The 224,833-nt window shown below is 73.1% G+C and carries 199 protein-coding genes and 3 pseudogenes (2 of these 202 cut by a window edge); 74 read left to right on the top strand and 128 right to left on the bottom strand.

All coding sequences use genetic code 11. The features are described 5' to 3' along the window. The 4 genes from ABZ840_RS21590 to ABZ840_RS21575 form a co-directional block, all read left to right on the top strand. Positions 1-257: the final stretch of an NADH:flavin oxidoreductase/NADH oxidase gene (locus ABZ840_RS21590; RefSeq protein WP_361561686.1), read on the top strand. The gene continues 844 nt to the left of window position 1, outside the view; the window shows 257 of its 1,101 coding nt (coding positions 845-1,101); its start codon lies beyond the left edge, outside the window; the stop codon is at positions 255-257. Between the two features lie 143 nt (positions 258-400). Further along, complete coding sequence (locus tag ABZ840_RS21585; RefSeq protein WP_361561685.1) at positions 401-784, top strand: VOC family protein; 384 nt, start codon at positions 401-403, stop codon at positions 782-784. A 69-nt stretch (positions 785-853) separates the two neighbouring features. Then, positions 854-1,285: a hypothetical protein gene (locus ABZ840_RS21580; RefSeq protein ID WP_361561684.1), complete on the top strand. Its 432-nt coding sequence runs from the start codon at positions 854-856 to the stop codon at positions 1,283-1,285. Positions 1,286-1,466: 181 nt separating this feature from the next. Next, on the top strand, positions 1,467-1,898 hold the full coding sequence (locus tag ABZ840_RS21575; protein ID WP_361561683.1) for a hypothetical protein: 432 nt from the start codon (positions 1,467-1,469) through the stop codon (positions 1,896-1,898). Between the two features lie 100 nt (positions 1,899-1,998). Here ABZ840_RS21575 and ABZ840_RS21570 read toward each other — a convergent pair whose 3' ends face one another. From ABZ840_RS21570 to ABZ840_RS21560, 3 genes are all read right to left on the bottom strand, one after another. Beyond that, entirely contained in the window at positions 1,999-3,819 is a 1,821-nt protein-coding gene (locus ABZ840_RS21570; protein WP_361561682.1) for an MFS transporter, read from the bottom strand. A gap of 228 nt (positions 3,820-4,047) precedes the next feature. After that, complete coding sequence (locus ABZ840_RS21565; RefSeq protein WP_361561681.1) at positions 4,048-5,478, bottom strand: carboxypeptidase regulatory-like domain-containing protein; 1,431 nt, start codon at positions 5,476-5,478, stop codon at positions 4,048-4,050. 231 nt (positions 5,479-5,709) lie between these two features. Next, a complete protein-coding gene (locus ABZ840_RS21560) occupies positions 5,710-7,023 on the bottom strand; it encodes an aminotransferase class I/II-fold pyridoxal phosphate-dependent enzyme (RefSeq protein ID WP_361561680.1) in 1,314 nt (437 codons plus the stop codon). Between the two features lie 164 nt (positions 7,024-7,187). Here ABZ840_RS21560 and ABZ840_RS21555 point away from each other — a divergent pair, with 164 nt between their 5' ends. Then, complete coding sequence (locus ABZ840_RS21555; RefSeq protein ID WP_361561679.1) at positions 7,188-8,489, top strand: histidine kinase; 1,302 nt, start codon at positions 7,188-7,190, stop codon at positions 8,487-8,489. Between the two features lie 51 nt (positions 8,490-8,540). Here ABZ840_RS21555 and yicI read toward each other — a convergent pair whose 3' ends face one another. The 17 genes from yicI to ABZ840_RS21470 all read right to left on the bottom strand — a co-directional run bounded on the left by yicI (position 8,541) and on the right by ABZ840_RS21470 (position 29,217). Next, complete coding sequence (gene yicI, locus ABZ840_RS21550) at positions 8,541-10,868, bottom strand: alpha-xylosidase (RefSeq protein ID WP_361561678.1); 2,328 nt, start codon at positions 10,866-10,868, stop codon at positions 8,541-8,543. Between the two features lie 31 nt (positions 10,869-10,899). Then, positions 10,900-11,721, bottom strand: a complete 822-nt coding sequence (locus tag ABZ840_RS21545) for a carbohydrate ABC transporter permease (protein WP_361561677.1) — start codon at positions 11,719-11,721, stop codon at positions 10,900-10,902. A gap of 6 nt (positions 11,722-11,727) precedes the next feature. Next, entirely contained in the window at positions 11,728-12,627 is a 900-nt protein-coding gene (locus ABZ840_RS21540; RefSeq protein ID WP_361561676.1) for a sugar ABC transporter permease, read from the bottom strand. Positions 12,628-12,635: 8 nt separating this feature from the next. After that, complete coding sequence (locus ABZ840_RS21535; protein WP_361561675.1) at positions 12,636-13,862, bottom strand: extracellular solute-binding protein; 1,227 nt, start codon at positions 13,860-13,862, stop codon at positions 12,636-12,638. Positions 13,863-13,964: 102 nt separating this feature from the next. Beyond that, positions 13,965-14,978, bottom strand: coding sequence for a LacI family DNA-binding transcriptional regulator (locus ABZ840_RS21530; protein ID WP_361561674.1), 1,014 nt, complete (start codon positions 14,976-14,978; stop codon positions 13,965-13,967). Positions 14,979-15,127: 149 nt separating this feature from the next. Then, complete coding sequence (locus ABZ840_RS21525; RefSeq protein WP_361561673.1) at positions 15,128-15,649, bottom strand: pyridoxamine 5'-phosphate oxidase family protein; 522 nt, start codon at positions 15,647-15,649, stop codon at positions 15,128-15,130. Further along, positions 15,646-17,085, bottom strand: a complete 1,440-nt coding sequence (locus tag ABZ840_RS21520) for a cytosine permease (protein ID WP_361561672.1) — start codon at positions 17,083-17,085, stop codon at positions 15,646-15,648. Before ABZ840_RS21520 ends, ABZ840_RS21525 begins: the two co-directional genes overlap by 4 nt. A gap of 58 nt (positions 17,086-17,143) precedes the next feature. Next, positions 17,144-18,160, bottom strand: a complete 1,017-nt coding sequence (locus ABZ840_RS21515; protein ID WP_361561671.1) for an ROK family protein — start codon at positions 18,158-18,160, stop codon at positions 17,144-17,146. A gap of 61 nt (positions 18,161-18,221) precedes the next feature. Next, positions 18,222-19,253 carry an iron-containing redox enzyme family protein gene (locus ABZ840_RS21510; protein ID WP_361561670.1) on the bottom strand — a complete coding sequence of 344 codons (1,032 nt, stop codon included), beginning with the start codon at positions 19,251-19,253 and terminating at the stop codon, positions 18,222-18,224. Beyond that, entirely contained in the window at positions 19,250-20,863 is a 1,614-nt protein-coding gene (locus ABZ840_RS21505; RefSeq protein ID WP_361561669.1) for a GMC family oxidoreductase, read from the bottom strand. Before ABZ840_RS21505 ends, ABZ840_RS21510 begins: the two co-directional genes overlap by 4 nt. Next, positions 20,860-22,338 carry a GMC family oxidoreductase gene (locus ABZ840_RS21500; RefSeq protein ID WP_361561668.1) on the bottom strand — a complete coding sequence of 493 codons (1,479 nt, stop codon included), beginning with the start codon at positions 22,336-22,338 and terminating at the stop codon, positions 20,860-20,862. The genes ABZ840_RS21505 and ABZ840_RS21500 overlap by 4 nt, the downstream gene beginning before the upstream one ends. After that, a complete protein-coding gene (locus tag ABZ840_RS21495; RefSeq protein ID WP_361561667.1) occupies positions 22,335-22,748 on the bottom strand; it encodes a hypothetical protein in 414 nt (137 codons plus the stop codon). Before ABZ840_RS21495 ends, ABZ840_RS21500 begins: the two co-directional genes overlap by 4 nt. Continuing rightward, positions 22,745-24,166, bottom strand: coding sequence for an aminotransferase class III-fold pyridoxal phosphate-dependent enzyme (locus tag ABZ840_RS21490; protein ID WP_361561666.1), 1,422 nt, complete (start codon positions 24,164-24,166; stop codon positions 22,745-22,747). Before ABZ840_RS21490 ends, ABZ840_RS21495 begins: the two co-directional genes overlap by 4 nt. Next, positions 24,159-25,556, bottom strand: a complete 1,398-nt coding sequence (locus ABZ840_RS21485) for an NAD(P)/FAD-dependent oxidoreductase (RefSeq protein WP_361561665.1) — start codon at positions 25,554-25,556, stop codon at positions 24,159-24,161. The genes ABZ840_RS21490 and ABZ840_RS21485 overlap by 8 nt, the downstream gene beginning before the upstream one ends. Continuing rightward, positions 25,553-26,608 (bottom strand): glycosyltransferase family 2 protein, encoded by a 1,056-nt coding sequence (locus ABZ840_RS21480; RefSeq protein ID WP_361561664.1) that lies wholly within the window; start codon positions 26,606-26,608, stop codon positions 25,553-25,555. Before ABZ840_RS21480 ends, ABZ840_RS21485 begins: the two co-directional genes overlap by 4 nt. A 64-nt stretch (positions 26,609-26,672) precedes the next feature. After that, a complete protein-coding gene (locus ABZ840_RS21475) occupies positions 26,673-27,908 on the bottom strand; it encodes an aminotransferase class I/II-fold pyridoxal phosphate-dependent enzyme (RefSeq protein ID WP_361561663.1) in 1,236 nt (411 codons plus the stop codon). A 52-nt stretch (positions 27,909-27,960) separates the two neighbouring features. Then, entirely contained in the window at positions 27,961-29,217 is a 1,257-nt protein-coding gene (locus ABZ840_RS21470; RefSeq protein WP_361561662.1) for a GNAT family N-acetyltransferase, read from the bottom strand. Positions 29,218-29,644: 427 nt separating this feature from the next. Here ABZ840_RS21470 and ABZ840_RS21465 point away from each other — a divergent pair, with 427 nt between their 5' ends. The 5 genes and pseudogenes from ABZ840_RS21465 (at position 29,645) to ABZ840_RS21445 (ending at position 33,475) form a co-directional block, all read left to right on the top strand. Then, a complete protein-coding gene (locus ABZ840_RS21465; protein WP_361561661.1) occupies positions 29,645-29,956 on the top strand; it encodes a hypothetical protein in 312 nt (103 codons plus the stop codon). Between the two features lie 106 nt (positions 29,957-30,062). Continuing rightward, positions 30,063-30,888, top strand: a pseudogene (locus tag ABZ840_RS21460) (SRPBCC domain-containing protein). A 134-nt stretch (positions 30,889-31,022) separates the two neighbouring features. Beyond that, positions 31,023-31,493, top strand: coding sequence for a TrkA C-terminal domain-containing protein (locus ABZ840_RS21455; protein ID WP_361561725.1), 471 nt, complete (start codon positions 31,023-31,025; stop codon positions 31,491-31,493). Between the two features lies 1 nt (position 31,494). Beyond that, entirely contained in the window at positions 31,495-32,808 is a 1,314-nt protein-coding gene (locus tag ABZ840_RS21450) for a cation:proton antiporter (protein ID WP_361561660.1), read from the top strand. An 85-nt stretch (positions 32,809-32,893) separates the two neighbouring features. After that, a complete protein-coding gene (locus tag ABZ840_RS21445; RefSeq protein ID WP_361561659.1) occupies positions 32,894-33,475 on the top strand; it encodes a VanZ family protein in 582 nt (193 codons plus the stop codon). A 3-nt stretch (positions 33,476-33,478) separates the two neighbouring features. On the opposite strand, the gene ABZ840_RS21440 is transcribed toward ABZ840_RS21445, so the two are convergent. From ABZ840_RS21440 to ABZ840_RS21390, 11 genes are all read right to left on the bottom strand, one after another. After that, positions 33,479-34,228 carry an aspartate/glutamate racemase family protein gene (locus tag ABZ840_RS21440; protein ID WP_361561658.1) on the bottom strand — a complete coding sequence of 250 codons (750 nt, stop codon included), beginning with the start codon at positions 34,226-34,228 and terminating at the stop codon, positions 33,479-33,481. A gap of 55 nt (positions 34,229-34,283) precedes the next feature. Next, positions 34,284-34,775: a MarR family transcriptional regulator gene (locus ABZ840_RS21435; protein ID WP_361561657.1), complete on the bottom strand. Its 492-nt coding sequence runs from the start codon at positions 34,773-34,775 to the stop codon at positions 34,284-34,286. A 57-nt stretch (positions 34,776-34,832) separates the two neighbouring features. Further along, positions 34,833-35,681 (bottom strand): alpha/beta hydrolase, encoded by an 849-nt coding sequence (locus ABZ840_RS21430; protein WP_361561656.1) that lies wholly within the window; start codon positions 35,679-35,681, stop codon positions 34,833-34,835. Positions 35,682-35,692: 11 nt separating this feature from the next. Next, positions 35,693-36,349, bottom strand: a complete 657-nt coding sequence (locus ABZ840_RS21425) for an isochorismatase family protein (protein ID WP_361561655.1) — start codon at positions 36,347-36,349, stop codon at positions 35,693-35,695. Beyond that, complete coding sequence (locus ABZ840_RS21420; RefSeq protein ID WP_361561654.1) at positions 36,346-37,020, bottom strand: SRPBCC family protein; 675 nt, start codon at positions 37,018-37,020, stop codon at positions 36,346-36,348. Before ABZ840_RS21420 ends, ABZ840_RS21425 begins: the two co-directional genes overlap by 4 nt. Further along, complete coding sequence (locus tag ABZ840_RS21415; RefSeq protein WP_361561653.1) at positions 37,020-37,556, bottom strand: (2Fe-2S)-binding protein; 537 nt, start codon at positions 37,554-37,556, stop codon at positions 37,020-37,022. Before ABZ840_RS21415 ends, ABZ840_RS21420 begins: the two co-directional genes overlap by 1 nt. Beyond that, positions 37,553-39,901: a xanthine dehydrogenase family protein molybdopterin-binding subunit gene (locus tag ABZ840_RS21410; protein ID WP_361561652.1), complete on the bottom strand. Its 2,349-nt coding sequence runs from the start codon at positions 39,899-39,901 to the stop codon at positions 37,553-37,555. Before ABZ840_RS21410 ends, ABZ840_RS21415 begins: the two co-directional genes overlap by 4 nt. 53 nt (positions 39,902-39,954) lie before the next feature. Further along, entirely contained in the window at positions 39,955-40,803 is an 849-nt protein-coding gene (locus tag ABZ840_RS21405; RefSeq protein ID WP_361561651.1) for a xanthine dehydrogenase family protein subunit M, read from the bottom strand. A gap of 55 nt (positions 40,804-40,858) precedes the next feature. Further along, on the bottom strand, positions 40,859-42,250 hold the full coding sequence (locus ABZ840_RS21400) for an MFS transporter (RefSeq protein ID WP_361561650.1): 1,392 nt from the start codon (positions 42,248-42,250) through the stop codon (positions 40,859-40,861). 54 nt (positions 42,251-42,304) lie between these two features. Further along, on the bottom strand, positions 42,305-43,573 hold the full coding sequence (locus ABZ840_RS21395; protein WP_361561649.1) for an FAD-dependent monooxygenase: 1,269 nt from the start codon (positions 43,571-43,573) through the stop codon (positions 42,305-42,307). A gap of 70 nt (positions 43,574-43,643) precedes the next feature. Beyond that, positions 43,644-44,678: a hypothetical protein gene (locus ABZ840_RS21390; RefSeq protein WP_361561648.1), complete on the bottom strand. Its 1,035-nt coding sequence runs from the start codon at positions 44,676-44,678 to the stop codon at positions 43,644-43,646. Positions 44,679-45,042: 364 nt separating this feature from the next. On the opposite strand from ABZ840_RS21390, the gene ABZ840_RS21385 reads away from it, so the two are divergent. Continuing rightward, positions 45,043-45,447 (top strand): helix-turn-helix transcriptional regulator, encoded by a 405-nt coding sequence (locus ABZ840_RS21385; RefSeq protein WP_361561647.1) that lies wholly within the window; start codon positions 45,043-45,045, stop codon positions 45,445-45,447. On the opposite strand, the gene ABZ840_RS21380 is transcribed toward ABZ840_RS21385, so the two are convergent. Beyond that, positions 45,404-46,249: a DUF4344 domain-containing metallopeptidase gene (locus ABZ840_RS21380; protein WP_361561646.1), complete on the bottom strand. Its 846-nt coding sequence runs from the start codon at positions 46,247-46,249 to the stop codon at positions 45,404-45,406. The two genes, ABZ840_RS21385 and ABZ840_RS21380, sit on opposite strands and share 44 nt — an antisense overlap. Before the next feature lie 194 nt (positions 46,250-46,443). On the opposite strand from ABZ840_RS21380, the gene ABZ840_RS21375 reads away from it, so the two are divergent. Then, positions 46,444-47,124 (top strand): response regulator transcription factor, encoded by a 681-nt coding sequence (locus ABZ840_RS21375; RefSeq protein ID WP_361561645.1) that lies wholly within the window; start codon positions 46,444-46,446, stop codon positions 47,122-47,124. After that, complete coding sequence (locus tag ABZ840_RS21370) at positions 47,121-48,320, top strand: histidine kinase (RefSeq protein ID WP_361561644.1); 1,200 nt, start codon at positions 47,121-47,123, stop codon at positions 48,318-48,320. Before ABZ840_RS21375 ends, ABZ840_RS21370 begins: the two co-directional genes overlap by 4 nt. 101 nt (positions 48,321-48,421) lie before the next feature. On the opposite strand, the gene ABZ840_RS21365 is transcribed toward ABZ840_RS21370, so the two are convergent. Beyond that, complete coding sequence (locus ABZ840_RS21365) at positions 48,422-49,786, bottom strand: FAD-dependent oxidoreductase (protein WP_361561643.1); 1,365 nt, start codon at positions 49,784-49,786, stop codon at positions 48,422-48,424. A gap of 119 nt (positions 49,787-49,905) precedes the next feature. On the opposite strand from ABZ840_RS21365, the gene ABZ840_RS21360 reads away from it, so the two are divergent. Then, entirely contained in the window at positions 49,906-50,070 is a 165-nt protein-coding gene (locus tag ABZ840_RS21360; protein WP_361561642.1) for a hypothetical protein, read from the top strand. Here ABZ840_RS21360 and ABZ840_RS21355 read toward each other — a convergent pair. Further along, positions 50,067-50,798, bottom strand: coding sequence for a DUF305 domain-containing protein (locus ABZ840_RS21355; RefSeq protein ID WP_361561641.1), 732 nt, complete (start codon positions 50,796-50,798; stop codon positions 50,067-50,069). The genes ABZ840_RS21360 and ABZ840_RS21355 overlap by 4 nt on opposite strands. A 209-nt stretch (positions 50,799-51,007) precedes the next feature. Between ABZ840_RS21355 and ABZ840_RS21350 the strand changes: the two genes are divergently transcribed. Continuing rightward, the gene (locus ABZ840_RS21350) at positions 51,008-52,483 is read left to right on the top strand and encodes a hypothetical protein (RefSeq protein ID WP_361561724.1); all 1,476 of its coding nucleotides are present in this window, start codon (positions 51,008-51,010) and stop codon (positions 52,481-52,483) included. On the opposite strand, the gene ABZ840_RS21345 is transcribed toward ABZ840_RS21350, so the two are convergent. Then, the gene (locus tag ABZ840_RS21345) at positions 52,474-53,250 is read right to left on the bottom strand and encodes a helix-turn-helix domain-containing protein (RefSeq protein WP_361561640.1); all 777 of its coding nucleotides are present in this window, start codon (positions 53,248-53,250) and stop codon (positions 52,474-52,476) included. The two genes, ABZ840_RS21350 and ABZ840_RS21345, sit on opposite strands and share 10 nt — an antisense overlap. 360 nt (positions 53,251-53,610) lie before the next feature. On the opposite strand from ABZ840_RS21345, the gene ABZ840_RS21340 reads away from it, so the two are divergent. Beyond that, positions 53,611-54,672, top strand: coding sequence for a hypothetical protein (locus tag ABZ840_RS21340; protein WP_361561639.1), 1,062 nt, complete (start codon positions 53,611-53,613; stop codon positions 54,670-54,672). Between the two features lie 78 nt (positions 54,673-54,750). Here the strand turns inward: ABZ840_RS21340 and ABZ840_RS21335 are convergent, their stop codons facing one another. Next, positions 54,751-54,963: a hypothetical protein gene (locus tag ABZ840_RS21335; RefSeq protein ID WP_361561638.1), complete on the bottom strand. Its 213-nt coding sequence runs from the start codon at positions 54,961-54,963 to the stop codon at positions 54,751-54,753. 294 nt (positions 54,964-55,257) lie between these two features. Between ABZ840_RS21335 and ABZ840_RS21330 the strand changes: the two genes are divergently transcribed. Then, entirely contained in the window at positions 55,258-56,202 is a 945-nt protein-coding gene (locus ABZ840_RS21330; RefSeq protein WP_361561637.1) for an SMI1/KNR4 family protein, read from the top strand. Here the strand turns inward: ABZ840_RS21330 and ABZ840_RS21325 are convergent, their stop codons facing one another. The 5 genes from ABZ840_RS21325 to ABZ840_RS21305 form a co-directional block, all read right to left on the bottom strand. After that, positions 56,203-56,397, bottom strand: a complete 195-nt coding sequence (locus tag ABZ840_RS21325) for a formate dehydrogenase subunit delta (RefSeq protein ID WP_361561636.1) — start codon at positions 56,395-56,397, stop codon at positions 56,203-56,205. A 36-nt stretch (positions 56,398-56,433) separates the two neighbouring features. Next, positions 56,434-59,256: a formate dehydrogenase subunit alpha gene (fdhF, locus tag ABZ840_RS21320; RefSeq protein WP_361561635.1), complete on the bottom strand. Its 2,823-nt coding sequence runs from the start codon at positions 59,254-59,256 to the stop codon at positions 56,434-56,436. Beyond that, a complete protein-coding gene (locus ABZ840_RS21315) occupies positions 59,253-60,866 on the bottom strand; it encodes an NADH-quinone oxidoreductase subunit NuoF (RefSeq protein WP_361561634.1) in 1,614 nt (537 codons plus the stop codon). Before ABZ840_RS21315 ends, fdhF begins: the two co-directional genes overlap by 4 nt. Continuing rightward, positions 60,863-61,345 (bottom strand): formate dehydrogenase subunit gamma, encoded by a 483-nt coding sequence (locus ABZ840_RS21310; protein ID WP_361561633.1) that lies wholly within the window; start codon positions 61,343-61,345, stop codon positions 60,863-60,865. Before ABZ840_RS21310 ends, ABZ840_RS21315 begins: the two co-directional genes overlap by 4 nt. A 162-nt stretch (positions 61,346-61,507) precedes the next feature. Next, complete coding sequence (locus tag ABZ840_RS21305) at positions 61,508-62,248, bottom strand: acyl-CoA dehydrogenase family protein (protein WP_361561632.1); 741 nt, start codon at positions 62,246-62,248, stop codon at positions 61,508-61,510. A 416-nt stretch (positions 62,249-62,664) separates the two neighbouring features. Here ABZ840_RS21305 and frc point away from each other — a divergent pair, with 416 nt between their 5' ends. From frc to ABZ840_RS21270, 7 genes are all read left to right on the top strand, one after another. Further along, the gene (frc, locus tag ABZ840_RS21300; RefSeq protein ID WP_361561631.1) at positions 62,665-63,897 is read left to right on the top strand and encodes a formyl-CoA transferase; all 1,233 of its coding nucleotides are present in this window, start codon (positions 62,665-62,667) and stop codon (positions 63,895-63,897) included. A 3-nt stretch (positions 63,898-63,900) separates the two neighbouring features. Beyond that, the gene (locus ABZ840_RS21295) at positions 63,901-66,030 is read left to right on the top strand and encodes an acetate--CoA ligase family protein (protein WP_361561630.1); all 2,130 of its coding nucleotides are present in this window, start codon (positions 63,901-63,903) and stop codon (positions 66,028-66,030) included. A 110-nt stretch (positions 66,031-66,140) separates the two neighbouring features. Beyond that, positions 66,141-67,541, top strand: coding sequence for an OFA family MFS transporter (locus tag ABZ840_RS21290; RefSeq protein ID WP_361561629.1), 1,401 nt, complete (start codon positions 66,141-66,143; stop codon positions 67,539-67,541). Between the two features lie 194 nt (positions 67,542-67,735). Next, positions 67,736-69,466, top strand: coding sequence for an oxalyl-CoA decarboxylase (gene oxc, locus ABZ840_RS21285; protein WP_361561628.1), 1,731 nt, complete (start codon positions 67,736-67,738; stop codon positions 69,464-69,466). Positions 69,467-69,715: 249 nt separating this feature from the next. Then, positions 69,716-72,667, top strand: a complete 2,952-nt coding sequence (locus tag ABZ840_RS21280; protein ID WP_361561627.1) for a TIR domain-containing protein — start codon at positions 69,716-69,718, stop codon at positions 72,665-72,667. Further along, positions 72,664-73,293: a hypothetical protein gene (locus tag ABZ840_RS21275; RefSeq protein ID WP_361561626.1), complete on the top strand. Its 630-nt coding sequence runs from the start codon at positions 72,664-72,666 to the stop codon at positions 73,291-73,293. The genes ABZ840_RS21280 and ABZ840_RS21275 overlap by 4 nt, the downstream gene beginning before the upstream one ends. 23 nt (positions 73,294-73,316) lie before the next feature. Further along, on the top strand, positions 73,317-74,192 hold the full coding sequence (locus tag ABZ840_RS21270) for a DUF4231 domain-containing protein (RefSeq protein WP_361561625.1): 876 nt from the start codon (positions 73,317-73,319) through the stop codon (positions 74,190-74,192). 20 nt (positions 74,193-74,212) lie between these two features. Here the strand turns inward: ABZ840_RS21270 and ABZ840_RS21265 are convergent, their stop codons facing one another. Continuing rightward, on the bottom strand, positions 74,213-75,250 hold the full coding sequence (locus tag ABZ840_RS21265) for a WYL domain-containing protein (RefSeq protein ID WP_361561624.1): 1,038 nt from the start codon (positions 75,248-75,250) through the stop codon (positions 74,213-74,215). Positions 75,251-75,342: 92 nt separating this feature from the next. Here ABZ840_RS21265 and ABZ840_RS21260 point away from each other — a divergent pair, with 92 nt between their 5' ends. From ABZ840_RS21260 to ABZ840_RS21245, 4 genes are all read left to right on the top strand, one after another. Further along, positions 75,343-75,741, top strand: a complete 399-nt coding sequence (locus tag ABZ840_RS21260) for a VOC family protein (protein ID WP_361561623.1) — start codon at positions 75,343-75,345, stop codon at positions 75,739-75,741. 125 nt (positions 75,742-75,866) lie between these two features. After that, positions 75,867-76,109, top strand: a complete 243-nt coding sequence (locus ABZ840_RS21255; RefSeq protein ID WP_361561622.1) for a DUF6411 family protein — start codon at positions 75,867-75,869, stop codon at positions 76,107-76,109. Between the two features lie 133 nt (positions 76,110-76,242). Further along, on the top strand, positions 76,243-78,348 hold the full coding sequence (locus ABZ840_RS21250; protein WP_361561621.1) for a pectinesterase family protein: 2,106 nt from the start codon (positions 76,243-76,245) through the stop codon (positions 78,346-78,348). Positions 78,349-78,470: 122 nt separating this feature from the next. Further along, positions 78,471-79,421: a hypothetical protein gene (locus tag ABZ840_RS21245; protein WP_361561620.1), complete on the top strand. Its 951-nt coding sequence runs from the start codon at positions 78,471-78,473 to the stop codon at positions 79,419-79,421. Here the strand turns inward: ABZ840_RS21245 and ABZ840_RS21240 are convergent. The 4 genes from ABZ840_RS21240 to manD form a co-directional block, all read right to left on the bottom strand. Continuing rightward, on the bottom strand, positions 79,384-80,427 hold the full coding sequence (locus ABZ840_RS21240; protein WP_361561619.1) for an L-idonate 5-dehydrogenase: 1,044 nt from the start codon (positions 80,425-80,427) through the stop codon (positions 79,384-79,386). The genes ABZ840_RS21245 and ABZ840_RS21240 overlap by 38 nt on opposite strands. Then, a complete protein-coding gene (locus ABZ840_RS21235; RefSeq protein ID WP_361561618.1) occupies positions 80,424-81,821 on the bottom strand; it encodes an MFS transporter in 1,398 nt (465 codons plus the stop codon). The genes ABZ840_RS21240 and ABZ840_RS21235 overlap by 4 nt, the downstream gene beginning before the upstream one ends. Before the next feature lie 74 nt (positions 81,822-81,895). Then, positions 81,896-83,356 (bottom strand): mannitol dehydrogenase family protein, encoded by a 1,461-nt coding sequence (locus ABZ840_RS21230; protein WP_361561617.1) that lies wholly within the window; start codon positions 83,354-83,356, stop codon positions 81,896-81,898. Between the two features lie 5 nt (positions 83,357-83,361). After that, positions 83,362-84,570 (bottom strand): D-mannonate dehydratase ManD, encoded by a 1,209-nt coding sequence (gene manD, locus ABZ840_RS21225; RefSeq protein ID WP_361561616.1) that lies wholly within the window; start codon positions 84,568-84,570, stop codon positions 83,362-83,364. Positions 84,571-84,765: 195 nt separating this feature from the next. Here manD and ABZ840_RS21220 point away from each other — a divergent pair, with 195 nt between their 5' ends. After that, positions 84,766-85,479: a GntR family transcriptional regulator gene (locus ABZ840_RS21220; RefSeq protein WP_361561615.1), complete on the top strand. Its 714-nt coding sequence runs from the start codon at positions 84,766-84,768 to the stop codon at positions 85,477-85,479. 10 nt (positions 85,480-85,489) lie between these two features. On the opposite strand, the gene ABZ840_RS21215 is transcribed toward ABZ840_RS21220, so the two are convergent. The 8 genes from ABZ840_RS21215 to ABZ840_RS21180 are packed head-to-tail and all read right to left on the bottom strand — an operon-like array spanning position 85,490 to position 95,880. Beyond that, positions 85,490-87,154, bottom strand: a complete 1,665-nt coding sequence (locus ABZ840_RS21215) for a class I adenylate-forming enzyme family protein (RefSeq protein WP_361561614.1) — start codon at positions 87,152-87,154, stop codon at positions 85,490-85,492. Then, entirely contained in the window at positions 87,151-88,845 is a 1,695-nt protein-coding gene (locus ABZ840_RS21210; protein ID WP_361561613.1) for a CoA transferase, read from the bottom strand. Before ABZ840_RS21210 ends, ABZ840_RS21215 begins: the two co-directional genes overlap by 4 nt. Then, positions 88,842-89,687, bottom strand: a complete 846-nt coding sequence (locus tag ABZ840_RS21205; RefSeq protein WP_361561612.1) for a methyltransferase domain-containing protein — start codon at positions 89,685-89,687, stop codon at positions 88,842-88,844. Before ABZ840_RS21205 ends, ABZ840_RS21210 begins: the two co-directional genes overlap by 4 nt. A 30-nt stretch (positions 89,688-89,717) precedes the next feature. After that, positions 89,718-91,313 carry a class I adenylate-forming enzyme family protein gene (locus ABZ840_RS21200; protein ID WP_361561611.1) on the bottom strand — a complete coding sequence of 532 codons (1,596 nt, stop codon included), beginning with the start codon at positions 91,311-91,313 and terminating at the stop codon, positions 89,718-89,720. After that, complete coding sequence (locus ABZ840_RS21195) at positions 91,300-92,670, bottom strand: NAD(P)/FAD-dependent oxidoreductase (RefSeq protein WP_361561610.1); 1,371 nt, start codon at positions 92,668-92,670, stop codon at positions 91,300-91,302. The genes ABZ840_RS21200 and ABZ840_RS21195 overlap by 14 nt, the downstream gene beginning before the upstream one ends. Further along, positions 92,667-93,647 carry a UbiA family prenyltransferase gene (locus ABZ840_RS21190; RefSeq protein ID WP_361561609.1) on the bottom strand — a complete coding sequence of 327 codons (981 nt, stop codon included), beginning with the start codon at positions 93,645-93,647 and terminating at the stop codon, positions 92,667-92,669. Before ABZ840_RS21190 ends, ABZ840_RS21195 begins: the two co-directional genes overlap by 4 nt. 17 nt (positions 93,648-93,664) lie before the next feature. Then, the gene (locus tag ABZ840_RS21185; protein ID WP_361561608.1) at positions 93,665-94,795 is read right to left on the bottom strand and encodes a DegT/DnrJ/EryC1/StrS family aminotransferase; all 1,131 of its coding nucleotides are present in this window, start codon (positions 94,793-94,795) and stop codon (positions 93,665-93,667) included. Continuing rightward, positions 94,792-95,880, bottom strand: a complete 1,089-nt coding sequence (locus ABZ840_RS21180) for a DegT/DnrJ/EryC1/StrS family aminotransferase (RefSeq protein ID WP_361561607.1) — start codon at positions 95,878-95,880, stop codon at positions 94,792-94,794. The genes ABZ840_RS21185 and ABZ840_RS21180 overlap by 4 nt, the downstream gene beginning before the upstream one ends. 331 nt (positions 95,881-96,211) lie before the next feature. On the opposite strand from ABZ840_RS21180, the gene ABZ840_RS21175 reads away from it, so the two are divergent. The 6 genes from ABZ840_RS21175 to ABZ840_RS21150 are packed head-to-tail and all read left to right on the top strand — an operon-like array spanning position 96,212 to position 101,935. Further along, complete coding sequence (locus ABZ840_RS21175) at positions 96,212-97,246, top strand: hypothetical protein (RefSeq protein ID WP_361561606.1); 1,035 nt, start codon at positions 96,212-96,214, stop codon at positions 97,244-97,246. Further along, positions 97,236-98,135 (top strand): sugar phosphate isomerase/epimerase family protein, encoded by a 900-nt coding sequence (locus ABZ840_RS21170; RefSeq protein WP_361561605.1) that lies wholly within the window; start codon positions 97,236-97,238, stop codon positions 98,133-98,135. Before ABZ840_RS21175 ends, ABZ840_RS21170 begins: the two co-directional genes overlap by 11 nt. After that, positions 98,132-99,457 (top strand): M20/M25/M40 family metallo-hydrolase, encoded by a 1,326-nt coding sequence (locus ABZ840_RS21165; RefSeq protein ID WP_361561604.1) that lies wholly within the window; start codon positions 98,132-98,134, stop codon positions 99,455-99,457. The genes ABZ840_RS21170 and ABZ840_RS21165 overlap by 4 nt, the downstream gene beginning before the upstream one ends. Next, positions 99,454-100,578, top strand: a complete 1,125-nt coding sequence (locus ABZ840_RS21160; RefSeq protein WP_361561603.1) for an Ldh family oxidoreductase — start codon at positions 99,454-99,456, stop codon at positions 100,576-100,578. The genes ABZ840_RS21165 and ABZ840_RS21160 overlap by 4 nt, the downstream gene beginning before the upstream one ends. Further along, positions 100,575-101,510 carry a Gfo/Idh/MocA family oxidoreductase gene (locus tag ABZ840_RS21155; protein WP_361561602.1) on the top strand — a complete coding sequence of 312 codons (936 nt, stop codon included), beginning with the start codon at positions 100,575-100,577 and terminating at the stop codon, positions 101,508-101,510. Before ABZ840_RS21160 ends, ABZ840_RS21155 begins: the two co-directional genes overlap by 4 nt. After that, positions 101,507-101,935 (top strand): hypothetical protein, encoded by a 429-nt coding sequence (locus ABZ840_RS21150; protein ID WP_361561601.1) that lies wholly within the window; start codon positions 101,507-101,509, stop codon positions 101,933-101,935. The genes ABZ840_RS21155 and ABZ840_RS21150 overlap by 4 nt, the downstream gene beginning before the upstream one ends. A gap of 76 nt (positions 101,936-102,011) precedes the next feature. Here the strand turns inward: ABZ840_RS21150 and ABZ840_RS21145 are convergent, their stop codons facing one another. From ABZ840_RS21145 to ABZ840_RS21135, 3 genes are all read right to left on the bottom strand, one after another. Next, entirely contained in the window at positions 102,012-102,545 is a 534-nt protein-coding gene (locus tag ABZ840_RS21145) for an EF-hand domain-containing protein (RefSeq protein WP_361561600.1), read from the bottom strand. Positions 102,546-102,702: 157 nt separating this feature from the next. Beyond that, the gene (locus tag ABZ840_RS21140) at positions 102,703-103,962 is read right to left on the bottom strand and encodes a nucleotide sugar dehydrogenase (RefSeq protein ID WP_361561599.1); all 1,260 of its coding nucleotides are present in this window, start codon (positions 103,960-103,962) and stop codon (positions 102,703-102,705) included. A gap of 36 nt (positions 103,963-103,998) precedes the next feature. Then, on the bottom strand, positions 103,999-104,304 hold the full coding sequence (locus tag ABZ840_RS21135; RefSeq protein WP_361561598.1) for a hypothetical protein: 306 nt from the start codon (positions 104,302-104,304) through the stop codon (positions 103,999-104,001). A 166-nt stretch (positions 104,305-104,470) separates the two neighbouring features. Here ABZ840_RS21135 and aac(3) point away from each other — a divergent pair, with 166 nt between their 5' ends. Continuing rightward, positions 104,471-105,328, top strand: coding sequence for an aminoglycoside 3-N-acetyltransferase (gene aac(3), locus ABZ840_RS21130; protein WP_361561597.1), 858 nt, complete (start codon positions 104,471-104,473; stop codon positions 105,326-105,328). 19 nt (positions 105,329-105,347) lie between these two features. Here aac(3) and ctaD read toward each other — a convergent pair whose 3' ends face one another. From ctaD to ABZ840_RS21105, 5 genes are all read right to left on the bottom strand, one after another. Further along, positions 105,348-107,078, bottom strand: a complete 1,731-nt coding sequence (ctaD, locus tag ABZ840_RS21125) for a cytochrome c oxidase subunit I (protein ID WP_361561596.1) — start codon at positions 107,076-107,078, stop codon at positions 105,348-105,350. Positions 107,079-107,193: 115 nt separating this feature from the next. Continuing rightward, a complete protein-coding gene (locus ABZ840_RS21120; RefSeq protein WP_361561595.1) occupies positions 107,194-107,904 on the bottom strand; it encodes an ANTAR domain-containing protein in 711 nt (236 codons plus the stop codon). 387 nt (positions 107,905-108,291) lie between these two features. Then, positions 108,292-109,530, bottom strand: a complete 1,239-nt coding sequence (locus ABZ840_RS21115) for a cytochrome P450 (protein WP_361561594.1) — start codon at positions 109,528-109,530, stop codon at positions 108,292-108,294. A gap of 122 nt (positions 109,531-109,652) precedes the next feature. Continuing rightward, entirely contained in the window at positions 109,653-111,266 is a 1,614-nt protein-coding gene (locus ABZ840_RS21110) for a histidine kinase (protein ID WP_361561593.1), read from the bottom strand. A gap of 6 nt (positions 111,267-111,272) precedes the next feature. Then, positions 111,273-111,929 (bottom strand): response regulator transcription factor, encoded by a 657-nt coding sequence (locus ABZ840_RS21105; protein WP_361561592.1) that lies wholly within the window; start codon positions 111,927-111,929, stop codon positions 111,273-111,275. 196 nt (positions 111,930-112,125) lie between these two features. Here ABZ840_RS21105 and ddaH point away from each other — a divergent pair. After that, a pseudogene (gene ddaH / locus ABZ840_RS21100) lies at positions 112,126-112,904 on the top strand (dimethylargininase). A gap of 61 nt (positions 112,905-112,965) precedes the next feature. Beyond that, the gene (locus ABZ840_RS21095) at positions 112,966-114,144 is read left to right on the top strand and encodes an aminotransferase class I/II-fold pyridoxal phosphate-dependent enzyme (RefSeq protein ID WP_361561591.1); all 1,179 of its coding nucleotides are present in this window, start codon (positions 112,966-112,968) and stop codon (positions 114,142-114,144) included. A gap of 22 nt (positions 114,145-114,166) precedes the next feature. Here the strand turns inward: ABZ840_RS21095 and ABZ840_RS21090 are convergent, their stop codons facing one another. The 4 genes from ABZ840_RS21090 to ABZ840_RS21075 all read right to left on the bottom strand — a co-directional run bounded on the left by ABZ840_RS21090 (position 114,167) and on the right by ABZ840_RS21075 (position 117,804). Next, on the bottom strand, positions 114,167-115,078 hold the full coding sequence (locus tag ABZ840_RS21090; RefSeq protein ID WP_361561590.1) for a DMT family transporter: 912 nt from the start codon (positions 115,076-115,078) through the stop codon (positions 114,167-114,169). Positions 115,079-115,105: 27 nt separating this feature from the next. After that, a complete protein-coding gene (locus ABZ840_RS21085; RefSeq protein WP_361561589.1) occupies positions 115,106-116,029 on the bottom strand; it encodes a DMT family transporter in 924 nt (307 codons plus the stop codon). 48 nt (positions 116,030-116,077) lie between these two features. Then, positions 116,078-116,914, bottom strand: coding sequence for an SDR family NAD(P)-dependent oxidoreductase (locus tag ABZ840_RS21080; protein ID WP_361561588.1), 837 nt, complete (start codon positions 116,912-116,914; stop codon positions 116,078-116,080). A 134-nt stretch (positions 116,915-117,048) separates the two neighbouring features. Beyond that, entirely contained in the window at positions 117,049-117,804 is a 756-nt protein-coding gene (locus ABZ840_RS21075; protein ID WP_361561587.1) for a polysaccharide deacetylase family protein, read from the bottom strand. A gap of 68 nt (positions 117,805-117,872) precedes the next feature. Here ABZ840_RS21075 and ABZ840_RS21070 point away from each other — a divergent pair, with 68 nt between their 5' ends. Continuing rightward, positions 117,873-119,003 carry a galactosyldiacylglycerol synthase gene (locus tag ABZ840_RS21070; protein ID WP_361561586.1) on the top strand — a complete coding sequence of 377 codons (1,131 nt, stop codon included), beginning with the start codon at positions 117,873-117,875 and terminating at the stop codon, positions 119,001-119,003. A 30-nt stretch (positions 119,004-119,033) separates the two neighbouring features. Here the strand turns inward: ABZ840_RS21070 and ABZ840_RS21065 are convergent, their stop codons facing one another. Continuing rightward, positions 119,034-119,960: a fumarylacetoacetate hydrolase family protein gene (locus ABZ840_RS21065; protein ID WP_361561585.1), complete on the bottom strand. Its 927-nt coding sequence runs from the start codon at positions 119,958-119,960 to the stop codon at positions 119,034-119,036. Beyond that, on the bottom strand, positions 119,935-121,266 hold the full coding sequence (locus ABZ840_RS21060; RefSeq protein WP_361561584.1) for an MFS transporter: 1,332 nt from the start codon (positions 121,264-121,266) through the stop codon (positions 119,935-119,937). The genes ABZ840_RS21065 and ABZ840_RS21060 overlap by 26 nt, the downstream gene beginning before the upstream one ends. Positions 121,267-121,451: 185 nt before the next feature. Between ABZ840_RS21060 and ABZ840_RS21055 the strand changes: the two genes are divergently transcribed. Together ABZ840_RS21055 and ABZ840_RS21050 are read left to right on the top strand one after the other, a co-directional pair. After that, positions 121,452-122,771, top strand: a complete 1,320-nt coding sequence (locus ABZ840_RS21055) for an enolase C-terminal domain-like protein (RefSeq protein ID WP_361561583.1) — start codon at positions 121,452-121,454, stop codon at positions 122,769-122,771. A gap of 5 nt (positions 122,772-122,776) precedes the next feature. After that, entirely contained in the window at positions 122,777-123,538 is a 762-nt protein-coding gene (locus tag ABZ840_RS21050; protein ID WP_361561582.1) for a FadR/GntR family transcriptional regulator, read from the top strand. A 51-nt stretch (positions 123,539-123,589) separates the two neighbouring features. On the opposite strand, the gene ABZ840_RS21045 is transcribed toward ABZ840_RS21050, so the two are convergent. Then, positions 123,590-123,808 carry a hypothetical protein gene (locus ABZ840_RS21045; protein WP_361561581.1) on the bottom strand — a complete coding sequence of 73 codons (219 nt, stop codon included), beginning with the start codon at positions 123,806-123,808 and terminating at the stop codon, positions 123,590-123,592. 179 nt (positions 123,809-123,987) lie between these two features. Between ABZ840_RS21045 and ABZ840_RS21040 the strand changes: the two genes are divergently transcribed. After that, the gene (locus ABZ840_RS21040; protein WP_361561580.1) at positions 123,988-124,935 is read left to right on the top strand and encodes a hypothetical protein; all 948 of its coding nucleotides are present in this window, start codon (positions 123,988-123,990) and stop codon (positions 124,933-124,935) included. A gap of 235 nt (positions 124,936-125,170) precedes the next feature. Beyond that, the gene (locus tag ABZ840_RS21035) at positions 125,171-125,776 is read left to right on the top strand and encodes a response regulator transcription factor (protein ID WP_361561579.1); all 606 of its coding nucleotides are present in this window, start codon (positions 125,171-125,173) and stop codon (positions 125,774-125,776) included. On the opposite strand, the gene ABZ840_RS21030 is transcribed toward ABZ840_RS21035, so the two are convergent. The 7 genes from ABZ840_RS21030 to ABZ840_RS21000 all read right to left on the bottom strand — a co-directional run bounded on the left by ABZ840_RS21030 (position 125,706) and on the right by ABZ840_RS21000 (position 135,470). Next, positions 125,706-127,496 carry an ABC transporter ATP-binding protein gene (locus tag ABZ840_RS21030; RefSeq protein WP_361561578.1) on the bottom strand — a complete coding sequence of 597 codons (1,791 nt, stop codon included), beginning with the start codon at positions 127,494-127,496 and terminating at the stop codon, positions 125,706-125,708. The two genes, ABZ840_RS21035 and ABZ840_RS21030, sit on opposite strands and share 71 nt — an antisense overlap. Continuing rightward, positions 127,493-129,268 (bottom strand): ABC transporter ATP-binding protein, encoded by a 1,776-nt coding sequence (locus tag ABZ840_RS21025; RefSeq protein ID WP_361561577.1) that lies wholly within the window; start codon positions 129,266-129,268, stop codon positions 127,493-127,495. The genes ABZ840_RS21030 and ABZ840_RS21025 overlap by 4 nt, the downstream gene beginning before the upstream one ends. Positions 129,269-129,334: 66 nt before the next feature. Beyond that, on the bottom strand, positions 129,335-129,454 hold the full coding sequence (locus ABZ840_RS21020) for a SapB/AmfS family lanthipeptide (RefSeq protein ID WP_361561576.1): 120 nt from the start codon (positions 129,452-129,454) through the stop codon (positions 129,335-129,337). Next, the gene (lanKC, locus tag ABZ840_RS21015; protein WP_361561575.1) at positions 129,451-132,096 is read right to left on the bottom strand and encodes a class III lanthionine synthetase LanKC; all 2,646 of its coding nucleotides are present in this window, start codon (positions 132,094-132,096) and stop codon (positions 129,451-129,453) included. Before lanKC ends, ABZ840_RS21020 begins: the two co-directional genes overlap by 4 nt. A gap of 229 nt (positions 132,097-132,325) precedes the next feature. Further along, positions 132,326-133,381, bottom strand: a complete 1,056-nt coding sequence (locus ABZ840_RS21010) for a DUF6114 domain-containing protein (protein WP_361561574.1) — start codon at positions 133,379-133,381, stop codon at positions 132,326-132,328. After that, positions 133,372-133,986: a DUF6230 family protein gene (locus ABZ840_RS21005; RefSeq protein ID WP_361561573.1), complete on the bottom strand. Its 615-nt coding sequence runs from the start codon at positions 133,984-133,986 to the stop codon at positions 133,372-133,374. The genes ABZ840_RS21010 and ABZ840_RS21005 overlap by 10 nt, the downstream gene beginning before the upstream one ends. Positions 133,987-134,177: 191 nt before the next feature. After that, complete coding sequence (locus ABZ840_RS21000) at positions 134,178-135,470, bottom strand: glycoside hydrolase family 18 protein (protein ID WP_361561572.1); 1,293 nt, start codon at positions 135,468-135,470, stop codon at positions 134,178-134,180. A gap of 346 nt (positions 135,471-135,816) precedes the next feature. Between ABZ840_RS21000 and ABZ840_RS20995 the strand changes: the two genes are divergently transcribed. Next, positions 135,817-136,989 (top strand): acyl-CoA dehydrogenase family protein, encoded by a 1,173-nt coding sequence (locus ABZ840_RS20995; protein WP_361561571.1) that lies wholly within the window; start codon positions 135,817-135,819, stop codon positions 136,987-136,989. Positions 136,990-137,115: 126 nt separating this feature from the next. On the opposite strand, the gene ABZ840_RS20990 is transcribed toward ABZ840_RS20995, so the two are convergent. After that, on the bottom strand, positions 137,116-137,532 hold the full coding sequence (locus tag ABZ840_RS20990; protein ID WP_361561570.1) for a hypothetical protein: 417 nt from the start codon (positions 137,530-137,532) through the stop codon (positions 137,116-137,118). Positions 137,533-137,740: 208 nt separating this feature from the next. Between ABZ840_RS20990 and ABZ840_RS20985 the strand changes: the two genes are divergently transcribed. The 5 genes from ABZ840_RS20985 to fxsA all read left to right on the top strand — a co-directional run bounded on the left by ABZ840_RS20985 (position 137,741) and on the right by fxsA (position 143,846). Further along, on the top strand, positions 137,741-138,181 hold the full coding sequence (locus ABZ840_RS20985) for an Lrp/AsnC family transcriptional regulator (protein ID WP_030261445.1): 441 nt from the start codon (positions 137,741-137,743) through the stop codon (positions 138,179-138,181). Positions 138,182-138,292: 111 nt separating this feature from the next. Continuing rightward, on the top strand, positions 138,293-139,933 hold the full coding sequence (locus tag ABZ840_RS20980; protein WP_361561569.1) for an amidohydrolase: 1,641 nt from the start codon (positions 138,293-138,295) through the stop codon (positions 139,931-139,933). A 576-nt stretch (positions 139,934-140,509) separates the two neighbouring features. Further along, positions 140,510-142,222 (top strand): apolipoprotein N-acyltransferase, encoded by a 1,713-nt coding sequence (lnt, locus tag ABZ840_RS20975; protein ID WP_361561568.1) that lies wholly within the window; start codon positions 140,510-140,512, stop codon positions 142,220-142,222. Continuing rightward, entirely contained in the window at positions 142,219-142,998 is a 780-nt protein-coding gene (locus ABZ840_RS20970) for a polyprenol monophosphomannose synthase (protein WP_361561567.1), read from the top strand. The genes lnt and ABZ840_RS20970 overlap by 4 nt, the downstream gene beginning before the upstream one ends. A gap of 281 nt (positions 142,999-143,279) precedes the next feature. Next, a complete protein-coding gene (gene fxsA / locus ABZ840_RS20965; RefSeq protein WP_361561566.1) occupies positions 143,280-143,846 on the top strand; it encodes an FxsA family membrane protein in 567 nt (188 codons plus the stop codon). A 134-nt stretch (positions 143,847-143,980) separates the two neighbouring features. On the opposite strand, the gene ABZ840_RS20960 is transcribed toward fxsA, so the two are convergent. From ABZ840_RS20960 to ABZ840_RS20945, 4 genes are all read right to left on the bottom strand, one after another. Next, positions 143,981-144,358: an RNA polymerase-binding protein RbpA gene (locus tag ABZ840_RS20960; RefSeq protein WP_103835566.1), complete on the bottom strand. Its 378-nt coding sequence runs from the start codon at positions 144,356-144,358 to the stop codon at positions 143,981-143,983. A 256-nt stretch (positions 144,359-144,614) separates the two neighbouring features. After that, the gene (locus tag ABZ840_RS20955; RefSeq protein WP_361561723.1) at positions 144,615-145,967 is read right to left on the bottom strand and encodes an MFS transporter; all 1,353 of its coding nucleotides are present in this window, start codon (positions 145,965-145,967) and stop codon (positions 144,615-144,617) included. Between the two features lie 68 nt (positions 145,968-146,035). Further along, positions 146,036-146,836, bottom strand: coding sequence for a glycerophosphodiester phosphodiesterase family protein (locus ABZ840_RS20950; RefSeq protein ID WP_361561565.1), 801 nt, complete (start codon positions 146,834-146,836; stop codon positions 146,036-146,038). A 158-nt stretch (positions 146,837-146,994) separates the two neighbouring features. After that, the gene (locus ABZ840_RS20945; RefSeq protein WP_361561722.1) at positions 146,995-147,663 is read right to left on the bottom strand and encodes a hypothetical protein; all 669 of its coding nucleotides are present in this window, start codon (positions 147,661-147,663) and stop codon (positions 146,995-146,997) included. A 208-nt stretch (positions 147,664-147,871) separates the two neighbouring features. On the opposite strand from ABZ840_RS20945, the gene ABZ840_RS20940 reads away from it, so the two are divergent. Then, positions 147,872-149,377, top strand: a complete 1,506-nt coding sequence (locus ABZ840_RS20940; protein ID WP_361561564.1) for a PLP-dependent aminotransferase family protein — start codon at positions 147,872-147,874, stop codon at positions 149,375-149,377. Positions 149,378-149,546: 169 nt separating this feature from the next. On the opposite strand, the gene ABZ840_RS20935 is transcribed toward ABZ840_RS20940, so the two are convergent. Both ABZ840_RS20935 and ABZ840_RS20930 read right to left on the bottom strand, forming a co-directional pair. Further along, positions 149,547-151,151 (bottom strand): hypothetical protein, encoded by a 1,605-nt coding sequence (locus ABZ840_RS20935; protein ID WP_361561563.1) that lies wholly within the window; start codon positions 151,149-151,151, stop codon positions 149,547-149,549. 49 nt (positions 151,152-151,200) lie between these two features. After that, complete coding sequence (locus ABZ840_RS20930) at positions 151,201-151,395, bottom strand: hypothetical protein (RefSeq protein WP_103835563.1); 195 nt, start codon at positions 151,393-151,395, stop codon at positions 151,201-151,203. Between the two features lie 218 nt (positions 151,396-151,613). On the opposite strand from ABZ840_RS20930, the gene ABZ840_RS20925 reads away from it, so the two are divergent. Beyond that, positions 151,614-151,787, top strand: a complete 174-nt coding sequence (locus ABZ840_RS20925; RefSeq protein WP_361561562.1) for a hypothetical protein — start codon at positions 151,614-151,616, stop codon at positions 151,785-151,787. 18 nt (positions 151,788-151,805) lie between these two features. Here the strand turns inward: ABZ840_RS20925 and ABZ840_RS20920 are convergent, their stop codons facing one another. Next, the gene (locus ABZ840_RS20920) at positions 151,806-152,435 is read right to left on the bottom strand and encodes a histidine phosphatase family protein (RefSeq protein ID WP_361561561.1); all 630 of its coding nucleotides are present in this window, start codon (positions 152,433-152,435) and stop codon (positions 151,806-151,808) included. 145 nt (positions 152,436-152,580) lie between these two features. Further along, positions 152,581-153,102 carry a DinB family protein gene (locus ABZ840_RS20915; RefSeq protein ID WP_361561560.1) on the bottom strand — a complete coding sequence of 174 codons (522 nt, stop codon included), beginning with the start codon at positions 153,100-153,102 and terminating at the stop codon, positions 152,581-152,583. Positions 153,103-153,315: 213 nt separating this feature from the next. Between ABZ840_RS20915 and ABZ840_RS20910 the strand changes: the two genes are divergently transcribed. The 3 genes from ABZ840_RS20910 (at position 153,316) to ABZ840_RS20900 (ending at position 156,956) form a co-directional block, all read left to right on the top strand. Then, the gene (locus ABZ840_RS20910) at positions 153,316-154,626 is read left to right on the top strand and encodes an MFS transporter (RefSeq protein WP_361561559.1); all 1,311 of its coding nucleotides are present in this window, start codon (positions 153,316-153,318) and stop codon (positions 154,624-154,626) included. Positions 154,627-154,750: 124 nt separating this feature from the next. Beyond that, the gene (locus tag ABZ840_RS20905) at positions 154,751-155,446 is read left to right on the top strand and encodes a type 1 glutamine amidotransferase domain-containing protein (protein WP_361561558.1); all 696 of its coding nucleotides are present in this window, start codon (positions 154,751-154,753) and stop codon (positions 155,444-155,446) included. Between the two features lie 142 nt (positions 155,447-155,588). Beyond that, positions 155,589-156,956 (top strand): aldehyde dehydrogenase family protein, encoded by a 1,368-nt coding sequence (locus tag ABZ840_RS20900; protein ID WP_361561557.1) that lies wholly within the window; start codon positions 155,589-155,591, stop codon positions 156,954-156,956. A 9-nt stretch (positions 156,957-156,965) separates the two neighbouring features. Here the strand turns inward: ABZ840_RS20900 and ABZ840_RS20895 are convergent, their stop codons facing one another. Continuing rightward, positions 156,966-157,814, bottom strand: coding sequence for an NmrA family NAD(P)-binding protein (locus ABZ840_RS20895; RefSeq protein WP_361561556.1), 849 nt, complete (start codon positions 157,812-157,814; stop codon positions 156,966-156,968). Continuing rightward, positions 157,811-158,239, bottom strand: coding sequence for a nuclear transport factor 2 family protein (locus ABZ840_RS20890; protein WP_361561555.1), 429 nt, complete (start codon positions 158,237-158,239; stop codon positions 157,811-157,813). The genes ABZ840_RS20895 and ABZ840_RS20890 overlap by 4 nt, the downstream gene beginning before the upstream one ends. Before the next feature lie 89 nt (positions 158,240-158,328). Between ABZ840_RS20890 and ABZ840_RS20885 the strand changes: the two genes are divergently transcribed. Further along, entirely contained in the window at positions 158,329-158,919 is a 591-nt protein-coding gene (locus ABZ840_RS20885; protein WP_361561554.1) for a TetR family transcriptional regulator, read from the top strand. A 35-nt stretch (positions 158,920-158,954) separates the two neighbouring features. Then, positions 158,955-159,518, top strand: a complete 564-nt coding sequence (locus ABZ840_RS20880; protein ID WP_361561553.1) for a GNAT family protein — start codon at positions 158,955-158,957, stop codon at positions 159,516-159,518. Positions 159,519-159,533: 15 nt separating this feature from the next. On the opposite strand, the gene ABZ840_RS20875 is transcribed toward ABZ840_RS20880, so the two are convergent. From ABZ840_RS20875 to ABZ840_RS20860, 4 genes are all read right to left on the bottom strand, one after another. Continuing rightward, positions 159,534-160,274 carry a GntR family transcriptional regulator gene (locus ABZ840_RS20875; RefSeq protein WP_361561552.1) on the bottom strand — a complete coding sequence of 247 codons (741 nt, stop codon included), beginning with the start codon at positions 160,272-160,274 and terminating at the stop codon, positions 159,534-159,536. A 149-nt stretch (positions 160,275-160,423) separates the two neighbouring features. Further along, entirely contained in the window at positions 160,424-161,251 is an 828-nt protein-coding gene (locus ABZ840_RS20870) for a CoA ester lyase (protein WP_361561551.1), read from the bottom strand. Continuing rightward, positions 161,248-162,156 (bottom strand): hypothetical protein, encoded by a 909-nt coding sequence (locus ABZ840_RS20865; RefSeq protein WP_361561550.1) that lies wholly within the window; start codon positions 162,154-162,156, stop codon positions 161,248-161,250. The genes ABZ840_RS20870 and ABZ840_RS20865 overlap by 4 nt, the downstream gene beginning before the upstream one ends. A 31-nt stretch (positions 162,157-162,187) precedes the next feature. Next, entirely contained in the window at positions 162,188-163,582 is a 1,395-nt protein-coding gene (locus ABZ840_RS20860) for an MFS transporter (RefSeq protein ID WP_361561549.1), read from the bottom strand. A gap of 257 nt (positions 163,583-163,839) precedes the next feature. Between ABZ840_RS20860 and ABZ840_RS20855 the strand changes: the two genes are divergently transcribed. Genes ABZ840_RS20855 through ABZ840_RS20845 form a run of 3 tightly spaced genes read left to right on the top strand, consistent with a single transcriptional unit; the run spans position 163,840 to position 167,446 of the window. After that, positions 163,840-165,057, top strand: a complete 1,218-nt coding sequence (locus ABZ840_RS20855) for an MmgE/PrpD family protein (RefSeq protein WP_361561548.1) — start codon at positions 163,840-163,842, stop codon at positions 165,055-165,057. Then, positions 165,057-166,247, top strand: a complete 1,191-nt coding sequence (locus ABZ840_RS20850; RefSeq protein ID WP_361561547.1) for a CaiB/BaiF CoA-transferase family protein — start codon at positions 165,057-165,059, stop codon at positions 166,245-166,247. Before ABZ840_RS20855 ends, ABZ840_RS20850 begins: the two co-directional genes overlap by 1 nt. A 32-nt stretch (positions 166,248-166,279) precedes the next feature. Next, a complete protein-coding gene (locus ABZ840_RS20845; RefSeq protein ID WP_361561546.1) occupies positions 166,280-167,446 on the top strand; it encodes an acyl-CoA dehydrogenase family protein in 1,167 nt (388 codons plus the stop codon). Positions 167,447-167,473: 27 nt separating this feature from the next. Here the strand turns inward: ABZ840_RS20845 and ABZ840_RS20840 are convergent, their stop codons facing one another. After that, positions 167,474-168,043 (bottom strand): PadR family transcriptional regulator, encoded by a 570-nt coding sequence (locus ABZ840_RS20840; protein ID WP_361561721.1) that lies wholly within the window; start codon positions 168,041-168,043, stop codon positions 167,474-167,476. 88 nt (positions 168,044-168,131) lie between these two features. Continuing rightward, a complete protein-coding gene (locus ABZ840_RS20835) occupies positions 168,132-170,153 on the bottom strand; it encodes an NADPH-dependent 2,4-dienoyl-CoA reductase (RefSeq protein WP_361561545.1) in 2,022 nt (673 codons plus the stop codon). Between the two features lie 291 nt (positions 170,154-170,444). Between ABZ840_RS20835 and ABZ840_RS20830 the strand changes: the two genes are divergently transcribed. Beyond that, positions 170,445-172,424 (top strand): GTP-binding protein, encoded by a 1,980-nt coding sequence (locus ABZ840_RS20830; RefSeq protein WP_361561544.1) that lies wholly within the window; start codon positions 170,445-170,447, stop codon positions 172,422-172,424. Between the two features lie 37 nt (positions 172,425-172,461). On the opposite strand, the gene ABZ840_RS20825 is transcribed toward ABZ840_RS20830, so the two are convergent. After that, positions 172,462-173,460 carry a zinc-dependent alcohol dehydrogenase family protein gene (locus ABZ840_RS20825; protein WP_361561543.1) on the bottom strand — a complete coding sequence of 333 codons (999 nt, stop codon included), beginning with the start codon at positions 173,458-173,460 and terminating at the stop codon, positions 172,462-172,464. Between the two features lie 40 nt (positions 173,461-173,500). Then, complete coding sequence (locus ABZ840_RS20820) at positions 173,501-174,328, bottom strand: DeoR/GlpR family DNA-binding transcription regulator (RefSeq protein WP_361561542.1); 828 nt, start codon at positions 174,326-174,328, stop codon at positions 173,501-173,503. 151 nt (positions 174,329-174,479) lie between these two features. On the opposite strand from ABZ840_RS20820, the gene ABZ840_RS20815 reads away from it, so the two are divergent. Further along, positions 174,480-174,923, top strand: a complete 444-nt coding sequence (locus ABZ840_RS20815) for a hypothetical protein (protein ID WP_361561541.1) — start codon at positions 174,480-174,482, stop codon at positions 174,921-174,923. A 200-nt stretch (positions 174,924-175,123) separates the two neighbouring features. Next, complete coding sequence (locus ABZ840_RS20810) at positions 175,124-175,486, top strand: STAS domain-containing protein (protein ID WP_361561540.1); 363 nt, start codon at positions 175,124-175,126, stop codon at positions 175,484-175,486. A gap of 56 nt (positions 175,487-175,542) precedes the next feature. Here ABZ840_RS20810 and ABZ840_RS20805 read toward each other — a convergent pair whose 3' ends face one another. Next, positions 175,543-176,040 (bottom strand): Lrp/AsnC family transcriptional regulator, encoded by a 498-nt coding sequence (locus ABZ840_RS20805; RefSeq protein WP_361561539.1) that lies wholly within the window; start codon positions 176,038-176,040, stop codon positions 175,543-175,545. 59 nt (positions 176,041-176,099) lie between these two features. Here ABZ840_RS20805 and ABZ840_RS20800 point away from each other — a divergent pair, with 59 nt between their 5' ends. Beyond that, positions 176,100-177,356, top strand: coding sequence for a PLP-dependent transferase (locus ABZ840_RS20800; protein ID WP_361561538.1), 1,257 nt, complete (start codon positions 176,100-176,102; stop codon positions 177,354-177,356). Here the strand turns inward: ABZ840_RS20800 and ABZ840_RS20795 are convergent. From ABZ840_RS20795 to ABZ840_RS20785, 3 genes are all read right to left on the bottom strand, one after another. Further along, the gene (locus ABZ840_RS20795; protein ID WP_361561537.1) at positions 177,283-178,563 is read right to left on the bottom strand and encodes a GNAT family N-acetyltransferase; all 1,281 of its coding nucleotides are present in this window, start codon (positions 178,561-178,563) and stop codon (positions 177,283-177,285) included. The two genes, ABZ840_RS20800 and ABZ840_RS20795, sit on opposite strands and share 74 nt — an antisense overlap. 102 nt (positions 178,564-178,665) lie before the next feature. After that, positions 178,666-180,246 carry an alkaline phosphatase D family protein gene (locus tag ABZ840_RS20790; RefSeq protein WP_361561536.1) on the bottom strand — a complete coding sequence of 527 codons (1,581 nt, stop codon included), beginning with the start codon at positions 180,244-180,246 and terminating at the stop codon, positions 178,666-178,668. 313 nt (positions 180,247-180,559) lie between these two features. Next, entirely contained in the window at positions 180,560-181,411 is an 852-nt protein-coding gene (locus tag ABZ840_RS20785) for an alpha/beta fold hydrolase (RefSeq protein ID WP_361561535.1), read from the bottom strand. Between the two features lie 211 nt (positions 181,412-181,622). Between ABZ840_RS20785 and sigJ the strand changes: the two genes are divergently transcribed. Continuing rightward, positions 181,623-182,522, top strand: a complete 900-nt coding sequence (gene sigJ / locus ABZ840_RS20780; RefSeq protein ID WP_361561534.1) for an RNA polymerase sigma factor SigJ — start codon at positions 181,623-181,625, stop codon at positions 182,520-182,522. Between the two features lie 21 nt (positions 182,523-182,543). Here the strand turns inward: sigJ and ABZ840_RS20775 are convergent, their stop codons facing one another. Continuing rightward, entirely contained in the window at positions 182,544-183,254 is a 711-nt protein-coding gene (locus ABZ840_RS20775; RefSeq protein ID WP_361561533.1) for an arylsulfatase, read from the bottom strand. Between the two features lie 249 nt (positions 183,255-183,503). Here ABZ840_RS20775 and ABZ840_RS20770 point away from each other — a divergent pair, with 249 nt between their 5' ends. After that, on the top strand, positions 183,504-184,256 hold the full coding sequence (locus tag ABZ840_RS20770; RefSeq protein WP_361561532.1) for a GntR family transcriptional regulator: 753 nt from the start codon (positions 183,504-183,506) through the stop codon (positions 184,254-184,256). A gap of 69 nt (positions 184,257-184,325) precedes the next feature. On the opposite strand, the gene ABZ840_RS20765 is transcribed toward ABZ840_RS20770, so the two are convergent. Beyond that, positions 184,326-185,483, bottom strand: coding sequence for an ROK family transcriptional regulator (locus ABZ840_RS20765; protein ID WP_361561531.1), 1,158 nt, complete (start codon positions 185,481-185,483; stop codon positions 184,326-184,328). Between the two features lie 126 nt (positions 185,484-185,609). Between ABZ840_RS20765 and ABZ840_RS20760 the strand changes: the two genes are divergently transcribed. Next, complete coding sequence (locus ABZ840_RS20760) at positions 185,610-186,110, top strand: hypothetical protein (RefSeq protein ID WP_361561530.1); 501 nt, start codon at positions 185,610-185,612, stop codon at positions 186,108-186,110. Here ABZ840_RS20760 and mug read toward each other — a convergent pair. The 10 genes from mug to ABZ840_RS20710 all read right to left on the bottom strand — a co-directional run bounded on the left by mug (position 186,041) and on the right by ABZ840_RS20710 (position 195,544). Next, positions 186,041-186,592 (bottom strand): G/U mismatch-specific DNA glycosylase, encoded by a 552-nt coding sequence (gene mug, locus ABZ840_RS20755; protein ID WP_361561529.1) that lies wholly within the window; start codon positions 186,590-186,592, stop codon positions 186,041-186,043. The two genes, ABZ840_RS20760 and mug, sit on opposite strands and share 70 nt — an antisense overlap. A gap of 22 nt (positions 186,593-186,614) precedes the next feature. After that, entirely contained in the window at positions 186,615-188,048 is a 1,434-nt protein-coding gene (gene purB / locus ABZ840_RS20750) for an adenylosuccinate lyase (protein ID WP_361561528.1), read from the bottom strand. Positions 188,049-188,107: 59 nt separating this feature from the next. Next, the gene (locus tag ABZ840_RS20745; RefSeq protein WP_361561527.1) at positions 188,108-188,905 is read right to left on the bottom strand and encodes a DeoR/GlpR family DNA-binding transcription regulator; all 798 of its coding nucleotides are present in this window, start codon (positions 188,903-188,905) and stop codon (positions 188,108-188,110) included. A 45-nt stretch (positions 188,906-188,950) separates the two neighbouring features. After that, positions 188,951-190,003 carry an NAD(P)-dependent alcohol dehydrogenase gene (locus ABZ840_RS20740; protein ID WP_361561526.1) on the bottom strand — a complete coding sequence of 351 codons (1,053 nt, stop codon included), beginning with the start codon at positions 190,001-190,003 and terminating at the stop codon, positions 188,951-188,953. Between the two features lie 88 nt (positions 190,004-190,091). Then, complete coding sequence (locus ABZ840_RS20735) at positions 190,092-190,868, bottom strand: SGNH/GDSL hydrolase family protein (protein ID WP_361561525.1); 777 nt, start codon at positions 190,866-190,868, stop codon at positions 190,092-190,094. Between the two features lie 72 nt (positions 190,869-190,940). Beyond that, the gene (locus ABZ840_RS20730) at positions 190,941-191,963 is read right to left on the bottom strand and encodes a hemolysin family protein (protein ID WP_361561524.1); all 1,023 of its coding nucleotides are present in this window, start codon (positions 191,961-191,963) and stop codon (positions 190,941-190,943) included. Further along, on the bottom strand, positions 191,960-193,309 hold the full coding sequence (locus ABZ840_RS20725) for a hemolysin family protein (RefSeq protein WP_361561523.1): 1,350 nt from the start codon (positions 193,307-193,309) through the stop codon (positions 191,960-191,962). The genes ABZ840_RS20730 and ABZ840_RS20725 overlap by 4 nt, the downstream gene beginning before the upstream one ends. Positions 193,310-193,489: 180 nt before the next feature. Next, positions 193,490-194,431, bottom strand: coding sequence for a phenylalanine 4-monooxygenase (locus tag ABZ840_RS20720; protein WP_361561522.1), 942 nt, complete (start codon positions 194,429-194,431; stop codon positions 193,490-193,492). 68 nt (positions 194,432-194,499) lie between these two features. Beyond that, positions 194,500-194,979 carry a GNAT family N-acetyltransferase gene (locus tag ABZ840_RS20715; RefSeq protein WP_361561521.1) on the bottom strand — a complete coding sequence of 160 codons (480 nt, stop codon included), beginning with the start codon at positions 194,977-194,979 and terminating at the stop codon, positions 194,500-194,502. A gap of 85 nt (positions 194,980-195,064) precedes the next feature. Beyond that, positions 195,065-195,544 (bottom strand): MarR family transcriptional regulator, encoded by a 480-nt coding sequence (locus ABZ840_RS20710; RefSeq protein WP_361561520.1) that lies wholly within the window; start codon positions 195,542-195,544, stop codon positions 195,065-195,067. An 88-nt stretch (positions 195,545-195,632) separates the two neighbouring features. On the opposite strand from ABZ840_RS20710, the gene ABZ840_RS20705 reads away from it, so the two are divergent. Then, positions 195,633-197,720: an MMPL family transporter gene (locus ABZ840_RS20705; protein ID WP_361561519.1), complete on the top strand. Its 2,088-nt coding sequence runs from the start codon at positions 195,633-195,635 to the stop codon at positions 197,718-197,720. 8 nt (positions 197,721-197,728) lie between these two features. On the opposite strand, the gene ABZ840_RS20700 is transcribed toward ABZ840_RS20705, so the two are convergent. Then, complete coding sequence (locus tag ABZ840_RS20700; protein WP_361561518.1) at positions 197,729-198,619, bottom strand: LLM class F420-dependent oxidoreductase; 891 nt, start codon at positions 198,617-198,619, stop codon at positions 197,729-197,731. A 246-nt stretch (positions 198,620-198,865) separates the two neighbouring features. Here ABZ840_RS20700 and ABZ840_RS20695 point away from each other — a divergent pair, with 246 nt between their 5' ends. Further along, positions 198,866-200,344, top strand: coding sequence for an aldehyde dehydrogenase family protein (locus tag ABZ840_RS20695; protein WP_361561517.1), 1,479 nt, complete (start codon positions 198,866-198,868; stop codon positions 200,342-200,344). Positions 200,345-200,393: 49 nt separating this feature from the next. Here ABZ840_RS20695 and ABZ840_RS20690 read toward each other — a convergent pair whose 3' ends face one another. From ABZ840_RS20690 to phnA, 5 genes and pseudogenes are all read right to left on the bottom strand, one after another. After that, entirely contained in the window at positions 200,394-201,158 is a 765-nt protein-coding gene (locus ABZ840_RS20690) for a GNAT family N-acetyltransferase (protein WP_361561720.1), read from the bottom strand. A gap of 409 nt (positions 201,159-201,567) precedes the next feature. Then, a complete protein-coding gene (locus ABZ840_RS20685; protein WP_361561516.1) occupies positions 201,568-202,263 on the bottom strand; it encodes an FAD-dependent oxidoreductase in 696 nt (231 codons plus the stop codon). A gap of 58 nt (positions 202,264-202,321) precedes the next feature. Further along, positions 202,322-202,723, bottom strand: a pseudogene (locus ABZ840_RS20680) (FAD-dependent oxidoreductase); the annotation flags it as partial. Between the two features lie 67 nt (positions 202,724-202,790). After that, the gene (locus ABZ840_RS20675) at positions 202,791-204,128 is read right to left on the bottom strand and encodes an MFS transporter (protein ID WP_361561515.1); all 1,338 of its coding nucleotides are present in this window, start codon (positions 204,126-204,128) and stop codon (positions 202,791-202,793) included. A gap of 115 nt (positions 204,129-204,243) precedes the next feature. Then, a complete protein-coding gene (gene phnA / locus ABZ840_RS20670) occupies positions 204,244-205,500 on the bottom strand; it encodes a phosphonoacetate hydrolase (protein ID WP_361561514.1) in 1,257 nt (418 codons plus the stop codon). Between the two features lie 202 nt (positions 205,501-205,702). Between phnA and ABZ840_RS20665 the strand changes: the two genes are divergently transcribed. Further along, the gene (locus tag ABZ840_RS20665) at positions 205,703-206,926 is read left to right on the top strand and encodes a patatin-like phospholipase family protein (protein ID WP_361561513.1); all 1,224 of its coding nucleotides are present in this window, start codon (positions 205,703-205,705) and stop codon (positions 206,924-206,926) included. On the opposite strand, the gene ABZ840_RS20660 is transcribed toward ABZ840_RS20665, so the two are convergent. The 5 genes from ABZ840_RS20660 to ABZ840_RS20640 all read right to left on the bottom strand — a co-directional run bounded on the left by ABZ840_RS20660 (position 206,923) and on the right by ABZ840_RS20640 (position 214,135). Then, positions 206,923-208,407, bottom strand: a complete 1,485-nt coding sequence (locus ABZ840_RS20660; RefSeq protein WP_361561512.1) for an APC family permease — start codon at positions 208,405-208,407, stop codon at positions 206,923-206,925. The genes ABZ840_RS20665 and ABZ840_RS20660 overlap by 4 nt on opposite strands. A gap of 43 nt (positions 208,408-208,450) precedes the next feature. Then, complete coding sequence (locus ABZ840_RS20655) at positions 208,451-209,794, bottom strand: aspartate aminotransferase family protein (protein WP_361561511.1); 1,344 nt, start codon at positions 209,792-209,794, stop codon at positions 208,451-208,453. Positions 209,795-209,805: 11 nt separating this feature from the next. Further along, complete coding sequence (locus ABZ840_RS20650) at positions 209,806-211,131, bottom strand: ArgE/DapE family deacylase (protein WP_361561510.1); 1,326 nt, start codon at positions 211,129-211,131, stop codon at positions 209,806-209,808. Then, on the bottom strand, positions 211,128-212,615 hold the full coding sequence (locus tag ABZ840_RS20645) for an aldehyde dehydrogenase (protein WP_361561509.1): 1,488 nt from the start codon (positions 212,613-212,615) through the stop codon (positions 211,128-211,130). The genes ABZ840_RS20650 and ABZ840_RS20645 overlap by 4 nt, the downstream gene beginning before the upstream one ends. Before the next feature lie 89 nt (positions 212,616-212,704). Further along, on the bottom strand, positions 212,705-214,135 hold the full coding sequence (locus ABZ840_RS20640) for a cytosine permease (protein WP_361561508.1): 1,431 nt from the start codon (positions 214,133-214,135) through the stop codon (positions 212,705-212,707). A 127-nt stretch (positions 214,136-214,262) separates the two neighbouring features. Between ABZ840_RS20640 and ABZ840_RS20635 the strand changes: the two genes are divergently transcribed. Further along, positions 214,263-214,865 carry a TetR family transcriptional regulator gene (locus ABZ840_RS20635; protein WP_361561507.1) on the top strand — a complete coding sequence of 201 codons (603 nt, stop codon included), beginning with the start codon at positions 214,263-214,265 and terminating at the stop codon, positions 214,863-214,865. A gap of 25 nt (positions 214,866-214,890) precedes the next feature. Here ABZ840_RS20635 and ABZ840_RS20630 read toward each other — a convergent pair whose 3' ends face one another. Continuing rightward, the gene (locus ABZ840_RS20630) at positions 214,891-215,799 is read right to left on the bottom strand and encodes a LysR family transcriptional regulator (RefSeq protein ID WP_361561506.1); all 909 of its coding nucleotides are present in this window, start codon (positions 215,797-215,799) and stop codon (positions 214,891-214,893) included. Between the two features lie 159 nt (positions 215,800-215,958). Here ABZ840_RS20630 and ABZ840_RS20625 point away from each other — a divergent pair, with 159 nt between their 5' ends. Then, complete coding sequence (locus ABZ840_RS20625) at positions 215,959-216,894, top strand: LysR family transcriptional regulator (protein ID WP_361561505.1); 936 nt, start codon at positions 215,959-215,961, stop codon at positions 216,892-216,894. 694 nt (positions 216,895-217,588) lie between these two features. Continuing rightward, positions 217,589-217,747 carry a hypothetical protein gene (locus tag ABZ840_RS20620; protein WP_361561504.1) on the top strand — a complete coding sequence of 53 codons (159 nt, stop codon included), beginning with the start codon at positions 217,589-217,591 and terminating at the stop codon, positions 217,745-217,747. 35 nt (positions 217,748-217,782) lie between these two features. Here the strand turns inward: ABZ840_RS20620 and ABZ840_RS20615 are convergent, their stop codons facing one another. Further along, a complete protein-coding gene (locus tag ABZ840_RS20615) occupies positions 217,783-218,457 on the bottom strand; it encodes a class I SAM-dependent methyltransferase (RefSeq protein WP_361561503.1) in 675 nt (224 codons plus the stop codon). A gap of 339 nt (positions 218,458-218,796) precedes the next feature. Here ABZ840_RS20615 and ABZ840_RS20610 point away from each other — a divergent pair, with 339 nt between their 5' ends. Then, entirely contained in the window at positions 218,797-220,047 is a 1,251-nt protein-coding gene (locus tag ABZ840_RS20610; protein ID WP_361561502.1) for an MFS transporter, read from the top strand. A gap of 56 nt (positions 220,048-220,103) precedes the next feature. On the opposite strand, the gene bioD is transcribed toward ABZ840_RS20610, so the two are convergent. From bioD to bioB, 3 genes are read right to left on the bottom strand one after another with little or no spacing between them, the layout of a single operon-like run. After that, complete coding sequence (bioD, locus tag ABZ840_RS20605) at positions 220,104-220,796, bottom strand: dethiobiotin synthase (protein ID WP_361561501.1); 693 nt, start codon at positions 220,794-220,796, stop codon at positions 220,104-220,106. Positions 220,797-220,812: 16 nt separating this feature from the next. After that, positions 220,813-222,117: an adenosylmethionine--8-amino-7-oxononanoate transaminase gene (locus ABZ840_RS20600; protein WP_361561500.1), complete on the bottom strand. Its 1,305-nt coding sequence runs from the start codon at positions 222,115-222,117 to the stop codon at positions 220,813-220,815. Further along, positions 222,110-223,366, bottom strand: coding sequence for a biotin synthase BioB (bioB, locus tag ABZ840_RS20595; RefSeq protein WP_361561499.1), 1,257 nt, complete (start codon positions 223,364-223,366; stop codon positions 222,110-222,112). Before bioB ends, ABZ840_RS20600 begins: the two co-directional genes overlap by 8 nt. Before the next feature lie 144 nt (positions 223,367-223,510). On the opposite strand from bioB, the gene ABZ840_RS20590 reads away from it, so the two are divergent. Then, on the top strand, positions 223,511-224,698 hold the full coding sequence (locus tag ABZ840_RS20590) for an 8-amino-7-oxononanoate synthase (protein ID WP_361561498.1): 1,188 nt from the start codon (positions 223,511-223,513) through the stop codon (positions 224,696-224,698). Positions 224,699-224,761: 63 nt separating this feature from the next. Here the strand turns inward: ABZ840_RS20590 and ABZ840_RS20585 are convergent, their stop codons facing one another. Further along, on the bottom strand, positions 224,762-224,833 hold the 3' end of the coding sequence (locus ABZ840_RS20585; RefSeq protein WP_361561497.1) for a DUF397 domain-containing protein. It continues 165 nt past the right edge of the window; only the last 72 of its 237 coding nucleotides appear in the window; the start codon falls outside the window, past its right edge; it ends in the stop codon at positions 224,762-224,764.

Below are 224,833 nucleotides of genomic sequence, written 5' to 3'. Positions count from 1 at the left end.
CGCCGGACGCGAAGATCGAGGCCGTGCCGAACTACCAGGTGCCGTTCGCCACGCGCGTCAAGGAGGAGACCGGGCTGCCGGTGGGGGCCGTGGGGCTGATCACCGAGGCGCAGCAGGCGGAGAAGATCGTCGCGGACGGCGAGGCGGATGCGGTGCTGCTCGGGCGCGAGCTGCTGCGTACGCCGTACTTCGCTCAGCAGGCCGCCCGCGAGCTGGGTGCCACGCCGCACATTGCCCAGCAGTACCACCGCGCCTGATCGCACAACGCCCAGCAGTACCAACGCGCCTGATCGCGCATACTGGGCCTGATCGTTCACACCGCCCGGCCCGTGCCGCACTCCGTCGAGTGCCGCGCGGGCCGGGCTGGAATGTCCGTTCGCCGGCCCGGAGGTGCCATGTCATGCCGCCGCAGATGAGGCTTACCGCGATCACGCTCGACTGTCCCGACCCGTTGGCGCTGGCGGCGTTCTATCAGCAGGCGACCGGGCTTGCGCCGCATCCGGAGTCGACTGGGGAATTTGCGGCGCTCCGCGGTGGGGACGAGGGCGGGGGCGGGATTGTTCTCGGGTTTCAGCGGGTGGGTGAGTATCGGGCGCCGACCTGGCCGGACCAGATCGTTCCGCAGCAGCTTCATTTGTGTTTTGCGGTGGATGACTTGGATGAGTCCGAGGAGCGGCTGGTCGGGCTGGGGGCCGGGAAGCCGGAGCTTCAGCCGTGTGAGGGGCGGTGGCGGGTGCTCACGGATCCTGCCGGGCATCCCTTCTGCCTGGTCGGTGGGGGATAGAGCAGTGGTGCCGTCATCGAGCAGGCGCAGATTCTGACCACGCACAATCTGGCCACATTGGTGCACCGTGTGGGCATCGCTCCCGTAGCCGGTCCGCGGGACCTGGCGGTCCGCTGCTTCACCGCCGTGTGCCGGCTGACGGCCCGGATACCGGGGCAGCCGCGTCCGCCGGCCACCGTCAAGGATGCGGCGTACGCGTGGCGGCAGATGGTCTTTCACTTGTCGCTGTGCGCACCTGATGAGCAGCGGCGGATCGTCGGCGGGATGGACGGGGAGGTGGCCCGGCATCCTGCCCATGTCGCCGCGCGGCTCGCACCTGTGCTCGCCGGGCTGCGGCCGGTCCTCGGTGGTGGGCAGTTCGGCGCCGACGGTATGGCGGACGGGGGCCGGGCACGCCGGTTCCTCGGCTGGACGACCGATGGCCGTCACTGGTTGGCCGAGCCGGCCGCGCCGGACCTCGAAGGCCAACGCCCCAACGGCGCGCAGAGGTGGCAGGAGTAGTCGCAACCGCAACGTGCCGCCGGGTATTGGCTGGAGATGTGCCCTCTGCGCGGCGCTGATCGGATGCGCGGAAAATGCCCTCCCGGTGCGCGGTCGCCGTTCGTAGGATGCGGCCGTGCCCGGCGCGTGCCGGCTTGCCTTTCCCGATGCGGGGGACGGTTCACCGGAGGGACGTGACGACATGCAGCGGATGGCGAGCGCCGCGGCGGTGGTGCTGGCGGCAGCCCTGCTCGTGGGGTGTCAGCCGACGGAGGGCCAGGACCGGGCCGTGGGGTGTGCGAAGTTCGCACTCGCGGTGTCCGACGCCATTGGCGACCTGGAACACGCCGTACTGGAGTCCGCCCTCGACCAGGAGGCGGACGCGGCGGTCGATGCCCTGGACAAGGCGGCCGGTGAGCTGACGCAGCGGTCGGCCGGCGCTGAGGTGCAGCAGGCCGCTGCCGCGGTCCGCGAGGCGGCGGGCCAGGTACGCGTGGCGCTGGCCGAGGGCCGTACGCCGGACCTGGCGCCCTTGCAGAGCGCGGGCCTGCGCCTGATCAAGGCGTGCCCTCGCGGAGCGGCCGAGCCCGTGCCCGGCGGCGCGGGGGGAGTAACGGGTGGCGCGGGGGAGTAACGGGCGGCGCGGGGAGTAACCGCGTGGCGCGGGGAGTAACCGGGCGCCGGGCGCCCGCTGTGCAGACGCCCGGCGACCGGGGTGAGTCACATCCCGGCTGCTACCTCTGTACCGCCGTCCCGCGTTCCGCCGCGGACGAGACGACCAGGTCGATGTCGACCGGGCGGTCCTCGCCGTGGTGCACGGCCGCCGAGGCCTGCGGGGAGTGGCCGGCGACCATGGCGGCCAGTACGTACGCGCCGCTGTCCGGGACGGCGACCGAGTAGCGGCCGTCGTGGCCGGTGAGGGCGGTACCGGCCCGGCGCCCGTGCCGGTCGATCAGTGCCACTCGGGCGCGGGCGACGGGGAGGCCGGCCGGGTCCAGGACGCGGCCGCGGAATCCGGCGGCGGGCGCCCGGGGCGCCGGTACCGGCTGGGCCGCCGAAACGGGCTGAGCCGCCGGGGCCGTGCGGGGCGCCGGGATCGCCGCGCCGGGCTGCTGCGGCCGGCTGATCTCGTCCTCGCTGCTGGCCAGCATCTGCGGTGCGGAGATCTGCCGGCTGCGCGGCAGGAAGACCGCGAGCAGCAGGCCGAGGGCGACCGCCGCGGTGGCGATGAGGAACGAGACGCGGAAGCCGTGCATGGTGGGGACCGCCGCGCCTCCCACGTGGTGCGCGGTGTTGGCGAGGACCATGCCGATGACGGCGCTCGACACGGACGTACCGATCGAACGCATCAGGGTGTTGAGGCCGTTGGCCGCGCCCGTCTCGAACGGGTCGACGGCACCGTTGATCAGAGCCGGGAGGGAGGAGTACGCGAGGCCGATGCCGGCGCCGACGATGACCGAGATGACGATGGTCTGCCAGGCGGCGCTCATCAGGCCGAGCCCGGCGCCGTAACCGATCGCGATGATCAGCATGCCGAGCATGAGGGTGAGCTTCGGGCCGTACCGCGCCGACAGCCGGGCGTAGACGGGTGCGGTGAACATCATCGTGAGGCCCAGCGGTGCCACGCACAGGCCCGCGACCACCATGGACTGGCCCAGGCCGTAGCCGGTGGCGGTCGGCAGCTGGAGGAGCTGCGGCAGGACGAGGGAGATCGCGTAGAAGGCGACTCCGACCATGATCGAGGCGAGGTTGGTGAGCAGCACCTCGCGGCGCGCGGTGGTGCGCAGATCGACGAGCGGGGCCTTCATGCGCAGCTCCATCAGGCCCCACAGGAGGAGGACGACCAGCGCGGCGGCGAAGAGGCCGAGCGTCGTACCGGAACTCCAGCCCCAGTCGCTGCCCTTGGTGATCGGCAGCAGGAACAGGACGAGACCGAGGGAGAGTCCGAGGGCGCCGGCGACATCGAAGCGGCCCTCGGCCCGGACACCGCTCTCCGGCACGACCACCAGCGTCAGCAGGATCGCCAGGACGCCCAGGCCGGCGGCGGCGAAGAACAGGGCGTGCCAGTCCGCGTGCTGGGCGATCAGGGCGGCGGCCGGCAGTGCGAGCCCGCCGCCGACGCCTATGGAGGAGCTCATCAGGGCCAGGGCCGAACCGAGCCGCTCACGGGGGAGTTCGTCGCGCATGAGGCCGATGCCGAGCGGGATGGCGCCCATGGCGAAGCCCTGGAGCGCGCGGCCGACGATCATCACGAGGAGGTCGCTGGTGAAGCCGCAGACCAGCGATCCCACGACCATGACCGCGAGGCTGCTGACCAGCATGCGCCGCTTGCCGTACAGGTCACCGAGCCGGCCCATGATCGGGGTCGCGACGGCGCCGGCGAGCAGCGTGGACGTCATGACCCAGGTGGCGTTCGACGGTGCGGTGTCCAGGAGGGTGGGCAGGTCCTTGATGACCGGTACGAGCAGCGTTTGCATCACGGCGACCGCGATGCCGGCGAAGGCGAGGACGAGGACGACTCCGCCTGTGCGTCGTTGAGCCATCGTCTGGGACATTGCCTGGGACCTCCGGGGACGGGAGCGGGCGGGCGGTGGCGAACGCACACCGCCGGTGGGCCCGCTGACGGGCCCACCGGTGAGCGGGTGTCGTACGTGGAGAACGAACTCGTGTGCACGCACGGGTATTCCGAGGAGCATCGTACGAAGGGAAGTATTTACCCTTCCATTACGTCGCTCACCTCGCCCGCGCCCTTCCTGCCCTCATCCCGCCCTTTTTGCTCCCGCTCAGGGTGTGGCGGAGGCCCCCGCGGATCCCGGCGGCTGCTCCGGCGGCCGCGGCCGCAGCACGAAGTCCTGGTGGGCGACGGTGCCGTCCCTGACGTACACCCGCTTGATGGACGGGATACGGCGCGGCCCGCCGGCGACGATGTTGACGAAGCCCTCCGGCAGCCCGGTGATGCTGTACGCGCCGTGCTCGTCGGTGCGGGTGCGCGTCAGCTGCCGTCCGTCGGTGGTGGTCACGGTGATCAGTACACCGTGCAGGGGCTGCTCCCCGGTGTCCCGGATGCGTCCGGTCAGCATCGGCTCGGACGCCCCGATGTAGTGCGTGGCCGCGCGCACCGGCATCGGGTGGGGCATCTCGAATGTCGGGTCCTGCACCGCCTCTTCCAGGTCGGACGGGGTCAGTTCCGCGTCACCGCCGGAGCGTGCCACGCGCACCCGGTGCCGCTCCCAGAAGTAGCCGATGCAGATCAGCACGGTCCCCGCGAGGATCCACAGGCTCAGTGCCAGCAGGGGGCGGAACAGCTCGACGCCGTCGAAGTACATCTCGTTGCGCAGCGCGTCGACCAGATTGCCCAGCGGCATGTACGGATGCAGCCAGCGGAAGAAGGCCGGCACCATCTCGACCGGGATCGCGCCGCCGCTGGCCGGCATGGAGAGCAGCACGAAGACGACGATGGCCACCCCGGGGAAGAACTGCCGGACGAACGGCACCAGTCCGTAGCAGGTCAGCGAGACGCCGAGGCTCAGCATGAACATGTACAGCAGGCAGACCGGCCGGTTCACGATGCAGTCCATCGCGAGTGCGATGTAGAAGGCGGCCACGGCCATCACGGCGCCGGAGGCGACGAAGGTGACGACCTTCTTCCAGCGGCTGAGGACGGTGGCCCGCAGCATCATCATCACCATGATGTACGACGGGATGGTGAGGCCCAGGCAGAGGTAGAAGAGGCTGGTGCCCATGGCGTCCTTGGGCGCGGTGGGCGCGAGCTCGATCTGCTTGAGGGAGGCGCCGCCGTGCTCGGCGATCGGCGTGAACACCTGCTGGAGCACGGCCTCGATCTCGAAGCCGCCGGCCTTGGCGGTGTAGAGGGCCGGACGGTCGGGGTCCGGGAGGTACGCGCCGGCGGTGCGGCGTTCGAGTACCGCGCTCCGGAGGGCTGCGTCACCGCCGCGTACCGGGTGCACCTCGAAGCCGCCCGGTACGGCCCGGTCGAGCGTCTGCTGGAGCTGACGGGCGGCCGGCGCCGGCACGGCCACTTTGATGTCGTGCGGGGTGGGGTTGTGAAAGGCCAGCAGGTAGCAGAAGAGGAAGCCGAAGAAGAACAGTGCCGGGAACCAGAGGCTGCTGACGAGAACCTTCGCCGTGTGCGTCCACCGCGGCTGCGGTTCGTCGTCGGCCGGTGCCGCGGCCTCTTGCTGTGTTTCGGACATGCCGTCCTTCCCTGACCGCGCTCACGCCGCCGGCCTCGCCCCGTACCGGGCGCGCCCCTTTTCGTGCGCGCCCGTCCGGGAGCCGGCCGTCGCCTCTCCGCTGCTGTGGGATCTCCGCCGGCAGGGTCCGGCACACCCGTTTTGCTGCACTCGGCCCAGCAGGTTGGCCCGCGCGGGGGCAGGCCCCGCGTCCGGCCCCTGTGTACGGACCCCGCCCCTCGCCGTTCTGCGTCAGTGGCCGCGGTCCGGTGCGGTGAGAGCGGTGAGCGCTTCCCGGAGGTGCGCGAGGGATGCTTCGATCCACGGCAGGGCCGGCGGGTCCGGCGACCGCAGCGCCGACCGGCGCTCGTCGGCCGTCTCGCCGTACAGCAGGCTCGTCGCCACCCGGGCCCGCAGCCTCTCGGGCGCGTCCCCGAAGGCCTCGCCCGCCAGCACCCCGACGCCGTGCCTCTCCAGGAGCGCTGCGGCGAGGCCCGCGCCGGTGGTGATGCCCTGTGCGGCGAGCACCGGCCGCATCGGCTCGAAGTCCGGGTAGAGGTAGAACCCCGCCTCGGGCGCCCGGCAGTGTGCCCCGGCGGCGGTGAGTTCGGCGTGCACGGCACGCGCGACGGTGCCGTGCAGCCGCCGGGCCGCGTCGATGTGTGCCCGTACCTCCGGCGGGTCCGCCAGGATGTGTGCGGCCGCGGCCTGCATGGGCGCGGCCAGGCTGGACCAGATCTCGCTGGCCACGCCGGTCAGGTCGCGCATCAGCCGCTCGCCCCAGGCGCCCGCCGGCACCCGCGCGAACCCGATCCGCCAGCCTCCCAGCGCCATGGACTTGCTCAGGCCGCTGGTGACGACCGTCCGCTCGGGCAGCCGGCGGACGGCGCTGGGAGCGCGCCGAGGCCCGGCCGACCCGCCCGCGTCCTGACCCGCCGAGTCCGCGTCCGGGCCCGCCGGGTGCAGGACCTCCGCGTAGATCTCGTCCGAGACGACCACGAGCCCGTGCCGTTCGGCGATCTCGCACACCGCGCGGACGTCCGCCTCGCGGGCGACCGTACCGGTCGGGTTGTCCGGCACGGTGAGGATCAGTACGCCGGGCCGCGCGCCGTCCGCCCGCGCGGCGGCCAGCGCGTCCTCCAGCAGCGCGGGGTCCGGCACTCCGCCCGCCGCGTCCGGCACCGGTACGTCGATGACCCGCTTGCCGGCCAGTGCGGCCTGCGCCGCGTAGCTGACCCAGGCGGGGCAGGGCAGGACCACGTCACCGGGGAGCGCGGCGAGCAGCGCGAAGAGCAGGGCTTTGCTGCCGGGCGCGAACAGCACCTGCTCGGGCCCGGTGGCCGTGCCGCGGCGGGTGAACCACCCGGCCGCGGCCGCGCGCGCCGCCTCCTCGCCCACCACGGGGCCGTACCCGTTGCGGCCCGCGGCGGCCGACAGCACCGCCGCGATGTCGTCGGGCACCGGCAGCCCGGCCTCGCCGAAGCCGAGGTGCAGGACCTTCTCGCCCGCGGCGCGGCGGGCCCGAATCGTCTCGTTGATGGCCAAGGTCGCCGAATGCATGGTCACGGCGCCCCACACTCCTCACGCGGATCGGTCCGTAGGGTCGCGGGCACGCCGCTCGACGCAATCCCGCTTGCGGCTCGAACGATACATGCAAGGAAATTTGCATTCGATGGGGTGGTGCGTCACCTGCTCCCCAAGAGGTAGGCCGCGCCGCCTATCCTCGCCGGGTGAGTACCAGCAGTCGCAGTCAGCACATCCGGCTCCCCCTCCGCTCCCGCCTGGTCGTACCGGAGGAGCACCGGACGACGGCGCCGGACGGCACCGGCCGGTCCCCGCTCCGGTCGCCGGCCGTCGCGGACGTGATGGTCACGGCGGCCGTCCTGGGGCTCTCGGTCTGGAACAGCCTCAACAACCCGTACATGGGCCCGGCTTCGCCGTGGGGCAACCTGCTCCTCTCCGCCGCGAGCGCGCTGCCCCTGCTGGCGCGGCGCCGGATTCCCGAAGCGGCACTGCTGGTCGCGCTCGTCGCGAAGGTGCTCCAGTTCGCGCCGTTCGTCCTCCCCTTCGCGTTCTACGCCGAAGGCGCCTACCGCGGACCGCACAGCCGCCGCACGGTCTGGATCACGGCGGTGGCGGGCCTGCTGGTGGCGCTCCCCAGGAACGCCGAGTCGTGGACGCATCCGCGGATGCTCCTCGGCGGGATCCTGGTCAACTTCGTCCTCATGGTCCTCGTGCCCCTGCTCCTCGGCCTCTACATCGGCGAGCGGCGGGCCGTGCTGGCCGGACTGGTGGAGCGCGCCGAACGTGCCGAGCGGGAGCAGCGGCTCCTCGCGGAGGCCGCGCGGGCCGAGGAGCGCCAGCGGATCGCCGGTGAGATGCACGACGTGGTCTCGCACCAGGTGAGCCTCATCGTGGTGCACGCCAACGCGCTGACCACCGTGGCCCACGACCCCAAGGTGACGGCCGAGGCCGCGGAGATCATCCGCACGGCCGGCCGCCAGGCCCTCACCGAACTGCGCGAGATGCTGGGCCTCCTCAAGAACGGACCCGGCCCCGAACCCGCCGCGACGGACGGGGACGGCGCCGCGGCGCCCGCCGACGCGGAGGTCGCCGCCGTCGACCGGATCGCCGCGCTGGCCGACAGCTCACGCGCCGCCGGGCTGTCCGTGGCCCTGCAGACCGAGGGCGCGCCCCGGCCGCTCGCCGAGCAGGTCGAACGGGCCGCCTACCGCGTCGTGCAGGAAGCGCTGACGAACGTGCACAAGCACGCGCCCGGCGCGCCCACGGACATCCGTGTCGCCTACGAGGCGAGCACGCTGTGCGTGAGCGTCACCAACGGCCCGGCGGCCCGCCCGGCGGACGCGTCCCCGGACGGCACCGAACCGCTGCTGCCCAGTGGCGGCCACGGCCTGATCGGCCTGGCGGAGCGGGTACGCCTGGCCGGCGGCGACCTCACGACGGGCCCCCGGGACGGCGGTGGCTTCCAGGTACACGCCACGCTCCCCGCCCCGGCGCGGACCGCCGGCTGACGGCCCGTACCGGGCCCCGGCCGGCGGACCACCGGCCCCTTCGGACCGGAGTCAGCAGTCCGCCGCGCCGAGGTGTGCCGACAGCTCCCGGACGCCCGGGGCCGCGGTCAGGAGAGTGCCGGACCCGGTGAGGAGGACGTGCCAGGGCCCCGGGGCCCCGGTCGCCTCGACACGGATCTCCGAGCCCTCCCGGCGGGTGCGGAAGACGGCGTCGGCGGCACCGTCCGGAGCCGGGACGCGCGTGGTCACCGCGTCGCCGTCGCGGAGCCGGTGCACCCGCAGCGTCACGTCGTGCCGCCAGTCGTAGACCGCGCTGTCGGGCACGCCCCCGAAGGGGAGGACGGAGCCGGGGCGTGCCAGCAGGGGCAGGCTGTCGAAGCCGAACCGCTCGCGCCGCCAGCCGGGGCCCCGGACCCGTTCGCCGGAGAGCAGGTGGGTCCACTCGCCGTCCGGTACGTAGTACTCCACGGTGCCGTCGGCGCTGAGTACCGGCGCCACCAGGAGGTCGTCGCCGAGCATGTACTGCCGGTCCAGGGTGTGGCAGGCCGGGTCGTCGGGGAACTCCAGGAGCATCGCGCGCATCACAGGTGTGCCGTGGGAAGCCGCCTGCTGGGCGGCCCGGTACAGGTACGGCATCAGCCGGTGCTTGAGCCGGGTGAAGTCGCGCGTGACGGCGACGGCCTCCTCGTCGAAGTCCCACGGCACGCGGTACGACGTACTGCCGTGCAGCCGGCTGTGCGAGGAGAGCAGCCCGAACTGCACCCAGCGCTTGAAGACCTCCGGGCTCGGCGTGCCCTCGAAGCCCCCGATGTCGTGGCTCCAGAACCCGAAGCCCGAGAGGCCCAGCGAGAGCCCGCCGCGCAGCGACTCGGCCATCGCGCCGAAGGTGGACTCGCAGTCGCCGCCCCAGTGCACGGGGAACTGCTGACCGCCGGCGGTCGCGGAGCGCGCGAAGAGCACGGCCTCGCCCTCACCCCGCGCGGCGGCCAGCGTCTCGAAGACGGTGCGGTTGTAGAGGTGGGTGTAGTAGTTGTGCATCCGGGCCGGGTCGGACCCGTCGTGCCACACCACGTCGGTGGGGACGCGCTCCCCGAAGTCGGTCTTGAAGCAGTCGACGCCCTGGCCGAGCAGCCCGCGCAGCTTGTCCGCGTACCACTCGCGCGCGCCGGGGTGGGTGAAGTCCACCAGCCCCATGCCGGCCTGCCACATGTCCCACTGCCACACACTGCCGTCCGGCCTGCGCACCAAGTACCCGAGGCGAGTGGCCTCCTCGAACAACGGGGACTTCTGCGCGAGGTAGGGGTTGATCCAGACGCAGATCTTCAGCCCGTTGCCGTCCCCGCCCTCCTTGCCGTCGCCGTGCTCGCCCTTGAGGCGCCGCAGCATGCCCTCCGGGTCGGGGAACACCTCCGGGTCCCAGGTGAAGTCGCACCACTGGTACGCGCGCATCCAGAAGCAGTCGAAGTGGAAGACGCCGAGCGGGATCTCGCGCTCGGCCATGCCGCGTACGAAGCGCGTGACGGTCTCCTCGTCGTAGGAGGTGGTGAAGGACGTGGACAGCCACAGGCCGAACGACCAGGCGGGCGGCAGCGCCGGGCGGCCGGTCAGCGCGGTGTAGCGGTCCAGGATCTCCTTCGGCGACGGGCCGTGTACCAGGTAGAACTCCAGGCTCTGGTCCTCGACGCTGAACTGGAGCCGGCCGACCGCCTCGGAGCCCACCTCGTAGGAGACATGGCCCGGGTGGTTCACGAAGACGCCGTAGCCGCGGTTGGTGAGGTGGAACGGTACGTTCTTGTACGCCTGCTCGCTGGCCGTGCCGCCGTCCGCCTGCCAGATGTCGACGCGCTGCCCGTTGCGGGTGAAGGGGGTGAAGCGCTCGCCCAGCCCGTACACCAGCTCGCCGACGTCCAGGGAGAGCTGGGCGAGGGAGTGGTGCGCGCCGTCGGGCGTCGTCGCGAAGCCGGTGCCGCGCGCCGCCACCGAGGTGAGGGTACGGCCGCCGGCGGTGAAGTCCAGCCGGTACGGTGCCGCCGTGTCGACCCGCAACGACAGCCCACCGGTGGTGAGTTCGAGCAGCGAGCCGTCGCGGTGGACCTTGCCGGCGGGGGTGCCGTCCGGGGCGGTGCGCAGGGCGAAGTGCGGGCCCCGGTCGGCCGTGCCCGCGTGGTGGGTGGCGCGGACGCCGATCACCCCTTCGACGGGTGAGAAGCACTCCACGGTGAGCAGCGGTGCGTTGAGGGTGTCGCCGCGGTGCCGGACGTGGCGTACGGCGGCGTAGAGGGTGAAGCGGTCGTCCGTGACGCGGGTGTCGGTGATCTCGGTGGCGTACGAGGCGTCTACGCCGTCCCGCATCAGCCAGTAGCCGTCGGTGAACTTCATCGGATGGACTGCCTTCCTTGTCGCGCGGTGGCTACTTGAGGGAGCCGCCGGCGATGCCCGCGGCGATGTACTTCTGGGCGACGACCAGCAGGACCGCCGCGGGCACCGCGGACAGCACGGCCGTCGCCATGACCGCGCCCCAGTCGCTGACATGGGCGCCGACGAACTGGTAGATGCCGAGCGTGACCGGCTTGACGTCGTCGGTGGTGTTGAGGGTCAGCGCGAACATGAAGTCCGACCAGGCGAAGAGGAAGGTGAACAGCCCGGCCGTGATGAGCGCGTTGCGGGACATCGGGAGCACGATGCGGACGAAGGCGGTGAAGCGGTTCGCGCCGTCGACCAGGGACGCTTCGATCACCTCGGCGGGCAGGGACACCATGAAGGCGCGCAGCAGCACGATGGAGAACGGCAGCCCCAGCGAGGCGTCGGCCAGGATCAGCCCGAGGTAGGAGTTGACCAGGCCCAGCTCCGCGTACGCGCTGTACAGGGCGTTGGCGATGACGATGCCCGGCACCATCTGCGTGATGAGCGTGGTGAAGACGATGGTGCGGCCGCCGCGCAGCGCGGACTGCGCCAGCCCGTACGCGGCGGGCGCCGCCAGCGCCAGACAGACGGCGACGGCACCGAGCGCGACGACCAGGCTGGTGAGCATCGAACGGCCCTGGCTCTCCAGCGCGAGCCGGAAGCTCGCCAGGCCCGGGTCGCTCGGGAACCAGTCGACGGCGATACCCGAAGCGGGCTGCAGCGCGGTGTTCACCATCCAGTACACGGGGAAGAGCAGCACGGCGAGGATCAGCAGCGCGGCGGCGGTGTTCCAGGCGCCGCGCAGCCGGCGGCCGGATGACGGGATCATCGGAGATCACTTCCCCTTGCCGAAGTCGGCGCGGTTCGCGCGCAGGTACAGCACGGCGAAGACCGCGCTGACCAGGATGAGGACGGTGCCGACGACGGCACCCTGGCCGAAGTCGAGCCGCAGGAAGGACAGTTGGTAGGTGACGGTGCCCAGGGTCTGGGTGGCGTCGGCCGGGCCGCCCCCGGTGAGGGCCAGGATCAGGTCCAGGATCTTCACCGTGGACATGAAGCCGAGGACGAGGACGACGGTGATCACGGGCCGCAGCATCGGCAGGGTGATGCTGCGGAACGCCCGCCAGGGACGTGCCCCGTCCAGCGCGGCCGCCTCGTACAGCTCGCGCGGTATCTCCTGGAGGCCCCCGTAGAGGATGACCATGTTGAAGGGGATGCCGATCCAGACATTGACCAGGACGGCGGAGAGCAGCGCCACGCTGGGACTGCTGAGCCACGGCACCCCGCCGTCCCCCGGCCCGAGGGCCTGCAGCGCGCTGTTCAGGACGCCGTGCTCCTGGTCGAGGATGCGCCGCCATACGACGGCCGACACCACCATGGGCACCAGCCACGGCAGCAGCAGTACGGCCCGGATCGGCCCCGCGAGCCGGAAGCGCCGGGAGAAGAAGACGGCCAGCGCCAGCCCGATGGTGAACTGGCCGGCCAGCGACCCGGCCGTGAACAGCGCCGTGTGCCACAGCGCGTCGGTGAAGAGCGGATCGGAGAGCACCGCACGCCAGTTGTCGAGCCCGTTGAAGGGGGCCTCGCCGGTGAAGTAGGTGGTGGGCGTGTAGTGCTGGAAGCTCATCAGGAGGTTGCGGACCAGCGGGTAGCCGAAGAAGGCCGCCATGTAGACGAGCGCGGGGGCGATGAAGAGCCAGCGCAGGAGGGCGGGACGCCGCGTGAGGGAGGTCATGGCCGCGCTCACTTCCCCGCCGACGCCTGCTGCTGGGCCCGTTCCAGCGCCTGCTCGGGGCTGCTCCGGCCGGTCAGTACGGACTGGAAGGCGCCCGCGAGGGCGTCCCCCACGACGGGCCATCGGGTGCCGACCCGGGCGGTGCGGGAGCGGGCCGTGGCGACCAGCTCGGTGAACGGCGCCAGCTTCGGGTTCCGCTCCGCGTAGCTGCGGGCAGCGGCAGTGCGCGTGGGAACGTTGTTGGTGGCCTGCCCCCAGGCAAGCTGGTTCGCGGGGGAGTTGAGGCAGTTCAGAATCTTCGCCGCGTTCCGCTCGCGCTCCGGGGCGTCGCTCTTCGGTACGGTCATGACGGTGCCGCCGATGGGCGCCACCGCGGTGCCGCCCGCCTTCGGCACGGGAATCGTGGCGACGGCCCACTTGGTCTTCTGCTGCGCGGCGAGCACCGGCACCTGCCACGGCCCGTTGATCATCATGGCGGCGCGGCCAGCGACGAACTGGTCGTTGACGTCCTGCTGGTTCCAGTTCACCACGGCCTTGGAGACCGAACGGTCCGCCACCAACTGCTGCCACAGCCCCAGCGCCGCAGCACCGCCACCGCCGTCGAGCCGGGCCTCGTCCCCGCCCGCCGACCAGAAGAACGGCAGGAACTGGTAGACCCCGTCGGCGTCCGGACCGGCGCTGAAGGCCAGCCCGTAGGTGCCGCCCCCGGTGAGCTTCCGCGCGGTGGTACGCAGCTCCGCCCAGGTGCGGGGCGGCTCGACACCGGCCTTCGCCAGCAGGTCGGGGTTGTAGTACAGCGCAAGGGAGTTGGCGGAGCGCGCCACGCCGTACCGGGTGCCTTGGTAGGACCCGAGGGAGACGGCGCTGCGGGAGAAGCCCGCGGCGGCCACGCCGAGGCCGGACAGCGGCCGCAGGCCGCCGGTCAGCGCGAACTGCGGCAGCTCCGAGCCGTCCAGCTCCAGGATGTCGGGGAGCGAGTGGGAGGACGCCATCCGCAGCGCCTTGGAGGACACCTGGTCGGCGGGGACGCTGAGCTGTTCCACGCGCAGGCCCAGCGGCCGGGCGCAGCGGTCGAAGAACTTCTGGTTCTTGTTGTGCTCTGCGGTGTCGGTGGCCGAGTTGAGCACGGTGACCGTGCCGGGGTCCGGCGCCGCGGCGCACCCGGTGAGACCGAGCGCGCCCGTGGCGACCGCCGTGACCACGGCGAGCACGGGTCTTGCTGCGCGGGAGTGCATGGGTGGGTTCTCCGTTCGGTGCGGCTCCGGGTACGACGGACTTGGCGTACGGCGCCACGACGGGCGCGGCGTACGGCCGAAAGGGTGTGTGGAACGGTTGCGTCAGGCGGTGGCCGCGCGTGGTGCGGTGCTCGCCCGTTCGGTCAGCCGCGGTGGCAGCAAGGTCGCGTCTGGCACCTCCCGGCCGTCCAGCTTGGCCATCAGCAGCTCGACGGACCGCTCACCCACCTCGGCGGCGGGAATCGCGACGGAGGTCAGCGGCACCGCGGCCCCTTCGGCGAACTCGTCCGGACACAGCGCGATCACCGACAGGTCCTCCGGCACGCGCATCCCCGCACCCCGGAACGCCTCCAGCAGCGGGCCGAGCGCCGGCTCGTTGTGCACGACGACCCCCGTGAGATCCGGGTGTTCGCGCAGCAGCCGGTCGACCGTCTCGCGCGCGGCCTGCGCCCCGGGCGCGCACGGCAGCACGGCCGAGGACATGCCGTACCGGTGTGCCGCCGCCGTGAAGCCCGCCGCCGTCCGCCGCGCGAAGCCGGTACCGCGTACGTACACCTCCGGCGGCGAGCCCAGCAGCGCAACACTGCGGTGCCCGAGCCGGGCCAGGTGCGCGACGCACTCCTCGCCGGTCGCCGTGAAGTCCAGGTCGATACAGGTCAGCCCGTCGGCCTCGGCGGGAAACCCGATGAGGACCGAGGGCAGCCCCAGGGAGCGGAGCAGTGGCACCCGGGCGTCGTGCAGCTGGACGTCCATCACCACCAGCGCGTCCACCAGCGCGCTGTCCGCCACCCGGCGCAGCCCGTCCTCGCCCTCCTCCTGCGTCAGCAGCAGCACGTCGTGGTCGTGCGCGCGGGCCGTGGTGACCACGGACGCAGCGAACTGCATCTGCACGGGCACATGGATGCCGCTGCGCAGCGGCATCACGAGCGCCACCACATTGGAGCGGCTGCTGGCCAGCGCCCGCGCCCCGGCGTGCGGCCGGTACCCCAGCTCGCGGATGCTCTCCTCGACACGGCGCTGAGTGGCAGCCGAGATCGACCGCTTCCCGCTGAGCACGTACGACACCGTGCTCGGCGACACTCCGGCGCGCCGCGCCACATCCGTGATCTTGACCATCCCGCTCTCCTCGCTGCCGCGCCCCGAAGACCGGCGTATCGAACCGTTTCGACAACCACCGTCGAAGCGATTCGCCGGGGAACAGTAGGGAGGGGGTGGGGGAGTGTCAATGGTGTGAACGCCGGTTCTCCCGGGGCGTTTTCACCCGCTCAGGGCGCCGCCTGTGCCGTGCTGAACGGCACAGTGACGCGGTACGGGACCGACGGGCCGTGGGTCGGGTGGGCTTCGGGGTGGAGGAGGAAGTAGGTGTGGGCGGTCGCGCGGTACATGCGTTTGGGTGCCGCGCTCAGGAACTCCGCAGGGCTTCGGGTCTTTCGGGCGCGGAGGGCCGGGTCGGGGTAGCGGTGGGTGTAGAAGGTGTCCAGGGCTGAGGGGAGGTCCGCTTCCGGGACGGTTTCCGCCGTGGCCGCCGCGTACAGGGCCTGGCCGTCGGCGTCCGCGGCGCGTGAGTCGTAGACCAGGAGGGAGACGGCGGCGTTCGCCGTGATGTTGCGTGAGTGCACCGCGTCGGACGCCGAGTACCAGTAGAAGCGGTCCGCGTCGTCCCAGGCGTAGGTGACGGGCACCGCCCACGGCACGCCGTCGGGGGAGGCGGTGCCCAGGGTGAGGTAGCGGTTGGCGCGCAGGAGCCGGGCGGCGGTACGGCAGAGGTCGTCGTGCACGGAAGTCATGGTGTGCTCCTCGGATCTGCGGTGACGGCCGGTGCGATCGGCGCCCCGTCCGGCCGGCGGCGCGCGCCGAGCCGCGCCAGCGCCCCGTACCCGGCGGCCGCCGAGACCAGGCCGACGGCCCAGGCCAGGTCGGTGCCGCCCAGGGCGTGGGCGACCGGGCCGGTGTAGGCGGAGGTGTGCATGAAGGGGATCTGGAGGGCGAAGCTCGCGGCGTAGACCAGGAGCGCGGGGGTGCGGAAGCGGCCGTAGACGCCGCCCGCCGGGGCGAAGAAGGAGGCCACGTCGTACGTGCCGCGCCGGACCAGGTAGAAGTCGACGAGGTTGATGGCGGTCCACGGGATCAGGACGTACTGGAGGACCGAGAGGAAGTCGGTGTAGGAGGCCAGGAAGGAGTCCTGGAAGGCCAGCGCCATGGTCAGGCCGGCGGCCAGCGGGGCGGCGATCAGGAGGGTGCGGGTGGCGCGGCCGGGCAGCCAGCGGTGCCGGAACGTCTGGACCGCGGTCACCAGGCAGAGCGCCGTGCCGTAGAGGTTCATCGAGTTGATGTGCACGACGACGGCGGCGAAGCCGAAGAGCACGACGGCGGACAGCGTGCCGCCGAGGACCGCTGCCAGACCGCTGATCGTGTCGTCCGCGACGGCCAGGCCCATGACCACACCGAGCAGCATCGGCAGCGCACTGCCCAGTACGCATCCCCAGTAGGTGCACCACAGCGTGGCGCGGCGCCCGGCCGTGTCCGACGGCATGTAGCGGGTGTAGTCCGAGACGTACGGCGCGTAGGCGATCTGGAGGAGGACGCCGGTCGCGGCCATGCCCACGAAGCCGGTGAGGGAGAAGTCGTCGTTCCCCGCCGCCCGTTGGAGTACGGCCGGGGCGGTCAGGACGCGTACGGCGCAGAGCGCGAGGAGGAGCAGGGCGAGCGCCGTCGCCCAGCGGCCGACCCGGTGGATGAGGTCGTGGCCGACCGTGGCGACGACCAGGCCGGCGGTGGCACACACCACCAGCCAGGCCGGGACGGACAGCGCGGGCACGACCTGATGGAGGGCCTGCCCGGCGATGACGAGGTTGGAGGCGAACCAGCCCGCGTACATGAAGACGACCAGCACGGTGACCAACAGGGCCCCGTGGCTGCCGAACTGGCCCCTGCTCTGGACGAGTTGGGGTACGCCGAGTCTCGGGCCCTGGGCGGCGTGCAGTGCCATGAGGAAGCCGCCGGCGAGGTTGCCCAGCAGGACGGCGGCGATGCCGGGCCACAGGCCGAGGCCGAAGACGACCGGCGCGAGGGTGCCGGAGACGAGGGTGAGGGGGCTGATGTTCGCGGCGAACCAGAGGGCGAAGAGGTCGCGCGGCCGGCCGTGCCGTTCGTCCTCCGGGACCGCGTCGATGGTGCGGCCCTCGATGAACCGGGCCGGGGAGGCGGGGCGTTGGCGTTTCATGGGGGCCTCTCGGTGCGGACGCGTGCCGGACGCCGGCCGGAGCCGGGCCCGGCCCGGGTCAGGGGAGGGAGCCTGCGGGCGCGACGGGGTTCGCGGCGGTGGACCGGCCGGCCCGCAGCAGGTCCCAGGCGAGCAGGCCGGCGCCGATGCGGCCCGCGCGTTCGCCGAGCGCCGCACGCACGATGTCGGGCAGGACCTGGAAGGCCACCCGGCGTTCCAGATGCCGCCGCAACGGCACCAGCAGCTGATCGCCCGCCTGGCTGACGCCGCCGCCCAGGACCAGCACGCCGGGGTCGAAGAGCGTCACCGCCGCCAGCAGCCCCTCGGCCATCGCGTCCGCCGCCTCGTCCCACACTCGGGCGGCGGCCGCATCGCCGAGGGCCGCCCGGCGCGCCACCTCGGCCGCGGTCACCGCGGGTTCCGCGTCGCCGTTCGCCGCCCCGCGCGCGGCGGCGTACCGCCGGGCGATCGCGGCGCCGCCCGCGAGCGTGTCCAGGCAGCCGCGCTGCCCGCAGCCGCACGGCTCGCCGCCGGGCCGCAGGACCAGATGGCCCAGCTCCGCCGAGCGCCAGTGGCTGCCGGCGAACGGCAGGCCGTCGAGCAGCACGGCGCCGCCGACGCCGGTGCCGACCGGGACGAAGAGCACCACGGGGTGGCCCCGGCCCGCGCCGAGCCGGGCCTCGGCGATGCCGCCGGAGCGCACGTCGTGGCCGAGCGCCACGGGCAGCCCGAGGCGCTCGGCGACCAGCCGCCGCAGCGGGACGTCCCGCCACTTGACCACCGAGGAGAACACCACCGTGCCGGCGTCCTCGTCGACCAGCCCGCAGGAGGCGATGCCCGCGGCGCGTACCGTGCTGCCGCCGGCCCTGGCCTCGGCCACGGCCTGCTCGGCGTGGTCCAGCACGGCCGCCAGCACGGCGTCCGGGCCGTCGGCCGGGCGGGTGGCGGAGCGGCGCTCGCCGGTGACGCTGCCGTCCGGGGCGACCAGCGCGGACTTGATGACCGTGCCGCCGACGTCCAGTCCGAGCACCCGGTCGGCGTCCGCCACGGGCGCCTGCTCCTCGGTACGGTTCACGGCGCCTCCTGATCAAGTGACAGCACGTCACCATTTAACGGGACGTGTGCCTTCCGGTCCCTTACCCCGCCTGCGGGCCGCGCCACCGTACGAGATGCCGGAGCAGATGGTCGTACTGCCGGGTCCCCGCATCGACGGCCAGGTGGGCGCCGCGCAGCACCTGGCAGATCTCGGCGGGCGTCAGCCGGGGCCGCTGGGCGCGCAGCCCCTCGGAGAGCTCCTGGCTGTGGCGGGGGTCGATACGGGTGTGCGCGGTGAAGTAGAGGCGGGTGTCCTCGTCGTGCAGGCCCACCCGGTCCATGCCCGCCAGCAGCTTCCGGAAGTGCGGCTCGACCCAGCTCTCGAAGACGAAGAAGCTGCCGTACGCGGCCTGGGTGCGGGACGGGCGGGTGAGCAGCGCCGTGAACAGATTGGAGGTGATCTTCGCGAACCAGGGGTGCGCGCTGCGGTACCGGGCCAGCTCCTCCCAGCCGGCGGCCGAGCCGAGCTGGCGGCGCAGCCAGTAGGTGTGGAAGTTCTCCAGCCGGCCGCGGCCGCACTCGTCCCAGAGGTTGGCGGCGGCGACCGCCTTCTGGCGGCCCTGGAGGCCGACCACCAGCAGCGCGACCTCGTCGTCCACGACCTCGTTGCGGATCAGTTCGCAGCGGATGAAGTACTCGATCTGCGGGCGGGTGGCCTCGGTGGCGAGATAGTCGAAGAGCGGGTGGGAGACGCCGCTGTTGTCGGCGGCCAGCTCGTCGAGGTAGTCGGCGGCCGCCTCCTGGCCGTCCGGTTCGGGCACCGGTGCCGGCCTGGCCCAGACGTCGATCAGCTCGCGCTCCAGCCGGGTCCGCGCCGCGAACAGGGCGATCTCCAGGTCGTCGTCGCGCGTCAGGGTGGCAGGCCCGTCGCGGTAGCCGAGGGACCGGGAGCAGAGCGTGGCCAGGTGTTCGTGCAGGAACCTGCCGTGCGCCTCGGGGTCGTCGCGGAGCCGGGCCAGCACCTCGGCCTGCGCGTCGGCCGGTGCGGACAGGAAGCGGGCCAGCTCGGGTGCGAGCCCCTGGAACGGCCGTACGGGCGGCCAGTACATGTCCTGCAGCGGTGCGGTGCTCATCGGGGTCCTCCCTGCACGGTGCCGGCCGGGCCGTCCGCGTGGGCCCGGACGCTGCCCGGCATGCGGGGGAGCAGCCCGTCCGCGACGCGCAGCGCGTTGGCGGCGATGGTCAGGCCGGGATTGACGGCCGCCGACGAGGGGAACCAGGAGCTGTCGGCGACCCACAGGTTGTCCAGGTCGTGCGCCTTGCACCCCGGGTCGACGACGCTGGTGGCCGGGTCGGTGCCGGCGGTCGCGGTGCCGCACTGGTGCGAGGTGACATCGATGCCCATGCGCCGGGCCGACACCAGCGGGTACCCGGCGCGGCGCATCATCCGCGCTGTCCTGCGCACCAGCTCGCGGTGGGGAGCGAGGTTCGCCGGGCGCCGGGCGATGCGGATGGCGCCGCTCGGCCCGACCGTGACGCGGTTGCCGGGGTCCGGCAGGTCCTCGCTGGTCAGGTAGAGGTCGACGCTGTGCCGGGTGAGGAACTCCAGCGCCGGGCCCGGCAGCCGGGGATGGAGCCCGCGGGCGGTGGCGGGCTGGAGCTTGCCGAGGGTCTGGACGTTGCCCAGCGGGCCGCGTGCGCCGTTCGCCAGGTACCAGTCGTTCAGGCCCAGGGTCTTCTGGAAGACGGTCCGGCCGGTGCGGCGGGGATCGGCGGCGACGAGGAAGGTGCTGTGGTGCGCCATGTAGCGGCGGCCGACCTGTCCGGAGGAGTTCGCCAGCCCTTCGGGCCGCCCCGTCCGCGAACGGAGCAGCAGAGCGGCGGTGTTCACCGCGCCGCAGGCCAGCACGTACCGGTCCGCGCGGATGCGCAGCTCGGTGCCGTCGCGGCGGGCTGCGGCGGCGGTCACCCGCCGCCCCGGCGGGTCGGCCAGCAGCCCGGTCACGGTCGTCCGGGTCAGCAGGGACACGTTGCCCGAGGCCAGTGCGGGCCGCAGCGCGCACACGTCCGCGTCGCTCTTGGCGTCCAGCAGGCAGGGGAAGCCGTCGCAGGTGGCGCAGCGCACGCAGGCCCCGCCCGGCCGCAGGTCGATGCCGGTGGGCAGGTCGAAGGGGGCCAGGCCCTGGGCGCGCAGCGCGTCGGCCAGCGCGGCGACGGCCGGTTCGTGCGGCACCGCCGGGTAGGGGAAGCCGCCGGACCGCCAGGGCTCGGTGGGGTCTTTGCCGGACGTGCCGTGCACCCGGTAGAGCCGCTCGGCCGCCGCGTAGTACGGCTCCAGCTCGGCGTACGAGAACGGCCAGGCGGGCGAGATGCCCTCGGCGTGTTCCACCGGCCCGAAGTCGGCCTCCCGGAAACGCGGCAGGGTGGCGCCGAAGACCTTGGTGTTGCCGCCGACGCAGTAGTGGACGTTCGGCTGGAAGCGCCGCCCGGTGTCGGCGTCGTACCAGTGCTCGGCGTTGCGGTAGCGCCGCTCGGTGAAGACCGCGTGCGGCGACCAGTTCGCCGCCTCCCGGGGCAGGAAGTCGCCGCGCTCGACGACGAGGACGCGGGCGCCGGAGTCGCGCAGCGCGTACGCCAGGGTCGCCCCGCCCATGCCGGCCCCGATGACCGCGACGTCGCAGTCCACTTCGGGCCCGGTGGGGCGCAGCAGTCCCGGCAGCTCCGGCGGGTGTGTGGTGTTCAACGCTGCCTCCTTGGCGGAGCCGTGAGGTACCGGGCGGCGATCTCGTGCGCGAAGGCCATGATCGTGCCCTGCGGGCTGACCCCGGTCGGGCCCGGCAGCACCGCGGCGTCGCACACCCGCAGATTGCGGAAGCCGTACGGGCGGCCGTCCGGGCCGCACACCCCGCCGCGCTCGGCCGGCCCCATCGGGCAGGACGCCATGGCGTGCACACAGACCAGGTCCCAGGTGCGCGGGTCGGTGCCGCGCGCGAACTCCTCGGCCGACCGCACCGAGTCCAGCACTCCGGGCGCCGGCGGGTACAGCTCCACCGCACCGGCCCGGAACAGCAGCCGCGCGGCCCGCACCAGCGCGAACCGCAGCAGGTCCACGTCGTGCGGCGCGAGCCGGTGGCGCAGCACGGTCCCCGCGCCGGGCAGCCGGCCGACGTGGATCCGGCCCGTCATCCGCACCTGCACGGTGAAGACCGCCGTCCGCGCGTAATCGGCCAGCATCGTGTCGACCACCGCCGGGCCCTGGCGCGTGAGCGCCGCCGCCAGGGTGCCGGGCGTGAGGTTGGCGGCCATGACGTGGACGCCCAGCCCGCCGAACTCGCCGACCTGGGCGGTGAAGATGGTGCCCCGCTCGGCGTGCAGCGCGGAGCCGAAGCGGGCCGGCAGCCGCAGGTTCACGTGGAAGGCCATACCGCGGCCCGCCGTCCGGCGGTGGATGCCGCTGCGCTGGAGAAGCGCGGCGCTGCCGACGGCCCCGGCGGCCAGGAAGACCGTACGCGGGCGGTACCGCACCGGTGCGCCGTCCGGTCCCACGGCCCGTACGGCGTGCACCGTGCCGCCGTCGTGGTCCAGCCGTACGACGCGTACGCCCGGTGCGATGCGTGCGCCGTACCGCTCGGCCTCCGGCAGGTAGGTCGTCGCCATGGTCCGCTTGGCGCCGGACGGGCAGCCGGTGGGGCAGCGGTTGCGGTGTGCGCAGCCCGGTGCCGCGCGCCGGGCGAGTGTCCAGCGCCAGCCCAGGCCCTCGGCGGCCGCGGCCAGCAGCCGGGAGTCCTCGTTGCCCGCGCCGTGCCGCTGCGGGGCCACCTCCAGCCGCCGGGAGATCTCGCTCAGGTGGCCGGTGAGGTGGCGGAGGCGGTAGCCGTCGGTGCCGAGGGCGTCGGCCCACCGGTCCAGCAGCCCGGCCGGCGGCTCCCACAGCAGGCCGCCGTTGACGACGGTGGTGCCGCCCACGCAGCGGCCCTCGCCGTACGGGATGACGGGGCTGCCGAAGACGGGGGTGAGCCCGGCGTTGCGGTACAGGCGCCGCAGGTTCTCGGCCGGTGCCGAGGCGGCCAGTTCGGCGGTGGACACCCGCGGGCCCTCCTCCAGGACGACGGGCCGGCGGCCCGCCCTGGCCAGCTCCAGGGCGGCGACCGCCCCGCCGGCGCCGGAGCCGATGACCAGCGCGTCGCACTCGACGGTGCGGGGTGTGCGGCCGCTCATGTCGGGGCTCCCGTCGGGACGGAGGGCGGCGCGGACGGCCGCGGGGCCGTGCCGCCGGCCACCCGGTCCGGGCCGCCGTCCAGCCCGCCGTACAGCGCCAGCGTCTCGGCCGAGCGCAGCAGCAGCGCGAACCCGGGCAGCCGCGCGAGGCGTTGGCTGCCGTACGCCAGCGCCTCGGGCCGGGACCGCGCCACGCGCACCCGGGCGACCAGCAGGAACGCGAGCGGCAGGAGGCGCAGTACGAGCCGGGCCGCGATCCGGTACGGGCGTGGCTGGACCCGCAGGCTGCCCGCCACATGGGCGGTGGCACGCGCGAGGACGTCGGGATCCCGCAGTACCGGGTGGCGCGCGGCCCACAGCGTCGGCAGTCCGGCGGCCGTCAGCGCCCGCGCCGGCGCGTCGGGCCTCACCGCCGGACCGCCCGGTCCTTGGCGAACGCCGCCAGCAGGCGCGGCGCGCCCTGCTCCAGCACGGCGTCCAGCGCCGCCAGGAACACCTCGACCTCCTTGTCCCCGGCCACCAGCGGCGGCGAGACGATCAGCGGCAGACCGTGGTTGGAGCCGTAGAACGTGAGCACGTCGTGGTCCCGGTACAGCGCGGCGATCACGGCTGCGGTGACCAGCTTCAGCCGCAGCCGCGGATCCCGCGCGAACGAGCCGGGCAGCAGCCGCAGCACCCGGTCCAGCGCCGGGTGGCCGGCCCGCAGGAACACGCCGTGCAGCGCGCCCCGTCCGGCCGTGCCCGCCACCAGGTCCGGGTGGCGGGCCGCGATCCCGGCCAGGCCGGCGGCCAGCCGTTCGCCGATCCGCACCGCGCGCCCCGGATAGTCGTCCTCGACCGCGATGGCCACCGCCTCCAGGGCCGTGACGGTCTCCTCCCCGAAGCCGTAGTAGGTGGTGCTGTGCAGGGTGGCGTCGGTGAGGTTGTCGTACGCGGCCCGGAACAGCGGCTCGCGCGTGACGTAGCCGGAGACCGACGCCTTGCCGCCGCCGAAGGACTTGGACGTGGTGAGCACGTCGGGGACGAGCCCCGGGTGGCGCATGAAGTGGAACAGCGTCCCCGTCCTGCCCCAGCCGGTGTACACCTCGTCGAAAACGAGCACGATGTCCCGCTCGGTGCACAGCCGCCGCACCTCGTGCAGGAACTCCCCGGAGCATTCGCGCAGCCCCGAGGCGCTGAACGGCTCCAGCACCACCGCGTACACGTCGCTGCCGCCGCCCCCGGTGGTGTGCCGTTCCAGCGCGAGGACGAAGGAGGCCAGGTCGTCGTAGGTGAAGGCGTCGGTGCCGGGCAGGCCGGGGTAGGGGAACGTCACCTCGGGCGAGGCGGTGAGGCTGCCCGCGCCGAGCAGCTTGCCGTGGAAGGCGATGTCGCTGTGCAGCACGGTGCCGCGGCGGCCGTGGTGGTACTTGTACGCCAGCTTCAGCGCGCCCTCGACGGCCTCGGCGCCGGAGTTCGGGAAGTAGCCGATGTTCAGGTCGCCGGGCAGCAGTTGCGCGAGGTTGTGGGCGAGCGCGGCGACGTAGGGCGAGAGGAAGTTCTTGTGCACCTCCATGGCCTGGTGTTCGGCGAAGCGGCGGCGGGCCGCGAGGATCCGCGGGTGGTTGTGGCCGTGGTTGAGGACGCCGATGCCGCCGGTGAAGTCCAGGATCCGCCGCCCGTCGCGCAGGGTGATCCAGCAGCCCTCGGCGCGCTCGGCCAGATCGTGTCCGAAGCCGAAGGAGCCGAGCAGCGACACCTGGCTGCGGCTGACGTAACGGCGGTACAGGCCGTGCACCTGACGTGGCGTCATGTGCAGGCAGTCCTCGGCGGTGAAGAGGTCAGTCATCTGCCGCTCCCGTGGTGGCCAGGGCGGGGTGCGCGGGCCGGGCCGCCGCCCGGACGCGGTCGGCGATCAGCCGGCCGGCCCGCTGCCCGCCCCGGAGGGCGTAGTTGGTGCCCCGGTCCTCGGGGAACACCTGGGCCATGCCGGCCAGGTAGAGGCCCGGTACGGGGGATTCGGTGGCGGGGACGGTCCGCGAGTAGTGCCGGGTGATCACCGGCTGGGCGTGCTCGGCGCGCCACACGTGGTACCGGCGCACCCACTCCTCCCGGAACGCGGGGAACATCCGGCGCAGATGGAGCAGGCTGTAGCGGTAGACCTGGTCGTCCGGCATCCGGTACAGCCCGGCGTCCGCCGGCAGGTACTTCGACAGGTAGACCACATGCCGTCCCCCGTAGTGCCGTGCCGGGTCGAGGTTGGTGTGCTCGATGACGCCGACGTAGGGGAAGCCGGGGTCGGTGACGTTGAGCCAGTAGGTGTCCGACAGCGGCCGGTCGTTCTCCAGCACCAGGCAGATGTTGGCCAGGTACGGGACCGCCGCGAGCTGCCGCCGCAGGCCCGGCACGGCCGGATGGGCCGCTGCCTGTCCCGCGAGGAAGCCGGCGGCGGGGCCGGGCGCGGTGGTCACCAGCACCCGCCGGGCGGCGTGCAGCGTGCCGCCCGCCCGTACCCCTGTCACGCCCCGCGGCCCGACCAGTACGTCCGTGACCGGGCAGGACGTACGGATGCGCACCCCCAGCCGGGCCAGCTCCGGCAGCCACGCGGCCAGCAGCGCGCCGCAGCCGCCGCGCAGGTAGTAGAGCACTTCGCGCCCGGCGCGGCTGCGGCTGCCGCCGCGCAGATGCAGCTTGGTCCACATCCAGGTGGCGCCGACCTCCGGCGCGTACTCCCCGAACTTGCCCTCCAGCAGCGGCCGCCAGACCCGGTCGTAGACCCGGCGTCCGGCCAGCCCCACCAGCCACTCCTCGGCCGTCAGCGCCTCCAGCTCCCGCCAGTGCCGCACCCGCCCGGCCCGCAGCACCGACCGGCCGAGCCGGAACCGGTCGGCGACCGGCAGCGGCGCGAACCGCGCCACGTCCAGCGGCGTGGACAGCCGGTGGACGGAGCCCGCGTGGTAGAAGCCGGTACGGCCCGGGTGCCGCTCGACGAGGTCTGCGCAGCCCAGCTCGGCGCAGAGCCGGAAGATGTCCGTGTCGGAGGCGAACCAGTGGTGGTAGAAGCGCTCCAGCTGCCGCCCGCCGACCGGGAAGGTGCCCGCGAGGCCGCCCACCCGGTCGTCCGCCTCCAGGACCAGGCAGCGCAGCCCCGCCCGGCCCAGCTCGTGCGCCGCCGCGAGCCCGGTGAACCCGGCGCCCACCACGACGACGTCCCACTCGCGCCCGTCCGCGGCGCTCATCGTGCCGCCCGGGTGCGGGCCACCGGCAGCGGCAGTACGGCCTCGGCGCCCGGCTCTCCCGCCCCCGCCGGGCCGTCGGACTGCGGCGGGTGCCGCTCCAAGAGGACGTACGGCGGGCGGCCGCGCAGCTCGCGGTGGACCAGCCGCAGGTACTCGCCCAGCAGCCCCAGCAGCACCGCCTCGCAGCCGAACGTCCAGGCCGCCAGCGGCAGCCGGTGGCGGCGCACCGCTGCGGTCATGGCCGCGCCGCCCAGCCAGGCGAAGCCGACCACCGCCGGCATGCGGGCGGGCGCGGGGGAGCAGGACACCAGCCCGCGGCGGGAGAGGTCGGCCATCTTCCGCAGCGAGTACTTGGAGCGGCCGGCCGGGCGCGGCAGCCGTTCGTAGCCCACGCTGGTCTCCGGGAAGCCGGCCCAGCACACCGATCCGCGCAAGTACGGCTCGCCCTCGGGCAGTTCGGTGAGCAGCCGGACGACAGCCCGGTCCAGCAGCCGGAAGTCGCCGGTGTCCAGCGCCACCGGCTGGTCGGCGAGCGCGGCCAGCAGCCGGTAGTAGACGTGCGCGGTGACCCGCTTGAAGGGGGTCTCCCCGGCGCGTGAGGTCCGCCGGGCCGACACCACCGACCAGCCGGCGCGCCACCGTGCGACCAGCTCGGGGATCAGCTCGGGCGGGTCCTGGAGGTCGGCGTCCATGGTGATCACCGCGTCCCCGGCGGCCGTCCGCAGTCCGGCGAGTATCGCCTGCTGGTGACCGAAGTTCCGGGTCAGCCGGACGAGCCGGACCGCGGGGTCGCCGCCGGCGAGCGAGGTGAGCGTGCGCCAGGTGCCGTCCCGGCTGCCGTCGTCGACGTAGACCACCTCGTGCGCGCAGTCCGGGAGGCCGAGCAGCACGGTGGTGAGCCGGAGGTGGGTGCGCTCCAGCACCGCCTCCTCGTCGAAGCACGGCACCACCACGCTGATCAGCGGCGGCCGGCCGGGGGCCGTGCCGGCAGCACCGGTCGCGCCGGCGGTGCGCGGACTCCCGGGGGCCGCCGGGAACGGGATCGAGGGCATGTCGTCTCCTCCCCTTCGAGCGGGGCGCCGGCCGGCGCGGTGCCGGGCCGGAACCCGTGCCGCGTCAGCCCAGTACCTCGTCCGCCGTGGCCCGGAAGCGCTCGGCGGCCGCGGCGATCTCGTCGGGCCCGCTGAACACGGTGACGCCCGCGTCGGCGCCCAGGTACGTGTCGGACAGGCCCACGGTCAGGGCCACCGCGCGGCCCAGCACCTCGTCGGTGCGGGGCAGCGCGCCGGGCCGGAAGTCCTGCCGCGGCCACGCGGGTTCCGGGCGCCGGGACGGGCAGGACCGGGCATCCCCGGCGGCCAGGGCGCGCAGCTCCGGCAGCCCGCCGTAGTAGTGCTTGGGCGAGTGCAGCAGGGTCCTGGTGCCCAGCCGCTTCGCCACGGCCTCGGCCGCCGCCCGGTCCTCGAAGAGATGGACCAGTACGGTCGCGCAGTCGCCCGCCGGGTCGTGCGACGGACGGCGGGCCAGCCCGTCCCGCAGGGGGATGAGGGCGGCCAGCGCGTTGTGCTGCGCGCGGGTGCGGGCCAGTACGGTGTCCAGCCGGGCCAGCTGGGCGCGGGCGACGGCCGCCGTCAGCTCGGTCATCCGCAGGTTCAGGCCGAGCATCAGGTCTCCGGGCCCCTCCTCCCGGCGGTACGGGAACCAGCCGTGGTCGTGGAAGCCGTACGCCCGCTGGAAGGTGCGGTCGTCGGCGGCGAGCAGGAATCCGCCGTCGCACGCGGTGATCACCTTGAACATGTTGAGCGAGAACGCCGCCGCGCGGCCGAAGGAGCCCAGCGGCCGGCCGTGGTACGTCCCACCGCAGGCCTGCGCCGCGTCCTCCAGCACCAGCAGCCCGTGCTCGTCCGCGATCTCCTGGAGCGCGGCCATGTCGCAGGGCGCGCCGAGCATGTGGATCGGCATCAGCGCCTTGGTGCGCGGCGTGATCCGGGCCCGGACGTCGGCGGGATCCAGGGTCAGCGTCTCGTCGATCTCGGCGACGACGGGCGTGGCGCCGCTGTGGACGATGGCGGCGACCGAGGCGACGTAGAGGTAGCCGGGGACGATGACCTCGTCGCCGGGGCCGATGTCCAGCGCCGCCAGCGCGGTGAGCAGCGCGGACGTACCGCTGTTGACGGACAGGCAGTACGTGCTGGCCAGGCGGCGCGCGGCCTCCTGCTCGAACAGCCGCGTCTGGGTGAGGTCGCCGAGCGGGTAGGAGCGCGCGGCGGTGGAACGGGACCAGGCGTTCAGTACCTGCTGGACGTTGGCGCGTTCCTCTTCCCCGAAGAAGGCATAGCCGGGACCGGGCATGGCGGGCTCCGTTACGGGTCGGCGGATCGGGACGGCAGGCGCGGGCCGCGGGTCAGAAGACGAGGGGACAGAACGGCGCCGGGTCGTGGCGGAAGGCGGCCGTGGCGGCGCGGACCGCGCCGGGGCGCAGCTCCGTCACCCGGCCGGCCAGCGCCAGCTGCACGAACGAGCCGTCGCCCAGCAGCACGGCGCCCAGCTCCCGTGCCGTGAGCGCCAGATCGGCGGCCGCGCGAGTGCGGACGCAGTCGGCCCCCGCCGGGCCCGTGATGAGCCGCCACCGCCCCTCGTTCCACGGGCAGAGCGGGTCGCTCACCTCCAGTACCAGCTCGGCCTCGGCGGCGTAGCCGCGGGCGGCCAGCGCGCGGTCCACGTCGACCGCCCGGGCGTACAGCTGGTCGCGCACGGTCGGCGCGGCGCTGCGCGGGTCGGTGAGCAGGGCCAGGACCGGGTCGTCGACCGGGCGTGCCTCGGCGACGACGGTGCCGCCGAGGTCGACGTCCAGCAGCGACCGCCACAGGAAGGCGTAGGCGGCCGGGTCGGCGGCGCACAGTTCCCGGACGGTGACGGTGAACCGCGGGAAGGAGCGGGTCCAGCCGGCGGTGAGCCGGTAGAGGGCGTAGCCGCGTACGGCCGTGCCGTCGGTGGCCAGCATGCACAGCAGGCGTCCGGCGCCGCCGCGGTCGGCGGGCGGATCGGCGAGGGAGCGGCGCAGCCAGGCGCCCTCCCGGTGCAGCGTTCCGGGGCGCTCGGCGACGCAGGCGCGGCACACCGCCGCGACGGCCGCCTCGCTCTCGGCGGGGGAGACGACCTCCAGGAAGAGCGGGGGACCGTCGCCCGCCGGGACCTCGGCGAGGTCCCTGGCCTCGACCGGGATCGTGAGCGAGACCGCCCGGCTGGCCGCGCCGAAGCCGAAGCGGCCGTAGATGTCCGGCTCGCTGGAGTTGAGGACCGCGACCGGCTCGGCCCGCGTCGTGTGCAGGTCGGTGAGGGTCCGCCGGATCAGCTCGCGCATCAGGCCGCGCCGCCGGTGCGCGGGGGAGACGGCGAGGTAGCCGATGCCGAGCACCGGGCGCGGGCCGGTGCCGGGCAGGGTCATGTCCAGGGAGTAGCCGGCCAGCGTGGCGCAGGGCCGGCCGGCGGCGCGGGCGAGCAGTGAGCGCTTGGGCTCCAGCAGCTCGGCGACGGCCGTGCGGTGTTCCGGTGAATGGTCGTACCCGCCGTAGGCCAGACCCACCACTCCGGTGAAATCGGACCAGTCGTCGGGCGGGCGGAATTCGTAATCCGGAGAAGGCGGTGAGGAAGAATGCACGGACACCTCCGACCGTTTCCGGATGATGCCCGTACGGACATCAATTCGGGAAAGGGATTCAGTCGGCGCATGCGCCGGGCAGGCCGTACTGTCCGGAGTCGAGGTCTTTTCCGCCGAGGTGTGTGCCGTCTTGCGGAATGGACCGCCGCGAGGCCCGGATCGCGGTCTCCTCATGCGCCGATGAACCGATTCGGGGCCGCCAGAGGCTGATAACCACAGTCTTGAGGCGGCCGCCTGCTGTCAACCCCTGCCGCCGGGAACGTGCCGGTCAACGCCGATTCCGGCCATTCCGGGAAAGCCTGGTACCGCGGCTTTGGCATCCGGCCATTCTCCCTGGAAGGGCCTTGCGTGGACCGGCAATGCACGCAGACTCGGAACAGCGGCCGACGGCGCCGCATGAGCTGTACATGACGTGACGGGAGCCGAGATGATAAACGGCAAGCTCGTTTCCGGCAGGACCAAGCCCGGCGAGGGGTGGGTCGCCTATCCCGACCGCAACGGCGACGGCGTGTACATCGACGTCGACACCTCGGAAGGGGAATTCACCAGCACCCCCGCTTACCTCGCGGCCCTCACCGGTGACGACCGTATGTGGATGACCACCGGCGGCAATACCGTCTACGCCGCCACTCCGGCGGGCTTCCGCATCTACGTGCGCCGGGTGGACCGGCAGGCGATCGACCCGGAGTACGCCGCCAAGAACGGCTGGCACATCGCCTGGATCGCGGCCGAGGCCTGAGCCGCCGGGTCTGACGGGCCCGCTTCCGTGAGCACGCACCGGCCCCCGCGCCCTTCTCCGCGGGGGCCGGCGCTCGTGGTGGCGTGCCGCGATTGGCATGCAGGTAATTGCCTGCCTAACGTCGGAGAGTGAGTGGAGGGACGGGGAGCACGACGGCCGCGGACTCGACGGGGTCTTCAAGGCCCTCGCCGGCCGGGCCCGGCGCTGCCTGCTTGCTGGACCTGCTGCGCGAGCGGAACGGACAGACACTGGGAGAGCTCTGCGACCGGCTGGCCATGACCCGCCAGTCGGCCACCCAGCACCTCTCCGTACTGGAGGACGCCCGCCTCGTGAGCACGGTCCGGCTCGGCCGGGAGAAGCTCCACTACCTCAACCCCGTGCCGCTCCACGAGATCCAGGAGCGGTGGATCGACAGATTCGAGCACCCGCGGCTGCGGGCGCTGAGCGCGGTGAAACGACGAGCCGAGGACGCCATGAACGACCGACCGACCTTTGTCTACGTCACCTACATCGAAAGCACTGCCGAACGCGTCTGGCACGCGCTGACCGATCCCGAGCTGACCGCCGCGTACTGGGGCCACAGCAACGTCTCCGACTGGCGGACCGGCTCCTCCTGGGAGCACCGGCGCACGGACGGCTCGGGCATCGCCGACGTCGTCGGGATGGTCGTCGAGAGCACCCCGCCGCGGCGGCTGGTCACCACCTGGGCCGCGCCGGGCGAGGAGCCGGCCGGCGGCCCGTCCAAGGTCACCTTCGACATCGAGCCGTACGGCGGGATCGCCCGGCTCACCGTGACCCACGAGAACCTGGCCGACGAGGCGGAGCGCGCGGCGGCGGCCGGCGGCTGGGCCGCCGTGCTGTCCAACCTCAAGTCCCTCGTGGAGACGGGCAGTCCGCTGCCGGAGGAGCCCTGGCACATGCCCGTCGCCTGAACCGCGTCCCCGCCCGGCCGCGTGTACCCGCCAAGCATCTGTAATGATGGGGTAAAACGTAATGACCAGGTAAAGGAGATCGCGTGCGGTCCGCGCCACCGGCGCACCTCGGCGCGATGTCCGGGGAGGACACGATGGGGACGCGACGCACTTCGCTGCCGGGCGTCGGTACGCGCTACGACTTCACCACGCACGCCGGACAGCGCCTCTCCGTGGTGGTGCACCACGACGGACGCCGCTTCCTCGGCTTCTACGAAGCCGACGACCCCGATACCTGCCGCTCATCGGTACCCCTGGAACGGGACGAGGCGACGGCGCTCGCCCACCTGATAGACCCGGCCCCGCTGGACGCCGTCCGCACCGACGGCATCGACCTGGTCACCGAGCACATCCCGATCGGCAGCCGGTCCCCGTACGGCGGCCGGCTGCTCGGCGACACCCAGGCCCGCACCCGGACCGGCGCGTCCATCGTCGCGGTGCTGCGCCGCACCAGCGCCCACCCGTCCCCGGGCCCCGATTTCCGATTCGCCATCGGCGACACCCTCGTCGCGGTCGGCACCCGTGAGGGCGTCGACGCCCTCGCCGCGATCATCGCCGGAGGCTGACATGCACGAGACCACCGCACTGCTCGTGGAGTTCGGCGCGGTCATCCTCGCCCTCGGCCTCCTCGGCCGGTTCGCCGGCCGGGTCGGACTCTCGCCCATACCCCTCTACCTCCTCGCCGGGCTGGCCTTCGGGCACGGCGGCCTGCTGCCCCTCAATGCCAGCGAGGAGTTCGTGGCCGTCGGCGCCGAGATCGGCGTCATCCTGCTGCTCCTCCTGCTCGGCCTCGAATACAGCGCCTCCGAACTCGTCACGAGCCTGAAGACGCAATACCCCTCCGGCGCCGTCGACTTCCTGCTGAACGCCGTACCGGGCGCCGTCGCCGCCCTGGTGCTCGGCTGGGGCCCGGTCGCCGCCGTCGCGCTGGCCGGCGTCACCTGGATCTCCTCCTCCGGCGTCATCGCCAAGGTCCTCACCGATCTCAACCGGCTCGGCAACCGCGAGACGCCCGTCATCCTCGGCGTCCTGGTCCTCGAAGACCTCTCCATGGCGGTCTACCTGCCGCTGCTCACCGCCCTGCTGGCCGGCGTCGGCCTCGCCGGCGGCAGCGTCACGCTCCTGATCGCCCTCGGCGCGGTCGGCCTCGTCCTCTACCTCGCGCTCCGGCACGGCCGCCTGATCAGCCGCTGGGTCTCCTCCGACAACCCGGAGATGCTGCTCCTCGTCGTCCTCGGGCTGACCGTGCTCGTCGCGGGCATCGCCCAGGAACTCCAGGTCTCCGCGGCGGTCGGCGCGTTCCTCGTCGGCATCGCGCTGTCCGGTGAGGTCGCGGAGGGCGCGCGCAAGCTGCTGATGCCGCTGCGCGACCTCTTCGCCGCCATCTTCTTCGTCTTCTTCGGGCTGTCCACGGACCCCACGGCCATCCCGCCGGTCCTGCTCCCGGCACTGCTGCTCGCCGTCGTCACCACCGTGACCAAGATCCTCACCGGCTGGTACGCGGCCCGCCGGGCCGGCATCGGGCCGAACGGGCGGCTGCGGGCCGGCGGCGCGCTGGTGGCACGCGGGGAGTTCTCCATCGTCATCGCCGGACTCACCACGGCCGTCGAGCCGCGGATCGGCCCCATCGCCACCGCCTACGTCCTGATCATGGTCATCCTCGGGCCGCTCACCGCGCGCTGGGCAGCCCCCGTGGTCAACCGCGCCCGGACCGGGCTCCTGCCGCTCTTCGGCATCACCTCCCGCAAGCCCGCGGCCGGCCCCGCCGAGGTCCCCGCCGAAGCCCCGGCCGAGACCGTCACCGACGTCCCGGCGGAGACCGCCGCCGAAGCCCCGGCCGAGGCGTCCGGCGCCCCGGAGGAGGAACCCGCGTCCCGCTAGGGCGCGCATGCACTGCCGCCACAGGGGTAACCGCACCGTCGGAACAGACCAACTCCGGCAGGTCCACCTGAGGCGAGGGGTCTTCATGGCGCGGTCATCCCGGCGCAAGGGCGCCACCAGGCTGACACTCCGGCGCTCCGGCGCCGCCAGGAAGAAGAGCCGCGGGCCCACCGCGGGCGGCGGGGCATCGCTCCCGCCGCCCGCCCGGGTGCTGGTGATGGTGGTGGCGTTCGCCGTCATGGTGGCGTTCGGCGCCGTGCTCGCCCGGCTGACCCTCCAGCCGTCGGCCGCCTCCGAAGCCCTCACCCACACCAACCTGCGGCCCGGCGACTCGCTCCGCGACTACCTCACGCAGCCCGCGTTCGTCGACACCGTCAAGCAGCTCGGCGGGAACATCGTGCTCGGTGTGCCCTTCGGGCTGCTGCTGCCGGTGGTGGCACCGAAGACCCGCGGCCCGGTGCGGGTGGTCCTGGTGACCGCGGCCGTGATGCTGCTGGTCGAGCTGGTGCAGGGCGCCCTGGTCACCGGGCGCGCCTTCGACATCGACGACGTCATCCTCAACACCACGGGCGCGCTGCTCGGTTACGTCCTGCTCGGCCGCCGGCTGGGCCGCGCCGTCCACCCCCGGCGCCGCCACTGGTGGCAGCGGCGTACCAGTACGGCGTAGCGGTCAGCCGCCGGCGAGGAGCCGCCCCGCGCCCGGTACGACGGGATCCAGGCCGAGTTCGGTGAGGATGCGGTACGTGGTGGCGGTGGCCGCCGAGAGCACCGGCAGCCCCGCGGCGTCCTCCACCGGCTGGATCGCCGCCAGCGACGGCATCTGCACACAGGCCGAGAGGACCAGTGCGTCGGCGCGCCCGAGGTCCAGCTTCCGCCAGTGCTCGCGCAGGTCCTCCGGGTCCAGCCGGGCCACCGCGAGGTTGTCGGGCACCTCCAGGCTCAGCGCGTCCACCACCTCCACGCCCGCGTCCTCGATGTACTCGACGACCAGCCGGGTGAGGTCCTTCATGTACGGCGTGAGGACCGCGACCCGGCGGGCGCCCAGCGCCGCGATGCCGTCGAGCAGCGCACCGGCGCTGGAGACCACCGGAGCCTGCGCGCCCTCGCCGCGCAGCGCCTCGGTGATCTCGGCCTCGGCCGTGCAGTGATGGCCGGGCCCCTGCGCCATGATCGCCACCAGACAGGCGGTGGCCACCACGTCGGGGCGGGCGTCGGCCAGCTCCAGCGCGGCCCGCTCGGTCTGCGCGTTCATGCCGCGCAGCTCCTCGGGCGTGACGTGCCGCATGCGCATCCGGCTGCTGTGGAAGACGAAGCGGTCCTCGGGCCGCTCCTGTTCCCGGGCCCGCAGCATGCGCGGCAGCTCGGTCTCCATCGTCAGGTTGGAGCTGGGCACGATCATGCCGATGTGGTGATCCGTCACGGGTACTCCTCAAAGAGGTACGGGGCACCCGCGCCGGCGGCGGTACGGGTGCGGGTCAGGACTCCTCGGCCAGGCCCTCCCAGTGGTCGGCCATGGAGGTCAGCAGGTCCATCAGGTCCGCGCGCTGCCCGGCGTCGTACGGCGCGAGCAGCCGTTCGTCCAGCGCACGGGCGCGGTCGTGCGCGGCGCGGAGGGTGCGCTCGCCCTCCTCGGTGAGGTACAGCAGCTTGCGGCGGCCGTCGTCGGCCGCGGTGCGGCGGACGAGCAGCCCGCGGTTCTCCAGGCGCCGGGCCACGTCCGCCATCGTGGAGGTGTCCAGCGCCACCGCCGAGGCCATCGACCGCTGGTCGTGGCCGGGCGCCGCGTCCACGGCGGTCAGCACCGCGAACTGCGGCCCGGTCAGCGTGGCATCGACGGTGCGCACCCACACCGCGAGGTACGCCTGGTAGAGCCGCCGCACCTGATAGCCCGGCGCGGCCGTCAGGGCCACGGGGATCGCCGGTACGGACTCTGCGGAAGGGGTGGTGTCAGCCCTCTGGTCAGCCATGGGGCCACTCAATCACGGCGCGACACGCCCGGATCGGCCGATGCCCCGGCGGTGCGGTCACCCCGTCATCGGGCGCAGTGCGTCGCGCAGCGCGGCGAGCCCGGCGGCGGGATTGTCCCAGAAGATCATGTGGCCGGCGTCCGGGACCGCGGCGAAGACCGCCGAGGGCAGCAGCCGCCGCGCCTCGGCCGCGCCCGCCGCCGTGACCACCGGGCTGTCCGCGCCGTACAGCAGCGCCACCGGGCCGGGCACCGCGGGCCACCAGTCGAAGAAGTCCTCCGCCTCGAACCCGCGGTGCGTGGCGACGACCGCCTCCTCCGCGCAGCTCGCCAGCCAGCGGGCCCGCAGCTCCTGTTCCCGGCGCGGCCAGCGCGGCCACGAGGCGGCCACCTCGTCGGCGTCCGTACCGCGCTGCGCCTGACGGAGCTGGCCGAGGAAGGTGTCGAGCGTGGTCGGGTACGGGCCGCGCCCCGGACCGCTCATCGGCGGGTCGGCGAGCACCGTGCCGCCGAGGGGCACCTTGCCGCGTACCGCGGTGACCGCCGCGATCCGCGCGCCCATCGAGTGCCCGAACAGCAGCGGCCGCTCCAGGCCCAGCCCCTCGACCACGGCCTCGGTGTCCTCGGCGTACTCCTCCAGGGTGTACCGGCCGCCGCCGTCCGAGAGCCCGCGGCCCCGTACGTCCACCACCAACGGCCTTACCAGATCGGTCAGTTCGCGGGCGACGAAGTCCATCGTGACGGCCGGGCTGGTGATGCCGGGCAGCATCACCAACGGGACGCCCGGACCGCCGTGGTCCAGGACGTGCAGCCGGGCGGACCCGGAGCGCACCCACCGGCCGGTGGCGGGGACGTCGGCGAGGTCGGCGAGGGCCGACTGGGGGAGCGACCTGGGATCGGTCGGCATGGCAGGTCTCCTCAGGTACGGGGGAGTCGGTCGAGGTAGGCGAGGGCGTCCGCGAGGCCGATCACGTCGCCGTACTTCGCCTGGATGTCGAAGAGGTTCGCCTCGTGCGGGCCGGACGCGCGGTCGCCCACGCACTCCCGCGGCACGAGCACCGGGAAGCCGGACTGCACCGCGTCCACCGCGGTGGCCCGCACGCAGCCGCTCGTCGTCGCGCCGCACACCACGACGGTGTCGCAGCCCAGCGCGGTCAGCGTCGCCGCGAGCGAGGTGCCGAAGAACGCCGAGGCGCCCTTCTTGACGATCAGGTGGTCCTCGGGCCGGCGCGGCAGCCGGGGATCGACGGCCACCGCCTCGCTGCCCGCGCGCAGCGTCCGCATGCCCTGCGCCTTCTGGAGCCAGGTGACGGAGTCACCGGCGGCCTCGGCGGGCGTGTAGGCGATGGCCGTGAACACCACCGGCACCCCTGCCGGGCGCGCCGCCTCGATCAGCCGGCCCGTCGCCCCGACCACGTCCGTCAGATCGGCCCCGGACGGGAAGTCGTCCTCGGTGAAGCCGCGGGTGAGGTCGACGACGACGAGCGCGGGGCGGCTGCCGCGGCGTACGGGGGCGCCGAACCCGGCGCGCTCGTAGGTGCGGTCGGTGCTCTCCCCGTACCGGCTCGCGCTCATGCCCGCCTCACGGCCTTCAGCTCGCGGCGCAGCCCGGCCATGCGCCCGAGCAGCCAGCCCTCGAACAGGCCGAAGGCGAAGGCGGCCGCCACCGGGCCGTACTTCGTCAGCGCCGGACCGGCGATCATCGACAGCCCGTCGAGCTCGGGGGCGGCCGGTGCCGCGGCCGTCGCGGCGGCCGGTGCGGACGCCGCGGGGCTCGTCGCCGGTTCCGCCGCAGGGACCCGCTGCTGGTCCAGCAGGCTGCCCAGGTTCCGCGCGAACTGCTGGAGGATCCGGTCCGAGACCGCGCCGATCGCGCCCTTCCCGAACTGCGCGATCTTCCCCCGGATCACCAGGTCGGTCTCCAGCCGCAGCAGCGCGCCCTCCGGCGCCTCCGCCACCACCAGCGTCACCTCGGCCTCGGCGTCACCGCTGCCGTGCGCGTCGGCACCGCGCGCCCGCACCCGCAGCCGCCGCTCCCCGGCATCGGCCTCCAGGAACCGTACGGTCCCCGCGTACGCAGCCGTCACTGGGCCGACCCGGACCGTCACCCTGCCCTGCCAGGCGTCGCCGTCCTGCCCGTCGAGCGCCGCGCCCGGCATGCACGACGCCACCCGCTCGACATCGTTGAGCAGCGCGAACAGGCGGTCCGGCGGGGCCTTCACGGGGACCGTGTGGGTCAGCAGCATCAGTTCTCCTTCCCGGCGAGCCGGCGGGCCGCCGCGCAGCCGTCGATGGCCTCGACGATGGTCTGGTAGCCGGTGCACCGGCACAGGTTGGCCGCGACCACCTCGCGGATCTCCTCCTTCGTGGCCTCCGGCCGCTCGGCGAGGAACCCCTCGGCGAGCATCAGGAAGCCGGGCGTGCAGAACCCGCACTGCAGTCCGTGGTGCGCGCTGAACGCCTGTTGCAGGTCGCTGAGTTCACGCCCGCCCTCGCCGCCGGACAGCGACTCGACCGTACGGATCCGGGCCCCCTCCGCCTGTGCCGCGAACATCAGGCAGGCGCGTACCGGCCGGTCGTCGACCAGCACCGTGCAGGCACCGCAGATGCCGTGCTCGCACCCCACGTGGGTGCCGGTCAGCCGCAGGTCGTGCCGGAGCACGTCGACGAGGGTGCGGCGGGATTCGGCGAGCACCTCGTGCTCCTCGCCGTTGACGTGCAGCGTCATCAGCTGCAGATCGGCCGTCGGGTCGGTGACGGGTTCGGTGCCGGGGTCGGTCATCGGGCACGCTCCAGGGTCGGCTGCCGCCGCAGTGCGTCGTGCACCGCCGCCGGCGTGATCGGCGTGTGGTCCAGTTCGACGCCGGTGGGGCGCAGGGCGTCGTTGACGGCGTTCAGCACGGCGGCGGGCGCGCCGATCGTGCCGCCCTCGCCGGCGCCCTTCGCGCCGGTCTCGGTGAACGCGCACGGCGTCTCCAGGTGGTGGATCGCCACGTCCGGGATCTCGTGCGCGGTGGGCACCTTGTAGTCCATGAAGCCGGTCGCCGACGGCTCGCCCTGCGCGTCGTACGTCACCTGCTCGAAGAGTGCGCCCGCGATGCCCTGCGCGATACCGCCCCGGCACTGGCCCTCGACCACCTGCGGGTTGACCGCCACGCCGCAGTCCTCGACGCACACGTACCGCAGGATCTCCACCTGCCCGGTGCCCTCGTGCAGCTCCACCACGCAGGCGTGGGTGGCGTTGGAGAACGTGCCGTCATTGAAGACGTCGAACGCGGCGGCGGCCGACAGCCCCGGAGAGACGTCCTCCGGCAGCAGATGCGCCTTGAGGTACGCGATCTCCGCCAGCTGCTCGTACGTGAGCGACACGGCGGGCTCGTCGCGGCGCCGCACCCCTCCGGTCCCGCACTCCGTGTCCTCCGGGGCGACGCCCCAGCGGGCCGCGGCGATCCGGCGGAGCTTGGTGCCCAGCCCGGCCGCCGCCAGCCGCACGGCGCTGCCGCCGACCGCGATGGACCGGCTGGCGAAGGTGCCCCAGCCGTAGACGATCCGGTCGGTGTCGCCCTGGTGCAGCTTCACCTTCGCCAGCGGCAGCCCCAGTTCGTCGGCGACGATCTGCGCCATGGTCGTCTCATGGCTCTGGCCGTGGCTCATCGTGCCGGTGGTGACCGTGACCGCGCCGCTGGTGTCCATCCGCACCTCGGCGAGGTCGAAGCCGGGCACCACCTCCATCTTGCGCTGCGCGAAGGCGGTGGAGCCGTAGCCGGTGCGCTCGCTGAAGCAGGAGTAGCCGATGCCGAGCCGGCGTCCCTCGGCGGCGGCCGCCGCCTGCTTCTCGTACCAGCCCTCGGCGCGTACGGTCCGCTCGCACAGGTCCAGCGCCTCCCGGTAGGAGCCGGGGTCGTAGGTGATGCCGTTGACGCCCGTGTACGGGAAGTCGGTGATGACGTTGCGGCGGCGGATCTCGACCGGGTCCAGGCCGAGTTCGCGGGCCGCGCGCTCGAAGAGCCGCTCGACGACCATCACGTACTGCGGCCGGCTCACGCCCCGGTACGGCGCGGTCGGCGCCTTGTTGGTGGTCACGGCACGGCCGCGCACCCGGTACGCGGGCACTTTGTACACGCCGGGCATCTCCGCCGACGCCATCAGCGGTTCGATGCCCGCGGTGAACGGATAGCAGGAGTAGGCGCCCATGTCGCACACCACATCGGCGTCCAGCCCCAGGACGTGCCCCTCGGCGTCGAACGCGGCCCGCACGTCGTAGTGCTGCTCGCGGGCGAGGAACGACGCGGTCAGCGCGTCCTTGCGGTCCTCGATCCACTTGACCGGCCGGCGCAGCCGCAGCGCCGCGGCAGCCGCGGCGATCTCCTCCCGGCCCACGACGCACTTCAGCCCGAAGCCGCCGCCCATGTCCGGCACCCGCACCCGCACGGCCCGCTCGTCCAGGCCCAGACAGCGCGCGGCCACCGTCCGCACCTGGTGCGGCACCTGCGTACAGGTCTCCAGTACGAGCTGCTCCTCGCGGTCGTCCCAGTGCGCGACCGTGCCGCGGGTCTCCAGCGGCAGCGCGTTCTGCCGTCCGGTCCTGGAGTCCACCCGGACCACGCACGCCGCCTGCGCGAAGACCTCGTCGATGCCCTCCGTGGCGAAGAGCGAGACGTCGACGAGGGTGTTGCGCGGCGCCTCGTCGTGGAGCAGCGGCGCGCCGTCCGCGAGCGCCTGCTCCTCGCAGGTCACCGGCGGCAGCGGCGCGTAGCTCACCCGGGCCGCCTCCAGGCCGTCCTCGGCGGCGTACGCGTCCCGGGCCACCACGACCGCCAGCGGCTCGCCGACGTACCGGACGCGGTCCCTGGCCAGGACGGGCATGGCCGTGGGCACGAACTCGGTGAGCGGGCGGTCCAGCCGCGCGGTGATGTCCGCGAGGCCGAGATCCTCGGCGGTGAACGCGGCGATCACGCCGGGCACCCGGCGCACCGCGCTCAGGTCGACGCCGGTCACCTCGGCGTGCGCGACCGTGCTGCGGACGAACTGCGCGTGCAGCATGCCCGGCAGCTCGATGTCGTCCACGAACCGGCCGCGCCCGGTCAGCAGCCGCGGGTCCTCGCGGCGGGCGACCGATTGGCCCACCAGCCGGCCTTCCGATGCGGATGTCCGCGATGCGGATGTCCGCGATGCGGATGTCACGGGACCATCGCCTCCTCACAGGCGCGCCGGACCAACGTACGGATGAGATGGCGGCGGTACTCCGGGCCGCCGGCGGCGTCGCCCGGCGGATCGCTCGCCTCGGCCGCCGCTGCCGCGCACTCGGCGAACGTGCCCCCGCCGGCCAGCACGGCCTCCGCCTCGGGGACCCGTACCGGCGCCGGGGCCACGCCGCCCAGCGCCACCCGTCCGCCGTGCACGGCGCCGCCCGTCACGTCGAGGTCGACGGCGGCCGCCACGATCGCGAAGTCGCCGCGGCGCTCGGCGAATTCGGTGAGCGCGGCGTGCGGTGCCGGACGCGGGAAGACGATCTCGACGAGGAGTTCGTCGGGGTCCAGCGCGGAGGTGTAGTACCCGAAGAAGAAGTCCTCGGCGCGGATCCGGCGGCTGCCGCGCGGCCCCTCCGCCACGATCTCGGCGCCGAGCGCGACGGCCAGCAGGCACCACTCCGCGGTGGCGTCGGCGTGCGCGAGGCTGCCGCCGACCGTGCCGCGGGTCCGGATCGGCAGATGCCCGATCCAGCCCATGGCCCGGCGCAGCACCCCGAAGCCCGGCTCCAGCACGCCCGGCGGCGCGGTCTCCACGGTGTGGTGCGTGGTGAGCGCCCCGATGCGCAGCGCGCCGTCGGCGTCGGTGTGCAGGTGGTCGAGGGCCCGCAGGCCGCCGATGTCGACCAGGTGGGCCGGCCGGGCCAGCCGGTAGTTCATCATCGCGACCAGGCTCTGGCCGCCGGCGATGACCTTCGCCTCGTCGCCGAGCTCGCTCAGCAGCCGGGTGGCGTCCTCGGCGCTGCGGGCCCGGTGGTAGCGGAAGGGGGCGGGCTTCATGATCCTCCTTGTCGGGTACGGGCGGGCGGCGTGCGCGCGGTCGGCGGGCGGTCCGCTAGAGCGCGGTCCGCGGGGCGGCCTCCGGTACGTCCTGGGATTCCGGGTCGGTGCCGTCCAGCTCCGCGCCCTTGGTCTCGGGAGCCGCGACCGCCGTCCAGAGGACGGCGAGCAGCACCGCCACGGCGAGCACCGCGAAGGTCAGCGGCAGCCCGATCAGCGGCCACATCACCGAGCCGAACAGCAGCGGCGCGAACCCGGTGAGCACCCGGCTGACCGAGGAGGCCCAGCCGAACCCGCTCGCCCGCAGCCGCGTCGGGTACAGCTCCGCGACGTACGCGTACATCGCGGGGATGGCCAGCTGCATCAGGAAGCCGAAGACGCCGATGGCCACGAGCGAGCCGGCCGGCAGGTGCAGCACCAGCGCGAAGACCACCAGCGCGAGCGCGGCGACCGGCGCCGAGACGCCGATCAGCCACTTGCGGCCGACCAGGTCCACCAGCGCGGTGGAGACCAGTACGCCCACGATGCCGACGCCGCTCATCAGCGTGGTGTTCATGAACGCGGCCGTGTCGCCGAGCCCCTGCTCCTTCAGGATGGACGGCAGCCAGCTCAGCGCCGCGTAGTAGACGAGCATGACGGTGGCGAAGAGCAGCCAGGCGGCCGAGGTGATCCGCGGGCTGAACGACCAGATCCTGGCCAGTTGTTCGGCGGCGGCGCGCGGCCCCCGGGTCCGCTCCACCGCCACCGGCGCCGGGATCACGTACGGCTCGACGGGCGCCCCGGTGCGGGTCACCAGGTCGTCGATGACCGCACGGGCCTCCGCCTCGCGGCCCTGCCGGGTGAGGTACACCGGCGACTCGGGCACTCCGCGGCGCACCCAGAAGAGCAGCAGCGCCGGCACGCTCATCGTGGCGAGCATCCACCGCCAGTTGCCCTCCAGCGGGAGCAGGGCCGTGGACACCAGGCCGCACAGCGTCACGCCCACCGGCCACCACGCGTCCAGCGCGGTGAGGACCCGGCCCCGGTACTTCTTCGGCGAGAACTCGCCGACCAGCGCGTAGTCCACGGGGATGCAGCCGCCGAGCCCGATCCCGGCGAGGAAGCGCAGCGCGAGGAAGACCGGGTAGGCCGGGGCGAACGCGCCGAGCACCGAGAACACCGCGAAGATCAGCAGAGTGACGCTGAAGGCCTTCTTGCGGCCGATACGGTCCGCGACGGCGCCCCAGACCACCGCGCCCAGGGCCATGCCGACCAGATTGGCCGTCGCGACCAGGCCGCGGGCGCCGAGCGAGAGGTCGAAGTGGGCGCCCACCAGCGGCATCAGGAAGCCGTTGAGCGCGATGTCGTACGCGTCGAAGAGATAGCCGAGGCCGCCGATGAGGAAGATCCGGCCCTGGACCCCCCATTTCCACGGGAGGTCCTGGACGATCCGGTCGCCTGTCTTCATGTCGCTCCTGGGTCCGGGGCGGGGTGCCGGTGCGGTGGGTGAGCGGAAGAACTGTCAGCGGGCGAACGGGTAGGAGAAGGCGACGGAGTCGGGGTCGTGCAGCGGGGTGCCGCGCCACAGCCACTCGTAGGACAGATCGGACTCACCGTCGAATCGCTTGAGCGTCTCGTCCCGCGCGGACTGCTCGGGGCCGTCGGGGAAGTGGTAGAAGGTCTTGTTCTGGAGCGAGGCGTCCTGCACCATCCCGGCGTGCTTGGCCCGCCGGTCGACGTAGCGGCGCAGCGCCGCCTCCACCTCACCGCTGTTGACCGCGCCCAGCTCCTCCGCCAGCACCGCCGCGTCCTCCATCGCCTGCGAGGCGCCCTGCGCCTGGTAGGGGAGCATGGCGTGGCAGGCGTCGCCCAGCAGTGCGACGCGGCCGTCCATCCAGACCGGGTCCCGGCGCCGGTGGTACAGCGCGAAGCAGCTGACGTCGTCCTTGGCCTTGGAGAGCATCGCGGGCACCCGGTCGTCCCAGCCGGGGAACGCGTCCACCAGGTCCTGCGGTGTGGACGCGACGGTCCACTTCTCCGCGACCTCGTCCGTGCAGGGCACGCACGCGACGACGTTCAGGAACTCCCCGCGGCGGATCATGTAGTGGACCAGGTGCCGGCCGGGGCCGTACCAGATGGTGCTCTGGTACCGGTCGACCAGCCAGCGGGTCGCGGGGTCGGCGGCGACGAGGTCGCCGGGGATCAGCGCCCGGAACGCCATCTCGCCGGAGAACTCCAGTGTGTCCGGGGCGCCGATCAGGTCGCGCACCCGGCTGCGGATGCCGTCGGCGCCGATCAGTACGTCGCCGGGGTAGCGCCGCCCGTCGTCGGTGACGGCCACCGGCCGTGCCGGGTCGGACCGGTCCACCTCCGCGACGCGGCTGGAGGTGTGGATCCGGACCACCGGTCCTGGCCCGGCCGGGTCGAGGCAGGCGTCCATGAGTACGCGGTGCAGGTCGGCGCGGTGGTAGTGCCAGTAGGGGGCGTTGTACCGGTCCTTGCAGTGCTGGCCCAGCGAGGTGAGGCCGACGACGCGGCCGTCCTGCCAGCGCCGCCTGACCTGGTCCAGCGGCTCGGTGTGGATGGCCTCCAGCCGCCGGCGCAGCCCGAGCCCGAGCAGTACCCGGCTGGCGTTCGGCGCGGTCTGGATGCCCGCGCCGACCTCGCCGAGCTGCGGTGCCTGTTCCAGGACGGTGACCCGCAGGCCCCGTTGGCGCAGTGCCAGCGCGGCGGTCATGCCGCCGAGGCCGCCGCCGGCGAGGGTGACTTCGTAGGACTGACTGGGCGCCATTGTTCCTCCAGGGAGTGGTGAGGCAAGGCGTTGCCGGGATACGGGGTCCGCGGGGCCGCGGCCGGGCCCGTCAGCCGTCGTCGGTGAGCCTGCCGTCCACGACGACATCGGTGCCGTCGACCGAGACGGTGCAGCCGCGCATCGCGATGTCGAGGTGCGCGTAGGACTCGCGGCCGAGGACCGGGTGCGGTCCGGTGGACCACAGGAAGTTCCCCGCGAAGGCCCGTGCGTCCATGCCCATCAGCTCGTCCTTGCCGTACATCGCGGTGGCGAACCAGTCGGCGGTGCGCATCAGGCCCCACCCCATGTGGGACAGGCTGCGTCCCCACTTGTCGTCGAAGTCGTCGAAGAAGGTGTTCAGCAGGTCGGCCTCGGCCCCGCCGCTGATTTTGTCGATGTGCCCGCCGGAGATGTCGAGGGTGACCGGCTCGCGCACGTACTCCTTGAACGGCAGCAGGATGTCGCCCTTGCCGAGCACGATGTGTCCGTCCGAGATCTCCGGCCAGCACAGCACCATCGTGCTCGGCCAGTGGTCCCAGCGCCCGGGGTCGTCCGCGAAACCGCACTGGAACTCCGGCTCGGAGCCGGTGAGCCGTACGGTCAGGTCCGTACCCGCGGCCGAGGTGACCCGCATGACGGACGACCGCTTCAGCAGGTCGACACCGGCCAGAACCGCTTCCTTGTCCGCCTCCTTGGGCAGGTTGCGGATGAGGACCTCGGGGGCGTCGCAGACGAAGATGATGCGCGTCCCGGCCTTGAGGATCTCCTGCTGCACGGGCGCGTGGATGAACCCTTCACGGGTCAGGTCCACGACCAGGTCGGCGGATTTCAGCAGCTCCTGGGCGGTGGTGTCGTTCAGTACCGACGTCAGGCCGGGCCCTGCGCCGGTGTGGGTGCTGGGAAGGGGCGCGGGGGTGCCGCCGGGCACGGTGGCCGCGATGACGTGGGCGCCGCAGGCCTTTGCCGCGCCGAAGGCGGCCGCCACGTAGTCGCCGCGGCTGCCCGGCTCGGCGAGGACGACGACGTGCTCGTCGTTGCGGAGCTTGCACAGGCGCAGTTCGCGGGTGAAGGCGTCGAGGAGGTCGACGGAAGAGAGGTCGAACACGGAATCCTCCAAGGGCGTACGGGTGTGGCTCGTGGAGTTCGTCGTGAGGTGCGGCGGCAGCGCCGCCCGGGGCCGCGGCGGGCATGCTTCATGAGCCCGCCGTACATGCTCTGATCTGCGGAGACGCGTATTCCCTGCGCGCCCCGACAGAGATAATCCGAACACGTACTATCTTGGCTTGGCAAGGGGTCCGGCGCGAGTTCACCCGGTGAATGCGCGCCGGAACGGTACGACGAAGCGCCGCACCCGGAACTGGTGCGGCGCCTGAAGAGGCGTCCCTGGCGGTCCGACCGGTGGAGAACTACGATGGTTCTCGTACATCGGGAACGCACCGTCCGGGAGCGCCGACCGACAGGAGCTGTCCATGCCGCCCGCCGCCACCTCCACACCCGCAGGGGGCGGCCCGCGCGTGCTCGCCCACCCGAGCCGCGACGCCATCCGGCTGGAGGACGTGCTGCACGCGCTCGCCGACCCCGTACGGCTCGGCATCGTGCGGGTCCTGGCCGACGCCGAAGGGGAGTGCTCCTGCTCTGTCTTCGACGCGCCCGTCAGCAAGTCCACGCTCACCCACCACTTCCGGGTGTTGCGCGAGCACGGTGTGATCACCCAGACCTACCGCGGCACGGCCAAGATGAACGCACTGCGCCGGGACGACCTGGCGGAGCTCTTCCCCGGCCTCCTGGACACCGTCCTGGCGGCGGCCCGGCGGCAGGACGCGGCCGGCCTCAGCGCAGATGCGGCCGCAGCAGGTGCGACCAGCCCGTCCTGAGGTCCTGGTACTCCTCCCGGGAGTACTCCGAGCGGCTCCGCGTGAGGTGCTTGCCGTCGACCAGCGCGGCCCACCGCTTCGGAGCGGCGCCGTAGAGGTAGGAGCGGTAGTTCGCGGCGCGCGCGGCGCTGGGGGAGTGCTCGTCGGAGAAGTCGACGTGGCCCGCCTCCTGACGCGCGTACAGGTCGTAGTTCTCCGCCGCGGCGAGCAGCGACCGCTGCCCCTTGGCGCCCTGCGGGACGAGGTGGTACGCCGCGAACTGGTCGGCCGCGTCCTCCTCGTGCCCCGTGAACGGCAGCCGCAGCTTGTCGATCAGCGCGTGCGCCGACTCGTGGTACAGCGTCTCGGACACCACGCCCGCCGTCCGCTCGCCGACCCTGCCGTACCGGGCGTCCTTGAACATGTCCCGGACCTCCGCCACGAACTCGTAGCAGACGTCGATCCGGCCCTTCTCCGGGTCGTACGCGATGTCGCTGTTGCCGCACGAACGGCCCGTCATCCGGATCTTCGCGGGGATGTCCAGCTTGCCGTTGAGCTTGCCCGAGACGCGCTCCAGCAGGCGGTTCCGCTGGAGGAAGGCCCGCTCGTCCGCGCCGCCGCGGCCGGGCTTCAGATACTGCGGCACCAGACCGCGGTCGGGCGCGGCGTGCCCGACCGCGGCCCGGCCGGAGTCGGCCCAGCCGGGCGAGGCGGCGACCAGCGTGGCCGAGAGGCCCGTCAGTGCCGTGGTGGTCAGTACGGTCCGGCGGAGCGCCGCGCTCCGCCGGGACCGCGCCTTGGGGGCGGCGTGCTTTCCTGTCATGCCCGCCACCCTCGCCGTCCCCGGCCCGCCGGCGGATCCCCCGCCGGACTTCGGCACGCCCCGCCGACCGGCGGGGGCGGACACCGTCGATCTCGTCTTCAGGTGCCGCTCCGACGCCCCTTACCTGCCGTAACCTCGATCGTGGAGAGCGCCGCCGGATCCGGCGGCGGACAGCGCCGGAACGAGGAGCACGGGTGATTCGGGTCGTGGTCGTGGACGACGAGGAGCTGGTCCGCTCCGGGCTGCGGCTGATCCTCGGCTCGGCGCCGGACATCGACGTGGTCGCCGACTGCGGCGGCGGCGAGGCGCGCGCCACCCTGCTGGCCCACCGCCCGGACGTACTGCTGCTGGACATCCGCATGCCGGACGTGGACGGGCTGACCGTCCTGCGCGGGCTGCGCGACCTGCCGGACCCGCCGAAGACCGCCATGCTCACCACCTTCGACGGCGAGGAGTACCTCGGCGCCGCGCTGCACGAGGGCGCCGCCGGCTTCCTCCTGAAGGACACCGCTCCGGAACAACTGGTGCACGCGGTACGGGTCCTGGCCGACGGCGGCCGGGTGCTCGCACCCGGCGTCACCCCGGCCGTCATCGGCGGCTACCTCGGCGGCAAGCCGGACGCCGCCGCGGCACGCAGCGTCGGCGGCCTCACCGACCGCGAGCGGCAGGTGCTCGCGCTGGTCGGCGAGGGCCTGTCCAACGGCGACATCGCGCTCCGCCTCCACCTGGCACACGGCACGGTCAAGGACCACGTCAGCGCGCTGCTGGCGAAGCTCGGCGGCCTCAACCGCGTCCAGGCAGCGGTGATCGCGGACCGCGCGGGCCTGGTGGGCCCGGTGGAGCGGGACAGGGCGTACGGGGACGCGCGGCCGTGACCGACGGCGCGACCGTCGTCGCCCGGGTCCGCCACCACGCCGTACCCGCCCGCGCCCTCCTGACGCAGGTGCTCCCCGTGGCCCTCGGCCTGCTGGACGCCTTCCTCGTCAACGGTACGGAGCCGGGCCTGCCGCTGTGGCTCTCGCTCGCGTCGGCCCTCGTCCTGCTCGTCCGGCGCCGCTGCCCCGAGGCCGCCCTCGTGGTGTCGCTGCTGGGCATGTACATCGGGTACATCTGGTTCGCCCCGATGATCGCGCTCTGCACGCTCGCCGCGCGCCGCGCCAGTACCGCCGTCGTGGTGGCGGGCGCTCTGGCCCTGGCCCTCGCGCACTACCTCCCGTACCCGCTCGGCGACTGGACCCCCACCGCCGGCCGCCAGAGCACCCTGGACGTGCTCGACTCCTGCGTCCTCGGCGCCGGCGCCGCCGTGTTCGGCCGCTGGGCCCGGATGCGCAGCCAGCTGCGCGACCGCGTCCGGGACCTCACCGAGAGCCGCCACCGCGAGGCGGAGCTGCGGGCCGAACGGGCGGTGACCACCGAGCGGGCCCGGCTGGCCCGCGAGATGCACGACGTCGTCGCCCACCAGGTGAGCCTGATCAGCCTGCAGGCCGGCGCGCTCCAGGTGACCTGCCGGGACGACGCCTCGCGGGAACGCGCGGGCACGGTGCGCGACCTCGCCGTGAAGACCCTCGAAGAGCTGCGCCACATGGTCGGGGCGCTGCGCTCCGGCGGCGGCACGGGCGCCGGGCTCGCTCCGCAGCCCCGGCTCGCCGACCTGCCCCGCCTCGCCGCGCAGAGCGGCCTGCGGGTCGCCCTCGACCTCGGCGGCGTGCTCGGCGACGGCCCCGAGGCGCACGCGCGCAGCTGGCCGGAAGCGGTCGAACGCGCCGCCTACCGCACCGTCCAGGAAGCGCTCACCAACGTCCGCAAGCACGCACCCGGTGCCGAGGTCCGGGTCACGGCGGAGGTACGGGACGCCGGCACGGCCGGGGAGCAGCTGACCGTGGACGTACGCAACGGACCCGCCGCGCCGGCCGCCGCCCCCGAGGAGCCCGGCCACTCGCTCCCCGAGGGCGGCCACGGCCTGCTGGGCCTGCGGGAACGCGCACTGCTGCTCGGCGGCACGTTCGCCGCCCACCCGACGGGCGACGGCGGCTTCCTGGTCAGCGCGGGGTTCCCCACGGGGCGGGGGTAGCGGGGCCCTCCCTCGTGGGTCGGTCACCGGCACGGGGTCCCTCGTGGATCGGTCACCCGTGCGGGGTCCCTTGCGGATGGGTCATCCGTACGGGGCCGCCCTCATCGTCCCGCCCGCGCCGCCTCCAACAGCTCCTCCCAGTCCGGGATCTTCACCGTCGTGCGGCCCAGCTCCTGGCCCAGCGCCGCCTCCGCCGCCTCGATGCCCAGCCAGCCCGGCCACGGCACCGGCCGCTGCCCCGCCCGCCGCAGCGCCGCCACCGGATCGTCCGGCAGCTCACGCCCGGCCAGCCCCGGCGCATCCTCGAGCAGCGAGCCGACGGTCTGCTTCGCGCACGGCCGGTTCGTGCCGATCACGCCGGTCGGCCCGCGTTTGATCCACCCGGCGACGTACTCACCCGGGCACGGTGTGCCGTCCCGCAGCACACGCCCCTCCACGTTCGGCACCGTCCCCGTCGCCGTGTCGAACGGCAGCCCCGGCTGCGCCACGCCCCGGTACCCCACCGACCGCAGCACCAGCCCCGCATCGATGTCCTCGTACCGCCCCGTGCCGCGCACCCCGCCCTTCCCGTCCGGCGCCGTCCGCTCGAACCGCACGGCGCGCACCCCACCCGCCGCGTCACCGATCAGCTCGGCGGGGCGCAGGTAGAACCGCAGGTGGATGCGGCGCCGCGGGCCGTCCGGCGGGGGAACGGGCCGCCGCGACCACTCGCGCAGCACGTCGACGTTGCGGCGCACGACGGCCGGCAGCGCACCCGGGTCGGCGCTGCACGCCGGATCCATCGCCAGCTCGTCCGGGCGTACGACCACATCGGCGCCGGGCAGGACGCCCAGCTCCCGCAGCTCCTTCGTGGTGAACTTCGCCTGGGTGGGGCCGCGCCGCCCCACCATCCAGACGTCGCGCACACCGCTCCCGGCGAGCGTTTCGAGGGCGGGCTGCGGCACGTCCGTCGGCACCAGGTCACCGGCCGCGCGGGCCAGGATCCGCGCGACGTCGACGGCGACGTTGCCCATGCCGATCACCACGGCGGACTGCCCGCCGAGCGCGAACGCGCCGGCCGCCGCCGCGTCCGGATGCGCGCTGTACCAGGCCACGAACTCCGTGGCGGAGCGGCTGCCGGGCAGCTCCTCACCGGGGACGCCGAGCCGCCGGTCGGTGGCGGCGCCCACGCAGTAGACCACCGCGTGGAAGATGCGGCGCAGCTCGGCGTGGTCGAGCCCGCCCGTGCCGACGTCCACGTGGCCGAGGAAATGGACACGCGGGTGCTCCAGCACGGTTCTGAGCGTGCCCTGCAAGGTCTTGATCTTCTCGTGGTCGGGTGCCACGCCGTACCGGACGAGGCCGTACGGGCATGGCAACCGGTCCAGGACGTACACCTCGACGTCCGGTACGGCTTGCTGCTGGACGAGAGCCTGAGCGGTGTAGACCCCGCTCGGTCCCGATCCGATCACTGCGACACGAAGCACTGGGAGGCCCCTTCCGCGGGATACCTCCAGGATCGCACCGTCGGACGGGGTAGGGGAGGCCACCGCGCGGTCGCGCCCCCTGGAGTGGCGCAAAACCCCACGGGAACGCACCGAAACACATGCCCGGCCCCGGCCCACCCGCCGCAGAGCCGACCGGACACCGGTCCACGCCTCGAACGGCCCGCGCGCTCAGCGACGCCTCTGCCGAGCAGCTCGCGTGGCGCCGGGCCACCGCCCGCCACGGCGACCGCACCCTGGTCGACGAGGGCAGCGAGCAGATCTAGGGCGTCAGCTTCCGCATGCGGTCGATCTCTGCCGTCTGCTGGGCGATGACGTCGGTGGCCATCTCCTCCACCCGGACGTTGTTGCCGTCGGAGAGGGCTTCGGTCGCCATGGTCACCGCGCCCTGGTGGTGGGTGATCATCAGCGTGAGGAACAGCTCGTCGAAGCCCTTGCCGCTGGCCTTGCGCAGGTTGTCGAGCTGGGCCTCCGTCGCCATGCCCGGCATCGCGGAGTGCTCACCGCCGTGCTCATCGGAACCCTCACCCTGCCCACCGTGATCTCCGTGCTCACTGCCCTGATCCCCGTGTCCGTCGTGCCCCTGCAGCTCGCGCGGGCCGCCGTGGCTGGTCAGCCAGCCCTTCATCGCGTCGATCTCGGGCCGCTGCGCCGCGTCGATCCGGTCGGCGAGCCGCTGCACGGACGCCGCCCCGGCGTGCTTCTCCGCCAGCGCGGTCATCACCAGGGCCTGCCGGTGATGCTCGATCATCATCTGTACGTATGCGAAGTCGGCGGAGTTCGGGGAGTCGTCGCCCGCCTCCTTGCGTGCCTCGTCGGCGGAGAGGGTGCGCGCCGGTTCGCCGGGCTTCCCGGGGGCGATGACCCGCTGCCCGGCCTCACCGGCAGCCGCGTCCGTCGCACCGCCACCGCCCGCCGAACATCCGCCGGCCCCGAGCACCGCGGCGGTTGCGGCCGCGACGATTGCGAGGGCGACTCTCCTGGAACGCTTCACGGGGGAACTCCTGTTCTCGGCCGGACCGTTCACTGATCCCGCAGGCCATGTGTGACATCTTCTTTGCGGCCTATTGAGATGTACATGAGCAGCGCGATACTACCCAGGGTCAACTCCGGGGCCAGAACAACCGTTCCCACCCCGAACGGACTCCAAGGGAGGACGCTGTGACGTCGTCGACGCACAGACCCACCGTACGAAGACCACTTCTGCCACGCCCCCTCGGCCGCCGCGGTCACCTCCGCGCGGCCGTCGCCGCGTGCGGCCTGCTCGCCTCGCTGTTCGCGGCCGGACCGGCCGCCGCCACCCCGGACCCGGGCGACACCCCGTCCGTGCAGCGGGAAGTGAGCAGCGGCCAGCGGGCCGACACCAAGGAGGCCATCAAGGACGGTGAGATACCCGGCGTGGACGAGGTCGTCCACAGCGACAACGTCCGGCACCTCGCCAATCTCCCCAAGACCGCGCTGAAGAGCACCAACTCCGACCTCGCCTTCCAGGGGAAGTACGCGTTCGCCGGCAACTACGACGGCTTCGCGATCTACGACATCTCCCGGCCCAGCAAGCCCCGTACCGTGAGCCAGGTCCTCTGCCCCGGCTCGCAGAACGACGTCTCCGTCTCCGGTGACCTGCTCTTCCTCTCCACCGACTCCTCGCGCAGCGACGACTCCTGCAGCAGCACCACGCAGCCCGCGACCGAGAAGTCCTCCTGGGAGGGCATGAAGGTCTTCGACATCAGCGACAAGGAGAACCCGAAGTACGTCGCCGCCGTCGAGACCGCCTGCGGCTCGCACACCCACACCCTGGCCCCGGACCGCAAGGACGTGTACGTCTACGTCTCCTCGTACTCACCCAGCGAGGCGTTCCCCGACTGCCGGCCGCCGCACGACGGCATCTCCGTCATCAAGGTGCCGCGTTCCGCGCCCGAGAAGGCCGCGGTCGTCGACTTCCCCGTGCTCTTCCCGGACGGCGGCAACCCCGGCGGCTCGACCAACCCCGGGGTCTCGCAGACCACCGGCTGCCACGACCTCACCACCTTCCCGAAGCTGAAGCTGGCGGCGGGCGCGTGCATGGGTGACGGCATCCTCCTCGACATCAAGAACCCGGCCGCGCCCAAGGTCATCGACCGCGTCCAGGACAACGTGAACTTCGCCTTCTGGCACTCCGCCACGTTCAACGAGAGCGGCAAGAAGGTCGTGTTCACCGACGAGCTGGGCGGCGGCGGTGCCGCCACCTGCAACGAGAAGATCGGCCCGAACCGCGGCGCGGACGGCATCTACGACATCACCGGCAAGGGCGACCACCGCAAGCTGGTCTTCCGCAGCTACTACAAGATCCCGCGCCACCAGGCCGACACCGAGAACTGCGTCGCGCACAACGGCTCGCTCATCCCGGCCAAGGGCCGCGACATCATGGTCCAGGCGTGGTACCAGGGCGGCGTGTCCATCTGGGACTTCACCGACTCCGCCAGGCCCAAGGAGATCGGCTACTTCGAGCGCGGTCCGCTCTCCGCCGACACCCTCGTCGGCGGCGGCTCCTGGTCCGCGTACTACTACAACGGCCACATCTACTCCAACGACATGGCCAAGGGCTTCGACGTCCTGAAGATCGACGATCGCCGCACGGACAGCGCGCGCTCGGTCCACCTGTCCGAACTGAACGTCCAGACCCAGCCCGACTACCGCTGACCGGCGGGTAGTTCGGTCTCGGGCGATCGCCCGGACTCCGGCGACCGCTCCGGCCCCGGCGTCGCTTCCGACGCCTGCGCCACGATCGACGGCGGGCCCGCAGGCAACAGCGGGCCCGCCCCGGGACCCACCTCCGCCGACACGGCACCCTCCGTCGGCACGGCACCCTCGGGCGGCGCCCCGAGCCACCAGTCCAGGCCGTACCGCTGGAACAGCTCGCCGCGCAGCCGGCTGACCGGCATCGGCGCGCCCGGCAGCAGTACGGCGACCACCGCACCCATCAGCAGCGCCCGCAGCAGCGGATAGTCGGTGTCCGGATCCGCCGATCCGTAACGGACGACCGTGTCGCGCAGCAACTGTGCGAGCCGCTGCTGTTCGGGACACTTGATGAACCCCTCGGCGGTCAGGATGCCCGCCATGTGCGTCCGCATCAGCGTGGGCCGCTCCTGGGCCAGCCCCAGGATCGCGTCGATCGCCCGCGCGAGCAGCTCCCGCCCCGCGTCCGGCCCGTCCGGATACGGTTCCCGGGTCAGCCCGGCCTCCAGCGACAGATGCATCAGCCGGTGCACGGCGGACTGCAGCAACTGCCGTTTGCCCGGGAAGTAGTACGAGATCAGACCACGTGCCGACCCGGCCCGGTCCGCGATGGCCCCCAGCGTCGTCGCCTCGTACCCCCGCTCGCCCACCAGCTCGACAGTCGCCTGCAGCAGCCGCTCCCGGGAACGCCGCCGCAATTCTTCGTTGACCGATGCGCTGCGGGGGGACATTCTGTAACTCCTGCGTTGACTGGCTCTGGGCCAATATACTCAGTCCGTCTCCGGACACCGACTCCCCCTGGAGCGGTATCCGGTCAAGCTGCCTGCTTCGGGCGACGCGGGGGATCGCCCGAAGCAGGCTTTCGCGCCGTGCAGAGCTCGAGTTGCGGGTGTGGTCAACTCTGACCCGCACTTGCGGTATCGGGGAGGTCTGCGGCCGTTCATGGGGTCCGGCGGTGTCAACCCCCGGCGGTCGGCCAGAAACCGGGCGGAACAAGCCCTGCCGATATTGTCCCGTTCATGACAAGGGCATGTGCGTGATCTCCTCGCGGCATGAGAACAGCCGGAAGCATCAGGATCACCGTCGCTGCCATGGCCGCCTCAGCTTTACTGGCTGCCCTCGGCAGCACCGCACAGGCCGCCGCGCCCGGTGCCGGCGAGGGCAGCCGCCTTCCCGGAGTACAGGTCGACCGTGAGACCGCGAAGCCCAGTACGGTGCGCGCCTACTGGACACCCGAGCGCAGAGCACAGGCCATGGCCCACCCCGCAGACGGGGGGACCGCCCACCCGCCCTCCGCGCGGCAGCAGAGAACCCCGACCGGCGGCGCCGACCTGCCCGACGTGTCCATGTCCGCCGGCCCGACGCTCCCGAAGGGCGCCAGGAGCGCGGACCAGAAGGCGCGGCCGGCCGCCGACGGCCCCGAGCTGTCCCGGTCGCTGCGCACGCCGTTCCCGCACCGGTGGCCGTGGCGGCAGACCGGACTCCTCCTGTTCCAGCAGGCCAACGGCAAGCCCGCACAGTGCACGGCGTCCGTCATCACGCACGAGAACCGCTCCACGCTGTGGACTGCCGCGCACTGCCTCTACGACAAGAAGAGCGGCGGCTGGACCAAGAACAGCATCTTCCTGCCCGGCTCCCAGGGCGGTGACGACCCGTACGGCGGGTGGCTGAAGGACTACTCCGTCGTCCCTCAGCAGTGGATCGACGAACCGGACTACCGCTACGCGGACATGGGCGCCATGGTCGTCAAGAAGGACGCGCAGCGCGGATACCTCCAGGACGAGGTCGGCGCTTACGGGTACGAGTTCCGCTCCAACTCCCCGGACAACGACATGGTCTTCTCCCTCGGCTACCCCGGCCGCGGCTACAACCGGCCGGACAGCGACTTCAGCGGCGAGGACCAGATGTACTGCGCCGGCGACACCGTGGACGCCTCCGAGTGGAACCCGTTGGACGAGCGGCTCCAGATGGACTGCGACATGGGCGGTGGCGCTTCCGGCGGCCCGATGGTCAAGAACCTGGTCAGCACGCCGCAGATCGTCGGCACCAACAGCCACCGCAACGTGGACTCGTCCGGCAACTACACGGACAACCACCTGTTCTCCTCCGAACACGGCGCACAGGCGGTCTCCGTGTACCAGTCCGTCGAGTAACCGCCTTCTCCGGCTCGGGGGACCGAAGCAGCCCGGAAAGTTGACATGGTCCGGGGAGTTCAAGCGGAAAGAGCGCCGCTACTTGAACTCCCTGGGCCCGTCGTTGCGCAGGATCTCCCGCAGTTCCTTCTCCGTCATCCAGGACTCCCGTTCGGCGTGCGTCGGCCGCTTCACCACGGCCCCGCCGCCGTCCCCGGGAGGACCGCGAAAACCGGCGAGGGCCGCGATCCCGGCGGACGCGGCCAAGGCTCCCGCGAGGAGCCGCCGCGTGCCCGGTTTCCAGTGGCGCATCGCATCTCCTGTGAGTCGGGTGTGTCCAGGATGCCGTCTCCCGGCGGTGCTCGTGAAGGGCCGGCCGTCAGCCCGGCGGCGTAACGACGAGTTCGGCCGGTTTCGGACGGGCGCGGATCGTGCGGGGCCCGAGGCGGGTGAGATCGCCGTGCCAGGTGGTGAAAAGCGCCGGGTCGAAGGGGACGTGGACGATCCGGGAGGTCAGGACGCCACCGCGGGGGATCTGCCGATCTGCCTATGGCAATCTGACCCAGCCACCGATGGGGTGCGGAATGGCTGAAGGGGGCCGACGCTATGGCGGTTGAGGTATCTGAGGACGTACGGGAGCAGTGCGCGCGGTCGGGGGCGGGTGTTGCGTACGCGCTGAAGGTGTTGTGCGGCCGGCTGGCGGAGGATCCGTTGCTGGGCACTCCGGGGTGGGAGCCGTCGATGTATGTGGTCCACGTCGACGGCGAGACTTTTGACGACTGTCCGGGGCTGGACGTGCACTACGCCTACGGGCTGCCGGAGCTGGACGAGGGCACGGTGCAGGTACGCAGGGTGGACGTGCTGACCAGCTTGCCTGCACGGACGGCAGAGCCCGAGCGCGCCGGTCGGACTGAGGGGCCGCTTGAGGATGCCGTGCAGGTGCGGCAGGTGACCGAAGCCTGGCGGCGGATCGAGATCTGGCTTCGCCGGCACGCCCCCACCACGCACGCCGCGCTCAAGCCCGGCGCGTCGGAGAGCGAGGTGGCCGCGCTGGAGGAGGCGATCGGTGTGCGGGTCCCGGTGTGGCTGCGGGCGCTGTGGCGGCTGTGTGCGGGAAGCCTCGATGTTCGCGGGGCAGGGCTGTTCCCGGATCACGGCTGGGCCTTGATGGACCTCGACGCGGTGGCGAGGTCGTACCAGGGGCACATGGACAGCCGGCGCCGGCAGGTGCGGCGGTTCGGCGAGGGTGAGGAAGAGGGGATGCCTCTGTGGAGGCCGTCCTGGTTTCCCTTCTGCTCGTGGAGCGTCACGGATCTGAGCTATGGCAGGTTCGTGGACGGCGAGACGGGCGAAACCGGGGGGTGGGACGAGACCGCCGTGCGCACGGTCGAGGACAAGTCGTTGACCATGTTCCTGGAGGAGACGGCCGACAGGCTGGAGTACCCGAAGCTGTTCCCGGGCTACCGGCCGGGGCTGATCGACGGCATGCTGGTGTGGGGCCCGCCGGACAGCCCGGACGAGAAGGCCTTGTGGGAGCCTTGGAACGGCTAATCATCCTTCCGTACACGCCAACAGGCCTACAGCTGCCATGACTTCGGGGGACAGTCCCGCCGCCCCCTCGGCGGCGAATCGGGACAGGCGGGTGCGCATGCGTGGGTCCCAGAATCTGCGGAGGTGGCTTGCGACGGCTTCTGCGGCCTGGTCGTCGGGGAGGTGCCGGAAGGCTCTGGCGATGTCGTTCGCCATCCGGCATTCCGGCGGTAGGGGCGCTGAGGTACTCATTCAGTCCCTCACCGCCAGTAGGTCGTCGTTCTCGACCGCCTCGGTGCTGGTACTCCCACGGGTATTGCCGACCGGCCCCACCTGTACCGCGGTCACCTTGTACTCCGGGCAGTTGGTTGCCCAGTCCGAGATTTCGGTGGTGACGACGTTGGCGCCGGTCACGGGGTGGTGGAAGGTGGTGTGGACGACGCCGGGCGGCATGCGGTCGGAGACGGACGCGCGCAGTGTGGTCTCACCGACGCGGCTGGTCAGCCGGACCGTGTCGCCGTCGTTGATGCCGCGTACCTCGGCGTCGTGCGGGTGTACCTCAAGGAGGTCCTCGGCGTGCCATGCCACGTTGCCGGTGCGTCGCGTCTGCGCGCCGACGTTGTACTGGCTGAGGATGCGGCCCGTTGTCAGGATGAGGGGGAAGCGTGCGGTGGTGCGTTCGTCCGTCGGTATGTAGGCGGTGACTACGAATCTGCCCTTGCCGCGGGTGAAACCGTCGACGTGCATGGTCGGTGTGCCTTCCGGCGCCTCGGTGTTGCACGGCCACTGGACGCTGCCGAGCTTGTCCAGCAGCTCGTAGGAGACGCCCTGGAAGGTGGGTGTGACCTGCGCGATCTCCGCCATGATCTGGCTGGGGTGGTCGTACGTCATGGGGTAGCCCATGGCGGTGGCGATGTCGCAGATGATCTGCCACTCGTGCTTGCCGGTCTTCGGTGGCATCACCGCACGTACCCGGTTGACCCGGCGTTCGGCATTGGTGAAGGTGCCGTCCTTCTCCAGGAAGGACGCGCCGGGCAGCAGGACGTGTGCGTACTTCGCGGTCTCGTTGAGGAACAGGTCCTGCACCACCACCAGCTCCATCGACGCGAGGGCGGCGGTGACGTGGTTGAGGTTCGGGTCGGACTGGGCGATGTCCTCGCCCTGGACGAACAGGCCCCGGAAGTCGCCGTCGAGGGCGGCGTCGAACATGTTGGGGATGCGCAGCCCGGGTTCGGGGAGCAGTTCGCGGCCCCACAGGTTCTCGAAGACGGTACGGACCGCGTCGTCGGCGACATGGCGATAGCCGGTGAACTCGTGCGGGAAGGAGCCCATGTCGCACGAGCCCTGTACGTTGTTCTGGCCGCGCATCGGGTTGACGCCCACGCCTTCGCGGCCGACGTTGCCGCAGGCCATGGCCAGGTTCGCCATTCCCATGACCATGGTGGAGCCCTGGCTGTGCTCGGTGACACCGAGGCCGTAGTAGATGGCGCCGTTGGGTGCCTGCGCGTACAACCGGGCGGCTGCGCGTAGTTCTGTCGCCGGGACGCCGGTGATGCGTTCGGTGGCTTCCGGGCTGTTGTCCGGGCGGGCGACGAACTCCGCCCATTCCTCGAAGCCTTCGCACCGTGCCGCGACGAAGGACTTGTCGGCCAGGCCCTCGGTGACCACCACGTGCGCGAGGGCGTTGATGACGGCGACGTTGGTACTGGGCTTGAGCTGGAGGTGGTGTGCGGCCTCGACGTGCGGTGAGCGCACCAGGTCGATGCGGCGCGGGTCGATGACGACGAGGCCCGCGCCCTCGCGCAGCCGGCGCTTCATCCGGGAGGCGAACACGGGATGCGCGTCCGTCGGGTTGGCTCCGATGACCATGATGACGTCGGCCTGGGCGACCGAGCGGAAGTCCTGCGTGCCGGCGGATTCGCCGAAGGTCTGCTTCAGCCCGTATCCGGTGGGGGAGTGGCAGACCCGTGCGCAGGTGTCGACGTTGTTGTTGCCGAAGGCGGCGCGCACCATCTTCTGGAGGACGTAGACCTCTTCGTTGGTGCAGCGCGAGGAGCTGATGGCGCCGATCGAGCCGGGACCGTGGCGCTGCTGGATGTCCCGCAGTTTGGTGGCGACGGTGGCGATGGCCTCGTCCCACTCGACCTCCCGCCACGGGTCGGTGGTCTTCTCGCGCACCATGGGCTTCAGGAGGCGGTCGGGATGGGTCGCGTAACCGAAGGCGAACCGGCCCTTCACGCAGGAGTGGCCCTCGTTCGCGCCGCCGTCCTTGTAGGGCACCATCCGTACCAGCTCGTCGCCGCGCAGCTCCGCCTTGAAGGAGCAGCCGACACCGCAGTACGCGCAGGTGGTGACCACCGAACGAGTCGGCATGCCGAGGTCGACGACGGACCGCTCCTGGAGCGTGGAGGTCGGGCAGGCCTGGACGCATGCGCCGCACGAGACGCAGTCGGAGTCCTGGAACAGCTCGCCGGACCCGGGGGAGACCTTGGAGTCGAAGCCGCGGCCCTCGATGGTCAGCGCGAAGGTGCCCTGCACCTCGCCACACGCCCGTACGCAGCGCGAGCAGACGATGCACTTGGACGGGTCGAAGTCGAAGTAGGGGTTGCTGCGGTCCTTCTCGGCGTCGAGGTGGTTCTCGCCCTCGTACCCGTATCTGACCTGGCGCAGCCCGACGACGCCTGCCATGTCCTGCAGCTCGCAGTCGCCGTTGGCCGGGCACGTGAGGCAGTCCAGTGGATGGTCGGAGAGGTACAGCTCCATGACGCCCCGGCGGAGCTTTTCCACCTTGGGTGTCTGGGTGCGCACCCGCATGCCCTCGGCGACCGGCGTGGTGCAGGAGGCCGGGGTGCCCTTGCGTCCGTCGATCTCGACGACGCACAGCCGACAGGAGCCGAACGCTTCGAGGCTGTCCGTGGCGCAGAGCTTGGGTACGTCGACGCCGGCCAGTGCTGCCGCGCGCAGGACGGAGGTGCCGTGCGGCACCGTCACGGCCAGGCCGTCCACCTCCACCGACACCGTTGCCTCCCCGGGACGTTCCGGGGTGCCGAAGTCGGGTTCCTTGAGCAGGCTCATGCCGTGCCCTCCATCCTGGCAGCGTTCGCCCGCGCGGGCTGTGTCGCTCCCCGGGAGCCGCGGGCGAGGAAGTCGTCGGAGAAATGGGTCATCGCGCTGCGCACCGGCATCGGTGTCAGCCCGCCCATGGCGCACAGTGAACCCTCGGTCATCGTCTCGCAGAGGTCTTCGAGGAGGGCGAGGTTGTCGTCGCGCCGCTCACCGGCCACGATCCGGTCGATCACCTCGACGCCGCGTACCGAACCGATCCGGCACGGGGTGCACTTGCCGCAGGACTCCGCGGCGCAGAACTCCATCGCGAAGCGGGCCTGGGCCGCCATGTCCACGGTGTCGTCGAAGACCACGATGCCGCCGTGGCCGACCATCGCGCCGGCCGCCGCGAACGCCTCGTAGTCCATGGGCAGGTCGAACATCGAGGTGGGCAGGTAGGCGCCCAGCGGGCCGCCGACCTGGGCCGTACGGACCGGGCGCCCGGACAGCGTGCCGCCGCCGTAGTCCTCGATCAGCTCGCGCAGGGTGACGCCGAAGGCGGTCTCCACGATGCCGCCGCGGGCGATGTTGCCGCCGAGCTGGAAGACCTGGGTGCCGCGCGAGCGTTCCACGCCGAGCTGCTGGTAGGCCTCGGCGCCGCGGTCGAGGATCACCGGCACGGTGGCGAGGGTGAGTACGTTGTTGACCACGGTCGGCTTGCCGAAGAGTCCTTGCAGGGCCGGGATGGGCGGCTTGGAGCGGACCACGCCCCGTTTGCCCTCCAGGCTCTCCAGCATGGAGGTCTCCTCGCCGCAGATGTACGCGCCGGCGCCGACCCGCACGTGCAGGTCGAAGGAGAGGTCCGAGCCGAGGATGCGGCCGCCGAGCCAGTTGTGCTCGCGGGCGATGTCGATCGCGGCGCGCATGGTGGCCACCGCGTCGGGATATTCCGAGCGGATGTAGAGGTAGCCCTCGCGTGCGCCGACCGCGTGCGCGGCGATCGTCATGCCCTCGATGAGGAGGAAGGGGTCGCCTTCCATGACCATGCGGTCGGCGAAGGTCCCGCTGTCGCCCTCGTCGGCGTTGCAGCAGATGAACTTCAGGTCGTCCGCGCAGTCCAGTACGGTCTTCCACTTGATGCCGGCCGGGAAGCCCGCGCCGCCCCGGCCGCGGAGGCCGGACTCGGTGACCGCGGCGACCACGTCGGCGGGCGGGAGTTCCAGTGCGTTGCGCAGCCCTTCGAGGCCGCCGTGCTGTACGTAGTCCTCGGGTGAGAGGGGATCGGTGACCCCGACTCTGGCGAAGGTGACCCGGGTCTGGCGGGTCAGCCAGGGCAGTTCGTCCACGACGCCGAGCCGGCGGGTGTGCTCGGCACCGTCGAGCATGCCCGCGGCGACGAGGTCCGCGACGTCCGCGGGGTCGATGGGCCCGTAGCCGATCCGGCCGTGCGGCGTCACCACTTCCACCAGCGGCTCCAGCCAGAGCATGCCGCGGGATCCGTTGCGTACCACCTCGACCGGCCGCCCCTGTTCGGTGGCGGCCCGGCGTATGGCCTCCGCGACCGCGTCGGCGCCGACGGATCTCGCCGCCGAGTCGCGGGGGACGTACACCGTCACGGGAGAGTCCGGTACGACCGTCATGAGGAGACCGCCTCGTCGAGGAGGGCGTGCAGACGGTCCGGGCTCATCCGGCCGTGCACCGTGCCGTCGATCTGGACGGAGGGGCCGAGGGCGCAGTTGCCGAGGCAGAAGACCTGCTCGAGGGTGACGGCCCCGTCCGCGGTCGTGTCGCCCGGTGGGATGCCGAGCCGTTCGCGGGTGCGGGCCATGAGTGCGTCGGCGTCGAGGGCCTGGCAGGCTTCGGCACGGCAGATGCGCACCGTCGTACGGCCGGTCGGCTCGCGCCGGAAGTCGTGGTAGAACGAGACCACTCCGTGCACGTCGGCGCGGGAGAGGTTGAGTTCCCGGGCGAGCTGCGCGATCGCCTCTTCCGGTATGTGACCGAGTTCGGCCTGGACGGCATGGAGTATTGCCAGGAGAGGGCCGCGCCGGCCTTGATGGGCGGCCACGATCGCGCTGACCGTGGCTTCCGTCGACCCGTCACGCACGCTTGTCGTCATGATCGAACCACCTCACCGTCGAGCGCGGGAGTCATGCCGTCGTTGGGTCAAGGCGGGCGCCCGGTAAGCCCGTTGGCCCCGTACCACCTGCCTGGCGGCAGCGTATACACGTAGACTGTATACGGTCTACCGTCTGTGCCCTTCCGGTTGTCCCGTCGGCGGTCACGGCATCGGCAGCCTCTCTCCGGCAGTCGAGGTGACAGGCGTCGCGGCCAGCCACGGCAGGACGGAGCCCAGTACGAGGTCGAGCCCACCGCCGTTCGGCCCGAGCATCGCGCCCGCCGGGACCAGGACGGGATCGGCGCAGACCGTGGAGGTCGCGCTGCCGCGCGGGCCCTCGCCGTCCGGCCGGGCCGGCACGAACAGGCCCGCGGCGTCCGCCGGTACGAGCCAGAGCGTCATCCCGTCGCGCCCGTCGACGGGCCGGGAGGACCAGAGGTAGCTGTCCGCCTCCGCCGCCCCGACCACGTCGCGCTTGCGCGCGCCGAGCGCCACGACCTCTCCGGTGCGGGTCGCCGTCGAGCGCGTCCCGGGAGCCGGACCCCCTGTCGCGCTCTCGCCGGCCTCCGTCAGCGCCAGTGTGCTCAGGTGCTCTCCGGCGGCGATCCTCCGGCGCAGCCAGGGGCTGCCGTAGGCGTCGATGACGGCGACGGCCGCGTAGTGGGAGCGCAGTACGGCCCCGGTGGCCGGGCAGACGCGGGAGATCTCCCGCACCACCTCGGCGGCCTCGGCCGGGCCCCGGCCCCCGCCGCCGGCTTCGGCGGAGACGGTGAGTCCCAGGAGGCCGGCCCGGCCCAGCGCGCGCACCGCGGCGCGGGGGAACCTTCCGTGCCTGCCGGTCTGTTCGGCGCAGGGTTCGATGACGCTGGTCATGACGTGGGAGAGGCCGGTGCGGTACGACATGGGGCGCCCCCTGGAGTGTTGGCGGAGTGGTCCGCGACGGCTGTCGGGCACGGCTCGGAAGGTGACCGCGGGGTCGCGTCCGCCATGCTGATTGCATACAGTATTCCTTCGGTGTTCGGCTGCGAACCCTTTCGCGACAGTGCGATCTGATGTGGCATCACCGGACGCGGCGCCCCCTCGCGTCTCACCTGGAACTTCCTGCGCGGCCCTGGACACCCACGCATTGCATACAGTATTCGTTTCTCTGGGCCCCGCAGTCGTACGGCCAGTCGGCCCGCACGCCGGGCAGCCACGGCGAGGAGGTTCGTTGCGCTCTTCCCTCCGGTCGCACAGGCCGCCATCCCGAACATCCGGTGCGCTCCGCACGCCTGTGTCCCGGAACCACGGACCCACCACGGACAAGTGAGGTGACCACAGTGACGACCAAGGCACTCGACGGCGTACGTGTCCTCGACATGACGCACGTACAGTCAGGCCCCTCCGCCACGCAGTTGCTGGCCTGGTTCGGCGCCGACGTGATCAAGGTGGAGGCGACGAGCGGCGACATCACCCGCAAGCAGCTGCGGGACGTCCCGGACGTCGACTCGCTCTACTTCACGATGTTGAACTGCAACAAGCGCAGCATCACCCTCAACACCAAGACCGACCGCGGCAAGGAGCTGCTCACCGAGCTGATCCGGCGCAGCGACGTGATGGTGGAGAACTTCGGGCCGGGCGCGGTCGACCGGATGGGGTTCACCTGGGACCGCATCAAGCAGATCAACCCGCGGCTGGTCTTCGCCTCCATCAAGGGCTTCGGCGAGGGCCCGTACACCTCCTACAAGGCGTACGAGGTCGTCGCCCAGGCGATGGGCGGCTCCATGTCCACGACCGGATTCGAGGACGGCCCGCCCACGGCCACCGGCGCGCAGATCGGCGACTCGGGCACCGGCGTGCATCTGGTGACCGGCATCCTCGCGGCGCTGCTCCAGCGCGAGAGGACCGGGCGCGGGCAGCGGGTGACGGTGGCCATGCAGCACTCGGTGCTGAACCTGTGCCGCGTGAAGCTCCGCGACCACCAGCGGCTGGCCCACGGCCCGTTGAACGAGTACCCGAACGACGACTTCGGCGACGAGGTGCCGCGCTCCGGCAACGCCTCCGGTGGCGGACAGCCCGGCTGGGCCGTGAAGTGCGCGCCCGGCGGCCCCAACGACTACGTCTACGTGATCGTGCAGCCGGTCGGCTGGGAGCCGCTCGCGAAGCTCATCGGCCGGCCCGAGCTGGCCGAGGACCCGGACTGGAACACCCCGGAGGCGCGGCTGCCGAAGCTGGACAAGATGTTCCAGCTGATCGAGGAGTGGTCGGCCACGCTGCCCAAGTGGGAGGTGCTGGGGGCGCTCAACGCCCACAACATCCCGTGCGGCCCGATCCTCTCCACGAAGGAAATCATCGAGGACGAGTCACTGGCCGCCAACGGCATGATCGTCCAGGTCGAGCACCCCGAGCGCGGCACCTTCACCACCGTCGGCTCGCCCATGAAGCTCTCCGACTCCCCGGTGGAGATCACCTCTTCGCCGCTGCTCGGCGAGCACAACGAAGAGGTGTACGGGAGCGAACTCGGGCTTTCCGAAGAGGAACTGGCGCTGCTCAAGGCGAACGGAGTGATCTGACCCATGTCGTTCGACACGAAGGCCGTGCGCGAGGTACTGGACGCGGCCCGGGCGGAGGGGCGTACGGCCCTGACGGCCCCCGAAGGCAAGCGGATCACCGACGCGTACGCCATCCCGACACCTGCCGAGGAGCTGGCGACGACCGCCGACGAGGCGGTGGCCCTGGCGGACCGCATCGGCTTCCCGGTCGCCATGAAGATCGTCTCCCCGCAGATCCTGCACAAGACGGACGCGGGCGGGGTACGGATCGGCGTGGCCTCGGTGGCGGAGGTGCGCACCGCGTTCACCGAGATCGTCGCCAACGCGAAGGCGTACGACCCGGAAGCAGGCATCACCGGCGTGCAGGTGCAGCAGATGGTGCCGACCGGGCAGGAAGTGCTGGTCGGTGCCGTCACCGACCCCACCTTCGGCAAGGTGGTGGCCTTCGGGCTCGGCGGTGTGCTGGTGGAGGTGCTCAAGGACATCACCTTCCGCCTCGCCCCGGCCGGCCACGACGACGCCCTGTCGATGCTCGACTCGATCAAGGCGGCGGACGTACTGAACGGCGTGCGCGGCGGGAAGGCCGTGGACCGGGAGGCGCTCGCCGGACTCATCGTCAAGGTCTCCCGGCTCGCCGCCGACTTCCCCGAGATCGCCGAGGTGGACCTCAACCCGGTGTTCGCGACGGAGGACGGGGTGATCGCCGCCGACGTACGCATCCTGCTCAGTGACGGGCAGCCCGCCGAGCGGCGCCGCTACCCGCGCGAGGAGATCCTCGGGGCGATGCGGCGGCTGATGGAGCCGCGGTCCGTCACCGTCATCGGTGCCTCGAACGAGCAGGGAAAGATCGGCAACTCGGTGATGCGCAACCTCATCGACGGCGGTTTCCCCGGCGAGATCCACCCGGTGAACCCCAAGGCCGACGACATCCTGGGCCGCAAGGCGTACAAGTCCGTGACGGACGTGCCGGGCGACGTCGACGTGGCGGTGTTCGCCATCCCGGCGAAGTTCGTGCCGTCGGCTCTTGAGGAGGTGGGCCGCAAGGGCATTCCCAACGCCGTGCTCATCCCCTCCGGCTTCGCGGAGACCGGCGAGCACGCGCTCCAGCAGCGGATCGTGGAGATCGCCGAGGAGCACGGGGTACGCCTGCTGGGTCCGAACATCTACGGCTACTACTCGCCGTGGCAGGACCTGTGCGCGACCTTCTGCACACCGTACGACGTGAAGGGCGGGGTCGCCCTCACCTCGCAGTCCGGCGGCATCGGCATGGCGATCCTGGGCTTCGCGCGCACCACGAAGACCGGCGTCTCGGCCATCGTCGGCCTCGGCAACAAGTCCGACGTGGACGAGGACGACCTGCTGACCTACTTCGGCGAGGACCCCCATACCCAGTGCATCGCCATGCACCTGGAGGACCTCAAGGACGGCCGGGCTTTCGTCGAGGCGGCCCGCGCCACCGTGCCGAAGAAGCCCGTCGTGGTGCTCAAGGCCGGGCGGACCAGCGCGGGAGCGAAGGCGGCCGGTTCGCACACGGGCGCACTCGCCGGGGACGACGCCGTCTACGACGACGTGCTGCGCCAGGCGGGCGTGATCCGCGCGCCCGGACTGAACGAGATGCTGGACTACGCCCGGGCGCTGCCCGTCATGCCCGCGCCGAAGGGCGCCAACGTCGTCATCATCACCGGTGCCGGCGGCTCCGGCGTGCTGCTCTCGGACGCCATCGTCGACAACGGGCTGTCGCTGATGGAGATCCCGCCGGACCTCGACGAGGCGTTCCGCGGCTTCATCCCGCCCTTCGGTGCCGCCGGCAACCCGATCGACATCACCGGGGGCGAGCCGCCCGCCACCTACGAAGCGACCATCCGGCTCGGCCTGGAGGACCCCCGCATCCACGCGCTCGTGCTGGGCTACTGGCACACGATCGTGACCCCGCCGATGGTCTTCGCCGAGCTGACGGCGAAGGCCGTGGCCGAGGCGCGGGAGAAGGGGATCGAGAAGCCGGTGGTGGCGTCGCTCGCGGGCGACGTCGAGGTCGAGGAGGCCTGCCAGTACCTCTTCGAGCACGGTGTCGTCGCCTACCCCTACACCACGGAGAAGCCGGTGGCGGCGCTGGGCGCGAAGTACCGCTGGGCACGCGCGGCAGGACTGCTCTAGGACGCCGGGTCCGTACGCGGACGCAGCGGCTGCCGCAACAGCCGTGTGGAGGAAGGAAGGGGTGAGACAGGAGGCGCAGTTCGGGTTCTTCTCGATGCCAAGGGGACAACATGACCTCAGAACGGCAGCAAGTCCCCGGTGGGCCGACGACGGCGTACCGGGAAGTCACGGACAGCAGAGGACGCGTATACCGACTGGGCGAGACGGACCGGGACATCCTCGGTCACTCGCGCAAGCTGATGGTCTACCTTCCGTGGATCGCGATGATGGCCATCAGCGTGTCGGAGTACGCCTACGGATCGGCGGAGGACACACTCGGGCACGCCCACGGCTGGAGCCAGACGGACACCTTCTGGATCCTCAGCATCTGGGTCTTCTCCCAGGCGGGCATCGCCTTCCCGGCCGGCTGGCTGCGGGAGCGGGGCATCCTCACCGCCAGGGGTGCCATGTACATCGGCGCGGTGCTGAACCTCATCAGCTTCGCGAGCCTGTCGCACATGGACAACGTGTGGCTCGCCATCCTCGGCTTCGGTGTGGTGGGCGGCATCGGCTCCGGTCTGGTGTACGCCACGTGCATCAACATGGTGGGCAAGTGGTTCCCGGAACGGCGCGGAGCGAAGACGGGGTTCGTGAACGGCGGCTTCGCCTATGGCGCGCTGCCCTTCATCTTCATCTTCAACTACGCCTTCGACACCAGCAATTACAACGAGGTGCTGGACCTCATCGGCGTGTACGTGCTGGTGATCGTGGCCGTCTGCGCCTACTTCTTCAAGGACCCGCCGAAGAACTGGTGGCCGAGCCACGTCGACCCGCTGACGTACGCCAGCGCGCCGAAGAACACCCGCAGCCTCCAGAAGAACCCGCCGGCGGTGCGGCAGTACACGCCCAAGGAAGCCATGAAGACCGGCCGGCTCCCGCTGATGTGGTTCAGCCTGGTGATGTGCGGCGGTGTGTCGATCTTCGGCATCTCCTTCCAGGTCGCCTTCGCCAAGGACGTCGGCTTCGGGCCGCTGGTGGCCGCGTCCTCCATGGGCGTCATGTCCGTCGTCAACGGCGTCGGGCGGGCGATCACGGGCTGGCTGTCGGACATGCTGGGCCGCAAGCAGACCCTGGTGTACATCATCGTGATCCTGGGCCTGGCCCAGTTCGGGGTGATCTGGGCCGGCAAGACGCACAACGAGTGGCTGTTCCTGGCCTTCGCCTTCCTCTCCGGATTCGGCGGCGGCGCGTTCTTCCCGATGTTCGCGGCCCTCACGCCGGACTACTTCGGTGAGAACTACAACGCCACCAACTACGGCATCGTCTACAGCGGCAAGCTGGTCAGCGGCCTCTTCGGCGGCGGCATGGGCGCCATGGTGGTCGAGGACTGGGGCTATTACGGCGCCTACGCCCTCGCCGGTGTGATCTCCATGGCGTCGGCCCTGGTCGCCCTCACGCTGAGCCAGCCGGGCCGGCCCCGAGCACGGGGCATCACACCCAACCCGCAGCCCATCAGCCGCGAGGCGGTCTGACGGCCGCGAGGCCGCCCTACGGGCACGGCCGGCGGAACGATCGACGGATGTGCGTGCAGTGCGCCCCGTGCCGCACGCACACCCGCCGGGGTGCGGCCGGGACCGATCGCATAGCCGAGTGCCCGCGAGTTCCATGACGTACTGACGTACTGAGGTACGACCCAGAGCGCAACCGTCCAGGGAGGATCCTGACCATGACCGACGCAACCATCCCGGAAACGGCGAACGGGGGTGCCGATGACGCCCCGGCCACCCTCACCGACGGAATCCACCTGGTCGTCGACGCGCTCAAACTCAACGGGGTGCAGAACCTCTACGGTGTGGTCGGCATCCCGATCACCGACCTGGCGCGCCTCGCCCAGCGCGAAGGACTCCGCTACATCGGCTTCCGGCACGAGAGCGACGCCGGGCACGCCGCGGCCGCGGCCGGATTCCTGACGAAGAGGCCGGGCATCTGCCTGACGGTGTCCGCTCCGGGATTCCTCAACGGCCTCGTGGCGCTCGCCAACGCCACCACGAACTGCTTCCCGATGGTCCAGATCTCCGGGTCCAGCGAACGGCACCTGGTCGACCTCCAGCGGGGCGACTACGAGGAGATGGACCAGCTGGCGGCGGCCAGGCCCTTCGCCAAGGCGGCGTACCGCGTCCACCGCGCCGAGGACATCGGCCGCGGCATCGCCCGCGCCCTCCGCACCGCGGTCTCCGGCCGTCCCGGCGGCGTCTACCTCGACATCCCCGCCGCCGTCCTGGGCGAGGTCATCGACGCCGAGAAGGGCGCGGCCTCGCTGTGGGCCCCCGTCGATCCCGCACCGCGCCAGCTGCCCGAACCCGAAGCCGTCGACCGCGCGATCGACCTGCTCGCCAACGCCGAACGGCCGCTGGTCGTGCTGGGCAAGGGGGCCGCGTACGCGCAGGCGGACGCGCAGATCCGCGAGTTCGTCGAGGCCACCGGAGTGCCCTACCTGCCGATGTCGATGGCCAAGGGCCTGCTGCCCGACGACCACCCGCAGTCGGCGGCCACCGCCCGGTCCCTCGCCCTGCGCCGCGCCGACGTGGTGATGCTCGTCGGCGCGCGGCTCAACTGGCTCCTCGGACACGGCGAGGCGCCCCAGTGGAGTCCGGACGCCAAGTTCGTCCAGGTCGACATCGCCGCCGCCGAGATGGACAGCAACCAGCCCATCGCGGCGCCCCTCGTCGGTGACGTGGGCTCGGTCATGGAGGCGCTCACCGAGCGGAGCAAGCCCGGCCGGATCGCGGTACCGGGCCAGTGGCGGGAGGAACTCGCCGCCCGCACGGAACAGAACGTCGCCAAGATGGCGAAGCGCCTCGAAGCCGCCAGGACCGCGAGCCCCATGAAGTTCATGGGCGCGCTGCAGGCGATCCGCGACGTACTGGCGGAGAACCCGCGTACCTACCTCGTCAACGAAGGGGCCAACACACTCGACCTCGCCCGCAGCGCCATCGGCATGTCGTCCCCGCGCCGCCGGCTGGACAGCGGTACCTGGGGCGTCATGGGCATCGGCATGGGCTACGCGATCGCGGCCGCCGTCGAGACCGGCGAACCGGTCGTCGCCCTCGAAGGCGACAGCGCCTTCGGATTCAGCGGCATGGAAGTGGAGACCATCTGCCGCTACCACCTGCCCATCGTCACGCTCGTCTTCAACAACAGCGGCGTCTACCGGGGCGACGGCGCCTCACCGACCGACGACCCGGCGCCGACCGCCCTCAAGGCCCGCCACGACGTGATGATCGAGGCCTTCGGCGGCAAGGGGTACCGGGCGACGACGCCCGCCGAGGTCGCCGCCGCGCTGCGCGAGGCCCTGGCAGCGCGTACCCCGGCACTCATCGACTGCATGATCGACCCTTCGGACGGCACGGAAAGCGGCCGGATCGCCCACCTCAACCCGAAGGGCATCGGCGGCTGAACCACCTCGGGCCGTCCGGCTCCGCTCCTGCACCGATAGGGGCGGAGCCGGACGGCGCGCTGCCGGAGCCCAGCCCACGGAAATCCCGCACCGCACGGCCCTCTTCCCCCTCCCGCCCCGCTCTGCCAATCTGTGTCGTCAGCATCGAAGTGATTGGACGCGTACAGCGGCTTCCGGGAGTCTGGCACCGTGGTGAGGGTCCCTCGTTTCCTGGCCGCACGCCGATTATCCGGCGGCGGGCTCCCCACCGTGCCCCAGGGGCCGGAGGAGCAGTTCGCGTACGACGCCTTCCTCTCGTACAGCAGGGCCGCCGACGGTGAAGTGGCCCGCGGCCTCCAGCACGGTCTGCACGCCTTCGCCAAACCGTGGTACCGGCTGCGCGCCCTGCGGGTCTTCCGCGACGAGGGCAGCCTGGCCGCGAGCTCCCAGCTGTGGAGTTCCCTCCGGGAAGCGATCGACGCGTCCCGCTTCTTCGTCCTCCTGGCCTGCGAGCAGTCGGCCCGGGCGCCCTGGGTCGAGCAGGAGGTCGAGTACTGGTGCACCCACCGGGGCGTCGACAACCTCGTGATCGTCCTCACCGACCCGCCCCCCGATGGCAGCCGTCAGCCACCCGGTATGGCCTGGGACACGGCCCTGGGCGATTTTGACTGGCGGCGCACGACCGCACTGCCGAGATGCCTGTCGGGCCGCTTCCGGGAGGAGCCCAACGCGGTGCTCCTGGGGTGGGCCCGCACCAGGCCCGAACTGTCGCTGCGCGACCCGGAGTTTCGCACAGCGGTGGCCACCCTGGCGGCCCCCCTGCGCGGCATCGCCAAGGACAGACTGATCGGTGAGGACATCCGCCAGCACCGCAGGTCGCGGCGCCACGTCCTGCTGACGACCGCCGTCCTGGCCGCCCTCGCGGTCATCGCCGCACTCGCCGCCGTGACCGCGGTGCAGCAGCGGAACACGGCCCGGGAGCAGACGGCGCTCGCCGAAGTCCGCCAGTACGCGGCGCAGTCCCGCAACGCCACCGACCCGTACGCGGCTCTTGGCTACGCCATCGCGGCAGAACAGCGCGTCACCCCGCCTCTCCCCGAGGCCCGTGCGGCGTTCGCGGCTGCGGTACGCGGGCTCGACTCCTGGAAGGCGCGGCTGGTCGGTGAGGTTCCGGCGCAGGATTTCTTCGACGCCTCGGTGCGATGGTCCCCGGACGGCTCGCGGATCTGGGTGGCCGACACGACCCAAGGAGTGGCCGGCTGGAACGTGCGGGAGGGCAGGAAGGCCGTTCTGTACCGGAAGCCCGCCGAGCTCAAATTCGACCGGCTGCGGCTCAACTCGGTCCAGTGGAGCGGGAACGGCCGGTCGTTGCTGCTGTCCCGCAGGGAATCCACGTACGGCCCGCCCGCCTACGCCGTGCGCGACAGCGCCTCCGGCAAGGTCACCGCGGGGCCGTACGCGCTGCCGGACGACAACGCCATCGTCACCGCCATGGAGTTCTCCCGGGAGGGGGACACGCTCGCCGTGGCCAGGGGGCGGGACGGCGTCAGCCTGTGGAGTGTCGGGACCGGCCGACCGCTCGTGAAGGATCCGCTGCCCCGGTCGCGGTCGTCGGAGAGGATCTACGGTCTGTCCTGGTCGCCCGACGGCAGGTTCCTGTGCTCCCTCGCCTTCGAGTCGATCAAGGTCTGGGACGTACGACGGGGCAGGCTGCTGTGGACCGCGCGGGCGGGGCGCGAGTTCATGAAGCCGTCCTGGTCCCCGGACGGCCGCCGTATCGCCGTCGGGAGCAGGGACGGGCGCATCACCTGGCGGGACGGGCGTACGGGGAAGGTCACGGCTTCTTCGTCCGACCGGCTCGGCGGCGGGGTCAGTGAGATCAGCTGGTCGCCCGATGGCACTCGGGTGGCCGCGGCCGACTTCGCCGGCACCCTCCGGCTGTGGGATCCGGACACCGGTGAACCGGTCGGCCCGGCACTCGGCCGGGACAGCAGCCGCTCGCTCACCGGCGGACTCGCCTGGTCTCCCGACGGCCGTTTCCTGGCGGGCACGTTCGTCAGCGACGCGTCGGACGGCCAGAACGGACCGGCGAAGCCCGTCATGCGCGTGTGGGAGGTCGCACCTCCGCCGCCGCCCGAGGCCCGTTTGTCCGGACCCACCGAGACCATCAGCTCCGTGGCCTGGTCGTCGGACGGCCGTCACATCGCCGGCGGCAGTGGCGACGGCACCGTGTGGGCCTGGGATCCCCGTACGGGTAAACCCGTCCTCGACAGTCCGCAGCGGCGGCGCCGGGCGGGCGACGACGTCACGGCCGTCGCATGGGATCCGAAGGGGCGTCACCTGCTGAGGGCGGGGCAGGACGGCCTGCTGCCACGTACGCTGCCCGGCGGTGCGGCCACCGGCGCGCACTGGTGGGGCAGTGGGGGTGCCACCGCCGCTGCCTGGTCCCCGGACGGGACGCGCGTCGCCTCCGGGACGCGCGACGGTACGGTCCGGATCTGGCACGCCACCACCGGAAAGCCCGTGCGCCGTCAGCCGCGGGACGCCACCGGCGGGGCGGAACAACACGGTCGGGGGGCGCGCTCCGTGGCCTGGTCCCCGGACAGCCGACACGTGGCCGCCGTGCTGCCCGACGGCTCCCTGCACCTCTGGGACGCCGCGAGCGGGCAGCCCTGGGGTGCTGCCCCGAAGGAGTCCTCGCACCTGGGGCGCAGCATGGCCTGGTCGCCGGACGGCAAGCTGATCGCCGTCGGTGGCGTGGACGGCACGATCCGGCTGTGGGACGGCGAGACCGGCACACCGCTGCCGGACGTGCTCAGGTCCGGAGACAGCTCCGTCGAGGCGCTGGCCTGGTCCCCGGACTCCACGCGGCTGGCCGCAGGCGACGGCGCGGGGACCATCCGCTGGTGGGAACCGCGCCGGGACGCGCCGCCACAGCTCAGGGAGAAGGCGCACGACGGACGCGTCACGGCCCTGAGCTGGTCCCCGGACGGAAACCGGCTGGTCAGCGGCGGTGCGGACGGGGCGGTGCGACTGTGGCAGGGCAGCACCGAACGGCACCTGTGCCGCCTGGTCGGCAAGGCACTGCACCGCACACGGAACACCCCCGAACTGACCGGTGCCACCGGCGTCGCCGCACAGATCTGCGCCGACCCCTCGCGCATCCGCGACCAACCGGTCCTCCCGCTCCAGCCGCACTCGACCGAGGAGAGCAGACGATGACGCGCTCCGTCCCCAGTGCCCGGCGGCCCCTGGGCCGTTCACTCCTGCTGTGCCTGTCCGTTCTGCTGGCGCTCCTCGCGACCCTGCTCGTCGCCGGCTGCGGGGGTCCGGAGGCGGGCGACAACGCGAAGGGCAAGGACCACTCCCGCACCACAGAGGCCACCGGCGAGAAGGCGCCACCGGGCGAGCCCGGCTCGCCCGAAGCGACGCCACTGGCGGACACGGACTGGGCCACCGTGATCGACGACATCGACTGCACCGGCGCGGGCAACGAAGGGGTCGAGATTCTGGACACCCGGTTTGCCGACGTACGTGGTACGGGAGTGCCCGACGCCTTCGTCTGGTTCACCTGCCGCCACCAGGCCTCCACCTATCCCCAGCAGCTGGAGGTGTACGACGGCTCGTCGTCTCCGGACGCCCCGCGGCGTATCGGGGTGCTTCTCAGCGCCGCGGAGAAGGCGAACGGCCCTGGACCGAGGGTTGGCGGCGTCTCCTTCTCCGGGAAGTCCGTGACGCTCAACCTCGCCGCCTACACTCCTGACGACCCTTTCTGCTGCCCTTCGTTGCGGGTCGAGCGCACCTTCACCTGGAACGGCAAGAGCTTCGAGCGGAAGCCGGGTAAGTAGGACGGGACATCGAACGGGGGACCATGCCTGTATACGAGGACTTTCCGGCGCTCTTCAGGGCCGCCGACGTCAACTCCCTTCGGGGGCAACGGCGTTACCTGCTGGCGACCAAGTGCCAGCTGGGAGCGCTGATCGCCGCGGCCGCACTGGGCGTGTTCAGCTGGCAGGTCAACGGCGCGGACGTCGCAGCGGCCGGATCGGTGGTGGCGTTCTGCGCGGCCGTGGTCACCGAGGTGTATCTGCTCAAGGAACGCCCGGACCGCATCTGGTACGAGGGGCGCGCGGTCGCCGAGTCGGCCAAGACGCTCACCTGGCGCTATATGGTCGGCGGCAGCCCGATGGGCACCGAGGAGACCGAGGACGAAACCGCCGCCGAGTTGCTGCTGACCCGGTTCGCCGAGATCGAGGCCGATGTCGAGGCCGCCTGGCTCGTCCCCGACGGGGGCACACCGGAGCAGGTCACCACCGGGATGACGCGGGTGCGCCGGCTGCCCCTGGAGGAACGCCGGGCGATCTACCTGCACGAACGCATCGAGGGCCAGCGTGAGTGGTACGGCTCCAAATCGCGGTGGAACGAGCGCAGAAGCACGGTGTGGGCGCTCACGCTCACGGTCCTCGAACTGCTCGGGGTCTGCGCGGGCGTCGCGAAGGTGACGGGCGTCATCGACGTGGACCTGCTCGGCGTGTGCGCGGCGCTCGCCGCGGGCGGCACCGCGTGGGTGCAGACCAAGCAGCACAAGACCCTCGCCGTCGCGTACGCCGTCGCTCGGCACGAGTTGGCGACGATCGCCTTCCGCGCCCAACGCCCGGAGACCGAGGCGGAATGGGCGACCTTCGTGGCCAACGCGGAGGACGCCATCTCGCGCGAGCACACTCTGTGGCGCGCTTCCCACATGTGAGCCGCCAACGTGTCCCCCGCTCAGCCTTGGCGGGCGCGGTGTGCGAGGCGGTCGGCGAAAGCGAGGACGAGGTCGCGGAGTTCGCTGGGGCGCTCGATGACGAAGGGCAGGTCGAGAGCGGCGAGTACCGGCGGCAACCAGTCGAGCCGCTCCGCCCGAATCTCGACGCGCAGCCAGGGCTCGGGCGTCCCGCCCTCGCCCGCCGCGGCCTCCAGTTCCTCGCCCGCCGCGGGAGCCAGCTCCTCGCCGGACGCGGCCTCCAGCTCCTCCAGGGTCGCGACACCGGCGGGCAGGCGGGTGCGGATCTGCTCGGTCGTGCCCTGGATCCGCAGGGTCACCTCGTGCCGGTAGTCGGCCGTGGCGAAGCCTGACAGTACGCGCTGGGCCGGGCCCGGCCCGTCCGGCACTTCGAACGATCCGGGCAGGGTCCGCGCGTCCGCGATGCGATCGAGGCGGAAGGTCCGGTTCTCGCCGATCCCGGCGTCCCTGCCCGTGACGTACCACCGGCCCGCGTGGGCGACGATCCCGTACGCGTGCAGCGTGCGCTCGCTGGGGCGGTCCGTACGGTCGGTGTACCGGATCGCGACCGGCCGGCAGTGGCGCACCGCGTCGGCGACGGTCAGCAGGATCTCGGCGTTCGGATTGTCGAACTCACCGGGCCGGTCCGTGAAGGCGACGGACTCCAGCAGCGCGTCGAGCCGGTGGGCGACGTGCCGGGGCAGTACGCGCCGGATCTTGGCCGCGGCCGTCTCGCTCGCCGTGTGCTCCGTGGTCGTCAGCCCCGTCCGCCGGCCGGCTTCCAGGCCGAGGAGCACGGCCAGCGCCTCGTCGTCGCCGAGCATGAGCGGCGGCAGGCGGTAACCGGGGGCGAGCCGGTACCCGCCGTAGCGGCCGCGCACCGACTCCACGGGTACGTCGAGGTCGAGCAGGTGGTCCACGTACCGCCGCACGGTGCGTCCGTCGACGCCGAGCCGGTCGGCGAGTTCGGCCATGGTGCGGGTGCCGCCCGACTGCAGGAGCTCCAGGAGTGTCAGTACGCGGCCGGTGGGTCGGGGCATGTGCCCAGCGTACGGCGAATACTGGACCGATTCTGTCCACTATTTCTCCTAGCCTGCGGAGCGCACGACTTCAGCACTGCCGAGGAGAACCCATGAACTTCGTCTCGATCCGCATCATCACCGGCGACGTCGCGCGCCTCGTCGAGTTCTACGAGCGCGCCACGGGGGTGGCGGCGACCTGGGCCACCGAGGAGTTCGCCGAAATCGGGACCCCGCACGCCACCCTCGCGATCGCCGGCGCGCGCACCGTCGACCTGTTCGCGCCGGGTTCCGCCCGCCCGGCGGCCAACCACAGCGTGATCATCGAGTTCCTCGTCGACGACGTGGACCGTGTGCACCGGAACCTGACCGGCTTCGTCACCGACTTCGTCAACGAGCCCACCACGATGCCCTGGGGCAACCGGGCGCTGCTGTTCCGCGACCCGGACGGCAATCTCGTCAACTTCTTCACCCCGGTCACGCCTGCGGCCATCGCGAAGTTCGCGCGCTGACACGCCGCGTCGCGGTCCCCTGGGCCGGCTGCGGATGGCTTGCCGGTGCCGTACGGCAGTGACCGCGCCGCATGGGCCGGGTCTTGCGGGGCACACGGGACATACGCCTCGACCAAGGAGCCTCCATGATGATTCTCGGCATAGTCGCCGTATGCGTCGTTCTGGCAGTCCTGGCCTTCCTGGTGCCCCGGCTGTCCCGCCACCCGCAGCGTGGCACCCAGCGCACGCTGCACGCCGGGTCGCGGGCCGGCGGCAGGGCCCCCGGCCTCCTGGGCCGAGTCCTCAGCAAGCCCTTCAGCAGCAGTTCCAAGGCAGTGGGCCGCAGCGGCTCGGCCGGCCGGCGCGCCCGCGGCCGGATGCCGTTCTAGTACCTGAACCGGCGACGACCACCGGCCGCTCACCCGGCACTGACCCTCGGCCCGCCCACCCGGCAACCTTTTCCGTCCCACCGGCGACCACTGCCCGAAGAGCCGGACAAGCGACTTCGGGAGAGGCCGGGAGATGGCAACACGACGCGACAGAACACCTCGCGCGCGCAAGGGACGGCACGGGCGGCGCGGAGCAGGTGCCGGGTGGGGCCTGCGAGCGGGCGTGCCGCTGGGCGCGCTCGTCGCCACGGGCCTCGCCTGCGGCGGTGCCTTCGGCGCTTTCGGTGCGACGGGCGCGGAAGCGGTGGAAGGCACCGGCGGCGCCGGGCGGCCCGCCGCGGCGGCCCCCGCCCGGGCCGGGGAGGCGGCGGACGGCTTCGCCTCCGTGAACGCGCTCGGCCAGAACGGCACCTACGGCGGGCGGGACGGGAAGACCGTCACCGTACGGTCGCTCGCCGACCTGGAGAAGTACGCCACCGCCGCGGCGCCGTACGTCATCGTCGTCGACGGCGCGATCACGATGGACCCCAAGGGCAAGGAGATCAAGGTCGCGTCCGACAAGACGATCGTGGGGGCCGGGACCTCCGGCGAGATCGTCGGCGGCGGTTTCTTCCTCGGCCAGGGCGTCCACAACGTGATCATCCGCAACCTCACGATCCGCGACTCCTACGCCGGGACCTGGAACGACAAGGAGCACGACTGGGACGCGGTGCAGATGGACGGCGCGCACCACGTGTGGATCGACCACAACGACCTGCGCCACATGGCCGACGGGCTGATCGACAGCCGCACGGACACCACGTACCTGACGGTCTCCTGGAACCGGCTGGAGAACCACAACAAGGCGTTCGGCATCGGCTGGACCGACAACGTCACGGCCGACATCACCGTCCACCACAACTGGTTCCGCGAGACCGAGCAGCGCAACCCGTCCACGGACAACGTCGCGCACGCGCACCTCTACAACAACTACCTCCAGGACGAGCCGGGCACCGGCATCACGTCCTCGTACGGGAACTACTCCCGCGGCCGGACCAGCATGCTCCTGGAGAACAGCTACTTCGACGGCGTCGACAACCCCGTCATCAAGGACGACACCGCCTCGCTGGTGCAGCGCGGCAACGTCTTCAAGGGCACCGAGGGGCGCAACGAGAGCGGGGGCACGGCCTTCGACCCGAAGACGTACTATCCGTACTCGCTCGACGCTGCGGCCGATGTGCCCGGCCTCGTCAAAGCCGGCTCCGGGCCGCGTGCCACGCTGGGCACCGAGGCGACCCCCGCGGCCGCCACCCTCACCGTTGCCGCGGACGGCAGTGGGCAGTACCGCACCGTGCAGGCCGCCGTGGACGCCGTGCCGTCCGGCAACACCGCGCGGATCGTCATCGCCGTCAAGCCGGGCACGTACCGGGAGGCGGTGAAGGTGCCGGCGAACAAGCCGCACGTCACGATCCAGGGCACCGGACCGGCCGCGGCGGACGCGCAGATCGTCGAGGGCCGGTCGGCGGGGACGGCCAAGCCGGGCGGCGGTACGTACGGCACCTCCGGCAGCGCCACCCTCGCCGTCGAGGCCGACGACTTCCAGCTGCGCAACCTCACCGTCAGCAACGACTTCGACGAGGCCGCCCACCAGGGCCAGGAGGGCCACCAGGCGGTCGCGTTGCGTACCGCGGCGGACAAGGTGGTGCTCCGGCAGATCGTCGTCAAGGGCGACCAGGACACCCTGCTCCTCGACACCGCCGCGAAGGACAAGCGCGGGCGGGTGTACGTCGACCGGTCCACGGTCGTCGGCAACGTCGACTTCGTCTTCGGCCGGGCCACCGCCGTGATCGACCGGTCCGTCCTCACCCTGAAGAAGCGCTGGGACGGGACGTCGGCGGGGTATGTCACCGCGCCGTCCACGGCCGCCGGGAACAAGGGCTTCCTGATCATTGGCTCGGCCGTCGAGGGCGGCGTCGGCGACCGCAGCCACTACCTCGGACGGCCCTGGCACGCGGGCGGCGACGCCACCCTCGACCCCCAGACCGTCGTCCGCGACACCCGCCTGAGCGCCGCGGTGAAGACCGCTCCCTGGACGGACATGGGCGGCTTCTCCTGGAAGGACGACCGCTTCGCCGAATACGCCAACACCGGCCCGGGCGCGGGCCCGGCCGGTGCGGACCGCCCCCAGCTGACGGATCAGCAGGCGACCGCGTACGAGAGCGCCGACTGGCTGGGAGACTGGAGGCCGTCCGCGTCCTAGCCGGCCCAAGGCGCAGCTCCCCGGCTCGTCACGCTTCGCGGCTCGCTCCTTGTGGAGCGGGCCGTAACCTCCTCCATCAGCCTTTCGTTTCAGATGATGTGACAAGTACGACCGTCGGAGCGGTGGCTCCGCCGGAGGCGGGCGCGCCGGACGGCGCCTGTCTGGGAACGGGCTGGAGCGCCGTCGCGTCGGCGCCCGCCAACTCGCAGCTCGCGGGCGTCCTGGCAGGCTTCGTGTTCGCGGGATTCGTCATGATCCTCACCGAACGCAGAATGAGCCCGCTCCGGACCGCCACCCTCCGATTGTTCATCGCCGGATTCATCGTCCTGGCCCTCGACAGCTATGCCTTCTCGCTGCTCACCGGTGACGTCGCGGAGCAGGCGTGCGGCCGCGTGTGGACCGAGTCCCTCATCGCCAGCGGCATGCTGGTCGTCGGTGCCGTCGCCGTCATCAGCGGCATGTCGTGGCTGCTCGCCTCGTACGTCGAGGTGCAGAGCGACGAGGAGCCGGACGGGGGCACGGCCACCGCCGACGGACACCAGGAGGCCATGCGCACCCTGGAGCGGCTGCTCCGCAGATCCGTCTACGGCATCACGACACTGACCGTGCTGCTGCTCTCCACGGCCGCGCACGACTACGTCAACGTGGTGTTCGGCGGCCGGCAGCCGCCGGGCTGGGCATCATGGGTGTCGCCCCTGTACGTGCTGCTGGTCGGTACCGCGATGATCGTGACGGTGTGGCGGCGGCAGCGGAGACGGACGCGGCGGGCCGGGGAGCCGGCGGCGCCGCCGCGCAATGAACTGCCCATCGCCTTCACCTGCGCGGTCTCCTACGCGGTCCTGGGCACGGCGGCGATCGGCGTCACCACCAGTACGCCGGTCAGCGCCTGGAACCCGGTCCCCGAGGCGGTGGCCGCCTGCACGGTCGGGGTCGTGCTGATCATGCCCGTCCCGACCGTGCTCGCCCTCATCTACGCCATGCCCCGCTCGGCACCCCGGCTGCCCGGCCCGCGGACCTCACCGGACTCCGGGACGTTCACCGACCCGGAGTCCGCAGGTCCAGACGGAGCATGACCTTGCTGCTGCCGCTCCTCCGGTCGGCGGCGACGGCCAGCGCCCGGTCCGCCTCCGCCAGGCCGAAGCGGTGGCTGATGACGGGGGACACGTCGAGGCCCTGTCGCAGGGCTTCGAGCGCGTCGTCGATCTCCTCGGCGAAGCGGTACGAGCCGACCCAGGTGATCTCGCGGGTGACGAGGTCGCCGAGGGCCGCGGGCGCCGCCGCGCCGGGGAGGTTGCCGACCTGGACGAGCGTGCCGCCGCGAGCGGTCGCCCGGAGAACGGGGCCCAGCGCGGCAGGGGCGCCGGACGCCTCGAAGACCAGCTCCACGTCGTCGGGGAGCGCGGCGCCCTGCCCGAGGTCGACGGTCTCGTCCGCGCCCATGGCCCGCGCCACCGCGAGGGAGGCGGCGGAGAGGTCCGCGGCGATCACCGTGCCGGCACCGCGGTGCTTGGCCGCGGCCACCACCAGGGAGCCGATCGGCCCGGCCCCATTGACCAGTACGGTCTTGCCGCGGACGTCCCCGGCCCGGTGCACGGCGTGCAGGGCGACGGCCAACGGCTCGGCGAGCGCGCCGTGTTCGGTGGACACGTTCTCCGGCAGCGGCCGGACCTGCGCCGCGCGGACCACCCGGTACTCGCTGAACCCGCCGTCGGTGTGCGGATGGAAGGCGGCCGACCCGAAGTAGCGGATGCGGGGGTGCAGGTTGGTCCGGCCGGCGAGCCGCTCGGGCAGCGGCTCGTCGCCGACCGGCGTGGCCGGGTGGACGGTGACCGCCAGGCCCTCCGTCAGGCCGGTGACGCCGTCGCCGAGGGCGGCGATCCGGCCGGCGACCTCGTGGCCGAGCACCAGCGGGTCCTTGAGGACGGCCGTACCGGTTCCGCCGTGCTTCCAGTAGCCGATGTCGGAGCCGCAGATCCCGCCCCACTCCATGGCGAGCAGCACCTCGCCGGGGCCCGGCACGGGGTCCGGGCGGTCGTCGATCCGGAGGTCGCCGGGGCCGTGGACGACAACAGACTTCATACGGCGTCCTCCAGACGCACCAGGTCACGCCCGCGCGTTTCGGGGGCGAGGACGATCGAGACGAGGGTGATGAGCGAGTAGACGATCAGCATCGCCGCGACGGGCCACCAGCTGCCGGTGACGGCGGTGAGGGTGGCCGCGACGACGGGGCCGATGGCGGTGGCGAGGATGCCGCCGATCTCCTTGGCCAGCGCGAGCTGGGTGAAGCGGGTCCGGGCGCCGAACAGTTCGGCCATGGTCACGCTCTCGAGCGAGAACAGTCCCAGGACGCCGACGTTGAGGCCGATGATCATGCCGGCCATGACGCCGGCCGTGCTGCCGGAGGCGATCAGCAGCATCACCGGGAACGCCAGCACCATGGTGAGCACCGTGAGCGCGATGTAGAGCGGGCGGCGGCCGAACCGGTCGCCGAGCAGGCCGATCAGTGGCACGGTGGCGAAGCCCAGCAGCGAGCCCCAGACGATGGCGTCGGTCGGCACGGATCGGTCGGCGCCCAGCGTGGTGGCGATGTAGCCGACGAGGAAGGTCTGGACGAGGCCGGAGTTGCCGGCCTGACCGAAGCGCAGCCCCAGGGAGAGGAAGAACGCCTTGCCCTTGCGCTGGCGGATGCCGGCTTCGAGGACGCTCTGCTGCTGCTCCTCGACGGTGTCGTGGGCGACGGCGGTGGCTACCTCGGCGCGGGACATCGCCACGCCGTCCACGACGTCGGCCCGCTCCTCGAAGACCGGGCTCTCCTTGAGGTTCCGGCGCAGCCAGACGGCGAAGAGCATGAGGGCGAAGCTCAGCAGGAACGGCAGCCGCCAGCCCCAGGAGACCAGCTGCTCCTCGCTCAGCACGGCGAGCAGGACGGCCCACAGGCCGGAGGCGGCCAGGGTGCCGGAGTTGGTGCCGAGGGAGACCAGGGAGGAGATCAGTCCGCGGCGCTTGGCGGGCGCGTACTCGGCGAGCATGACCGTCGCGCCGGCGATCTCGGCGCCGGCTCCGAAGCCCTGGACGAGGCGCAGCGCCACCAGGAGGATCGGCGCGAAGATGCCGATCATGCCGTACGTGGGGAGCACGCCGATCAGCGTGGTCGAGGCGCCCATCAGCAGGATGGTGAGGAAGAGGACCTTCTTGCGGCCGATGCGGTCGCCCATCCGGCCGAAGTACAGGGCGCCGGCGAGCCGGGCCACGTAGCCGACGCCGTAGGTGGCCATGGCGGCGATCAGGCCGATGGCGGGGCTGACGTCGGGGAAGAAGATCTTGTTGAAGACGATGGCGGCCGCCAGCGAGTACAGCTGGAAGTCCATGAACTCCATGGCGGTACCGAGCCAGCCGGATACGGCTGCCCTGGTGAGGTCGCGGGTCGTTCTCCGCGCGGGGCTGTTCGGCTCCGTCTGTGTCGTGTCCGTCATGAGGAACTCCGTTGTTCTCTGGCCGTGCGGGAGCGGGCGGTACGGGGCTTTCGGGGGCCTGTTCTGGTGGCGGGTCAGATCTCCACGCGGCCGGCGCGCAGGGCCGGGAGCCGGGCGGCGACGGCGGTGACCAGACCGGGGTCGGCGGCCAGGTCCGTGGCGCCGAGCGTGTGGAGCAGCCGGCGGACCGTGTCCTCGGGGCCCGTGCCCTCCTGCCAGCAGCGGCGGAGGGCCGCGGCGGCGGGGTCGGTCGTGCCGAACAGCTGGCCGCCGTCGGCGGCGGGTCGGGTGGCGTTGGCCCAGGCGGCGAGGGCGAGTTCGAGCACCGGTGTGGCGGCGGAGGCGGCCCGCAGCGTCCGCAGGGCGTCGAGCCACCGTTCCGGGATCTTCAGGGACCCGTCGGAGCCGATCTGGCGCAGCAGGTGCCGGATGCCGGGGTTGCCGAACCGCTGGACCAGGTCCTCGGCGTACGCGGCCGGGTCGGGGCCGCCGGCGGGCAGCGTCGGGGCGATCTCGGCGCACAGGGACCGGACGAGCCGCTCGCCCCAGCCGGCCGCCATGGCGTCGGCGACGGTCGTACGGCCTGCCGCCGCGCCCAGGTAGGCCAGCGCCGAGTGGCAGCCGTTGAGCAGCCGCAACTTGGTGAGCTGGTACGGCACGACATCGGGTACGAACAGGGCTCCGTCCAGCTCCCACGGGGGCCGCGGGCCGGCGAAGGAGTCCTCCAGGACCCACTGCCGGTACGGCTCGCCGACGACCGGCAGCGCGTCGTGCACCCCGAGCGCGGCGCGCGCCGCCTGCCGGTCCGCTTCGGTGGTCGCGGGCACGATGCGGTCCACGATCGTCGAGGGGAACGCGACCGAGGCGGCCATCCAGTCCAGTACGGCCTGCCGGTCCGGCCACGGCGCCGCCGCGACGAAGTCGCGTACCACCCGGCCGAGCGCGGCGCCGTTGGCCGCCATGTTGTCGCAGGACACGACGGTGACGGGGGCCCCGCCGGCGCGCATCCGCGCGGCGAGGCCGGCGGCGATCCGGCCGACGACGGTGGTGAGCGCCGCGGTGTCCGCCGCGGCGAGGTCGGCGGCGACCGCGGGCGCCGCGGTGTCCAGCGCACCGGTGTCCGCGCGGCGGTGGTAGCCCTTCTCGGTGATGGTCAGGGTCAGCACGGAGACGTCGGGCGCGGCGAGCAGCGCGTCGAGCCGTGCGGCGCCGGGCCGCATGCCCAGCGCCTCGACGATCGCCCCGGACACCCGGGTGACGGTGTCCGCGGGGTGCAGCTCGGTCAGCGAGTAGAGGCAGTCCTGGGCCCGCAGTTCCGCCGCGGTCCCGGCCGAACGCGGGGCGACGGCGACAATGCCCCAGGGCTCCCCGGAGCGGTACGCGGCGTTCTCCGTGTAGCGGGCCTGGTGCGCCCGGTGGAAGGCGCCGAGCCCGAAGTGGACGATGCGGGGCCGGAGTTCGCGCGGGTCGACGGGCGGCCGCAGGTGCTCCGGGACGCGGGGCAGGGCGGCCAGGTTCAGTACGGGGGAGGTCATGGCGGTCACCAGTCGTGCACGGAGCCGTCGAGGCGGCGCGCGACGGGCAGGTAGCGGGCCTGGTACGGGAAGCGCTCGGCGGCCTTCTCGTCGTACTCGACGCCGAGGCCGGGCTCCTCGGACACGTGCAGCATGCCGTCGGCGAACGTCACCCCGCTGCGGAAGACCTCGCCGGTCTCGTCGGCGTGCTCCATGTACTCCTGGATGCCGAAGTTGGGGACCGCGGTGTCGAGGTGGACGGCCGCCGCGAGGGTGACGGGCGAGAGGTCGGTCGCGCCGTGCGAGCCGGTCCTGACCTGGTACAGCGCGGCCAGGTCGAAGATGCGGCGCAGGTGCGTGATGCCGCCCGCGTGCACGACGCTGGTGCGGACGTAGTCGATCAGCTGCTCGGTGATCAGGTGCTGGACGTCCCAGATCGAGTTCAGTACCTCGCCCACGGCGAGGGGCGTCGTGGTGTGCTGCCGGATCAGCCGGAACGACTCCTGGTTCTCGACCGGCGTCGGGTCCTCCATCCAGAACAGCCGGCAGTCCTCGACCTGCTTGCCGAAGCGGGCCGCCTCGATCGGGGTGAGCCGGTGGTGGACGTCGTGCAGCAGGTGGAAGCCGAAGCCGAAGCGCTCGCGGACCGCCTCCAGGTAGGTGGGCGCGAAACGCAGGTACGCCTCGGTGTCCCAGGGCTGCTCCTCGGGCAGCGCGCTCGCGGCCGGCTCGTAGACCTTGCCCTTGCGCACTCCGTAGGTGCCGCCGACGTCCGGGACGGCGGCCTGGGCGCGTACGGCCTTGTAGCCGAGGTCGAGGAAGCGGTCGACGTCGTCGAGGAGGGCGGGGGTGTCCGCGCCGCTGGCGTGCCCGTAGACCATGACGCCGTCGCGCGAGCGGCCGCCGAGCAGCTGGTAGACGGGCAGGCCCGCGACCTTGCCCTTGATGTCCCACAGGGCGGTGTCGACGGCGGCGATGGCGGTCATGGTGACCGGGCCGCGGCGCCAGTACGCGCCCCGGTACAGGTACTGCCAGATGTCCTCGATGCGGGCCGGGTCCCTGCCGATCAGCAGGGGGACGAGGTGGTCCTGCAGGTAGCCGGCCACGGCCAGCTCGCGGCCGTTCAGCGTGGCGTCGCCCAGGCCGGTCACGCCGTCCGACGTGGTGATGCGCAGGGTGACGAAAGTCCGCCCCGGTGAGGCGACGAAGACCTCGGCACGCTCGATCTTGCTCACAGAAATCTTGCTCCTTCGGAATCCGCATCGCGGCCGGTGGCCTGCGCCGATCCGGGCGTACGGCACACGTCGCCCCGGGGCGACTGGTCGACCAGTACTGGTATACAAGCATTGGTCGTACAGGTGCGCAATACTTTGGAAACATCGATCGACCTGCGGGACGGCGAGAGCGGCGCGCCCCGATACGATGAGCGCATGGCCCGATCGAACCGGCAGCGAACCAGTCGCCGCGCCGTCTACGAGACGCTGCGCCGCAAGGTGCTGACCCTTGAGCTCCCGCCGGGCGCCGCGCTGTCCGAGAACGAGCTCGGGGCGTCCCTCGGGGTGAGCCGGACCCCGGTCAGGGAGAGCCTGATCCTGCTGGCCCAGGAGGGCCTGGTGCAGATCTTTCCGCAGGTCGGGTCCTTCGTCTCCCGCGTCGACCCGGCCAGGGTGGCCGACGCGCAGTTCCTGCGGGAGGCCGTGGAGCTGGCGGCCCTGGACGACCTCCCGGCCGAGCTCGACCCCGAGCTGGTCGAGGAGCTGCGCCGCAATCTCGCGGAGCAGCGGCGGCCGGGCCTGGGCCTGGAGGAGTTCTTCGAGCTGGACGAGACCTTCCACCACGCCCTGCTGCGGCTGAGCGGCCACGGCAGCGCCTGGGCCACCGTCGTCTCGGCCAAGGGCCACCTGGACCGGGCGCGCCGGCTCGGCCTCTACGAGACCGCCTCGCCGGACGGGTTCGCCGCCCAGCACGTCGAGATCTTCGACGCGGTGCTCGCGGGCGACGCGGCCCTGGTCCGCTCGGCCATGCGCACCCACCTCCGGGCCGTCTTCGACGACGTCGAACGCGTCCGGGCCCGCTCCCCGGAACTCTTCGCGACGGACACCGGCTCCGTCCCGGTACGCCGCAACGTCGTCGTCTGGGAGTGACGGGCCGCCCTCAGCGACGCCGTACGGGGAGCGGCAGCCCGGCGGCGCGGGAGGCCAGCGTGCGGCGGCAGACCTTTCCGGTCGCGCCGAGCGGCATCTCGCCGACGCTGAGCAGGAGTTCGGGGAACTTGCGGCGTTCCAGGCCGCGGTCCGCCAGGAAAGCGGTGAGCGCCGCCAGCGTCAGCGCGGGCGCGCCGGGCGTTCCGCGTACGCAGGCGCACAGCCGCTCGCCCAGCTCGGGATCGGGTACGGCGACACACGCGACCTCGGCGACGGCGGGATGGGCCGCCACCTCCCGCTCCACCTCGGCGGGGCTGATGTTCCAGCCGCCGCGTACGACCAGCTGCCGGAGCCTGCCGAGTACGTGCAGCCGTCCGGCGGTGTCCAGCAGCCCGCGGTCGCCGGTGCGCACCCAGCCCGTCGCGCTGCGGTAGCGCGCGTCGAGGTCCGGGCTCGCGACGTAGCACAGCGGGGTCATCGGGCCCCTGGCGAGGATCTCGCCGGGCCGCCCCGGGCCGAGGACGGTGCCGTCCTCGGCGGTGATGCGGATCTCCGCGACCGCCGGGTCGGGGCGGCCGGTACCGGTCTCCGGAGTGAGGCCGGTCGCCGCGGTGTGGCAGTTGACGCCGTCGGAGGAGCCGTACACGGCGATGACCGGGCGGCCGAAGCGCCGTCGGCAAGCATCCGCCGTGGCCGGCGGGAGGGCGGCGCCGCTGGCGACGAGTGCCCGCAGGCCGGTGAGGTCCTCGCCGGGGAGCGGCGGGTGGTCGGCGAGGCGGCGGAGCATGGTCGGCACGCCGAGGACGTGGGTCGGACGGTGCTCGGTGATCATGCGGAGGGCGCCGGCCGGGTCGAAGGAGTCCTGCACGAGGAGGGTGCCGCCGAGCGCGGCGACCGTGACGGGCGTCCCGCAGGAGCCGAACGACGAGGCGAGCGGGACGAGGACGAGATGCCGGGGCGGCGTGCCGTCGGTGTGCAGCGCGCGTACGTACGCGGCCCGGCCGCCCGCCATCGCGTTGTGCGAGTAGGCGACCATCTTCGGCTCGGCCTCGGAGCCGGAGGAGACCAGGATGCGGGCGGGGGACTCGGGACCGGGGGCGGCCGGGCGCCAGTCAGGGGGCGGTGTGCTGTGGTGCTCGTCGCCGGGGGAGGGGAGCGGCCGGACACCGGGAGCGGCGTCACCGGTGGTGAACACCGTACGCAGGTAAGGTAGTTGACCCCGCAGGGCGAGGTCGTCCGGGGAGGAGAAGACAGCGCCGCGAGCGCGGGCGCGGCCGAGCAGGTTCACCGTGTCGCGTGTGCCGCGGCCCGGCGGGTACGGCAGGGACACGGCGCCGATCGCGGCCACCGCCAGCTCGGCCACCACCGCGTCCCGCCCGTTGGGCAGCCGGATCGCGACGATGTCCCGTGCGCCCAGCCCGGCTGCGGTGAACGCGGCTGCCGTGCACCGCACGCGGGCGGCGAGCGCGGCGTAGTCCAGCACGCCCGCCGCGTCGATGACCGCTTCCCGGCCGGGGTGCCGGCGCGCGTGCCCGGCGAAAAGGGCGTACAGATCCCGGTCCGGGCAGTGGCCGTCGGCGGCCCACGCGCGGCGGTACCGCGCCGACACCAGGTCGGGGACGGCGATCCCGTCCCGCGAGGTCCATACCGTCGCCGGGGCTTCCGCGGTGGTCATGTGAACTCCCATGGGGTGCGCGGGAACACGTGCTCGGCGCTCGCGAGGACCCGGTGGAAGGCCGGGGCGCGGGGCAGGTCCCGCAGGTCGGTGCAGACCGGCGTCGCCGTCAGGCCCGCCTCGTGCAGCAGCGGCGACCAGTAGCCCGTCGGCCGCAGCCGGAAGCGGAGCAGCGTCGTGGCGAGGTCAGCCGACGTGCCCGGTCCGGTGAGCCGGGCGACCAGCTCCGGCCGGGCGCGGGCGCCGGGGCCCAGCGCGAGATAGCCGTCCGCGGTACGCAACGGGTGGTCCAGCGGCGTCCATTCGACCCGGCGCCGGCGGCGGGGGATCACCGCGGCGGCGGACAGCAGCGAGGAGTCCACGCGCCCGCCGTGACCGGTCCGGACGCGGGTCAGCAGCGCCGCGAGCACGCCCTGCGCCGACACCAGTCCGCCCAGCACGTCGGTGAGCGTCATCAGGGAGGGGACGGGCATCTCCTCGGCGGGGCGGAGCGCCGCCGCCAGGCCGCTGCGGGCCTGCACCAGATAGTCGGTGCCGACCGGCGGCCTCGGCCCGAGCGCGTCGCCCCAGCCCGAGGCCCAGGCGTACACCAGGCCGGGGCGGGTGCGGCGCAGGTCGTCGGCGTCCAGCCGGAGTTGGGCCGCCTTGCCCGGTGCCCAGTTGTGCAGGAAGACATCGGCCCGGGCGACCAGGTCGTGGACCTCGCGCCGCCCGGCGTCGGTCGTGATGTCGATCTCCGCGACGGTCTTGTCCGCGTTGAGCGCGCTGAACCGCGCCGAGCAGGTGCCCGCCATCGGCGGGATGCCGCGCATCGGGTCGCCGCCCGGCGGTTCGACGCGCATCACCTGCGCGCCCAGCAGCCGCAGGACGTGCCCGGCGAGCGGGCCCTGCACCCGCCGCGTCGACTCCACGACGCGCAGGCCGTCGAGCGGCCGCTCCCGCGCCGGGAGTGGGCGGCCGGCCGCCCGCTCCGGGAACGGCGTCCGGGTCCACGGCCGGATGCCCATCGGGGGGAACGGGTCCTCCCGGACGGTCAGCACGCTGACGCCCACCTGCCCCGCGGCGTGCCGTACGGTCCGGAACGGTACGCGCGCCACCGCCTCGTGCAGGCCGAGGGGCAGAGGGCAGGTGGCGGTGGCGAAGCGCTGCTGGAAGGGGAGCCAGCCGCGGCTGACGTCGGCCGGGGGCGCGCCGAGCAGCCGCCAGAAAGCCTGCCAGCGGTGCGGGTCCAGGGTCTCGAACTCGAAGAGCACCCCGTCGGACGTGGTCCACGAGCAGTCGCCCGGTGGGAAGGGCTCGGGCGGGCCGTCGTCGGCGGTCGCGGCGGCGAGGTACTGCGTGACGGAGAGCAGCGCGGCCTGGGCGACCGAGGTACGGACCGCGTCCAGCGCGAGCCCCCGGGAGCGCGCGATCAGGACGGCCAGGGCGCCCTGCGCGGCCAGCACACCGGCCACGGCCGAGGCGTAGTCGACGGCGAGCGGCGCGGGGCGGCCGCCCGCGCGGCCGTGGACGTGCATGATGCCGCAGGCCGCCTGCACGGCGCGCTCCTCCGACAGCGGCAGGCCGACCGGGCCCGCCCAGTCGATCTCGTACGGGGGCCGGCCAGCCCGGGGCGCGTCCGCGAGGTCCAGGGCGCGGGCCGCGACGCGCTCCGCGACCGCGGCCTCGGCGTGCGGCGCCGGTCCGGTCATGAACCGGCTCCCGGCAGGGGACGGCGCCCTTGCGTCGAGTACAGGATGCTGGACGCCGCGCGGAAGGACGGGTCCCGCATCAGGGCCCTGACTTCTTCCAGCTGGCCCTCGGTCATGCCCTCGGCGAGCAGTTTGCCGCGCAGGTGGTAGGTGTGGTGCAGCTGGAGCCGGAGGCCCGCCGAATCGGCGTGCCGCAGCTCGATGAAGGGCCGCGGATCGATGTCGACGAGCCCGGCGGCCCGCATGGCGGCCGGTACCCGGCGCCCCCAGTGCGGGTCGCCGCCGCCGGCCCGCATCGCCGCTGCCTTGGCCCGCAGGAAGGTGGAGTACAGCTCCGCGGCGCGGGTGTCCGGGGCGAGCAGGGGCGGCTCGTAGGAGGTGTCGAACTCGTCGATCTGGAGCACGCCGCCCGGCTTGAGCGCGCGTACCAGCTTGTCGAGCACGGCCAGGCGCTCGGGGAGGTGCTGGAGGACGAGGCGGGCCACGACGAGGTCGAAGGCCGCTTCGGGCAGCGGGTCGGTGACCACGTCGTGCTGTGCCACGACCAGACGCGGTGTCTCGACGATGTGGTGCGGCTTGACGTCGGTGGCCAGGACCTCGCCGGTCGGGTCGACCCGGCCGGCCAGCCAGCGGGCCACGCTGCCGCCGCCCGAACCGACCTCCAGGCACCGCCAGCCGTCCCCGACACCCGTCGCGGCCAGCCGCTCCAGGGTCACCGGGTCGTACGCGGCGGCCAGGCAGCGGTGCTGCTCCCGGCTGTGGGCGCTGTCGTTGTCGAAGACGTAACCGGGCACGGTCTCCAGGGACTGGCGCAGGGTGCTCTCCGCCTCTCTGCGGTACATGGGTTCGGTCCTCCTTCCTGCCGGGGCCGGTCAGGTCCACCGGCCGGAACCGCAGGTGTCCGTACGGCCGGTGAGCCGGGACCGCAGGGCGCCGCGGCGCACCTTGCCCGTGCCCGTGCGCGGTACCTCGTCCCAGGTCAGGACGGTGGGCGGGCGCAGGGCAGGGAGGTCGGCCACCGCCTCCTTCCAGCGGGCGGGGTTCAGCGTGCCGTCCGCGGTGACCACGACGGGCAGGGGCGGCTCGCCCGGGGTGGCGAGCAGTACGCACTCCAGGACCTCCGGCAGCCGGTCCTCCACGACGTCCTCCGTGGCCAGGCAGCTGAGCCGGTGCGCGCGGTCGACCTCGCGGTCGAGCAGCCGGACACTGCCGTTCCGGTGCCGGACGCCGAGGTCGCCGGTGTTCCACCAGCCGCCGTGCTGCTTCGCCTCCCACCGGCCGTCCTCACCGACGTACGCGAGGCCGCGCGCCGAGGTCCTGACCAGCACCAGGCCCTCCCGGCCGCGGGGCAGCGGGGCGAGCGTGTCGGCGTCGACCACGCGCAGCCGGGTCTTGAACGGGACGGGACGGCCGAGGTTGCGGGCGCCGGCACGGCCGGCGGCGCCGTCCGCCACGGAGCGGCGGGTGTGGAAGCGGAAGGTCAGCGGGCCGGTCTCGGTCTGGCCCCAGCCCTGCATCCACAGCGGCGCGCGGTGGCTGCTCGCGCGCAGGTAGGCGCGGAGGGTGGGCGGATGCACCGCGTCGTACGTGCTGATGCAGAGCCGGACGTTGCGGAAGGGGTTGTCCAGGCGTGCGGTGAGCGGCCGGAAGCGGACGAACGTGGCGGGGAGCGCCTCGACGATCGTCGGCGGCGCCTCCCGCAGCAACGGGTCCACGGCGTCCGGGTCCTGGCCCGTGACGATCGTGATCCGGCGCGGCGCCAGGCAGAGCACGCTCGCGGTCCAGCAGAACGTCCGGCCGTGGGCGAACGCGCTCGCGTTGAGGAGGGAGTCGGTGCGCCGGACGCCGATCTTCGGGTAGCGCACGGTCTCGAAGCGGGCCAGCTTGCCGATGATCGTGCGGGTCGAGTGGACCACCAGCTTGGGCACGCCGGTCGTGCCGGAGGTGTGATTGATGACCAGGGGCTCGTCGTCGTGGCGGCGGCGCGGGGCCGGTACGGGGTGCCCCTGCAGCGCTTCCAGGGCGAGGGTGCCCGGTAACTCGCCGTCCAGCACGACGCAGACGTCCGCGGCCGGCAGCAGGTCGGTGCCCTCGGCGCGGCAGCGTTCGAGCAGGCCGGAGGAGATCACGAGCAGGGCGGGGCGCAGCCGTTCGAGGAGGAGCCGCAGGGCGTCCGGCGGGAGCTGCCCGGAGAGCTGGGCGGGGAGGGCGCCGATGCGTACCGCGGCGCAGGCCAGCAGGTCGTAGTCCCAGTGGTTGTCCTTGACGAGCGCGATCCGGTCCCCGGGCCGGGCCCCGGCGGCGGCCAGCCGGCCCGCCATGTCCTGGACCAGGGCGGCCAGCCCGGCGACGGAGTGCGTCGTACCGGTCTCGGGTGCGATGTCGAAGGGCCGGTCCAGCCGGAACACCGTGTCGTGGCCCCGCTCGGCGCACTCGTCGAACAGGACCCCCATGTCATGCGGCTTCATGCGTCGTCCTCCGGTCGGTCGCGTCGTTCGGGCGAGGGCCGCGCAGCCGGCCGATGACCCGCGAGGCGGCGAGCGCTGCCGCCCGCACGGCGCCCTCGGAGGACGGCCGCAGCATCACCCAGTCGCCCGCGTACTCCACGGGTCCGGTGGCGCGGGCCATGAAGCGCGCACGGCGATTCAGCGCCGCGGGCGTGGCCTCCGGCAGGCCGTGCCGGAACGCGTGGACGAAGGTGCGCATCCCGGCGCTCTCCAGGCCCGGTACGTAGCGCCGGGCCGCCGTGGTGAGGCGTGCGACGGCCTCCCGGTGCGGCGCGGTGAGCAGCTCGGGGACGGTGCGGGCGTCCGCCAGGAGCGTCAGCAGCCCCTTGCCCGCCGGGGCCCGTGCCGGGTGCTTGACATGGTCGGCGATGATGCCGGAGAGCGCGCTGTCCTCCGCGTCCGGGGTGAGGAGGAGGTAGGACGGCCGGCCCGCCACCGGGCCGAGCGGCCGGTCCAGCAGACAGCTCACCTTCAGTGTGGGGGTGAACGTGCACGCGGTGAGGTAAGCGGCCACCTCCGGGGCCGGGTTGGCGTGCAGCCGGGCCGCGACGGGCGCCGGTACGCAGAGCACCGCGGCGCGTGCCGTGACGACCTCGCTGCCGATGCGCACGCCGGCCGAGTCCCGGTCGGCGACGACCTCGTGCACCTCGCAGCCGGTCACCACGTCGAGGTCGGCGGCGAGCCCGCGGGCGAGGCGGTCCATGCCGCCGGCGTACGTACGCCAGGCCGCGGGCGGGCCCACCTCCCGCAGCAGGCTCAGCATCGGGGCCGCGGCGGAGCGCGCGGTGTCCCAGCCGAAGAAGCAGCCGGCGACCGGCTGGAGGAGGTAGTCGTGCAGGTCGGGGTGGTAGCGCCGGGCCAGCTCCTGGAGGGTGATGCTGCCCAGCGGGGTCCGCTCGGGGTGGTCGGTGTCGAACTCCTCGCCGTGGCGCGCGAGCCGGCCGAGAAGGCGGGCCAGGTCGATGCGGGCCCGCGGGCCGAGCCCGGCGCCGGTGACCACCGCCGACCGCTCCGCCAGACCCGGCCGGGCCTTCCCGCCGCGCCACACCGCGAGCCGGCCGCCGAGCGGCGCCACCTCCTCGCGGGGCAGGCCCAGCCGCTCGATCAGCTCCCAGGTGGCGCGGTAGCCCTGCCGGGAGATCTGCTCGGCGCCCTCGTCGACGGTGTAGCCGTCGTGCCGGAAGCTGTGCATCCGGCCGCCGACGTGCTGCCGTTCCTCGTACACCCGCACCGTCAGCCCGGCCCGCCGCAGTTCGTGCGCGGTGGTGAGGCCCGCGATCCCGGCGCCGATCACGGCCACGTCCAGGTCCGGCCTCATGCGGCGGCCCCCGCGGCGACGAGGAGGTTCGCGGTCACCAGGAGCGCCACGCCGACCCGGTGCACCGCGAACCCGGTCTTCCGGGCCCGCATGATGTCGCCGAGGACGAACCCGGTGACGAACTGCTTGGTCCGCAGCGCCGTCGCCGGGAGCATCAGGAGCACGAACCACCACGGGGCGAGTCCCACCGCCGAGGCGACCGCGCCGAGCAGGAACTCGGCGGCCGACAGGCAGCCGATGAAGACCGCGTTGCCGCGCTCCGACACCAGCGCCGCCACGGTCGGCCGGCCGACGGCGCGGTCGCCCTCGACGTCGTTGGTGTTGGAGTACACCCCGAACATCAGCGGACCGAACCCGAACAACAGGCCCTGGACGAGGAGGAACCACGAGAAGCGGCCCACGGCGAAGCCGTACGGCGCCACCACCAGCACCAGCCCCAGCCAGACGAGGAACGCCTCCTGGAAGCCGTGGTAGCTGAGCTTGAGGCCGTAGGAGTACTGGAGGGAGACCACGAACAGGGCCGCGGTCAGCACCACCGCCCACAGCGGCCGGTGCGGGGCGACGGCCACGGCGCCCGCCCACAGGGCCGCGCCGGCCAGGGCCGTCCATCGGGCGAATCTCATCGCCTGATGCTCCGTCAGGGTGCCGGCCACCAAGGGCTTGCGGAGCTTGTTGCGCAGGGGGTTGTCCGGGCCGTAGTTGGCGGTGTCGCTGCCGTCCCGGAAGCCGGTCACATCGTCCAGGGCGACCATCGCCATGATCACGCAGACCTGGCCGAGCAGGAACAGTAAGAGCATCGTGGCGGTGGCCGGGCCGGACCGCGCGAGTGGCAACAGTACGGCCGCGAGCACCACCAGGATGCTCAAGTAGTAGTCGAAGACGTCGAGTTTGCCCAGCCGGGCGTAGCTGCGCAGCCGGTGCTCCGGCCGGCTCGTACCGGCCGTCCGCAGGCCGGATCGGAGGTCGTGAGAGGCCATCGGCTTGCTCCTTCCGCTCAGGTGCCCGCGAACTCGCACACGGCGTCGGCGACGTACTCGACGTCGGCGTCCGTCAGGCGGTGGTGCACGGGCAGTGACAGTGCGCGCCGGCCGGCCCGCTCGGCGTGCGGCCAGCGGTCCCCGGGCGCGGCGAACACCGCGAACGCCGGCTGCAGCGGCAGCGGCAGGGGGTAGTACGCGTGGCAGTCGACGCCACGCTCGCGCAGGTGGTCCGCCAGCGCCTGCCGGCGGTCCGCGAGCACCGTGTAGACGTAGTAGCAGCGGCCGTCCCGGCCGGCGGGCGGCGGGACGATGCCGCGCTCGGCGAGCGGCGCGAACCGCTCGGTGTAGTACGCGGCGATGGCGGCGCGCCGCTCCAGCCGCCCCGGCAGCCCGCCGAAGCGGTGCACCTGGAAGGCCGCCTGGATCTCGTCGAACCTGCTGTTCCGCCCGATGATGTGGTGCAGGAACCGGCGGCTGCCGTCCTGCCCGTGGTTGCGCAGCATCCGTACCCGCTCCCCGATGGCGGCGTCCCGGGTCACCACCACGCCGCCCTCGCCGGGCATCCCGAAGGACTTCACCTGCACGAACGAGAACACTCCGGCCTCGCCCCACAGTCCGGCGGGGGTGCCGTCGAGCACCGCGCCCTGCGCGACGGCGGAGTCCTCGATCAGCCGGACCCCGTGCCGCTGTGCCAGCTCGGTGAAGGCCGGCATGTCGGCCATGACGGAGAAGACGTGCGCCGGCATGACCACCTTGGTGCGGGCGGTGATCCGGCGCTCCACCTCCACGGGGTCGGCGACCATCGTGTGGGGATCGATGTCGGCGAAGACCGGGGTGGCGCCGAGCTGGACGACGGACGCGGCGAGCGGGGCGCAGCCGAAGGCCGGCACCACCACCTCGTCGCCGGGGGCCACGCCCACCGCGGTGAGCGCCAGGTCCAGCGCCGAGGTCCCGCTGCCGCACGCGACCACGTCCGCCGCGCCGAGGGAGTCCTGGAGCAGCCGCTCCAGCCTGCGGGTGTGCTCGCCCAGGATGAAGCGCTGCTGCGGTGACATGCCGAGCTCCAGCAGGAGGTCGAGCAGGACCGTACGGTCGTCCTCGAAGAGGTCCGGCGGGAAGAAGGGAATGCGCGCTCGGGTGGTCATTCCGTTCTCCCTCGGCAGAAGGCGCGGATCGCCTCGCAGACCCGGTCGAGCTGCCGCTCGGAAAGGTCCGGGTGGAAAGGCAGCGCCACCGCGTGCCGGCTCGCGGCCTCCGCATTCGGGAAGTCGCCCGGGGAATGGCCGGTTTCGGCGAAGCAGGGCTGCAGGTGCAGTGGTGTCGGGTAATAGACCTCGGTGCCGATGCCGTGCCGGGTGAGGTGCGATACCAGTTCGTCCCGGCGCTCGACTTCGATCAGATAAACATAGAAGACGTGCGAGGAGTCGGGTCCGCGGTCGACGACTTCGGGCAGCCGGCGGATGCCGGGAATTCCCGTGAGCCGCTCCCGGTAAAGCGCGGCCAGTTCGTCGCGGCGGCGGATGTCGGAGTCCAGCCGGGTCAGCTTGGCCAGCAGCACGGCCGCCTGGATGTCGTCCATCTTGCTGTTCACCCCGGGCAGCGCGCTCCGGGTGGAGATCGCGGGGAAGTCGTCCAGGGTGCGGCCGAGCCGGCCGTGGTGGCGCAGCCCGGAGACCAGTTCCGCCGTACCTGGGTCGTCGGTGAGCACGGCCCCGGCGTCGCCGAGCGCCCCGAGCGTCTTGCTCGGGAAGAACGACAGCACCCCGCCCGCGCCGTGCAGGCCGGCGTGCACCCCGCGCTGCCGCATGCCGATCGCCTCGGCGCTGTCCTCCACGAGCACCAGGCCGTGACGTGCGGCGACGGCGGCCAGCGCGGGCATGTCGGCCATCTGATGGAAGAGGTGCGCGGGCATCACGAAGCGGCTGGCCGGGGTGATGGCGGCGGCCAGCGCCGCGGGATCCATGGCGTACGTCACCGGGTCGATGTCGACGAACTGCGGCCGCCCGCCCGCCAGTACCACGGAGGTGGCGGTGGCCGCGAAGGAGTACGCCGGGACCAGTACGCCGTCGCCCGGGCGGATTCCGCAGGCACGTAACAGCAGTACCAGCGCATCCGTCCCGCTGTTCACTCCGATCACATAACGAGCTCCCGTGAACTCGCACAACGCCTTTTCCAGTTCCGCCACCTGACGGCCGTGCGAGAATTTTCCGTTGGCGAAGACCTCGTTCACCCGGCGCTCGATCAATGGCCACAGCCGGGCGAATGTCGCCGCCTGCGAGAAGAATGGGACTGTATGACAATGCACGTGAGAGGACGCCGCGCTCTCATCGGTCGTACCGCGGCGATCCATGCCGAGAGATACCTCGACCACCCCCTGGGACGCATTCGGCGGTTTCCCGCAGGGTGAGACTCCCCGGTTTGCTGCATCCGACACTCTTCCCCTGTCATATTCACACTTTGCGGTAAGCCCTCTTCATATTTCTTGACTCACCAAACGGCGGCACGGAGCATTCGCTTGTCCGATGAACGGCGCGCACGCCGCGCACCGCCTTTGGAGGAAGATGCTGCAGCCCCTCGTGATCGGGCTGGGCCGTTCCGGAGCCGGACTCCACGTGAAGGCTCTCGCCCGCCTGGCCTCCTTACCCGAAGCCCCGTTGACCGTCGACCCGTTGGTGGCCTGCGACCCCCGCCCGGAGGCCGGCCGCGGCCTGCCCGGCGTGACGGTCACCCACTCGCTCGCCGAAGCCGCCCGGCTCGTCGCCCCGCAGCGCACCGTCGTCCACGTCTGCACCCCACCGGCGTCGCGCACGCCCGTCCTCACCGAACTCGCCGCGCTCGGCTTCCGCAGGTTCCTGGTCGAGAAGCCCCTGGCGGCCGACCGCGCGGCCCTCGACGACATCGTCCGGCTGCGCCGCCACTACGACCTCGACCTGGTCGTCGTGAGCCACTGGCTGGCAGCCGGCCTGACCGGCCGGCTGCGCCGGCTCGTCCACGAGCGCCCCTTCGGCGCCCTGCGTCACATCGCCTTCACCCAGCACAAACCTCGCTTCGTACGGACCTTCACCCGCGAAGGCCACCCGACCGCCTTCGACGTCGAGATCCCGCACTCCCTCGGCGTCGCCCTCGACCTGGCCGGACCCGCCGAACTCGTCGACGCGCACTGGAGCGACCTGCGCTGCGACGACGGCGTACGCGCTCACATGGGCAGCGCCCGGATGGCCCTCCGGCACCGCTCCGGCATACGGACCGAGATCACCTCCGACCTCGCCTCGCCCGTCCAACAGCGCAGCGTCACGCTGCGGTTCGAGCGGGGCCCGGTGACCGGCCACTACCCCCTCAGTGAGCACGACGACCACGCCCAGCTCGTCCTCCCGGACGACCCGCACGGCCCCCACGTCTTCCGCGACGACGCGCTCACGGCCTTCATGCGCCGCACCTACCAGGACTTCGCGGCGGGCCGGCGGAACCACTCCGCCGTGCCCTACGACGTGGTCCGCCTGCTGTGCGACGCGAAGGACCACTGCCGGGCCGCCGAACGCACGACCGCGGGGGAGACCCCGGACGCCCCGACAACGGAGGAGCAGCATGTGCGGTGAACCCCCCTTCCCCCGGGACCGGCTGGCCGGCATTGGTGACGAGGCGGCCCCCGGCCTCGACGGGCAGCTCGCCGCGCTCGGCCGGCTGGGCTGGGGCGCGCTGGAGCTGCGCTCCGTCGACGGCACGGCCGTGGCCGACCTCGATGACGGAACGTTCCGCGACGTCGCGGAACGCGTCCGGGACGCCGGGCTCGACGTGGTCTGCCTCGCCTCCCGGATCGGCAACTGGGCCCGCCCGGTCACCGGCCCCTTCGCCGACGACCTCGCCGAACTGGACATCCTGGCCGAGCGCTGCGACGCGCTGGACTGCCGGTACGTACGGATCATGTCGTACCCCAACGACGGACTCGCCGAGCCCGAATGGGCCGCCCGCGCCATCGACCGCGTCGGCTGCCTCGCCGACCGGGCCGAACAGGCCGGCCTCACCCTCCTGCACGAGAACTGCGCGGGCTGGGCCGGCGACCGCGCCGACCGCATGCTGCGCCTGGTGCGCGAGGTCGGCAGCCCGGCCCTGCGCCTCCTCTTCGACACCGGCAACGGCGTCCCGCACGGCTACGACGCCTTCGGCACGCTGGAGAAGGTGCTGCCGCACGTCGCCCACGTCCACGTCAAGGACGCCGTACGGGCGCCGGACGGCACGGTGGCCTACACCCTGCCCGGCGACGGCCGCGCCCGCGTCGCCGACTCCCTGCGGCTGCTCCTGGAGACCGGCTACACCGGCACCTTCTCCCTCGAACCGCACCTCGCCTTCCGCCCGCACGAGGAACCCGACGCGCGGGACGGCACCCAGGCCCCCTTCGTCGAGGCCGGGCGGCGCCTGGAACGGGTGCTCGCCCGGCTGGCCCCGTACGCGCGGCCGGCCGCCGTCCCCGAAGGAGCCCGCCGATGACCGGCCGCACCCTGCTCGGCCCCGCCGACCACGACCTGCTCCTGCGCTTGCTGCGGACCCCGACCGCCGGCCCCCTGGAAGCCGGTCCCGAGGACGGACCCGCCCGGCTGTGGGACGCACAGCGCGCCTACGCGCGGGCCGCCGGGGAGTTCGGCATGCGGGTCGTACACCACGCCCCGCCGCCCGCCGGCTGCCTGGACCGCCCCGACGTGCCCGCCGTCGTACGCCGGACCGCCGCTGCCGACCCCGGCTTCCTCGACGCACAGCCCAGCCTCGTCCTGCGCCTGGGGCCCGCACTGCCCCCGGCGGCGACCGTGATGTGCAACGTCCACCTCGACACGGTCGCCGGGCAGGAACCGGTGACCTTCGACGGGCGCCGCTTCACCGGGCGGGGCGCCGTGGACGCCAAGGGCCCCGCGGTGGCCCTGCTCGCCGGAGTGCGGGCGGCGGCAGCGGCAGAGCCCTCGCTCGGGCGGGACACCGCCGTCCTCGTGCAGGCGGTCGCCGGGGAGGAGGGCGGCGCGCTGGGCACGTACGGCACCCGGCCGCTGATCGAGGCCGGACACCACGGACGCCTCAACCTCTTCTGCGAACCGACCGGGCTGCGGTACCTCCCGAGGGCCACGGCCGCCATGACGGCGCGGATCACCGTCGACGGGCAGGACGCGATCGACGACCGCCCGGACGCCGGACACAACGCCACGGTCCTCCTCGGCTTCCTGGCCCAGCACCTGGCAGCGGCGCTGGACGGCGCGCTGCCCGACGGCCGGGTCTGCGTCGCCGGGCTGCACACCGGCGACCGGCACAACCGCGTTCACGGCAGCGGGTTCCTGCTCCTCAACCTCTCGTACGCGCGCACCGCGGACGGCGCCGCCCTGGAGCGCGCGGTGGCCGAGGCGCTCGGGACCGGCCTCCGGGCCTTCGCCGAACGCTTCGGCCGTACCCGGGAGTTCGCCCGCACGGCCGCCGACGCGGCCCGGATCACCCGGCTCGACTGGGACAAACGCGGGCTGCCGTGCCTGGCCGGCGCCGACCCGTGGGCCGAGGCCCTCCTCGCGGACGCGGGCGTGCCCCGATGGCCCGCCGGCGAACCGGCCTTCACCTGCGACGCCCTCTGGATGGCGGACCGCCCCGGCACCTTCACCGCGGTCCTCGGCCCCGGCTCCCTCGACGCCAACCACGCACACGCACAGGGGGAGTTCGCCGACCTGGCCGAGCTGGAGGACTTCGCCGCCGCGGTGTGCGCGGTGCTCACGGCGTTCACCCGGCGCACGGCCCGGCCGACGGACCGTCCCGCGGACCGGCAAGGGAGCCCCGTATGACCCTGCCCCGACAGCATCGGGCACCGCAGCAGCCGGTACCGGTCGACCACAATGCCCTGCGCGCCGCCGTCACCGGCCGCTTCGCCTCCTACGGCATCCCGCACCGGCGCGCCCGTACGGCCGCCACCGCGCTCTGCCACGGAGACCTCACCGGGCTCGACTCCCACGGCGTCTTCAATCTCGGCCGCCTCTACCTCCCGCTCCTGGACAGCGGTCGGGCCGACCCGCTGGCCGAGCCGGCGACACTCACCGATCTCGGCGCCTGCGTCGTCCTCGACTCCCGCCGCGCGCTCGGGCTGTGGGCCGCCGCCGAGGCGATGGACCTCGCGGTGGAACGGGCCGGGCTGTACGGCATCGGCCTGGTATCGGTACGCAACGCCACCCATTTCGGCTGCGCCGGCTTCCACACCGCGCGCGCCGCCGACCAGGGCATGATCGGTGTGCTCGCGGGCAACTGCGGCGGGCAGCGCATCGCCCGCCCGCCGGACGGCAGGCTCGCCATGCTCGGCACCAACCCGCTCAGCGTCGCCGCGCCGGCCCTCACCGACCACCCCTTCGTCCTCGACATGAGCACCACGGTCGTGCCCACCGGCCGGATCCGCACCGCGGCCCGCCGCGGCGAGTCCGTTCCCGAGGGCTGGCTGGCGGACGAGGCGGGCGAGCCGCGTACGGACCCGGCCGCGTTCGACCGCGGTGAGGCGTACCTGCGCTGGCTCGGCGGCACCCCCGAGACCGGCGCCTACAAGGGATTCGGACTCGGCCTGGCGGTCGAACTGCTGGCCGCGCTGCTGCCGGGCGCCGCCGTCGGGCCGGCCCCCGAGGCGCTCCAGGGGGACGGCCGGCCGCACGGCAGCGACGACGACATCGGCTTCCTCGCCCTCGCCGTCGCACCCGAGAAGCTGCGGCCGGACGGCGACTTCGCCGGTGCGGCCCGCGGGCTGTTCGGCACGCTGCTGGCCTGCCCGCCCGTCCACGAAGACCGTCCCGTGCGCTATCCGGGCTGGTGGGAGGCGGAGCGCGCACGCAAACGCCGCCGCGAGGGCATTCCCCTCCCGGCCCACCTGTACGAGGAACTCACCGCCCTCGGCGTCCTCGACCCCGCGGACGGAGGGGTGCGATGAGGACCCGCCGCATCGGCGTGATCGGGCTGGGGGCGATCTCCCGGTACTACCTCGCCGCGATCGACCGGCTGCCCGGCTGGACCCTGGCGGCCGTGTGCGACCCACGGCAGGAGGCCCTGGCCCCGCACCGCGGCCGCGTGGCCTGCCACACGGGACACCGCGCGCTGCTGGCGGAGCCGGGACTGGACGCCGTGGTCGTCGCCGTACCGAACCACGCGCACGCCGGGATCTGCGCGGACGCGCTCCGCGCCGGCCTCCCGGTCTGCGTCGAGAAACCGCTCGCCCTGCACGCGGCGGAGGGGCGGGAGCTGGCCGCGCTCGCCAGGGCCCGGGCGGCCCCGCTCTTCACCGCGTTCCACCGCCGCTACAACGACGGGGTACGGCTGCTGCGGCGCGACCTGGCAGCGGCGCGCGCACCCATCGCGTCGGTCCGGGTCCGCTACCTCGAACGCATCGAGGAGCACATCGCGGGCGACACCTGGTACCTCGACCCCCGGCGCTGCGGCGGCGGCTGTGTCGCGGACAACGGTCCCAACGCCTTCGACCTCGTACGGCTCTTCCTCGGCGACGTCGAGGTCGACGGGGCGGAGGTCACCCGCGACGCCCGGGGCACCGACCGGCAGGCGGTCGTCGCACTGCGGGCGGCCGGCGGGGCGACGGCCACGGTGGAGCTGGACTGGTCGTACCCCGGCGAGACCAAGGACATCGAGGTACGGCTGGCGGACGGCACCGTGCACCGCACCGACATGCTGGCCGGGCACACGGGCTTCAAGGCATCGCTGTGGCATGAGTACGAGGGCATTCTCGACGGCTTCGCCGCGGCAGGACCACCGGCGCACGGCGGGGCCGACGACGGCCTCGCCGCGCTGGAGCTGGTGGCGGCCGTCTACCGCACCGAACAGGCCGTGAGGGCAGAGGGGGGACGACAGTGACCGGTCGGACGCCGGAGGAGAACGGCGCGAAGCGCTCCGTGCGGGGCGACCTCGTGAAGGTCCTGCTGCACCGCCGTACGGACCGCGGCATGACGCTCGAACCGCACGCCAGCCGCTGTGTGCGCCGCGGCGAGGTGCACGAACTGGTCACCACCGACCAGCGGGACACCGGGCCGGGCGACCGCATCGACCGGGTCGGCTTCCTCGGCTTCGTGGAGCTGGCCTGCGCCGGGGTGATCGACCGCGGCGACGACGTGTGGATCGACGGCCTGCGCGTCGGCACCGTGGTCGGCTTCGACGCCTGCCACTTCCCGAACCACTACAACATCCTCATCGGCAGCGGCCGGCTCGTCACCGGCGGCGACCTGGAGCTGTGCCCGGAACTGCCGGTCGCCTTCACCCAGGTACGGCCCGCTGCCCCCTGACCGGGACCGCACACACCACGGCCGGTGGCCCCTTCCGGGACCACCGGCCGCACCCGTTCCGGGGTGGTGTGGTGCGTCAGCCGAGCAGCTCCACGTCGAGCCGGCCGAAGTGGTACTCGCGTACCGCTGCGAGCAGTTCGTCGACGGACAGCTCGCCGTTGTCGTCGGAGTCCACCTTGCGGAAGGCCTCCTGGGCGGCGGAGCGGTCCACGCCGACGCCTACCAGCCAGGCCTCGAACTCACCGGCGTTGATCTGCCCGTCGGCGTTCTTGTCGCAGAGACCGACGATCCCCTTGACCACCGGGCCGAGCGCGCGGTTGAAGTCGGCCTCGCCGCCCTCGAAGATCAGGTTCTGCGTGACGCTCATGAACTGGTCCTTGGTGAGCGGACCGTTCGCGGGCGCCCCGGCCGCCTGCGTGAGGTGGTCGAAGAGGTTGCGGAAGCCTTCCCGCAGCGTCTTCGCCTCCTTGGAGCGGGCGTCGGCCCCGAAGTTCTGGGCGACCTTGGCCGCCTCCTGCTCGAAGTCACCCCATTCGAGGATTCCATTGCCGTCCGAGTCCCACTTGTCGAAGCGCTTCTCGAGGCGCTGATTCGCCACGGGAGTAGCCATTGCGGTGTCCTTTCCTCGGTCGTACTGGGCATGCGCGATGCCGGAGCGGTTTTCCGGCACCGCCTCGCGCGGCCTTCCTTCCCCGAAAGCCGGCAAGTCTGATGAAGCTCCGTGGAATGCTGGAACGCTCCGCCGGCCGGCGGAATTCAGAATTCCGTCAGAGCAGGGTGACCCGGGGCCCGGAGGCCTTTCCACGGGTGTCGAGCAGGGCGCATTCCGCGCCGGCCAGTGACGCCATGTCGTAACAGGCGTGGTCCTGCAGGAGAATGGCCAGATCCGCGCCCGCCAGGGCGTCGCGCAGGGATTCCACGCGACGCAGCGGCACGCCGTCGGCGGCGAATTCCGGTACGTACGGATCGTGGTAGCGGACCATCGCTCCCTGCGCGCGCAGTCCGCGTGCCACCGGTGCCGCCGGCGACTCCCTGGCGTCGGCCACATCGGGCTTGTACGCCACCCCGAGGAGCACCACGGACGCCGCTTCCGGCGGCTTGCCCAGCCCGTCGAGGAGTCCGACCGCCCGGCCGACGACGTGCGCCGGCATCCGCGACACCACCTCGTGGGCCGCGGCCAGCATGCGGAAGGAGAAGCCCTCGGCGTCGGCCTTGGCGGCGAGATAGCGCGGGTCGACCGGTATGCAGTGGCCGCCCACCCCGGCGCCGGGCCGGAAGGGCGCGAACCCGAAGGGCTTCGTCCCGGCGCAGTGCAGGACGTCCCAGACGTCGATGCCCGTCCGGTCGCAGTACAGCGCCACCTCGTCGACCAGTGCGATGTTGATGTACCGGTAGGTGTTCTCCAGCAGCTTGGACATCTCGGCCTCCCGCGTGCCCCGTGAGACCACCAGCGTCCGCACGAAGCGGCCGTAGAAGGCGACCGCGTGCTTGGCGCACAGGGGAGTGCAGCCGCTGACCACCTTCGGGGTGTTGTGGAGGCCGTACTGCCGGTTGCCCGGGTCGATGCGCTCGGGCGAGTAGGCGAGATGGAAGTCGGCGCCGGCCCGTAGCCCGCTGCCTTCCTCCAGGAGCGGCCGGACGACTTCCTCCGTGGTGCCCGGGTAGCTCGTGGACTCCAGCACCACGAGCATGCCGGGCCGCAGGCAGCGGGCCACGGTCCGGGTCGCCGCGCGTACCGCGGAGAGATCCGGGGCGCCGCCCGCGCCCAGACCGGTGGGCACGCAGATCACCACGGTCTCCGCCAGCCCCGGCGCCCTCGGATCGGAGGTGGCGCGGAAGCCCGCCGCGCGCATGTCGGCGACGGCCGCGTTCGCGACCCCGCCGACGTGCGAACGCCCCCCGTTGAGACCCGTCACCACGGCGTCCGCGACGTCGTACCCCACGGTGGTCAGCCCCGCGGCGCACGCGGCCCGCGCCAGCGGCAGCCCCACGTGTCCCAGCCCGATCACGGTGAGATCGGCAGTCATGACATGTCCCCCTGTCTGTGACGGCTCGTTACCGGATCAGGCGGAGAAGCTCCCCGTGCCCGCGGCGAGATGCGAGCCGTGTCCCGGCTGCACGGTGAAGCTCGGGGTCATGCAGAACGGGTCCGCGTACACCTGGACGGGGCCGTCGGTGCGATTCGCCAGCACGTGGGAGCCGAGCGGCAGTTTGGTGCAGCCGCTCGGATTCTCGTACGTCGTGAGAGGCTGGAGTTCGGTCTCGAACACAATGACCTCGCCCTCGGCGGCGGCCGCCGGAACGGTCGTCGCGGCCGTGGTGAGAACCGCGGCTGCGAGGAGGAGGAGAGCGGAGCCGATTCGGCGCATATGCCTTTCCTTTCGTGGAGAACAATCACCGCCTGAATGCTGCCCCTGGGCCGCCTCGCGTAATATTCACCCGTCAAGGTGCACCCGAATCAGCGACAATGCGGGGATCCGGTCGCATGAGGCGATCGTATGATCGGCACCGCCGGGAATGGATATATTCGCGACCATGGACGAAATGGCCCTGATGGCACACTCCGACGGCCCGGTCACCCGCGCCCGTCTCCGCCGCGACCTCACGGCGCTCGGCCTCGCCGAGGGCGACACCGTCATGTTCCACACCCGCCTGTCGGCCCTCGGCTACGTGGCGGGCGGGCCCGAGACCGTCATCGGCGCGCTCGGCGAAGTCGTCGGCAGGGGCGGCACATTGATGGTCACCTGCGGCTGGAACGACGCCCCGCCCTACGACTTCACCAGCTGGCCCCAGGCGTGGCAGGACGCGCTGCGCGCCGAGCACCCCGCCTACGACCCGCTCATCAGCGAGGCGGACCATGCCAACGGCCGGCTCCCGGAGGCCCTGCGCCGGCTGCCCGGAGCCGTCCGCAGCCGGCACCCCGACGCGAGCTTCGCCGCGCTGGGCGCCGCGGCGGAGGAGTTGATGGCCGACCACCCGTGGGACGGCCCGCACGGCCCCGGCAGCCCGCTCGCGCGGCTGGTCGCCACCGGCGGCCGGGTCCTCCTCCTGGGCGCGCCGCTGGACTCCCTCACACTGCTGCACCACGCCGAGGCGCTCGCCGACGCGCCGGGCAAGCGGTTCGTGACGTACGAACAGCCGGTCGTGGTGGGCGGCGAGCGGGTGTGGCGGCGCTTCCACGACATCGACTCGGAGGACGGCGCCTTCGACTACTCGGCCGTCGTCCCCGAGGGAACCTGGCCGTTCGAGGTGATCGTCCGCGACCTGCTCGCCGCCGGCTTCGGCAGCAGCGGGCGGGTCGGCGCGGCGGAGAGCCACCTCTTCGAGGCCCGGGACGTGGTGGAGTTCGGCGTCGCCTGGATCGAGGAGAAGCTGCGCGGGTCAGCGTCCTGAGGGTCGCGGGACGTGACCGTTACGTTTTCCGCCCGCCGCGGAGTGCGGAGCCGGGGGCCTCGTCGACCATGTCCCGGCGTCCGGTGGACTCCGCCTGGTCCGCTCGGAGGATCTCGGGGTGGTGCAGGTCGAAGGCGGGGGATTCGGAGCGGACCCGGGGCAGCGCGTGGAAGTTGTGCCGGGGCGGCGGGCAGGACGTCGCCCACTCCAGCGAACGCCCGTACCCCCAGGGGTCGTCGACCGCGACCCGCGGCGCGTACCGGGAGGTCTGCCAGACGTTGTAGAGGAACGGCAGCGTCGAGATGCCGAGCAGCAGGGCTCCGATGGAGGAGAGCGTGTTCAGCACGGTGAAGCCGTCGGCCGCGAGGTAGTCGGCGTAGCGCCGCGGCATGCCCCCGGCGCCGAGCCAGTGCTGGACGAGGAAGGTGGTGTGGAAGCCCACGAAGAGCGTCCAGAAGTGGATCTTCCCGAGCCGCTCGTCCAGCAGGGTGCCGGTGAACTTCGGCCACCAGAAGTGGAATCCGCCGAACATGGCGAAGACGACCGTGCCGAACACCACGTAGTGGAAGTGGGCGACCACGAAGTAGCTGTCGCTCACGTGGAAGTCCATCGGGGGCGAGGCGAGGATGACGCCGGTCAGCCCGCCGAACAGGAAGGTGATGAGGAAACCCAGCGACCAGAGCATGGGTGTCTCGAACGACAGGGAGCCGCGCCACATCGTGCCGATCCAGTTGAAGAACTTCACCCCGGTCGGCACCGCGATCAGGAACGACATCAACGAGAAGAACGGCAGCAGGACGGCGCCGGTGACGAACATGTGGTGTGCCCACACCATGATCGACAGGCCGGTGATCGAGATGGTCGCCGCGACCAGCCCGATGTAACCGAAGACGGGCTTACGGGCGAAGACCGGGATGATCTCGCTGATCACGCCGAAGAACGGCAGCGCGATGATGTAGACCTCGGGATGCCCGAAGAACCAGAACAGGTGCTGGTACAGCAGGGCGCCGCCGTTGGCCGGGTCGTAGACGTGCGCCCCGAACTTCCGGTCGGCGGCGAGGGCCAGCAGCGTGGCGGCGAGCACGGGGAAGGCCATCAGCACCAGCACGCTGGTCAGCAGGACGTTCCAGGTGAAGATCGGCATCCGGAACATCGTCATGCCCGGCATGCGCATGCAGATGATGGTGGTGATGAAGTTGACGGAGCCGAGGATGGTGCCGAATCCGGAGAGCGTCAGCCCCAGCACCCACATGTCCCCGCCGATCCCGGGTGTCCGGGTGGCGTCGGAGAGGGGCGTGTACGCGAACCACCCGAAGTCGGCCGCCCCGTCCGGCGTCAGGAACGATCCCACCGCGATCAGGGAACCGAAGAGGAAGAACCAGTAGGACAGCATGTTCAGGCGCGGGAACGCGACGTCCGGCGAGCCGATCTGCAGCGGCATGATGGCATTGGCGAAGCCGGAGAACAGCGGGGTGGCGAACATCAGCATCATGATCGTGCCGTGCATGGTGAATGCCTGGTTGAACTGCTCGTTGGACAGGAGCTGCAGGCCGGGCCGGGCCAGTTCGGCCCGCATCGACAGCGCCAGCAACCCGCCGAGCAGGAAGAAGGCGAAGGCCGTCACCATGTAAAGGGAGCCGATCTTCTTGTGGTCCGTGGTGGTCAGCCACATCACCACCGCCGCGCCCCGCGTACGGCGCGGCCTCTCCCGGACCGTCAGCCGATCCGGATCTTCCGTCTGCGTCCCCATGGCGCCCGCTCTCTTCCCGCGTCCCGTCCGGTACCGGCCGGTATACGGCACCGGGCGGGAGCGGCCGGGCCATTGCGCCGTACGTGGGAGGGGACGGTGGGTCCGGTACCCGGCGTCAAGGTTCCGGGATGAGGGCCTGCTCCAGGACGTCCCGGGCCACCTCCCGCAGCAGCCGGCTGTGGCTGCGGGCGTGACCGCGCATCGCGTCGAAGGCCTCCTGGACGCTCACCCCCATGCGGTGGGACAGGAAGCCCTTGGCCTGCTCGATGGTGACGCGGCTCTGCAGGGCCGTGCGCAACTGGTCGTTGACCTTGCGGTAGGCGCTCAGGGACTCCTGGTGGCACAGGGCGGCGGCCGCGACATGGGCCAGCGCCTGGCTCAGCCGTACGTCCCGCTCGGGCACGGGATCGGTGGTACGGAGCAGCAGCAGCGCTCCGTCGGGCCGCTCCCGCCAGGCCAGCGGTACCGCACCGGCGAAGCGGTAACCGGCCGCGAGGGCCGTCTTGGCGAAGCGGGGCCAGCGGTCGGCGGTGCGCATGAGGTCCACCGGGCCGATCGGGGCGGCCGTGCGGTAACTCTCCCGGGCGGGCCCCTCCAGCGGAGAGGTGGCCAGCAGCCCGGTGAAGGCCGGATCGGTCTCGCTCGCCGCGGCCGGCCGGAGTCCTTCACCCGGCGGCGCGCAGAGCACGCCCGCGGCCGACACGTCCAGCAACTGCACGCACCGGAGGGCGAACCGCTCCAGATATCCGCTGGTGTCGACGAGATCCCCGCAGCAGGCGCCGGCGAGGTCCACGAAGACGTCGGCCAGGAGCTGTTCACGACCCATGTTCATCCTTAGAGCACCGAGAAGGGAGCGGAAAACGATCGTCCGGCCGGCAAGAGGGCGGTCCGCACCGTCGGCCGCTGCGCCCTCCTCCGGCGGTGCCGCGCACCGCGCAGTCACCGCGCGGTGCCGGCACCCTCTCAGGATCTCGTACAGGTCCGGGTCCATGACTATGACTCGGACATGTACACCTGGCCGCCTACCCCTGGAGTCCGGATTCACCCCTCTCACGACCGATCGGTTGCGGCAGCCCGGCTCTCTTCGGGACCAGCGACCTTGCCGCTGGAGCATGCCCCGGGGACAGCCGGGTCTGTCGTACCCGGCCAATCGGCGGGCCCGCGACATTGGCTCGTACGGGACCCGGTGTTCCGTCCCGGTGTTCCCGTACGTTCAGGACCTCGCGTCCCGCCCCAGCAGAGCCGGCACCTCCTTGTGGCCATTGGCGAGGAACGAGCCCTGGGGCCGCAGCTCGTGCGGCGGGACGGCGAGCGCCAGGTCGGGGAAGCGCGTGAAGAGCCCGCGGAGCGCGATCTCGGCCTCCATACGGGCCAGCGGCGCGCCCAGGCAGAAGTGCACCCCGTGGCCGAACGCCAGGTGCTCGCTGCTGGGCCGGGACAGGTCGAACTCCTCGGCGGTGGGCCCGTGCAGCGCGGGATGGCGGCCGGCCGCCGAGTACGAGGCGAGGATCGCGTCGCCCGCCTTGATGGTCTCGCCCGTCGGGAGGGCGATGTCCTCGGTGGCGAAGCGCATGGGCAGATGGGGGACCGGAGCCTCCCAGCGGAGGGCCTCCTCGACCACGGTGCTCCACTCGGCCCGGCCGTCGCGCACGGCGGCGAGCTGGTCGGGGTGGCTGAGCAGGGCGGTGACGGCCTGGTCCAGGAGGTTGACGGTGGTCTCGTAACCCGCGCTGATCACGAGCAGCAGGGTGTCGAGCAACTCCTGTTCGCTGAGGCGTGAACCGTCGCCCTCGACGTCGCGGGAGGCGATCAGCGTCGAGGTCAGGTCAGCGGCCGGTGCCGCCCGCTTCGCGGCGACGAGCCCGGCGAGGAGCCCGTACAGCTTCTCTGTGTTGGCCGTGGCCTCCTCGGGCGTGAGGGTGGTGGCGAAGACCGCGTCGACGGCCCCGCGGAAGTCGCCGATCGCGTCCTCGGGCAGGCCCATGAGATGGCCGATGACCTGGATCGGCAGCGGGTACGCGAAGCGTGCGCGGAGGTCCGCCGGCTCGCCGGGCGGCGTGGCCGCGAGGTCGTCGAGCAGCCCGTGCGTCACCTCCTCGATCCGCGCCGACAGCGCCTGCACACGCCGCGCGGTGAAGGCCGGGCTGACCAGACGGCGCAGCCGGCGGTGGTCGGCGCCGTACGCGGTGAACATGTTCCGCACGGCCACCCAGAGAGCCAGCGGCCACTTGCCGACGATCTGATCGGGGAAGAGCGGCCAGTGCTGGTGGGGGTCCTTGGAGATCCGGGAATCGGTCAGCAGCTGCTTGAGCAGGGCGGGATCAGTGACGGCCCAGGCCGGTACGCCGAGAACGTCGACGCGCGCGGCCGGGCCGCGGGCGCGCAACGCCGCGTCCTCGCCGTGCCGGTCGCTCCCGGTGGGATCCAGAACGATGATCTGCTGGTCGTCCATGCGGTTCTCCTCGGTGTGTGCGCTGTGAGTGGAGGGGGAGCTGCACGTGGACAGGCGGTGCTGCACGTGAGCTCGTGGAGCGGCGGGTCCGTACGGGCCCGGGGGTACGGGCGCTGCCGTGATCAGTCCTCCGTATCGCCGCCCACCACCGACTTCCCGGTCAGCCGGCCGTGCGCGAAGCAGAGCCGGTAGGCGTCGGCGGCGAGGACGCCGGTGCTGTAGTACACGCACCGCTGCCCGCGGGGCAGGGGCGGTGCGCCGTCCGGTGGCCCGTCCCGCGTGAAGACCGGCAGCCGGGCCTCGGCCGCGGGCTGCCGTTCGCCCACCCGCAGCCGGTCGTACGCGGCGCGGTCCAGCACCGAGAACGACGAGCTGAGCAGGGCGACCGGGATCATGAGCAGGAGGATGCCGGTCAGTACGGCCAGGGGAGCCACGACGGTCTGCGTGAGCCGTCGTCGCACCCGCGACCGGGCCCGTTCCAGCTCCCGTGCCGACGTGCCGGTCAGGGCGGGAGAGCCGGGGGCGCGCGGAGTCGGTCCCGGGGCGGTCGGCAGGTCGGCCACGACCTCGAAGCCGCCCCCGGGCGCCGGCCCCGCCCTGAGCGTGCCGCCCGCCAGCCGGACCCGCTCGTCCAGGCCCACCAGCCCGGCGCCGCCCGAGGCCACCCCGGGCGGTGGCGCGCCGCCGCGCGGCGGGTCGTTGACCACCGCGACGGACACGGTGCCGGCCGCGTGGCCGATGCGTACGCGTACGGTGGCGCCCGGCGCGTGCTTGGCCGCGTTCGTCAGCGACTCCTGGACCACGCGGTGCACGGCGCGGCCGGCCATCGGGGGCAGCCCGGCAGTGTTTCCGGCGGGCTCCGGATCGGCCTCGTTCCCGGCGTACTCCAGACGGACGTCGACACCGGCGGCGCGGGCCCGTTCGGCCAGTTCCTCGACCGTCTCCTCGGACGGGGCGACCGGCGCCCCTTCGTCGTCGGCCCGCAGCACGCCGATGATCTCCCGCAGTTTCCCGGTGGCGGCGGCCGCGGCCTCCCGCAGCTCGCCGACGGCCGCCTGCTGCCGGGCGTCGAGGGTGGGGTCGACCTCCAGCGCGCCCGCCCGTACCGCCAGCAGCGTCAGCTCGTGGCCGAGCGAGTCGTGCATGTCCCCGGCGATGCGGGCCCGTTCGCGGATCCTGGCGCGGTCGGCGACGGCCTGCTGCTCGCGCTCCATCCGGTCGGCCAGCCGCCAGCCGCTGCCGGCCAGTTCGGCGTACTGCCGCCCGAGCCGGCCCAGCAGCCAGGGCAGCATCACGGCGAGCAGCAGGGTGAGGAGCAGGGTGGGCCAGCCCCACGGGTCGCGGCCGACGATCGTGCACAGCGGCAGCCCGGCCACCGCGACCGCCGCGAAGAACCACAGTGCGGGCCGGATCTCCGTCGTACGCCGTCCGGCCAGGAAGGCGAGGACGGCGAGCGCCGGCCAGTACAGCGGGCTGACCAGCTCCACGCTGTGCGCCAGGGCCGGCAGCACGGGTAATCCGAGGGCGGCCAACGGCCTGCGGCGGCAGAGCGGTACGGCCACGGCGAGCAGCGGGACGGCGGCGGCCGCCACGTACCGGGGCAGGCCGGCGGGCAGGGTGCCGACGGCCACGGCCGGCGGGGCCGCCAGCGCCGCCCACAGCGCGAGATCGATGACCCGGGCGAGCCGACTGCTGCTGCCGGGCAGGCGGTTCAGCCTTCCTGCGTGGCCGGGCACCGCGGCTCAGTGCTCGCCCACGAGGCCGGCCTCGTGGGCGAGGATCGCGGCCTGCACACGGTTCCTGACATCGAGCCGGTCGAGGATCCGGCTCACGTACGCCTTGACCGTCCCCTCCACCACATGCAGCCGGCGGGCGATCTCGGCGTTGGACAGCCCGGCCCCCACCAGGGCCAGCACGTCCTGCTCGCGGCCGGTCAGCACCTCGATGCGGGACCGGGCGCCGGCCTGCCTGCCGAACTGCCCGGCACCGAGCCGGCTGATCACCCGGCGGGCGACGGCGGGGGAGAGGCACGCGCCGCCCTCCGCGACCGCATGGACACCGGCGATCAGCTCACGCGGGTCGCCGGACTTCAGCAGGAACCCGGAGGCCCCGGAGTCCAGCGCGCTCGCGATGTACTCGTCCTCGGAGAACGTGGTGAGCATGACCACCGCGGTACCGGGCACCACCCGGCGCAGCTCCGCGGCGGTCCCGAGCCCGTCCAGCCGCGGCATCCGGATGTCGAGCAGGCACACGTCCGGACGGTGCCGTACGGCGAGCGCCACGGCCTCGTGCCCGTCGGACGCCTCCGCGACCACCTCGATGTCCGGTGCCGCGCCGAGAATCGCCCGGATGCCGGCCCGGATCATCGCCTCGTCGTCCGCCAGCAGCACTCGCGTCATGATCTCCCCCTTGACCGGGGCCCAGGTTACCGCCGGGTCGGCCCACGGCACCCCGCCGACATCCCCCTTCCTCCACCCTTCACCCCCTGCACATCCCGCACCCGGAGACTCCGAACCCCCACCGGAGGAGGAACACCACGCCATGCACCGCACCGGATCGGCCCCGCTCCGTACCGCCGTCCCGCGCCGGCTCCTGATGTGCGCGCCGCGCCACTTCGACGTCAGGTACTCGATCAACCCCTGGGTGGTGCCGGAGAAGCCGGTCGACGCCGGGCTCGCCCTCGCGCAGTGGGAGCGGCTGCGCGCGCTCTACCGCGAGCTGGGGCACACCGTGGAGACGATCGAACCGGCCGGCGGGCTGCCGGACATGGTCTTCGCCGCGAACGGCGCCACCGTCGTGGACGGCAAGGCGCTGGGCGCCCGCTTCCGGCACGAGGAGCGCACCGCCGAGGGCCCGCTGTACTCTCCTGGCTGCGCGCCAACGGCTTCACCGAGACGTACTGGCCCGAGCACATCAACGAGGGGAAGGGCGACCACCTGCTCGCCGGGCGCCGCCTCCTGGCCGGTACCGGCTTCCGCACCGACCCCCGCGCGCACGCCGAGGCACAGGAGTTCTTCGGCGTGCCGGTCACCGGCCTGACGCTGGTCGACCCCCGCTTCTACCACCTGGACACCGCGCCGGCCGTGCTCTCCGACGACGAGGTCATGTACTACCCCGAGGCGTTCACCCCGGGCGGCCGGGCCGTGCTGCGCGAGCTGTTCCCCGGCGCGCTGACCGCGACGGCCGAGGACGCGGCGGTGTTCGGCCTCAACGCGTTCTCCGACGGACGCCACGTACTGCTCCCGGAGGCCGCGACGGGGCTGATCACGGGCCTGCGGGAGCGCGGCTTCGAGCCCATCGGCGTGGACCTCACCGAACTCCTCAAGGCCGGCGGCAGCGTCAAGTGCTGCACGCTGGAGCTGCGCGAGGGCTGAGGGGTACTCACCTCCGCCCGGGCCATGGGGAATTCGTGACGGGAGGCCTATCGTGAGGCGCATGGACAGCATGCCGCGCGACGCCTCCGCCGAAGCGAACCCGCTGCGCCGTCTCACCCTGGCCGAGCTGCGCCGGCGGACGAGCATGAAGTGGCGTACGTACCCCGACGACGTGCTGCCGCTGTGGGTGGCGGAGATGGACGTGCCGCTGGCCGAACCGGTCGTCCGGGCGGTCACCGAAGCGCTCGCGCTCGGCGACACCGGCTATCCGGCGGGGACGGCGTACGCAGAGGCGTTCGCGGAGTTCGCGCGGGAGCGGTGGGGGTGGGACGGGCTCGCCGTGGAGCGCACGGCGATCGTGCCGGACGTGATGCTGGGCGTCGTGGAGATGCTGAAGCTGACCACCGGGCCGGGTGACGCGGTGGTCGTCAACTGCCCCGTCTACCCGCCCTTCTACCAGTTCGCCGGCAACGCGGACCGGAAGATCGTGGAGGCGCCGCTCGGCCCCGGCCACCGGATCGACCTCACCGCCCTGGAAGCCGCCTTCCGCACCGCCGTCGCGGACGGGCGCCGGGCCGCGTACCTGCTGTGCAGCCCGCACAACCCGACCGGCACGGTGCACACGGCGGCGGAACTGGCGGCGGTCGCCGCGCTGGCCGCCCGGTACGGCGTCCGGGTCGTGGCGGACGAGATCCACGCGCCGGTGGTGGGCCCCGGCGTCTCCTTCGTGCCGTACCTGAGCGTGCCGGGCGCGGCGGACGGACTGTCCCTGCTGTCCGCCACCAAGGGCTGGAACCTCGCCGGGCTCAAGGCGGCCCTCGCCGTCACGGGCCCGGCGGCCGCCGACGACCTCGCGCGCCTGCCCGAGGAGGTCGGCCACGGCCCCAGCCACGTGGGCATCCTCGCGCACACCGCGGCGCTCCGGGACGGCCGCGGCTGGCTGGACGCACTGCTCGCCGGACTGGACGAGAACCGCCGCCTGCTCACGGACCTGCTGGCCGCCGAACTGCCGGCGGTGCGGTACACGCCGGCCGAGGCGACCTACCTGGCCTGGCTGGACTGCCGCGGCCTCGGCCTGGGCGACGACCCGGCGGCGGTCTTCCTGGAACGCGGCCGGGTCGCCCTCAGCCCCGGCACGGACTTCGGCACCGGCGGCGCGGGCCACGCCCGCCTCAACCTCGCCACCTCCCCCGAGGTACTGACCGAGGCGGTACGGAGAATGGCGGCGGCGGTGCGCTAGCCGCACGCGCCGTGTGCCGCGCTCAGCCGTCGTCGGCCGCGGACTCCTCCGCTTCCCGGTGGGAGCCGGTCGGCTTTCCTTCCTGGTGGGAGCCGGTGGGCATGGCGGGGTGGCGGCCGAGGAGGAAGACGCCGGCCACGACTGCCGCGAGGCCGGCGAATTCGCCGGCCAGGGCGCCGGGGGTGACGCGGATGCGGTCGCCGAGGAAGCCGATTCCGCAGGCGATGCCGGCCAGTGGTTCGGCGGCGGTGAGCGCGGGCAGCGACATGCGCAGCGGCCCGGCCTCGAAGGCGCTCTGCACGAGCATCAGGCCGGTCACGGCCAGCACCACGATCACGTACGGCTCCCAGCTCACCAGCAGCCGGGCGAGGCCGTGCTCCTCCGCGATCGAACTGGACACGCGGGTCAGCGCGTCCTGGAGGCCGTACAGCACGCCGGCGGCGGCGGCCAGCAGCGGCGGTTCCTTCACCAGCTTCAGGTGACGGGCCGTCAGTACGAGGAGCAGGGCGATGCCGAGGACGCCGCCGAGGACCAGCCAGTGCCGCAGCGAGCCGGTGTCGTCGGGCCCGCTGTGCGGCGCGCCGGCGATGATGAAAGCCGTCACGCCGCCGCTGAGCAGGAGCACCCCCGCCCAGCCCGAGACGCCCAGCCGTTCGCCGCTGAGCCACCGGGCCAGCACCATGGCGAAGAGCAGGTTGGTGGCCAGCAGCGGTTCGACCCGGGACAGATCGCCGCGGCTCAGCGCGAGCACGCTGAAGATCTGGCCGGCGACCATGCAGCCGATGCCCGCGAGCCACAGCGGCACCTTCACCAGGTCCAGCAGCAGCCGGAAGCTGAGCATGTCGGACAGCGGCGCGTTGCGCGCCGCGTGCTGCTGGAGGACGAAGCCCAGTCCCAGCATGCACGCGGCGAGCACACCGAAGAGATAGAGCATGCGGCGACTCCCTGTGTCCGGGCGGGCTCAGCGGGGCGGTGGCGGGGATCCGGCGGCGGGTGCCATCCGGTCCGCCTCGATCAGCGCCTCCTCCCCCTTCAGCAGCGGGGAACGGGTCAGCACGACCACGGAGCACGCCATCAGCACCCCGCCGGCCACCGCCGGTACGACGTACCAGCCGCCCCGGACGTGTTCGGCGAAGGCGAAGCTGCCCCACAGGATGGCCACGATCGGGTCGGAGAGCGTCAGTCCGGGCTGCGCGGCGAGCAGGTTGCCGGCGTGCAGCGCCGACTGGAGGAGGAACATCGCGAGGATGCCGGCCGCGACCATGGCGTACAGCTGCCAGGTCGCGAGCACCGCGCCGATGCCCTCCTCGCCGTGGCTCATCGCGCCCTTCATGAAGGCGGCCGTCAGGCCGAACTGGCAGCCGGCCGCCACGCCGAAGGCGCCGGCCCTGCGGCTGCCGCCGCCGGGGCGGGCGGGCGCGGCGCGGCGGCCCCACTCCACGGCGACGACCACGATCAGGAGGTTGGCGGCGACGCCGACCGTCCAGGCCTGCCAGCCGGCCACCTCACCCGCGCCGGCGGCGGGGGAGAGGAAGTACAGCAGCGCGGCCAGCCCGACGGTCATCCCCACGGTGGACAGCCACTCGCGGTGGTGCAGCCGGGTGTGGAACACGAACGACGCCAGCAGCAGCGTCGCCGGCAGTTCGACGACGAGGATCGGCTGGACGACGGACAGGCTGCCGGTGGCCAGCGCAGCGGCCTGCAGGAGGAAGCCGAGGATCACGCAGAGGAAGCCGGCGAACCACACGGGGCGGCTCAGCAGGTGCAGGATCAGCCGTGGCCGCAGGCTGTCCTCGCTCGGCAGGTCGCGGCTCGCGCGCCGCTGCAGCACCGAGGCGGCCGCGTTGGCGCAGGCGGCGAGCACGGCCAGGAAGTAGCTCAGCACGACGTCCTTCCTCGGCCGTCCTCCCGGGAGGACGGAGCGGTCGGTCCCTCAGGCGAAACGCGTGGCCAGCCGCCGGAACAGGGCCGGGGCGAGCCCCTTGAAACGGGCCGGGAGCTGCAGCCAGCCGGGCACGAAGACCTCGCTGCGTTCGTGCGCCACCGCCTCCCACACGGCGTCGGCCACCCGCGACGCGTCGATCGGCCGGGGCCGGGAGCGCTGGTACGGCGCTCCCCTGCGGGCGAAGAAGGGGGTGTTCACCGCGCCGGGCACCACGAGGGACACGCGCACGCCGGTACCGGCCAGCTCGTACCGCAGGCTCTCGGCGAAGGCCGCGACCGCCGCCTTGGCCGCCGAGTAGACGGCCTCCTCGCGCACGCCCACGGCGCCCGCGATCGAGCCCACGAAGAGCAGATGACCGCGGCCCCTGCGCACTATGTGGGGGAGGACGCGACGGGTGAGGTGCAGGACGGCGGCCAGGTCCACCGCCAGTACCTCGTCGATCGCGTCGGGCGGCATCGTGGCGAACGGCCCGGCCCAGCCGATGCCCGCCCCGGCGACCAGGACGTCGACCCCGCCCGACACGTCGAGCGCGGCGCCGACGAGCTGCTCGCAGCCGGCCGGGTCGCTCAGGTCGCAGGGCAGTGGCGTGGCATCGCAGCGGGCCGCGACCCGGCCGAGCCGTTCCTCGTCCCGGCCGTTGAGCAGGAGCTGCCAGCCGCCCTCGGCGGCGAACCGGGTGGCCACGGCGGCGCCGATGCCCGACGAGGCGCCGGTGATCAGAGCCACCGGTGCCCCGGTCCGGTGCGGCCGCCGCGCGGCGCCGTGGGGTCCGGGCCGGCCCTCGGGGAGCACAGGGCTGTGCGGCAGTGGTCCCGTGGCTTCCACAGGAGACCTCCTCCGGAGACGGTACGCACCCTCAGCGGCTGTGCCCGGGCCCGGTCGGGGCGGGGCACAGGCTCCGACATCTCATCAGCATGCCACGGCTTTCGTGATGATCCGGGCAATTGCCACCACAGGGGTTACGGCCCCGTGTCGTCGGCCCCGTGGTCGCGCAGCGGGCCCACCGTGAGCCCCTGCCGCCGGCAGTTCCGTACCAGCACGGGCAGGGCCTGGAGCGTGGCGCGCCAGGAGCCGGGTGCCGAGGTCCGGTCGCTGTCGTGCAGCAGCACGGTCCCGCCGCCCTCCAGCCGGTGCTCCACGGTGCGCACGATCGTTTCCGCGGAGGCGCCCGCCACCCAGTCCCGGCCCCACGCCGACCACAGCACGGTCCGCAGCCCGAGGCGGTGCGCCGCGGCCCACCGGCCGCCGGTGAGGATGCCGTACGGCGGCCGGTACCACCGCGGCCGGTGCCCGCAGATGTCCGTGACCGCGCGCACGGCCCGGCGCAGGTCGCGCAGTTCGCGCACCGGTCCCGGCCACCACGGTCTGCGGTGGTCCCAGCCGTGCAGCCCCACCTCGTGCCCGCGTGCCACCAGCTCCCGCCCCGTCTCGGGGGCCTCGGCAAGCGCCGAGCCCAGCAGGAAGAAGGTCGCCCGGACGTCCAGGTCGTCCAGCGCGTCCAGGAAGCGCGGCGTGCTCGCCCGGTCGGGTCCGTCGTCGAAGGTCAGCGCCACGTGCCCGGGCTGCCCCTGCCCGTCCAGGCCGGGGAAGAGCATGCGCCGTACCGGAGGCAGCCAGGTCCCGGCCGGTCCGATGTGCAGCGCGGCCGTCGCCGTGGCGGCCGCGGCCGCCACCTGCCACGCGGCGGCTCCGAGCGGAGGACGGTCGATGCGCATGCGGTCCAGTATGGTCGCGTACGTTGCGAAATGCTCGGGAATGGCATCCGGACCGGGGGCGTGGGCACATGGGCGGACGTTTCGTCATCCTCAGCGCCGGCATGGGGGCCGGCCACCACGCGGTGGCCGGCGAACTGGCCCACCGGCTGACCGGCCGCGGCCACCGCGTCGCGACGCTCGACGTCCTGGACCTGCTGCCGGCCGGTACCGGTGCCGCGCTGCGCGGCTTCTACGCCGCCACGATCCGGTACACGCCCGCGCTCTACGAGGCGATCTACCGCGCCTACTTCGCCCCCCGCCCGCCGGCCGGCCCCGGCCGCCCGCACCCGGGCCCCGACACCTCACCCGTGGTCGCCCCCGCCGCCCGGGAACTGCGGCGACGCCTGGCCGGCGAGCCCCCCGACGCCGTACTCGCCACCTTCCACCTCGCCGCACAGGTCACCGGCCGCCTCCGGGACGCCGGGGCGCTGCGCTGCCCGAGCATCGTGGTGGTCACCGACTTCGCCGTGCACCGCCAGTGGCTCCACCCCGCCAACGACCTGCACCTCTGCCCGACCCGGCAGACGGCGGAGGACGTCGGGCGGCTCGGCGGCCGGGCGGCCGAGGCGGTCGGCCCCGTCGTGCCCGCCGCGTTCCACGCCCCGCCGGACCCCGCCCGTACCGCCCGCTTCGCCCGCCGCTTCGCCGCACTGGCCCCGGGCCGCACCCCGGTCCTCCTCTCCAGCGGCGCCTGGGGCGTCGCCTCGCACCTCGCGCGCACGGCCGCGCTGCTGCGCGACGGCGGCTACCTCCCGGTCGTGATGTGCGGCCGCAGCCGGTCGCTGCGGCGGCGGCTCGGCCGGGTGCGGGGAACCGTCGCCCTCGGCTGGGTGGCGGACGTGCCGGCGCTGATGGCGGCGGCCGGGGCGCTGGTGGAGAACGCCGCGGGGCAGACCGCGGCGCAGGCACTGGCGGCCGGGCTGCCGGTGGTGACCCACCGCCCGATCCCCGGGCACGGCGCGGCGGGCGCCCGGCGGATGGCCGAGGCCGGGCTGTCCGCCCTCGCCGACGGCCCGGCCGACCTGCTCCAAGCCCTCGCCGACCTGACCTGCGACGGCCCGGTCCGGCGGGCCCGGATCGCCGCCGGCCGCGACCTCTTCCGGGCCGATGCCGCCGACGCGGTGCTGGCGGCGGCGGGCCGCTCGGCGCCGATGGCCTGACCCGACGTCCCACCCCGTACGGGCCTCCGGTCAGACGCGGCGGTGCGTCAGCCGGACCCACGGGTCGTCGAGGGCCTCGGTCAGCCAGGCCAGCGGGTCCCGGCCGGTGCGGACCGGGTTGACCAGCCGGCCCACGCCGTCGACGGCGATGTCCACCAGGTCGCCTGCGCACAGGGTGAAGTCCAGCTCCGGCACGATGCCCGTACCGGTGGAGAGCACCGCGCCGTCGGGGAACGGCTGACTGTGGAAGAGATGGCGTACGAGGTCCCGCGGGTCGCGGTGGAAGGCGGCGGTGGAGGTGGTGGCCTCGTAGGCGGCGCCGCCGTCCCGGGACACCGTCATCGTGATCTTCAGGGCCGACGGATCGTCGATCTCCCAGGCCGGCACGATGCCCGCCGAGAGCGCCGTACTTCCGGCGTAGACCTTGGCCTGGGGGAGGTACAGCGGGTTCTCGCCCTCGATGGAGCGGGAGCTGACGTCGTCGGCGACCAGGTAACCCACCGTCTCGGCATGCCGGTTGAGGACGAGCGCCAGCTCCGGCTCGGGAACGTTCAGCGCCGAGTCGTCCCGTACCGCGATCGGCTCGCCGTCGGTCACCACGCGCCACGGCACGGACTTGAAGAACAGCTCGGGACGCTCGGCGTCGTAGATCCGCTCGTACACCGACTGCTCGGTGCTCTCCGCGATCCGCGCCTCCCGCGACCGCTCGTACGTCACACCGGCCGCCCACACCTCCGTCAGCCCGTCGACCGGCGGCAGCAGCAGGACCTCCGCCTCGGTGGCGTCCGGCTCGCGCGCCGCCGTCTCCTCGGTCAGCGCGCGCAGTTCGGCGGCGGTGCGGCGCAGCAGCCGGGCGATCTGCGGCGTACCGGGGAAGACGCGGATCGCGCCGCTGTCGTCCGCGAGTCCGGTGCGGACCACGCCGGTGGTGTCAGCGAAGCGCACGATGCGGGTCATCGGTGATCTCCTCCTTCTCGGTCTTCGGGTGCGTGGTGGGGGAGGCGCGGAGGCCCGCCCAGCGGAAGCCGGTGACGACCGCGGCGCCGGCGGCGACGATCAGGGTGATGGCGTAGAGGCCGTTGGTGCCGGAGCCGGTGGCCGACTCGGTGACGCCCATGACGTACGGGCCGAGGAAGCCGCCGAGGTTGCCGAAGCCGGAGATCAGCGCGATCGTGCCGGCCATCTGCACGCCGGTGAGGATCGTCGGCGGCACGGTCCAGAACACCGGCTGGGCGCCGAGGAAGCCGAACGCGGCCACGCACAGGGCCAGCACCGCGGGGACCGGCGGCAGCAGCGCCCCGCCGACGAGGCCGGCCGCGGTGAGCAGCAGGGCGAGGCGGAGCGGGCCGCGCCGGTTGCCGCTGCGGTCCGAGAGCCAGGGCAGGACCAGCACGCCCAGCAGCGCGAACACCCAGGGCAGGGCCGAGACGAAGCCGATGCCGACGTCGTCCAGGCCGTCGATCCGGCCGACCAGCGCGGGCAGCCAGAAGGTGACGCCGTAGACGCCGATCTGGATCGCGAAGTACACGAACATCAGGCGCAGTACGCGGCTGTCGCCGACGATCTCGCGGATCCGGCGGGGCGGACGCGCGTCCTCGGCCGGGCGGTCCGCCTCGATCCGCGCGGTCAGCAGCGCCTTCTCCTCGTCGGTCAGCCAGCGGGCGTCCTCGGGGCGGTCGGTGAGCAGCCACGGCACGGCGAGCGCCAGCAGTACCGTCGGCGCGCCCTCCAGCAGGAACATCAACTGCCAGCCGTCCAGCCCCGCCAGGCCGTGCAGCCCGATGAGGTAACCGCCCACCGGATTGCCGATGATGCTGGAGACGGCCACGGCGGACTGGAACATGCCGGTCGCCTTCCCCCGGTCGGCGGCCGGGAACCAGTACGTGAGATAGAGGATCACGCCGGGGAAGAAGCCGGCCTCGGCGGCGCCGAGCAGGAAGCGCAGCACGTAGAAGCCGGTCGGGCTGCTGGTCAGTGCCATCGCGCAGGAGAGCAGCCCCCAGACGAACATCAGCACGGCGAGCCAGCGGCGGGCGCCCCAGCGGTGCAGCACCAGGTTCGAGGGCACCCCGAGCAGGGCGTAGCCGACGAAGAAGACGCCGGCGCCGAAGCCGTACGCGGCCGCGTCGATCCCGGCGTCGGTGGCCAGGTGTGTCTTGACGAGCGCGACGTTCGTGCGGTCGAGGAAGCTGAGCACGAACATCAGGAAGAGGGGAGGGAGCAGGCGCCTGGCCACTTTCCGGCGCACGGTGTCCGCGTTCATCTGACCTCCTGCGGGAGACATCTGACCGCTGGACCGTACGAGTCGTGTGCTTGTCCGGCAATACTCCGTGCACCGGCAATTTTTCTCGACGGGATCTCTGGCCGAGGGGTGCAGACATCTGACATCTTGGTCGCGCTGCGCCGCAGCGCCCCTCACCCGACGCACCCGTACAGGAGTGAGCGCCGATGACCGCCCGTATCGTCGACGTCGAGACGATCGATGTCCGTTTCCCCACCTCGCGGCAGCTCGACGGCTCGGACGCCATGAACGAGGCCCCCGACTACTCGGCCGCGTACGTCGTCCTGAAGACCGAGGGGGCCGACGCCCCCGAGGGCCACGGCTTCACCTTCACCATCGGCCGCGGCAACGACCTCGCCGTCCACGCCGCCCGCGCGATCGGCGAACGGGCCGTCGGCCTGACGGTCGAGGAGATCACCGGCGACCTCGGCGGCTTCTCCCGCCACCTGCTCGGCGACAGCCAACTGCGCTGGCTCGGCCCCGACAAGGGCGCCATCCACCTCGGCACCGCCGCCGTCGTCAACGCCGGCTGGGACCTGGCCGCGAAGCAGGCCGGCAAGCCCGTCTGGAAGCTGCTCGCCGACATGACGCCCCGGCAGATCGTCGACCTGGTGGACTGGCGCTACCTCAAGGACGCGCTCACCCCCGAGGACGCGCTGGCCATGCTGGAGGAGAAGGCCGCCGGGCGGGCCGAACGCGAGGCATACGTACGGGAACACGGCTACCCCGCCTACACCACGAGCGCCGGCTGGCTCGGCTACGACGACGCCAAGCTCGCCCGGCTCTGCCAGGAGGCAGTCGACGCGGGCTGGGACTCCGTCAAGCTCAAGGTCGGCGCCGACCTCCAGGACGACATCCGGCGCTGCCGCATCGCCCGCGACATCATCGGGCCCGGCCGCCGTCTGATGATCGACGCCAACCAGACCCTCGGCGTCGACGAGGCGATCGCCTGGGCCAAGGCCCTCGCCGAGTTCGACATCTGGTGGTTCGAGGAGCCGACCAGCCCCGACGACGTCCTCGGCCACGCCGCCATCGCCCGGCAGATCGGCCCCACCCACGTCGCCACCGGCGAACACGCCCACAACGCCGTGATGTTCAAGCAGTTCCTCCAGGCCGACGCCATCGGCGTCTGCCAGATCGACGCCTGCCGGCTCGGCGGCGTCAACGAGGCCGTCGCAGCCCTGCTGCTCGCCGCGGCGCACGGCGTACCGGTCTGCCCGCACGCCGGCGGCGTCGGCCTGTGCGAACTGGTCCAGCACCTCTCGGTGTTCGACTACATCGCGGTCAGCGGCTCCATGGAGAACCGCGTCATCGAGTACGTCGACCACCTCCACGAGCACTTCCACGACCCGGTACGCGTCCGCGGCTCGCGCTACCTCGTCCCCGAAGCACCGGGCTACAGCGCACGGATCCGGCGCGAGACGCTGGACGCCCACCGCTACCCGGACGGCCCGGTCTGGAACGGCGGCGGCCGGGTGGCATCCTGACGTCCATGCCCACCAAGAAAGAGCGGCCGGGCCGCGCCGACGGGGCCGGCGGCGGCAGCGTCGTCGACGAGGCGATCGGCCGGCTGCGCAAGCGCATCGAGAGCGGCGAGTTCGCGCCCGGCCACCGCCTCCCCCCGGAGGCGGTGCTCGCCGCCGAGCTGGAGCTGTCCCGCCCCTCGCTCCGCGAGGCGGTCCGGGCGCTGGCCATGGCGGGGGTGCTGGACGTACGGCGCGGGGACGGCACCTTCGTCACCGACCTGCACCCGGAGCGGCTGCTCAGCGCGCTCGGCAGCTTCCTGGACCTGGCCCAGGACACCGGACTGGAAGAGATGCTGGAGTGCCGCAAGGTCCTGGAGCCCGGCGCCACCGCGCTGGCCGCCACCCGCATCGACGACGCCGCGCTGGACGGACTGCTGGAACGCATCGAACGGATGCGGACCCTGCAGGACCCGGAGGAACTGGTCCGCGAGGACCTCGCCTTCCACGCGGACATCGTCGCCGCGACCGGCAACCGCACGCTGACGTCGCTGGTCTCCTCCGTCACCCAGCGCACCGCCAGGGCCCGCATCTGGCGTGCCCTGGTCAAGTCGGACGTCCTCTCCTGGACCCATCAGCAGCACATGGACATCTACGCCGCGCTGCGCTCCCGCGACAGCCTGGCCGCCTTCACCGCGGCCGGCCGCCACGTGGGCGACGTGGAACGGTGGGTCCGCGCACGCCTGGACCCGCTCCGCGGAAGCACGGAGCGGGCCGAGGAGGAACTCTGACGGACGTACCGGCCGCCGGCAGGCACGCGGAGGCCGGTACGCGCGCCGCCCTCACTCGCCCCGCGGCCAGTAGTCCAGGTCGCCGCCCCGCCACTCGATGAGCGCGGGATCGGCCAGCGGGATCTCCTCGGCATCGGACACCCCGGCCCGGCGCAGGAACTCCGCGACGTCCCCGCGGCCGTGGGCGAGCCCCACGATCTGGCCGTGAATGGTCACCCGCCGCCCACCGGCGGCGGGCGGATACACGATCACCGGTGGATGTGTGGTCATACCCCCAGGCTGTCCCCCCGCTGCCCGCCGCGCATCCCGAAGCCCCGAATCCGCTCGTGAGGATGGCGGGAGGCGGGTTCCGGTACGTGCTCCGGACGGCGTCACGCGCGGTCGAGACCGGACCGGCGGGCGGCTACCATCGGCGCATTCGTGGCTGTCGCCGGGAGGAAGAGGAAGAGATGGGCCTGTTCCGCCGCGGACCGAAGAGGGATCCGCGCGACACCCCGCGCGACGCGGAGTTCGGATTCTTCTCCGACCGGGAGGGCGGAATCTTCCGCGGCCAGGTGCGGACGGCCTTCGCAGAGCAGGGCCTGGAAGTGACCGTGTACGCCGGCATGGTCGCCGATTCCTCCGGCCGGCAGTTCGGCCTGGGCAACCTCGCCGCCGTCTGCCACCGCGACCGGCGCGGCGAGCGCGCCTGGCCCGCACTCGTCCGGGACCACGTCGGCAAGGTCCTCCGTACGATGGACGGCCCCCAGCCGCTGGAGACGCTGTCCGAGGACGAGATCCGGGCCCGGCTCTACCCGCGCGTCGTCGCCGAGGACTCCCTGCCCGCCTCCGACTCCTTCCGGTACGCCCGGCCGCTCGCCCCCGGCCTGCGCGAGGTGCTCGCGCTCGACCTCCCCGAAGCCGTGCAGATGCTCGGCGAGGACTCGCTGCTGGACATCGGGGACCTCGCCGAGCTGCGCATCCGCGCGCTGAACAACCTGCGGGCGCTGCCCGTCGAGGGGCACGAGACGGTCCGCCGCGGCGACGGCTCGAACTTCGAAGTGGTGCTCGGCGACTCCTTCTTCACCGCCAGCCGGGTGCTGGTCCTCGACGAGCTGGCGGAGCGGCTGACCGGCGCGCCGCTGACGCAGGACGGCGCGCTGGTGGCGCTGCCCTTCCGGCACCAGCTGGCCTTCCACCGGATCCACGATGCCCAGGTCATTCCGGCGCTCCAGGCGATGGCGCAGTTCGCGGCGGCCGGGCACGAGGACTCGGCGGGCGCGATCACCCCGAATGTGTTCTGGTGGCGGCGGGGCACGATGACCCGGCTGAGTGAACCGGACGGGGACGGGCTGCGGGTGATCGTCGACGAGGATTTCCAGACCATGCTGGACCGCCTGGTCCAGGACGAGGCGTAGCAGGCCGCGACCGGCTTCGGCCCGGGGCCGCGGGCATTGGTGAGGCCCCGCACACGGGGGATGATGCGGGGCCTCACTCTGTACAACGGGCGGACCCGCCAAGAGGTTCCGCCGTTCCCGAATTTTTCGCGAATAAATCCATGGGGCGCCCGGCAGGGCGGGCAGATGCGGGCAGACCCGGAGATAATTCCCCGGGGGGGGATGCGGGGAACAGGTCCGATCCCAGGGAGCGACAGTGATCCGGGTTCTTCTCGTCGAGGAAAACGGGCTCATGCGCGGAGCGCTCGCCGCACTCCTGACCCGCGAAGCGGACATCGAGGTCGTCGCGCAGGCCGAGGGAGACGGCCAGGTCCTCGCGCGGGCCCTGACCTACCGCCCCGACGTGGTCGTCATCGACGCCGACGGCCGGCAGGACGAGGTGCTCGCCGCCGCCGGCACGCTGCGCGAGCGGCTCCCCGAATGCCGGACGCTGCTGGTCGCCGGAGCGCCGACGCTGGAGCGGCTGCGCAGCGTACTGGCCCTGCGGCCGCCGGGCCTCGTCTGCAAGGACGCGCCCTCGGACCGGCTCGTCGAGGGCATCCGCAAGGTGGTGGGCGGCCACCGCTACATCGACCCGGCGCTGGCGCTGCTGGTGCTCGACGCGGCGCAGGACCCGCTGACGCCGCGCGAGCGGGAGGTCCTGCGGCTCGCCGCGGCGGGAACCCCCGGGCGGGAGATCGCGGACCTGCTGTCGCTGTCCGCCGGCACGATCCGCAACCACCTCTCGGCGATCACTCGCAAGGTCGGGGCACGGAACCGGATCGACGCGATCCGGATCGCCCGGGAGTCGGGCTGGCTCTGAGCCCCGGGCTCCCGCCGCCCCCGTCCTCCCAGTGCCCCACCAGGTCCCGGTAGAGGGCGGAGCCCGCCATCAGCTCCTCGTGCGTGCCGAGCGCGGCCCGCGTCCCGTCCAGCACCATCACCCGGTCGGCCCGCAGCGCCGAACTGATCCGGTGCGCGCACACGATCAGCGTCCCCGGGCGGCGGGCGAACGCCTCCTCCGCACGCGCCTCGGCGGCCGGATCGAGATGGCAGGTCGCCTCGTCCAGCAGGACCAGCTCCGCCGGCGGCAGATAGGAGCGCACCAGGGCCACCAGCTGGCGTTCCCCGGCCGACAGCCGCTGCCCGTCCACGGCCGCTTCGTAACCGCCCAGCCGGTCCACCAGCGGCCGCGCCCCGACCTCGTCCACCGCCTCGTCCACCGCTGCCGCCGCGACGTCCGGCGCCAGGTAGGTGAGGTTCTCCCACAGTGTCCCCGCGAACACGTACGCCTCCTGCGGGATCAGCACCCGATGCCGGGCCGTGGCCCCGTCCAGGGAGGCGACCGGTACGCCGCCCAGCCGGACACCGCCGGACCGGGGCGTGAGCACCCCCGCCACCAGTGCGGTGAACGTCGACTTCCCCGCCCCGCTCGGCCCCACGACGGCCAGATGCTCGCCCGGCCGCAGCGCGAGATCGAGCCCGTCGATCACCGGTTCGGCGGACCGCGCGTAGCCGAACGTGACGCCGCGCAGCTCCACCCCCGCGTCCCGGGGGTGCCCGGGCTCCCGGGACGCGGGAGCGGTGCGCTGCCCCTCGGCCACCTCCGCGATCCGGCCGAGCGTCACCAGCAGCCACAGCCCGCTGTCGCCGACCCCCGAGACGAGCTCCTGCAACGACGGCTGGAGCCCCTGCGACACGTACGTCACCGCACCCAGCACCGCACCCGCCGTCACCCCGCGCTGCACCAGCCACGGCGCGCCGGCCAGGACGAGGACGAGCGGCAGCCAGCCGCCGACCGCCAGCGAAGCGGTCCGCACCGCCGTCATCCGGGCCAGCGCCCGGGTGGCCCGCGCCGAGGCGTCGATGTGCCGCCCCGCGCGCTCCCGTACGACGTCCTCGGCGCCGCACGCCACCACGTCCCGCAGCCCGCCGGTCACCTCGCTCGCGGTCCCGGCCACGCGCTCGTCGGCCAGCGCCACCTCCCGCTGGCGCGCGGCCATCGCCCGCAGCGCCCCCGCGAACAGCCCGAGCCCCACGAGGAGCGGCGGCAGCACGAACAGCAGAAGGGCGGGGTCCAGGGTGGCCAGGCCCAGCAGCGCCCCCACCGAGGAGGCGGCGAACCCCTGCACGAACATCACCACCGCCGCGTACGCCTCACGGGCGATCTCCACCTGCTCGGTCAGGCGTGCCACGCCGCCGGTGTCGGCCGGCCGGTCGGTCCGCCGAGCCGACCGGTGCAGCGTGCCGGACGCGACCATGGAGACCAGCTCGTCCCGGAGCGGCTCGACGACGGCCGCGAGCCCGAGCGTCGCGTGCCGCGTCGCCCACGCGCCGACCACGGCCGCCACCGCCAGCACCCCCAGCCAGGCGAAGCCCGTTCCGGCCCGGCCGGCGAGGAAACCTTCGTCCACCGCGCGGGCGACCACCCACCCCGAGAGGAACGCCGGCACGGCCTGGATCAGCGACCACCCGGCGAGCCGCAGGAACTCCCGGCGCCGGCGGCGCAGCGACGACCGCAGCAGCCCGGCCGCGCCCGTCACGCCGCGCCCCCGGCCCGCGTGGCGCCGTCCCGCGCGGCCGGACCCGGTGCGGGGCCCGCGCCGGGCGGGTCCGGCCGGAACGCCGCCCGGTACCCGGGCCGCGACCACAGCTCGCGGTGCGTGCCCTGGCCGCGTACGCCGCCGCCGTCCAGCCACACCACCCGGTCGGCGCGGGCGGCGGTGGACGCGCGGTGGGTCACGACGAGCCGGGTGCGTCCCGCCAGGGCCCCGGTGAGGACCTGGCTGACGTGGTGCTCGGTCACGGTGTCCAGGCTGGCGGCCACATCGTCCAGTACCAGCACCCGCCCGGCCTGCACGAATGCCCGGGCCAGCCCGACGCGCTGCACCTCGCCGCCGGAGAGCGGGGCGTCCGCCGGACAGGTCCGGTACCCCTGGGGCAGCCGGCGGATGAAGGCGTCGGCCCGCGCCGCCGCGGCCTGCCGCGCCACCTCCTCAGCGCTTGTCGGCCGCGGCCCCATGCCGATGGCGTCGGCGAACGTCTCGCCGAGCAGCACCGGACGCTCGAAGCCGTACGCCACGGCGCCGCGCAGCGCGGGTCTGCCGAGGCGCCGCAGCGGCACGCCGTCCAGCAGCACCTCGCCCTCGTCCGGGTCGGCGAGCCGCCCGGCCAGCGCCGCCAGCAGGGACTTCCCGGACCCGGACCGGCCCACGACCGCGACCAGGGCGCCGCCGGGGACGGTCAGCCACACGTCCTCCAGGACGGTGCCGCCGGGGCCGCGCCCGTCGCCGTCCGGCTCCCGCACGGTGACGCCACGGAACTCCAGCGTCCCTGGCCCGTCGGGGAGGCTGGTGCCGCCGTACGTCACCGGGGGCTCGGCGAGCACCTCGGCGACCCGGCCCGCGGTGGCGCGGGCCATGGCCAGCCGGCTCGCCGACGACACCAGCGCGCTGATCCCGGTGGCCAGCACCACGTACTCGCCCGCCGCGAGCACCTGGCCCGGCGTGATGCGGCCGCGGGCCAGCTCCAGGCCGGCGACCGCGAGCACGGCGACCTCCAGCAGCGGGATGACCAGGGCCTCCCGCGCCGAGACCCGCGCGAGGGCCCGCCACATCCCGGAGCCGTGCCGGCGCAGCTCCGGCAGGGGCCCGAGGACGCGGCCCACCTCGCGGTCCACGGTCCCGGCCGCGGTGATCGTGCGGATCCCGGTCAGGGCGTCGACGAGCCGGGCGGCCACCCGGCCCTGGGCGGCGTAGTAGCGCTCGTTGATGTCGGAAGCGTCGCGCACGAACGTCCGCACCAGGGACAGCACGATCGGCAGCCCCACGAGGAAGGTGAGACACAGCCAGGGGTCGATGAGGGCCAGCGCGACGACCGCGCCGACCGGCGGCACCAGGTCCATCACGGCCCACACCAGCGTCGACGCGACCTGCCCGGTCCGCGCGGAGTTGCCCACCAGCCGGCTGACCAGGTCCCCGGCCGTGAAGCGGCGGGTGGCGCGGGTGCCCAGGTCCAGGACGTGCCGGAGGAGGGTGTGCCGGAGCCAGGCCGTGGCACGCGCCTCGGCCAGCTTGCCCACGAGGTCGTCCAGCAGGTCGCACACCATGAGGACGGCGATCGCCGCGATGCTGAGGGTGAGCCAGCCGGCGGCGTGGCCGCCGGCGAGCACGGCGTCGACGGTGCGGCCCATGAGGGCGGGCAGCACGGTGTACACACCGGCGAGCAGCAGGGAGGTGGCCAGCATGGCGGGCACCCAGGGCCCGCCCCGCCGCGCTGCCGCCAGCAGCAGGCGGTCCGCGGCGTGTCGGTCCATGGCCCACTCCCGGTACGGATACACGAAGGGGCGGGGACGTGTCGCACGTCCTCGCCCCTACGGCCTTCAGCAGAGCAGCAGGCTCAGCCGGCTGGTGCCGCCGCAGTACTTGCTGGCACCGCTCCTTCTCGGCTTGCCGCCGTGGTGAGCGGTGGTTTCCATGCGTTGCAGGTCAAGAACGGTCATGACGTTTCACCTCCGTACTTCTCCATGGGGACGGGGACTGAATGGCTCGGGGGCCCGGCGTGCCGGGCGGGCGGCGGCGCGAGGAACGGCAGCCGCACGGGGGAGTCGTGGAGGGCGGCACCGAGCGCCAGCAGCACCCCGGCGCTGCCGGTGGCCAGGTCCAGGGAGAGGCGCAGCAACTCCTCGCCGGGGAAGGCGAGCCGGCCCTCGTGGACCACGGCGTACCGGGCCAGCCGGCGGATCTGGTCCGCAACGGCCGGGTCGCGCTCGGCCGCGGTGCCGGCCGGGTGCGCGCGGCTGAGGTGCAGGATCATCCCGGCCAGGCCGTCGAAGAGGCCCGGTTCGACGTAGAAGCGCCCCTCGGCGGCGCGGCGGATCGCCTCGGCGGCCGCCGTGAAGCCCTCGTTCTCCCGGTGTACCAGGTAGTCGTCCAGGGCGAGGCCGATGCCGACGCTGCCGTCCGCGAGGTACGGCATCGTCCGCCAGCCCTCGTCGACCTCCATGACGCCGTCGTCGTCCCGGAGGAGACAGCGGCGCAGGTCCTGCCGGAGCGCCGTCGCGGCGAGGTCGAGGAATTCCGGGTCGCCGGTGTGCTCGTACCACCGGAGGAACAGCAGTGCGGGGCCGGACGAGCCGCGCAGCAGGCCCGCGTACGGGTGTCCGCCGCCGCTCACCTCCGGCACGGCGTCGGCCGGGCCCAGCCGGGCGGCCACGGCGTCCACCGCCTCGCGGGCCGCGTCCTGCAGGGCCGGCTCGCCGGTGGCCGTGGCGAAGTGGAGGAGGTTCAGGCCGATGCCGGACAGCCCGCCGTGGAGGTCGAGGCCGAGCCGCTGCCAGTGCTCGCCCGCCAGCTGGTCGAGGATCTTCAGCGCCTCGTGCCGGTGCCCGAGATGGTCGAGGACGTACGCGACGCCGTGCAGCCCGTCGTAGAAGCCGAGCAGCGTGCCCGGCTGCGGGCGCAGGGCGCGCCGGATCAGCCACTCCTCGTGCCCCGGGTGGCGCCCGGCGCCCGTCACGTCCAGCGCGTACAGCACCCCGGCCGCGCCGTACGCCACGCCCAGGCCGCCGCCCGGCGAGGCGAACTGCTCGATGTCGCCGGGGAAGAGCCGGTCGTCGCGCCCGGGCGTGGCCGCCGCGAGGACGGCACCGGCCAGCGAGTCGCGGGCCTCGGCCCAGCCGGCACGGTCCGGCCGCAGCCGCGGTTCGGCCGTCGCACTTCCGGCCGTCCCGCCGCCGCCGGTGAGGAGGCGTACCGCGGCGTCGAAGTACCCGTCGGGCAGCGGGAAGGTGCGGACCGCCTCCCGGGCGAACTGCCCCGCCTTCCCGGGCGCGAGGGTGAGCAGGCCGGTCAGCGGCAGGAAGAGGAAGAGCTGCAGGCAGGCCAGGGCGTAGTCGTCGACGGCGGTGCCGCGCATGCTCCGCGGCGCCGTGAAGCCCTGGGCGCCCAGGGCCTGCCGCCGCCCCTCGGCCTCGTCCGCCGCTCCTTCGAGGTCGATGAGGACCACGCTGCCGTCGGGGCGGACGATGATGTTCGACGGCTGCAGGTCGCCGAGGACCACCCCGCGCGCGTGGACCTCGCCGACGGCCCGCGCCACGCGGTCGTACACGTCGAGGGCCCAGGAGGTGTAGTCGGCCGTCGCGGCCTCGTCCGGGCGCGCGAGGGTGAGCGGGTACCGGTCGACGAACAGGTCGTTGAGCTCGGTCCCCTCGATGAACTCCTCGACCAGGAAGTGGTGGCCGCCCATCTCGAAGTGGTCGTGCAGCGCGGGAACGCAGTCCAGTCCCCGCAGTCGCGCCAGCATCTCCCGCTCGCGCCGCTGCCGGGCGACCGCGTCCCGGCCGTCCGGCGTCAACCCCGCGTACGGCCGGGCCTCCTTGAGCACCACACGCTCACCGGTACGCGCGTCCGTGCCCGCGTAGATGCCGCCGCCGTTGGAGAAGTGCAGCGCGCTCTCGAACCGGTAGGGCAGGTCGGCGAGGGCGGCGCCGTCGCCGCGCCGCGCGAGGTGCGGGGCGAGGAAGTCCGGCAGCTCCACCCAGTCGGGCACCTGGAAGGACGGCCCGCGGACGTCGGGCACCAGCTGCCCGTCGCCGTCCGTCACGGCCGGTTCGACCTCGCCGTCAGCGGAGACGCAGTACCGTTCGGCGAAGGCTCCGTACCGGACGTAGAGGGGGCCGTCGCCCCAGCGCAGGTCGCTGAGGATGTACGGGCCGGTCCGGCCGTCGAGCAGCCGGCCCAGCTCGGTGAGCACGACCTCCAGCTCCGCCTCGTCCGCCGGGTAGACCGTCACGAACTTGCCGCTCGAACCACGGTGCGCGTACTTGGCGTTGGCGAGCAGCAGGGTGTCCCGGTCGGGCAGGAACTTGAAGGCGATCCGGCGCGGTACGCAGTACTCCCGAACCGTGGTGAGAATGTCCGCCGCGTTGTCGAGACACGCCGAGACGTGGATCTTCCAGCCCTGTGCGGGGAGCGTGCCGCCGCCGGGCCGGAAGGCGATCCAGTCGTCCACTTCTGCGCGGCGCCAGCCGTCCGGCGCGGGCCCCAGGGCTTGCGGGAAGGCGGTTTCCCCGCCCTCGGCACGGGCCGGTGCGTCGTAGAAATGCGGGTCCATGAGGCAGTAGACCTCGTACCTTTTGTCCACTGAACCCTCCGGTCCCGGAGCGTCGGCCCCTGAATTCGCCGCGCGTGTGACGCCGGAGCGGATCCGTTCCGCGGATATCGCTGCGGCACCACCTATTTGCGACCATCGCAGAGTTGCCCGGCGCGCAACAGCGCCGTCCGTCACGTGCTGACCGGGAAAGACGCACGGCCCACCCGTGACAAACGCACGGTGGGCCGGGTGCGGGTGCGGGTGCGGGTGCGGTGCCGGGTCAGTCGGCCGGCGGCACCGGGGCGTCGGCGCGCAGCCGCAGGCCGTCGGCGGTGATCACGTCCGAGGTGACCAGGGCCTGCTCCGCCGAGACGTCCGTCAGGTACACGAAGGGCGGCACGAGCGGGGGCACGGGCAGCCGGTCGGGCGTGAAGGTCAGGCAGAGCACGCCTTCCACGCAGCCGCTGAACTTCGTGAGGTAGAGCGTCACGTCCCCGCTGAGCTGCAGCTTCTTCGCGCCCAGCCCCAGCTCCTCGCTGCCGTCCCGGGTGAACAGCCGGTAGTCGGAGAGCGAGGCGGCCTTCATCCTCAGCACCATCGCCCGCACCGGGCCGCGTGCCGTGGGCACCTCCTCGACCCCGGCCAGTGTGAAGCCCTTGGGCGCGAAACGGCTGGTGGTGACGGTGGGGACGGCGGCGGGCGCGGGGATGCCCGGTCCGGCGGCGCGCGCCTCGGTGGCGGGCGCGCCGAGCGTGACCAGCAGGGTCACCGGGAGCGCCACGGCGAGGGCGGTGCGCGGGCCCGTACGGCCCCGCGGGCGAGCGGCGTCCTCCTCCGCGACGCCTTCCTCCGCAACGCCTTCCTCCGCAACGCCTTCCTTCGCAACGTCTTCCTCCGCCGCGGGGTCCGGTTCCGCGGGCAGTGGTGTCCAGCCGAAGCCCATCGCCGCGCCGGCGATGCCCAGCCCCATGCCGACCAGAAAGCCGCCGAGGTTGGTGGCCGCGAAGGAAATCACGGACAGGATCAGCGCGTTGACGCTCACGTAGTGCCGCGCGCCGGGGGTGCACCACAGGAACAGCCCGGCCACGATCAGCGCCAGCCCGATGCCGAGCGCGGCGAGCCCGCCGATCCCCAGGCTGACCAGGACGCCGAGCGGGGAGAGCGGTACGAGCAGCAGTTCGGCGCCGCCGAGGATCAGCAGCAGCCCGGCCCAGAACGGCCGGGCCCGCCGCCACCTGCCGAACCGTGCCCGCGCCTCGGGCCAGGGAAGGCGCGCGTCCAGCCGGGCCCGGAGCGCCGTCAGCCGGGCCGGCGGGCGCGGGCGCCTCAGAAGCACTTCTTGCCGCCCAGGCTGACGCCCAACTTCAGCCCCTTGAGGCGGAAGTTCCCGCCGGTGGCCGACCAGGCGTGCGACTTCACGCCCGCGACCTCGATGTCCCCGGCCTGCAGCCCGAACTTGCCCTTCGGGCCGCGGATGCCCGGTACCTCGTCGAGCGTCGAGGCGTCCCGGCCGATCTGCGCGGTGCCGAAGCGCGCGTCGCCGACCAGGTCCTCGCCGTCGATGACGAGGCTGTCCGCGGTGACGGGGCCCGCGGCACCGCCCGCGGTGAGCTTGAAGACCACCGGTCCCACCGGCGTTTCGACCTGCGCCGACTGGCAGATGTCGGAGAGCGAGGCCTTGCCGATGCCGAGCAGCGCGACGGGGTGGCCGGTGCCGTCGGCGGCGCGGTCGGTGTGTACGTACGAGGACAACCCCTCGCTGGTCAACTTGCCGGAAGCCACCTGGAAGTTGGTGCCGGAGACGGCGAAGGACGCGGCGAGGACGCCCTGCGCCATCACGGTCGCCAGCGCTCCGACGGCCAGTACGGCGGGGACGGCCACGGCCGCGCTCTTCTTCCAGGACGTGCGGCCTTCCGGTACGGCCCGCTGATCACTGCCCACTGCTTCCTCCCGGGGGAGCGCTCGGTCATGGCGTATGGCGTGCGGTCACAGCGCTGACGTGCGGTTACTTGCGGTAACGAAGGTAGCTGTCGAGAGATTAGGGCCGTTGTTGACGGCGCGTCAACAGTGCTGCACGACGAAGGGCGGGAGGCCCACGGCCTCCCGCCCGACGTGCGGTTGATGCGATGCGGCTACCGGATCGCCTTGATCAGCTCGCCGTTCGCGGTGTCACCGCTGAGCTCCCAGAAGAACGTGCCGCCCATTCCCTGCGCGTTCTTGTAGTCCATCTTCGTGCCGATGGTCTCCGGGGTGTCATAGCTCCACCACTGGTCACCGCACTTGGCGTACGCGGTGCCGCCGACCTTGCCGGTCGCCGGGCAGCGGCCCTTGAGGTCCTTGTAGTCCTCGATGCCCGCCTCGTACTTGCCCGGTGCCGCGCCGGTCGCGGTGCCGCCCGGCGCCGACTGCGTGACGCCGGACCAGCCGCGCCCGTAGAAGCCGATGCCCAGCAGCAGCTTGTTCGCCGGGATGCCGAGACCCTTGAGCTTCTTGGTGGTGTCGTCGCTGTTGAAGCCGGCCTTCGGAATGCCGCTGTACGAGGTCAGCGGGGAGTGCGGGGCCGTCGGACCCTTCGCGTCCCAGGCGCCGAAGTAGTCGTACGTCATGGGGTTGTACCAGTCGACGTACTGCGCCGCGCCCGCGTAGTCGGCCGCGTCGATCTTGCCGCCGGAGGAGGCGTCGGCGGTGATCGCCGCGGTCACCAGGTTGGAGCTGCCGAACTTCGCCCGCAGCGCCTTCATGACGTTGGTGAAGGCGGTACGGCCGCTGGTGTCGCAGGTCAGGCCGCAGGCGTTGGGGTACTCCCAGTCGATGTCGATGCCGTCGAAGACGTCCGCCCAGCGCTTGTCCTCGACCAGGTCGTAGCAGGACTGCGCGAACGCGGCCGGGTTCTTGGCGGCCTCGGCGAACCCGCCGGACCAGGTCCAGCCGCCGAAGGACCAGATCACCTTGAGGTTCGGGTGCAGCGCCTTCAGCTTGCGGAGCTGGTTGAAGTTGCCGCGGAGCGCGCCGTTCTCCCAGGTGTCGGCCTTGCCGTCGACGCTCTGGTCGGCGGTGTAGGCCTTGTCGTAGTCGGCGTAGGAGTCGCCGATCGCGCACTTGCCGCCGGTGACGTTGCCGAAGGCGTAGTTGATGTGCGTCAGCTTGTTGGCCGAGCCGGAGGTCTCAATGTTCTTGACGTGGTAATTGCGCTGGTAGACACCCCAGTTGGTGAAGTATCCGACCACCTTGTTCCCGGCCGCCGTGGTCCCTGCGCCCGAGGCGGGCTGCGCGGCCTTCGTGGTGGTGACGGGCTTCGCGGCGGTGTCGGCAGGCGCGGCCGCGGCGGTTCCGGCGAGCCCGCCGGCGGTCAGCGCCACCGTACACAGGCCGGCGGCGACCGCGGCGAGTCTGTGGGGGAGGCGCTTCTTGTGCGGTCTGAGCATGGTTGCTCCTCGGAGTGGGAGTCCATCGAGGGGAGAGTGCTGTGACCTGCGTCCGCAGTGGCGCCGAACGCGTGGAGCGTCGGAGGAGAAGGTAGAAGGACTAGACCAACTCGGTCAATGGTTTGGACCAATTTGCTGAACTCCCGAAGGCTCCCGGGCGTCCTCCGGAAGAAGTCGATCAACCGGTGACGGACACCGCCGTACCGGGCATACTCCCTGCGCCACCGCCGCAGGTCGTCGCCTTCCGCGATCCGGAGAGGGATCATCACCGCGGCAGTGGCAACCGGCCGCGCCGCACCACCCGGGCGGCGCGGCCGTATCGCCCGACAGGGAGGAGAGCGCCGCCATGACCGAGTACGGCCCCGGACCCGTGGACCGCAGGCTGCCCACCGACGAAGCCCGCCAGCTGATGACGCTCGTACGCGATCTGGCCGCGCGGGAGATCGCGCCCCGGTCGGCAGCGGAGGAGGAGGCGGGGCACTTCCCCCGCGAACTGTTCACCCTGCTCTCCGAGTCCGGCCTCCTCGGCCTGGCGTACGCGGAGGAGTTCGGCGGGGGCGGCCAGCCCTACGAGGTCTACCTCCAGGTCCTGGAGGAACTGGCCGCCGCCCGGCTCACCGTCGGCCTCGGCGTCAGCGTGCACACCCTGGCCTGCCACGCCCTCGCCGCCTTCGGCACCAAGGAGCAGCGCGCCGAGCACCTGCCCGCGATGCTCGGCGGCGGGCTGCTCGGCGCCTACTGCCTCTCCGAGCCCGCCGCCGGATCGGACGCGGCCTCCCTCACCACCCTAGCCACGCGCGACGGCGACACCTGGGTCCTCGACGGCACCAAGGCCTGGACCACCCACGGCGGCCTCGCCGACTTCTACACCGTCCTCGCCCGCACCGGCGGAGCGGGCGCGCACGGCATCACGGCGTTCCTGGTGCCGGGCGACGCCGAAGGGCTGAGCGCCGCGCCGCCCGAGCGCAAGATGGGCATGAAGGGGTCCCCCACCGCGCAGATGCACTTCGACGGCGTACGGATCGGGGACGCGCGCCGGATCGGCGAGGAGGGCCAGGGTTTCGCCATCGCGCTCGCCGCGCTGGACTCCGGCCGGCTCGGGATCGCCGCGTGCGCCGTCGGCGTGGCCCAGGCGGCGCTGAACGAGGCGCTGGGGTACCTGGCGACACGCCGTCAGTTCGGCCGGCCGCTCGCCGACTTCCAGGGCCTGCGCTTCATGCTCGCCGACATGGCCACCCAGCTGGAGGCCGGCCGCGCGCTGTACCTCACCGCGGCCCGGCTGCGGGACGAGGGCCGCCCCTTCACCAAGGAAGCGGCCATGGCCAAGCTCTTCTGCACGGACATGGCGATGCGCGTCACCACCGACGCGGTCCAGCTCCTCGGCGGGTACGGCTACACCGCCGACTTCCCGGCCGAGCGCTACATGCGCGAGGCGAAGGTCCTGCAGATCGTGGAGGGCACCAACCAGATCCAGCGCATGGTGATCGCGCGGCAGCTGACGGGGCCGGAGAGCCGCTGACGGGGCCCGAGAGCCGCTGACGGTACGTCACGCGTGGGCCGGCCCGGGCGGCCGGGACGTACCGGTGGCAAAGGCGTGCGAGTGAGTCCTACGGCTCACTCGCACGGTTCTGCTCGCGCCGGGGCTTCAGAGGCGCCGGCGCATCATGGGCACCCGCACCGGCCGGGAGCCGGGACCGCCCACGTGGGAGAAGGGCTGCGTACGCCAGTTCAGGCCCTCCGGGAGGGTCAGGAGCATGCCGCTGTCCTGCTCCTGGGGCTCCAGTGCGTCGTCCGGCGAGTCCGTCTCGGACACCGCCCGCCCGGACCCCTGGCAGACCGTCAGGCCGAAGGGGTTCCACGGCGAGGAGCAGACCGCGTGCTCGGGCAGCGCGTCCTCCTCGGCGAGCAGCGCGATGGGCTGCGCGCAGTCCGGGCAGCTGACCCGGTAGAGCTCGACGGTGTCAAAGGCGTCGTGGAAGTCGTCGTCGCGGAAACTGTCGCCCTCCTGGGCGGCGGTGTTCTCCAGCGTGGATTCCTGCTTCGGGCGTCGCATGATGTCCATCCCCCTCGGGTGGGCTGCGAGATACCGCCATCTTCCGGTGTCGGGCGGCCTCGACCACCACGAGCATTTCCCTGCCTCTCCTCTGCATAATCTCGGCTGCGCTCCGGACACGGAGTGATGGGTGTGGTGTTCGTCACACAGGGGGCGTGCGATGTCCACGATCCGGCGCAAGCTGCGCCGCAGCGCCCCGGCACAGTAAGTTGATCGTGTGGAGGAGCTGGACCGACAAATCGTGGATCTGCTCGTCAAGGACGGGCGGATGAGCTACACCGACCTGGGCAAGGCCACTGGCCTGTCCACCTCGGCGGTGCATCAGCGCGTGCGCAGACTGGAGCAGCGCGGCGTGATTCGCGGCTATGCCGCCATCGTCGACCCCGAGGCGGTGGGGCTGCCGCTGACCGCCTTCATCTCGGTCAAACCCTTCGACCCCAGTGCCCCGGACGACATCGCCGAGCGGCTGGCCGAGGTACCCGAACTGGAGGCCTGTCACAGCGTCGCGGGCGACGAGAACTACATCCTCAAGGTCCGGGTCGCGGCACCCCTGGAGCTGGAGCACCTGCTCACCCGCATCCGCACCCTGGCCGGCGTCTCGACCCGTACGACCGTGGTCCTGTCCACGCCGTACGAAGCCCGGCCGCCCCGCATCTGACCCGCCGGGACACGCGGGGGAGGGACGCGGACGGCCGGCCCGTACGGATCCGGCCGCGTCGTGGCGACCCCGCGCGACTGCCGCGCACGTGCAGGGGCGAAACTGTCCGGTATGAGTGAACGCACCCCCGTACCGGCCCCCGACCGCACCGTCCTGCTGCGCGGCGGCGAGGTCCACAGCCCGGCCGACCCCTTCGCCACCGCCATGGTCGTCGAAGGCGGCTCGGTCGCCTGGGTCGGCTCGGAGGGCGCCGCCGACTCCTTCGCCGACGGGGTCGACGAGGTCATCGACCTCGACGGCGCGCTCGTGACCCCTGCGTTCACTGACGCACATGTGCACACCACCGCCACCGGGCTCGCGCTGACCGGCCTGGACCTCGGCGACACCCGCTCCCTCTCCCACGCCCTGGAGCGCATCCGCTCCTTCGCCGCCGCCCGTCCCGCCGACCGCGTACTCCTCGGCCACGGCTGGGACGCCGCCGCCTGGCCCGAGGGCCGCCCGCCGTCCCGGGCCGAGCTGGACGAGGCCACCGGCGGCCGCCCGCTCTACCTCAGCCGCATCGACGTGCACTCCGCCGTGGCCACCACCGCACTCCAGGACCTCGTCCCCGGCCTGCGCGAACGCCCCGGCTTCCACCCCGAGGCGCCCCTCACCGGCGACGCCCACCACGCCGTGCGCGAAGCCGCGTACGCCACCGTCACCCCCGCCCAGCGGACCGCCGCACAGACCGCGGCGCTCGCGCACGCCGCGTCCCTCGGCATCGGCACCGTTCACGAATGCGCCGGCCCCGAGATCTCCGGCGAGGACGACCTCGTCGCGCTGCTCGCCCGCGCCGCCGAGGGCGACGGGCCGCGCGTCGTCGGCTACTGGGGCGAACTCATCACAAACGCAAAGGAAGCGGAGCGGATCAGGGAACTGGGCGCCGTCGGCGCGGCAGGCGACCTCTTCGCCGACGGATCCCTCGGCTCGCACACCGCGCACCTCTGCACCCCCTACACCGACGCCGCACACAGCGGCAACGCCCTGCTCGACGCCGACACCGTCGCCGCCCACGTCGCCGCCTGCACCGAAGCCGGCCTCCAGGCCGGCTTCCACGCCATCGGCGACGCCGGCATCAACGCCGTGATCGAAGGCGTACGGGCGGCCGCCGCACGCGTCGGCCTCGACCGCGTGCGCGCCGCCCGGCACCGCGTCGAACACTGCGAAATGCTCACCGCCGACACCATCGCCGGCTTCGCCGAGCTCGCCCTCACCGCCTCCGTACAGCCCGCCTTCGACGCCCTCTGGGGCGGCACCGACGGCATGTACGCCACCCGGCTCGGCGCCGAACGGGCCCGCACCCTCAACCCGTACGCCGCCCTCCTCAAGGCCGGCGTACCGCTCGCGCTCGGCTCCGACAGCCCCGTCACCCCCCTCGACCCCTGGGGCACCATCCGCGCCGCCGTCTTCCACCGCATCCCCGAGCACGGCATCTCCGCGCGGGCCGCGTTCACCGCACACACCCGGGGCGGCTGGCGGGCCGTCGGCCGCGACGACGCGGGCGTGCTGGTACCGGGCGCACCCGCCGACTACGCGATCTGGCGTACCGGCGAGCTCATCGTCCAGGCCCCCGACGAGCGTGTGGAACGCTGGTCGACCGACCCCCGCTCCGGCACTCCGGGCCTCCCCGACCTCACCCCCGGCCGGGCGCTGCCGCAGTGCCTGCGGACGGTCGTGGGCGGCCGGACGGTCTTCCAGCGGCCGAACGAGTGAACCTCCTGTGGCGGGTGCCGCCGGGCCGCGTGCCCGGCGAGTACTCGCCCTACCTGCGGCAGTTCGGCACTGACCTGGTTGAACGCAAAAACGACGCAGGTAGAACAGCTGTTGACAGCAGGCCGCCGTCGGCCGGTAGGTTCGGCCGAGTCCACCACAAGGACGTCCGACCGGCAGACCTCCGCGCAGCCGTCGAACGCAGCTGGGCCATGGGGTGGTGCACCGCACAGGCGCACCACAACTGGGAGCCAGGTCCACCCCTGCGGCACGGAAGCGACGGACAGGCTTCAGTCGGCCGGCGGGTGCGACCCGGGTGGGGCCCGGACGCTCAGTAGACAACGGCTCTCGGTCGACCCGCAGCCAGCGGGTCCCAGGTCGGCCCGAAGGGCTCCGGGCCCCTATCCGCACCGCGGATCCGCCCCACCCCGCACCTGCACGCCCCGCCCCGTACGGCCCGCGCCGCGCCCCTCACCGAGAGCGACCGCGCGCCCCCGTACCCGCCACCGGCGTCCCGCAGGCCCGCGCCCCGTTGTACCGTCGGCTCACCACCGCACGACCTGCAGGAAGGCCGCGACCGTGCCATCGGGCTCCGAAACCACCGCCGAAGCCGTGCCAGGCCCTGCCCAGGGACCCGGCGGCGACGGTCCCGCAGCCGGCGGCAGCACCGTGGCCCCCGAGGCGACCGCCGCCGGTGCGCGCCGCCCCGGGCGACTGCGCCGCCTCGCGGCCCTCGTACGCCGCGAGACACCCCGTACGGTGCTCGCGGTCCTCGCCGGAGTCGCCCTCGGACTGGCCTTCCCGCCGTACGACCTGTGGCCCCTCTCGCTCGTCGCCGTGGCCGCCTTCAGCCTCCTCACCCGCGGCCGCACGGCCCGTCAGGCGGCCTGGACCGGCCTCGTGTTCGGCTGGCCGTTCTTCTTCCTGCTCCTGAAGTGGCTGCACGTCATCGGCTGGGACGCCGTGATCGGCCTGTCCTTCGCCGAGGCCGTCTTCGTGGCGCTGCTCGGCGCCGGCCTCGCCGTCACCTCCCGCCTCAAGGCCTGGCCCCTGTGGGCCGCCTGCCTGTGGGTCGCGCAGGAATGGGCCCGCGACCGCGTGCCCTTCGGCGGCTTCCCCTGGGGACGCCTCGCCTTCGCCCACACCGGCACGCCCTTCACCCCGCTCGCCGCGCTCGGCGGCGCACCCCTGGTCACCTTCGCCGTCGCCCTCACCGGCACGCTGGCCGCCGCGATCGTCGTCACCCTGTGGGGACTGCGGGGACAGGCCGACGGCGGCGGCACGCGACTGCGCCGGGCACTGCCCGCCCTGGAGGCGTTCGGGCTGGCCGCGGCCCTCACCGTCGCCGGATACGCCGTCCCCGTACCGACCAAGGCCACCGACCACCTGAACATCGCCGTCGTCCAGGGCAACGTCCAGCAGCCCGGCATGGACTTCCTCGGCCGCCCCATGCAGATCCTGGACAACCACGCCACGGCCACCGAGAAGCTGGCCGCCGACGTGAAGGCGGGCCGGGCCGAGAAGCCCGACCTGGTCATCTGGCCGGAGAACTCCTCCGACCTGGACCCGTTCCAGTACCCGGAGGCGAAGGCCCGCATCGACGAGGCGGTACGGGCGATCGGCGTGCCGGTCCTCGTCGGCGCCCTCGTGGACCACCCCAGCAAGCCCGGCTACGTCTTCAACGAGGGCATCGTCTGGGACCCCAAGACCGGGCCCGGCGCCTCGTACACCAAGCAGCACCCGGTCCCCTTCGGCGAGTACGTGCCCTTCCGGGACCAGCTGAGCAAGGTCATCACCCGCCTCCAGCGCGTGCCACGCGACTTCTACCCGGGCGACCACACCGGCGTGCTGGACATGGCGGGCGCCAAGCTCGGCGACGTCATCTGCTTCGAGGTGGCGTACGACGAGATCGTCCACGACACCGTGAACGCCGGCGCCCGCGCCCTCATCGTGCAGACCAACAACGCCACCTACGGGCGCACCGGACAGCCCGAGCAGCAGCTCGCCATGTCCCGGCTGCGTGCCGTCGAGCACGGCCGCGCCGTGGTGACCGCGGCCACCAGCGGCATCAGCGCCGTCGTCGCCCCGGACGGCGAAGTCACCCACCGCATCCCGGAATTCACCCGGGGCGTGGTCAGCGCGAGCCTTCCGCTACGGGAGGAAAAGACGGTCGCCGACCGCGTCGGCGCGTCTCCGGAATGGGTGATCGCTATGGTGGGCCTTCTGTCCTGCGCTGCCGCGTTCGTGCTCGGCCGGCGCGGGCGTACGAAGGACGAGAAGGGGCAGCAGTGACAGACGGCCGACAGGACGGCGGGCAGCGGCAGTACGGACCGCTGGGCGACACCTTGGTGATCATTCCGACGTACAACGAGGCGGAGAACATCAAGCCGGTCGTCGAGCGGGTGCGCGCGGGGGCGCCCGACGCGCACGTACTGGTCGCGGACGACAACAGCCCGGACGGTACGGGCAAGCTCGCCGACGAACTGGCCGCCGACGACGACCACGTGCACGTCCTGCACCGCAAGGGCAAGGAGGGGCTGGGCGCCGCCTACCTGGCCGGGTTCCAGTGGGGCATCGAGCACGGCTACGACGTCCTGGTGGAGATGGACGCCGACGGCTCCCACCAGCCCGAGGAGCTGCCCCGCCTGCTGACCGCCCTCAAGGGCGCCGACCTCGTACTGGGATCCCGCTGGCTGCCCGGCGGCCGGGTCGTCAACTGGCCCAAGTACCGGGAGGTCCTCTCCCGCGGCGGCAGCACATACTCGCGGCTGCTGCTCGACGTGCCGATCCGGGACGTCACCGGCGGCTTCCGGGCCTTCCGCAGGCAGACCCTGGAGGGCCTGGGCCTGGACGAGGTCGCCTCGCAGGGCTACTGCTTCCAGGTCGACCTGGCCCGCCGCGCCGTCGAGGCCGGTTACCACGTGGTCGAGGTGCCCATCACGTTCGTCGAACGGGAACGGGGCGACAGCAAGATGAGCCGCGACATCGTCGTGGAGGCCCTCTGGCGGGTCACGGCCTGGGGCGTCGGCTCCCGCCTGGACAAGCTGCGGGGGAAGAAGAGCGGCTGACGGGGGTCTGCAGGCTGCGGCACGCAGCGCGGCCGGCGAGTGTCTGCGGCGGGCGGCTGACGGGGGTCTGTGGATATCTCGGAGAAGAGGGGCTGTGGACAAGTCGGGGACGGGCTGCGGGCGGGGCTAGTTTGGGAGTGTGCGGTGGTGGCGGGGGAGGGGGTCCCACCGACGGTCCGGGGAGAGGGAGGGGCCCTGCCCAGGACTCTCGGGGAGCTGGAAGGCCCCGCCCACCGTCAGCCCCCCGTCGCGTACGCCGCCCGGCCAGGCACACTTGAGTCATGACGTCCGCCACCACGCCACCGCATTCCCGTCCGCCGCAGCGCTCCCGCGCCCGCCGTCTGGTGCCGATCGGCATCGCCGTATGGGCCGTCCTGGAGATCTGGCTGCTCTCGCTGGTCGGTCAGGCCGCGGGCGGACTGACGGTCTTTCTCCTGCTGGTGGCAGGGGTGGTGATCGGCGGGTACGTCATCAAGCGGGCCGGTCGGCGCGCCTGGAAGAACCTGACCGAGGCGTTCCAGCAGCCCGGCGCCGACCCGCAGAAGGCCGCGCCCGAGCGGAGCGGCGGCAACGTCCTGCCGATGCTCGGCGGCCTGCTGCTGATGTGCCCTGGGCTGATCTCGGACGTCGCGGGGCTGCTGTGCCTCTTCCCGCCCACCCGCAAGCTGCTTCAGCGGCGCGTGGAGCGGCTGCTGGAGCGGCAGACCCGCCATACCCCGGGCTCGTTCGGCGACGCCTTCCAGCAGGCACGCATGCACGCTCCGGACGGCAAGGTCGTCCAGGGCGAGGTGATCCGCGACGACGAGCCGCCGGCCGCGCCGCGCCAGGACCCGCCGCTGCCCCGCTGAGGGGCGCGGCGCCCCCAGGACCCGGGGGTCGGCCCGCGGCTCACAGCCGGCGGGAACGGCCCCGGGGCAGAAATGACATGAGGGCCGGGACCCCTGCCGAAGCAGGGGTCCCGGCCCTCATGCGTAGTCCGCCGTCAGGCGGACTTCTTGTTGGTGTCGCGCGGATGCACGGCGATGTTCATGGTGCCGGAGCGCAGGACGGCCAGCCGTTCGGCCAGCACCTCCTCCAGCTCCTCGCGGGTACGCCGCTCCATGAGCATGTCCCAGTGCGTACGCGCGGGCTTGCCCTTCTTCTCCTCAGGGCCATCGCCATCCACCAGGAGTGCTTGAGCGCCGCAAACCTTGCACTCCCACTCCGACGGAATCTCGGCCTCTACCGAGAAGGGCATCTCAAAACGATGGCCCTTCTCGCATGCGTACTCCACCGCCTGGCGCGGTGCCAGGTCGATGCCGCGGTCGGTCTCGTAGCTGGTCACCACGAGTCGCGTGCCGCGAAGAGCTCGCTCACTCATGAATCGTGCCTCCCGGGCTTGTCGCCCACAGGACAGGTGTCGCTGTCGTCGTCATCCGGTCAACGTCCGGTCGGCGGTGAAGATTCCCGTAACCCGCACATGCGTCGCCCGTCGTGCCGCCCCTTGTTGTACCCACCAACGCCCGGTTTGTCACATCTGGCAGCAGATGTCACCCGCCGCTGTCCGAGGTTCAGCGCGCAGTAACGGTCCGCCTGGTGAGCCAAAGGCGTACACTACCGCCCCGCGCCCCGCTTGCCTAAATCAGGTCCGGTGCGCGATTCCCCGCGGCGATCACGGCACGCCGCACCGGCACGCGGCTGAGCAGGACGAATCCGATCACAAAGAACGCCGCCAGCGAGACGATCGCGTCCCGGTAGCTGCCCGTCACTTGGTACGCGACCCCGAAGACCAGCGGCCCCAGCCAGCTCACGCCCCGGTCGCTGATCTCGTAAGCGGCGAAGTATTCGGCCTCTTTTCCGCGCGGTATCAGGTGCGAGTACAGCGACCGCGAGAGCGCCTGGCTGCCGCCCAGCACCAGCCCGATGGCCACGGCCAGGCAGAAGAACCACACGGGCGCGTGCGCGGGGAGGAAGTACCCCGCCACGATCACGGCCGTCCATGCCACCAGCGATCCGAGAATCGTCCGTTTGGCGCCGTACCGCCGGGCCAGTCGGCCCATCAGTACCGCGCCGGCCGCCGCCAGCGCCTGCACCAGCAGGACCGCGACGATCAGCGTCGTCTGGTCCAGGCCCAGTTCCTCCGAGCCGAACACCGACGCCTGGGTGATCACCGTCTGCACGCCGTCGTTGTACACCAGGTACGCCAGCAGGAAGCTCAGGGTCAGCGGATGCCGCCGCAGGTCGCGCAGTGTCTCCCGCAGCTGCCGCAGACCGCCGCCCGGGGCCGGGGCCGTCGCGGCGCGGGCCGGGAACCGGTCCCGGAGCCTCCGCAGCGGCACCACCGTGAAGACCGCCCACCACAGCCCCGCGGAGGCCAGGCAGATCCGTACGGCGCTCCCCTCGGAGAGCCCGAAGGAGGCGTGGCCCGCGTACAGCACGAGGTTGGCCACGAGGACCAGCGCGCCCGCCGCGTACCCGAAGGCCCAGCCCCGGGACGAGACCGCGTCCCGCTCCTCCGGCGCCGCGATCTGGGGCAGGTAGGAGTTGTAGAGCATCATCGACACCACGAACGAGACGTTCGCGATGATCAGCAGGGCCCCGCCGAGCAGGTAGCGGTCGCTGTCCAGGAAGAACATCCCCGTCGTCGCCGCGGCGCCCACGTACGCGCAGCAGCCCAGCAGTGGCTTCTTGCGCCCGCTGCGGTCCGCCGCGGCCGCGGCCAGCGGCATCGCCAGCACGGAGAGCAGCAGGGACGCCGACACCGAGTACGCGTAGAACGATCCGGCCCGTACCGGGATGCCCAGCGGGTGCACAAAGCCGTGCGCGTCCGCCGCCGCCTTGGCCACGGACGTCAGGTACGGCCCGAGGAACACCGTCAGGACGGTCGTCGAGTAGACGCTGTTCGCCCAGTCGTACCAGTACCAGCCGCGCTGCTCGCGCCGTCGGGCCGCGTCGTCCGTCGGCCCGTCCGGTTCCACGGCGATGTCCACACCCACCCGTTCCCCCTTGCGTTCCCGCCACGGCGGGTGGAAACGGTCGCGGTGCGGCATCCCGTAGGTCAGGTCCAGGCGCCCCGCGCGGCCAGTACATCCCGCAGCGTGTCTATGTGATCGGTCATGATGCCATCCACGCCGAGGTCCAGAAGATCCGCCATCCGCCGCGCATCGTTGACCGTCCACACGTGCACCTGGAGGCCGAGCCGGCGCGCGGCCTGGAGGAACAGCCGGTCCACCACCCGGAGGCCCGCGTGCCGCTCCGGTACCTGGACGCACACCGCGCTGCGCCGTACCGCCGCTCCCAGCAGCCGGTCCAGCGGCAGGCTCCGCCCGTAGGAGCGCAGTCGCAGCCCCGCCACCCCGCGGGTGCCCAGCGAGGTGGCCAGCCGGCCGCCGGCCAGCCGTTGCGCCCGCTCCACCCGTCCCTCCGAGAACGAGCCGATGCACACCCGGTCCCACGCCCCCGTACGGCGCAGCAGTGTCAGCAGCGGGCGCAGCGCGGGCTCCGCCTTCACGTCCACGTTCCAGCGCGCCTCGGGGAACTCCTCCAGCAGCTCCTCGAAGAGCGGCAGCGGCTCCCGGCCCGCCACCCTGGCCCGCCGTACCGCGTGCCAGGGCAGTGCGCCGATCCGCCCGCGGGCGTCGGTCACCCGGTCCAGGGTGGCGTCGTGGAACGCCACGAGGCGGCCGTCCGACGTGGCGTGCACGTCGGTCTCCAGATAGCGGTAGCCGCCCGCCACGGCGCGGCGGAAGGCGAGTGCGGTGTTCTCCAGGCCGTCCGCCGCGCCGCCCCGGTGGGCGAAGGCGAGTGGTGCCGGGTGATCGAGGTACGGGTGGCGGGGGCGCGGGAGCAGTGCGGTCACGCGGGCAGTATGGCGGGCGGCCTGTACGGCGGGGGAGCGGGGTCCGGCCACGAAGGCCGCCACGGGAGCCACTCCTGGAGACGCGGCCCCTCCGGAAGACGCCACCCGTCCCGACTGCAAGGCCCTCCCGAAGGCGCGGCCCTCCCGAAGCGCCGCGCTCAGCAACCAGGCCGCGTGGCCGCTTCCGGGGCGGCCGGTCCCGTGGCCGCTTCCGGTGCCGCCGGCTGCTCCTCGGATGTCACTGCCTGCTCCTGGGGCGCTGGTGCCGCGCTTCCCGCAGCGACCACCCGGGACCGTTCCTCCTCCAGCCCCTTGATCGCGAAGACCCGCAGGAAGAGCTGCGCCATCGGGCCGATCGCCAGCGCGTACACGACGGTGCCCACGCCGACCGAACCGCCCAGCACGAAGCCCACCACGAGGACGGTGACCTCGATGCACGTACGGACGAGGCGGATCGGGCGCCCGGTACGCAGATGCAGCCCGGTCATCAGGCCGTCCCGGGGTCCGGGCCCGAAGCGTGCGGAGATGTACAGGCCGGTGGCCGCGCCGTTCAGCGCGACCGCGAGCGCCAGCATCGGGACGCGGACGGCCCACGAGGAGTACGCGGGCACCAGGGCGATCGTGGCGTCCATGACCAGGCCGAGCACGACCACGTTCGAGACCGTGCCCAGCCCGACGCGCTGCCGCAGCGGGATCCAGAGCAGCAGGATCAGCGCCCCGCCGATGATCGTGACGGTGCCGATGCTCACGCCTGTGTGCTCGGAAATGCCCTGGTTCAGCACGCTCCACGGCTCCAGGCCGAGCCCCGCGCGCACCATCAGGCCCATGCTGACGCCATAGGCCGTGAGGCCGACGTACAGCTGGAGCAGCCGCCGCGGCAGATGGCGCCTGCCCGGCCCGGTTTCCGACCCCTTCGCGGACCCCTTCGCAGACAACGGGTTCCCCCTCCTGGCAGAATTGGACTGGAGAAGGTCAGCCTGTGGCGGGCCGATGAGTCGGCACCAGGGCCAATTCGGGAAAGGTGGACTGGTCGAGATGGCGCAGTGGACTTCAGCGGTGGGCGCGACCCAACTCGCCCGCCTGGTGCGGTCGCAGGACGACCGCGCCGCCGCGGCGGCGGTCGGCGGCCGCCGCATCCCCGCCTACCGGACCCTCGCCGACGGTGTGCGTCTCCTGGTGCTGGAGGGCCGCGTCCCCGTGGCCGCCCGGCTGCCCGCCGAGCGTGAGCTGGCCGCCGCGCTGTCGGTCAGCCGGACCACCGTCGCCGCCGCCTACGAAGCGCTGCGCGCGGAGGGCTTCCTGGAGTCCCGGCGCGGCTCGGGCAGCTGGACCGCCGTTCCGGCCGGCAATCCGCTGCCCACTCGGGGCCTCGAACCGCTGCCCCCGGAGGCCGCGGGCTCGATGATCGATCTGGGCTGTGCCGCGCTGCCCGCGCCCGAGCCCTGGCTCACCCGTGCCGTGCAGGGCGCCATGGCGGAGCTGCCGCTCTACGCCCACACGCACGGCGACTACCCGGCCGGGCTGCCCGCGCTGCGCCAGGCCCTCGCCGACCGGTACACCGCGCGCGGCATCCCGACCATGCCCGAGCAGATCATGGTCACCACCGGCGCGATGGGCGCCGTGGCCGCGATCTGCCGCCTGATCACCCGCCCCGGGGAGCGGGTGGCCGTCGACTCGCCCTCGTACGCCAACATCCTCCAGCTGATGCGGGACGCCGGGGCCCGGCTGGTCCCGGTCGCGCTGGCCGAGGGGCTGGGCGGCTGGGACATTCCGGCCTGGCGCCAGGTGCTGCGGGACGCCGCGCCCCGTATGGCGTACGTCGTCGCCGACTTCCACAACCCCACGGGGTCGCTCGCCACGGAGGAGCAGCGGCGCGGGCTGGTCGCCGCGGCCCGTTCGGCGGGCACGGTCCTGGTCGTCGACGAGACGATGACCGAGCTGTGCCTCGACCCCGATGTCGAAGTGCCGTCGGCGCTCTGTTCGTTCGATCCGTCCGGCAGCTCGGTGATCACGGTCGGCTCGGCGAGCAAGGCGTTCTGGGCCGGCATGCGCATCGGATGGGTGCGTGCCGCGCCCGACATCATCCGCAGCCTGGTCGCGGCCCGTGCCTACGCGGACCTCGGCTCGCCGGTCCTCGAACAGCTCGCGATCGTCTCGCTGCTGGAGGGCGGCGGCTGGGAGGAGGCGGTCGAGATCCGCCGGGAGCAGGCGCGCGAGAACCGTGGCGCGATCGTCGAAGCGGTCCGGCGCCACCTGCCCGACTGGGAGTTCAGCGTCCCCCACGGCGGCCTGACCCTGTGGGCGCGTACGGGTGGACTGTCCGGCTCGCGCATCGCGGAGGCGGGGGAGCGGCTGGGCGTACGTGTCCCGTCGGGGCCGCGCTTCGGTGTGGACGGCGCCTTCGAGGGCTTCGTGCGGCTGCCGTTCACCGTCAGCGGCGCGGTGGCCGACCAGGCCGCCGCCCGGCTGGCCGGCGCCGCCCACCTCGTGGCCACGGGCCAGTCCCTCGATGCCGAGCCGGTGCACTCCTTCGTGGCCTGAGGCTGTCGGCCCTCGATCGGTGCGCTCCTTCGTGGCCTGAGTCTGTCGGCCCCGACCGGTGCGCTCCTCCGTGGCCTGAGGTTCCCGGTCCCCGAAAGGGTCCGGGCGGCCACCGGTGGAGCGCGTCACCGGTGGCCGCCCGGAGGCGGGGTGCCCCTGGGGGCAGCGGCTATACCGCCTCCGAGGCGGTGCCGCTCCGGTACCCGAATCCGAAGTCCGGGTCGGCGGGCGGGTCGGCGGCCGCGGGGACGGAGCCGAGCTGCGCCGAGCGCTCCGGCAGCAGTGCCAGCACCGCCTGCCGGTGGTATTCACTCGTCGCGTCGTCGAACGGGTCCGGCGTGGCGGGCACTTGGAGGCGGAGCACCGGGCCGGACCCGAGGCGGGCGTAGCCGCGCCCCGGCGGTACCTGGTCGGCGGGCGTGGTCTCCGGGGCGGCGCCGAGGACGGCGCGTACGTCCTCCGGCGAGGTGGGGCCGAGCACGACCCGGGCGCGGGTGTGGGCCCGTACCGGTTCGCTCAGCAGCTCAGCGCCCTCGAACTGTTCGGCGAGGACGATCGTGACGCTCGCCGCGCGTCCGTGGCGCAGCGGGACCTGGAGGAGGCGCTGCGGATCCTCGCGGCCCTCGGCGGCGGCGAGGTGGGTCAGGGTGGCCGGTCGGTCGACGATGATCCACAGCGGCTGGCGGATGTCGTCGGGGACGGGGAGCCCGGCCTGCCGAGCGCGGTTGGCGGCGATCAGCCGCCGCTCCGTCTCGCGGGCCGCCCATTCCAGCGTGGCGAGCGTGCCGCTGAGCCCGCACTCCACGCCGAGTACGCCGGGCCGTCCGAGCAGGAAGGCGTATTCGCCGGTGCCGCTGCCGTCGACGACCAGTACGTCGCCGTGGGCGAGCGCCTGCAGTGCGACGGAGCGCAGCAGGGTCGTGGTGCCGCTGCCGGGGCGGCCGAGGGCCAGCAGGTGGGATTCGGTGGAGCGGGGTCCGGTCCGCCAGACCACCGGCGGCACGTCCCTGGGCTCCGCCTCCTCGGCGGCGCCCGCCACGGGGACGGTGCGCTGGACGGCGCCCGCGTCGGTGAAGCCGAGGACGGTCTCGCCGGGCGCGGTCACGAACCGCTGCGCGGCGATGTCGGTCGGCAGCGCGGGCAGCACGCTCAGGACGAGCCGGTTGGCCTCCTGGTCCCACGCGAAGTGGTACTCCCGGCCCCGCCCGGACTTGGCGAGCAGTACCTGTTCGATGCGTGCCCGGGACGGGGCCTCGGCATCGGTGAAGTACACCGGGTACTTCAGGAGGAGCCGGGACAGCCGCCCATCCTCGTCGAACTCGTACTCGGTGAAGGCGGCGGTCCAGTCGCCGTCGTGCACGTAGAGCGGGTTCGGGTCGCCCTCGAAGCTGAGGTACGGCACCAGCGCCTCGTACAGGGAGCGCAGCCGGCCGGTCTCCGCCTCACTGGGGCCGGTGTCCGCCGGTGTCCGCTCGCGGCCCGCCCAGGCCGCCGCGGCCATCAGGGAGATGAGGGCGAGCAGCGGCCCGTACGGCGCGAGGGCGAGCGCGGCCAGGCCCATGGCGGCCATGCACAGCGTCGGGCCACGGCGTTCCCGGGGCGTCGCCGACCACCGCTGCCGGCCGGACCCGACCAGGCGGCGCAGGCCGCGGCCGATGACGAACAGCGGGTGGAACACGTCGGAGGCGCCGTCGGCCGCGGTCCGCGCGAAGTCGCGGCCGCGGGCGAGGGGAACACGGTTGCTCAGGATGCTGGGCAGTGGACGCCGGGGCACGGAAGGTCTCCTGGAGGGTGGTGGCGTGGCGGCTCGCGCGTCACGGCTCTCAGAGGTTCAGCCCGCTGATCAGCCCCGCGAGGCTGGCGCCGCCGGCCTTGATGCCCGGGGCGATGGCGGTCCCCGCGAGGTAGAAGCCGAAGAGCGCGCAGACGAGGGCGTGGGTGACCTTCAGCCCGTCCTTGCGGAAGAAGAGGAAGACAATGACGCCGAGCAGGACAACGCCGGAGACGGACAGGACCATGGGGATGCTCTCCTGGGGTCGTGGGGACGGTCACCGTGAGTTCTTCCAGCCTCACAGTACGTATCAAGCCCAAGAAAGCCGCAAATGGGTGATTTATCGTTGAAACCCCCCATTCGGGGTCCGTCGTAGCGCAGCATGGCCCGGAGTGTGCCTACGGGCGCCGAAGATGCCGTTCGCGCCCCTTGTGCGGTACCTCGGTACGCAGGATCCTGTGCGCCATGGCCGTATCGGTGCCACCGCACTGCTCGAAGTGCTGCCCGGTCGTTCCTGCCCGGCCGGTGCCCAAGCCGCGCCTTCCGGTCGCCGCGTGGGTCGAGTTCGTCCTCCTCATGGTGGCCCTGGCGGCCGCCTGCGCACTGGTCCTCTGGATCGGTGACAGCCTCTTCCCGTGACCGCTCCGGGCGCGGGGCTCAGCGGCCGGACTGCGGTTCCGCGCCGGTCATCTCCAGGTCCGACCAGGTCACGGCCGTCCAGCCGGTGGCGGGCGTGCCCTCCAGGACGACGACCGCGGTGTTCGGGAGCGGGTGCGCGATGGCCCAGTCCGCGTCCAGGTTGCCGGCGCGCGCCGCTGACCAGGTGCGGATCGCCGCGCCGTGGCTGACCACAGCGGCCGCCTCCACGCCGGACGCGGCGATCTCCTCGATCACCGCGTCGTAGCGCGCCAGCATCTCCGTGCCGTTCTCCCCGCCGGGCATCCGCAGCTCCGGCTTGCCCGCAGGCCACGAGAACGCCACGCGCTGGTACTGGTCGTTGGAGGCCGCGTCGCCGCGCATCTCCAGGTCGCCCGCGGTGATCTCGCGGATGCCGTCGCGGACCACCACCTCCAGGCCGCGGGCCTGCGCGAGCGGCGCCGCGGTCAGCTGCGTCCGCACGAGCGTGGAGGCGTAGAGCGCATCGATCTTCTCGTCGGCCAGCCGCTGCGGGAGCGCCGCCGCCTGCTGCTCGCCCAGTTCGGTCAGGCCGGGCCCGGGGGCGGTCGTGTCCAGGAGGTGACCGACGTTGGACGGGGTCTGACCGTGACGGATCAGCAGCAGGCGCATGGGGGAGCTCCGAGGGGGGTGCGGGCGGGTTCCGCACGGCGCCGGCCGTACGGCGCGCCGCCCGTACGGCACGTACGTATATGGGTTATGCAAGCAATTTCAGGCTACCGGACACCGGTACGGGCCCGGCAGCCCCGGCGGGTGCTCACGCGGTGATGCCCGCCGCGCCGTCCGTCTGCTCACGGAGGATGCCCGCGTGCCCGGCGTGCCGGGACGTCTCCTCGATCATGCGGACGTAGATCCAGCGCAGCGAGACCTCACCGAGCTGCGGATGCGGCACGACGTGGTCCAGCGGGAGGCCGGCGGCCACCGCCCGGGACCGCGCGCAGGCCGCGTCGTACGCCGTCACCAACGCGTCGAGGGTCTCCTCGGGCGCCACCTCCCAGCCGCCCGTGTGCCCGCTCTCGGCGGGCGGTTCGCCATCGGTGAGCAGCGCGGGGAACCACTCCCGCTCGACCATGGTCAGGTGCTTGACCAGGCCGGCGAGGGTGGTCTCCGAGGGCACGAGCCGGCGGCGCGCCGCGGCGTCCGCCAGGCCGTCGACCTTCCCCCTGACCGTCGCGCGGTGGAAGTCCAGAAATGCTTCGAGGACCTCGCGCTCGCCGCCGGTACGGACGAGCAGCGGGGCCGGCAGGCCGGCGGTGTCGGTGTGGTGGGACTCTGTCATGCCGTGATCTTCACGCACTTCCGTCAGCGCGGTAAGGGACGAACGGGCACTGCCATGCGCGCCCGGCGGGCGGTATAGGAAACCGGAGGGCAAGAGGAGCGCCGGGGGGCGCGTGAGTGCGCGGGGCGGGAACGGGGGCGTGGCGACGTGAGACCAGCCATGGGCGAGCGGCCGAGACGGACACCGGGCAGGTGGGCGGGGAGCCGCGCCCGGATGCGGCCGCTGGCGGGGCTGCTGGCCGCGGCCGCCGTCTCGCAGGCAGGTACGCGGGTGTCGGCCATCGCGCTGCCCTGGTTCGTCCTGGTCAGCACCGGCAGCGCGGCCCGCACCGGCCTGGTCGCCTTCTGCGAGATGGCGCCGTACGTGCTGATCAAGGCGCTGACCGGGCCGCTGGTCGACCGCGCGGGACCGCGGGTGATCTCCTGGACGACGGACGTGGCCAGCGCCGCGGGGGTCGCCGCGGTACCGGTGCTGCACGCGCTCGGGCTGCTGGACTTCTGGCTGCTGCTCGTCATGGTCGCGGTGATCGGCGGCGCGCGGGGCCCCGGTGACCTGGCCAAGGAGGTCATGATCCCGGAGGCGGCGGCGCGTTCGGAGGTCCCGATCGAGCGGGCCACCGGCCTCCTCGGCGTCGTCGAACGGCTCGCCTCGACGGTCGGCCCCGGTGCGGGCGGCGTCCTGGTCGCCGTGCTCGGACCGCTGACCGGACTCCTCGTCAACGCCGCGACGTTCGCGCTCGGGTCGGTGCTCGTCGGCCTGGCGCTGCCGCGCGGCATGGGCGGTGCCGCGGCGCCGGACCCCGCCGCTAGGGACGACGGCCCCGGGCCGGGCTACTGGCAGCGGTTCGCCGAGGGCTTCGCCTACCTGCGCGGCCAGCCGCTGCTGCTCGTCATCATCGGCACCGTCGGCTTCACCAACTTCCTCGACGCGGCCCGCAATGCCGTGCTGCTGCCGATCTGGGCCAGGGAGACCGGCCACGGACCGTCCGCGATCGGCCTGATGACGGCCGCGACGGGCCTCACGGCGGTGGCCGGCAGCCTGATCGCCGCGGTCGTGGCCCACCGGATGCGCCGCCGACTGGTCTTCTTCACCGGCTTCCTGCTCTCCGGCGCGCCGCGCTTCGTGATCCTGGCGCTGGACGTACCGGTGTGGGCGGTGGTGGCCGTGTACGCGCTCTCCGGCTTCGGCTCCGGCTTCCTCAACCCGATCCTGGGCGCGGTCGTCTGGGAACGGGTCCCGCGCCGGCTGCTCGGCCGGGTCGGCGCCCTCGGCGACTCGCTGTCCTGGGCGGGCATCCCGCTCGGCGGCCTGGTGGCCGGGGCGGCGGTGGGCTGGCTCGGGCTGGTACCGGTCCTGGCGGTGAGCGGCGCCGCATACCTTCTCGCCACCCACCTGGCGGGACTCCGGCGGGAGTGGCGGGAGATGGACCGGGAGTGGAACGGCGCGACCGGCGGGGACAGCGGGGGCGGCGCGGGCCCGGAGGGAACGGCGGGGCCGGGCCCGGATCGGGGGAACCAGGAATAGCCCGCGGACGGCCGGGCACGCGGGCGCCCGAGGCCCGGCGCGCTGGACGGCGCGGACCGGGCACAGCCGTTACGTTCGGGGCAGCGAACACGCCCCGCGGAACCGAAGGAACCGGAGGACCGACATGGCGAAGATCCTTTTCGTGCTGACCGGCGCCGACCACTGGACGCTGAAGGACGGCACCCGGCACCCCACCGGCTTCTGGGGCGAAGAGGTGGTGGCCCCGTACCGGGTCTTCACCGAGCTCGGGCACGAGGTCGTGGTCGCCACGCCCGGCGGCGTGCTGCCGACGCTGGACCCGGCGAGCCTGGCGCCGGACTTCAACGGCGGCCAGGACGGCTCGGACGCGGTCGCCGCCGCGCTGCAGTCGATGGACCCGCTGCGCAGCCCGGTCAAGCTGGAGCAGGTCGACGTGGCGGGCTACGCGGCCGTCTTCTACCCCGGCGGCCACGGCCCGATGGAGGACCTGGCGGTGAACGAGGCCTCGGGCCGGGTGCTCACCGAGACGCTGGCCTCGGGCAAGCCGCTGGGCATCGTCTGCCACGGCCCGGCCGCGCTGCTCGCCACGCGCGGCGCCGACGGCACCTCGCCGTTCGCCGGGTACCGCCTCACCGCCTTCACCAACGCCGAGGAGGCGCAGGCCGGCTTCGCGGACAAGGCGCCGTGGCTGCTCCAGGACCGCCTGGTGGAGCTCGGTGCGGACTTCCGTGAGAGCGAGCCGTGGGCGCCGCACGTCATCGCCGACCGGAACCTCTACACCGGCCAGAACCCGTCCTCGTCGGCACCGCTGGCCACCGAGGTGGCCAAGGCGCTGGGCTGACCGCCGGCCGGCTCCGGCTCCGGGTTCGCTCCGGCCTCGGTGCTGCCTCCGGGCCGGTCCCGACCTCGGCGGAATGAATGCTTCCACTCCGACGCTGTGCCTAACCGATCGCACGCAACACCTCGAACGAATCGAGCACCGCATGACCGGCTCACCCGCCACCACCGCCGAAGCGCCCGCAGCCACCGCTGACGCCGCCGCCGAGGCCCCCGCCGACCTCGTCGCCCGGCTGCGTGCCACCTTCCGCGACGGCCGCACCCGCTCCCTGGAGTGGCGTGCGCAGCAGCTCTGGAAGCTCCGGACGCTGCTCACCGAGCGCCGCGCCGACCTCGCCGCCGCGCTCCACGCGGACCTGGGCAAGAGCGAGGCCGAGGCCTTCGCCGCCGAGGTGGACTTCCCGATCCGGGAGATCGACCACACCCTGGAGCACCTGGAGGAGTGGCTGCGGCCCAGCGCCAAGCCGCTCTCGGCGGAGGGCTTCCCGGCGGGCAGCACGGCGGGCACCCGGTTCGACCCGCTCGGCGTCGTCCTGGTCATCGCCCCCTGGAACTACCCGGCGCAGCTGCTGCTCGTGCCGCTCGCGGGCGCGCTGGCGGCGGGCAACACCGTCGTCGCCAAGCCCAGCGAGCTGGCCCCGGCCACCTCGGCGCTGCTGGCCCGGCTGCTGCCGGAGTACCTCGACAACGACGCGGTCGCCGTCGTCGAGGGCGGGGTGCCGGAGACCACCGCACTGCTCGCGCAGCGGTTCGACCACATCTTCTACACCGGCAACGGCACGGTCGGCCGGATCGTGATGCGGGCCGCCGCCGAGCACCTCACGCCCGTCACCCTCGAACTGGGCGGCAAGTCCCCGGCGTTCGTCGACCGGGACGCGGACGTGACGCGCACGGCGCAGCGGCTGGCCCGCACCAAGTTCCAGAACGCCGGTCAGACCTGTGTCGCGCCCGACTACGTGCTGACCGACCCGGAGACCTCCAAGGCCCTCCAGGCGGCGCTCGCCGAGGCCGTCGAGGGGCTGTACGGCACCGACCCGTCGGCGTCCCCCGCGTACGGCCGGATCATCAACCACCGCCACTTCGACCGGCTCACCGGCCTGCTCGGCTCCGGCCGGACCGTCACCGGCGGCGGCCACGACCGGGAGCAGAAGTACATCGCGCCGACCGTGCTGGCCGACGTCGCCCCCGACTCCCCGGTCATGCAGGAGGAGATCTTCGGCCCGCTGCTGCCTATCGTCGAGGTCGAGGGCCTGGACGAGGCGATCGCGTTCATCAACGACCGCGACAAGCCGCTGGCCCTCTACGGCTTCACCGAGAACGAGACCACCCGTCGCCGGCTGGCCACGGAGACCTCCTCGGGCGGTCTGGGCTTCGGCATGCCGATGGCCCATCTCCGCATCCCCGACCTGCCGTTCGGCGGCGTCGGCGAGAGCGGCATGGGTGCTTACCACGGCCCGCACTCCATCGCCACGTTCAGCCACCGCAAGGCCGTGCTGGACGTCCCGCTGGCCTGAGGCCCCGCGTCACCGGCCGGCTGCCCGCTCCCGCTCGGCGACCTCGCGGAAGCCGTGGGGCGGGCGGCCGGTGACGCGCAGCACGGTGTCGGTGGTGCGGTCCTCGGCGCCCTCGGCGATGGCCCGGTCCAGGCCGGCCAGCAGTGCGGCGAACTCCGGCGGTGCGTACGCCGCGAGCCGCTCGCGCAGGGCCTCGTAGGAGAGCTGACGGTGGGTCACCGGACGGCCGGTGACCTCGGTCATGATCGCGGCGATGTCGTCGTGGCTGAGCGCCTCCGGGCCGGTGAGGACCAGGTCGGTGTCGGGGGAGCGGTCATCGGTCAGCGCGCGCACCGCGACGGCGGCGATGTCGTCGGCGTCCACGAAGCCGACCCGGCCGTTGCCGGTGGCGGTCAGCAGGGTGCCGCTCTCGCGGATGCTGTCGGCGTGGGCGTGCGTACCGGTGAAGTTCTGCATGAACCAGGAGGGCCGCAGCACCGCCCACTGGTCGAACAGGCCGGGCAGTGCCCGGTGCACGGCTCCCGCCGCGGGGCCGCCCTCGGCAATCGCCGAGGAGCTGAGCAGTACGGCGCGGCGGACGCCCGCGGCGCCCGCCTGCCGCAGGAAGGGCAGCATGACCGCGGCCGGATCGGCGTCACCCACGGGCGGCACGAGGTAGAGGCGGTCGACACCGTCGAGGGCGGTGCCGTGCGTGGCCGGGTCGTACCAGTCGAAGCGGACCGGCTCCGCGCCCGGCACCGCGGCCCCGCGGCGCCCGGCCGCCCTGACACGGTGGCCCGCGGCGACCAGCCGCGCGGCGGTGCGGCTTCCGGTGGTGCCGGTGGCGCCGGTCACCAGTGTGGTGCCGGTGGTGGTCATCGGGTGCTCCGGGTGAAGTCGGCGCCGGGTTCGAGGACGGCGAGCGGGTTCCAGTAGTCGCGGTAGGCGGCGAAGCGCCCGCCGCGCACGGTCACGACGGCGATGTACGGCATGTCGAAGGGCCTGCCGGTCTCCACCAGACGGCCCACGCCGCGCATCTCCACCACGACGGTCTCCGGCTCGGTGGTCCGGTGGATCCGCACTTCGGGGAAGTCGTGCAGGTCGATGTGGTCGGGGTAGTGCCGCATGTACGCGGCGATCGCCGCCCTGCCCTCCAGGCGCGCGGGCCACCCGTCCGGCGCGAAGGGGAACTCCAGGACGCCGTCCTCGGCCCACAGGCCGACCCAGGCGGGAATGTCCTTGTCGAGCAGCGGGCGGAGGCTGTGGCGGAACAGCTCCGCCGGTGAGGTGTGCGGTGCGGGCATGGGGGATCCTCTCGTCACCTAGAATACGGACCCGGGGTCCGCTTTTGAAAGATACGGACCCGTGGTCCGCTTTGTAAAGGAGGAGCCGCGTGCCCGACCGCAAGCCCCGCAAGGACGCAGCCCGCAACCGGGCGGCCGTCCTCGCCGCCGCCGACAGCCTCTTCGCCCGCTGCGAGAGCCCCGACGACGTCACCATGGCCCACGTCGCGGCGGCGGCCGGCGTCGGCAAGGGCACGCTCTTCCGCGCCTTCGGCGACCGCGTCGGCCTGATCCGCGCGCTCTACGCGGCCCGGCTCGAACCGGTCGAGGAAGCGGTGGAGGCGGGACCGCCGCCCCTGGGCCCGGCCGCCCCGCCCCGGGAGCGCGTCCCCGCCCTGCTCGACGCCCTGCTGTGCTTCAAGCTCGACAACCGCCACCTCGCGCTCGCCCTGGAGGGCACCGGCAGCGACAGCCCGTACGCGGCGGCCCACTACGCGCGCTGGCACGGCCTGCTCCGGGCCGTACTGGAACAGCTCCCCGGCCTCCCCGACGCCGACTTCACCGCCCACGCGCTGCTCGCCGCCGTCCGCGCCGACCTCGTCGAGCACCTGGCCGGAGCCGAGGGCGTACCGCGCGACACCCTGCGGGCGCGGCTGGCGGACTTCACCGCCCGGGTCCTCGGGGATTCCGTGCCGGGGTAACAGGCCCGGCGGGCGCCGGAGTTACTGTGACGGGCATGGGGAACGAGACATGCGTGCTGCCGGGTGGCATCGAGATGCGCCCGGCCGACGCCGGCGACGTCGACGCGCTGCTCGCGGCGTATCTGCACAACCGCGAGCATCTGCGGCCGTGGGATCCGTGGCGGGACGAGGGCTTCTACACCGTCGAGGGGCAACGGGACCGCCTGGCGGTGCAGTTGGCGGAGCGCGAGGTCGGTCGGACGATGCCCTGGGTGCTCACCGACGGCTCCCGGCTCGCCGGCACGGTCACCCTGTCCGGGATCGTGCGCGGTCCGCTGAGCAGCGGCAACGTCGGCTACTGGATCGATGTCGACCACACCGGGAAGGGGCTGGCGAGCGCCGCCGTCGAGGCGGTCGCCCGGTACGCCGACGAGGACGCCGGGCTGCACCGGCTCGAAGCGGGGACGCTGTTGCACAACGTCGGTTCCCAGCGCGTCCTGGAGAAGTGCGGCTTCCGGGCCTACGGCGTCGCGCCGCAATTCCTCCACGTCCACGGGGAGTGGCAGGACCACCGGCTCTTCCAGCGGATCCTGAACGACCGGCCGCCCTCCGGGGTCTGACGCCGGGGCCGGGGATCAGCGGCGCAGCCGGACCCGGTAGGAGTACTGCTCGGGCAGGAAGTGACTGGTGGCCAGCTCCACGCGGCGGCCTTCGGAGGTCGTGTAGAGCCGGTCGATGCGCAGCAGCGGGTGGTGCGGCTCGCACGCCAGCTCCTCCGCGACGGCCGCCGGGGCAGGCGCGACCGTGATGGACTGCTCGGCCTCCGTGATGGGCGAGTCCAGCCGGTCGTCCAGCAGGCCGATGATGGTGAAGGTGGAGCGCGCGCCGGTCTCGGTGAGCTGCGCCACGTCCGCCAGCGTCTCGCCGACGTCCGGCGGCAGCCACACCGTCGTATGGCAGAACGGCACGTCGTCGTGGAGCCGGCGGAAGGCGAGGGTGTGCACCACATCGCTGTCCAGCCGCAGCCGCCCGGCCGCGTCGATGTCCACCCGCCGCCGCAGCGGGCCGGTCAGCTGCATGATCGTGTCCAGCGACAGGCCCATCAGATCGTCGACCGAGCCGAACCTGCGGAGGTAACGGCCGTCGCGCGGCGCGGCGAACGTGCCGCGTCCGGGCACCCGGTACACCAGGCCCTCGGCGACCAGGTCGTGGAAGGCGCGGCGCACCGTCTGCCGGCTGACCCGGTACTTCTCGGCCAGCTCCGCCTCGGTCGGCAGCCGCACCCCCTTGGGGTACCGGTCGCCCGCGAGGTCCGTGCGCAGGTCGTCCGCCAGCTGCTGGTACGCGGTCCGTCCACGGGCCGGCTTGTTGGCCATCACATCCTCGTCGCCGTTCGGGTGGGAAGGGACGGCCAGCTTATCGGCCGCGGAACACCCTGGTCACCTGCGGGGACGCCACCCCGGCGGTGCGGCGCGCGGCCCGGCGGGCCCCGGCGCGGTCGCCGGGCCACGCGCCGCACCGGCCCTCAACCGCGCCCCGCCGCCAGAATGCGCCGGGCCCGCTCCAGCACCGGCCGGTCCACCATCTGCCCGTCGACCACCGCGACCGCGCCCCGAGCCGCCAGCACCCGCCGCGCCCACTCCGTCTCGGCCGCCGACGGAGTGAACCCTTCGTGCACGGCGTCGAGTTGACGCGGATGGATGCAGAGCTTGCCGCCGAAGCCCAGCCGCCGGGCGTGCGCCACGTCCGCCGGCAGCGGCCCGTCGGCCGCCAGCCCGGCCGTCACCCCGTCGAGCGGCGGCGCCAGTCCGGCCGCCGCGGAAGCGCAGACCAGCCGCGAGCGTGCGTACGCCAGTGCCTGATGGTCGGCGGGATCCACGCCGAGCTGCGCCGCGAGGTCGATGTTGCCGAAGGCGGCGCGTACGACGTTCGGGGCGCGGCACAGCGCGGCGGCGTGCTCCACCCCGGCGGCCGTCTCCACCAGCGCCAGCACCGGAAGCCTGCCGCCGGTCCGGTCGGCGACCGCCGCGAGGACGGCCGGGTCCTCGGCCTTGGGCAGCATGACGGGCGCGCCGTGCGCGGCGGCCATCGCCAGGTCGGCCTCGTGCCACTCGGTGCCCGGCGGGTTGATCCGCACCACCGCCCGCGCGCCGCCCGCCAGCCACTCGGCGACGGCGTCCCGCGCGGCGTCCTTGCCGTCGGGTGCGACCGCGTCCTCCAGGTCCACGATCACCCCGTCGGCGCCGGCCCCGGCCGCCTTGGCGTAGCGGTCGGCGCGGTTGCCGGGGACGAAGAGCAGGCTGCGGGCGGCGGCCAGGGCCCGGACGTACGGGGCTGCCTCGGCGGCGGTCATGCGAAGGTCACCTCCGCCGTGGCGTGCTCGGCGGCGCGCGGCCCGGCGACGGACAGCCGGACGCCCGGCCGGCCGTCCTCCTCGTACGGCGTGCCGCAGGACAGCAGCCGCTCGCCGCAGAAGGAGGGCTGCCGCAGCCGGTAGGAGAGCGTGCGGACGGTGCGGCCGGGCGCGTGGCGGCGGACCAGTTCCAGCATCTGCAGGACGAGCAGCGGGCCGTGCACGACCAGCCCGGGGTAGCCCTCGACCCCGGTGACGTAGGGCTGGTCGTAGTGGATGCGGTGGGCGTTGGCGGTGAGCGCGCTGACGCGGAAGAGGACGGCCGGGTCGGTGGTCCACGGCAGCTGCCACGGCGCGTCGCTGTGCGGTGCGGCGTCCGGGTCGAGGGTGATCCGGTCCGGTACGGGCGCGCCGCCGCCGCTGCGGTAGACGATGTCCTGCTCCTCGGTCACCCGCACCTCGCCGTCCTGGCGGAACTCGGTGCGCGCGGTGACGAACAGCAGCCCGCCCGTACGGCCCTGCTTGGCCTGCGCCTTGACCACGCCGCTGGTCTGCTCGGCCGGCTGACCTACCGTGAGCGGCTTGCGGACCTCCAGCCGGCCGCCCGCGAACATCCGCCGCCGCTCGGGCAGCGGTGGCAGGAAGTGGCCGTCGCGCAGGTGCCCGTCCGGGCCCAGCTCGCTCTGCCGGGGCCAGGTCAGGAAGTGCAGCCAGTGCCACAGCGGGGGCAGCGGCTGCCCGGCTGCCGCCACCGGCTCCGGCAGGTCCAGCACGGCGGAGAGCGCGGCGACCGGCGCCGGGTCGAGGGGGTCGGTGGCGCCGGTGTCGGCGGGGTGCCAGGTGCGGGCGGTCTCTTCGAGGAGGCGGAAGTCGGCGGCCGGGACGTCGGCGGGGGCGCCGGTCATGAAGGCTCCTGTCGTGCGGGGCGGGTGCGGGTCAGTGGGTGGGTGCGGGGCGCGGGATGCCGTCGGGTGTCCCATCGTCCTGCGCGGTGCGGCCGTGCAGGTCCTCCAGCGGCCGGTCGCGGGTGTCGATGCCGAAGAACGCGACGGTGAGGGTGGCGACCAGCCAGGTGCCGGCGACGAAGGCGAACACGCCCACGTAGCCGAGGTGCGGGGCGGTGTAGACGGCCGCGATGATCAGGGGAGCGACGATGTTGGCGGCCCGCCCCGCGCCGTTGCCGAGACCGGACCCCGCCGTGCGCAGGGCGGTGGGGAAGTGCTCGGGTGTGTAGGAGTACAGGACCGCGATGTAGGCCTGGCTGAGCGCGGCGAACGCGACGCCGAAGACCATGATGGCCACCGACCCGGCGCTCAGGCCGTAGCCGATGCCGACCGCGGCGACGATCAGGCCGAGAACCACCGCGAGGTGCTTGCGCGAGAAGCGGTCGATGAACGGAGCGGCGAGGAAGGCGCCGGGCACCGCGCCGATGGTGTTGACCGCCGACATGGTCATGGAGGTGGCGAAGTCCTGGCCGCGATCGGCCAGCAGGGTCGGCACCCAGGACTGGAAGCCGTAGAAGCCGGTCAGCGCGAAGGCCCAGACGACCATCATGACGATCGAGTTGCGGCGCTGCCCCGGTGCGAAGAGGTCGCGGAAGCGGGCCTTGGGCGCGGCAGCGGGGAGCGTGCCGGGCGGCTCCTGCTGCCCGCCGCCGCGGAAGTCCGGTACGAAGCGGCGCACCGTCTCCTCGGCCTCCGCCGTCCGGCCCCGGGAGAGCAGCCAGCGCGGCGACTCGGGCAGCCGGAGGACCAGCGGGAGCAGCAGGAAGCCGAGCGCGCCGGCGACGAACAGCCAGCGCCAGGAGGCCGGGTGGGACACGGTGATGCCGCGGGCGGTGAAGGCGACCAGCGGGATGCCGACGAGGCCGACGCCGAGCGCGACTGCCTGGAAGCGGCCGCGGTGGGTGGTGGGGGTGACCTCGGAGAGGTAGGAGATCGCGATGGCGGTCATCGCGCCGAGGCCGAAGCCGGTGAGGGCGCGGGCGGTGGCCATCGTGCCCGGCGTCGAGACGGCGGCGTTGAGCAGTGAGGCGGCGGAGAAGAGGGCGACGGCGGCGGACATGCCGAGCCGGCGGCCGACGATGTCGGCGGCCCGGCCGCCGAGTACCGCGCCCACCGCCATCCCGGCGAAGCTCAGCGCGGTCACCAGGGCCACGTCCTGGACGGTGAAGTGGTGCGTGGCGCGGATCGCCGGGGCCGCGAAGGCGAAGGTGTTCAGGTCCGCGAGGTCGAACAGGAACATCGCGCTGACGACCAGCAGCACCTTGCGGTGGGTGCGGCCGATCGGTGCTCTGCCGAGCGCGGCGAGGGCGGGGGACGGGGGCGTCACTGACGTACCTCCAAGGGGTCCCGGAAAGGGGCGGCCATTCGGCGCGGCCATGTACGGCATTGCTGCGTACAAAGTGGCTCCACGCATGGCGTCGGCATTCTGTGGTCCGGCTCACTGTGACGTCAAGGCCCGGTGATCGCTGGATTGGTCGGCCGGGTGAGGCGCCATTGACACCGCGATCATTTGGCCGTACAAATCCTCGGCAGAGGAGCCGCCGACCGTGAGGCCGGTGGCCGCCGCACCACGGAGGGGACCGCATGACCGCCGCCCGAGCCCTTGCCCAGTGGGCACACGACCACCGGGCAGACCCCGACGACCACGCGCTCGCCGACCGGGCGCTGGCCGACACCGTCGCCGTCGCGCTGGCCGCCCGGGACCACCCGCTGCGCCCGGTCGCCGCGCCGCTCCCGGACGCGGCCCGCTGGGCGGCCATGGCGCACGTGCTGGACTTTGACGACCTGCACACGGACACCACCACGCACATCTCCGTCGTCACCGTCCCCGCCGTCCTCGCCGCCGGCGGCGACGCGCGTGCCTACCTCGCGGGCGCCGGCGTCATGGCCCGGCTCGGCGCGATGCTCGGCTGGGGCCACTACGCGGCGGGCTGGCACGCGACCTGCACCGCGGGCGCCCCGGCCGCCGCCGTCGCGGCCGGCCTCGCCCTCGGTCTGGACGCGGACCGGCTCGCCGCCGCCATGGCGCTCGCCGTCCCCGCGGCCGGCGGCGTCCAGGAGGCGTTCGGCACCCACAGCAAGTCCCTCCAGGTGGGCTTCGCCGCCGACGCCGGAGTACGCGCCGCCCGGCTCGCCCGCGCCGGCGCCACCGCCGACCCGCGCGCCCTGGACGCCTGGCTGACCCGCGTCGGCGGCACTCCCGCCACCGACTTCCCCGCGGCCCCGGCCGTCCCCGGCGGCCTGGCGATCAAGATGTACCCCTGCTGCTACGCCATGCAGCGGCCGATCGCCGCACTGCGCGAGGTCCGCGACCGGGTGCACGGCGGCCTCACCGGCGTCACCGTCACCACCCCCGCCGGCACCGTCCACCCCCTCCTCCACGACCGGCCCCGCACCGGCCTGGAGGGCAAGTTCTCCATGCCGTACGCGGTCGCCACCGCGCTCCTCGACGACTATCCCGGCTTCGGCAGCTTCACCGACGAGGCCGTCTCCCGCCCCGCCGCGCAGAAGCTCATGGGGCAGGTCACCGTCGACCGGCGGCCCGGCGAGACCACCACCCTGCTCGACGGCGAGGTCGCCCTCCGGCTGGACTTCACCGACGGCACGGCCGTCCACTCCGAGCTGGCCCTGCCGCCCGGCTCCCCGCAGCGCCCGCCCTCCGCCGCCGAACTGCGCGACAAGTTCGCCGCCTGCGGCCCCGGCGTCCCCGACCTGCTCGCCGGCCTCACCTGGGAGCGCGCGGCGGAACTGATGCGTACGGCGTTCCCGGCCGCCACCGACCCCACCGCGCAGGAGTCCTGATGGAGCACCAGCAGCGCCCCCTCGAAGGCATCACCGTCGTCAGCATCGAGCAGGCCGTGGCGGCCCCCTTCGCCACGCGCCAGCTCGCCGACCTCGGCGCCCGCGTCATCAAGATCGAACGCCCCGGCGACGGCGACTTCGCCCGCCGCTACGACACCACCGTCCACGGCCACTCCAGCTATTTCGTCTGGCTCAACCGCTCCAAGGAATCCCTCACCCTCGACCTCAAGGACCAGCGCGGCCGGGAGATCCTGCACGAACTCCTCGCCGAGGCCGATGTGTTCGTGCAGAACCTCGCGCCGGGCGCCGCCACCCGCCTGGGCCTCGGCCCCGACGCGCTCACGGCCCGCTACCCCAAGCTGATCCCCTGCACCGTCTCCGGGTACGGCACCAGCGGTCCGTGGGCCGACCGCAAGGCGTACGACCTGCTCGTCCAGTGCCAGACCGGCCTGGTCTCCCTCACCGGGAGCGCCGACGAGGCCGCCCGGGTCGGGGTCTCCGTCGCCGACATCTCCGCCGGCATGTACGCCTACAGCGGCATCCTCGCCGCCCTGTTCACCCGCGCCACCACCGGCGTCGCCCGCGCCGTGGAGGTCTCCCTCTTCGAAGCACTCTCGGAGTGGATGAGCCAGCCCGCGTACTACACCCGGCACAGCGGCAGCCAGCCGCCGCGCGTCGGCACCCGGCACGCCACCATCGCCCCGTACGGCGCCTACACCGCCGCCGACGGCAAGGACGTGCTCTTCTCCATCCAGAACGAACGCGAATGGGCCGCGCTGTGCGCGGGCTTCCTCGGGCGCCCCGAGCTGACCGAGGACCCGCGGTTCGCCACCGGCTCGGACCGCGTCACCCACCGGGACGAGCTGGACACCGTCATCGCCGAGCGGTTCTCCCGCTCCGCCGCGGCGGACGTCATGAAGGTGCTGGACGAGCTGGGCATCGCCAACGCCGGGGTGAACTCCGTCGCCGAATTCCTGGACCACCCCGTCCTCGAAGGCCGGGACCGCTGGCGCGAGGTCGCCGTGCCCGGCGCCACCGTGCAGGCCCTCCTGCCGCCCGCCGACCTCGCCGGACTCACCGCCCGCATGGACCCCGTACCGGCCGTCGGCGAACACACCGAAGCGATCCTCACCGCACTCGGCCGCACGCCCGCCGAGCTCGCAGCCCTCCGCGCCGACGCGGTCGTCTGACGCCCCGCCCCGTACTCACCGAAGGACCCCGCATGAGCACCCTGGACAGCCTCACCGACGACGAGCGTTTCGTGGTCGAGACCGTGCACGACTTCGTGAACAAGGACGTCAAACCGGTCGTGCAGGAGCTGGAGCACGCCGACACCTACCCCGAGGCCCAGATCGAGAAGATGAAGGAGCTGGGCATCTACGGGCTGGCGGTGCCCGAGGAGTACGGCGGCACGCCGGTCTCCACACCCTGCTACGTGCTGGTCACCGAGGAACTGGCGCGGGGCTGGATGAGCCTGGCCGGCGCGATGGGCGGCCACACCGTGGTGGCCAAGCTGCTGCTGCTGTTCGGCACCGAGGAGCAGAAGCGCCGCTACCTGCCGAGGATGGCCACCGGCGAGATCCGCGCCACCATGGCGCTCACCGAGCCGGGCGGCGGCTCCGACCTCCAGGCCATGCGCACCGTCGCCCGCAAGGACGGTGGGGGAGGCTATCTGGTCAACGGGTCCAAGACCTGGATCACCAACTCCCGCCGCTCCCGGCTGATCGCCCTGCTCTGCAAGACCGACCCCGACGCCACCCCCGCCCACAAGGGCATCTCCATCCTCCTGGTCGAGCACGGCCCCGGCCTCACCGTCTCCCGGGACCTGCCCAAGCTGGGCTACAAGGGCGTGGAGAGCTGCGAGCTGTCCTTCGAGGACTACCGGGCGGCCCCGGACGCCGTGCTCGGCGGCGCGGAGGGCAAGGGATTCGGACAGATGATGAAGGGGCTGGAGACCGGCCGCCTCCAGGTAGCGGCCCGCGCGCTGGGCGTCGGCCGGGCCGCGCTGGAGGACTCCCTCGCGTACGCCCAGGAACGCGAGTCCTTCGGCAAGCCGATCTGGCAGCACCAGTCGGTCGGCAACCACCTGGCCGACATGGCCACCAAGCTCACCGCTGCGCGCCAGCTGACCCTGCACGCCGCCCGGGAGGCGGACGCCGGGCGCCGGGTGGACATGGAAGCCGGCATGGCCAAGCTCTTCGCCTCCGAGACCGCCATGGAGATCGCCCTCAACGCGGTCCGCATCCACGGCGGTTACGGCTACTCCACGGAGTACGACGTCGAGCGCTACTTCCGCGACGCGCCGCTGATGATCGTCGGGGAGGGCACCAACGAGATCCAGCGCAACGTCATCGCCGCCCAGCTCGTCAAGCGGGGCGGACTGGACTGACCTGGAGGCGCCGGCCGGCCCCCGTGGTCAGGCGGAACCGCCGCCCCCGGGGCCCCGCCCGGCCTCGATGGCGCGCAGTTCCGTCAGCGACTCGGTCAGCCACTGCACCCAGAAGGTCTCCTGGGCGATGCCGGCCCGCAGGACGAGATGCTGGAGCCGGTCCGGCTCCGCCGTCTTCGCCGGCGGGAAGTCACGCGTCTCGATCTCGTGGTACTCCGCCAACTGCCGCTCGTGCAGGGCCAGATGGCGCTCGAACTCCTCGGTGAGGCCGGTCGCGCCGACGACCGCGGCGGCCCGCAGCCGCAGGAGCAGCGGGTCGCGCATGGCCCGCGGTTCCTGCCGCTCGGTCACCCACGCGGTGAGCGCCTCGCGCCCCGCCGGCAGCACCTCGTACTCCCGCTTCTGGCCGCGTGAGGGCTGCGCCTGCGGCAGGGCGTGGATCAGCCCGGCCTCCTCCAGCTTCCGCAGGTCGCGGTAGATCTGCTGGTGGGTGGCGGACCAGAAGTAGCGGATGGACCGGTCGAACCGCCGCGTCAGCTCCAGCCCCGACGACGGCTTTTCGAGCAGGGCCGTGAGGATCGCGTGCGGGAGGGACATGGCGGCCTTCCAGGGTGCGGTGGTGCCGGTGCGGTGCGGGGTACCGGCGGCGTGCGCCACCACCGGTACCCCGCATCCTAGGGCGCGGTCAGATGTCGGCGGCCAGCCGCGTGCCCTGCAGAATGGCGCGCTTGGCGTCCAGCTCCGCGGCCACGTCGGCGCCGCCGATGACGTGCGCGGTGTGCCCTGCCGCCACCAGCGCGTCGTACAGCTCGCGGCGCGGCTCCTGGCCGGCGCAGAGCACGATCGTGTCGGCCGCGAGGACGGTCTTCTCGCCGTCGACGGTCAGGTGCAGCCCTTCGTCGTCGATGCGGTCGTACGTGGCGCCCGCCGTCATCGTGACGCCGCGGTGGCGCAGCTCCGTGCGGTGGATCCAGCCGGTGGTCTTGCCCAGGCCGGCGCCGACCTTGCTGGTCTTGCGCTGGAGCAGGTGGACGGTGCGGGCGGCGGCCGTCCGTACCGGAGCCGTGAGCCCGCCGCGCTCGCCGTACGCGGTGTCCACGCCCCACTGGCCGAAGAAGACGGCCGGGTCCAGGCTCGCCTGCTCGCCGCCGTCGGTCAGGAACTCCGCCACGTCGAAGCCGATGCCGCCGGCGCCGACCACCGCCACGGTCTTCCCGGCCTCGACCCGGCCGCCGAGCACGTCGAGGTAGCTGACCACGCTGGGGTGCTCGATGCCGGGGATGTCCGGGGTGCGCGGCGTGACGCCGGCCGCGACCACGATCTCGTCGTACCCGCCCGCGCCCAGGCCCTCGGCGGTCACGGCCGTGCCCAGCCGCACGTCGACCTTCAGCTCTTCGAGCCGCGTACGGAAGTACCGCAGCGTCTCGTTGAACTCCTCCTTGCCCGGGATGCGGCGGGCGACGTTCAGCTGCCCGCCGATCTCGTCGGCGGCGTCGAACAGCGTCACGCCGTGCCCGCGCTCGGCCGCCGACACCGCGAAGGCCAGGCCCGCCGGGCCCGCGCCGACCACGGCCAGCTCCTTGCGCCGGCGGGTGGGGGAGAGGCTCAGCTCGGTCTCGTGGCAGGCGCGCGGGTTGACCAGGCAGGAGGTGATCTGGCCGGAGAAGATGTGATCCAGGCAGGCCTGGTTGCAGCCGATGCAGGTGTTGATGGCGTCGGCGCGGCCGTCCTCGGCCTTGGCGACGAAGTCCGGGTCGGCGAGGAACGGGCGGGCCATCGAGACCATGTCGGCCCGGCCCTCGGCGAGCAACTGCTCCGCGACCTCGGGGGTGTTGATGCGGTTGGTGGTGACCAGCGGGACGGACACCGCGCCCATGACCTTCTGCGTCACCCAGGAGAAGGCGCCGCGCGGGACGGACGTGGCGATGGTGGGGATGCGGGCCTCGTGCCAGCCGATGCCGGTGTTGATGATGGTGGCACCGGCCGCCTCGACCTCCTTGGCCAGCTGGACGACCTCGTCGTACGTGGAGCCGCCGGGCACCAGGTCGAGCATGGACAGCCGGTAGATCAGGATGAAGTCCGGGCCGACCCGCTCGCGGGTGCGCCGCACGATCTCGACGGGGAAGCGGATCCGGTTCTCGTAGGAGCCGCCCCACCGGTCGGTGCGGTGGTTGGTGGGCGCGGCGATGAACTCGTTGATGAGGTAGCCCTCCGAGCCCATGATCTCCACGCCGTCGTACCCGGCCTGCCGCGCGAGCTCGGCGGCCCGTACGTAGTCCTCGATGGTCTGCTCGACCTCGTCGTCGGTGAGGGCGCGCGGGGTGAAGGGGTTGATGGGCGCCTGGATCGCGCTGGGCGCCACCAGGTTCTCGCTGAACGCGTACCGCCCGGTGTGCAGGATCTGCATCGCGATCCTGCCGCCCTCGCGGTGCACCGCCTCGGTCACCTGCGCGTGCTGCGCGGCCTCCGCCTCGGTGGTGAGCTTGGCCCCGCCGTCCATGGTGCGGCCGGCCTCGTTGGGCGAGACGCCGCCGGTGACGATGAGGCCGACGCCGCCGCGGGCCCGCTCGGCGTAGAAGGCCGCCATGCGCGCGAACCCGCCCGGCGCCTCCTCCAGGCCGACGTGCATCGAGCCCATCAGGACTCGGTTGGGCAGGGTGGTGAAGCCCAGGTCCAGCGGGCTCAGCAGGTGGGGGTACGGGCTCATCCGAAGTCTCCTCGCGCGCAAGTGCCGACGAGCTTCGTTTGTAGACGAGCGGAGCCGCTTATGCAACATGTTGCATAATGAGGCGTCGGTCACCCCGCCGGGCGACGACGGCTCGTACCCGGGCCGGCGGCCGGAAAAAACCGGTTGCCGCGCCGCGCACCGGCACCGGCATGATGAGCCCGCCACTCGACCGAGCGGCCCCGGCCACCCACGGACAGGAAGACGCGATGCGCCGATACCTCGACACGACCCAGCGCCCCCATCGGACGGTCATCGAGGACTTCGGCACCCATGCGTACTCCGCACACCCCCAGCGCCATCCGGCGCACCCTGAACATCGGCATCCTGGCGCACGTCGACGCAGGTAAGACCAGCCTCACCGAGCGGCTGCTGCACGACACCGGCGCCATCGACCGGCTCGGCAGCGTCGACGCCGGCACCACCCACACCGACACCGGCACCGTCGAACGGCAGCGCGGCATCACCGTCCGCTCCGCCGTCGTCTCCTTCACCCTCGACGCCACCCGGGTCAACATCATCGACACCCCCGGCCACGCCGACTTCGTGGCCGAGGTGGAACGCGCCCTCGCGGTGCTCGACGGCGCCGTCCTGGTGCTCTCCGCCGTCGAGGGCGTCCAGGCGCACACCCGCCTCCTGATGCGCACCCTGCGCGAGATGCGGCTGCCCACCCTCCTCTTCGTCAACAAGACCGACCGGGCCGGCGCCCGCCACGACAGCCTGCTCGCCGACGCCCGCCGGAAGCTCGCGCCGCGCCTCGTCCCCATGACGGCGGTGCACGGCCTCGGCACGCGTGCCGCCCGCACGGTGCCGTACTCCCTCGACGACCCGGACTACCGCACCCGGGTGGCCGAAACGCTCGCCGAGACCGACGACGCGCTGCTGGCCCGGGTCGTGGACGGCCCGTACCCCACCCCCGCCGAGCTGCGCACCGCCCTCGCCGACCGCACGGCCCGCGGGCTCGCGCACCCCGTGTACTTCGGCTCGGCGCTGAGCGGTCAGGGCGTCGGCGCGCTCCTCGACGGCATCACCGGACTGCTGCCGCCCGCCGCCGTCCCGGACCCGGTGGCGACACCGGACCCGCGCGGGACGGTCTTCGCCGCCGACCACACCGCGGCCGGGGCGAGGAGCGCCTACGTACGGCTGTACTCCGGCGAACTGGCGGCGCGGCAGCGGATCACCCTGCACCGCCGCGAGCCGGACGGCACCCCGCACACGTACACCGGCCGGATCACCGCCCTGGAGGTCGTGGGCGCGGCGGACGGAGCCGGCCACCGGCTGACGCCCGGCAACATCGCGAGGATCAGCGGAGTGGCCGGCATCCGGGTCGGCGACCGGCTCGGCGCCGCGGACGACGACACACACCGGCCGCACTTCCCGGCCCCCACCCTCCGCACCGTCGTCCGGCCCCGCGAGCCCGGCCCCGGCGCCGCGGCCCGGCTGCACGCGGCGCTGCGGCGCCTGGCCGAGGAGGACCCGCTCATCCACGCCTGCGCCGAACCGGACGGCACCACCTCCGTCCTGCTCCACGGCGAGATGCAGAAAGAGATCATCGCGGCGGCGCTCGCGGACGAGTACGGCATCGACGCCACCTTCACCCCGAGCCGGGTGGTGTGCCGCGAACGCCCGGCCGGCACCGGCGAGGCCGTAGAGGAACTGGGCCACCGGGCCCCGGCCCCCAGCGGTCACTGGGCCACCGTCGGACTGCGCGTCGATCCGGCCGCCGACGGCACCGGCGCCGTCTTCCGCTACGAGACCGAACTCGGCGCGCTGCCGCGGGCGTTCCACACCGCCGTCGAGGAGAGCGTGCACGCGGGGCTGCGCCGCGGCCCGCACGGCTGGGCCGTCACCGACTGCACCGTCACCCTCGTCCGCTCCGGCTTCGTCGGCCCGGTCAGCACGGCCGCCGACTTCCGCGGTCTGACCCCGCTGGTGCTGGCTCGCGCCCTGGAACGGGCCGGCACCCGGGTGTACGAGCCGTACCACGCCTTCGAGGCCGACGTACCGGCCGACGCGCTGCCCGCCGTCACCGCCTGCCTCGCCGGCCTCGGCGCGGACATCGCGGAGACGGCCGCGGAGCCCGTGGCGGGAGCCCACCCCGGGCCCGGCGCGGACGCCGGCTGGCTGATCAAGGGCACCCTCCCGGCCCGGCACCTGCACACCGTCGAACGGCGCCTGCCGGGCCTCTCGCACGGCGAGGGCACCTGGTGGTCACGCGCCTGCGGGGACCGCCCGCGGAAGGGAGGCGCGTAGCGGCCGTCCGCGCCACGCGACCGGGCGTCGGCGCCGCTCAGGGCGCCGGGCGGAGCTGGATCTTGCGGCCGGTGCCCTGCTGGAAGGTCTCCAGGGCCCGGCCGAAGTCGCCCAGGCCGTAGGAGTGGGTGATCATCGTGTCGGCGTCCAGCGCGCCCTTGCCCATCAGCTCCACGGCCCGCCCGAAGCTGTGCACCACGGCCATCGAACCGACCACGGTGATCTCGTCGTGGTAGATGCGGAACGGCGAGATCCTCGCCATGGCGTCCGAGGGCGCCACACCGAACTGCTGGAACGTACCGCCCCGCCGGACCCGGGTGACCGCGTCCTCGATCACCGGCACCACCCCCGTGCAGTCGATGACGATCTCCCAGCCCTGCGGCCGGTCCAGCGCGTCCGCGCCGGTCGCCACCGCGTCCGCGCCCAGCTGCTCGGCGATCTTCAGGCGCTCGGTGTTGATGTCGATGACCGACACCGAAGCGGCCCCGGCCCGCCGCGCGAGCTGCAGCATCATCAGGCCCATCGTGCCCGCGCCGTAGATGAGATAGTGCGCGCCCAGGTCGCGCGGCAGCACGTCGAAGCCGTGCACCGCGCAGGACAGCGGCTCGATCAAGGTGCCCTGCGCGAGGTCCACGCTCTCCGGCAGGCGGTAGCAGTTGGCCGCGGGCACCTTGACGTACTGCGCCATCGCGCCGTCCACCGTGTCGCCGATCGCGCCCCAGCGCTCACAGAGGTTGCCCCGGCCGATGCTGCAGAAGTGACAGGACCCGCAGAACAGCGAAGGATCGACCGCGACCCGGTCGCCCTCGCGCACCCCGCTCACCTCGGTTCCCAGCGCCACGACCGCCCCGGTGAACTCGTGCCCGGGAATGATCGGGTACGGCGTCGGCGCGAACTCCCCCTGCACGATGTGCAGATCGGTACCGCAGATGCCGACGGCGGCCACCTCCACGACGACCTCGCCCGGCCCCGGCGTGGGATCGGCGACGGTCTCGACGGAGTAGGAACCGGGGGTCTGGATGACGACGGCACGCATGGTGAACTGCCTTTCGGAAAGGGGGCGTTGCGGCTAGCGGTCAGTCGGTGTCGGTGTCAGCTCCGGTGGGGCCGGCCGGCGGGACGGCCCGGACCCGTACGCCCAGCCGCTCGATGGCGGCGGTCTGGTCCTCCGGCGTCGCGGTGTCGGTGACCACCAGGTCGTACCCGGAGGCGTCGCCGTACCCGTGGGTGGCGGTGCGGCCGAACTTGGTGTGGTCCACCGCCAGCACGCTGCGCCCGGCGGCCTCCCGCAGCGCCGCCTTCAGCTCGGCCCACTCCTGCACCGGATGGAAGAGTCGGGCGTGGTCGACCGCGGTGGGGGAGGAGAAGGCGACGGTGGCGCGGACCCGGGCGAGATGGCGCAGGGTCTCCGGGCCCGCGCAGGCCTCGAAGTCGGGGCGGTAGCGGCCGCCGAGTACGACGACCTCCGTACCGGGTGCCCCCGCGGCGCCGATCAGCGAGGCGATGCGCAGGGAGTTGGTGAGTACCGTCAGCCCCTCGATGCGGCCGAGCCGGCGGGCCAGCGGGAAGAGGGTGGAGCCGCAGTCCATCAGCACCGTGTCACCGGCGCTGACCTCCCGCACCAGCAGTTCGGCGAACGCCTCCTTCGCCCCGGCCTGCTGGTCCTCCCGGAAGCGGGTCGCGGTCTCCACCGTGACGGTGGGCAGCGCGACGGCCCTGCCGCGGCGCTTCTCCAGCAGCCGCCGGGACTCCAGGTTGGCCAGATCGCGGTGCACGGTCATGGTGCTGACCTGCAAGGCTTCGGCGAGTGCGGTGATCCGTACGGAGCCCTCGTCGATGACCTGCTGGAGCACCCGGCGGCGGCGCCGCTCGACGTCGGCCTCGGACCCGCGACTCTGCCGCACCCTGTGCCCTCCTCCTACGACGCGTACAGGACCGGTGCGCAACATCACACACTTCCTGTGATGTTTTGGCAAGAGGCCGCGGTCTTGCCCCGGCGCCCGCGCGTGCCCGAGGCTGAAAAGGACGTCACCGGAGCAACGGCAGGAGGGCGACGTGCCGCAGCCGGCCCCGCAAGGACCCCGACCCGGCCCCGCCAAGGGACGCCCCGACCCGGAAGTGGCCCAAGTGGTCTACCTGGTGGGGCTGGAGCTGGACGCCTCGGACAAGGTCGTGCTCGCCGCCTTCGAGGCCGGGCTCGTCGAATCGGGGATGGAGAACCTCGACCACGGCCACCTCGACTCGGTCGGCGTGTTCCAGCAGCGCCCCAGCATGGACTGGGGCACGGCCGAGGAGTGCATGAACGTCAATCACGCGGCGCACCGGTTCTTCGAGCGGGCCATCGAGGAGGACGAGGAGGACCCGGACCTGACCCCCGGTCAGCTCGCCCAGAACGTCCAGGTGTCCGCCCACCCCGACCGTTACGACGCGCGTGAGGACGAGGCCAGGCTGCTCATCGAGGCCACTCGCGACACGCTCGGCGAGGAGCCGCGACGGTAGTGGGCCCGGGTTCCGGCCCGCCGCGCGTCACGCCTACGCCGTGTGCCCGTGGCCGCGGCACATGCCCGTGCCACGGTCACGGTCTGTGACGGAATTCTTCGATCGGTTTCGATCGCCGGGCCGCGTGGTGCCCGTTTCCGCGTCACTATGGCCTCGAGCCGGCGAGACCGGTGAGGATCGGCTGAAGGGAGGCGGCCGGGATGCATGTGAAGACCCGGACCGACAGGCGTGTACGCATCGAACGGTGGCCGGTCCCCGCCGGCTCGCCCACGCTGGCCAAACTGGCCGTGGTGGGCGTGCTGGACGGCGACAGCGTCAGCGATCTGTGCGACGCCACCGCGGCGGTCATGGCGAGCGGCTCCCGGCATCTCCGGCTGGACCTCGCCGGCGTCACGTCCTGCGACAACGCCGGCCTCTACACCCTCCTCGGAGTGCAGAGCGCGCTGCGCTCCATGAGGGGAAGCCTGACCCTGGTCCGCCCGAGCCTCTCCGTCCACACCGGCCTCAGGGCCGCCGGCCTGCACCTCAGGCTGGTCATCGCGCCACCCGGATCGGTGATGTAGCGGGCTTCCTGGCCCAGGGGCTTCGCGAGGTCTCAGTGGAGCCCGTTCGGAGGCCCCTAGCGCGTCTTCTCACCGACCGCGTCCGCCGGCGGCAGCAGTGGGCCGCACGTCCAGCGCTGGAAGACCAGCCGCGTCTCGACCCGGGCCACCTCGCGCCGGGCGGTGAACTCGTCCAGGACCAGCCGTTGGAGGTCGGCCGCGTCCCGCACGGCGACATGGACGAGGTAGTCCTCGGGGCCGGTGAGATGGAAGAGGGAGAGCGCCTCGGGCAGCGAGCGGATCCGCTCCACGAACGGGCCGACCAGCTCCCGGCGGTGCGGACGCACCTGCACCGACAGCAGCGCCTGCAGCCCGCGGCCCAGTTTCGCGGGGTCCAGGCGCAGTTCGTGCCCGAGGATCACGCCGCTGCGCCGCAGCCGGGTCACCCGGTCCAGGCAGGTCGACGGCGCGACGCCGACCGCCGCGGCCAGCTCGCGGTACGTGGTCCGGGCGTCGTTCTGCAGCAGGCGTAAAATCTCCAGGTCCACCGGATCGAGACGCACAGAGTCGGCCATGTCCCGAACGTAACACGGAAGTTGACCATCCGGTCAGCCCGCCTGACCAGCATCGTGGCATGACCCGCTCACCCGCGCGCCCGGATCGCGCCACCACCGCCGTCACCGTCCCCCGCACCGCCCTCGACACCGCGCCGCCGCGTGCCCTGGCCACCGAGGCCGTGCACGCCGGCCGCGAGGACCTCGCGGCCCAGGGACTGCACGCGGTCCCACTGGACCTGTCCACCACCTACCCCTCGGCGGACAGCCGGGCCGAGGCCGCCCGCCTCGACGCGTTCGCCGCCACCGGCGCCGAGTTGGCGGGCCCGCCCGTCTACGGCCGGCTCGGCAACCCCACCGTCGCCCGCTTCGAAGCCGCGCTCGCCCGCCTCGAAGGCACCGAGTCCGCCGTCGCCTTCGCCAGCGGGATGGCGGCCCTGACCGCCTGCCTCCTCGCCCGGCACGCCGAGGGCCTCCGGCACGTCGTCGCCGTACGGCCCCTGTACGGCTGCAGCGATCACCTGCTGACCGGCGGGCTGCTCGGTACGGACGTCACCTGGACCGACCCGGCCGGGATCGGCGACGCGATCCGGGCCGACACCGGACTGGTCATGGTCGAGAGCCCGGCCAACCCCACGCTCGCCGAGACCGACCTCGCGGCCGCAGCCCACGCCTGCGGCTCCGTACCGCTGCTCGTCGACAACACCTTCGCCACCCCCGTGCTGCAGCGCCCCGCCGCCGCGGGTGCCCGGCTGGTCCTGCACAGCGCGACCAAGTACCTGGGCGGCCACGGCGACGTGCTGGGCGGCGTGGTGGCCTGCGACGAGGAATTCGCGCGGCGGCTGCGCCAGGTGCGCTTCGCGACCGGCGGCGTACTGCACCCGCTCGCCGGTTATCTGCTGCTGCGCGGGCTGGCCACGCTCCCCGTACGGGTGCGGGCCGCGTCGGCCACCGCGGCCGAGCTGGCCCGGCGGCTCGCCGCGCACCCCGGGGTCTCCCGGGTGCACTACCCGCGGCTCGGCGGCGCGATGGTCGCGTTCGAGGTGTGCGGGGATCCGCACGAGGTGACCGCCGGGGTGCGTCTGATCACCCCGGCGGTCAGTCTCGGCAGCGTCGACACGCTCCTCCAGCACCCGGCCTCGATCAGCCACCGCATCGTCGACGCCGCCGACCGCGCGACCGGCGGCATCTCCGAGCGGCTGCTGCGGATGTCGGTGGGCCTGGAGGACGTCGAGGACCTGTGGCGGGACCTCGACGCGGCGCTCAGCGGCCGGCCGTCTCCCGTCCGGCGGGAACCGGCAGCGGCCGGTGCCGCAGCCCCGCAGGCCGGGCCGTGATCACCAGCGTGCCTTCCTCGATCTGGTAGTCCAGCGGCAGCCCGAGGCCGCGCATGGCCGCCACCATCCCGGTGTTGGACGCCTGCGTGATGGCGTACACGCTCTCGGAGCCCGTCTCGGCCGCCATCCCGACCAGCCGCTCCAGGAGTTCGGCGCCGATGCCGCGGCGCTGCCAGGCGTCCTCCACCAGCAGCGCCACCTCGGTCTCGTCGCCGTCCCACAGCAGGTGGCCCAGCGCCACCAGCCGCCCGGACGCGGTCTCCACGGCGAGCGTGCGGCCGTGCCGCGGGCTCAGCAGGTGGTCGAGGTAGCGGTCGGCGTCGTGCACCGGGCCGTGGTACCGCAGCGACAGCGTGCGCGAGGAGCAGCGGTCGTGCATCTCACGGGCCGCCGCCACGTCGGAGGGGTCGGCGCGGCGCACCGTGATGGGGTTGCCCTCGGGGAGGGTGAGGGTGTCCCGGCGCTCCGGCACGCGCTGGCCGAGCCGGGCGTCCAGCTCCACCAGGGCCCGGACGCGGGCGAACTCGGTCGGGGTGAACGGCAGCTGCGGCCGCTCGATGGTGATCGACCCCCCGGACGGGTCGCGGAACTTCATGATGTGGTCCTCAAGAACGCCTTCGTCCGGCACCCGTTCGGCCAACGGCTCGCCCTTCAGCGTGCGCGCGGGTACCGAGTGGATGGTGCAGCGGCCGAGCAACTGCCGCAGCGCCAAAGGGAGTTCCGCGGAGTCCAGGGCCGTACGGGTGGCCAGGGACAGCATACGGGCCGGCGCGTCGACGAGATCATGCGCATCGGCGCGTTCCAGCCAGGTGTCCCGGCCGCCCGCCGCGGCCACCGCGCCGGTGAGCGTCGTCCGGTCCGGGGTGCCGGGCACGCGCAGCAGGAACTCGTCCACCGTGCCCTCGGACAGCGGGTGGGTCTGCAGGCTCAGGATGTCGACCCGGTGCACGGCCAGTGCCTGGCACAGCGCGGCCAGGCTGCCCGGCTCGTCCCGTACGGTCGTGCGCATGCGCCACAGCGTCGTGTCGGGGAGCGCCGCGCCCTCGGTGAGGGCGGGCGCCGACGACGCCGCGGCGCCGGTATCACCCGGCGGCGGTGCCGGTTCCCGGCGCCCTGGCCACCCGAGGGGCAGGCCGTTGGTGAGACGCTCGGCGGCCCGCCGCCACATCGAACGGCGGGCAGTGCAGTGCTCGGTTTTCTCAGTCATGCACTCCAGCATCACCGACCGGTGTTGCATGATCACAAACGCCTTGTGTCCGCCAGGTAAAGGACGCAATTGCCTCTGTGTTCACCTTCGGGTCGGACGCCCCTACTGTCCGACTCGCCCCGGTTGCAAGGTCTGGCTGAACAGCACCTCTCCGCTGTCCTGCCGCAGCCGCACCGTGAGTTCGCCGCTCCCGCCGTCGATATCGATCTCACCGAAGTACTGCGGCGTCTCGGCCGGCGAGGTGTTCGCCCGGTTCGGCGCCTTGAGGAACCGCTGCTCGGGCCCGAACGTACCGTCCAGCTTCAGCGCCTGGAACCCGCCCGCGTTCAGCGGCCCGGAGACGAACTCCCAGAAGGGCTCGAAGTCCTTGAACGCGGCCCGCGACGGGTCGTAGTGCTGCGCGGAGGTGTAGTGCACGTCTGTCGTCAGCCACAGCGTGCCCGTGATCCGCCGGTGCTTGATGTGCCGCAGCAACTCCGCGAGCTGCAGCTCCCGCCCCAGCGGCTGCCCCGGATCGCCCTGCGCCACGGCCTCGAAGCGGGTCTTGCCGTCCGGCACGACCAGGCCCAGCGGCATGTCGGAGGCGATCACCTTCCACACGGCCCGGGACCGCGACAGTTCCCGCTTCAGCCATCGCAGCTGCTCGGCGCCCAGGATGCCCTGCGCGTCCTCCGTCTGCCGCCCGTCGGAGTTGGCGTTCCGGTACGTCCGCATGTCCAGCACGAACACGTCCAGCAGCGGCCCGTGGTTGACCACCCGGTACACCCGCCCGCGCCGGTCCGGGCGCAGCGTACGGATGGGGAAGTACTCGCTGAACGCCCGCAGCGAGCGCGCCGCCAGCACGTCGGCGTCCTTCACCGTGTACCGGTCGTCGTCCAGGATCTGCCCCGGGTACCAGTTGTTGTGCACCTCGTGGTCGTCCCACTGCGTGATCGTGGGCACCTGCGCGTTGAACCGCCGCAGGTTCTCGTCGAGGAGGTTGTACCGGAAGGCGCCGCGGAACTCCGCCAGCGTCTCGGCGACCTTGGACTTCTCCTCGGTCGTGATGTTCCGCCAGACCCGCCCGTCCGGCAGCGTCACGGTGTCCTTGATCGGGCCGTCGGCGTAGATGTTGTCGCCGCTGCACAGGAAGAAGTCCGGGTTGCGGCGCCGCATCTCCTCGTAGATCCGGTAACCGCCGCGGTCCGGGTTGATGCCCCAGCCCTGCCCGGCGAGGTCCCCTGACCAGTGGAACCGCACCCGCTCGCCGCGCGTCTCCGGCGCGGTACGGAACGTGCCCGTCACCGGCTCGCCCGCGCGCCGCGGGTCGTCGGGGTCGGCCAGCGTGACCCGGTAGTGGATCTGCTCACCGGGCGGCAGGCCGCGCAGCGACGTCACGCCGGTGAAGTCCGTGCCCGCGCCGACCACCGGGCCGCGCCAGGTGCGCGCGTGCCGGAAGGACTCGGTCGCCGCGGTCTCCACGGTCATCCGCGCGGGCCGGTCCGAGCGCACCCACACCAGCCCGGAGCCGGTCGTCACGTCGCCGACCTGTACGCCCCACTCGGCGCTCGGCCGGCCGTCGCGCGCCTGGGCGGGGGCCGCGCAGCCGATCGCCGGCAGGGCGAACGCCGCGGACGCGACCGCCGCACCGTGCAGCACCGCCCGTCGCCCGATGGCTCTGCCGTCCGCTGCTCCCTGCGCCATGTGCGTCCTCCCGTGGTCCGCTCGTCCTCGCCGACGTCCGGTTCCTATCGCTGTCCGGTGCCCCGCAACCCAACACCCGGTGAACAACCAGATGTCGCGGGCGCGGAATACGGAACCGGGCCATGGTCGCAAGCGGGGGCGAGGATGGCCAGGAAGGGGGCCGCGGCGGTTCGGGCTTGCGTGCTTCGCCGTACGGGTAATGCCCCGGTGCTTGCCTGCCCCGCCGTACGGGTAATCCCCCGGTGGGGGTGCGGGCGCGTTCGATTCGCCCCGTAGGAGGGCGTCCGCCGTACCCCCGCCCGTACCCGCCTGCTCACGTCGTTGCCGGCGCCACCGTGTCCAGGATGACGCGGGCGACCAGCGCCGGGTCGTCGTTCATGGGGACGTGGCCGCAGCCGGGGAGGCGTACGAGGCGGGCGCCGGGGATCACGCGCTTGGCCCGCACGCCCTGGCGGGGCAGCAGCAGCCGGTCGCGACTGCCCCAGCCGATGGTCACGCGGATGTCCGGGAGGTCGTGCCGGAAGAGCACCCCGGGGCCGCGCCCGGCCGCGAGCGTGGCGGAGAAGCCGGGCGCCTCGCGCAGGGCCCGCGTCTCGGCCGCCACGGCGGCCGCCGAACGGCGACCGGGGCGGGCGTAGATGGAGCTGGTCAGCGCGGCACGGCCGACCGCCGAGCGGGCCAGCGCCTCGACCGCGGGCTGCGGCAGCGCCTTCGCGCCGGCCCGCATGCCCATCAGCACCCCGAAGGCGTACCGGCGTTCGGCCTCCGTCCAGAAGCCCGCGGGGGACAGTGCCGTGACCGAGCGCGCGGCTCCGGTGAGGCCCAGCTCCAGCGCGAGCAGCCCGCCGAGGGAGTTGCCCACCACGTGCGGCCGTTCGATGCCCAGCGCGGCGAACGCGTCCGTGAGCAGCGGGACCACCGACGTCATGCCGTACGGCACGCCGTCGGGGAGCGCGGGCGACGCGCCGAAGCCCGGCAGGTCGAGCGCGATCACGTCGTGCGAGGCGGCCAGGACGCTGAACACCGGCTCCCAGGCCTGGTAGTGGTGGCCGATGCCGTGCAGCAGCACGACCGGCTCGCCGGCGCCCTTGCGCTCGTACGCGACCGTGAACGGCGGGCGGCCTTCGGGGGAGACGTGCAGGGCGGAGGCCGTGGCGGTCGTCATGGGGGCTCCTTCGGGGGGAGGGGAAGCCGCTGGGGGAGGGGCCGCATGTGGGGACGGCCCATGAGACACCATGTCAGCAATCATTACCGAGCGGTAGCAGGCGGATCCGAATTCCGCGGCGCACACCGTGAGCAGGAGGACAGCCCCCTGCGGGCGCGCGACTGTACGCCGCAGGCTGGACAACGCGCGGCCGTCCCGGTGGGATGAGGGCGTGCTCATGGATGCCGCGACCGATGTCTTCGAAGAACACCGCCCCTTCCTGCAGGGCGTCGCCTACCGCATGCTCGGCCGCGTGGCCGACGCCGAGGACGTCGTGCAGGAGGCGTGGCTGCGCTGGTCGGCCGCCGACCACGACACAGTGCGCGAACCACGCGCCTATCTCGTACGCGTCACCACCCGGCTCGCCATCGACCGGCTCCGCCAGGCGCAGGCCCGGCACGAGACGTACGTGGGGCCGTGGCTGCCCGAGCCCGTCGCGACCGACTTCGGCGGCGTCGCACCGGACGGCGCCGACCGGGCCGTCTTCACCGAGTCCGTCACGCTCGCCGTGCTCGTCGTCATGGAGTCCCTCTCGCCGCTGGAGCGTGCCGTCTTCGTGCTGCGCGAGGCGTTCGGCTACCCGTACCCGGAGATCGCCGCGGTACTGGAGCGCGGCGAGGCCGCCGTGCGCCAACTGGCGGGGCGCGCCCGGCGCCACGTGGAGGAGCGCAAGCCGCGCTTCGAGGTGAACCCCGAGCGGCAGCGCGACCTGACCGAACGGTTCCTCGCCGCCGCTGCCGGTGATGACCTGCAGGGCCTGATCGGGCTGCTCGCCGAGGACGTACGGCTGGTCGGCGACAGCGGCGGCAAGGCCAAGGCGCCGCTGCGGGTCATCGAGACCGCCGACAAGGTCGGCCGCTTCATGGTGTCCATCGCCAAGAACCAGTCGGCGGCGGACGTGCGGTTCTCCTCCGCCGCGCTCAACGGCGGGTTCGCCCTCGTCGGGCGGGTCGGGGAACGCGTCGACACGGTCTTCCAGCTCGACGTGGTCGACGGCCGCATCCAGACGATCTACGTCGTCCGCAACCCGGACAAGCTGACCGGGGTAGGGGAGGGCCCCGCCGCGGCCTGACGCCCGCCGTCGCCCACCGCGCTACCGCGGTACGACGCCCGCCGCCCGTGCCGCGGCGCGCAGGCCGCTGCGCGGGCTGGTCAGCACCTCGGTGCGCACGTCGGCACGCTCCGCCGCCGGTGCCATCGACGCCTGCGCGAGCACGATGACGTGCGCGCTCCTGGGCGTCCCGGCGTCCTCCGCACCGTCCACGGCCTCCTCCACGGTCACCGCGCTGCCGTCGGTGTCCGCCTCCCGCACGGCCTCGGCCACCGCGGTGAGATAGCCCTCGTGGTCGTCCGCCTCGAAGAGCGCGAAGGCGTCCGGCACCAGATGCGTACGGACCACCACCCGCCGCCCGGCGCGCTCCGCCTCCTCCTCGATGAGCGCGACCGTCGGTTCCAGGGTGCTCGCCACCGTCGCCAGTACGGTGATCCGCTCGCCGCCCGCCACCGCGGCCGCCGCCATCGGCCGGTCGGCGCGCAGCACCGGTACGTCGAACTCCGCGGCCGCGGCCTCGGCGACGCCGCCGATCGTGGAGCACGTGCACAACGCGGCCGTCGCGCCCTCGGCCACGGCCGCCGCGAGGGCTCCGCGCACGTCGTCGGCGACCGCTCCGGGGCCGGCCTCGCGCGCCCGGTCGAGCAGCTCGGGGTGCACGAGGTGACGCAGCTTCAGAGCGGGTGCCTCGGCGTCGCGCAGCGCGTCGAACACGGGGACATGGGCCGGAGAGGTGTGGAGCACGGCAAGCATGCCGGGACCGTACCCGCCGGAACCGACCCCACGCCATCGGGCGCGGCGGACCCCGGCCACCGTCTCCAACCGTGTTGAGTCGGTCACGCTACGGCATCGGAACGCCGATTGGTCTTGACCAAGGGTGGGGCCGCCCATATCGTCACAGCCATACTTCAACAACCTTTAATAAAGAAGTACTCAAAACCCCGGGGCCACCCGGGACACCCCGGAGACGGACCGGGGAAACCGGCGAATGCGGAGGACAGGGTGGGGACCACGCAGCTCGACACGGTGCAGGAACCGAAGTACTGGCACCTCAAGACCGTGCTCAGTGACGCGCTCGACTCGGAGTTCGCGGTCGGCGAGATCCTGCCGAACGAGCGGGACCTCGCGGCGCGCTTCGGTGTCGCGCGCGCCACGCTCCGGCAGGCGCTCGAACAGCTCGAACTGGAAGGCCGGCTGCAGCGCCGCCGCGGCGTGGGCACCACGGTCGCTCCGCCCCGTATGGGCGTGCCCGTGGACCGTTCCGGCCACAGCTGGCCCGGTGCTCCCGGCGACGCCTGGCAGCCGGTCGACGCCACCGTGGTGGAGGGCGGTTCGGTCCCGCCGGCCGTCGCCGAGGCGCTGGGCGCGGGCGCGGCGGACACCGTGCACGTCGTGCGGCGCACGCGGGTCGACCACGGCCAGCCGGTCGCGGCCGAACTGCTCTACGTACCCGCCGAGTCCGTCCCCGGCATCGCGGCGGACGCCGCCACCGGGCCGGTCGCCCGCGCGCGTGCCGTCCTGCACGAGCTGCAGCAGCTCGAACTGGACGGGGAGGAGCGCGCGGTGGAGCTGGGCTCGGCCCGCGCCGAGGACGCCAAGCAGCTGGACCGGCTGCCCGGCGCGCCCGTCCTGGTCGTCACCACGCGGTACGTGACCGGCGGCCGCACCACCGCCGTCGCGGTCTCCACCTACCGCGCCGACACCTGCCGCCTCACCTTCGGCGACCACGACACCCTCGCCGTACTCGCCGGCTGACCGGCCGTCAGCCGTCCCGGCCCGGCCCGCGACCGGTCCGCCCGGCGCCTCCGGGCGCCCGGCGTCCGGTCACCGCCGGGCCGTGACCGTGCCGTCCACCGCGAAGAGCTGCTCCTCCACGTGATCGAGGGCCAGGCGCAGCGCGCCCGTCGCCACCACGGCCTCGCCGAGGGTGGACAGGGCGACATGGGGCGGGCGGAGGCAGTAGCGGGACAGCTCCTCACGGAGCGGGCCGAGCACGCCGTCCAGCCCGGCCGCCCAGCCGCCGATGACGACCAGCTCCGGATCGAGGGCGAGGACCAGCGCCGCGACGTCGTGGACCAGCCGCTGGAGGAAGCGCTGCACCGCGTCCCGAGCCTGTGCGTCGCCCTCGCGCGCGAGGGTGAAGACCTGCGCGACCTGCGCCTCGTCCAGCGGATGGAGCGGCTCGCCGGTCGTCGACAGCAGCGTTTCGGGTGTCGCCTCCCGCCCGAGCAGGTGCAGCGCGCCGATCTCGCCGGCCGCCCCGCCGAAACCGCGGTGCAGCCGCCCGCCGATCAGCGATCCCGCGCCCGGACTCAGCCCGGCCAGTACGAACACCACGTCGTCCGAGCCCGCCGCCGCGCCCTTCCAGTGCTCGGCCACGGCCGCGGCGTTGGCGTCGTTCTCGACCAGGACGGGGCAGCGGAACCACTTGCGCAGCCGTTCGCCCAGCGGCAGTCCGGTCCACCCCGGCAGTGCGGTACCCAGCCGTACCCGGCCGTCCGCCTCCACGATGCCGGGGCCCGCGACGCCCACCGCGCGCAGTGAATCGCGCGCCACTCCGGCCTGCAGCAGCAGGTCGGCGACGGTGTCCCGGACGCACGCCAGTCGCCGGTCGGCCGGGGTGACCTCGTCCACGTCGTGCTGGACCGAGCCCAGTACCCGCCCGCACAGATCGGACAGCAGCGCCGAGACCCGGTGCGGGCCGATCTCGATACCCAGCAGATGCCCGGCCTCGGCGCGGAAGCGGAACCGGCGTGCGGGCCTGCCCTGCCGTCGCGCCACGCTCTCGTCGGCCGGCACCTCGACGACCAGCCCCGACTCGATCAGCCCCTCCACGACCCCCTCGACGGTCGGCCGGGACAGGCCGGTGAGCTCCACCAGCTGGGTCAGGGTCGCGGAGTCGGCGGCACGCAGTGCGTGCAGCACCACGGCGGAGTTGATCCGTCGCAGCAGAGAGGGGTCCCCGCCGGTGAGCCGCCCCAACTTCTGCCTCCCTCGCCTCAGGTGTTTGCGGGATCGTAGCCCGTCGGACGGCCCGCGGCGAGCCCTGAAGCCGCTGGTCACGGCCTGTGACGGTCGATTGTCAGAGGCGGGGTCTTTACTGTTGACATGACGAGGCAACAGATTTCCTGTCACCTGTCCGCGATCGACGCCGCGCTCGCCGCGCCGGGCGAGGCCGGCCGGGTTCTCCGGCTCCGCGCGAGCGAGGAGTTCTGGGAGGCCGACCCGGCGGACGCCCCCGTCGTGGCCGAGGAGTTCGCAGCGGAACGGGAAGCGCTGGACGGGGTGCTGTCCGCGCGCTGGGGGCCGCCCGGGGTGCTGGACCTGACGCCCCATCTGGAGCGGTCGGCGATGGGCTTACCGGTGCCGCCGCCGCTGGCGGACCTGGCCGCGCTGACCGGGACGGTCCAGGTGTGGACGGCGGGGGAGTGCCGGGTGGCGACCGGCGTGGGAAGGGCCGCCGAGTTCCTGCCGTACGAGCTGGTCGTGGCGGTGTGGCCGGACAGTGACGCGGGGCCGACGCTGCCCCGGCAGGGCGGTCACTCCTCGGCGAAGGCCGCCGCGCGGAGCCGGCCGTACTCCTCCGCCAGCGTGGTGGGGTTCCAGTGAGCGTTCAGCCCACTGGGGTTGGGCAGTACCCAGATGCGGGCGCCGCCGATGGTCCGCTCCTGCGGTCCGACCTTGGCGTGCTTGTCGCCGAAGGCCGCGCGGTAGGCGGTGACGCCGGCGACCGCCAGCCAGGCCGGCCGCAGCCGGCGCACCTTCTCCTCCAGTTGGCGGCCGCCCTCCTCGAATTCCTCCGGCGCCAGCTCGTCCGCGCGGGCCGTGGCCCGTTGGACGACGTTGGTGATGCCGACGCCGTACCGCAGCAGCTCCTGCTCCTCGTCGGGCCGCAGCCGCCGGGGGGTGAACCCGGCGGCGTGCAGCGTCGGCCAGAAGCGGTTGCCGGGCCGGGCGAAATGGTGGCCGGTGACGGCCGACATCAGGCCCGGGTTGATACCGCAGAAGAGGACGCGGAGTCCGGTCGCTGCCACGTCCGGGACGAGGCGGTCACGAGCGGCTTCCAGTTCTTCGGGGGTGTACCGCGGCACGGCGCTCCGATCGTCCGGAGGGTCAGAGGATGGAACCGGGCGTGTAGGCCGCGGCCTCGGGGTGCGCCTTGGCGACCTCCTCGATGCGCGCGATCACGGCCGCCACCTGGTCGGCGGCGGCGCCCGTGAAGGACAGCTTGTCGGCCATCGACTCGGCCAGTTGGTCGCGGTCCAGCGGGATCCGCTCGTCGGCGGCGAGCTTGTCGAGCAGCTCGTTGCGCTCGGCGCCCTGCTCGCGCATGGCGAGCGCGGCGGCCACGGCGTTCTCCTTGATCGCCTCGTGCGCGACCTCGCGGCCCACGCCGGCACGCACGGCGCCCATGAGGACCTTCGTGGTAGCGAGGAAGGGGAGGTAGCGGTCCAGCTCGCGGGCGACGACGGCGGGGAAGGCACCGAACTCGTCCAGGACGGTCAGGAAGGTCTCCAGCAGGCCGTCCAGCGCGAAGAACGCGTCCGGCAGCGCGACGCGGCGGACCACAGAGCAGGACACGTCGCCCTCGTTCCACTGGTCGCCGGAGAGCTCGCCGGCCATCGAGGCGTAGCCCCGCAGGATGACCATGAGGCCGTTGACGCGCTCGCAGGAGCGGGTGTTCATCTTGTGCGGCATCGCCGAGGAGCCGACCTGGCCGGGCTTGAAGCCCTCGGTGACCAGCTCGTTGCCGGCCATCAGCCGGATGGTCTTGGCGAGCGAGGACGGCGCGGCGGCCAGCTGCACCAGGGAGGTGACCACGTCGTAGTCGAGCGAGCGGGGGTAGACCTGGCCGACGGAGGTGAAGTTCTGCGCGAAGCCGAGGTGGCCGGCGATGCGCTGCTCCAGGTCGGCGAGCTTGCCGGCGTCGCCGCCGAGCAGGTCGAGCATGTCCTGCGCGGTGCCCACGGGACCCTTGATGCCGCGCAGCGGGTAGCGCGAGAGGAGGTCCTCCAGGCGGCCGTAGGCGACGAGCAGCTCGTCGGCGGCGGTGGCGAAGCGCTTGCCGAGGGTGGTGGCCTGGGCGGCGACGTTGTGCGAGCGGCCGGCCATGACCAGCTCGGCGTGCTCGCCGGCCAGCTTGCCGAGGCGGGCGAGGACGGCGACGCTGCGGTCCCGCATCAGTTCCAGCGAGAGGCGGACCTGGAGCTGCTCGACGTTCTCGGTCAGGTCGCGGGAGGTCATGCCCTTGTGGACCTGCTCGTGGCCGGCGAGGGCGTTGAACTCCTCGATCCGGGCCTTCACGTCGTGCCGGGTGACCTTCTCGCGCTCGGCGATGGAGGCCAGGTCGACGTTGTCCAGGACTCGCTCGTAGTCGGCGAGGGCCTGCTCGGGCACCTCAACGCCGAGGTCCTTCTGCGCGCGGAGCACGGCGAGCCACAGCTTCCGCTCCAGCTTGACCTTGTACTCGGGGGACCACAGGACGGCCAGCTCCGTGGAGGCGTAGCGGCCGGCCAGGACATTGGGGATGCGGGGCTTTGCAGTCACGTGAGCCGATTCTACTGTTCGTTTGCGCAGGCCAGTGCCACGGTCCGGATTGTGGCTTGCTACAACCGCACCGGCACGGTCGTGACCGCCACGCCCAGTCCCCGCAGGGCCGCGGTCTCCGCACCTTCCGTGCCGGTGTCGGTGAGCACCGCCTCGTACAGGGTGGCGTCCCCGTAGCAGTACGTCGCGGCCCTGCCGAACTTGGTGTGGTCGGCGAGCAGCAGGCTGCTCGCGGCGGCCGCCAGCATCGCCTCCTTGACCTCGACGAATTCCGGCAGTGGGTGGTAGAGCCGGCCGTCGTGCACCGCCGTCGCGGACATCAGTGCCAGGTCCGCGCGGATCCGGGACAGCGCCCGCGTCACCTCCGGCCCGGTGCAGGAGTGGAAGTCGCCCCGGTACTCCCCGCCGAGCAGCGTGACGTCCACGGCGGCGGCCGACGACACCCGCTGCGCCAGCCCCACCGAATTGGTGACGACCCGGACGCCCTCGACCCCCGCCAGCGCGTCGGCCAGCGGGTAGAGCGTGGTGGAGTCGTCGATCAGCAGCGTGCTGCCGGGCCGGATCCGCTCCGCGGCGGCGGCACACAGCGCCTCCTTGACCTCGCGGTGGGTGCCCTCCCGGAAGCGGGTGGCGGTCTCCATGGTCAGCGCCGGGAAGGCGACCGCGCGCCCGCGCTCCTTGCGCAGCAGACCGCGCCCCGCGAGGTCGTCCAGGTCGCGGTGCATGGTCATCAGGCTGAGGCCGAAGTGCGCCGCGAGGGCGTCGATGCGGATCTCGCCCCGCTCGGCGACGTACCGCAGGACGTCCTGCCGGCGGTCCTCGACGGCTGCCTGTGACAGCCGTGCCTTGGCGGGCACCTGTGGCTCCCTTCCTCGTCTTTCCTCGTCCGGACCGGTGTGCCGTCACTCCGGCTGCGGGCGGACCACGGCCTTGATCGCCGTCGGGTCGGCGGCGCCCGCGGTGAGGGCCGCGACGCTGTCCCGCAGGCCGTACCGGTGGGTGACCAGCCGGGCCAGGTTCACCTCGCCGGCGGCGGCCAGCGCGATGGCCGTCGGCCAGGTGTTGGCGTACCGGAACGTGCCGGTGACCTCGATCTCGTGATTCTGCACGTGCGAGAGCGGCAGCGGGATGGTGTCCCCGCCCATGCCGACCAGCACCGCGCGCCCGGCCCGGCCGAGCGCCCGCAGCCCCTCCTCGGCGGCGGCCGGCGCGCCCGAGCACTCCAGCAGCACGTCCGGCGCGTACCCGGTGTCGGCGAGCCGGGTGGTGCGCGCGTCGACGGTGGCCGTGGCGCCCAGCTCGCGGGCGACGGCGAGCCGTTCCGGCGCGACGTCGGTGACCACCACCTCGCGCGCCCCGAAGGCCCGTGCGGTCTGGAGCGCGACCAGCCCAATGGGCCCGGCGCCTGTCACCAGCACCCGCGAGCCGGGCCCGGTCCGGCCCTTGCGGGAGGCCCAGACGCCGACGGAGAGCGGTTCGAGCAGCGCCGCGCCCTCGGCGCCGAGCGACTCCGGCACCGGGTGCGCGAAGTCCTCGTCGACGGCCACGTATTCGCACAGCGCCCCGTCCACCGGCGGTGTGGCGTAGAACGACACGTCCGGGCAGAGGTTGTAGCGGCCGTGCCGGCACTGGGCGCAGCGGCCGCAGGGCACGCCGGGCTCGATCGAGACGGGCTGCCCGGGGGTGTGCCGCCGGGCGCCGGGCCCGAGGGCGACGACGGTGCCGCCCGGCTCGTGGCCGAGGACCATGGGGGAGCGTACGACGAAGTCGCCGATCCGCCCGTGCTCGTAGTAGTGCACGTCGGAGCCGCACACGCCGACCGCCTCGACGCGGACGAGCACCTGCCCGGGGCCCGGCCGGGGCACGGGCCGCTCCTGGATCTCCAGCTGCTTCGGCGCGACGAGCACGGCGGCGCGCATGGTGTCGGGGATGTCGTACTGAGCGGTGGCGGTCATTCTCCGGTCACGGCTCCCAGGGGACGCCAACAGGGACGGCAGCATTCTTAGCAGAAGTGGAGCCGTTTTTAACGCAGTTTGCGTTAAGTCAGTCGTCGTCTCCGTACGGAAGGAGCTCCGGCCGCTTCGGCGGGCGGCCGTCGCCGCTGGACCGGCCCGTGAGCCGGCGGCCTATCCACGGCAGCAGATGGGTGCGGGCGAAGCGGGCGTCCGAGGTGCGCCGGGCCACCCAGCCCGGCGGGACCGGCGGCGGCAGCGGCGCGTCCCACTCCGCCTCCGGCGGCAGCCCGAGCGCCTGCCACACCGCCTCGGCCACCCGCTCGTGGCCCTCGGCGGTCAGGTGCAGCCGGTCGTCCGCCCACATCCGCCGGTCCCCGAGGGGTGCGGAGCCGTAGAGGTCCACGACGATCGCGCCGTGCCGCCGGGCCACGTCGTCGATGTGGTCGAAGAGGGTCTCCATGCGCGGGCGGAAGCGTTCCAGTACCGGGCCCTGCCGGCCCGGGCTGCGCATCAGCACCAGCTGCTTGCACCGGGGGGCCAGCAGTGCGGCGGCCTCCTCCAGGAGTGCGCACACCCGGGCCACGTCGCACTTCGGGCGCAGTACGTCGTTCAGGCCGCCCACCAGCGTGACCAGGTCCGCGTCCATCTCTGCGGCCGCGGGCGCCTGCTCCCGGGCGATCTGCCCGATGAGCTTGCCGCGCACGGCGAGGTTCGCGTACCGGAAGTCCGGCGTCCGGGCCGCGAGGCGGGCGGCGAGCAGGTCCGCCCAGCCGCGGTACGAGCCGTCCGGCAGTGCGTCCGACATCCCCTCGGTGAAGGAATCCCCGACCGCGACGAAACTGGTGTATTGAGCACTGATCTCCATGGCGCGAGCGATCCTATACGCAGTACAGGACCGCCCGCGCCGGGAGGTGCCGTCAGGCCGCGAAGTCCGCCGTCAGCCCGCCGGCCGCTGCTGGAGCACCAGCTCCCGCAGCACGTCCTCCATCGTGACCAGCCCGGCCAGCCGCCCGTCCTCGCCGCTCACGGCGGCGAGGTGGGTGCGCGAGCCGCGCATCGCGGTCAGCACGTCGTCCAGCGGCGTCGCGGCGCGCACCCGGGCGATCGGCCGCATCGAGGACACCTGGAACGGCAGGTCCCGCGGCATGGCGTCCAGCGCGTCCTTCACGTGCAGGTAGCCGAGGATGCGGCGGGAGTCGTCGACGACGGGGAAGCGGGAGAAGCCCGACCGCGCGGCCAGGTCCTCCAGGCTCTCGGGCGTGACGCCCAGACGGGCGTAGACCACCTTCTCCAGCGGCAGGACCACGTCGCGGACCGGACGGCGGCCCAGCTCCAGCGCGTCCCGCAGCCGCTCGGCGCCCCGGTCGTCCAGCAGTCCGGCGTCGGAGGAGTCCTCCACCATCTTGGCCAGCTGAGCGTCGGAGAAGGTCGCGGCGACCTCGTCCTTGGCCTCCACCCGCAGCAGCTTCAGCAGCCCGTTCGCGAACGAGTTGACCGTGAAGATCACCGGGCGCAGTGCCCGCGCCATGGCCACCAGCGGCGGCCCCAGCATCAGTGCGCTGCGCACCGGCTCGGCCAGCGCGATGTTCTTCGGCACCATCTCGCCGAAGAGCATGTGCAGATACGTCGCCAGGGCCAGCGCGATGACGAAGGAGACCGGGTGGACCAGGGCCTCCGGCACGCCGGTGACGTGGAACAGCGGCTCCAGCAGGTGGGCGATGGCCGGCTCGGCGACCGCGCCCAGGACCAGCGTGCACAGCGTGATGCCCAGCTGGGCCGCGGCCATCAGCGCCGAGACGTGCTGCAGGCCCCACAGGACGCTGCGCGCCCGGCGGTCGCCCTGCTCGGCGTACGGCTCGATCTGGCTGCGGCGCACCGAGATCAGCGCGAACTCGGCGCCGACGAAGAAGGCGTTGACGACCAGCGTGAGCAGGCCGATGAAGAGCTGCAGTGCGGTCATCGGGCGGCCTCCTCGTGCGTCCGGGCGGTGTCCTCGTCACCGGCAGCGGGGGCGTGCAGCAGCACGCGCGCCGCGCGGTGGCCGGACGCGTCCACGACGTCCATCCGCCACCCGGCGACGGTCAGTCCGTCGCCCTGCTCGGGGATCCGGCCCAGCTCCGTGGCGATCAGTCCCGCCAGCGTCTCGTACGGGCCCTCCGGCATCCGCAGGCCGATCCGCTCCAGCTGGTCGGCGCGGGCCGCGCCGTCCGCGTCGTAGAGCGTGCGGCCGTCCTCGTCCTCACCGGCCGGTGCCAGGTCGGGGGTCTCCTGCGGGTCGTGCTCGTCGACGACCTCGCCGACGACCTCCTCGACGATGTCCTCCAGCGTCGCGACGCCGGCCGTGCCGCCGTACTCGTCGATCACCACGGCCATCGTGCGCTTGCCGGACAGCCGGTCCAGCAGCTCGTTGACCGGCAGCGTCTCCGGTACCAGCAGCGGCTCGCGGAGCATCTCCGCGACGGCGTGCCGGGGCCGCCGCGCGGCCGGTATCGCGAGCACGTCCTTGATGTGCGCGACGCCGACGATGCTGTCCAGGCTGCCGCGGTAGACCGGGAAGCGGGACAGCCCGGTGGCGCGGGTCGCGTTGGCCACGTCCTCGGCCGTGCACTGCACGTCCAGCGCCGTGACCTGCACCCGCGGCGTCATGACGTTCTCCGCCGTCAGGTCGGCGAGGTTCAGCGTGCGGACGAACAGCTCGGCCGTGTCCGGCTCCAGCGCGCCCTCCCTGGCGGAGTGCCGCGCGAGCGCCACCAGCTCCTGCGGGCCGCGCGCGGACGCCAGCTCCTCGGCCGGCTCCAGGCCCATCCGGCGCACCACACGGTTCGCGGTGTTGTTGAGGTGGCCGATCAGCGGCTTGAAGGCGGCGCTGAAGCCCCGCTGGAGCGTGGCCACCCGCTTGGCGATGGGCAGCGGGCTGGAGATCGCCCAGTTCTTCGGGACCAGCTCGCCGATGACCATCAGCACGACCGTGGAGATGGCCGTACCGAGGACCAGCGCGATGCTCTCGCCCGCCGAGCGCGACAGCCCCATGGCCTCCAGGGGGCCGGCGAGGAGCGCGGCGATCGAGGACTTGGCCAGCATGCCGATGATCAGGCCGGTGACGGTGATGCCCAGCTGGGCACCGGAGAGCTGGAAGGTCAGGCCGCGTACGGCCTTCAGGGCGCTGTCCGCGCCGCGCTCACCGCGCTCGGCGGCACGTTCCAGATCGCTGCGCTCGACGGTCGTCAGCGAGAACTCGGCCGCCACGAAGACGCCGCAGGCCAGGGTCAGCAGAAGCGCCACGGCCAGCAGAAGCAGCTCGGTCATCGGGTCACCTCCATCCCATGGTCGGACAGGGTCGGGAGGCTCGCGCGGTGTCGACTGCAACTAGGAGGGTCGCCCATGGCCGGACGCTCACACCTTTCTTCGGGGGTGGGGCCGTGGATTCCGTGTATCCAGCAGCCGGGGGAGTATCCATAGTAAAGGACCGGCAAAAAACTCGGTTGATCATTTGTTCGGCGGGACGGCGGGAGCAGCGGATCGTTCCGGCGTGGGACGCCCCATGAACCCCCGCTGCGCCAAGGGTGGCAGCCCCAGGCGGTCGCGGGTGGACTCGTCGAAGTCGTCGAGGAAGCCGTGCAGCGTCCCGGCGAGATGGTCGAGCGACTCCACGGCGTACAGGACCGGCTGGTAGCCGGCGACCTGGTACGGGCGGGCCGCGATGTCGGCGAGGTCCCAGGCCCGGATGTCGGCGCGCTCGAATCGCCGCAGCTCCCCGTAGGACGACAGCAGCGCGGCGCCGTACGCCTTCGGCCGGCCGCCCTCGTGGACGACGCCGTACTCCAGCGTGTACCAGTACACCCGGCTGATCAGGTCCAGCGCGTCGTCGGACGTGACCCGGGCCGCGGCCCGGCCCACCGTGCGGTACAGCTCGGCGAACCACGGATCGCACAGATGCGTGCCGTGGCCGAGCATGTCGTGCAGGACGTCGGGCTCGAAGGTGTACAGGGGCATCGCCGGATGCCGTACGTACTGCACGGCGTGGAAGTAGCCGTCGGCCATCGAGCCGAGGAAGCGGGCGTTGGGCACGATGCCCCCGGCCAGGGTGAAGCGGAAACCGGTCAGCTCGTGCAACCGGTCGCCGACCTCCGCGTGCTGGGGGACGTGGTCCGCCGGCACGGGCGCCCGCTCCCGGGCCGCGGCCACCGCGCGGCACACCCGGCCCCGCTGGGCGTCGGCCAGCGCGGCGAGCACGGTGCGCCACGTCGCGTGCTCCTCCGCGGTGTACTCCACGAGCGGGGAGGGCGCGCCGACCCGGTGCCCCGTCGCGAGGGCCGCGATGCGGTCCCGCCGGCGGACGTACGGGCGGTCGGCGTGGCCCGGGTGCTCCTCGGCCCTGCCCAGCCGGCCGTCGGGGGACACCGGCGTCTGTGCCATCACATCGATCATGAACAGCATCGTCGGCCGGACCGGCGGCCCGGTCCGGCCGACGCGCCGCGCGCCCCGCTCCGTCCGTCCTACGCCTCGACCTCGTTCCGCGCCCCGGCGTCCGGAGCGCCGTCGGTGGCCCTGGGGCCGTCCAGGTGCCGCACCCAGCGGCTCCACTGCGGCTCCGGCGCGTACCCGGACGCCTGCCACGCCTGGTGCGCGAGGTCGTTGCGGTCGAGCACCATCGCGTCGGCACGCCGCCCGCCCAGCGCCGCGAACCGCTCCTCGGCCGCCGCCAGCAGCGCCCGGCCGATGCCCTGCCGGCGCCGCTCGGGGTGCACCGCCAGCCGGTACAGATGGCAGCGCCAGCCGTCGAAGCCCGCGATCACCGTGCCGACCAGTTCGCCGTCCCGCTCGGCGAGCAGCAGCGCCTCCGGGTCGCGGACGAGCAGCCGGGCCATGCCGGTCCGGTCGTCGCTGATGCTCGTGCCCTCGGCGGCCAGCTTCCAGAAGGCCAGCACGGCGTCGATCTCTGCGGGCAGTGCGGCACGGATACGAAGATCACTCATGCTGGCATCCCACCATCGGCCGACGGCCCCGGGCCACCCGGTTCCACCAGTCAAGACGGTCGCCGGGGCCCGGTGCTCCGCCGCGTCAACGCTCCTGCGCGAGCTCGTGGTTGAGGGCCTGGAGGAAGGCGGTGACGGTCGCGAGCTGCTCGCCGTCGAACTGGCTCCGGGCGGCGTCGGTGGAGCGTGCGAGGGGGTGGAAGTAGTGCCGGGCCAGTTGGCGGGCGCTGTCGTTGTAGTGCAGATGGACCACGCGGCGGTCGCCCGCGTCGCGGAGGCGGCTGATGTGGCCGGCACGTTCCAGGCGGTCCAGACAGGCGGTGACGGCGCCCGAGGTGAGGTTGAGCCGTTCGCGCAGCCGGCCGGGTGTCATGGGCTGCCCGTCCTCGGCCTCGGCATCCATGATCGCGGACAGGGCCTGGATGTCGGTGGTGTGCAGATGGTGATCCTGCGCGAAGTCGTGGGCGATGCGGTTGAACTCGCTGTTCATCCGGCGCAGCAGGACCGCGAAGGCCTGCAGGTCGGTGGCGGGAGGGGCCGAGGGCTCCCGGCGGGGAGAGTGCATGTATCAAGGATAGGATGACTCAATCATTGAGATACTTTATGGTCGAGGCAGTTCTCCGCGTACCACGCCCACTCCGTTTGGACAGTGAATGAACACCGCACGCCGACCGTCCCGTTGGGTGGTCCCGCTGGTCCTCGTACTCGTATGGCTGGCCCTGGGAGGAGTCTTCGGGTCCTACGCCGGCAAGCTGGGCGAAGTCGCCACCAATGACCAGGCGGCATTCCTCCCGCAGAGCGCGGAGTCCACCCGGGTCATCGACGCGCAGAAGGACTTCGACCAGAGCGAGACGCTGCCCGCCATCGTGGTGTGGACCCGGGACGACGACGGGCGGTTCACCGAAGCCCAGCAGGCGGCGGCCACCCGCGCGCTGCAGGGCCTCGCGGAGGCCGAGGGGGTGACGGAACGGCCCTCGCCCGCCCTCGTCTCCAAGGACCGGCGCGCGCTCGAAGGCATCGTGCAGCTCCGCCCGGACCTGGGCGACCGGCTCTCCGAAGTCCTCCAGGACGTCACCAAGACCGCCGAGCAGGTCGACGGCACCAAGGTGCAGCTGGCCGGGCCCGCCGCCAGCCGGACGGACCTCTCCGACGCCTTCGCGGGCATCGACGGGATCCTGCTCGGCGTCGCCCTGGCCGCCGTACTGGTGATCCTGCTGCTGGTCTACCGGAGCGTCCTGCTGCCACTGGTCATCATCGTCAGCGCGGTCTTCGCCCTCGGCGTCGCCTGCGCCGTCGTCTACGTCCTGGCCGATCACGACGTCGTCCGCGTCGACGGCCAGGTGCAGGGCATCCTCTCGATCCTGGTGATCGGCGCGGCCACCGACTACGCGCTGCTCCTGACGGCGCGGTTCCGCGAGGAACTGGCCCGGCGCCACGACCGCTTCGCCGCAGCCCGGGCCGCGGTGGTCCGGTCCGCCGCCGCCATCGGCGCCAGCGCCGCCACCGTCGCGCTCGGACTGCTGGCACTGCTCCTCAGCGACCTGACCAACAACCGTGCGCTGGGCCCCGTCGGAGCCATCGGCATCGTGTGCGCCGTGCTGTCCGCACTGACCTTCCTGCCCGCCGTCCTCGCCCTCCTGGGCCGGGCCGCCCTCTGGCCCGCCAAGCCGCACGCCGAGGGCACGGCCGGGCACGGCCTGTGGCAGCGCGTCGCGACCTGGGTCAACACCCGGCCCCGCCGGCTGTGGATCACCACCTGCGCGGTGCTCGCCGCGGCGGCGGCCTTCTTCCCGGCACTCGACTCCCGCGGCGTGCCGATGGAGGAGCTGTTCATCAACGACGCGCCGTCCGTCAGCGCCCAGCGGACGCTGAGCGCCCACTTCCCCGGCGGCTCGGGACAGCCCGTCGTCGTCATCGCCTCGGCCGACCGCCGCGACCAGGTCGTCAAGGCCGCAGCCGCCACCCCCGGGGTCGACGGCGCGAGCGCCGTCGGCGCCTCCGGCCGGCCCGGCGGCGCGCCCCTGGTCGTGGACGGCCGCGTACGGATCGACGCCACGCTCGCCGACACACCCGACAGCGACGCCGCCAAGCGGACCGTCGGCGCCCTGCGCGACCGGCTGCACACCGTCGACCCCGGCTCCCTGGTGGGCGGCTACACCGCCCAGCAGTACGACACCCAGCGCACCGCCGAAGAGGACCGGGCGCTGATCATCCCCGTCGTCCTCGCCGTCATCCTGGCCATCCTGGTCTTCCTGCTGCGCTCACTGCTGCTGCCGCTGCTCCTGGTCGCCACGGTCGGGCTGAACTACCTGGCCACGCTGGGCATCTCCGGCCTGGTCTTCCAGCACGTCTTCGGCTTCAGTGGCACGGACGCCTCGGTCCCGCTGTACGGGTTCGTCTTCCTGGTGGCGCTGGGCGTGGACTACAACATCTTCCTGATGTCCCGGGTACGCGAGGAGACCCTGCTGCACGGCACCCGGCAGGGCATGCTGCGCGGCCTGGTGAGCACCGGCGGCGTCATCACGTCCGCCGGGGTGGTGCTGGCGGCGACCTTCGCGGCACTCGTCGTCATCCCGCTGGCGTTCCTCGCCCAGATCGCCTTCATCGTGGCCTTCGGGGTGCTCCTGGACACCGTCGTCGTACGCTCCCTCCTCGTCCCCGCGCTCGTACGGGACATCGGTCCCGCGGTGTGGTGGCCCGGCCGGCTGCGCCACGACGCCCCGGCCGACGCCACCCGCTAGGCAGGGCATCAGGTGCCCCGCAGCTCCTCGACGACCGGCGCGAACGTCTCCAGGGCCGCGTCCAGGACCGTGATGTAGGAGAAGCCGTACCGCTCGCGGCGCTCCCGGAGCTGGTCGGCCAGCTGCCGGACCGTGCCGAACAGCATCGTCGGCGCGTCCAGCACCTGGTCCTCGTCCAGGTTCTCGAAGTACGCGGCGAACTCGCGGGCCGTCGCCCGGCGGTCGTTGGTGATCACCACGCGCTGGATCAGCATGTTCAGCTCGGCCGGGACGGCGCGGCCGGCCGCCGCCTCCCGGTACCGGGCGACCGTCGCGTCCAGCTCTTCGGCGGTGGCCAGCTCCAGCGTGCCCTCCGGCTTGCCCGGCGCCTGCCGGCCGCCCTGGAACGCCGCGATCTCCGCGTGCCGCGCCGTCAGCCGCATCATCCGCGGGCCGTTGCCGCCGATCAGCAGCGGCGGCCGCGGCGTCTGCACGGCGTGCGGTACGTGCTCCGGATCGGCCAGCAGCCGGTCCAGCTCCTCGATCGTGCGGGCCAGGTGATCGACCCGCTGTCCCGGGCTGCCCCAGGGGAGCCCGGCCGACTCGTGCTCGGCCTTCACGTACCCGGTGCCCAGGCCGAGTTCGAGCCGGCCGCCGGTGAGCGCGTCGGTGGTCGCCACCTCGCGGGCCAGCAGCGCCGGGTTCCAGAAACCGGTGTTGAGGACGAAGGTGCCCACCCGCGGCCGCTCGGTGGCCTCGGCGGCCGCCACCAGCGCGGGGAACGGCGCGGGCATGCCGAGATGGTCGGGGACGAGCAGGACGTCGTAGCCGATCGACTCGGCCTGCCGGCATTTCTTCCGCCACTCGTCGGCGGAGGCGATCGCGAGCGTGTTGACGCCGAAGCGGAACGGACGGGTCATCGGGCCTCCTGGTGTCTTCTGTTGTCGCCGGCCTGTGGTGCCGCGGGTCGCGTACGCCTGCCGGCCGGTGCCGGCCGCGTGGAGGTGCCAGGCGCGCCCGCCGTCACAGTGCCAGATAGGGCAGCGCTATCGGGGCCATTCACAATTCCCGGATGGTGCCCGCACCTTCACTGGGACAGCCTGGCGATTGGCTGTGACCGAGCACGTCACAGCAGTCTCCGCAGATGTCCAGCGAAGGGACGGGGCATGGCACACCTTTCCGCCGAGGAGCCCGTGGCAGCGCACCACCTGCTGAATTTCATCGACGGCCGGTGGAGTCCGGCCGAGTCCGGCCAGACCAGGACCAACCTCGACCCGGCCGACCTGACCGACCGGATCGGGGAGTTCGCCGAGTCCGGCGGCGTCGACGTGGACCGCGCGGTGGACGCCGCGTCGGCGGCCCTGCCCGCCTGGCGCGAACTGGGCCCCATCCGCCGCGCCGCGATCCTCACCGAGGCCGGCCGCGGACTCACCGAGCGGGCCGCGGAATTCGCCCGTGCCATCACCCGCGAGCAGGGCAAACTGCTCCGCGAGGCACAGGGTGAGGTGGCCAGGGCCCGCGCCGTGCTGGACTTCACCGCGGGCCAGGCCCGGCTGCTCGGCGGCGTCACGGCGCCCGCCGAGGAGGACCGTACGTTCGCGTACACCTTCCGGCGCCCCATCGGCGTCGTCGGCCTGGTCTCGCCCTGGAACTTCCCGCTGGCCATCCCGATGTGGAAGGTCGCCCCGGCGCTGCTCTCCGGGTGCACGGCCGTCTTCAAGCCCTCGCCGCTCACTCCGCTCACCGCGGCCCTGCTGACCGAGGTCTTTCACGAGGCAGGACTGCCCGACGGCGTCCTCAACCTCGTCCAGGGCGACGTCGCGGCGGGCGAGGCGCTGGTCGCCAACCCGTCCGTGGCCGGCATCAGCTTCACCGGCTCGCTGCCCGTCGGCACCGCCATCCACGCCGGCGGCGCCCACCGGCTGCTCCGTACGCAGCTCGAACTGGGCGGCAAGAACGCGGTGATCGTGCTGGACGACGCGGACCTGGACGGCGCTGTCGACGCCGTCGTGCACGGCGCCTTCGGACAGGCCGGGCAGCGGTGCAGCGCCACCAGCCGGGCGGTCGTCGACGTACGGGTACGGGACGCCTTCCTGGACCGGCTGGTGGCCCGGGTCGCGGACATGAAGGTCGGTCCCGGCACCGACCCCGCCTCGCAGATCTGCCCCGTGGTCAACCCGGCCCGTATGGAAGCCGCGCTGGCGGCCGTGGCCGGGGCGCAGCGCGACGGCGGCAAGGTGCTGTGCGGCGGTGTGCGCGCCACCGGCGACGGGCTGCCGGACGGCTGCTACGTCCGGCCCACCGTCATCCGCGACGTGCCCTGGGACAGCGAACTGGCCCAGGAGGAGGTCTTCGGCCCGGTGCTGGCCGTGGTCGACGCCGACGGCTTCGACGACGCGATGCGGATCTCCAACTCCGTGAAGTACGGCATGTCCGGCACCGTCTTCACCGCCTCCCAGTCCCGCGCCTTCGAGGCCATCGAGCGCTTCGAGGCGGGCATGCTGCACGTGAACCGCCCGGGCGTGGGCGCGTACGCCCACCTGCCGCACGTCGGCGCGAAGGCCTCCCAGTACGGCCCGCCGGAGTGCTCCCCGCAGGTGTGGGACTTCTACATGGAGTGGCACTCGGCGTGCATCAGCTACTAAGTCGCGTACTGGGCCGTGCCGGGACCGGGCGCCTCGGGGCGGCGTGCGGTCACGGGGTGACGGCGTACTCGGTGAACCGGCCGCAGGGGCGGAAGCCCAGCCGGCGGTAGACCGGTTCGCCCTCCGCGGAGGCCTGGAGGACCGCGACGCGGTGGCCCCGGTCGCGGGCCGCGTGGAGGGCGGCGAGGGTGAGGGCGCCGCCGTAGCCGCGGCGGCGGTGGGTGGCCAGGGTGGAGATGTTGTAGACCCCGGCCACCCCCGCGTGGAGGAAGACCTCGGCCGCGGCGACCGGGTGGCCCGCCGCGTGGCCGACCAGATAGCGGGCCGGGCAGTCGGCGGCCAGCGCCTGCGGGGCCGCCCGGTCGAAGAAGCGGCGGACGGTCGCCGCGGGCGGGTCCCAGTTCGCGGCGAGGACCGCGGCGAAGTCGGCGAGTTCCGCGGGCGTGGTCACGGGGCGGATGTCCAGCCCGGCGGCGTGCGGCCGCGGCAGGCCGTCGCCCAGCTCGGCCCACATGGCCGTCTCGTGCTCGGCGGCCGGCACCCCGGCGTCCGACAGCCGGGCGCCCAGGTCCTCCGGTACGGAGTCCGGCCCCACCCACCAGGAGAAGGGGCGGCCGGTGGCCGTCAGCGTGCGCACCGTCGCGTCGATCCGCGCCGCGGCGGTGCCGGGGCGGAAGCGGGCCGCGGCGACGATGTTGAAGGTGTCGTCGGGCAGGCCGCTGTCGGCGATCAGGAGGTCACCGGTCCCCGTGACGGTCGCGCCGGCCATCCGCCGGTGCAGGTGGCAGGCGTGTTCGGCCAGGTTGTCCATCATCCTGGCCGGCAGCTCGCTCTCCAGGGGGAGAGGCAGCGGAGAGTGGTTCATGGTCGCCAACTCCATCATGCCGGCGGACGGACCGGCTCCCGGTTTTTGACCGCCGGGCGCACAGGGCCGGGCGCACAAAGAAGAGCCCCGACCGGTCGGGGGAGGCCGGTCGGGGCGGTCTGGCGCGGCTGCCGGTGGCGGTCGCCTCTCGGCGAAAGGCTCCGTGGGGCTTCAGCCGAACGATCTTCCCCACGGGCAATAGGTGAGGCCCGGGGACACAGTTCCATCGGCAGTCGCACCTATGACAGCAATCCGGGTGTGCCGGGCATTCCATCATGAATCGGTGACCTGCCTCACGCGACGCGACCGCACGTCGTCCGTGCGGTCGCGTACCGTGCGTGCGGCGCCGGCCCGTGGCTCAGCGCGCCGCCACGATCTCCTCGGCGAGCCCGAAGGACAGCGTCATCCCGGCGCCGCCGACCCCGTTGACCACCGTCACCCCGGGCTCCGGGTCGGTCACCAGTTCCGTGCGGCCGTCCCGGAGGGACGGGTAGAAACCCGACCAGCGTTCGGTGACCGTGGTGTCCGGGAGCCGTGCGAAGCCGGCCAGGTAGTCCATGATCGCCGCGTTGATCTCCTCGCTCTCGAACGGGTCGTGCGTCGTCGCGTACGCGTGGCTGTCGCCGATCGTCAGCCGCCCGTCCGCCGTCTGCGACAGCAGTACGTGAATGCCGTTGTCCCGGTGGAACGGCAGCTCGGCACGCATCCGCCGGTCCAGCGCCTCCCGCGCCGCCAGCTCCTCGAACGCCGCGTAGTGCAGCAGCGTCAGCCCGCCGCACAGCATCGGCCCCAGCTGCCAGCCGCCCGGCTGCACCCCCGTCCGCAGCATCTGCAGCTTGCAGCGGACCAGCCCGCTGTCCGCGAAGACCTCCGGGTACAGCGTCTCGAAGTCGTTCCCGCTGCACACGAAGACCCGGTCCACCTGCCAGTCGCCCGCCGTCGTCGAGACGGCCGGCATGTCGATGCCGCGGACCGTCGCGCCGAACCGCACGTCCACGCCGTACTCGTCGGCCAGATGCGCGGCGACCGCCGGTATCGCGTGCCGCGGGGACATTCAGCTCCGTCGGGCTCCACATGGCGCCCAGCAGCCCGTCCGGGTGCGCGGCGTGGCTGCGGGCCACCGTCTCCCGCGCGGAGAGCAGCTCCGTACCGCGCTCCCGGGCCGCCGGCGTGCTGGCCACGAACTCCTCCAGCACCGCGACCTCGTCGGGCCGGTGCGCCAGGTGCAGCGAGCCGGCCGGTACGGCCCACAGCCCGGTCTTGGCCGCGATCTCCAGCCAGATCTCCCGGCTGCGCAGGGCACGCTGGTAGATCGCGCCGCGCCGCTGGCCCACCGCCCAGATCATGCCGAAGTTGCGGATGGAGGCGCCTACGGAGTGGTCGTCGCGCTCGAAGAGGACGACGCGGTCGCCGCGCTTGGCCGCCGCGAGGGCGTGCGCGAGGCCGACGATGCCGCCGCCGACGACGGCGGTGTCGGCACGGTGCTCGGTGCGGTGCGGGGTACGGGACGCCATGGGTGATCCCCTCTCAGTGGTGGTGCACTGCGGATGGACCTCGGGATGGAGCTGCGGACAGCGTGGCTCAGGACGCCGCTGCCGGCAGGCGGTTCCACTGCGGCAGCATCAGCAGGCCGGCGAGCAGCGCGGCCGCGGCGAATCCGTAGAACAGGGTGGTGCCGGAGAGGAAGCCGGGCAGCAGGCCGCCGAGTATCGCGCCGACCGAGCCGCAGCCATTGACCAGCCCGGCGGCCGTGCCCGCGCCGCCGGCGCTGCCGAAGTCGACCGCCGCGACGCAGCTGATCATCGCGTCGGCCGCGTACACGGCCAGGCCGATCACCGCCAGCACCGCGATCATCACCACCGCGCTGCCGGTCGCCGTCAGCGGCATGAACAGCGCCAGCGCGACGGTCAGCAGGAGCAGCGCCAGGACGCACGGCGGCACCCGGCGGGACCGGAAGACGGTGTCGGAGACCCAGCCGATGAGGATCGGCGCGAGCACGCCCGCGACCCCGAACGCCACCGGGATGAGCGTGGCGCCCACCTTGCCGACCTCCGGCAGCTGCCGGCTGACGATCACCGGGCCCCACAGCAGGATCGCGTACCGGGCCGGCTTGAGCAGGAAGTACGCCGCACCCAGCGTCAGCACCATGCGGTCGCGCAACGCCTCCTTGTACAGGCTCAGCGCGCGCCGTCTCGGCGGGGCCGCCTCACCGGCAGCGGCGGGCTCCTCGTCCGTGCGGTTCGGGTCGGGCAGCCCCACGTCCTGCGGGGTGTTGCGCTGGAATACCAGGAACACCGCCAGGACGACGGCGAGCGTGACCGCGCCCGCGAAGAACGCCGCGTGCCAGCTGCCGAACACCTCGTACGCCCACCAGCCGAGGAACGGCGGCGCGGCCAGCCCGCCGAAGGCGTAGTTGCTGCTCCAGACGCCGAGCGCCCGGCCGCGCTCCCGCACCGGGAAGAAGCTGCCCATGTTCTTGCACAGCGGTGCCCAGCCCGCCGACTGCGCCAGCCCCTGGACCACCATCGCGCCGCCGAACACCAGCACCGCGCTGCTCAGGCCCATCGCGCACGCGGCGACGACCGCGCCCACCATGCCACCGGCCACCACCACCCGCGGCCCGAACCGGTCCGCCCACATGCCCCACAGGAACTGCCCGGCCGCGTACGCCGCGAGGTACACCGCGTCCAGCACGCCCAGCACCTGCTCGGTGAGCACCCCGTTGACCAGAGGATCGTCCAGGATGCCCAGCTTGGCCACGGAGAACGCCTGGCGGACGAAGTAGAAGCCCGCGTACGCGATCCAGGTGACCGCGAAGATCTGCCGGCGCCAGCGGGCCGTCCGCCGCAGCGCTTCCCGCGTGGCGAGCGCGGGCCCGGGGGGTGGTGTCGGTACGGACTGCGGTGCGAGGTCGGCCATGGCGGTGTCCTGTCCCTCGGCCTGGAATCGGGCATGACGGGGCCCCGGCGCGCGCCTCGGCGGCGCGCCGGGGCCGGGTGGTGCTTCCGTGTGAGGGGGGTGGCGTGCCGGTGGGTCAGCCGGTGAGCGGCGCTCCCGCCGCCACCGACGTGCCCACCCAGTAGCTGTCGAAGTTGCGCAGCCGGTGGCCCTGCGGGAGCGGTCCGACCGGCGCGTTCACCAGGAACGGCACCCGCTGCTCGGTCAGCCCGCCGTGCGAGCGCAGCGGTTCGGTGAAGCCGGAGATGTCGTGCCGCGCGGGGGTGGTGCCCAGCACGGTGTTGCGTTCGGAGATGACCACCAGTTCGCCGATCCGGTCGGCGGGCAGTTCGAAGCGGACGCAGGCCCGTTCCCGCCCCATCACCTCGGCCACCCCGTCCAGCGCGGCCAGCTCGGCACGGAGCGCGTCCGCGTCGGCGTCCGGCGGCAGGTGCACCGTGGCGTAGGAGCCGAGCGCCCCGTGGTGCACGGTGTACGGGTCGGTGATCGGCAGCACGACGCGTGCGGCGCCCGCGCCCAGCCGCGCGTCCAGCTCGTCCTGGAGGAAGACCACCTGTGCGTCCCCGGTGCCGTCGCTCTTGGCGTTCATGCCGTGGTCGGCGGTGACGACCAGGACGGCGCCGAGCGCGTCGATCCGCGCGAAGTAGCCGTCCAGCATGGCGTAGAAGTCGTTGGCCACGGGGGAGCCGGGCGCGTGCTTGTGCTGGATGTAGTCCGTCAGCGACAGGTACATCAGCTCCGGGCGGTCCCGCTCCAGCACGTCCGTGCCCGCGGCCATCACCAGCTCGCTCAGCTCGGCGCTGTAGACGGACGGCAGTTCCATGCCCACCCGCTCCAGCACCTTCTCGATGCCGTTGTCCTGCTGGGTGACCCGGTCGGCCTTCTCCGCCGAGAAGCAGATGCCGTTCTCCAGCCCCTTGCCCAGCAGCCGGCGCAGCTTGTCCTTCGCGGTGATCACCGCGACCCTGGCGCCGGCCCGGGAGAACTCCGCGAACAGCGTGGGCGCGCGGAGCAGTTCCGGGTCGTTCATCATGACCTCGGCGTCGGCCGCCGGGTCGTAGAAGTAGTTGCCGCAGATCCCGTGCACCGACGGCGGCACTCCGGTCGCGATGGACAGGTTGTTGGGGTTGGTGAAGGACGGCATCGTGCAGTCCGCGCGCAGATCGCTGCCGTCCCGCAGCATCCGCTCCAGGAACGGCATCCGGCCGTCGGCGATGGCCCGCTCGTGATAGGCGTCCTCGCTGCCGTCGATGCACACCACGACGACGGGCCGGGCGGGCCGGGCGTAGCCGCGGCCGTTGACGGTCAGCCGCTCGGCACCAGCTTCCTTCATGTGCGGTTCCACCTCTGAGGTCGACGTCGGCGGCCGGTCGTGCCGCCCTGTCCACCAGGGAACACCGCCGCGCCCCGGGGCAGAACCACCGGAATTCCTATACCGCCCATAGCCCGGACCGCATGGCCGGTTCCGCCGTTGCGCGGCGCACCGCGCCGGTGTGCGATCGGTCTGCCGGCCGTCCGCACGAGGGGGAGTGGTGATGACCGACCGGGATCCGGGGAATCCGCCGGAGGCCGCCGCGGTGGGGGCCGTCCTGGCGGGCGGCGGTGCCCGGGGCGCGTACGAGGCGGGAATGCTGGCGACGCTGCTGCCCAAGCTCGCGGAATTCCGGCAGCGGCCCGATGTGTTCGTCGGCACCAGCGCCGGCGCGCTGAACGCGGTGCTCTTCGCCTCGCTGGCCCATCTGCCCGCCCAGCAGGCCGCCGACGAAGCGCTGCGGGCCTGGCGGGGACTGACGAAGGACCAGGTGTTCGCGGCGTTCCTGCCCGCGGTGCCGGCCCTCCTGTGGCAGTACCTCACGACACTCGTCGACCCGTCCGGGCCACCGGTGTCGGGTCTCCTGGACACCCGCCCGCTGCGGGAGACCCTGCGCGCGAAGCTGGACTGGCACCGGCTGCACGCCAACACGCGCAGCGGTGCGGTGCAGGCCGTCGCGGTGGCCACCACCGCCTGCCGCAGCGGCCGCACCGAGATCTTCGTGGAGGGGCCGCGGACCGCGGCGCTGCCGGAGAGCGACGCCGACCGGGCGGTGGACTACACCCGGACCGTGCTCACCGAGGAACACGTACTGGCGTCCGCCGCGATCCCGGTGGCGTTCCCGCCCGTGTACATCGAGGAGGCCGACGGCTGGTACATGGACGGCGGAGTACGGCTCAACGCGCCCATCAAACCGGCGATCTCGCTCGGCGTGCGCCGCGTGGTGATCGTCGCCACCACGCCGTTGCGCTACCTGCCCCGCACCCACGGCCGGGGCGCGCCCCCGCCGGCCGTCGCGGACGTCGTCGCGCAGGTCCTGAACGGCGTGCTCGCGGACCGGATGATCGAGGACACCCGGACGCTCGGAAAGGTCGACGAGCTGCTGCGGTCCGGTGGGCGGGGCCGCAGTCCGGGCGGCCGGCCGTACGAGGTCGTCGAGTACCTCTTCGGCGGCCCGCCGCCCGGTCAGGGGGACCGGCTCGGCGAGCGCGCGGCGTACGTCCTCGACACGTACTACCGCGGCACCCGCCGGCTCGCCGACCTCGACCTGGCCCTGCTGTCCCTGCTCCTCGGGCCGGGGCACAGCCGGGGTGAACTGCTCAGTTACCTCCTCTTCCAGCCGGAATTCATCGACGAGGCCATCGCGCTGGGGCAGCGGGACGCACAGCTCGTCCTCGACGGCGTGGGCGACGACCCGGACGCGCTGTGGCGGAGCGACGCCTGCTAGCCCGCGCGCCGCCGGCCCCGGAGCCCGAGGGCGCCGACGGCCAGCAGCAGGACGACCGTCCCGAGGGTGAACGCCTCGAACGTGGTCCGGGAGACGCCCCAGGTGTCCTGGAAGGCGTAGCCGAGGCCGAAGAGGTGCTCCAGCGTGCCGGGGAACAGGGCCACCCAGGACCCCAGCAGGATCCAGGCGTAGACGACCCCCGCGCAGACGACGAAGCCGCGGGTGCCGAAGGGCACCTGGTACGGGCGCGGCACCTCAGGGCGCCGGAGCCGCAGCCGGACCAGCGCCGGCACGATCACCAGATACGACAGCAGCAGCGTGGTGATGGCGACCGTCAGCACGACGCCGAAGACCGCGGCGGCGTCCCCGGCCGCCAGGTTCATCGCGGCGACCATGAAGAGCGTCGCGGTGATCCCGGAGAGCAGGTTCATCCGCACGGGGGTGCCCAGCCGCGCATGGAACGCGCCCAGCCCGCGGCTGAAGAACCCGCCGTCGGCGGCCGTCATCGCCTGCATCCGGTCGCTGACGATCATCCACGCGCTGCCCTGGGTGAGCAGCGCGAAGACGAACGCCACGGCGGCCGTGGTCAGCAGCGGCCCGCTCCAGCTGCCGTACACCGCGAAGACCAGCCGGGCCGCGTCCATGAATCCGCCGATGCCGGTCACCTGCCCGGCCGGTGCCGCCGACAGGATCGCCAGTACCGGCAGCAGGTAGCAGCACGCGGCGATCAGCCCGGAGAAGCCGATGGAGACCGGCACGTCCCGCTGCGGGTCGTGCATCTCGTCCCCCGCCGCGTTCGGCGCCTCGAACCCGACGTACGCGAAGAGCAGCACCGGAACCAGGGCCAGGAAGCCGGCCCCGGAGGGGGCGAACGAGGCGTGGTCCAGGCCGTGGAAGCCGTGCTCCACGCCGTACGCCACCGCCGTGCAGGAGAACACGGCGAGCGCCAGCACCTTCGCAGCCGCGCCCGCCGTGGTGATCCATTTGCCGCGGCGCAGCGACACGATCGCGGTCAGGATCGCCGCCCAGATGAACAGCAGCTTGAACGTGTAGTCGGCCGCCGTTCCGGAGCCGAGCGGGAAGACGAAGCCGTCCCACGCCTCGGCGGCGACGAACACCAGCGAACCGCCGAGCCACACCGGATTGGTGACCCAGTAGAACATCGTGGTCAGCGCCGCCGCCGCGCGGCCGAACGCCAGCTTCACCCAGACGTACGGCCCGCCCTCCTGCGGGAAGGCGGCCCCGGTCTCGGCGAAGACCAGCGCGTACGGCAGCAGGAAGCCCACCGCGATCGCGGCGATCCAGGTGACGGCCTCACCTCCGCCGGTGGCGAGCTGCCCCAGCACGTCGAAGGAGATGACGGCCGCCACGCCCATCGCCAGGATGTCGAACCGGCGCAGGCTGCGGTGCAGATGGGGAACGGTCTCCGGCGGTGGTGGCGGTGGTGGTGCGGGTGCGGATCTGGTGGGTGGTACGGACACGGCAGTGCGCCCTTCCAGTCGTGGCCGGCTGCGGATGAACGGATCAGTCCCGGATCTCTCCGGTCGGCAGGGTGCGTTCGAGGACCGAGCGCATCGCGGTGACGGTCTCCTTCACCTCCGCCTCGGTCATGACCAGCGGCGGCGACAGCACGATGCTGTGCGCGGAGTCCCGTACGATCACGCCGGTCTCGCGCCGGATCACATCGTGCGGCATCCGCTCCGGCCGCACCGGCAGCGGCTCGCGGGTCGTCCGGTCCGCGACCAGCTCGACGGCGAGCATCATGCCCACCGACCGCACCTCGCCGACCACCGGCAAGTCGCCCAGCTGCGCCTGGAGTTCGTTGTGCAGCGCGCCGCCGGTCTCCACCGCGCGGGCCAGCAGTCCCTCGCGCTCGATGATGTCGAGGTTGGTCAGCGCCACCGCCGCGGCGACCGGGTGACCGTTGTAGGTGTAGCCCATCGGGAAGCCGTGCTCGCGCAGCAGCTGCTCGGCCACGTGGTCCCCGACCAGCAGCGCGCCCAGCGGCGTGTACCCGGAGGTGATGCCCTTGGCGGTGACGATGATGTCCGGGGTGACGCCGAAGTGCTGCGCGGCGAACCACTCGCCGACCCGCCCGTACGCCGTCACGACCTCGTCGAAGACCAGCAGGATGCCGTGCCGGTCCAGCACCTCCCGCACCCGCGGCCAGTAGTCGGCCGGCGGCACCAGCATGCCGCCCACGCCCATGATCGGCTCGCCGATCATCGCCGCGATGTTGCCGGGCCCGATCTCCGCGATCCGCTCCTCCAGCTCCCGGATGAGGAAGTCGCAGGGGTCCTCGCCGCCGTACAGCTCGGTGCGGTACGGCCACGGCGGCGTGAGGTGGCTGACGTGCGGCATCATCGGCGCGAAGCCCTCGTGGTACAGCGGGAAGCCGGTCGCCGAGCCGCCGCCGTAACCGATCCCGTGGTACGCCTTGTCGCGCGCCAGGATCCAGGTGCGCGAGGACTCGCCGCGCCGGTGGTGGTAGTAGCGGGCCATCTTGATCGCGGCCTCGTTGCCCTCCGAGCCGCCGGAGGTGAAGTAGACGTGGCCCAGGCCCTCGGGCGCCAGCGAGGTCAGCCGGGTGGCCAGCTCGATCGCCCGGTCGTTGGAGAACTCCCAGAAGCTGGTGAAGTACTCCAGCTTCGCCATCTGCGCGGCGGCGGCCCGCGCCACCTCCTCGCGGCCGTGCCCGATCTGCGCGAGCCAGAGCCCACCGGTGGCGTCCAGGTACGAGCGCCCCTCGGCGTCGGTGAGCCGGCAGCCGGAGCCCTCGGTCATCACCACCCGCTCCTCGACGGAGGAGGGGAGATAGGGGTGGATGATCCGGGCGCGGTCGGCGGCGGCGAGTTCGGCGTGATTCATGGTGTTTCCTTTCAGGCAGGCTGGGCCGTTGTGGTCAGTGCGGTCAGCGCGAGGGTCTGCGCGGTGGCGATCAGGTCGCTGACCTCGATGTATTCGTCGACGGTGTGCAGGGTGGGCGAGCCGTCGGGGCGGGTGGCGGTGGGGCCCAGGCAGACGGCCGGGGTGCCGCCGAAGCGGGTGAGGGTGGCGGCGTCGGTCCAGGACGGTTCGCCGATGACGCGCGGGGTGCGGCCGAGTCCGGTGGCGGCCTCATGGAGCGCCCCGACCAGGCGGTGGTCCGCCGGTACCTCCGCGGGCGCCAGCTCGGTGTCCCAGGCGAAGACCGGCGGGTGCGCGGCGAGCCAGCCGTCGGCGGTGACGGCCGTGCGCACGGCCTCCTCGATCTCCGCGCGCACCCCGCTCGCCCAGCCGCCCCCGTCCGCCTGTACCGGCAGATACGTGACGTCCAGGCAGACCTCGCAGGAGGCCGGGTAGGTCACCCACCACTCGCCGCCCTTGATCATCGTGGGCACGATCGACGGCGGGGGCAGCAGCGGATGGCGGTGCGCGGGGTCGGCCGCCCAGCGCTCGCGCAGTTCGCGCAGCGCCTCCAGCACCGGCAGCGTCTTCTCGATGGCGTTCACCGCGCCGCCCGACGTCCAGTCGCCGGGCGGGTACTCGGCGTGCCCCGGCCGCCCCGCGACCGTGACCGTCCCGCCGAGGATGCCGCGCTGCGCGGTGACGACGTGCAGGTCGGTGGGTTCGGGCACCACGGCCGCGTCGGCCCGTACGCCGTACCCGACCGACGCCAGTGTGCCCGCGCCGTTCCACTCCTCGTCGGTCGCCGTGTTGACGATCAGGTCACCGGGGAGCCGGATGCCGAGCGCGGCCAGCGCCTCGGCGGCGACCACCGCGGCCGCGATGCCGCCCTTCATGTCGCACGTGCCGCGCCCGTACAGCCGGCCGTCGCGGACCTCGGCCCGGAACGGGTCCGACGCCCAGTCGCCGCGCGGCTCGGCCGACACCACGTCGATGTGCCCGTTGAACAGCAGGCTGCGCCCGCCGCCCGTACCGGGGAAGCGCGCCACGAGCTGCGGCCGCCCGTCGAAGTCCAGCCCCGGCGGGGTCTGCGGCGACTCCGGGAGGTCCCCGGGCTTCGGCGTCCACACGTCCACGGTGGCGCCCGCCGCGCGCAGCCGCCCGGCCAGGAACTCCTGGAGGTCCGCCTCGTCCCGCGCCGGCTCGCCGGCCGACCCTCGTACGGTCGTGTCGAAGCCGACGAGGGCGGTGGTGAGCGCCACGAGGTCGTCGGCGCGCCGTGCGATCTCCGCCCGCACCTCCTCCTGACGGTGCGTCATGCGTACTGGATCCATGTCGTCTTCAGCCCCGTGTACTTCTCGAAGGAGTGCAGCGAGAGGTCCCGGCCGAAGCCGGACTGCTTGAAGCCGCCGAACGGTGTCACCGGATCGAGCGCGTCCACGGTGTTCACCGACACCGTCCCGGCGTGCAGCGCGTCGCTCACCCGGTGCGCCCGCCCGATGTCCCGGGTCCACACGGAGGCGGCCAGCCCGTACGGCGAATCGTTGGCGAGCCGCACGGCTGCCGCCTCGTCCGCGAACGGCAGCACGGCCAGCACCGGGCCGAACAGCTCCTCGCGGGCGAGCGGTGCGTCCGGCGCCAGGCCGGTGACCACGGTGGGGTCGACGTACGCGCCGTCGCGGTCCGGGCGGGTGCCGCCGCAGGCCACCCGCGCGCCCGCCGCCCGGGCGGTCGACACGGCGGCCAGTACGCGGTTGGCCTGCGCCTCGTCCACCAGCGGGCCGAGCGCGGTGGCGGGGTCGAGCGGGTCGCCTGGGTGCCACTGCCGGACGTGCGCCACGACCCGGTCGGTGAACTCCTCGGCGACCGAACTCTCCACCAGCAGACGGGTGTTGGCGGAGCACACCTGTCCGGAGTTGTAGAGGAAGCCCCACGCGGCCTTTTCGGCGGCGGCCTCCAGGTCGGCGTCGGCGAAGACGACGTTGGGGCTCTTGCCGCCGCACTCGGGCCAGACCTGCTTGAGGTTGGACTCGGCCGCGTACGAGAGGAACAGCTTGCCGACGGCCGTCGACCCGGTGAAGGCCAGCACGTCCACGTCGGGGTGGCGGCCGAGCGCCTGGCCCGCCTCCTCGCCCCAGCCGGGTACGACGTTCAGTACGCCGTCGGGGATGCCGGCCTCCGTCGCGAGCCGGGCGAGCAGCAGTGCGGAGAGCGGCGACTGCTCGGCGGGCTTGAGCACCACGCTGTTGCCCGCGGCGAGCGCCGGTGCCAGCTTCCAGGCGGCCATGTCGAGCGGGAAGTTCCAGGGCACGACGGCCCCGACGACGCCGAGCGGCACCCGGCGCACCATCGCGACGCTGCCCGGCGCGGTCGGCGCCACCTCGTCGTAGAGCTTGTCGATCGCCTCCGCGTGCCAGGCGAAGCAGCCCGCGGCGCCCGGTACGTCGACGGTCAGCGTCTCGGTGATGGGCTTGCCCATGTCGAGGGTGTCCAGCAGCGCGAGTTCCTGACCGTGCTCGGTGATCAGTTCGGCGAGCCGCAGCAGCCGGCGCTTGCGCTCGGCCGGCGCGGCCCGGGACCAGCGGCCGTCCTCGAATGCGGTCCGTGCGGCGCGTACGGCCGCGTCGACGTCGGCCGCGCCGCACCGGGCGACGTCGGCGACCGCCTTGCCGGTGGCCGGGTCGATGTCGGTGAAGGTGCGGCCGTCGGCGGCGTCGGCGTATGCGCCGCCGAGGAACGCCCGGGTCTCGGGGCGGAGCGCGGCGGCCCGCTGCTGCCAGTCCTGGTACGTGGGTGCGGTCATGGTGGTGGAACTCCAGATCGGTGGGGTGCCGGTCGTCGTGGGCGGGTGCCGGTCGTCGGTGGATGCGGGACGTCGGTGGGTGCGGGGCGTCAGGGGGCGGCGGTGTACGGGGGAGTGGCCGGTGTCGCGCCCGGCGCGGTGCGGGCGGCGGCCTTGCGGAGGCGGCGCCGGGCCGCCCAGAGGTACGCCGGTGTGGTGAAGAGCAGTCCGGCGAGCCAGCCGAGGTCGGTGTCGCCGAGGGCGTGTGCGAGCGGCCCGGTGTAGAGCGTCTGGGCCATGAACGGCACCTCGACGAGGATGCCGAGGAGGTAGACGCCGAGGGCCGTGGTGTTCCAGCGGCCGTAGACGCCGCCGTCCGGGGCGAAGAAGGACGGCACGTCGTAGTGGCCGTGCCGGACGAGGTAGAAGTCGACGAGGTTGATGGCGGTCCAGGGGATCAGGACGTACTGCAGCAGGTAGATCAGGTTCAGGTAGCGCGCCATGAAGGAGCCGGCGAGCGCCGCGGCCAGCACGAAGGAGAGCGCGCAGAGGGCGAGCGAGAGGAGCGCGCGGACGGCCGGGCCGGGCAGCCGGCGGTGGACGAAGGTCTGGACGGCGGTGACCACGCACAGCGTCGCGCCGTAGAGGTTCATGGAGTTGGTGAGCATGGTGACCGCGGCGAAGGACCACAGCGTGATCTGCGCGAGCGGGCTGCCCAGCAGCTGTGACTGCGCGGCCACCGGGTCGTCGCCGCCCACCGCGAGGCCGACGACGACGCCGACCAGCATCGGCAGGAGGCTGCCGAGCACACTGCCCCAGTACGTGCACCACAGTGTCGAGCGGACCTGTGCCCGGTCGGCGGGCATGTAGCGCGAGTAGTCCGAGACGTAGGGCGCGTAGGCGATCTGCCAGAGGACGCCCACCGAGACCATGCCGAGGAAGCCGCCGAGGGTGAAGCCGCCCCGGGTCAGCACCCCGGCCGGCAGCCCGCCGAGGACGATCCAGCCCGCCCCGGCGAGCTGCACCGTGCCGAAGAGCCAGGTGGTCAGGCGGCCGATGCCGTGCATCAGGCGGTAGCCGACGACGGTGACGACGAGGCTGACCGCCGCGCCGAGCGCGATGCCGGCGTCCACCGGTACGGCCGGCACCGCCTGGCTCAGCGACTGTGCGCCGAGCACCAGGTTGGAGGCGAAGAACCCCTGGTACATCACGATGACGACGAGGACCACGGCGAGCGCGCCGACGCTGCCGAACTGGCCGCGGCTCTGGATCATCTGCGGCACGCCCAGCTGCGGGCCCTGCGCCGAGTGCAGCGCCATCAGGAAGCCGCCGCCGAGGTGGCCCAGGAGCAGGGCCAGGACGCTCCAGGCGAAGGAGAGCCCGAAGACGGTGGGCGCCAGGGCGCCGGTGACCATCGTGAGCGGTCCGAGGTTGGAGGAGAACCAGATGGTGAAGAGGTCGCGGGTGCGGCCATGGCGTTCGCCGTCGGGGATGACGTCGATGGTGTGCCGCTCCACGGTGGCCTTCGCTGCGCGTGCCACGCCGCCTCCTTGGGAGGGGGAGAGGGGATTCTTTGAACCGAGATTCAAACTATGGAGCGCTAGGATGTCAATGGATCGAGCGGAGAACGGTGCTTTTCGTTGAACTGAGAAACGGGGAATCCACACCGTGGCAAGGACCAAGAACCAAGGCGCGCGGCGCGAGGCACTCATCGAGGCGGCGGGCCGGGCGATCGCCGGGCGCGGCCTGGCAGGCCTGCGCATCAAGGACATCGCGGCCGAAGCGGAGGTCTCCGCCGGCTCGGTGCTCTACTACTACCCGGAACTGGACGACCTGGTCTTCGAGGTACACCAGGCCGCCGTGGAGCGCTATCTCGCACACCGGCACGCCGGCACGGACGCCATCGCCGACCCGGTGGCACGCCTGCGCGCGGCGGCCGGGAGCGGCCTGCCGCGCGACAGCGACGACGGGGTGCACAAGCTGCTGTACGAACTGCACGGCCTCGCCGACCGCAGCCGGCCGCATGCCACCCTGATGGCGTCGCTGTACGCGCGCGAGGTCGCGCTCTACACCACCGTGCTCGAACTGGGCGCGGCAGCGGGGGATTTCACGCTCACCGCGACGGCGGCCGAGGTGGCGCGCGACCTGGTCGCGCTGGAGGACGGGTACGGCCTGCACATCTTCAGCCGCAACCCGGCGGTGGACCACGCCGCGGCGTGCGACGCGGTCCTCCGCTTCGCCCGTACGGTCACGGGGTGCGCGCGGCTGTGAGCCGCCGCGGCCGGGAAGGTGCGGCTCAGGCGCCCAGCGCCGTCCGGCAGACCGCCGCGAACGCCTGGGCGCGGGCGGTCGGCCGCACCCCCGACAGCCGCGCCAGGACCACCGGCAGGGCGGGCAGCGGATCGGTCAGCCGCAGCGACACCGCCCGCCCGCCGTCGTACGTCGCGTCGTGCACCGGCCGCTGGTTCAGCAGCGCGAACCCGTGCCCCGCCGCCACCATCGCGCGCACCGTCTCGTAACTCGTACTGCGGTGCCGCACCTTCGGCTCGACACCCGCCTTGAGGAACAGCGAACGGAAATAGTCCCGGCTCAGCGGCAGGTCGAGCAGGATCATCGGCTCCGCCGCCAGGTCCGCCAGCCGCACCGCCTCCGCGCCCGCCAGCGCATGGTCCGGCGGCACCAGCGCGTACGGCGGCGCCTCCGCCAGCACCTCCCGCTCGATGTCCGGGTCGAGGCCCAGGTCGTACAGGAGCGCCAGCTCGCATCTGCCGCCGCGCAGATCCTGCTGCACCGCCCGGATGTCGCCCTCCGTGACCTGCACCCGCACCGCCGGATGCGCCTCCCCGAACTCCCGCAGCAGCCGCGGCAGGGAGAACGGTGCCAGGGTCTGGAAACAGCCCACCGCCAGCTCGCCCACCAGCTCCGTCCCCATGCTGCGGGCCGTCTCCGTCAGGTCCTCGGCGTGCGTGAGAAAGCCCCGCAGCTCGTGCAGGAAACGCTCGCCGGCCCGGGTCAGCGACAGCCCCCTGGCGTGGTGCCGGATCAGCAGCTGCACGCCCAGCTCCCGCTCCAGGTGCGTCACCGCGGTGGAGACCGCCGACTGCGACACGCTGACGCGCTGCGCGGCGGCCGTCATGCTGCCGAGCTCCGCTGCGGCCAGGAAATAGCGGAGCTGTACGAGGGTGAAGTTGGCGTCCTTGGGCATGGCGTGATCCTTGCACCCCCGCTGCATCAATTCATCGGATGCCGGAGCACGGGTTTTCTCCGCCGACCGGGTCGTCGTGGCCCTGTCCGGCGGGCGGCCGGAGAGCTAGGCTGCCCGCCGCCAGGTGATCTTCGGACGTCGCGAGCCCTCGGGGGTGTCATGGAACTCAACCTCCACCGGCTCTGGATCTTCATGCAGGTCGTCGAGCACCAGGGCTTCTCCGCCGCGGCCCAGAAGCTCTACATGAGCCAGCCCTCCGTCTCCAACCAGGTACGCAGGCTCGAACAGTCGCTGCGCGTCACCCTGGTGGACCGCTCGGGGACCCGGGCCCGGCCGACCGCCGAGGGCGAGGTCCTCGCCGAGTACGGCAAGCGGGTCTTCCTGCTGGCCGAGGAGGCGGTGGCCGCCGTGCAGCAGGTCAGCGGGCTGGCGACCGGCCGGCTGCTGGTCGGCGGCTCCACCACCGTCGGCACCTACCTGCTGCCCGCGCTGCTGGCCCGGTACCGGGAGCGGCACCCCGCCATCGAGTGCGACATCTTCGTCGGCAACGGCGAGGCGGTGCAGGAACAGCTGCTCGGCGGCGGCATCGGCATCGCGGTGGTGGCCGGCAGCCCGCACGGCGACCGGCTCGTGGTGGAGACGGTGCTGGACGAACGGCTGGTGCTGGTCGCGGCCCCCGGCCACCGGCTCGCGGGCGCGGCCGAGGTGACGCCCGAAGAGCTGGCCGGTGCCCGGTTTCTGCTCCGCGAACCCGGCTCGCAGACCCGCAGCCTCCAGGAACAGGTGCTGGCCGACTGGGCGCTGGAGGACGTGCCGCGTGCCGACATCTGGGGGCCCGAGGCGGTGAAGCAGTGCGTGGCAGCCGGCCTGGGCCTCGCCCTGATCTCCGAACACGCGGTGGGGGAGGACGTACGGGCCGGACGGCTGGCCGTACTGCCCGTCGAGCCCGCGCCGCTGCCCCGGCCGGTCAGCCTGGTGCACCGCAGGGACCGCCTGCTGTCCCCGGCGGAGCGTGCCTTCCTCACGCTGCTGCGTGAACTGCGTCACTGGCCGGGAGGGCTGCCGACCGCGGAGACCGCCGGTACGGACGAGTAACGGCTCGTCAAAGGCAGTGTCGTACGCCACGTACCGCCCTGATCCGGCCGTCACCCCGTGCCTTCCGTCCGGGCGGCCGTTTGCACCCGGACAGGCCCGTGATCAGCCCAAGTGCGGCGCCGAGGGCGGTTCGAGGTGATTCCGCCGAACCATTTCAGCGGCCGAGGTCAGCGGGGCGGCGACCGGCTCGTAGCGGGGCGTGATCAGGGTGGCACGCACTGCCATCAAGGCGGCGCGCGCTCGCGCGAAGGTGCATCCATGCACCCGTCCTGACGGATGCAATATTGCACTTTTGCCTGGCAGGGCGGAGCGCATGCCCTGCTCGGACGGCATGTGGCACCCAGTGCCACCTGAACGCCGTCCGCCCGGTCACCCCCACCGGGTAAGCAAACGCCCGGACCCACGTAACGCGCGTATACCCAAGGGTCGGCAACGTGACCGGATCGGAGTGTGCGCGAAAGCGAACGAGCCGCCACAGTAACCGGACCGAATCAGGCAGGACCGAAGGACGCCTCCGGGGAAGGGGCGCACCGAACGGACTGCCGCACACGGATGGGGTGGGAAGAGAAGTGTGGGCTGTGATGGTGCGGTGAGGGCGCTGCAGGTGAGGCAGGGCGACCTGGTACTCATTCAGGGCCAGTGGCGGCAAGTCCAGTCCGTTAGAGCGGATGTGCGGGCAGGGGGAGGGCCGGCCGTGGTGCTGGTCTTCCAGCGGGGCTCGGCGGCGCGGGTCCGCGCCGCCGACGCACTCGCCGTACAGCGCGGCACCAAGCCCTCGCGGGCGCAGGTGGCGTGCACGACCGTACGTACCCCCGCCGCACGACGCGTCGGCGCGGCCGGTGAGGCCCGCTGACCGTCCCGCGGACGCGGCCGGCGTCCGGAGACGGCCTACGCCACCGTCTCCGGACGCCGCGCCGTGCCCAGCACGGCCGGCGACGACGGCAGCGTCACACCGCCCGGCGGTACGCGCAGCCGCCGGTGCCGCTCCACGGTGAAACCGGCGTCCCGCAGCGCCGCCAGCGAGTCCCGCGACGTGTGACAGCCGCCGTTCAGCAGCGGCCACAGCGTCCGGTCGGCGGCCCGCTGCACCGCGCGCAGCCCGCGCCCCTCGGCCCGCACGTGCTCGAAGAACCGCAGCTCCGCACCGGGCCGCAGCACCCGCCGCAGCTCCGCCAGCGCGCGCTCCACGTTCCGTACGGAACACAGCACCAGCGCCACCACCGCGGCGTCGAACGCCTCGCTCTTGACCGGCAGCGCCTCGGCGACCGCCGGCACCACGTCCACCGGCACCTCGGCACGCGCGGCCTCGGTACGCGCCGCCCGCCGCAGTGTCGCCTCCGGCTCGATCGCCACCACCTCCGAGACGGTCCCCGGATAGTGCGCGAAGTTCAGCCCGCCGCCCGCGCCGATCTCGATGACCCGCCCCGACAGCCCCGCCAGCAGCTCGCGACGGAGCGGCCGCACCCCGCCGTGCTCGTCGGCGAGCGGCCCGAGCCGCGCGTAGGCACGGGCGAAGAGCGGATGGTGCACGGCGGTCCGGTGTCCTCTGTTGCGCAGCGACATGCCTCGCCCTTCCCGTACGCACGACAGCGGCTCCGGTTTCCGATTGTGCCGTGGGTGCCCGAGTTCGTCGCGGGTCGCGACCGCGTGTACCTGACACTGACCGGCCGTCCTAGAATGGCGCCTCGGCCGCGTCGGCGCTGAACGGCCTGCTTCGCGATTCCTGGCAGGGCCCCTCCCTCTCCCCGCCGAGGAGAGCGTCTCCCGTGAGGAAAACCCTCCCCCAAGGAGACCCGTGACGGGGCCCCTCCCCCACCTCCGCCACACACTCCCGAAGCTACCGCCCGCCACTGACAACCGACGCACGCCCAGCCCCACCGTCAGTACGACAGAGCAGGACGCATGCCGAACCACCCCGCGCCAGCGGTCGAGGACGCCCACCCGAGCGCGCCTGAGGCCACCACCGACGCCTACGCCCGCAAAGCGGTACTCGCCTCCGCCGTCGGCTACGGCCTGGAGGGCTTCGACCTCCTCATCCTCAGCTTCGCCCTCTCCGCGATCACCGCCGGACTGCACCTGGGCCCCGCCCAGGCGGGCTCGCTCACCACGATCACCCTCATCGGCTGCGTCGCGGGCGGCCTCCTCTTCGGCGTGCTCTCCGACCGCCTCGGCCGCATCCGCGTCCTGACCTGGTCGATCATCCTCTTCGCCGTCTTCACCGGGCTCACCGCGCTCGCCCAGGACTTCACCCAGCTCTCCGTTGCCCGCTTCGTCGCGGGCATGGGCATCGGCGGCGAGTTCGGCATCGGCATGGCACTCGCCGCCGAGGCCTTCCCCAGCCGCAAGCGCGCCCGCGGCACCTCGTACGTCGGCCTCGGCTGGCAGACCGGCGTCCTCGCCGCCGCCCTGGTCTCCGCGCCCGTCATCGAAGCCTGGGGCTGGCGCGCCCTCTTCGCGCTCGGCGTGCTGCCCGCCGTCGCGGCCTTCCTCTTCCGCCGCACCATGCACGAGCCCGCCGCGTTCACCGAGGCGAAGACCGCCGAACGCCCGGCCACCGCGCCGCTCCGTTCCCTGGTCGCCACCCCGGCCGCGCGCCGCGCCACCCTCGGCGTCCTCGTCCTGACCTCGGTACAGAACTTCGGCTACTACGGCATCATGACCTGGCTGCCGAGCTACCTCTCCCAGCAGTTCGGCTACAGCCTCACCAAGTCCGGCGCCTGGACCGCCGTCACCGTCGTCGGCATGGCCTGCGGCATCCTCGCCTTCGGGCACCTCGCCGACCGTATCGGCCGCCGCCCCACCTTCTGGATCTTCCAGGCCGGCTCGGTCGTCACGGTCCTCGCGTACGCCACGCTGTCCACGCCCACCGCGCTCCTCATGGGCGGCGCGGTCATGGGCGCGTTCGTCAACGGCATGACCGGCGGCTACGGCGCGCTCATCGCCGAGCTGTACCCGACGCACGCCCGTGCCACCGCGCAGAACGTCCTCTTCAACGTCGGCCGCGGCATCGGCGGTTTCGCCCCGCTCGTGGTCGCCCTGGTCGCCACCACCTACGGCTTCCAGAAGGCCATCGGCCTGCTCGCCGTCATCTACGTCCTGGACATGGCGGCAATGCTGCTGATTCCGGAGCGGAAGGGTGCGGAGCTGGAGTGATCCGCGTCTACGACGAAGGGGCACCGGCTCGCAGCCGGTGCCCCTTCGTCGTACCGCTAGCCCTGCCAGGTCCCCCCGAGCCGCGGCGCCAGCCAAGATGCCGCCTCCGCACGGAACCGGGCAGGCGCCAACCCGCCGGACCCGGCCGGCACAAGGCCGAGCAACGGCGCCCCCGCCGACCGCGGCAGATCCTCCAGATTGCACCGCGAGGCCAGATCCGGCTCCGCGGGCCAGCTGCCGACGACCACGCCCGCGCACGCGATGTCCATCGTGCGCAGCGCGAGCGCCGTCAGCGCTGTGGAGTTGAGCGTGCCCAGGCCCGCCTGGGTCACGACCAGCATCGGCGCACCGGCTGCCCGCGCCGCGTCGGCGAGCGTCGCGCCCGCCTCGTCGAAGCGGACCAGCAGCCCGCCCGCGCCCTCGACCAGCACGAGGTCGTGCTCGGTGGCCAGCTTGGCCGCGGCCTCGGCGATCTCGTACGGCCGCAGCGTCGGCATCCCGGCCCGGCGGGCCGCCGTGTCGGGCGCCAGCGGTTCGGGATAGCGGGCGAGTTCGGCGGTGGTGACGCCGGACCCCGCCAGCCGCGCGACCTCGGCCACGTCGCCCGGTTCGCCCGGCGCGACCCCGGTCTGGGCGGGCTTGAGCACCGCGACCGACCGGCCGCGCGCCAGCTCCGCCGCCGCGACGGCCGCCGTGGTGACCGTCTTGCCGATCTCCGTGCCCGTGCCCGTGATGAACAGCACCGACATGTGAACCGTGTTCCTCTCAGCCCTCGCGCGCGGCAGCGCACACCGCGGCACAGATACGGGCGATGTCCTCGTCGCCGGTGATGTACGGCGGCATCGTGTAGATCATGTCGCGGAAGGGGCGCAGCCAGACGCCCTCGCCGACCGCGGCCCGGGAGGCGGCCGTCATGTCGACGGGACGGTCGAGCTGGACGACGCCGATGGCGCCCAGTACTCGTACGTCCCGAATGCCCGGGATTGTCTTGGCCTGTTCCAGCCCGTCCCGCAGCCCGGCCTCGATCCGCTTGATCTCCTGGCGCCAGTCCTGCGCGAGCAGGACGTCCAGCGAGGCGTTGGCGACCGCTGCGGCCAGCGGGTTGGCCATGAACGTCGGCCCGTGCGCGAGCACCGGCACCTCGCCGCGGGAGATCCCGTCGGCCACCCGCGGTGTGCACAGGGTTGCCGCCATCGTCAGATAGCCGCCGGTCAGCGCCTTGCCGACGCACATGACGTCCGGTACGACGTCCGCGTGCCCGGCCGCGAAGAGTTCGCCGGTCCGGCCGAAGCCGGTGGCGATCTCGTCGAAGACCAGTAATACGTCGTGCGCGTCGCACGCCTCGCGCAGCACCCGCAGGTACGCGGGGGAGTGGAAGCGCATGCCGCCCGCGCCCTGCACGACCGGCTCGACGATCACCGCGGCCAGCTCCTCGGCGTGCGCGCCGATCAGCTCTCGCAGGTGGTCCGCGTACGCCTCGTCCGGCGGCGCGTCGAAGCCGGCCGGCGGCTCGTCGGCGAAGACCTGCCGGGGCAGCACCCCGGACCACAGGTCGTGCATCCCGCCGTCCGGGTCGCACACCGACATCGGCTGCCAGGTGTCACCGTGGTAGCCGCCGCGCCAGGTCAGCAGCCGCTGCTTGGCCGGGCGGCCCAGCGAACGCCAGTACTGCAGGCACATCTTGGCGGCGACCTCGACCGAGACGGACCCGGAGTCGCACAGGAAGACGTGCTCCAGGTCGCCCGGCGCGATGTCGGCGAGGCGCTTCGCGAGCCGGACGGCGGGCTCGTGCGTGAGCCCGCCGAACATCACATGGCTCATCCGGTCCAGCTGGCCGCGCGCGGCCTCGTTCAGCACCGGGTGGTTGTAGCCGTGGATCGCCGACCACCAGGACGACATCCCGTCGACCAGCTCGGTGTGGCCCTGCACCGGTTCGGCGGTGCGCAGCCGGACCCCGGCGGCGGACTCGATCACCAGTGGATCGTCCGTGCCGGGCATCGGGCCGTACGGGTGCCACACGTGCTGCCGGTCCAGGGCCAGCAGGTCGCGCACGTTCATCGGATCAGGCATTGGGCGGCAGGTCGGTGCCGGCGCCGCGGCGGCGCACCGAGACCAGGTCCGTACGGACACCGTCGGCGTCCCGCGCCTCCGCGACCGCACCGGCGGGCACCGGCTCGGGCTCGGCAGCCACCGGCTCCGGCTCGGCACCGCCGTCACCGCACGGCCCGCAGCCACCGCCGCCACCGTGTCCGCCGCAGCCGCCGGCGGCGGGCTCCTCGGCGTGGCTGCCGCAGTCGGCCGCGGCCGGCGCGTCGGCGCGGTGCGCGGGCAGCGTGGTGGTGCCGGCGCCCTCGACCTCGAACCCGGCGTCCTCGATCATCGCCAGGTCGTCCTTGCCGGCCTGGCCCTCACTGGTGAGGTAGTCGCCCAGGAAGATGGAGTTGGCCAGGTGCAGCGCCAGCGGCTGGAGCGTCCGCAGGTGCACCTCGCGCCCGCCGGCCAGCCGTACCTCCACGTCCGGGCAGACGAAGCGGACCATGGCCAGGATGCGCAGGGCGCGCTGCGGGGTGAGGTGCCATTCCTTGGCCAGCGGAGTTCCCTCGAAGGGGATCAGGAAGTTGACCGGTACCGAGTCCGGGTCCAGCTCGCGCAGCGAGAAGACCACGTCGACCAGGTCCTCGTCGGTCTCGCCCATGCCCGCGATCAGGCCGGAACACGCCGACATGCCGGCCGCCTGGGCCTGCTGCACGGTCGAGACCCGGTCCGCGTACGTATGGGTTGTGGTGATCTGTCCGTACTGCGCCTCGGACGTGTTGAGGTTGTGGTTGTACGCGTCGGCGCCCGCGTCCCGCAGTCGCGACGCCTGGCCGTCGGAGAGCAGGCCCAGACAGGCGCAGACCTCCACGCCCTCGTTCTGCTCCTTGATGGCCGAGATCGTCTGCGAGACCCGGTCCACGTCCTTGTCCGTCGGCCCGCGGCCGCTCGCCACGAGGCACACCCGCTTGGCGCCGCCCGCGACGCCGGCGGCGGCCGCCTTGGAGGCCTCGTCGGGCTTGAGCCAGGTGTACTTGAGGATCTCGGCCTTCGAGCCCAGGCGCTGGGAGCAGTACGAGCAGTCCTCCGGGCACAGGCCCGACTTCAGGTTGACCAGGTAGTTGAGCTTGACCCGCCGCCCGAACCACTGGCGGCGGACCTTGCCCGCCGCCGCCACGACGTCGAGCAGCTCGTCATCGGATGTCGCCAGTACGGCGAGTGCCTCTTCGCGGGACGGCGACTCGCGCCGCAGCCCCTTCTCCACCAGAGCGTTCAGCAGGTCCATGGCGAAGATCCTGGCTTACGGCACCGGCCCCGGCCAAGGAGGATTCCGACAACGCCGCAGGTTGGGGGTGTGTGTATTGCCACACCGTAGACAGGCGTAACGACCGCTAACGTCTATCGACAGCCAACAAACCCGAGGATGCCGATGCCTGCCGACCCCGCCGCCGTCCCGTCCGGTGACGACCCCTTCGACTGGATCGACGAGGCGCGTGAAAAGCGCCGCAGCGCAGGGCTCGTACGGACCCTGAAGCCGCGCCCGGCCGACTCGGCCCTGCTGGATCTGGCGAGCAACGACTACCTCGGCCTCGCCCGGCACCCCGAGGTCACCCGGGCCGCCGCGGCCGCCGCGCACCGCTGGGGCGCCGGCGCGACCGGCTCCCGGCTGGTCACCGGTACCACGGAGCTGCACGCCCGGCTCGAAGCCGAACTGGCCGAATACTGCGGTTTTGAAGCGGCTCTGGTGCTCTCTTCGGGGTACGCGGCCAATCTCGCGGCCGTCACCGCGCTCACCGGGCGCGGCTCCCTGGTCGTCTCCGACGCCGGGAACCATGCCTCGCTCATCGACGGCTGCCGGCTCTCGCGCGCCCGTACGGCCGTGGTGCCGCACAGCGATCCCGAGGCGGTGCACAAGACCCTCGACGCCGCGCGCGCCGAACCGGACCACGAGGGCCGCGCCGTGGTCGTCTCGGACTCGGTCTTCTCGGTGGACGGCGACGCCGCGCCGCTGGCCGCGTACGCCACCGCCTGCCGTGCGCACGGCGCGGCGCTGCTGGTGGACGACGCGCACGGGCTGGGCGTCCTGGGGGAGGGTGGGCGCGGCGCGCTGTGGGACGCGGGCCTGGCGGGGGACCGGGACGTGGTCGCCACCATGACCCTCTCCAAGTCCCTGGGCAGTCAGGGCGGTGCCGTGCTCGGCCCGGCGAAGGTCATCGAGCACCTGGTCAACACGGCCCGTACGTTCATCTTCGACACGGGGCTGGCGCCGGCGGCGGCCGGTGGCGCGCTCGCCGCGCTCCGGCTGCTGCGCAGGGAGCCCGAGCGGGCCGGCCGGGCCCGTGCCGTGGCCCGTACGCTCCACCGGCGGCTGACGGCCGCGGGGCTCGCCGCGGTCCTCCCGGACGCCGCCGTGGTGTCCGTACGCGCACCCTCGCCCGAGCAGGCGGTGCAGTGGGCGGCGGACTGCCGCGCGGCCGGTCTGGCCGTCGGCTGTTTCCGCCCGCCGTCCGTTCCCGACGGCATTTCGCGGCTGCGGCTGACCGCCCGCGGGGACCTGACCGACCGCCAGATGGACGAAGCGGTCGGCGCGATCCTTTCGACCGCACCGACCGCTTGAACTATTTCCCCGGAACCGGTCGCTGAATTTTATTCTTGAACCGGTCCCTCGAAGGTGTCCGGATCAGCCCGCCTTTGTGGGCTCACCGGTGTGCAGGGCGTCGACAAAAGCCCGCCACGCGGAGCCCGCGAACAG

It is taken from the genome of Streptomyces sp. NPDC047117 (genome assembly GCF_040643545.1).
Taxonomy (GTDB): domain Bacteria; phylum Actinomycetota; class Actinomycetes; order Streptomycetales; family Streptomycetaceae; genus Streptomyces.
The sequence above is the reverse complement of the archived record's forward strand: the minus strand, read 5'-3'. Positions and strand labels throughout refer to the sequence as shown.

What these genes read in the sequence shown, in the direction of transcription:
- ABZ840_RS21585 (WP_361561685.1), top strand. Translation starts at nt 401, where the DNA reads ATGCCGCCGCAGATGAGGCTTACCGCGATCACGCTCGACTGTCCCGAC.
- ABZ840_RS21575 (WP_361561683.1), top strand. Translation starts at nt 1,467, where the DNA reads ATGCAGCGGATGGCGAGCGCCGCGGCGGTGGTGCTGGCGGCAGCCCTG.
- ABZ840_RS21570 (WP_361561682.1), bottom strand. Translation starts at nt 3,819, where the DNA reads ATGTCCCAGACGATGGCTCAACGACGCACAGGCGGAGTCGTCCTCGTC.
- ABZ840_RS21565 (WP_361561681.1), bottom strand. Translation starts at nt 5,478, where the DNA reads ATGTCCGAAACACAGCAAGAGGCCGCGGCACCGGCCGACGACGAACCG.
- yicI (WP_361561678.1), bottom strand. Translation starts at nt 10,868, where the DNA reads ATGAAGTTCACCGACGGCTACTGGCTGATGCGGGACGGCGTAGACGCC.
- ABZ840_RS21545 (WP_361561677.1), bottom strand. Translation starts at nt 11,721, where the DNA reads ATGATCCCGTCATCCGGCCGCCGGCTGCGCGGCGCCTGGAACACCGCC.
- ABZ840_RS21540 (WP_361561676.1), bottom strand. Translation starts at nt 12,627, where the DNA reads ATGACCTCCCTCACGCGGCGTCCCGCCCTCCTGCGCTGGCTCTTCATC.
- ABZ840_RS21535 (WP_361561675.1), bottom strand. Translation starts at nt 13,862, where the DNA reads ATGCACTCCCGCGCAGCAAGACCCGTGCTCGCCGTGGTCACGGCGGTC.
- ABZ840_RS21530 (WP_361561674.1), bottom strand. Translation starts at nt 14,978, where the DNA reads ATGGTCAAGATCACGGATGTGGCGCGGCGCGCCGGAGTGTCGCCGAGC.
- ABZ840_RS21525 (WP_361561673.1), bottom strand. Translation starts at nt 15,649, where the DNA reads ATGACTTCCGTGCACGACGACCTCTGCCGTACCGCCGCCCGGCTCCTG.
- ABZ840_RS21520 (WP_361561672.1), bottom strand. Translation starts at nt 17,085, where the DNA reads ATGAAACGCCAACGCCCCGCCTCCCCGGCCCGGTTCATCGAGGGCCGC.
- ABZ840_RS21510 (WP_361561670.1), bottom strand. Translation starts at nt 19,253, where the DNA reads ATGAGCACCGCACCGCTGCAGGACATGTACTGGCCGCCCGTACGGCCG.
- ABZ840_RS21500 (WP_361561668.1), bottom strand. Translation starts at nt 22,338, where the DNA reads ATGAGCGGCCGCACACCCCGCACCGTCGAGTGCGACGCGCTGGTCATC.
- ABZ840_RS21490 (WP_361561666.1), bottom strand. Translation starts at nt 24,166, where the DNA reads ATGACTGACCTCTTCACCGCCGAGGACTGCCTGCACATGACGCCACGT.
- ABZ840_RS21485 (WP_361561665.1), bottom strand. Translation starts at nt 25,556, where the DNA reads ATGAGCGCCGCGGACGGGCGCGAGTGGGACGTCGTCGTGGTGGGCGCC.
- ABZ840_RS21480 (WP_361561664.1), bottom strand. Translation starts at nt 26,608, where the DNA reads ATGCCCTCGATCCCGTTCCCGGCGGCCCCCGGGAGTCCGCGCACCGCC.
- ABZ840_RS21475 (WP_361561663.1), bottom strand. Translation starts at nt 27,908, where the DNA reads ATGCCCGGTCCCGGCTATGCCTTCTTCGGGGAAGAGGAACGCGCCAAC.
- ABZ840_RS21465 (WP_361561661.1), top strand. Translation starts at nt 29,645, where the DNA reads ATGATAAACGGCAAGCTCGTTTCCGGCAGGACCAAGCCCGGCGAGGGG.
- ABZ840_RS21455 (WP_361561725.1), top strand. Translation starts at nt 31,023, where the DNA reads ATGGGGACGCGACGCACTTCGCTGCCGGGCGTCGGTACGCGCTACGAC.
- ABZ840_RS21450 (WP_361561660.1), top strand. Translation starts at nt 31,495, where the DNA reads ATGCACGAGACCACCGCACTGCTCGTGGAGTTCGGCGCGGTCATCCTC.
- ABZ840_RS21445 (WP_361561659.1), top strand. Translation starts at nt 32,894, where the DNA reads ATGGCGCGGTCATCCCGGCGCAAGGGCGCCACCAGGCTGACACTCCGG.
- ABZ840_RS21435 (WP_361561657.1), bottom strand. Translation starts at nt 34,775, where the DNA reads ATGGCTGACCAGAGGGCTGACACCACCCCTTCCGCAGAGTCCGTACCG.
- ABZ840_RS21430 (WP_361561656.1), bottom strand. Translation starts at nt 35,681, where the DNA reads ATGCCGACCGATCCCAGGTCGCTCCCCCAGTCGGCCCTCGCCGACCTC.
- ABZ840_RS21425 (WP_361561655.1), bottom strand. Translation starts at nt 36,349, where the DNA reads ATGAGCGCGAGCCGGTACGGGGAGAGCACCGACCGCACCTACGAGCGC.
- ABZ840_RS21420 (WP_361561654.1), bottom strand. Translation starts at nt 37,020, where the DNA reads ATGCTGCTGACCCACACGGTCCCCGTGAAGGCCCCGCCGGACCGCCTG.
- ABZ840_RS21415 (WP_361561653.1), bottom strand. Translation starts at nt 37,556, where the DNA reads ATGACCGACCCCGGCACCGAACCCGTCACCGACCCGACGGCCGATCTG.
- ABZ840_RS21405 (WP_361561651.1), bottom strand. Translation starts at nt 40,803, where the DNA reads ATGAAGCCCGCCCCCTTCCGCTACCACCGGGCCCGCAGCGCCGAGGAC.
- ABZ840_RS21400 (WP_361561650.1), bottom strand. Translation starts at nt 42,250, where the DNA reads ATGAAGACAGGCGACCGGATCGTCCAGGACCTCCCGTGGAAATGGGGG.
- ABZ840_RS21395 (WP_361561649.1), bottom strand. Translation starts at nt 43,573, where the DNA reads ATGGCGCCCAGTCAGTCCTACGAAGTCACCCTCGCCGGCGGCGGCCTC.
- ABZ840_RS21385 (WP_361561647.1), top strand. Translation starts at nt 45,043, where the DNA reads ATGCCGCCCGCCGCCACCTCCACACCCGCAGGGGGCGGCCCGCGCGTG.
- ABZ840_RS21380 (WP_361561646.1), bottom strand. Translation starts at nt 46,249, where the DNA reads ATGACAGGAAAGCACGCCGCCCCCAAGGCGCGGTCCCGGCGGAGCGCG.
- ABZ840_RS21360 (WP_361561642.1), top strand. Translation starts at nt 49,906, where the DNA reads ATGCCCGGCCCCGGCCCACCCGCCGCAGAGCCGACCGGACACCGGTCC.
- ABZ840_RS21345 (WP_361561640.1), bottom strand. Translation starts at nt 53,250, where the DNA reads ATGTCCCCCCGCAGCGCATCGGTCAACGAAGAATTGCGGCGGCGTTCC.
- ABZ840_RS21340 (WP_361561639.1), top strand. Translation starts at nt 53,611, where the DNA reads ATGGCCGCCTCAGCTTTACTGGCTGCCCTCGGCAGCACCGCACAGGCC.
- ABZ840_RS21335 (WP_361561638.1), bottom strand. Translation starts at nt 54,963, where the DNA reads ATGCGCCACTGGAAACCGGGCACGCGGCGGCTCCTCGCGGGAGCCTTG.
- ABZ840_RS21330 (WP_361561637.1), top strand. Translation starts at nt 55,258, where the DNA reads ATGGCGGTTGAGGTATCTGAGGACGTACGGGAGCAGTGCGCGCGGTCG.
- ABZ840_RS21325 (WP_361561636.1), bottom strand. Translation starts at nt 56,397, where the DNA reads ATGGCGAACGACATCGCCAGAGCCTTCCGGCACCTCCCCGACGACCAG.
- fdhF (WP_361561635.1), bottom strand. Translation starts at nt 59,256, where the DNA reads ATGAGCCTGCTCAAGGAACCCGACTTCGGCACCCCGGAACGTCCCGGG.
- ABZ840_RS21315 (WP_361561634.1), bottom strand. Translation starts at nt 60,866, where the DNA reads ATGACGGTCGTACCGGACTCTCCCGTGACGGTGTACGTCCCCCGCGAC.
- ABZ840_RS21310 (WP_361561633.1), bottom strand. Translation starts at nt 61,345, where the DNA reads ATGACGACAAGCGTGCGTGACGGGTCGACGGAAGCCACGGTCAGCGCG.
- ABZ840_RS21305 (WP_361561632.1), bottom strand. Translation starts at nt 62,248, where the DNA reads ATGTCGTACCGCACCGGCCTCTCCCACGTCATGACCAGCGTCATCGAA.
- ABZ840_RS21295 (WP_361561630.1), top strand. Translation starts at nt 63,901, where the DNA reads ATGTCGTTCGACACGAAGGCCGTGCGCGAGGTACTGGACGCGGCCCGG.
- ABZ840_RS21290 (WP_361561629.1), top strand. Translation starts at nt 66,141, where the DNA reads ATGACCTCAGAACGGCAGCAAGTCCCCGGTGGGCCGACGACGGCGTAC.
- oxc (WP_361561628.1), top strand. Translation starts at nt 67,736, where the DNA reads ATGACCGACGCAACCATCCCGGAAACGGCGAACGGGGGTGCCGATGAC.
- ABZ840_RS21275 (WP_361561626.1), top strand. Translation starts at nt 72,664, where the DNA reads ATGACGCGCTCCGTCCCCAGTGCCCGGCGGCCCCTGGGCCGTTCACTC.
- ABZ840_RS21270 (WP_361561625.1), top strand. Translation starts at nt 73,317, where the DNA reads ATGCCTGTATACGAGGACTTTCCGGCGCTCTTCAGGGCCGCCGACGTC.
- ABZ840_RS21265 (WP_361561624.1), bottom strand. Translation starts at nt 75,250, where the DNA reads ATGCCCCGACCCACCGGCCGCGTACTGACACTCCTGGAGCTCCTGCAG.
- ABZ840_RS21260 (WP_361561623.1), top strand. Translation starts at nt 75,343, where the DNA reads ATGAACTTCGTCTCGATCCGCATCATCACCGGCGACGTCGCGCGCCTC.
- ABZ840_RS21255 (WP_361561622.1), top strand. Translation starts at nt 75,867, where the DNA reads ATGATGATTCTCGGCATAGTCGCCGTATGCGTCGTTCTGGCAGTCCTG.
- ABZ840_RS21250 (WP_361561621.1), top strand. Translation starts at nt 76,243, where the DNA reads ATGGCAACACGACGCGACAGAACACCTCGCGCGCGCAAGGGACGGCAC.
- ABZ840_RS21240 (WP_361561619.1), bottom strand. Translation starts at nt 80,427, where the DNA reads ATGAAGTCTGTTGTCGTCCACGGCCCCGGCGACCTCCGGATCGACGAC.
- ABZ840_RS21235 (WP_361561618.1), bottom strand. Translation starts at nt 81,821, where the DNA reads ATGACGGACACGACACAGACGGAGCCGAACAGCCCCGCGCGGAGAACG.
- ABZ840_RS21230 (WP_361561617.1), bottom strand. Translation starts at nt 83,356, where the DNA reads ATGACCTCCCCCGTACTGAACCTGGCCGCCCTGCCCCGCGTCCCGGAG.
- ABZ840_RS21220 (WP_361561615.1), top strand. Translation starts at nt 84,766, where the DNA reads ATGGCCCGATCGAACCGGCAGCGAACCAGTCGCCGCGCCGTCTACGAG.
- ABZ840_RS21215 (WP_361561614.1), bottom strand. Translation starts at nt 87,154, where the DNA reads ATGACCACCGCGGAAGCCCCGGCGACGGTATGGACCTCGCGGGACGGG.
- ABZ840_RS21210 (WP_361561613.1), bottom strand. Translation starts at nt 88,845, where the DNA reads ATGACCGGACCGGCGCCGCACGCCGAGGCCGCGGTCGCGGAGCGCGTC.
- ABZ840_RS21205 (WP_361561612.1), bottom strand. Translation starts at nt 89,687, where the DNA reads ATGTACCGCAGAGAGGCGGAGAGCACCCTGCGCCAGTCCCTGGAGACC.
- ABZ840_RS21200 (WP_361561611.1), bottom strand. Translation starts at nt 91,313, where the DNA reads ATGAAGCCGCATGACATGGGGGTCCTGTTCGACGAGTGCGCCGAGCGG.
- ABZ840_RS21195 (WP_361561610.1), bottom strand. Translation starts at nt 92,670, where the DNA reads ATGAGGCCGGACCTGGACGTGGCCGTGATCGGCGCCGGGATCGCGGGC.
- ABZ840_RS21190 (WP_361561609.1), bottom strand. Translation starts at nt 93,647, where the DNA reads ATGGCCTCTCACGACCTCCGATCCGGCCTGCGGACGGCCGGTACGAGC.
- ABZ840_RS21185 (WP_361561608.1), bottom strand. Translation starts at nt 94,795, where the DNA reads ATGACCACCCGAGCGCGCATTCCCTTCTTCCCGCCGGACCTCTTCGAG.
- ABZ840_RS21175 (WP_361561606.1), top strand. Translation starts at nt 96,212, where the DNA reads ATGCTGCAGCCCCTCGTGATCGGGCTGGGCCGTTCCGGAGCCGGACTC.
- ABZ840_RS21170 (WP_361561605.1), top strand. Translation starts at nt 97,236, where the DNA reads ATGTGCGGTGAACCCCCCTTCCCCCGGGACCGGCTGGCCGGCATTGGT.
- ABZ840_RS21165 (WP_361561604.1), top strand. Translation starts at nt 98,132, where the DNA reads ATGACCGGCCGCACCCTGCTCGGCCCCGCCGACCACGACCTGCTCCTG.
- ABZ840_RS21160 (WP_361561603.1), top strand. Translation starts at nt 99,454, where the DNA reads ATGACCCTGCCCCGACAGCATCGGGCACCGCAGCAGCCGGTACCGGTC.
- ABZ840_RS21155 (WP_361561602.1), top strand. Translation starts at nt 100,575, where the DNA reads ATGAGGACCCGCCGCATCGGCGTGATCGGGCTGGGGGCGATCTCCCGG.
- ABZ840_RS21145 (WP_361561600.1), bottom strand. Translation starts at nt 102,545, where the DNA reads ATGGCTACTCCCGTGGCGAATCAGCGCCTCGAGAAGCGCTTCGACAAG.
- ABZ840_RS21140 (WP_361561599.1), bottom strand. Translation starts at nt 103,962, where the DNA reads ATGACTGCCGATCTCACCGTGATCGGGCTGGGACACGTGGGGCTGCCG.
- ABZ840_RS21135 (WP_361561598.1), bottom strand. Translation starts at nt 104,304, where the DNA reads ATGCGCCGAATCGGCTCCGCTCTCCTCCTCCTCGCAGCCGCGGTTCTC.
- ctaD (WP_361561596.1), bottom strand. Translation starts at nt 107,078, where the DNA reads ATGGGGACGCAGACGGAAGATCCGGATCGGCTGACGGTCCGGGAGAGG.
- ABZ840_RS21120 (WP_361561595.1), bottom strand. Translation starts at nt 107,904, where the DNA reads ATGGGTCGTGAACAGCTCCTGGCCGACGTCTTCGTGGACCTCGCCGGC.
- ABZ840_RS21115 (WP_361561594.1), bottom strand. Translation starts at nt 109,530, where the DNA reads ATGGACGACCAGCAGATCATCGTTCTGGATCCCACCGGGAGCGACCGG.
- ABZ840_RS21105 (WP_361561592.1), bottom strand. Translation starts at nt 111,929, where the DNA reads ATGACGCGAGTGCTGCTGGCGGACGACGAGGCGATGATCCGGGCCGGC.
- ABZ840_RS21095 (WP_361561591.1), top strand. Translation starts at nt 112,966, where the DNA reads ATGGACAGCATGCCGCGCGACGCCTCCGCCGAAGCGAACCCGCTGCGC.
- ABZ840_RS21090 (WP_361561590.1), bottom strand. Translation starts at nt 115,078, where the DNA reads ATGCTCTATCTCTTCGGTGTGCTCGCCGCGTGCATGCTGGGACTGGGC.
- ABZ840_RS21075 (WP_361561587.1), bottom strand. Translation starts at nt 117,804, where the DNA reads ATGCGCATCGACCGTCCTCCGCTCGGAGCCGCCGCGTGGCAGGTGGCG.
- ABZ840_RS21070 (WP_361561586.1), top strand. Translation starts at nt 117,873, where the DNA reads ATGGGCGGACGTTTCGTCATCCTCAGCGCCGGCATGGGGGCCGGCCAC.
- ABZ840_RS21065 (WP_361561585.1), bottom strand. Translation starts at nt 119,960, where the DNA reads ATGACCCGCATCGTGCGCTTCGCTGACACCACCGGCGTGGTCCGCACC.
- ABZ840_RS21060 (WP_361561584.1), bottom strand. Translation starts at nt 121,266, where the DNA reads ATGAACGCGGACACCGTGCGCCGGAAAGTGGCCAGGCGCCTGCTCCCT.
- ABZ840_RS21055 (WP_361561583.1), top strand. Translation starts at nt 121,452, where the DNA reads ATGACCGCCCGTATCGTCGACGTCGAGACGATCGATGTCCGTTTCCCC.
- ABZ840_RS21050 (WP_361561582.1), top strand. Translation starts at nt 122,777, where the DNA reads ATGCCCACCAAGAAAGAGCGGCCGGGCCGCGCCGACGGGGCCGGCGGC.
- ABZ840_RS21045 (WP_361561581.1), bottom strand. Translation starts at nt 123,808, where the DNA reads ATGACCACACATCCACCGGTGATCGTGTATCCGCCCGCCGCCGGTGGG.
- ABZ840_RS21040 (WP_361561580.1), top strand. Translation starts at nt 123,988, where the DNA reads ATGGGCCTGTTCCGCCGCGGACCGAAGAGGGATCCGCGCGACACCCCG.
- ABZ840_RS21025 (WP_361561577.1), bottom strand. Translation starts at nt 129,268, where the DNA reads ATGGACCGACACGCCGCGGACCGCCTGCTGCTGGCGGCAGCGCGGCGG.
- ABZ840_RS21020 (WP_361561576.1), bottom strand. Translation starts at nt 129,454, where the DNA reads ATGACCGTTCTTGACCTGCAACGCATGGAAACCACCGCTCACCACGGC.
- ABZ840_RS21000 (WP_361561572.1), bottom strand. Translation starts at nt 135,470, where the DNA reads ATGCTCAGACCGCACAAGAAGCGCCTCCCCCACAGACTCGCCGCGGTC.
- ABZ840_RS20995 (WP_361561571.1), top strand. Translation starts at nt 135,817, where the DNA reads ATGACCGAGTACGGCCCCGGACCCGTGGACCGCAGGCTGCCCACCGAC.
- ABZ840_RS20990 (WP_361561570.1), bottom strand. Translation starts at nt 137,532, where the DNA reads ATGGACATCATGCGACGCCCGAAGCAGGAATCCACGCTGGAGAACACC.
- ABZ840_RS20980 (WP_361561569.1), top strand. Translation starts at nt 138,293, where the DNA reads ATGAGTGAACGCACCCCCGTACCGGCCCCCGACCGCACCGTCCTGCTG.
- fxsA (WP_361561566.1), top strand. Translation starts at nt 143,280, where the DNA reads ATGACGTCCGCCACCACGCCACCGCATTCCCGTCCGCCGCAGCGCTCC.
- ABZ840_RS20960 (WP_103835566.1), bottom strand. Translation starts at nt 144,358, where the DNA reads ATGAGTGAGCGAGCTCTTCGCGGCACGCGACTCGTGGTGACCAGCTAC.
- ABZ840_RS20945 (WP_361561722.1), bottom strand. Translation starts at nt 147,663, where the DNA reads ATGGGCCTGATGGTGCGCGCGGGGCTCGGCCTGGAGCCGTGGAGCGTG.
- ABZ840_RS20940 (WP_361561564.1), top strand. Translation starts at nt 147,872, where the DNA reads ATGGCGCAGTGGACTTCAGCGGTGGGCGCGACCCAACTCGCCCGCCTG.
- ABZ840_RS20930 (WP_103835563.1), bottom strand. Translation starts at nt 151,395, where the DNA reads ATGGTCCTGTCCGTCTCCGGCGTTGTCCTGCTCGGCGTCATTGTCTTC.
- ABZ840_RS20925 (WP_361561562.1), top strand. Translation starts at nt 151,614, where the DNA reads ATGGCCGTATCGGTGCCACCGCACTGCTCGAAGTGCTGCCCGGTCGTT.
- ABZ840_RS20920 (WP_361561561.1), bottom strand. Translation starts at nt 152,435, where the DNA reads ATGCGCCTGCTGCTGATCCGTCACGGTCAGACCCCGTCCAACGTCGGT.
- ABZ840_RS20915 (WP_361561560.1), bottom strand. Translation starts at nt 153,102, where the DNA reads ATGACAGAGTCCCACCACACCGACACCGCCGGCCTGCCGGCCCCGCTG.
- ABZ840_RS20910 (WP_361561559.1), top strand. Translation starts at nt 153,316, where the DNA reads ATGCGGCCGCTGGCGGGGCTGCTGGCCGCGGCCGCCGTCTCGCAGGCA.
- ABZ840_RS20905 (WP_361561558.1), top strand. Translation starts at nt 154,751, where the DNA reads ATGGCGAAGATCCTTTTCGTGCTGACCGGCGCCGACCACTGGACGCTG.
- ABZ840_RS20900 (WP_361561557.1), top strand. Translation starts at nt 155,589, where the DNA reads ATGACCGGCTCACCCGCCACCACCGCCGAAGCGCCCGCAGCCACCGCT.
- ABZ840_RS20895 (WP_361561556.1), bottom strand. Translation starts at nt 157,814, where the DNA reads ATGACCACCACCGGCACCACACTGGTGACCGGCGCCACCGGCACCACC.
- ABZ840_RS20890 (WP_361561555.1), bottom strand. Translation starts at nt 158,239, where the DNA reads ATGCCCGCACCGCACACCTCACCGGCGGAGCTGTTCCGCCACAGCCTC.
- ABZ840_RS20880 (WP_361561553.1), top strand. Translation starts at nt 158,955, where the DNA reads ATGGGGAACGAGACATGCGTGCTGCCGGGTGGCATCGAGATGCGCCCG.
- ABZ840_RS20875 (WP_361561552.1), bottom strand. Translation starts at nt 160,274, where the DNA reads ATGGCCAACAAGCCGGCCCGTGGACGGACCGCGTACCAGCAGCTGGCG.
- ABZ840_RS20870 (WP_361561551.1), bottom strand. Translation starts at nt 161,251, where the DNA reads ATGACCGCCGCCGAGGCAGCCCCGTACGTCCGGGCCCTGGCCGCCGCC.
- ABZ840_RS20865 (WP_361561550.1), bottom strand. Translation starts at nt 162,156, where the DNA reads ATGACCGGCGCCCCCGCCGACGTCCCGGCCGCCGACTTCCGCCTCCTC.
- ABZ840_RS20855 (WP_361561548.1), top strand. Translation starts at nt 163,840, where the DNA reads ATGACCGCCGCCCGAGCCCTTGCCCAGTGGGCACACGACCACCGGGCA.
- ABZ840_RS20850 (WP_361561547.1), top strand. Translation starts at nt 165,057, where the DNA reads ATGGAGCACCAGCAGCGCCCCCTCGAAGGCATCACCGTCGTCAGCATC.
- ABZ840_RS20845 (WP_361561546.1), top strand. Translation starts at nt 166,280, where the DNA reads ATGAGCACCCTGGACAGCCTCACCGACGACGAGCGTTTCGTGGTCGAG.
- ABZ840_RS20840 (WP_361561721.1), bottom strand. Translation starts at nt 168,043, where the DNA reads ATGTCCCTCCCGCACGCGATCCTCACGGCCCTGCTCGAAAAGCCGTCG.
- ABZ840_RS20835 (WP_361561545.1), bottom strand. Translation starts at nt 170,153, where the DNA reads ATGAGCCCGTACCCCCACCTGCTGAGCCCGCTGGACCTGGGCTTCACC.
- ABZ840_RS20830 (WP_361561544.1), top strand. Translation starts at nt 170,445, where the DNA reads ATGCGTACTCCGCACACCCCCAGCGCCATCCGGCGCACCCTGAACATC.
- ABZ840_RS20825 (WP_361561543.1), bottom strand. Translation starts at nt 173,460, where the DNA reads ATGCGTGCCGTCGTCATCCAGACCCCCGGTTCCTACTCCGTCGAGACC.
- ABZ840_RS20810 (WP_361561540.1), top strand. Translation starts at nt 175,124, where the DNA reads ATGCATGTGAAGACCCGGACCGACAGGCGTGTACGCATCGAACGGTGG.
- ABZ840_RS20805 (WP_361561539.1), bottom strand. Translation starts at nt 176,040, where the DNA reads ATGGCCGACTCTGTGCGTCTCGATCCGGTGGACCTGGAGATTTTACGC.
- ABZ840_RS20800 (WP_361561538.1), top strand. Translation starts at nt 176,100, where the DNA reads ATGACCCGCTCACCCGCGCGCCCGGATCGCGCCACCACCGCCGTCACC.
- ABZ840_RS20795 (WP_361561537.1), bottom strand. Translation starts at nt 178,563, where the DNA reads ATGACTGAGAAAACCGAGCACTGCACTGCCCGCCGTTCGATGTGGCGG.
- ABZ840_RS20790 (WP_361561536.1), bottom strand. Translation starts at nt 180,246, where the DNA reads ATGGCGCAGGGAGCAGCGGACGGCAGAGCCATCGGGCGACGGGCGGTG.
- ABZ840_RS20785 (WP_361561535.1), bottom strand. Translation starts at nt 181,411, where the DNA reads ATGACGACCGCCACGGCCTCCGCCCTGCACGTCTCCCCCGAAGGCCGC.
- ABZ840_RS20775 (WP_361561533.1), bottom strand. Translation starts at nt 183,254, where the DNA reads ATGCTTGCCGTGCTCCACACCTCTCCGGCCCATGTCCCCGTGTTCGAC.
- ABZ840_RS20760 (WP_361561530.1), top strand. Translation starts at nt 185,610, where the DNA reads ATGACGAGGCAACAGATTTCCTGTCACCTGTCCGCGATCGACGCCGCG.
- ABZ840_RS20740 (WP_361561526.1), bottom strand. Translation starts at nt 190,003, where the DNA reads ATGACCGCCACCGCTCAGTACGACATCCCCGACACCATGCGCGCCGCC.
- ABZ840_RS20735 (WP_361561525.1), bottom strand. Translation starts at nt 190,868, where the DNA reads ATGGAGATCAGTGCTCAATACACCAGTTTCGTCGCGGTCGGGGATTCC.
- ABZ840_RS20730 (WP_361561524.1), bottom strand. Translation starts at nt 191,963, where the DNA reads ATGACCGCACTGCAGCTCTTCATCGGCCTGCTCACGCTGGTCGTCAAC.
- ABZ840_RS20725 (WP_361561523.1), bottom strand. Translation starts at nt 193,309, where the DNA reads ATGACCGAGCTGCTTCTGCTGGCCGTGGCGCTTCTGCTGACCCTGGCC.
- ABZ840_RS20720 (WP_361561522.1), bottom strand. Translation starts at nt 194,431, where the DNA reads ATGATCGATGTGATGGCACAGACGCCGGTGTCCCCCGACGGCCGGCTG.
- ABZ840_RS20715 (WP_361561521.1), bottom strand. Translation starts at nt 194,979, where the DNA reads ATGAGTGATCTTCGTATCCGTGCCGCACTGCCCGCAGAGATCGACGCC.
- ABZ840_RS20710 (WP_361561520.1), bottom strand. Translation starts at nt 195,544, where the DNA reads ATGCACTCTCCCCGCCGGGAGCCCTCGGCCCCTCCCGCCACCGACCTG.
- ABZ840_RS20705 (WP_361561519.1), top strand. Translation starts at nt 195,633, where the DNA reads ATGAACACCGCACGCCGACCGTCCCGTTGGGTGGTCCCGCTGGTCCTC.
- ABZ840_RS20700 (WP_361561518.1), bottom strand. Translation starts at nt 198,619, where the DNA reads ATGACCCGTCCGTTCCGCTTCGGCGTCAACACGCTCGCGATCGCCTCC.
- ABZ840_RS20695 (WP_361561517.1), top strand. Translation starts at nt 198,866, where the DNA reads ATGGCACACCTTTCCGCCGAGGAGCCCGTGGCAGCGCACCACCTGCTG.
- ABZ840_RS20690 (WP_361561720.1), bottom strand. Translation starts at nt 201,158, where the DNA reads ATGATGGACAACCTGGCCGAACACGCCTGCCACCTGCACCGGCGGATG.
- ABZ840_RS20685 (WP_361561516.1), bottom strand. Translation starts at nt 202,263, where the DNA reads ATGTCCCCGCGGCACGCGATACCGGCGGTCGCCGCGCATCTGGCCGAC.
- ABZ840_RS20675 (WP_361561515.1), bottom strand. Translation starts at nt 204,128, where the DNA reads ATGGCCGACCTCGCACCGCAGTCCGTACCGACACCACCCCCCGGGCCC.
- phnA (WP_361561514.1), bottom strand. Translation starts at nt 205,500, where the DNA reads ATGAAGGAAGCTGGTGCCGAGCGGCTGACCGTCAACGGCCGCGGCTAC.
- ABZ840_RS20665 (WP_361561513.1), top strand. Translation starts at nt 205,703, where the DNA reads ATGACCGACCGGGATCCGGGGAATCCGCCGGAGGCCGCCGCGGTGGGG.
- ABZ840_RS20655 (WP_361561511.1), bottom strand. Translation starts at nt 209,794, where the DNA reads ATGAATCACGCCGAACTCGCCGCCGCCGACCGCGCCCGGATCATCCAC.
- ABZ840_RS20650 (WP_361561510.1), bottom strand. Translation starts at nt 211,131, where the DNA reads ATGACGCACCGTCAGGAGGAGGTGCGGGCGGAGATCGCACGGCGCGCC.
- ABZ840_RS20645 (WP_361561509.1), bottom strand. Translation starts at nt 212,615, where the DNA reads ATGACCGCACCCACGTACCAGGACTGGCAGCAGCGGGCCGCCGCGCTC.
- ABZ840_RS20630 (WP_361561506.1), bottom strand. Translation starts at nt 215,799, where the DNA reads ATGCCCAAGGACGCCAACTTCACCCTCGTACAGCTCCGCTATTTCCTG.
- ABZ840_RS20625 (WP_361561505.1), top strand. Translation starts at nt 215,959, where the DNA reads ATGGAACTCAACCTCCACCGGCTCTGGATCTTCATGCAGGTCGTCGAG.
- ABZ840_RS20615 (WP_361561503.1), bottom strand. Translation starts at nt 218,457, where the DNA reads ATGTCGCTGCGCAACAGAGGACACCGGACCGCCGTGCACCATCCGCTC.
- ABZ840_RS20610 (WP_361561502.1), top strand. Translation starts at nt 218,797, where the DNA reads ATGCCGAACCACCCCGCGCCAGCGGTCGAGGACGCCCACCCGAGCGCG.
- bioD (WP_361561501.1), bottom strand. Translation starts at nt 220,796, where the DNA reads ATGTCGGTGCTGTTCATCACGGGCACGGGCACGGAGATCGGCAAGACG.
- ABZ840_RS20600 (WP_361561500.1), bottom strand. Translation starts at nt 222,117, where the DNA reads ATGCCTGATCCGATGAACGTGCGCGACCTGCTGGCCCTGGACCGGCAG.
- bioB (WP_361561499.1), bottom strand. Translation starts at nt 223,366, where the DNA reads ATGGACCTGCTGAACGCTCTGGTGGAGAAGGGGCTGCGGCGCGAGTCG.
- ABZ840_RS20590 (WP_361561498.1), top strand. Translation starts at nt 223,511, where the DNA reads ATGCCTGCCGACCCCGCCGCCGTCCCGTCCGGTGACGACCCCTTCGAC.